This is a genomic window from Isoptericola chiayiensis, from assembly GCF_013149805.1.
GTDB lineage: Bacteria > Actinomycetota > Actinomycetes > Actinomycetales > Cellulomonadaceae > Isoptericola > Isoptericola chiayiensis.
This window is the reverse complement of the sequence record NZ_JABEZT010000008.1, coordinates 1-178006: the sequence shown is the minus strand read 5'-3', so window position 1 is coordinate 178006 and position 178006 is coordinate 1. Positions and strand designations below refer to the sequence as shown.

At 73.5% G+C, this 178006-nt stretch carries 160 protein-coding genes and 4 tRNA genes; 52 read left to right on the top strand and 112 right to left on the bottom strand.

The features are described 5' to 3' along the window. Window positions 1-156: 156 nt before the first annotated feature. Entirely contained in the window at window positions 157-1176 is a 1020-nt protein-coding gene (holA, locus tag HDG68_RS14300; protein ID WP_172153221.1) for a DNA polymerase III subunit delta, read from the bottom strand. A gap of 72 nt (window positions 1177-1248) precedes the next feature. Between holA and HDG68_RS17605 the strand changes: the two genes are divergently transcribed. Both HDG68_RS17605 and HDG68_RS17600 read left to right on the top strand, forming a co-directional pair. After that, window positions 1249-2397: a glycosyltransferase gene (locus HDG68_RS17605; RefSeq protein WP_216648451.1), complete on the top strand. Its 1149-nt coding sequence runs from the start codon at window positions 1249-1251 to the stop codon at window positions 2395-2397. A 100-nt stretch (window positions 2398-2497) separates the two neighbouring features. Next, on the top strand, window positions 2498-4699 hold the full coding sequence (locus tag HDG68_RS17600) for a LuxR C-terminal-related transcriptional regulator (protein WP_172153219.1): 2202 nt from the start codon (window positions 2498-2500) through the stop codon (window positions 4697-4699). Between the two features lie 137 nt (window positions 4700-4836). On the opposite strand, the gene HDG68_RS14285 is transcribed toward HDG68_RS17600, so the two are convergent. The 13 genes from HDG68_RS14285 to HDG68_RS14225 all read right to left on the bottom strand — a co-directional run bounded on the left by HDG68_RS14285 (window position 4837) and on the right by HDG68_RS14225 (window position 26812). Further along, complete coding sequence (locus HDG68_RS14285) at window positions 4837-7257, bottom strand: ComEC/Rec2 family competence protein (RefSeq protein WP_172153217.1); 2421 nt, start codon at window positions 7255-7257, stop codon at window positions 4837-4839. After that, window positions 7254-8291 carry a helix-hairpin-helix domain-containing protein gene (locus HDG68_RS17425; RefSeq protein ID WP_172153215.1) on the bottom strand — a complete coding sequence of 346 codons (1038 nt, stop codon included), beginning with the start codon at window positions 8289-8291 and terminating at the stop codon, window positions 7254-7256. Before HDG68_RS17425 ends, HDG68_RS14285 begins: the two co-directional genes overlap by 4 nt. Window positions 8292-8426: 135 nt before the next feature. After that, on the bottom strand, window positions 8427-9341 hold the full coding sequence (locus HDG68_RS14275; RefSeq protein ID WP_172153213.1) for a DegV family protein: 915 nt from the start codon (window positions 9339-9341) through the stop codon (window positions 8427-8429). Between the two features lie 326 nt (window positions 9342-9667). Further along, window positions 9668-12148, bottom strand: coding sequence for a glycogen/starch/alpha-glucan family phosphorylase (locus tag HDG68_RS14270; protein ID WP_172153211.1), 2481 nt, complete (start codon window positions 12146-12148; stop codon window positions 9668-9670). Window positions 12149-12234: 86 nt separating this feature from the next. Further along, a complete protein-coding gene (locus HDG68_RS14265; protein ID WP_172153210.1) occupies window positions 12235-15603 on the bottom strand; it encodes an SbcC/MukB-like Walker B domain-containing protein in 3369 nt (1122 codons plus the stop codon). Beyond that, window positions 15600-16325, bottom strand: coding sequence for a DUF4194 domain-containing protein (locus HDG68_RS14260; RefSeq protein WP_172153209.1), 726 nt, complete (start codon window positions 16323-16325; stop codon window positions 15600-15602). Before HDG68_RS14260 ends, HDG68_RS14265 begins: the two co-directional genes overlap by 4 nt. Next, window positions 16318-17829, bottom strand: coding sequence for a DUF3375 family protein (locus HDG68_RS14255; protein ID WP_172153208.1), 1512 nt, complete (start codon window positions 17827-17829; stop codon window positions 16318-16320). The genes HDG68_RS14260 and HDG68_RS14255 overlap by 8 nt, the downstream gene beginning before the upstream one ends. A 4-nt stretch (window positions 17830-17833) precedes the next feature. Beyond that, window positions 17834-20818, bottom strand: coding sequence for a leucine--tRNA ligase (gene leuS, locus HDG68_RS14250; protein WP_172153207.1), 2985 nt, complete (start codon window positions 20816-20818; stop codon window positions 17834-17836). A 51-nt stretch (window positions 20819-20869) separates the two neighbouring features. After that, window positions 20870-21511, bottom strand: coding sequence for a vitamin K epoxide reductase family protein (locus HDG68_RS14245; RefSeq protein ID WP_172153206.1), 642 nt, complete (start codon window positions 21509-21511; stop codon window positions 20870-20872). A gap of 62 nt (window positions 21512-21573) precedes the next feature. Then, entirely contained in the window at window positions 21574-22782 is a 1209-nt protein-coding gene (locus HDG68_RS14240) for an MFS transporter (protein WP_172153205.1), read from the bottom strand. Window positions 22783-22856: 74 nt separating this feature from the next. Continuing rightward, complete coding sequence (locus HDG68_RS14235; RefSeq protein WP_172153204.1) at window positions 22857-23543, bottom strand: iron dependent repressor, metal binding and dimerization domain protein; 687 nt, start codon at window positions 23541-23543, stop codon at window positions 22857-22859. 52 nt (window positions 23544-23595) lie between these two features. Then, on the bottom strand, window positions 23596-25233 hold the full coding sequence (locus HDG68_RS14230) for a metallophosphoesterase family protein (RefSeq protein ID WP_172153203.1): 1638 nt from the start codon (window positions 25231-25233) through the stop codon (window positions 23596-23598). Between the two features lie 52 nt (window positions 25234-25285). Next, the gene (locus HDG68_RS14225) at window positions 25286-26812 is read right to left on the bottom strand and encodes an MFS transporter (RefSeq protein ID WP_172153201.1); all 1527 of its coding nucleotides are present in this window, start codon (window positions 26810-26812) and stop codon (window positions 25286-25288) included. Between the two features lie 102 nt (window positions 26813-26914). Here HDG68_RS14225 and HDG68_RS14220 point away from each other — a divergent pair, with 102 nt between their 5' ends. Beyond that, complete coding sequence (locus HDG68_RS14220) at window positions 26915-27445, top strand: TetR/AcrR family transcriptional regulator (RefSeq protein ID WP_172153199.1); 531 nt, start codon at window positions 26915-26917, stop codon at window positions 27443-27445. A 3-nt stretch (window positions 27446-27448) separates the two neighbouring features. Here HDG68_RS14220 and ku read toward each other — a convergent pair whose 3' ends face one another. Beyond that, window positions 27449-28294, bottom strand: a complete 846-nt coding sequence (gene ku / locus HDG68_RS14215) for a non-homologous end joining protein Ku (protein WP_172153197.1) — start codon at window positions 28292-28294, stop codon at window positions 27449-27451. 49 nt (window positions 28295-28343) lie between these two features. After that, entirely contained in the window at window positions 28344-28565 is a 222-nt protein-coding gene (locus tag HDG68_RS14210; protein ID WP_172153195.1) for an SCO4848 family membrane protein, read from the bottom strand. Between the two features lie 129 nt (window positions 28566-28694). Between HDG68_RS14210 and HDG68_RS14205 the strand changes: the two genes are divergently transcribed. Genes HDG68_RS14205 through HDG68_RS14195 form a run of 3 tightly spaced genes read left to right on the top strand, consistent with a single transcriptional unit; the run spans window position 28695 to window position 33891 of the window. Next, window positions 28695-30353 carry an RICIN domain-containing protein gene (locus tag HDG68_RS14205; RefSeq protein WP_172153193.1) on the top strand — a complete coding sequence of 553 codons (1659 nt, stop codon included), beginning with the start codon at window positions 28695-28697 and terminating at the stop codon, window positions 30351-30353. A gap of 36 nt (window positions 30354-30389) precedes the next feature. Continuing rightward, window positions 30390-32942 (top strand): ATP-dependent DNA ligase, encoded by a 2553-nt coding sequence (locus HDG68_RS14200; protein ID WP_172153191.1) that lies wholly within the window; start codon window positions 30390-30392, stop codon window positions 32940-32942. A gap of 25 nt (window positions 32943-32967) precedes the next feature. Further along, a complete protein-coding gene (locus tag HDG68_RS14195; protein WP_172153189.1) occupies window positions 32968-33891 on the top strand; it encodes an NADP-dependent oxidoreductase in 924 nt (307 codons plus the stop codon). A gap of 22 nt (window positions 33892-33913) precedes the next feature. On the opposite strand, the gene HDG68_RS14190 is transcribed toward HDG68_RS14195, so the two are convergent. Continuing rightward, window positions 33914-34771 (bottom strand): SIP domain-containing protein, encoded by an 858-nt coding sequence (locus HDG68_RS14190; protein WP_172153187.1) that lies wholly within the window; start codon window positions 34769-34771, stop codon window positions 33914-33916. 84 nt (window positions 34772-34855) lie between these two features. Here HDG68_RS14190 and HDG68_RS14185 point away from each other — a divergent pair, with 84 nt between their 5' ends. Beyond that, window positions 34856-35752 (top strand): DUF2599 domain-containing protein, encoded by an 897-nt coding sequence (locus tag HDG68_RS14185; protein ID WP_172153185.1) that lies wholly within the window; start codon window positions 34856-34858, stop codon window positions 35750-35752. 46 nt (window positions 35753-35798) lie between these two features. Next, window positions 35799-37349 (top strand): HNH endonuclease signature motif containing protein, encoded by a 1551-nt coding sequence (locus HDG68_RS14180; RefSeq protein ID WP_172153183.1) that lies wholly within the window; start codon window positions 35799-35801, stop codon window positions 37347-37349. A 25-nt stretch (window positions 37350-37374) separates the two neighbouring features. On the opposite strand, the gene HDG68_RS14175 is transcribed toward HDG68_RS14180, so the two are convergent. The 3 genes from HDG68_RS14175 to HDG68_RS14165 are packed head-to-tail and all read right to left on the bottom strand — an operon-like array spanning window position 37375 to window position 40476. Further along, the gene (locus tag HDG68_RS14175; RefSeq protein WP_172153181.1) at window positions 37375-38361 is read right to left on the bottom strand and encodes an NAD-dependent epimerase/dehydratase family protein; all 987 of its coding nucleotides are present in this window, start codon (window positions 38359-38361) and stop codon (window positions 37375-37377) included. Window positions 38362-38368: 7 nt separating this feature from the next. Further along, window positions 38369-39715: an MFS transporter gene (locus HDG68_RS14170; protein WP_343037594.1), complete on the bottom strand. Its 1347-nt coding sequence runs from the start codon at window positions 39713-39715 to the stop codon at window positions 38369-38371. 53 nt (window positions 39716-39768) lie between these two features. After that, window positions 39769-40476 carry a hypothetical protein gene (locus tag HDG68_RS14165; protein WP_172153178.1) on the bottom strand — a complete coding sequence of 236 codons (708 nt, stop codon included), beginning with the start codon at window positions 40474-40476 and terminating at the stop codon, window positions 39769-39771. 98 nt (window positions 40477-40574) lie between these two features. On the opposite strand from HDG68_RS14165, the gene HDG68_RS14160 reads away from it, so the two are divergent. Further along, the gene (locus tag HDG68_RS14160) at window positions 40575-41273 is read left to right on the top strand and encodes a pyridoxine/pyridoxamine 5'-phosphate oxidase (protein WP_172153176.1); all 699 of its coding nucleotides are present in this window, start codon (window positions 40575-40577) and stop codon (window positions 41271-41273) included. A 152-nt stretch (window positions 41274-41425) separates the two neighbouring features. Then, complete coding sequence (gene mqo / locus HDG68_RS14155; protein ID WP_172153174.1) at window positions 41426-42994, top strand: malate dehydrogenase (quinone); 1569 nt, start codon at window positions 41426-41428, stop codon at window positions 42992-42994. A gap of 65 nt (window positions 42995-43059) precedes the next feature. On the opposite strand, the gene pntB is transcribed toward mqo, so the two are convergent. From pntB to HDG68_RS14125, 6 genes are all read right to left on the bottom strand, one after another. After that, window positions 43060-44466, bottom strand: a complete 1407-nt coding sequence (gene pntB / locus HDG68_RS14150) for a Re/Si-specific NAD(P)(+) transhydrogenase subunit beta (protein ID WP_172153172.1) — start codon at window positions 44464-44466, stop codon at window positions 43060-43062. Next, entirely contained in the window at window positions 44463-46061 is a 1599-nt protein-coding gene (locus tag HDG68_RS14145) for a Re/Si-specific NAD(P)(+) transhydrogenase subunit alpha (protein WP_172153170.1), read from the bottom strand. Before HDG68_RS14145 ends, pntB begins: the two co-directional genes overlap by 4 nt. Window positions 46062-46150: 89 nt before the next feature. After that, window positions 46151-46579 carry a DUF1801 domain-containing protein gene (locus HDG68_RS14140; protein ID WP_172153168.1) on the bottom strand — a complete coding sequence of 143 codons (429 nt, stop codon included), beginning with the start codon at window positions 46577-46579 and terminating at the stop codon, window positions 46151-46153. Between the two features lie 4 nt (window positions 46580-46583). Continuing rightward, window positions 46584-47966, bottom strand: coding sequence for an NAD-dependent succinate-semialdehyde dehydrogenase (locus HDG68_RS14135; protein ID WP_172153166.1), 1383 nt, complete (start codon window positions 47964-47966; stop codon window positions 46584-46586). 11 nt (window positions 47967-47977) lie between these two features. Continuing rightward, a complete protein-coding gene (gene doeA, locus HDG68_RS14130) occupies window positions 47978-49210 on the bottom strand; it encodes an ectoine hydrolase (RefSeq protein ID WP_172153164.1) in 1233 nt (410 codons plus the stop codon). Window positions 49211-49229: 19 nt separating this feature from the next. Then, window positions 49230-50474 carry an aspartate aminotransferase family protein gene (locus HDG68_RS14125; RefSeq protein ID WP_172153162.1) on the bottom strand — a complete coding sequence of 415 codons (1245 nt, stop codon included), beginning with the start codon at window positions 50472-50474 and terminating at the stop codon, window positions 49230-49232. A gap of 216 nt (window positions 50475-50690) precedes the next feature. Between HDG68_RS14125 and HDG68_RS14120 the strand changes: the two genes are divergently transcribed. After that, on the top strand, window positions 50691-51023 hold the full coding sequence (locus HDG68_RS14120; RefSeq protein ID WP_172153160.1) for a cupin domain-containing protein: 333 nt from the start codon (window positions 50691-50693) through the stop codon (window positions 51021-51023). 59 nt (window positions 51024-51082) lie between these two features. Here the strand turns inward: HDG68_RS14120 and HDG68_RS14115 are convergent. The 11 genes from HDG68_RS14115 to rplU form a co-directional block, all read right to left on the bottom strand. Continuing rightward, window positions 51083-51155 (bottom strand) — tRNA-Ala (locus HDG68_RS14115). Between the two features lie 69 nt (window positions 51156-51224). Beyond that, the gene (locus HDG68_RS14110; protein ID WP_172153158.1) at window positions 51225-51911 is read right to left on the bottom strand and encodes a histidine phosphatase family protein; all 687 of its coding nucleotides are present in this window, start codon (window positions 51909-51911) and stop codon (window positions 51225-51227) included. Window positions 51912-51918: 7 nt separating this feature from the next. Then, window positions 51919-52362 (bottom strand): ribosome silencing factor, encoded by a 444-nt coding sequence (gene rsfS, locus HDG68_RS14105; RefSeq protein ID WP_172153156.1) that lies wholly within the window; start codon window positions 52360-52362, stop codon window positions 51919-51921. Continuing rightward, the gene (locus tag HDG68_RS14100; RefSeq protein WP_172153154.1) at window positions 52359-53702 is read right to left on the bottom strand and encodes a hypothetical protein; all 1344 of its coding nucleotides are present in this window, start codon (window positions 53700-53702) and stop codon (window positions 52359-52361) included. Before HDG68_RS14100 ends, rsfS begins: the two co-directional genes overlap by 4 nt. Then, entirely contained in the window at window positions 53695-54300 is a 606-nt protein-coding gene (gene nadD, locus HDG68_RS14095; protein WP_172153152.1) for a nicotinate-nucleotide adenylyltransferase, read from the bottom strand. Before nadD ends, HDG68_RS14100 begins: the two co-directional genes overlap by 8 nt. A 16-nt stretch (window positions 54301-54316) precedes the next feature. Next, window positions 54317-54469: a hypothetical protein gene (locus HDG68_RS14090; protein WP_172153150.1), complete on the bottom strand. Its 153-nt coding sequence runs from the start codon at window positions 54467-54469 to the stop codon at window positions 54317-54319. A 58-nt stretch (window positions 54470-54527) separates the two neighbouring features. Then, window positions 54528-55853 carry a glutamate-5-semialdehyde dehydrogenase gene (locus tag HDG68_RS14085; RefSeq protein WP_172153148.1) on the bottom strand — a complete coding sequence of 442 codons (1326 nt, stop codon included), beginning with the start codon at window positions 55851-55853 and terminating at the stop codon, window positions 54528-54530. Window positions 55854-55863: 10 nt separating this feature from the next. Then, on the bottom strand, window positions 55864-57018 hold the full coding sequence (proB, locus tag HDG68_RS14080) for a glutamate 5-kinase (RefSeq protein WP_172153146.1): 1155 nt from the start codon (window positions 57016-57018) through the stop codon (window positions 55864-55866). Between the two features lie 25 nt (window positions 57019-57043). After that, window positions 57044-58567 carry a GTPase ObgE gene (gene obgE, locus HDG68_RS14075; RefSeq protein WP_172153144.1) on the bottom strand — a complete coding sequence of 508 codons (1524 nt, stop codon included), beginning with the start codon at window positions 58565-58567 and terminating at the stop codon, window positions 57044-57046. 108 nt (window positions 58568-58675) lie between these two features. Further along, window positions 58676-58927, bottom strand: a complete 252-nt coding sequence (gene rpmA, locus HDG68_RS14070; RefSeq protein WP_172153142.1) for a 50S ribosomal protein L27 — start codon at window positions 58925-58927, stop codon at window positions 58676-58678. A 66-nt stretch (window positions 58928-58993) separates the two neighbouring features. Next, complete coding sequence (rplU, locus tag HDG68_RS14065) at window positions 58994-59302, bottom strand: 50S ribosomal protein L21 (RefSeq protein WP_172153245.1); 309 nt, start codon at window positions 59300-59302, stop codon at window positions 58994-58996. A gap of 251 nt (window positions 59303-59553) precedes the next feature. Between rplU and HDG68_RS14060 the strand changes: the two genes are divergently transcribed. Further along, complete coding sequence (locus HDG68_RS14060; RefSeq protein ID WP_172153140.1) at window positions 59554-60168, top strand: protein-L-isoaspartate O-methyltransferase family protein; 615 nt, start codon at window positions 59554-59556, stop codon at window positions 60166-60168. On the opposite strand, the gene HDG68_RS14055 is transcribed toward HDG68_RS14060, so the two are convergent. Next, window positions 60138-60764: a thymidine kinase gene (locus tag HDG68_RS14055; RefSeq protein WP_172153138.1), complete on the bottom strand. Its 627-nt coding sequence runs from the start codon at window positions 60762-60764 to the stop codon at window positions 60138-60140. The two genes, HDG68_RS14060 and HDG68_RS14055, sit on opposite strands and share 31 nt — an antisense overlap. A 43-nt stretch (window positions 60765-60807) precedes the next feature. Next, entirely contained in the window at window positions 60808-64473 is a 3666-nt protein-coding gene (locus HDG68_RS14050) for an Rne/Rng family ribonuclease (RefSeq protein WP_343037593.1), read from the bottom strand. A gap of 496 nt (window positions 64474-64969) precedes the next feature. Here HDG68_RS14050 and HDG68_RS14045 point away from each other — a divergent pair, with 496 nt between their 5' ends. The 4 genes from HDG68_RS14045 to cydC are packed head-to-tail and all read left to right on the top strand — an operon-like array spanning window position 64970 to window position 70957. Beyond that, the gene (locus tag HDG68_RS14045; protein ID WP_172153134.1) at window positions 64970-66469 is read left to right on the top strand and encodes a cytochrome ubiquinol oxidase subunit I; all 1500 of its coding nucleotides are present in this window, start codon (window positions 64970-64972) and stop codon (window positions 66467-66469) included. A gap of 31 nt (window positions 66470-66500) precedes the next feature. Then, complete coding sequence (cydB, locus tag HDG68_RS14040) at window positions 66501-67550, top strand: cytochrome d ubiquinol oxidase subunit II (protein WP_172153132.1); 1050 nt, start codon at window positions 66501-66503, stop codon at window positions 67548-67550. A gap of 1 nt (window position 67551) precedes the next feature. Continuing rightward, window positions 67552-69231, top strand: coding sequence for a thiol reductant ABC exporter subunit CydD (cydD, locus tag HDG68_RS14035; RefSeq protein ID WP_172153130.1), 1680 nt, complete (start codon window positions 67552-67554; stop codon window positions 69229-69231). Then, on the top strand, window positions 69224-70957 hold the full coding sequence (cydC, locus tag HDG68_RS14030; RefSeq protein WP_343037592.1) for a thiol reductant ABC exporter subunit CydC: 1734 nt from the start codon (window positions 69224-69226) through the stop codon (window positions 70955-70957). Before cydD ends, cydC begins: the two co-directional genes overlap by 8 nt. A gap of 12 nt (window positions 70958-70969) precedes the next feature. Here the strand turns inward: cydC and HDG68_RS14025 are convergent, their stop codons facing one another. Continuing rightward, a complete protein-coding gene (locus HDG68_RS14025) occupies window positions 70970-72601 on the bottom strand; it encodes a phytoene desaturase family protein (RefSeq protein WP_216648450.1) in 1632 nt (543 codons plus the stop codon). A 44-nt stretch (window positions 72602-72645) separates the two neighbouring features. Between HDG68_RS14025 and HDG68_RS14020 the strand changes: the two genes are divergently transcribed. Next, window positions 72646-73590, top strand: coding sequence for an NAD(P)-dependent oxidoreductase (locus tag HDG68_RS14020; protein WP_172153126.1), 945 nt, complete (start codon window positions 72646-72648; stop codon window positions 73588-73590). A gap of 9 nt (window positions 73591-73599) precedes the next feature. On the opposite strand, the gene HDG68_RS14015 is transcribed toward HDG68_RS14020, so the two are convergent. From HDG68_RS14015 to HDG68_RS13965, 11 genes are all read right to left on the bottom strand, one after another. Continuing rightward, the gene (locus HDG68_RS14015) at window positions 73600-73905 is read right to left on the bottom strand and encodes a hypothetical protein (RefSeq protein WP_172153124.1); all 306 of its coding nucleotides are present in this window, start codon (window positions 73903-73905) and stop codon (window positions 73600-73602) included. Window positions 73906-73984: 79 nt separating this feature from the next. Then, on the bottom strand, window positions 73985-74926 hold the full coding sequence (gene mutM, locus HDG68_RS14010; protein ID WP_172153123.1) for a bifunctional DNA-formamidopyrimidine glycosylase/DNA-(apurinic or apyrimidinic site) lyase: 942 nt from the start codon (window positions 74924-74926) through the stop codon (window positions 73985-73987). Continuing rightward, window positions 74919-75692 (bottom strand): ribonuclease III, encoded by a 774-nt coding sequence (gene rnc, locus HDG68_RS14005; protein WP_172153122.1) that lies wholly within the window; start codon window positions 75690-75692, stop codon window positions 74919-74921. Before rnc ends, mutM begins: the two co-directional genes overlap by 8 nt. A 1-nt stretch (window position 75693) precedes the next feature. Continuing rightward, on the bottom strand, window positions 75694-75888 hold the full coding sequence (gene rpmF, locus HDG68_RS14000) for a 50S ribosomal protein L32 (RefSeq protein ID WP_172153121.1): 195 nt from the start codon (window positions 75886-75888) through the stop codon (window positions 75694-75696). A gap of 2 nt (window positions 75889-75890) precedes the next feature. Then, the gene (locus HDG68_RS13995) at window positions 75891-76442 is read right to left on the bottom strand and encodes a YceD family protein (RefSeq protein WP_172153120.1); all 552 of its coding nucleotides are present in this window, start codon (window positions 76440-76442) and stop codon (window positions 75891-75893) included. Between the two features lie 190 nt (window positions 76443-76632). Then, window positions 76633-77190, bottom strand: coding sequence for an ATP synthase subunit B family protein (locus HDG68_RS13990; protein WP_172153119.1), 558 nt, complete (start codon window positions 77188-77190; stop codon window positions 76633-76635). 10 nt (window positions 77191-77200) lie between these two features. Then, window positions 77201-77692 (bottom strand): pantetheine-phosphate adenylyltransferase, encoded by a 492-nt coding sequence (gene coaD, locus HDG68_RS13985; protein WP_172153118.1) that lies wholly within the window; start codon window positions 77690-77692, stop codon window positions 77201-77203. 23 nt (window positions 77693-77715) lie between these two features. Further along, window positions 77716-78339: a 16S rRNA (guanine(966)-N(2))-methyltransferase RsmD gene (gene rsmD, locus HDG68_RS13980; protein ID WP_172153117.1), complete on the bottom strand. Its 624-nt coding sequence runs from the start codon at window positions 78337-78339 to the stop codon at window positions 77716-77718. Window positions 78340-78380: 41 nt separating this feature from the next. Further along, window positions 78381-79280, bottom strand: coding sequence for an endonuclease/exonuclease/phosphatase family protein (locus HDG68_RS13975; RefSeq protein ID WP_172153116.1), 900 nt, complete (start codon window positions 79278-79280; stop codon window positions 78381-78383). A gap of 163 nt (window positions 79281-79443) precedes the next feature. Beyond that, window positions 79444-81720 (bottom strand): ATP-dependent DNA helicase RecG, encoded by a 2277-nt coding sequence (locus HDG68_RS13970; RefSeq protein WP_343037591.1) that lies wholly within the window; start codon window positions 81718-81720, stop codon window positions 79444-79446. Beyond that, the gene (locus HDG68_RS13965; RefSeq protein ID WP_343037590.1) at window positions 81717-83453 is read right to left on the bottom strand and encodes a DAK2 domain-containing protein; all 1737 of its coding nucleotides are present in this window, start codon (window positions 83451-83453) and stop codon (window positions 81717-81719) included. Before HDG68_RS13965 ends, HDG68_RS13970 begins: the two co-directional genes overlap by 4 nt. Window positions 83454-83619: 166 nt before the next feature. On the opposite strand from HDG68_RS13965, the gene rpmB reads away from it, so the two are divergent. Then, on the top strand, window positions 83620-83811 hold the full coding sequence (gene rpmB, locus HDG68_RS13960) for a 50S ribosomal protein L28 (RefSeq protein WP_013839215.1): 192 nt from the start codon (window positions 83620-83622) through the stop codon (window positions 83809-83811). Window positions 83812-83973: 162 nt separating this feature from the next. Next, entirely contained in the window at window positions 83974-84501 is a 528-nt protein-coding gene (locus HDG68_RS13955) for a GNAT family N-acetyltransferase (RefSeq protein ID WP_172153112.1), read from the top strand. 69 nt (window positions 84502-84570) lie between these two features. On the opposite strand, the gene HDG68_RS13950 is transcribed toward HDG68_RS13955, so the two are convergent. Then, on the bottom strand, window positions 84571-85605 hold the full coding sequence (locus HDG68_RS13950) for a thiamine-phosphate kinase (RefSeq protein WP_343037589.1): 1035 nt from the start codon (window positions 85603-85605) through the stop codon (window positions 84571-84573). Between the two features lie 52 nt (window positions 85606-85657). Here HDG68_RS13950 and HDG68_RS13945 point away from each other — a divergent pair, with 52 nt between their 5' ends. Continuing rightward, the gene (locus HDG68_RS13945; RefSeq protein WP_172153110.1) at window positions 85658-86125 is read left to right on the top strand and encodes a DUF3515 family protein; all 468 of its coding nucleotides are present in this window, start codon (window positions 85658-85660) and stop codon (window positions 86123-86125) included. 37 nt (window positions 86126-86162) lie between these two features. Further along, complete coding sequence (locus HDG68_RS13940) at window positions 86163-86588, top strand: VOC family protein (RefSeq protein WP_172153108.1); 426 nt, start codon at window positions 86163-86165, stop codon at window positions 86586-86588. A 1-nt stretch (window position 86589) separates the two neighbouring features. On the opposite strand, the gene HDG68_RS13935 is transcribed toward HDG68_RS13940, so the two are convergent. Together HDG68_RS13935 and HDG68_RS13930 are read right to left on the bottom strand one after the other, a co-directional pair. Further along, window positions 86590-87726: a D-alanine--D-alanine ligase family protein gene (locus HDG68_RS13935; RefSeq protein WP_172153106.1), complete on the bottom strand. Its 1137-nt coding sequence runs from the start codon at window positions 87724-87726 to the stop codon at window positions 86590-86592. 54 nt (window positions 87727-87780) lie between these two features. Then, on the bottom strand, window positions 87781-89361 hold the full coding sequence (locus tag HDG68_RS13930) for an AMP-binding protein (protein ID WP_172153104.1): 1581 nt from the start codon (window positions 89359-89361) through the stop codon (window positions 87781-87783). A gap of 135 nt (window positions 89362-89496) precedes the next feature. Here HDG68_RS13930 and HDG68_RS13925 point away from each other — a divergent pair, with 135 nt between their 5' ends. Next, on the top strand, window positions 89497-90648 hold the full coding sequence (locus HDG68_RS13925) for an acyl-CoA dehydrogenase family protein (protein ID WP_172153102.1): 1152 nt from the start codon (window positions 89497-89499) through the stop codon (window positions 90646-90648). 154 nt (window positions 90649-90802) lie between these two features. On the opposite strand, the gene HDG68_RS13920 is transcribed toward HDG68_RS13925, so the two are convergent. Next, entirely contained in the window at window positions 90803-91486 is a 684-nt protein-coding gene (locus tag HDG68_RS13920) for a TetR/AcrR family transcriptional regulator (protein WP_172153100.1), read from the bottom strand. 85 nt (window positions 91487-91571) lie between these two features. Between HDG68_RS13920 and HDG68_RS13915 the strand changes: the two genes are divergently transcribed. From HDG68_RS13915 to HDG68_RS13895, 5 genes are all read left to right on the top strand, one after another. Continuing rightward, the gene (locus HDG68_RS13915; RefSeq protein ID WP_172153098.1) at window positions 91572-92261 is read left to right on the top strand and encodes a DUF4386 domain-containing protein; all 690 of its coding nucleotides are present in this window, start codon (window positions 91572-91574) and stop codon (window positions 92259-92261) included. Between the two features lie 61 nt (window positions 92262-92322). After that, window positions 92323-93753: an MFS transporter gene (locus HDG68_RS13910; protein WP_172153096.1), complete on the top strand. Its 1431-nt coding sequence runs from the start codon at window positions 92323-92325 to the stop codon at window positions 93751-93753. Continuing rightward, on the top strand, window positions 93750-95267 hold the full coding sequence (locus HDG68_RS13905) for a pyridoxal phosphate-dependent decarboxylase family protein (RefSeq protein ID WP_172153094.1): 1518 nt from the start codon (window positions 93750-93752) through the stop codon (window positions 95265-95267). The genes HDG68_RS13910 and HDG68_RS13905 overlap by 4 nt, the downstream gene beginning before the upstream one ends. A 9-nt stretch (window positions 95268-95276) precedes the next feature. Then, window positions 95277-96422 carry a trans-sulfuration enzyme family protein gene (locus HDG68_RS13900; protein ID WP_172153092.1) on the top strand — a complete coding sequence of 382 codons (1146 nt, stop codon included), beginning with the start codon at window positions 95277-95279 and terminating at the stop codon, window positions 96420-96422. A 47-nt stretch (window positions 96423-96469) separates the two neighbouring features. Next, the gene (locus HDG68_RS13895; protein WP_172153090.1) at window positions 96470-97156 is read left to right on the top strand and encodes an AMIN-like domain-containing (lipo)protein; all 687 of its coding nucleotides are present in this window, start codon (window positions 96470-96472) and stop codon (window positions 97154-97156) included. A 13-nt stretch (window positions 97157-97169) separates the two neighbouring features. Here HDG68_RS13895 and HDG68_RS13890 read toward each other — a convergent pair whose 3' ends face one another. The 5 genes from HDG68_RS13890 to murA all read right to left on the bottom strand — a co-directional run bounded on the left by HDG68_RS13890 (window position 97170) and on the right by murA (window position 101910). Next, entirely contained in the window at window positions 97170-98168 is a 999-nt protein-coding gene (locus HDG68_RS13890; protein ID WP_172153237.1) for an NAD(P)H-dependent glycerol-3-phosphate dehydrogenase, read from the bottom strand. Window positions 98169-98173: 5 nt separating this feature from the next. Next, window positions 98174-98929 carry a lysophospholipid acyltransferase family protein gene (locus HDG68_RS13885; protein WP_343037588.1) on the bottom strand — a complete coding sequence of 252 codons (756 nt, stop codon included), beginning with the start codon at window positions 98927-98929 and terminating at the stop codon, window positions 98174-98176. Window positions 98930-99013: 84 nt separating this feature from the next. Beyond that, window positions 99014-99718 (bottom strand): class F sortase, encoded by a 705-nt coding sequence (locus HDG68_RS13880; RefSeq protein ID WP_172153086.1) that lies wholly within the window; start codon window positions 99716-99718, stop codon window positions 99014-99016. Beyond that, window positions 99718-100506: a hypothetical protein gene (locus tag HDG68_RS13875; protein ID WP_172153084.1), complete on the bottom strand. Its 789-nt coding sequence runs from the start codon at window positions 100504-100506 to the stop codon at window positions 99718-99720. The genes HDG68_RS13880 and HDG68_RS13875 overlap by 1 nt, the downstream gene beginning before the upstream one ends. An 87-nt stretch (window positions 100507-100593) precedes the next feature. Next, entirely contained in the window at window positions 100594-101910 is a 1317-nt protein-coding gene (murA, locus tag HDG68_RS13870; RefSeq protein ID WP_172153082.1) for a UDP-N-acetylglucosamine 1-carboxyvinyltransferase, read from the bottom strand. Window positions 101911-102267: 357 nt separating this feature from the next. Between murA and HDG68_RS13865 the strand changes: the two genes are divergently transcribed. The 3 genes from HDG68_RS13865 to HDG68_RS13855 all read left to right on the top strand — a co-directional run bounded on the left by HDG68_RS13865 (window position 102268) and on the right by HDG68_RS13855 (window position 103871). Continuing rightward, window positions 102268-102933: an NAD(P)/FAD-dependent oxidoreductase gene (locus HDG68_RS13865; RefSeq protein ID WP_172153080.1), complete on the top strand. Its 666-nt coding sequence runs from the start codon at window positions 102268-102270 to the stop codon at window positions 102931-102933. Between the two features lie 66 nt (window positions 102934-102999). Then, window positions 103000-103464: an NAD(P)/FAD-dependent oxidoreductase gene (locus HDG68_RS13860; protein ID WP_172153078.1), complete on the top strand. Its 465-nt coding sequence runs from the start codon at window positions 103000-103002 to the stop codon at window positions 103462-103464. 125 nt (window positions 103465-103589) lie between these two features. Further along, a complete protein-coding gene (locus HDG68_RS13855) occupies window positions 103590-103871 on the top strand; it encodes a DUF1876 domain-containing protein (protein ID WP_172153076.1) in 282 nt (93 codons plus the stop codon). Between the two features lie 35 nt (window positions 103872-103906). On the opposite strand, the gene HDG68_RS13850 is transcribed toward HDG68_RS13855, so the two are convergent. Beyond that, window positions 103907-104860: a zinc-binding dehydrogenase gene (locus HDG68_RS13850; protein WP_172153074.1), complete on the bottom strand. Its 954-nt coding sequence runs from the start codon at window positions 104858-104860 to the stop codon at window positions 103907-103909. A 178-nt stretch (window positions 104861-105038) separates the two neighbouring features. Here HDG68_RS13850 and HDG68_RS17180 point away from each other — a divergent pair, with 178 nt between their 5' ends. Both HDG68_RS17180 and HDG68_RS17175 read left to right on the top strand, forming a co-directional pair. Beyond that, the gene (locus tag HDG68_RS17180) at window positions 105039-105497 is read left to right on the top strand and encodes a hypothetical protein (protein WP_246253982.1); all 459 of its coding nucleotides are present in this window, start codon (window positions 105039-105041) and stop codon (window positions 105495-105497) included. Then, window positions 105494-106195 carry a DUF4389 domain-containing protein gene (locus HDG68_RS17175; protein ID WP_246253981.1) on the top strand — a complete coding sequence of 234 codons (702 nt, stop codon included), beginning with the start codon at window positions 105494-105496 and terminating at the stop codon, window positions 106193-106195. Before HDG68_RS17180 ends, HDG68_RS17175 begins: the two co-directional genes overlap by 4 nt. Before the next feature lie 10 nt (window positions 106196-106205). On the opposite strand, the gene HDG68_RS13840 is transcribed toward HDG68_RS17175, so the two are convergent. After that, window positions 106206-107375, bottom strand: a complete 1170-nt coding sequence (locus HDG68_RS13840) for a MarP family serine protease (RefSeq protein WP_172153069.1) — start codon at window positions 107373-107375, stop codon at window positions 106206-106208. A gap of 84 nt (window positions 107376-107459) precedes the next feature. Further along, the gene (locus HDG68_RS13835) at window positions 107460-108098 is read right to left on the bottom strand and encodes a TetR/AcrR family transcriptional regulator (RefSeq protein ID WP_172153067.1); all 639 of its coding nucleotides are present in this window, start codon (window positions 108096-108098) and stop codon (window positions 107460-107462) included. Window positions 108099-108155: 57 nt separating this feature from the next. Between HDG68_RS13835 and HDG68_RS13830 the strand changes: the two genes are divergently transcribed. Further along, window positions 108156-109133 carry an epimerase gene (locus HDG68_RS13830; protein WP_172153065.1) on the top strand — a complete coding sequence of 326 codons (978 nt, stop codon included), beginning with the start codon at window positions 108156-108158 and terminating at the stop codon, window positions 109131-109133. Window positions 109134-109273: 140 nt separating this feature from the next. On the opposite strand, the gene HDG68_RS13825 is transcribed toward HDG68_RS13830, so the two are convergent. The 4 genes from HDG68_RS13825 to rnhA form a co-directional block, all read right to left on the bottom strand. Next, the gene (locus HDG68_RS13825; protein WP_172153063.1) at window positions 109274-110206 is read right to left on the bottom strand and encodes a nucleotidyl transferase AbiEii/AbiGii toxin family protein; all 933 of its coding nucleotides are present in this window, start codon (window positions 110204-110206) and stop codon (window positions 109274-109276) included. Then, entirely contained in the window at window positions 110203-110757 is a 555-nt protein-coding gene (locus tag HDG68_RS13820; protein WP_172153061.1) for a type IV toxin-antitoxin system AbiEi family antitoxin domain-containing protein, read from the bottom strand. The genes HDG68_RS13825 and HDG68_RS13820 overlap by 4 nt, the downstream gene beginning before the upstream one ends. A gap of 187 nt (window positions 110758-110944) precedes the next feature. Beyond that, window positions 110945-112348 (bottom strand): dihydrolipoyl dehydrogenase, encoded by a 1404-nt coding sequence (lpdA, locus tag HDG68_RS13815; RefSeq protein ID WP_172153059.1) that lies wholly within the window; start codon window positions 112346-112348, stop codon window positions 110945-110947. Window positions 112349-112412: 64 nt separating this feature from the next. After that, window positions 112413-112856, bottom strand: a complete 444-nt coding sequence (rnhA, locus tag HDG68_RS13810) for a ribonuclease HI (RefSeq protein WP_172153057.1) — start codon at window positions 112854-112856, stop codon at window positions 112413-112415. A gap of 147 nt (window positions 112857-113003) precedes the next feature. Here rnhA and HDG68_RS13805 point away from each other — a divergent pair, with 147 nt between their 5' ends. Next, a complete protein-coding gene (locus tag HDG68_RS13805) occupies window positions 113004-113912 on the top strand; it encodes an LLM class flavin-dependent oxidoreductase (protein WP_343037587.1) in 909 nt (302 codons plus the stop codon). A 33-nt stretch (window positions 113913-113945) separates the two neighbouring features. Here the strand turns inward: HDG68_RS13805 and leuD are convergent, their stop codons facing one another. Together leuD and leuC are read right to left on the bottom strand one after the other, a co-directional pair. Further along, window positions 113946-114584, bottom strand: a complete 639-nt coding sequence (leuD, locus tag HDG68_RS13800; RefSeq protein ID WP_172153055.1) for a 3-isopropylmalate dehydratase small subunit — start codon at window positions 114582-114584, stop codon at window positions 113946-113948. A 28-nt stretch (window positions 114585-114612) separates the two neighbouring features. Next, window positions 114613-116088: a 3-isopropylmalate dehydratase large subunit gene (gene leuC, locus HDG68_RS13795; RefSeq protein ID WP_172153053.1), complete on the bottom strand. Its 1476-nt coding sequence runs from the start codon at window positions 116086-116088 to the stop codon at window positions 114613-114615. 107 nt (window positions 116089-116195) lie between these two features. Here leuC and HDG68_RS13790 point away from each other — a divergent pair, with 107 nt between their 5' ends. The 3 genes from HDG68_RS13790 (at window position 116196) to HDG68_RS13780 (ending at window position 118063) form a co-directional block, all read left to right on the top strand. Further along, window positions 116196-116915 carry an IclR family transcriptional regulator gene (locus tag HDG68_RS13790; protein WP_172153051.1) on the top strand — a complete coding sequence of 240 codons (720 nt, stop codon included), beginning with the start codon at window positions 116196-116198 and terminating at the stop codon, window positions 116913-116915. A gap of 100 nt (window positions 116916-117015) precedes the next feature. Then, a complete protein-coding gene (locus tag HDG68_RS13785) occupies window positions 117016-117183 on the top strand; it encodes a hypothetical protein (protein WP_172153049.1) in 168 nt (55 codons plus the stop codon). A 1-nt stretch (window position 117184) separates the two neighbouring features. Continuing rightward, a complete protein-coding gene (locus tag HDG68_RS13780) occupies window positions 117185-118063 on the top strand; it encodes a PH domain-containing protein (RefSeq protein ID WP_172153047.1) in 879 nt (292 codons plus the stop codon). An 86-nt stretch (window positions 118064-118149) separates the two neighbouring features. Here the strand turns inward: HDG68_RS13780 and HDG68_RS13775 are convergent. The 3 genes from HDG68_RS13775 to HDG68_RS13765 form a co-directional block, all read right to left on the bottom strand. Then, window positions 118150-118222 (bottom strand) — tRNA-Glu (locus tag HDG68_RS13775). A gap of 53 nt (window positions 118223-118275) precedes the next feature. Further along, window positions 118276-118348: transfer RNA gene (locus HDG68_RS13770), tRNA-Glu, on the bottom strand. A 97-nt stretch (window positions 118349-118445) separates the two neighbouring features. After that, window positions 118446-118517 (bottom strand) — tRNA-Gln (locus HDG68_RS13765). A gap of 145 nt (window positions 118518-118662) precedes the next feature. Between HDG68_RS13765 and HDG68_RS13760 the strand changes: the two genes are divergently transcribed. Beyond that, window positions 118663-119427: a class I SAM-dependent methyltransferase gene (locus tag HDG68_RS13760; RefSeq protein WP_172153045.1), complete on the top strand. Its 765-nt coding sequence runs from the start codon at window positions 118663-118665 to the stop codon at window positions 119425-119427. On the opposite strand, the gene HDG68_RS13755 is transcribed toward HDG68_RS13760, so the two are convergent. Continuing rightward, complete coding sequence (locus HDG68_RS13755; RefSeq protein WP_172153043.1) at window positions 119396-120295, bottom strand: LysR family transcriptional regulator; 900 nt, start codon at window positions 120293-120295, stop codon at window positions 119396-119398. The two genes, HDG68_RS13760 and HDG68_RS13755, sit on opposite strands and share 32 nt — an antisense overlap. Before the next feature lie 70 nt (window positions 120296-120365). Between HDG68_RS13755 and HDG68_RS13750 the strand changes: the two genes are divergently transcribed. Next, window positions 120366-121481, top strand: coding sequence for a YeiH family protein (locus HDG68_RS13750; protein ID WP_172153041.1), 1116 nt, complete (start codon window positions 120366-120368; stop codon window positions 121479-121481). A gap of 38 nt (window positions 121482-121519) precedes the next feature. Here the strand turns inward: HDG68_RS13750 and HDG68_RS13745 are convergent, their stop codons facing one another. Genes HDG68_RS13745 through HDG68_RS13730 form a run of 4 tightly spaced genes read right to left on the bottom strand, consistent with a single transcriptional unit; the run spans window position 121520 to window position 125200 of the window. Beyond that, complete coding sequence (locus tag HDG68_RS13745; RefSeq protein ID WP_172153040.1) at window positions 121520-122263, bottom strand: HAD-IA family hydrolase; 744 nt, start codon at window positions 122261-122263, stop codon at window positions 121520-121522. After that, window positions 122260-123711, bottom strand: coding sequence for a glutamate--tRNA ligase (gene gltX / locus HDG68_RS13740; RefSeq protein ID WP_343037586.1), 1452 nt, complete (start codon window positions 123709-123711; stop codon window positions 122260-122262). The genes HDG68_RS13745 and gltX overlap by 4 nt, the downstream gene beginning before the upstream one ends. A 47-nt stretch (window positions 123712-123758) precedes the next feature. Continuing rightward, window positions 123759-124400 (bottom strand): methyltransferase domain-containing protein, encoded by a 642-nt coding sequence (locus HDG68_RS13735; RefSeq protein ID WP_172153039.1) that lies wholly within the window; start codon window positions 124398-124400, stop codon window positions 123759-123761. Window positions 124401-124414: 14 nt separating this feature from the next. Next, window positions 124415-125200: a fumarylacetoacetate hydrolase family protein gene (locus HDG68_RS13730; RefSeq protein ID WP_172153038.1), complete on the bottom strand. Its 786-nt coding sequence runs from the start codon at window positions 125198-125200 to the stop codon at window positions 124415-124417. A gap of 112 nt (window positions 125201-125312) precedes the next feature. Here HDG68_RS13730 and HDG68_RS13725 point away from each other — a divergent pair, with 112 nt between their 5' ends. After that, window positions 125313-125810 (top strand): DUF4190 domain-containing protein, encoded by a 498-nt coding sequence (locus HDG68_RS13725; RefSeq protein ID WP_172153037.1) that lies wholly within the window; start codon window positions 125313-125315, stop codon window positions 125808-125810. 11 nt (window positions 125811-125821) lie between these two features. Here the strand turns inward: HDG68_RS13725 and HDG68_RS13720 are convergent, their stop codons facing one another. Next, on the bottom strand, window positions 125822-126640 hold the full coding sequence (locus HDG68_RS13720; protein ID WP_343037596.1) for a methyltransferase domain-containing protein: 819 nt from the start codon (window positions 126638-126640) through the stop codon (window positions 125822-125824). A 224-nt stretch (window positions 126641-126864) separates the two neighbouring features. Here HDG68_RS13720 and HDG68_RS13715 point away from each other — a divergent pair, with 224 nt between their 5' ends. Next, window positions 126865-127998, top strand: a complete 1134-nt coding sequence (locus HDG68_RS13715) for a heparan-alpha-glucosaminide N-acetyltransferase domain-containing protein (RefSeq protein ID WP_172153035.1) — start codon at window positions 126865-126867, stop codon at window positions 127996-127998. Between the two features lie 18 nt (window positions 127999-128016). Here HDG68_RS13715 and HDG68_RS13710 read toward each other — a convergent pair whose 3' ends face one another. Further along, entirely contained in the window at window positions 128017-128856 is an 840-nt protein-coding gene (locus tag HDG68_RS13710; protein ID WP_172153034.1) for a PhzF family phenazine biosynthesis protein, read from the bottom strand. Between the two features lie 69 nt (window positions 128857-128925). Here HDG68_RS13710 and HDG68_RS13705 point away from each other — a divergent pair, with 69 nt between their 5' ends. Then, entirely contained in the window at window positions 128926-129828 is a 903-nt protein-coding gene (locus HDG68_RS13705; RefSeq protein ID WP_172153231.1) for a 3-methyladenine DNA glycosylase, read from the top strand. A 22-nt stretch (window positions 129829-129850) separates the two neighbouring features. On the opposite strand, the gene HDG68_RS13700 is transcribed toward HDG68_RS13705, so the two are convergent. After that, window positions 129851-130390 (bottom strand): CGNR zinc finger domain-containing protein, encoded by a 540-nt coding sequence (locus tag HDG68_RS13700; RefSeq protein ID WP_172153033.1) that lies wholly within the window; start codon window positions 130388-130390, stop codon window positions 129851-129853. Window positions 130391-130428: 38 nt separating this feature from the next. Between HDG68_RS13700 and HDG68_RS13695 the strand changes: the two genes are divergently transcribed. The 4 genes from HDG68_RS13695 to HDG68_RS13680 all read left to right on the top strand — a co-directional run bounded on the left by HDG68_RS13695 (window position 130429) and on the right by HDG68_RS13680 (window position 135946). Further along, on the top strand, window positions 130429-131388 hold the full coding sequence (locus HDG68_RS13695; protein ID WP_172153031.1) for an EamA family transporter: 960 nt from the start codon (window positions 130429-130431) through the stop codon (window positions 131386-131388). Window positions 131389-131408: 20 nt separating this feature from the next. Further along, window positions 131409-132152 (top strand): phosphotransferase, encoded by a 744-nt coding sequence (locus HDG68_RS13690; RefSeq protein WP_172153029.1) that lies wholly within the window; start codon window positions 131409-131411, stop codon window positions 132150-132152. Window positions 132153-132288: 136 nt separating this feature from the next. Beyond that, window positions 132289-133029, top strand: coding sequence for a lytic polysaccharide monooxygenase (locus HDG68_RS17420; protein ID WP_172153027.1), 741 nt, complete (start codon window positions 132289-132291; stop codon window positions 133027-133029). A 148-nt stretch (window positions 133030-133177) separates the two neighbouring features. Further along, window positions 133178-135946, top strand: coding sequence for a DEAD/DEAH box helicase (locus HDG68_RS13680; protein WP_172153025.1), 2769 nt, complete (start codon window positions 133178-133180; stop codon window positions 135944-135946). Window position 135947: 1 nt separating this feature from the next. Here the strand turns inward: HDG68_RS13680 and HDG68_RS13675 are convergent, their stop codons facing one another. Further along, window positions 135948-136703 (bottom strand): TSUP family transporter, encoded by a 756-nt coding sequence (locus HDG68_RS13675; protein ID WP_172153023.1) that lies wholly within the window; start codon window positions 136701-136703, stop codon window positions 135948-135950. A gap of 84 nt (window positions 136704-136787) precedes the next feature. Here HDG68_RS13675 and ybaK point away from each other — a divergent pair, with 84 nt between their 5' ends. After that, the gene (gene ybaK, locus HDG68_RS13670) at window positions 136788-137279 is read left to right on the top strand and encodes a Cys-tRNA(Pro) deacylase (RefSeq protein WP_172153021.1); all 492 of its coding nucleotides are present in this window, start codon (window positions 136788-136790) and stop codon (window positions 137277-137279) included. 16 nt (window positions 137280-137295) lie between these two features. On the opposite strand, the gene HDG68_RS17160 is transcribed toward ybaK, so the two are convergent. After that, on the bottom strand, window positions 137296-137697 hold the full coding sequence (locus tag HDG68_RS17160) for a YccF domain-containing protein (RefSeq protein ID WP_172153019.1): 402 nt from the start codon (window positions 137695-137697) through the stop codon (window positions 137296-137298). Between the two features lie 81 nt (window positions 137698-137778). Here HDG68_RS17160 and HDG68_RS13660 point away from each other — a divergent pair, with 81 nt between their 5' ends. Continuing rightward, a complete protein-coding gene (locus tag HDG68_RS13660; RefSeq protein WP_172153017.1) occupies window positions 137779-138525 on the top strand; it encodes a YggS family pyridoxal phosphate-dependent enzyme in 747 nt (248 codons plus the stop codon). Window positions 138526-138535: 10 nt separating this feature from the next. Here HDG68_RS13660 and HDG68_RS13655 read toward each other — a convergent pair whose 3' ends face one another. The 10 genes from HDG68_RS13655 to lplB form a co-directional block, all read right to left on the bottom strand. Next, window positions 138536-141370 (bottom strand): FAD-binding and (Fe-S)-binding domain-containing protein, encoded by a 2835-nt coding sequence (locus tag HDG68_RS13655; RefSeq protein WP_343037584.1) that lies wholly within the window; start codon window positions 141368-141370, stop codon window positions 138536-138538. After that, window positions 141349-142299: a BadF/BadG/BcrA/BcrD ATPase family protein gene (locus HDG68_RS13650; protein ID WP_172153015.1), complete on the bottom strand. Its 951-nt coding sequence runs from the start codon at window positions 142297-142299 to the stop codon at window positions 141349-141351. Before HDG68_RS13650 ends, HDG68_RS13655 begins: the two co-directional genes overlap by 22 nt. Further along, the gene (gene murQ / locus HDG68_RS13645; protein WP_172153013.1) at window positions 142296-143207 is read right to left on the bottom strand and encodes an N-acetylmuramic acid 6-phosphate etherase; all 912 of its coding nucleotides are present in this window, start codon (window positions 143205-143207) and stop codon (window positions 142296-142298) included. Before murQ ends, HDG68_RS13650 begins: the two co-directional genes overlap by 4 nt. Further along, window positions 143204-144703 carry a sodium:solute symporter gene (locus tag HDG68_RS13640; protein ID WP_246253979.1) on the bottom strand — a complete coding sequence of 500 codons (1500 nt, stop codon included), beginning with the start codon at window positions 144701-144703 and terminating at the stop codon, window positions 143204-143206. Before HDG68_RS13640 ends, murQ begins: the two co-directional genes overlap by 4 nt. A 37-nt stretch (window positions 144704-144740) precedes the next feature. Further along, entirely contained in the window at window positions 144741-145907 is a 1167-nt protein-coding gene (locus HDG68_RS13635) for an anhydro-N-acetylmuramic acid kinase (protein WP_172153011.1), read from the bottom strand. After that, window positions 145904-147451: a glycoside hydrolase family 3 N-terminal domain-containing protein gene (locus HDG68_RS13630; RefSeq protein WP_172153009.1), complete on the bottom strand. Its 1548-nt coding sequence runs from the start codon at window positions 147449-147451 to the stop codon at window positions 145904-145906. The genes HDG68_RS13635 and HDG68_RS13630 overlap by 4 nt, the downstream gene beginning before the upstream one ends. Further along, window positions 147448-148290: a carbohydrate ABC transporter permease gene (locus tag HDG68_RS13625; RefSeq protein WP_343037583.1), complete on the bottom strand. Its 843-nt coding sequence runs from the start codon at window positions 148288-148290 to the stop codon at window positions 147448-147450. The genes HDG68_RS13630 and HDG68_RS13625 overlap by 4 nt, the downstream gene beginning before the upstream one ends. After that, window positions 148287-149252 (bottom strand): carbohydrate ABC transporter permease, encoded by a 966-nt coding sequence (locus HDG68_RS13620; protein ID WP_172153007.1) that lies wholly within the window; start codon window positions 149250-149252, stop codon window positions 148287-148289. The genes HDG68_RS13625 and HDG68_RS13620 overlap by 4 nt, the downstream gene beginning before the upstream one ends. 3 nt (window positions 149253-149255) lie before the next feature. Then, window positions 149256-150563 carry a sugar ABC transporter substrate-binding protein gene (locus HDG68_RS13615; RefSeq protein ID WP_172153005.1) on the bottom strand — a complete coding sequence of 436 codons (1308 nt, stop codon included), beginning with the start codon at window positions 150561-150563 and terminating at the stop codon, window positions 149256-149258. 174 nt (window positions 150564-150737) lie between these two features. Next, window positions 150738-151814: a lipoate-protein ligase small subunit gene (gene lplB, locus HDG68_RS13610; RefSeq protein ID WP_172153003.1), complete on the bottom strand. Its 1077-nt coding sequence runs from the start codon at window positions 151812-151814 to the stop codon at window positions 150738-150740. A gap of 79 nt (window positions 151815-151893) precedes the next feature. On the opposite strand from lplB, the gene HDG68_RS13605 reads away from it, so the two are divergent. After that, a complete protein-coding gene (locus HDG68_RS13605) occupies window positions 151894-152769 on the top strand; it encodes an SIS domain-containing protein (RefSeq protein ID WP_172153001.1) in 876 nt (291 codons plus the stop codon). Window positions 152770-152779: 10 nt separating this feature from the next. Here the strand turns inward: HDG68_RS13605 and cimA are convergent, their stop codons facing one another. After that, window positions 152780-154423 (bottom strand): citramalate synthase, encoded by a 1644-nt coding sequence (gene cimA, locus HDG68_RS13600; RefSeq protein WP_172152999.1) that lies wholly within the window; start codon window positions 154421-154423, stop codon window positions 152780-152782. Window positions 154424-154741: 318 nt separating this feature from the next. On the opposite strand from cimA, the gene HDG68_RS13595 reads away from it, so the two are divergent. Continuing rightward, window positions 154742-155299 (top strand): hypothetical protein, encoded by a 558-nt coding sequence (locus HDG68_RS13595; RefSeq protein ID WP_172152997.1) that lies wholly within the window; start codon window positions 154742-154744, stop codon window positions 155297-155299. A gap of 67 nt (window positions 155300-155366) precedes the next feature. On the opposite strand, the gene HDG68_RS13590 is transcribed toward HDG68_RS13595, so the two are convergent. The 14 genes from HDG68_RS13590 to ilvD (HDG68_RS13525) form a co-directional block, all read right to left on the bottom strand. Further along, window positions 155367-156497, bottom strand: coding sequence for a branched-chain amino acid aminotransferase (locus tag HDG68_RS13590; protein WP_172152995.1), 1131 nt, complete (start codon window positions 156495-156497; stop codon window positions 155367-155369). 181 nt (window positions 156498-156678) lie between these two features. Then, window positions 156679-157722 (bottom strand): 3-isopropylmalate dehydrogenase, encoded by a 1044-nt coding sequence (locus HDG68_RS13585; protein ID WP_172152993.1) that lies wholly within the window; start codon window positions 157720-157722, stop codon window positions 156679-156681. A 71-nt stretch (window positions 157723-157793) separates the two neighbouring features. Next, window positions 157794-158192, bottom strand: coding sequence for a VOC family protein (locus HDG68_RS13580; RefSeq protein ID WP_172152991.1), 399 nt, complete (start codon window positions 158190-158192; stop codon window positions 157794-157796). A gap of 12 nt (window positions 158193-158204) precedes the next feature. Further along, window positions 158205-158783, bottom strand: a complete 579-nt coding sequence (locus HDG68_RS13575; protein WP_172152989.1) for an ASCH domain-containing protein — start codon at window positions 158781-158783, stop codon at window positions 158205-158207. 324 nt (window positions 158784-159107) lie between these two features. Then, entirely contained in the window at window positions 159108-160136 is a 1029-nt protein-coding gene (gene ilvC / locus HDG68_RS13570; protein WP_343037582.1) for a ketol-acid reductoisomerase, read from the bottom strand. A gap of 78 nt (window positions 160137-160214) precedes the next feature. After that, complete coding sequence (ilvN, locus tag HDG68_RS13565) at window positions 160215-160736, bottom strand: acetolactate synthase small subunit (RefSeq protein WP_172152987.1); 522 nt, start codon at window positions 160734-160736, stop codon at window positions 160215-160217. An 18-nt stretch (window positions 160737-160754) separates the two neighbouring features. Beyond that, complete coding sequence (locus HDG68_RS13560) at window positions 160755-162578, bottom strand: acetolactate synthase large subunit (RefSeq protein ID WP_172152985.1); 1824 nt, start codon at window positions 162576-162578, stop codon at window positions 160755-160757. A gap of 287 nt (window positions 162579-162865) precedes the next feature. Next, a complete protein-coding gene (locus HDG68_RS13555; protein ID WP_172152983.1) occupies window positions 162866-163942 on the bottom strand; it encodes an ABC transporter permease subunit in 1077 nt (358 codons plus the stop codon). Beyond that, window positions 163942-165000, bottom strand: a complete 1059-nt coding sequence (locus HDG68_RS13550) for an ABC transporter ATP-binding protein (protein ID WP_343037581.1) — start codon at window positions 164998-165000, stop codon at window positions 163942-163944. Before HDG68_RS13550 ends, HDG68_RS13555 begins: the two co-directional genes overlap by 1 nt. Before the next feature lie 100 nt (window positions 165001-165100). After that, window positions 165101-165691 carry a pyridoxamine 5'-phosphate oxidase family protein gene (locus HDG68_RS13545; RefSeq protein ID WP_172152979.1) on the bottom strand — a complete coding sequence of 197 codons (591 nt, stop codon included), beginning with the start codon at window positions 165689-165691 and terminating at the stop codon, window positions 165101-165103. A gap of 86 nt (window positions 165692-165777) precedes the next feature. Beyond that, window positions 165778-166095: a 4a-hydroxytetrahydrobiopterin dehydratase gene (locus HDG68_RS13540; protein WP_172152977.1), complete on the bottom strand. Its 318-nt coding sequence runs from the start codon at window positions 166093-166095 to the stop codon at window positions 165778-165780. A gap of 40 nt (window positions 166096-166135) precedes the next feature. Continuing rightward, the gene (ilvD, locus tag HDG68_RS13535) at window positions 166136-167851 is read right to left on the bottom strand and encodes a dihydroxy-acid dehydratase (RefSeq protein ID WP_172152975.1); all 1716 of its coding nucleotides are present in this window, start codon (window positions 167849-167851) and stop codon (window positions 166136-166138) included. Between the two features lie 41 nt (window positions 167852-167892). Next, a complete protein-coding gene (locus HDG68_RS13530; protein WP_172152973.1) occupies window positions 167893-168195 on the bottom strand; it encodes a hypothetical protein in 303 nt (100 codons plus the stop codon). Between the two features lie 2 nt (window positions 168196-168197). Next, window positions 168198-170060 (bottom strand): dihydroxy-acid dehydratase, encoded by a 1863-nt coding sequence (ilvD, locus tag HDG68_RS13525; RefSeq protein WP_172152971.1) that lies wholly within the window; start codon window positions 170058-170060, stop codon window positions 168198-168200. Window positions 170061-170311: 251 nt separating this feature from the next. Between ilvD (HDG68_RS13525) and HDG68_RS13520 the strand changes: the two genes are divergently transcribed. Next, window positions 170312-170857: a DoxX family membrane protein gene (locus tag HDG68_RS13520; protein ID WP_172152969.1), complete on the top strand. Its 546-nt coding sequence runs from the start codon at window positions 170312-170314 to the stop codon at window positions 170855-170857. Window positions 170858-170901: 44 nt separating this feature from the next. Here HDG68_RS13520 and HDG68_RS13515 read toward each other — a convergent pair whose 3' ends face one another. Next, window positions 170902-172422, bottom strand: coding sequence for a peptide MFS transporter (locus HDG68_RS13515; RefSeq protein WP_172152967.1), 1521 nt, complete (start codon window positions 172420-172422; stop codon window positions 170902-170904). A 91-nt stretch (window positions 172423-172513) separates the two neighbouring features. Between HDG68_RS13515 and HDG68_RS13510 the strand changes: the two genes are divergently transcribed. After that, window positions 172514-173890 carry a cryptochrome/photolyase family protein gene (locus HDG68_RS13510; RefSeq protein WP_172152965.1) on the top strand — a complete coding sequence of 459 codons (1377 nt, stop codon included), beginning with the start codon at window positions 172514-172516 and terminating at the stop codon, window positions 173888-173890. On the opposite strand, the gene HDG68_RS13505 is transcribed toward HDG68_RS13510, so the two are convergent. From HDG68_RS13505 to gatC, 4 genes are read right to left on the bottom strand one after another with little or no spacing between them, the layout of a single operon-like run. Next, window positions 173887-174477 (bottom strand): GNAT family N-acetyltransferase, encoded by a 591-nt coding sequence (locus HDG68_RS13505; RefSeq protein WP_172152964.1) that lies wholly within the window; start codon window positions 174475-174477, stop codon window positions 173887-173889. The genes HDG68_RS13510 and HDG68_RS13505 overlap by 4 nt on opposite strands. Then, window positions 174474-175976, bottom strand: coding sequence for an Asp-tRNA(Asn)/Glu-tRNA(Gln) amidotransferase subunit GatB (gatB, locus tag HDG68_RS13500; protein ID WP_172152963.1), 1503 nt, complete (start codon window positions 175974-175976; stop codon window positions 174474-174476). The genes HDG68_RS13505 and gatB overlap by 4 nt, the downstream gene beginning before the upstream one ends. Before the next feature lie 16 nt (window positions 175977-175992). Continuing rightward, complete coding sequence (gene gatA, locus HDG68_RS13495) at window positions 175993-177513, bottom strand: Asp-tRNA(Asn)/Glu-tRNA(Gln) amidotransferase subunit GatA (RefSeq protein WP_172152962.1); 1521 nt, start codon at window positions 177511-177513, stop codon at window positions 175993-175995. Between the two features lies 1 nt (window position 177514). Next, on the bottom strand, window positions 177515-177811 hold the full coding sequence (gene gatC, locus HDG68_RS13490; protein WP_172152961.1) for an Asp-tRNA(Asn)/Glu-tRNA(Gln) amidotransferase subunit GatC: 297 nt from the start codon (window positions 177809-177811) through the stop codon (window positions 177515-177517). Window positions 177812-178006: the final 195 nt, after the last annotated feature.

Here is a 178006-nt window from a genome sequence, read left to right as displayed (position 1 = left end):
GAACACCCGCCGCCACTGCCGCGGCACCGGCACACCACCACGAACCATCCAACACCTCCACCATCAAGGTGTTGCGATGACCGGTTGAAACCGCCTGCCTACCTCACGGGAACGTTGCCTACCTCGCGGGAACGCTGCCTGCCTCGCGGGTCGCGGTCAGCGGGTGCCGCGGGAGCGCGCGATCGTCAGCACGGCCCGCTCGACGGCGTACACCGGGTCGCGCCCGCCGCCCTTGACGTCGGCGTCGGCCTGCGCGACGGCGGTGATCGCCGTGGCGAGCCCCTCCGGCGTCCACCGCGCGAGGTCCCGGTTGGCGTTGCGCACCTGCCAGTCCTGCAGGCCCAGCTCACGGGCCGTCGTCGTCCCGCCCCGGATCGCCGCGACCCGGGCGAGGGTGCGCAGGCGCAGGGCCAGGGCCGCCACCACGGGAACGGGGTCGGCGCCCGTCGCCAGGGCGTGCCGCAGCAGCGCCACGGCCCCGCCGGCGTCACCGGCCACGGCGGCGTCGGCCACCTTGAATCCGGTCGCCTCCACCCGGCCGCCGTAGTACCGGTCCACGACGTCCTCGCCGATCGTCCCGGAGGTGTCGGCCACGAGCTGGGCGCAGGCCGACGCGAGCTCGCGCAGGTCGGCCCCGAGGGCGTCGACCAGGGCCCGCACCGCGGCCGGCTCGGCGCGCCGCCGGGCGGCCTTGAACTCCCCCGCGACGAACGCGGTCTTGTCGGCGTCGCGCGTGATCGCGTCGCACTGCAGCACCGGGGCGCCGGACCGGGTGATCGCGTCCAGCATCTTCTTGCCGCGGTTGCCGCCGCCGTGCACGACGACGACCGTGGTCTCGCCGTCGGGCGCTGCCACGTAGTCGACGACGTCGGCCACCAGGTCGTCCGTGCACGCCTCCGCCCCGCGGACCACCACCACCTTGGCCTCGCCGAACAGGGACGGGCTGGCGGCCACGGTGAGCTCGCCCGCGGTGTAGTCGGCACCCTGCAGCTCGACCTTCTCCACCTCGGGGTCGCGCTCCCGCGCGAGGCCCACCACGCCGTCCACGGCACGCTCGGCGAGCAGGTCCTCCGGCCCACGGACCAGGACCACCGGCGCCAGGACAGGGTCGCTCCACGGGCGGGCGTTCGCGGACGACTTCGGGCTGCGCGAACGGGAGCGGGGAGCGGACGGCACGGTGCCATCGTGCCAGAGGAGTCCGACAGCGTGGACGGTCGCCGTGCTCCCGCCGGCCGGTAGCCTGACCCGGTGCCCCGGACCCTCGTCGTCACCAACGACTTCCCACCGCGCCAGGGCGGCATCGAGACGTTCGTGCACGCCATGACCTCCCGGTTCGACCCCGACGACGTCGTCGTCTACACCTCGTCCACGCCCGGCCAGGACGCCTCCGACCGCGCGCTGCCCCACCGGGTGGTCCGTGCCCGCACCCGGATGCTGCTGCCCACCCCGGCCCGGACCCGCGACGTCGTCCGGCTCGCCACCGAGCACCGGTGCGAGGCGGTCTGGTTCGGCGCCGCCGCTCCCCTCGGGCTCATGGCCCCGGCCCTGCGCCGACGCACCGGAGTGCGCCGCATCGTGGCCACCACGCACGGCCACGAGCTCTGGTGGGCGCGCGTGCCCGGCACCCGGGCCGCCCTGCGCCGCATCGGCCGGCACGTCGACCACCTCACCTATCTCTCGGACCGCACGGTCGGCACGCTGGCCGACGCCGTGGGCCCCGACGCCGCCGCCCGTGCCGTCCGCCTGTCCCCCGGCGTCGACCCGTCGTCCTTCACGGGCACCGACCCCGCCGGAGGGCGCGCCGTCCGCGAGCGCTACGGCATCCCCGCCGACGCGCCCGTGGTGCTGTGCGCCGCCCGGATCGTCGCGCGCAAGGGCCAGGACACCCTCGTGCGCGCGATGCCCGCCGTCCTGCGCGAGGTGCCCGAGGCACGACTGCTCGTGGTCGGCGACGGCCCCTACGCCGAGCAGGTGCGGCGGCTCGTCGCCGAGCACGATGTCGCCCACCGGGTCGTGCTCGCAGGCGGACACCCGCACGCGGCGATGCCGGCGTTCTACGGCGCCGCCGACGTCTTCGCCGGACCGTCGCGCACCCGACGCGGCGGCCTCGAGGTCGAAGGTCTGGGCATCGTCTACCTGGAGGCGCAGGCCGCCGGGCTGCCCGTCGTCGTCGGCGACTCGGGCGGCGCCCCCGACGCCGTCCGCGACGGCGTCACCGGGTACGTCGTCGACGGCACCGACCCGGCCGACGTGGCGCGACGGCTGGTCACCCTGCTCGGCGACGAGCCGCTGCGCCGGCGCATGGGCGCCGCGGGACCCGGGTTCGTCACGGAGTCCTGGACCTGGGACGAACGCTTCGAGATCCTGCGCCGCCTGCTCACGGCCGACGACACCTGAGCCGACGCCCGACCCACCCCGCGCCCGGTCGACCCGGCGCCCGGGGCCCGCACCGCGCGCCGTCGGGCCCCGCGCCGGAACCGCATGCTTGCATGGCCCGGTGGACCACCCGCACGCCGACGCACCTCCCCTGCCCGCTCGCCGACCTCGCCTCCTGGGACGGGACCGAGAGGTCCACGAGGTCCTCGCCGCGGTCGACGCCGCGGCCCAGGCGGTCGTCACCGTCACCGGCACGGGCGGTAGCGGCAAGACGGCCCTGGCCCTCGAGGTCTGCCACCGTCTGACCGTGCAGTTCGGGCGCCGGTGGTTCGTGGACCTGACCCGCGTCGAGCATCCCGACGACGTGGCGGTGCACGTCTCCCACCGGCTCGGCCTGCGCCCGGGACGGCTGGACCCCGACCAGGTGCTCGTCGACGAGCTGCGCCGCGGACCTGCCCTGCTCGTGCTGGACAACTGCGAGCACGTGCTGGACGCGGTCGCCGAGCTGGTCGGGCACCTGACCGCGGGATGCCCTGAGCTCACCGTCCTGGCCACCAGCCGCCGCCCCCTGGACGTGCCCGCGGAGCGCACGGTCCCGCTGGCCCCGCTGAGCGTGACCCGACCCGACGGCTCGCCCGGGGCCGCCGTGGACCTGCTGGTCGAGCGGGCCCGTGCGGCGGGCGCCGACGTCGTCGTCGACCCCCGCACCACCCCCGCCCTGATCGAGATCTGCCGCCGTCTCGACGGACTGCCCCTGCCGGTGGTCCTGGTGGCGCACCGCCTGCGCGGCGCCGGACCCGCCGAGGTCGCCGAGCAGCTGGCGACCGACCTGACGCTGCCGTCCCTGCGCGGCGGCGCCGTGCACCAGCGCACGATGACGGCCTCCCTCGACTGGAGCCTCGACCTGCTGACCGCGCCCGAGCGGGACCTCCTCCTGCGTGCCGGGGTGTTCGTCGGCACGTTCGACGCCGAGGACTGCCGTGCCGTGTGCCTGCCGGACGCCGCACCGGCAGCGGCGCGGGACCTGCTCGCCCGGCTCGTCGACCACTCGCTCCTGGTCGCCGACACCACGACCGACCCGACGCGGTACCACCTGCTCGCCGTCGTCCGCGAGCACGTGCGCCGACGGACCGGTCCCGCGCTGCACGCCGAGACCGTCGCCGCCCACCGGCGCCACCTGGTCGGCACCGTCGGCGTCGCCGCCCGCACCACGCCCTTCTTCACCCGGATCGACGTCCGGCGTATCGAGATCATGCACGACGACGCCGTCGCAGCGCTCGACCGGGCCGTCGACGACGGCGACACGACCGCCGTCGTGCACCTGCTGATGGCGCTCATGCGGTTCTGGCGCGTCACCGGCCGGATCCGATTCGGCGTCGAGCGGATCGCGGCCTCCACGCCCGGCCTGGACGGGGTCGAGCTCGCGCTGGTACGGCTCATCCGCGCCGACCTCGAACGAGTCCTCGGTCTGCTCGACGACGCCGAGGAGCACGCCCGCGCCGCCCTGGCCACCATCCGCTCGGCCGGGCCCGCCCTCGCCCCCGCGCTGCCGACCGCGACGGGCATCCTGGGCACCGTGCTCGCCGACCGCGGGCGGTACGACCAGGCCCGCGACCTCTTCACCGAGGTCTTCGGGCTCTACGACCCCGCCGAGGACCGGCGTCTGCACGCCGTGTGGTGCGCCACTCTCGGCGACATCGAGCTGCGGGCCGGCCGCCACGACGCCGCCCGGACCCTGCTGCTCGAAGCCCGCGACGTGTTCTCCGGCCAGCACGACCAGCCGCAGGTGTGGCTGGCGGGACGCGTGCACGGACAGCTCGGCGTGCTCGCCCGGCACCGCGGCGAGCTCGCCGAGGCCCGCGAGCTGCTCGTGACGGGCCTGGACGAGCTCGCGGCCTACGGGGCGCTCGCGGAGGCCGCCCCGCTCGTCGAGGAGCTGGCCGAGATCCTCGCCGCGACCCGCCGCGAGGACGACGCCGCCGAGTGCCGACGCGCGGCGGCCGGGATGCGACGCCGGGTCGGCTCGCCGCACGCCGGCGACGACGAGGGCGACGAGGTGTCCCTGGGCATCGCGGCCGTGGTGCGGCTGGTGCGCGACGGCGCCGCGCCGGCGGGCGACGAGGTGCTCACCCCGCGCGAGGACGAGGTCGCCGAGCTCGTCGCCGAGGGGCTGACCAACCCCCAGATCGCCGCCCGGCTGGTCATCTCCCCCGGCACCGCGCGCACGCACGTCGAGCGGATCCGCACCAAGCTCGGGGTGTCCACGCGCGTGCAGGTCGCCCGGTGGGTCATGGACAAATACGTCGATCGACGGACGCCCTGACCGGACCCCGTCCGCGAGGATGGTCGCGGGACCCGGGAGGCGATCGAGACGCCGTCCGGGTCGCGGGCCGTCTCCCCCACGGCTCGCAGTGACGCGCCGGTGGCGTCGGCTCGCGCCGACGCCACCGGTGTCCCCCGTCAGCAGGTCGCGGCCGGCGCACCGTCGCGCACCACCACGGCGACCGCCCCGCACCGGTCCGTGCGCAGCACCCGCGCCCCCGTTTCCGCGTACAGGTCCAGGGCGCTGCGGGTCGGGTGCCCGTAGTCGTTCTCCCCGACCGGTACCAGCACCAGCCGCGGCGACAGCCGGTGGGCCAGCGCCGCCGACTGGTCGGCCGAGCCGTGGTGGGCCATCTTGACCACGTCGAGGTCTCCGGCCGGCAGCCCCGAGGCCGGCAGGGCGTCCAGCAGCGCCCGCTGGCCACCCTCCTCGAGGTCACCCAGCGTGACGACGTCGAGCCCGGCCGCGGTGCGCAGCCACAGCACGACGCTCGCGTCGTTCGCCGTGTCGCCGCCCGGCGTGCCGGCGTCGTGCGCGGCGAGCACCTGCCACTGCGTGGTCCCCGCGGCGGCTCGGGAGCCCGGTGTGGCCACGGTGACCGGCACGCCCGCGTCCGACAGCACCGCACGGGTCCGGGCGGCGGGTCCGGCCGGCTCGTCCCGGGGCGAGACGAGCGCCGCGGCGACCGTGCGTCCGGCCAGGACGGGCTCGAGGCCGCCGACGTGGTCGGTGTGGAAGTGGCTGAGCACCAGCACGTCGACGTGCTCGACGCCGAGCCGGTCGAGGCAGGTGGCCGCGGCGTCCCCGGGCGGACCGACGTCCACGACCACGGCGGACCGCGCACCGGTCCGCACCACCAGGGTGTCGCCCTGACCGACGTCGCAGGCCACGACCTGCCAGTCCGTCGGCAGGTCGGACGCTCCGGGACGCAGCACGAGCAGCCCGGCGCCGGTGGCCAGGGCCGGGGCGAGCAGGACGACCAGCAGCCGGACCCCGGGCCGGTGCCGGGACCGTGCGCCGCCGCGCGGCGAGCGGAGCCGTCGCAGCACCGCTCCCGCCCGGTCCGCCGGCCACCCGTCCCCCGGGGGTCGGCGCAGCACGAGGAGCAGCGCGACGCCGGTGACGGCGGCCAGCAGCAGAGCGCCCGGGACACCCTCCGACCAGGGCATCCGCGCGCCGGGCAGCCCCGCGAAGAAGGTCGCGACCCCCGCGATCCATGCGGTGGCCAGCCCCGCCGTCCACGCCACCGCCGCCGCCACGACCGGGGCCCACGGCGCGAGCAGCGTGGCGACCAGACCCAGCACGGTGGCGGGCACGAGCGCCGGGGCGGCGAGCAGGTTGGCCACGACCGCGGTGGTGGGCACCACCGGGTCCAGCAGCACCAGGATCGGACCGCACGCCGCCTGTGCCGCCAGCGGCACGGCGAGCGCGAAGGCTCCCGCCCGCCCGCACCAGGGGGCCAGCCTCCGGGCGAGCGGTCCGGTGAGCAGCACGATCCCCGCCGTCGCCGCACAGGAGAGCGCGAACCCGAACGACCGCGCCTGCCAGGGGTCGACGACAAGCAGGACGGTGGCGGCCGTCGCGAGCGCGGCCGGACCCGCGGTGGGACGGCCGAGCGTGAGGGCGAGCAGCCCCACCGCGCACGTCCACGCCGCTCGCAGCACGCTGGGTTCGGGCCGCACCAGCAGGACGAACCCGACCGCGACCGCGGCCAGCACGACGACGCGCACCGCCCGCGGGACCCGCACGGCCACGCACAGCGCGGTCGCCGCGGCGAGCACCACCGCGAAGTGGCTGCCCGACACGGCGGTGACGTGGGTGAGGCCGGTCGTGCGCATCGCCTCGTCGAGAGGGTCGGGCAGCCGCGAGGTGTCCCCCACGGCGGCTCCGGGCACCAGTCCCCGGGCCTGCGGCGACAAGGGGTCCGTCACCTCGAGCAGAGCGGTGCGCATCCGGTGGGTCAGCCGTCCCGTCGCTCCCGGCGGCGCGACCTCGGCCACCGGGTCGTCCGCGTCGGCGGCCGCGACAACGCCGGCGCCGATCCCCGGTGGGGCGAGCCGCGCCCGCAGGGCGACCGACGCCCCGAACCGGGGCGCGGGACCCGGGGCCGTCACGGCGACGTGGGCGCGCACCGGGGTGGTCACGCCGCGGTGCTCGACCCGTGCGGCGTCCAGGACCCAGCGCCGGCCGCCGAACGTGTCGGGCCGGTCGGACGAGGCGACGGTGCCCACGACCGTGACGACGGCGCCCTGCTCCGCGAGTGCCGGCAGCGGCTCGCGGGCCGCCTGCTGGACGTGCACGGACGCCCCGACCGCCGCCAGGCAGGTCCCGGCGAGCACCGTGTGGGCCGCCAACTGCCGGAGCCGGGCGCGGGACAAGTGGCCGGGACAGTGGCCGGGACGGGCGCCGACGCGCGGGCCGAGGACGACAGCGCCGAGCACCAGCAGCGTGGCGGCCGCGGCGACGTGTCCGGCGGCAGGTCCGTGGGCACCGGTGAGCGCCCAGGCTCCGACCCAGGCCGCGAGCACGGTCGGCGCCAGGCGCAGGTCGACGGTCACACCGTGACGAGGTCGCGCAGCTCGTCCAGGAGCACCGGACCAATGCCCGAGACCTCGGCGAGCTGGTCCACCTGGGTGAACGGGCCGTTCTCGTCCCGCCGGGCGACGATCCGCTCGGCCAGCACCGGGCCGATGCCGGGCAGCGTGGCGAGGGTGCTGGCGTCGGCCTCGTTCACCCGCACGGGGGCGGTCGGCTCCTCGGCGGCACCGCCCCCGGCGCTGCGGGTCGGCGGCGGCGCGGGCACCTCCTCCCCGGGCGCGGGCACGTAGACCTGCTCGCCGTCGGTCACGGTCCGTGCGAGGTTGAGCGCGGCGAGATCCGCGCCGTCGCTCGCTCCCCCGGCGGCCTCGACGGCGTCGGCGACACGGGCCCCGGCGGGCAGGCCGACCAGACCCGGTCGGGCCACCTGCCCGACGACGTGCACGACGACCTCCACCCCGGCGGAACCGGCCACGGGAGCCGGCACCGAGCCGGCCGGTCCGCGGTCCGCGGGCGCCGGCTCCTGGTCCGCGAGCGAGTCGTCGCCCACCGGCGGCTCGGCGACCTCGCTCTCGACGGGGCCCGCCGGACCTGTCGCACCGTCGAGCTGCACGTCCGCGGCCGGGACGGCGGGGACCACCGGCTGGGGCCACGACGCGACCACGAGCACGCCGAGGGCGAGCACCGTCAGGGCTGCCGAGGCGACGACGGCGACCGGGGTGGTCAGCGCCCAGCGACGGCGCCCCGAACGCTCGTGCGCCGACGTCGGGTGCCCGTGGGCAGCGCTGTACGCGGCGGCGACGTGGCCGGCGGACCGTCGTCGGACGAGCCGGTCGGCCAGCTCGTCGGCCGCCGTCGTCGCGTCCTGGCCGCCGGCCGAGTCCTGCCCGGGGGTCGCCGCGGCCGGGTCGTGGTCGGCCAGGGCGGCACGCAGCGCCGCGAGCCGCGCCGTCGTCCCGCGCGCGTCCCCGTGCTCGGGCTCGTCGCGCGGACCGTCGTCGGCGGCCGGGTCGGGCGTCGGTTCCGGGCTGTGCCGGGGCGTGGTGGTGGTCACGCCCGGGACGCTAGGTGCGCGCGGGGCTCTCCGGCCGGGCACCGCCGGGACCGGTGGACGACCACCACCTGTGGACGAGCGTTCCCGGGCGCGAGCGCGTCAGGGTGACCGGCGCGCCGGCACCGTCCGAGGGGGTTACCAGGGCCCGCCCGGCTCCAGGTCGTGCACGTGCCCCCCGCGGTCGGCGACGACGACGGCGAGCGCCCCGGGGCCCACGTGCGTGCCGAGCACCGCGCTGACCGGGGTGACGACGGGCCGCACGCCGATCCGCTCGGTCAGGGTGGCGGCGATCTCCTCGGCGCGGTCCTCGGCGCCGAGGTGGTGCACGGCCACCACGGGGCGCGTGGCCCGGTCCGCGTGCTCCTCGGCGAGCGCGAGGAGGCGGCCGACGGAGGCCTTGCGCGTGCGTACCCGCTGGACGAGGTCCACGGTGCCGTCCTGGAGACCGAGGAGGGGTCGCACGCCCAGGGCCTGGCCGAGTGCCGCGGCGGGCCCGGAGAGGCGACCGCCCTGGCGCAGGTGGTCCAGGGAGTCGACGAGCAGCAGGGCGCGTGCCGAGGCCGCGACCTGCTCGGCCCGGCGGGCCACGTGGTCGGCGTCGCACCCGGCGGCGGCGCACCGAGCGGCCTCGACGGCCGCGAAGCCGAGCGCCATGGCGGCCGTCCCCGAGTCGACCACGCGCACGGGCAGCATGGCGCGCTGCCCGGCCCGTTCCGCGGTCGCGACGGTGCCGGACAGCTTTCCGGACAGGTGCACCGAGACGATGGCGCGGGCGCCCTGCGCGGCGAGGTCCCGGTAGGCCTCCGCGAGCTCCTGGGTCGAGGGCTGGGACGTGGTGAGCCGCTCGCCGCGCGAGATGCGCTCGGCGACCTCCGCGGCCGTGATCTCGACCCCTTCGCGCCGCACCTCGTCGTCGACGAGGACGTGCAGTGGCACGACCGTCGGGGCGACGTCAGGGCTGGTCAGGACGTCCGCGACGGCGGCGTGTCCGGGACGGGGCAGGCTGGCGGTCGAGTCGGTGACGACTCGCACGGCGGGAACGTCGCGCATGATCAGCGAGTCTAGCCGCGGCGGTGCCCCACGGCGCGGACGGTGCCCCCGGATCGCGTCGGGTGCGACGCCGCGATAGCGTGCACGGCATGCCCGACGACACCACGCGATCCGCCGCCGTACCGGTGGCCCGGGTCGGCACCCGCCGCGGCGGGACGTGGTCGCTCGTCACGGCCGGCGAGGTCGGGGCACGGGCGGAAGGAAGGTGCGCGCCAGGGCGCACCCGCCACCACCGCACGGGTCCGGGTCACCGGCACCGTCCCTGAGCAGGGAGACCCGTCGTCGGGCACCTTCCCGGTGCCCGACGACGGGGCCGCCGCGAGGCCTCAGGCGCCGCCCAGGCGCTCGGCGTGCCAGATGCGGTCGAGGTAGTCGCGCATGGACCGGTCGGAGGAGAAGAACCCGGTGCGCGCGACGTTGAGCACCGCCGAACGGCTCCAGGCGTCCGGGTCGCGGTAGGCGGCCTCCACCCGCTCCTGCGCGTCGAGGTAGGACTGGTAGTCGGCCAGCACCATGAACCGGTCCTCGCCCAGCAGGTTGGACACCACGGGCTCGAACGTGGACCGGTCGCCGCCGGAGAACTCCCCGCGGGCCACGAGGTCGAGCGCGCGTCGCAGGGAGGCGTTCTCCTCGTAGTACGCCGACGGGCGGTACCCGCCCTCGGCGACGGCGGCCGCCTCCGGCTCGGTCAGGCCGAACAGGAAGAAGTGGTCGTCGCCGACGAGCTGGCGGATCTCGACGTTCGCTCCGTCGTCGGTGCCGACCGTGAGGGCGCCGTTGAGGGCGAACTTCATGTTGCCGGTCCCCGAGGCCTCCTTGCCGGCCAGGGAGATCTGCTCGGACAGGTCGGCGGCCGGGATGAGGGTCTCGGCCACCGTGACGTCGTAGTTCGCGGGGAAGGCGATCCGCAGCACGCGGGAGATCTCGGGGTCGGCGTTGATGACGGCGCCGACGTGGTTGATCAGCGCGATGATCTCCTTGGCCATCACGTAGCCCGGCGCGGCCTTGGCGCCGAAGACGACGGTGCGCGGCACGGTGTCGGCGAGGTCCAGCTCGCCGGAGCGCAGCCGGTCGTAGAGCGTGATGACGTGCAGCAGCTTGAGGGTCTGGCGCTTGTACTCGTGGAGGCGCTTGACCATGACGTCCAGCATGGTGCCGGGGTCGATGTCGATGCCGTCGCGCCGGGCCAGCAGCTCGACCAGCCGGTCCTTGTTCGCCGACTTCACCTCGCGGAAGCGGCGGCGGAACTCGGGGTCGTCCGCCAGGGGCTCGAGCTCGCGCAGCCGGTCGAGGTCGGTCACCCACCCGTCACCGATCGCCTCGGTGATCAGCCCGGAGAGCCCCGGGTTGGCCAGCCGCACGAACCGGCGCGGGGTGACGCCGTTGGTGACGTTGGTGAACTTCTCGGGCCACAGCGTCGCGAAGTCGGCCAGGACCTTGTCGCGCAGGAGCTGCGAGTGCAGCTCGGCGACGCCGTTGACCTTGGTGGCGGCGACGGTGGCGAGGTGGGCCATGCGCACGGCTCGCTGCGGGTGCTCGGCGATGATCGACATGCGCCGCACCAGCAGCTCGTCGTCCCCCCGGGACTCTCGGACCTCGGCGAGGAAGTCGTCGTTGATCCGGTAGATGATCTCCAGGTGGCGCGGCAGCAGGCGGCCCAGCAGCTCGACGGGCCAGACCTCCAGCGCCTCGGGCAGCAGCGTGTGGCACGTGTAGGCGAAGCACCGGCGCGTGATGTCCCAGGCCTCGTCCCAGTCGAGCCCCTCCTCGTCGACGAGGATGCGCTGCAGCTCGGGGATCGCGATGACCGGGTGGGTGTCGTTGAGCTGGAAGCAGATGCGCTCGGGCAGCCGCCGCAGGTCGAACCCGCCCGGGAGCAGCCGGTCGATGAAGTCGCGCAGCGAGCAGGCCACGAAGAAGTACTGCTGCTGCAGGCGCAGCTCCTTGCCCTGGGGCGTCGAGTCCTCGGGGTAGAGCACCTTGGAGATGTTCTCGGCGAAGGTCTGGGCGCGGACGGCCTCGGCGTAGTCGCCGTAGTTGAAGATCTTCAGGTCGAACGCGTGGGTCGCGCGGGCGCTCCACAGGCGCAGGGTGTTGACCTGCTGGTTGCGGTAGCCCGGCACCATGTAGTTGTACGGCACGCCGAGCACCTGCCAGCCCGGCGTCCAGCGGGTGCGCTCGACGGCGTCGTCGCCCTCGCCGTCGGTGTACCGCTCGGTGCTGCCCCCGAACGAGACGGTGACCTCGTGCTCCGGGTGGGCGAACTCCCACGGCGAGCCGTTGTCCAGCCAGTGGTCGGGTTCCTCGACCTGCCGGCCGTCGACGAAGTTCTGCCGGAAGATCCCGTACTCGTAGCGGATCCCGTACCCGATGGCGGGCACGCCCATGGTCGCCAGCGAGTCGATGAAGCAGGCGGCCAGCCGTCCCAGCCCCCCGTTGCCCAGCCCGGGCTCCACCTCGGCCTCGGCGAGCTCGGCGATGTCGATGCCCAGCGAGGCCAGCGCCTCGGTGGCGATGTCGGTCAGGTCGGCGGCCAGCAGCGCGTTGCCGAGCTGTCGGCCCAGGAGGAACTCCGCCGACAGGTAGGCGACGCCCTTGGGCTGCGTGCGGTAGTACTCGGTGGTGGTCTCCATCCAGCGCGACATCAGGTAGTGCCGCACCGTCCGGGCCAGCGCGAGGTACTCGTCGTTGGTGCTCGCTCGCTGCAGCACCGTCCCCTGGGTGAAGTTCAGCTCGCGCAGGTATTCACGCACGAATCCTTCGACGGAGTGTTCCGGGCTGGCGATCAGCGGTGTCGTCTCGCTCACCTGGCCGACACTACCCACGCCGGGCCCGCGTGTCCCGGTGGCGGGGCAAGCCGACCCCGGACCGAAACACGGCCGTAGCCCACCGTTCAGGAACCGACCAACGTCACCAGCCGCGAACGCCCCGCCGGGTCCTTGACGGCCTGCAGCACCACGTCGACGTGCGGCTCCAGTGCGCTGACCTTGTCCAGCGGCGCCCCGACGACGAGCTGGAAGCCGAGCCCCTGCCACGCCCCCACGGCACGTCCGGCGAACCGGGCGTCGGCCTTGATGAACGCCTCGTCGAGGAACACCGGCGCGTACCGGGGCCGTTCGGCTCCGGCGTCGCCGAGCTGGTAGCGCAGGGCGGCGCCGACGATGAACGCCACGAGCTCCTGCGACTCCCCGCCGGACTTGCCGGCGATGTGGTCGTAGACGGACACGTGGCGGCCGTCCAGGTCGACGCACTCGGCGCTGATGCGCACGTGCTCGCGCACGTCGACCAGCCGCCGTCGCTCCGGCGAGTCCGGCCGGATCCGGTCGATCAGCCGGGCCATGCGCTCGTAGCGGCGCTGCCGCTCGGCCGGTGGGAGCTCGCCGGGGTCCGCGGCGAGCTCGCGCAGCCGGCGGCGGAACGAGGTCACGTCGCGCGCCTCGGTGACCTGGGCGCTGATGCGCAGCCGGTGGGAGTCGTCCCGGAAGGGCAGCGTGGACAGGATCGCGTTGACGGGTTCCATGCGTTCGCGGATCTGCGCGATCGACCGGCTCATCACGTTGCCCAGCAGCGTGAGGTCGTGACCGCTGAGCCGGCCCAGCGTCCGGGACCACCGTTCGGTCAGCTCGTACAGGCGCTGGTCCTCGATCTCGGCCAGGATGCGCCCGTAGTCGTCGTAGGAGGCGTCCGGGTCGGTGCCGAGGTTGGGGTTGGGCCAGGCGTCGCAGAACCGTTCGAACAACCCGCGCAGCCCGGCGCGGGCGGACTCGGCGGTGGCCACCGCGCTCTCGCGGTCGCGGGCGAGCTCGCGCCCGACGGCGGTGATCGCCTGGTCGAGCGCGGCGAGCGGCAGGTGGTCCGGGTCCGACGGTGCCACGGCGGCCAGCGTCGCGTCCAGCCGACGGCGCTGCGCCTCGGTGCACACGGCTCCCGAGGCCTCGGCCCGCTCGACCGCGTCGGTGACCTGGTCGACCAGGTCGGTGATCGCCGCCCACTGCTCGCCCAGCTCCCGCACCCGGTTCTCGGCGTCGGCGCGCTCGCGGTACAGCTCGGTGAGCCGGTCGCGCAGCCGCTGCTCGTCGGCGGTCAGCGCACGCACGACGTCGGAGCCGTCGCGCAGCGCGGCGAGCCGCTCCTCGCGGTCGGCCAGGGCCTCGGCCGCACCGTCGACGTCCACGTCCTCCCAGGCGACCTTGAGGACCTGGCCCGCGGCGACGAACGTGTCGGTGTGGGCCGACTGCCGCAGCCGCGCTCCCTCGAGGCGTGCGCCGGCGTCGTGCAGGGCGCTGCGGGCGGCCTCGACGTCGGCGCCGAGCTTCTCGCGGCGCCTCGCGTTGGAGAATCCGAGCACGGAGCCGCGCGGGCTGCCGCCGTGGGCGCCGCGCTCGCCGTCGGCGATCTGGCCGGTCCGCGTCAGGGCACGTCGGTGCCGGCGCAGCTCGCCCGGGTCGTCGACGCACACGTGGTCGAAACGCTGCGCGAGCCGTTCCGCCAGCCAGCCGCCGAACGGGCCGGCCTTGATCTCCACGCGGCCGGGCAGCGTGGCCGGGTCCGCGTCGTCGTCCAGGGGCAGGTGCGTGGGCACCCCCTCGAACCGCAGGCGTCGGCGCAGCGGCACGGTGTCGATGGCGGCCCGGAAGGCGGCGAGCCGGTCGGCGTCGACGAGCAGCGTGGTCGCGAACCCGCCGAGGGCGAGCCCGATCGCGTCGCGCCACGGCTCGTACTCGCCGCGCACCTCGAGCAGCTCGCCGACGAACGGCAGCTCGTCGACCGTCATGCCGGCGGCCTCCGCGAGCGCCACCCGCGCCGCGTGGTCCTCGGCACCGACGTTGCCGCGACGCTGCGCCAGCGAGGCCTGCTCCTGCTCCAGGCGGGCGAGCCGCTGCTCGGCGTCGGACACGGCCTGCCGCGCGGCGAACACCTCGTCCTCGAGGGTCGCGGCCTGCTCGGTGCGGCCGTCGACGATCTCCTGCGCCCGACGTCGGACCCGGTCGAGGTCGCGCCGTCCGGCGACGTCGGCCTCGAGCACGGCGAGGTGGGTGTCCAGCGCGGCCCGCGCGGTGCGCGCCCGCTCCAGCTCCTCGGTGCGGCGCCGGACCTCCCGCTCGGCGGACTCCACGGCGTCCCCGCCCTGCCGGCGCAACGTGGTGCGGACCTCCTCCAGGTCCGACTCGGTGGCGGCGATGCGGGACGCGGCGGTGGTCCGCCGCTCCTCGGCGGCGCGGTGGGCGGTGCGGTTGACCTCCTCCTCGGCCCGCACCAGGTCCAGGCGCCGCGCGTCGCGCCACACCGCGAAGGGCGTGGTGTCGTCGGACCCGGTCCCGCCCGACGCGCCGAGCGAGTCGAGGAGCGCGACCGTCGCCTCGGCGTCGTCGACCTGCTCGCGCAGCCCGCGCATCGGACGCAGCACCTCGACCTGGCGCGACGCGGTGAGCATCTCGGTGCGCACGGCGCTGAGCTCGTCGAAGTGCTCGACGGCACGGTCGGCGATCTCGAGGGTCTCCGGCTCGGTGAGCACCATCGCCTTGTAGAGCGCGTCGACAGTGGTGATCGCCTGACCGGCCTGGATGCGGCCCAGGAGCTGCATGGCCTTGTGCCCGTCGCCGGCCGCGCCGATGCCGAGGGCGGCGTGCAGCCGGGTGGCGAACGCGATGTCCGTGTCGAACAGCGTCAGCCCGGCCTCGGTCAGCCCGGCCCGCGCGAACCGGCCGGGGGCCAGGTCCTCGAGCGTGCACAGGTCGAACGCGGCGTCGGCGGTGGCCCGCACGACGACGCACTCCTCGTTGCGGGTGGCCCCGCGCGGCACGTACCAGGCGCGCAGCGCCGTGAACGACCCGCCGGACTGGTCGGACCACGACATCGCGACCGCGGTCCACGTGTCCACGCCGTCGCCGCGCAGCACCTGCTCGCGGCTCGTGGCGCCGTCGGCGCGCGACTCGTCCAGCTTGCCCCGGGCGTAGGACAGCACGTTGCGCTGCTCGCGGCCCCGGGCCCGGCCGGCCGCGGCGCCGTTGGACGCCCCGTTGAACGGGGTCGTGTGGCTCATCATCAGGGCGATGTAGGCGTCCAGCAGGGTGGACTTGCCCGAGCCGGACGCCCCGGACAGCAGCGTGGCCCGCGGCGAGAACCGCACCTCGTGGTGCCCGTGGTAACCGCCCCAGTTCACCAGCTGCATGGACGTGGCGATCCACTGGCGGCCGTCCGACGCCGCGGGGATCAGCCCGAACAGCGAGTCGGTCATGCGCGCGCTCGAGGTCACGGTCACGGGGTCTCCTCCGTCTGCGGCGTCCTATCGGCCAGATCCGCGGAACCCTCGCCGTCCTGCAGCCAGGCCGTCAGCTCGCGCAGCCGGTCCACCGGCAGCAGGATCTCGACGACCGGGCCCACGCGGTAGCGACCGGCGGCGACCTCGTCGAGCACCCGCTCGCGCACCAGCGCGGCCACCGCGTTGTCGATCTCGCGGTGCCGCGCGGCGAGGTTCGTCTCGTCGTGGGAGAGGAACCCGAGCGCGTACGCCGTCATCTCCTCGGCGTCGACGTAGGCCGCCGGGTGCCCCGCGCCCTGCTCCTGGTGGTACCGGTTGCGCACGTAGAGCATCAGCAGCGTCTCGACCCGCTTGAACGGCTCGTCGCGCAGCAGCACCGGGATCGTGAGGCCGTCCGAGCGCACCTGGCGCTTGTAGGCGATCTCGTGGTCGCGGTCCACGACCAGCTCGACGAAGATGTCGTGCAGCCGCGAGGACAGCACCTGCTGGTGGGTGAGCAGCGCCGTCCAGTCGGCCGGGTGCTCCGCGGCGGAGACGTACCGGCGCTGCAGCACCAGCGCCAGGACGCGCCGCGCCTCCACGGGCAGCACGCCGGTGTCCCCGGTGAACAGCGCGGTGTCCTCGTCCTCGAGGGGGACCGACTCCACGAAGGTGTCCGACGACGGCACCTGATCGCCGTCGTCGTCCCGCGTGACGGGGTCGGCCTCGGTGACGTCAGTCATCGGTCCTCCAGATCGGGGTGCGGGGCAGCGCGAACTCGCGGGTGGTGCCGTCGGCGCGCACGGCGGTGACGCGGTCGACGTCCTGCGCGGGTACGTCGCCGCTGCGGGTGGCCTCGGACCCGCCGTCGCCCGCCAGGTCCAGGTAGCCGAGGAGCTCGACCGGGCGGCGCAGCGCGGCGGGGCCGTCGGCGAACACCGACGCGACGGTGGCGGGCGCCTCCAGCGCCGCCAGGCGGGCGAGGAGCTCGCCGTGGTGCGGGCCGCCCATCGCGCGCAGGTCGTCGATCTCGTCCTCGCCGCCGTCGCCGTCGTCGGCCCAGGACTCGAGCTGTGCCGGGGGCGTCTCGGGGTGCAGGTCGTGCAGCGTGGTGCGCAGCCTGCCGGGCGCGGCACGCTCGAACCAGCGCAGCGGCTCCACCCGCGCGGCGCGGCCGCTCGCCGGGAACCAGTCGGCCATCGCCGCGGTCGCCTCGCGCAGCGCGGTGTCGACCTCCCGGTCCCGCAGGGGGTTGTGGTGGCGGATCTGGGCGGTCACGGTCCGGGAGACCCGGGTCTGGGCCGCCAGGACCACCTCGATGGCGGCCACGAGCTGGGACCGCAGGTTCGCCAGCACGGCCCGGCGCGCGGGCGGCAGGTCGGCGGCGAACGGGTGCTCGAGGATCTCCCCGACCCGCTGCTCGAGCGAGTCCAGCAGGTCCGGGTCCCCCAGCAGCTCCATCGCGCCGGAGAACGCCCGCCCCTCGGTCGTGCCCTCCAGGAGGCTCTCGGAGGCGTCCAGGTACTCCTCGACGACCACCCCGGCCGACCGTTCGTCGTGCCGCAGGCGCGAGACGAGGTCGCGCTGGAGCACGCTCAGGGACTCGGCGACGCGCGCGAAGTCGGCCGGCAGCTCACGCACCAGGAACAGCAGGTGGTCGTACTGCTCGGAGAGGCGATCGTCGGGGACGGGCTCGACCTCTCCCCCGGCCTCCAGCCGGGCCAGCTCGCTGCTCGCCTCGTCGATGCGCGCGCGCAGGCGCCGCATCCGCGCCTCGCGGTCGGGGTGCGCGTCACGGGCGAGGTCGTCGAGCGCGACCAGCAGCGTCCGGATGCGCGACTCGCTGACCAGTCCGCGCCCGCCCTGGGCCCGGGCGATCACGTCCAGCGCCTCGGTGGCGTAGCTGGACAGCTGGTAGCGCTCGGCGCCGTCGTCGTCCAGGGAACGCACGAGCCAGCGTTCGCGCACCCACCGGGTGCACAGCACGCGCGCCGGCTCCGGCGGCACCACGGCGCCCGCCGCGTCCGCGGCGCCGCGCAGCCCGGCCAGCAGGTCGTCGACCTCCACGTGGAGCTGCTCGGTGGCCACGGTCGGCCGGTCCGGCGTGAACACGCTGCTCAGCACCGCCACGACGAGCGGCGCCTCCGCCTTGTGCAGCAGCCCGAGCGTCGGCGTCGCGAAGGCGCGCTCCACCCCGGCGAGCACCCCGGCGAGCCTCGGCCCGGCCGGCTGGGACGGCGGGGCCACCCGCTCAGACGACAACGTTGACGAGCTTCGGCGCCCGCACGATCACCTTGCGGATCTCGGCGCCGTCGATGGCGCGCAGCACGTTGGGCTCGGCCAGCGCCGCGGCGGTCAGGTCGTCGTCGGAGATCGACGGCGCGACCTCGAGGCGTCCGCGCACCTTGCCCTTGACCTGCACGACGCAGGTGACGGTCTCGGCGACCAGGTACTCCTCGGCCGCCTCCGGGAAGGGTTCGCGGGCCAGCGACGCGGCGTGCCCGAGGCGTTCCCACAGCTCCTCGGCGATGTGCGGGGCGATCGGAGCCACCATGAGCACCAGCGGCTCGACGGCGGCGCGCGGCACGGCGTCCAGACCGGTGAGGTGGTTGTTGTAGGTGATGAGCTTGGCGATGGCCGTGTTGGGGCGCATGCCCTCCATCTCGACGCGGACGTCCGCGATGGTGCGGTGCAGCGCCTTGAGGGTGTCCGTCGTGGGCTCGTCGTCGGTGACGACCAGCGAACCGTCGGTCTCGTCGACGACGTTGCGCCACAGCCGCTGCAGGAACCGCTGCGACCCGACGACGTCGCGGATGTTCCACGGCCGGGACAGGTCCAGCGGCCCCATGGCCATCTCGTAGACCCGGAACGTGTCGGCGCCGTACTCGGCGTACATGTCGTCGGGGGTGACGACGTTCTTCAGCGACTTGCCCATCTTGCCGTACTCGCGCTCGACGGCCTGACCCTGGTACGTCCACCCGGCCTGCTCGTCGCCCTCGACCTCGGCCGCGGGCACGTAGGTGCCGCGGTCGTCGGTGAAGGCGTAGGCCTGGATGTAGCCCTGGTTGAACAGCTTGCCGAACGGCTCGATCGAGCTGACGTGGCCCAGGTCGTGCAGCACCTTGTGCCAGAAGCGCGCGTACAGCAGGTGCAGCACGGCGTGCTCGACGCCGCCGACGTACAGGTCGACGCCGCCGGCCGGGCCGGACGTGTCGTTGTGGCGCGGTCCCATCCAGTACCGCTCCAGCGCCGGATCGACCACCGGGCGCTCGCCGTCGGCCCCGTCGTCGGTGCCCCACGTGGGGTCCAGGTAGCGCAGGTAGTACCAGCACGACCCGGCCCAGTTCGGCATGGTGTTGGTGTCGCGGCGGTACTGCCGGGGACCGTCGCCCAGGTCGAGGGTGACGTGCACCCAGTCGTCGTTGCGGCCCAGCGGCGCCTCCGGCTCGGAGTCGCGGTCGTCCGGGTCGAAGGTGCGCGGGGCGTAGTCCGGCACCTCCGGCAGGTCGACGGGCAGACGGTCCGCGGGGATCGCGACCGGGCGGTCCTCGGCGTCCCACAGGATCGGGAACGGCTCGCCCCAGTACCGCTGCCGGCTGAACAGCCAGTCGTTGAGCCGGTACGTGGTGGTGCCGCGCCCCGCGCCCCGCGCCTCCAGCCAGTCGACGATCTTGGCCTTGGCGTCGGCGACGCCCAGCCCGTCCAGCGAGATCTCGTCGTTGGCCGAGCGCACGGTGACGCCGTCGCCGGTCCAGGCGCCCTCGTGGCCCTCCGGCAGCCCGCCGGCGGGCTCCACGGTATGCACGATCGGCAGCTCGAAGGCCTCGGCGAACGCGTGGTCGCGGTCGTCGCCGCCGGGCACGGCCATGATGGCGCCCGTGCCGTAGCCCATGAGCACGTAGTCGGCGGTGAAGACGGGCACGGTCTCGCCGTTGACGGGGTTGACGGCCAGGTGGCCGGTGAACACGCCGGTCTTCTTGCCGGCGTCGGCCTGCCGTTCGACGGCGGTCTTCGCGGCGGCCTCGCGACGGTACGCGGCCACGGCCTCGACCGGGGTCGCGTGCCCGCCGGTCCACACGTCACGCGTGCCGTCGGGCCAGGTGGCCGGCACCTCGTCCAGGAGCGGGTGCTCCGGGGACACGACCATGAACGTCGCGCCGAACAGGGTGTCCGGCCGGGTCGTGAAGACCTCGATCGAACCGCCGGCTCCCGCAGCGTCGACGTCGGCGTCACCGGCGCCCACGACGTCGAACAGCACGTTCGCACCCGTGGACCGGCCGATCCAGTTGCGCTGCATGGCCTTGACCTTGTCCGGCCATTCGATGAGCTCCAGGTCGTCGACCAGGCGGTCCGCGTAGGCGGTGATCCGCATCTTCCACTGGCGCAGGTTCTTGGTGAACACCGGGAAGTTGCCCCGCTCGGAGCGGCCCTCGGCGGTGACCTCCTCGTTGGCCAGCACCGTGCCCAGGCCGGGGCACCAGTTGACGGGCGAGGAGTCGACGTACGCCAGGCGCTGCGCGTCGAGCACGTCGCGCTGCTCGCCCGCGTCCAGGGCGGACCAGACCGCGCCGCCGGTGTTGTCGCCGTCGTGCCCGGGCACGGGGCGGGTCCCCGCGGCCAGCTCGTCGCGCAGCTCGGAGATCCGGCGCGCCCGGCCGCGCTGCGTGCCGCCGTCGGCCGGCTTCCCGGCCGGCTCCGCGTCGGCGTCGTACCAGGAGTCGAAGATCTCCAGGAAGATCCACTGGGTCCAGCGCACGTAGTCGCTGTCGATCGTCGCGAAGGAGCGCCGCGGGTCGTGCCCCAGGCCCATGCGCCGCAGCTGGCGCCGGTAGGTGACCATGTTGCGCTCGGTGACCAGGCGCGGGTGCTCACCGGTCTGCACGGCGTACTGCTCGGCGGGCAGGCCGAACGCGTCGAACCCCATGGCGTGCAGCACGTTGTCGCCGCACATCATGCGGAAGCGGCCGACGACGTCGGTGGCGATGAACCCCAGCGGGTGGCCGACGTGCAGGCCGGCCCCCGAGGGGTACGGGAACATGTCCATGATGAAGAACGGCTCGCCGGCGGGTGCGGAGCCGTCGGCGCCGGTGAGCTCGCCCGTCGGGTTCGCGGCGTGGAACGTGCCGCGCTCCTCCCAGCGGTCCTGCCAGCGCAGCTCGATCTCCTGCGCGAGGGCGGGCGTGTACCGGTGCTGGGGCTGGTCGGGTCGCTGCGTGTCGGTCTCTGGCGTGCTCACGCCGGCGAGTCTACCGGCCGGCCACGCCCCGGCCGGCAGGGATTTCGCGCCTCAGAACGAGGCGATCAGCGCAGGTCCGACGGCGAACAGGATCCACGCGACGGCCACGACGTACCCGATGACGAGGATCACGCCGCGGTAGCCCAGCACCAGGCCGCGCAGCCCGTCGCCGACGCGCAGGTGGCCGTCCTGGACGGCGTGCACGACCTGGAACCACAGCAGCGGCCACATGATGGTCCACACCACCATGCAGGCCGGGCAGAGGGCGAACAGCGCGTAGAAGCTCGTCCACATGAGGAAGAAGATCAGCGCCTGGCCCAGCACCGTGCCGCCGAGCAGGCACAGGTGGAACCAGCGGGGCAGCCGGGCGCCGGCCAGCAGCACGACGCCGGTGGTGATCACGACGGGGAACGCCGCGACGCCGAGGAACGGGTTGGGGAACCCGAGGAGCGAACCCTGCCAGGACCCCATCGCCACGCCGCAGTCGAGGAACGGGTTGATCGAGCACGAGGTCACCCGGTCGGGGTCCGCGAGCTTGAGGACCTTCTCGATCGCCAACCACACCGACCCGCCGAACCCGACGGCGCCGAGCGCCACGAGCAGCGTGCCGAAGGCACGGGTGGACAGGGGCCGGGGGCCGCCGGCCGCGAGGTCGGTCCGGTCGCCGTCGGTGCTCACCGTCGTGTCGGTCACGCGCGCACGGTACCGCACCAGGCTGGGCGCTCCCTCGGCGCGAGCCGATCACGCGCGTCGGCTCAGGCGGTCCCCGTACGCCCGGCGGAGCGCCACCGGGCGGTCGCGAGCACGATCGCCAGGCCGACGACGGTCAGGGCCAGGCCGGTCCAGGCAGGGGCCACGTACCCCCATCCGGCGGCGATGACGAGCCCGCCGAAGAACGCGCCGCTCGCGTTGCCGAGGTTGAGCGCCGAGTGGCACAGGGCGGCTCCGAGCGACTCCGCGCGCGGCGAGAGGTCCATGAGCCGGGTCTGCATCGCCAGCCCCAGCACCTGCGAGGTCACGCCGAGGAGGAACAGCCCCGCGACGGCGCCGACCGGCGTGCCGGCGGCGAGGGCGAAGACCACGAGCGAGGCGCCGGTCGCCACGAAGCCGCCGATCACCGTGCCCAGCACGGAGCGGTCCGCCAGCCGCCCGCCCAGCAGGGTCCCCACGGTCATGCCGACGCCCATCACGGCCAGGACCCAGGGCACGGAGCTCTCGGTCATGCCGGAGACGCGGGTCACGGTGGGTGCGACGTAGGTGTAGACGGCGAACAGCCCACCGAACCCGATGGAGCCGGCGACGAACGCGACCCACAGCGGACCGTTGGCCAGCGCGCCGATCTCCTGACGCACGGAGGACTCGACGGGGCCGCGCTCGGGCACGAACCACCACAGCCCGGCGAGCGCGGCGGCGCCGAGGACCCCGATGAGCACGAAGGCCGCCCGCCACCCCATGGCCTGCCCGACGGCGGTGGACAGCGGGACGCCGACCACGTTCGCGACCGTCAGGCCCGTCATCATCATCGCCACGGCGTGCCCCCGCCGGCCCGGTCCGGCCACCGAGGCGCCGACGGCGGCCCCGACGCCGAAGAACGCGCCGTGCGGGAGCCCGGCGAGGAACCGCCCGGCCACGAGCCACTCGATGCTCGGCGCCGCGGCCGAGGCGACGTTGGCCAGCGTGTAGAACCCCATGAGGACCAGCAGGAGCCGACGCCGGGACATGCGCGCGGCGGCCACGGTCAGCAGCGGGGCACCCACGACGACGCCGACGGCGTAGGCGGTGATGGCGTGCCCGGCGACGGGGTCGCTCACGCCCAGGTCGGCGCCGATCTGCGGCAGCAGGCCCATCGTGGCGAACTCGGTGGTCCCGATGGTGAACCCACCCAGGGCCAGGGCCAGCAGGGCCCATCCGGCGCCGGCGGCACGGGCGGGGGCGGTCGACGGGCGGGGCGGGGCGACGGTCACGGCATCATCCTCTCGAAACGATTCGACGACGCCACGCAGCTCAGGCGTGCACGTCGTCGGGATTGCGCCCCAGCCTACGCGCGGACGACCCGTACGCGCGAGGCCGCGAGATGCCCGAGGTCCACCGCGACCGGCCCGTCCGGCCCGGCGAACTCCACGGAGAGGGTCCCGGCGTAGTCGCGGCGGTCCACCACCGCCACCTCCACGTCCAGCTCCAGCCCCAGCCCGGCCAGGTAGCGCAGCGCCTCGGGGTCCGCGTCGGAGATCCGCGCCACCACGCCCCGGTCCCCCGCCGCCAGGTCCACGAGCGGCACCGCGTCCGGTCGCACCACCCGTCCGTCCGCCGTCGGGATCGGGTCGCCGTGCGGGTCCCGCACCGGGTGGCCCAGGCGTGCGTCGATCCGCTCGACCAGCCGGTCCGAGACGGCGTGCTCGAGGACCTCCGCCTCGTCGTGCACCTCGTCCCAGGTGTAGCCGAGCTCACGCACCAGCCACGTCTCGATCAGCCGGTGCCGACGCACCATCGTCAACGCGTGCCGGCGGCCGTCGTCGGTGAGCCAGACGCCCGAGTAGGGCTCGTGGCCCAGCAGACCCTGCGCCGTCAGCCGACGCACCGTCTCGGACACCGTGGACGGTCCCACGCCGAGCCGGTCGGCCAGGAGCCCCGTCGTGACCTTCTCGTCGCTCCACTCCTGGGCGGACCAGATCGCCTTGAGGTAGTCCTGGGCCACGGGCGTCAGGTCGGTGCTGGTGTCGCTCACGACGACGAGCCTACGTGGCGACCGGCCGGCACCGGCCGCCGACGCCCGCGGCTCACGGCGCCGTCGGCCCGGGCGAGACGGTCGCCGGCGCGTCCGACGCCGGCGCGGACGGCCCCGTCCCCGGCACCCCTGCCTTGAGCTCCCCGACCGGCGGCACCACGCCGGGGACGGGCACGCGGTCGTGGACCACGGCCCGCCCGTCGGGTGTGACCTCGACGAGCTGGGTGTCGAGCATCTCCCGGGTGTCGAGGTCGAAGCGCAGCACCGTCATCTCGGCGGTACCGCGCAACGGACCCACGGTCGGCTGCCCGGAGGCCGCCCCGGCGGTGCTGGACGACACGTACCGGATCCCCTGACCGACCTGCTCCGGACCGGCCCGCCGGTGCGTGTGCCCCGAGACCTGGAACGGGACGCACCCGGTCTCCAGGGCCGGCGTCCCGACCGGCGGGGTGTGGATGAGCAGCAGGTCCACGCCGTTCTCGGCGCACGCGGTCTCCGCCAGCTCGGCCGCCTGCTCCGCCGGGGTGCGCTCGCGGGCGACCGAGGTGCCCTCACCGATCCGCGTCTCGAGCGCGTCGCGGTCGCCGAGGATGCGCACGCCGGCCACCTCGACCACCCCGCCGTCGAGGATGATCTGGCCGTGCGCGGCCTCCTGCTGCGAGGTCAGCACCGAGTCGTGGTTGCCGTCCGCGACGACCATCGGCACCCCCTCGGGCACGGCCGCGGCGAACGAGTCCACGCAGGTCTTCTCCACGGCCGTGCCGTTCATCGTCGTGTCGCCGGCGTTGAGCACGACGTCGGCGCCGGAGCGCACCGCGGACTCCTCGATGAGGCCGGACATCCCGGTGTTGCAGTGCAGGTCGGACACGATGAGCATCGAGACGACGTCCTCGCCGTCGGCGGCCTCCTGGCCGAGGTTGGTGCGCACGGCGTGGCGGATGTCCCAGGAGTCCCACGCGGTGGACAGCTCGCCGCGGGCCTCGGCGTAGAACGCCTCGTTCTCGTCGTACAGCGCGGTGAGCTGACCGCCGTAGTCGTCCACCACGCCCGCGAGGCGCCCGGTGATCCGCGCCCCCTCGAGCGCCGTCCCGGCGAAGACCTCCGTGGCCGGACGTCCGGCCCGCGGCGGGTCGACGTCACCGGAGACCACCGTCGTGGCCACGAGCGCGACGACGGCGGTCCCGGCCGCCAGACGCCAGGTGCGCGGCGCGGCCCACTCCGCGAGCTCACGCCGCCGTGCCGCGCCCAGCAGGACGCGCACGCCCCAGCCGGCCAGCGCGACGACGGCGAGCGCCACGAGCGTGCGGCGGACGGCGTCCCCCGCCAGCGCCCGGGCGACGGCCTCGATCGTCACCTCGGGGGTGTTGTAGAACTGCAGGTACTGGTCGAGGTCGCCGACGAGCCGGTCGAGGGTCGACGCCCCCTCGACGGCGGTGAGGTCGGCGGGGATCTCCTTGACGGTGACGTCCACACCGAGGCCGAGCGGCAGCGGAGAGTCGATCTCGATGGTGCCGAGCGGGCCGAGGTCGGCCACGACGAGCCCGTCGGTGTCCACCTCGTAGACGGCCTCGTGCGGGCCCAGGCTCAGGGTGGCCGTCGCCGTGGTCACGCCGAACGCGACGCAGGCTGCGACGGCGGTGGCGACCACGAGGGTCCACCGCAGCCAGCGGGGCGGGGTTCGTCCGGTCATCGGGTCCACTGTTGCCGAAAGGTCCGGATGGTGCCAACCCGCCCCGCGCTCGTCAGGACTCGACGCGACGCAGGGTGACGAGCGCCACGACGGCCGCCGCCAGCACGGCGACGCAGCCGATCCCGGCGGTGATCGTCACGCCGTCGGCGAAGGCGGCGTGCGCCGACTCCAGCAGGGCGTGGGCCTGCCCGGCGGGCAGACCGGCGGCGACGCTCGTCGCCCCGCCCAGGGTCTCGGCCGCCGCGCCCGCGTCGGCCGCGGCGACGCCGTCGGGCACCACGACGTGCGCCTGGTAGGACGCCGTCAGGATGCTCCCGAGCACGGCCGTGCCGAGCACCGAGCCGCCCTCGTAGGCGGTCTCGGAGATCGCCGAGGCGGCACCGGCCTTCTCGGCCGGGACGGTCGAGACGATCAGGTCGTTGGAGATGGTCTCGGCCATGCCGATGCCGAGCGAGAGCGCGACGAACGCGACGCTGACCCACACGGCCTCGCCGCGGCCGGCGACGAGCGCGGTCAGCAGGTAGCCCGTCGCGGAGACGGCGAGCCCGGCGGCGACGACGCGGGCCGGCCGCACCCTGCGCACCACCCGCACGACGGTGAGCCCGGCCACGACCATCGCGACCGTCCCGGGCAGCAGGACGAGCCCGGCCTGCACGGGTGAGAGCCCGATGACGAGCTGCAGGTCCTGGGAGGCGAAGAACACGAAGCCGACCAGCGAGAACACGGACAGCAGGTTGACCGCGACACTGCCCGAGAAGGCGGGGATGGTGAACAGCCGCACGTCCAGCATGGGCTCCGGCCGGCGCAGCTGGCGCCGCACGAACAGGGTGCCGGCGACCAGCCCGGCGGCGAGCAGCGTGGCCGCGAGACGCGGGTCGTCCTTGGTGAGGGTCTTCAGCCCGGCCACGAGCGTGGTCATCGCGACCATCACCAGGCCGATCGAGACGGGGTCGATCGGTCCGGGTGCGGGGTCGCGGGACTCGGCCACGTAGGCCGGTGCCAGCGCCAGCAGCAGGGCGAGGACGGGCACCGCGAGCAGGAACACCGAGCCCCACCAGTAGTGCTCGAGCAGCACGCCGCCGACGACGGGTCCGATGGCGGCGCCCGCCGCGAAGCCGGAGGCGAAGATCGCGATCGCGAGCCGTCGCTCGGTGCGGTCGGTGAAGATGTTGCGCAGCAGGGACAGCGTGGACGGCATGAGCATGGCGCCGAAGAAGCCCAGGCCGGCTCGGGCGGCGATCAGCGCCTCGGCGCTGGGCGCGAACGCCGCGACCACCGAGACGGCGGCGAACCCCACCGCGCCGACGAGCAGGAGACGCCGACGGCCGACGCGGTCGGCGACGGAGCCCATGGGCACGAGCAGGCCCGCGAGCACGAGCGGGTAGACGTCGACGATCCACAGCAGCTCGGTGCCGGTGGGTGCCAGCGCCGCGGAGATCTGCGGCAGCGCGAAGGACAGGACGGTGTTGTCGATGGAGACGAGGAGCACCGGGAGCATCAGGACGGCGAGCGCGACCCAGCGGCGTGCCGCGGTGGCGCGTGCCGTCGTCGGACCCGGTGCCGTGGGCAGCTGGACCATGGGGCGGGCCTTTCGCACGGCGGACGGCCAGGGCGACGCGACGCGCCGAACTTCTGAACCGTCCAGACGGTACAGTAACGCGCCCGGCGGTAGGGTGCAACCATGCCTCCCCCACCCGCGGCCCGCGCCAAGGTGCTGGCGGCCTTCACCGAGATCCTCGTGACCACCGGCGAGCGCGCCGCCACCCTCGACGCCGTCGCGGACCGCGCCGGCGTCTCCAAGGGGGGCCTGCTGTACCACTTCGGGTCCAAGGACGCCCTGGTCGACGGGCTCGTGGAGCACCTCACCGAGCTCATCACCGCCGACGTCGCCACCATGCGCGCCGCCCCCGAGGGGCCCGTCGCGTACCTCCTGCGCACCTCGTCCGACGTCGACGCCGAGTTCGACCGCTCCTACCTGGCCGTCGCCGAGCTCGCCCGCGGCGCCTACCCGCACGCGCGCGGCGCCCTCGACACCGCCGAACGCGCCTGGACCGACGCCGTGACCGAGGCCGTCGGGGACCCCGCGGTGGCCCGCGCCGTCGTCCTGCTCAGCGACGGGATCTACCACCGCACGTCGCTCGGGGCGGCGCCGCCCGAGCTCGACGAGCTGCTCGAGCTGGTTCGGCGTCTCGGCTCGACGCCCGCGGCCTGAGGGTCAGCCGGCCTTCTTGGTGGACTTCTTCGACGTCGAGCCCCCGGAGCTCTTCGAGCCCTTCGAGCCCTTCGACGACTCGACGGAACGACGCAGCGCGTCCATGAGATCGACCACCTCGGCCCCCTCGGACTCCTCAGCCTCCCCGAACGTCTCGGCGGGATCGAGGGTGTCGCCCTGCTCGATCTTGGCGTCGATGAGCTGCCGCAGCTGGACCTGGTAGTCGTCCGTGTAGTCCTCGGGCGCGAAGTCCGCCTCGTAGCTCGCCACGAGCTGGGCCGACATCGCGAGCTCCTTGTCGCTGACCGTCGGCGAGCCGTCCAGGGCCGGGAACTCCGCCTCCCGGACCTCGTCGGCCCACAGCAGCGTCTGCAGGGTCAGGACCTCGTCGCGCACCCGCAGCGCCGCGAGCCGGGTGCGCTGGCGCAGCGCGAACTTCACGATCGCCGTGCGCTCGGTCTCCTCCAGCGTCCGCCGCAGCAGCACGTACGCCTTCGGGCTCTTCGAGTCGGGCTCCAGGTAGTAGGTCTTGTCGAACAGGATGGGGTCGACCTGGTCGCTCGGGACGAACTCGACCACCTCGATCTCCCGGTCCGACTCCGCGGGCAGCGCACCGAGGTCGGACCGGGTCAGCACCACGACCTGCTCGCCGTCGTCGTAGGACTTGTCGATGTGCTCGAACGGCACCGTCTCGCCGCACACCTCGCACACGCGCCGGTAGCGGATGCGTCCGCCGTCGGCGTCGTGCACCTGGTGCAGCGGCACGTCGTGGTCCTCGGTGGCGCTGTACAGCTTGACCGGGACGTTCACCAGACCGAACGTCACGGCACCCTTCCAGATCGCCCTCATCACCCCATGGTGACGCCGGAGCAGGGCTCGCGCAGTCCCAGGGCTCCGCTCAGCCGAGCAGGCCGAGCACCCCGACCACACCCACCAGCACCGCGAGCAGCACCGAGACCCCGACCAGCACCGCGTGCACCGTGTAGAACCGGGTCGGCCGGCCGGCGTCGTCGCGGGCCCGGGGATCCTTGGTCACGCGCCGCCAGAACTGCGGCCACACCACCAGGTTCCACACCGCGGCGACGAGCAGGACGACGGACCAGAGCACGGGGATCTCCACGCCGCCGAGTATCCCACCTGCTGATACACCGATTGTCGCCCGACCGAACTACGCCCTATGTTGGCGCTCACACGGCATTTCCAACGATGCAGAGCCGTGCCGGATCCCGTGACTGCGAAGGAGCAGACCATGCGTGACATCCAGCCCGCCCCCGAGGCGCCGACGGGCGCCCACCCGCCCGACCGGGCACCCGGCACGACACGACTGCGGCGGACGCTCGCCGCGCTCGCCGCCACCGCGCTGTGGGCGGTCGGCCTCACCGTCGCGGCCGCACCGGCCCACGCGGCCACCATCGACACGTCCGCCGAGTACGTGCTGGTCAACCGGCACAGCGGCCTCGCCGCCGACGTGCTCGACGCCTCGACGCAGAACGGCGCCGAGATCATCCAGTGGCACCGGCTCGCCGACGCCCCGTGGCAGCGGTGGCGGTTCCAGGACATGGGCGACGGCTACTACCGCATCGTCTCGGTGCACTCCGGCAAGGCGATCGACGTCTGGGAACGGTCCACCGCCGACGGTGCCGAGATCCGCCAGTACACGGCGAACGACGGCTGGAACCAGCAGTTCCGCCCCGTGGACACCGCCGGCGGGGTCCAGCTGGTCAACCGCCGAAGTGGTAAGGCGCTCGAGGTCTGGGACTGGTCGACGACGGCGGGCGGCCGCCTGAGCCAGTACACCTCCCACGGGGGCACGTCCCAGGTGTGGGACCTCGTCGAGGCGGGGAGCGGAGCCGGCACCGGCGCGTGCGGCACGGGCACCTTCACCACCGAGGTGACACGCTCGGGATCGACGTGGACCGCGCACCGGGGCTCCACCACGCTGTACTCCGGCGGTGACCTGGCCTCCGCGATGCGCGCCGCCGTCGGCGGCCTCACCGCCGGACGCACCTCGCAGGAGCGCGTCGTCGTGCGCGGGTCGGGCACCATGTCCGCCGGCACCTCGGTGGACCTGCCGAGCCACACGTCGTTGGAGGTCTGCGGCACCATCGACGTCACCGGCACGCCCACCGGGAACAACGCCCCGATCCGCATCCGCCACGCCCAGGACGTGTCCGTCCCGCACCTGTCCCTGACGGGCAACCCCTACTTCGGCATCTGGGTGCGCACCTCCTCGGACGTCCACCTCGGCCAGATCGACCTGCGCCTGACCGGCGGCCTCGGCATCCGCATCGACTCGCGCGACGACGACAGCGTGCGCGAGGCCCGCGACATCCGCCTCGACGACGTCTACGTCTCCGGCACGTCCAATCACGGCGTCGAGACCTACGGGGTCGACGGGCTGACGATCGGCACCGTCACCGCGCGAGACACCGGCTACTCCGGCCTGCTGCTCAACGACACGGTCAACGCCACGGTGGGCCGGGTCGACGCCGAGGGCGCCGGCACCGGGACCGGTTACGCCGCGTTCCGCATGGCCAACCGCAACGGGTCGCTCGGCGGCTCCTACCCGACCAACGTCCGGGTCGGGGAGGTCGTCGCCCGCGGCGGCGGCCGCGGTGTCTTCTGCGTCTCGCAGTCCGGCGGCGCCGTCATCGACCGCGTCGACATCGCCGACACCGGTTCCAACGCGGTCCTCATCGAGAACTGCTACGGCGTCACCATCGCCGGCGGCACGATCGTCGGGCCGGGGACCGTCCGCATCGCGGCCCGTAGCGAGTTCCCGAACACGCGTGACGTGACGTTCGAGAACCTGACGCTGCGCGGCACCACCCTGCGCGAGTCGCCGTGCGGCACCAACACCACCGTCCGCAACATCACCTGGGAGAACAGCAGCGACCAGACCTGCTGACCTGCACGGCTCACCCGGCCGCGGCACGATGGCCGGGTGAGCCGGACCCAGCGCGTGACCGTCGAGGGCCGCACGCTGACGCTGTCCAACCTCGACAAGGTGCTCTACCCCGCCACCGCCACCACCAAGGGCGAGGTCCTGCACTACCTCGCCAGCGTGGCCCCCGCCCTGCTGGCGCACGCCTCGCACCGCCCGGCCACCCGCAAGCGCTGGCCCGACGGCGTCGAGAGCACACCGTTCTTCCAGAAGAACCTCGACGCCTCCACCCCCGCCTGGGTGCCGCGGCGCACCATCCGGCACACGTCGTCGTCCAACGACTACGTCCTCGTCGACGACCTCGCCACGCTCACCTGGCTCGGGCAGACCGCCACCCTGGAGATCCACGTGCCGCAGTGGCGGTTCGGCCGCACGGGCACTCCCCTGCCGCCGGACCGGCTGGTGCTCGACCTCGACCCCGGTCCGGGCGTCGGCCTGCCCGAGTGCGCCGAGGTCGCCCGCCACGCCCGCGACATCCTCGTCGGCATGGACCTCGAGCCCGTGCCCGTGACCAGCGGCTCGAAGGGCATCCACCTGTACGCCGCCCTCACCGGGCAGCACGGCGAGCTCACCTCCGACGCCGTCTCCGCCGTCGCCAAGGAGCTCGCCCGCCACCTGGCCGCCGAACACCCCGACACGGTCGTGTTCGAGATGAAGCGGGCGCTGCGCGAGGGCAAGGTCTTCGTCGACTGGTCGCAGAACAACGAGTCCAAGACCACGATCGCGCCCTACTCCCCCCGCGGCCGCGAGCGCCCTACGGTCGCGGCCCCCCGCACGTGGGACGAGCTCGACGACCCGGACCTGCGCCACCTCGAGCTCGACGAGGTCGTGGAGCGCTTCGAGCGTGACGGCGACCTGCTCGCCCCACTGCTCGCCGGGCACCTGGACCGCCTGGAACCGACGCCGCAGCGGCTGGCGACGTTCACGCGGCTCGGCACGTACCGGGCCAAGCGGGACCCGGGACGCACCCCGGAGCCGTTCGGCCCGGACGAGGCCGGATCCGACGCGAGGACCGCCCCGGGCGCCGACGCAGCGGCCGACGCCGGCACCGACAGCACCGAGGAGACGCCCGGCGCGCCGTCGTTCGTCATCCAGGAGCACCACGCCCGGCGCCTGCACTGGGACTTCCGGCTCGAGCACGAGGGAGTCCTGGTGAGCTGGGCGCTGCCGAAGGGCGAACCCACCGACCCCGGACGCAACCACCTGGCCGTCCAGACGGAGGACCACCCGCTCGAGTACGGCACGTTCGAGGGCTCGATCCCAGCCGGCGAGTACGGGGCCGGGGAAGTCACCATCTGGGACGCCGGCACCTACGAGCTCGAGAAGTGGCGCGAGGACGCCGAGGTGATCGTCACGCTGCACAGCGAGCGCCGTGGCCCGCGCCGCCTGGCCCTCATCCGCACCGGCGGCCGGGACGGACAGGACGCGAACTCCTGGCTGATCCACCGCACCAAGGCCCAGCCCGACGACGCCGGCACCCCCGCGCCGCCCGAGGCGGCCGCGCCGCCGACATCGCCCGGCCGCGCGCCGCGCCCCATGCTGGCCACGACGGCCTCGACCGGAGAGCTCGACCGCCTCGATCCCGAGCGGTGGGCGTTCGAGGTCAAGTGGGACGGCTTCCGCGCGGTGGTGACGGTCAGCGCGGGCCCGGACGGCGATCCGCAGGTCCGGCTGACCTCCCGGTCCGGGCAGGACCTCACCCCGACGTTCCCCGAGCTGGCGGCCCTGGGCGAGATGGTCCGGCCCGCGGACCTGCCGCTGGTCCTGGACGGCGAGATCGTGGCGCTGGACGGGCAGGGGCGTCCGAGCTTCCGCCGCCTGCAGCAGCGCGCGAACCTGGCCAAGCCTCGCGACGTCGAGCGGGCACGACGCCGCGTCACCGTCGACCTGGTCCTGTTCGACGTGCTCGAGGTCGCCGGGAGCCCGGTCGCCGACCGTCCCTGGACCGCACGCCGGGCCACCCTCGAGGGCGTCGTGTCACCGCGCCCGCCCGTGCACGTCCCGGCGCCGCTGGAGGGGACGCTCGCGGAGGCGCTCGCGGAGTCGCGGCGCCTCGGTCTGGAGGGGGTCGTGGCGAAGCGGCGCGACGCCGGGTACCGGCCCGGTCGCCGTTCGCACGACTGGTTCAAGGTCAAGCACGCCCGGACGCAGGAGGTCGTCGTGGTGGGCTGGCGTCCGCTCCACGCCGGGGCGCCCGGCGAGGACGTCCGGACCGCCGGGTCGCTGCTGCTGGCGGTGCCCGACGGCGGCACGTGGCGCTACGTGGGCAAGGTCGGCACCGGGTTCCGGGACCGTGACCGGCGTGACGTCGTCGCGGCGCTGCAGGAGGTGCCGTCCGCGCCCCTCGAGGGCGTGCCGGCCGTCGAGGCGCGCCACGCCCGCTGGGCCACGCCGGAGCGGGTCGCCGAGGTGGGGTTCGCCGGCTGGACGTCGGTGGGGGCGGACGGCGCGGAGGCGCGGTTGCGGCACGCCGTGTGGCGGGGCTGGCGCCCGGACAAGGCGCCGGCGGACGTCGTCGTCGAACCGGAGTCCGGTGCGGCACGGAATTCCTGAGGCCGCCACGGTGGTTGCCGGGGGTATGCGAGCCATCACCTATGCGAAGTACGGCGACGCCGACGTCCTCGAGCTGACCGAGCAGCCGGACCCGCACCCGGGTGCCGACGCCGTGGTCGTCCGCGTCAAGGCGGCCTCCGTGAACCCGGTCGACTGGAAGGTCCGCCAGGGCCACCTCGACGGCCTGCTCGACGCCCAGTTCCCGGTGATCCCCGGCTGGGACGTCGCCGGCGTCGTCGAGCAGGTGGGCCTGGACACCCCCGAGCTCCGGGTCGGCGACGAGGTGTTCGGCTACGTGCGCAAGGACTGGGTGCACGGCGGCACGTTCGCCGAGCTGGTCTCCGCCCCCGTGCGCACCCTTGCGCGCAAGCCGTCGACGCTGTCCTTCACCGAGGCCGCCGCGGTGCCGCTCGCCGGCCTCACGGCGTACCAGACGATCCGTCGCGCAGGGGTCCGCGCCGACCACACCGTGCTCGTGCACGCGGCGGCCGGTGGCGTCGGGTCGTTCGCCGTGCAGATCGCCCGGGCCCTGGGCGCCCGCGTGGTCGGGACGGCGAGCGAGGCCAACCACGACTACCTGCGTTCGCTCGGCGTCGAGCCCGTGGAGTACGGCGAGGGGCTGGCGGAGCGGGTGCGGGCCCTGGCTCCCGGCGGTGTGGACGTCGCCCTCGACTACGTGGGCGGCGACGCCGTGGCGGTCAGCGCCACCGTGCTCGCCCCCGGCGGCACGATCGCGTCGATCACCGACCCCGCGGCCCGTGACGAGCACGGCGGGCACTACGTGTGGGTCCGCCCGTCCACCGAGGACCTCGAGGAGGTCGGGGCGATGATCGACGAGGCCAGCATCACGGTCGAGGTCGCCCAGGTGTTCGACCTGGAGCACGCGGCGGACGCCCACCGCGCCAGCGAGACGGGGCACGTGCGCGGCAAGATCGTCGTCGAGGTCTGACCCTCGCCGTGCCGCGGCCCTTCTAGCTCGCCGCGGCGCGGCCGTGCTTCCAGTAGCCGACGAAGTCGACGTGCGTCTTCGGCACGCCGCGGTCGTTCACCAGGTGGCGCCGCGCGCCGGTCGCGAGCCCCGACTCACCCACCGCGAAGGCGTAGACCGTCCCGGACGGGAGCTGGGCGTCGCGCAGCACCTGCAGGGCGGTCCGGCCGGGCACCGGGTCGGACCCGGCACGGTCGCGCTCGACCCAGAGCAGGTCGATCCCGTCCGGGACCTGGAAGTCCTGCCGGTCGTCCGCCGTCGGGACCTCGACGATCGCGACGCCGCGGGCGTCGTCGGGCAGCGACTCGCAGACGCCGGCGACCGCCGGCAGGCCCGACTCGTCGGCCACGAGCAGGGTCCAGTCGTGCTCGTGGCGGGGGTGGTAGCCGACGCCCTGGTCGAGGATCCCCACGGTGTCCCCCGGCCGGGCGGTCGCGGCGAACGTGGTACCCGGTCCGTGGTCCCCGGCCTCGTCGGTGCCGTGGAGTCCGTCGGTGCCGTCCGTGCCGTGCAGCACGAAGTCCACGTCGATCTCCCGCAGCTCGGGCCGCGCGGACCGAATCGTGTAGCTGCGTACCCAGGGTCGCCTCGCCCGCGGCGTCGCGAGGTACTGGGCGTACCAGCCCAGGCCCGACGTGCGGGTGGGCAGGCGCAGCGCGTCCTGCCCGGGGCGCGGCAGGAACAGCCGGAACCACTGGTCGCGGCCCTGGAGCGTGAGCCGGCCGATCGCCTCGCCGCCCAGCGTCACGCGGACCAGGTGCGGCGAGATCTGCTTGGTCGAGACCACCTCGGCCAGGAGCACGTGCGGTTCGACGGGCTTGCGACCTCGGTATCCACTCACGGTCCGAGGTTAGGCGAACCTCACCACCATTGGCCAGACCCGTCCGCGGACCGGATGGGCGCGGCCATGGTCCACACTGGGCCTGTGCCCCCTGGCGTCCACCCTCGGACCTCGACGCTCCTCCCGGCCCGCCTGGTCGCCCTCGCGCTCGGCGCCGTCCTGGTCCTGGCGTCCTGCACACCGGCGACCGGCGAGGGAACGGCGGAACCTGCCGCACCGCCGTCGGGCACCTCGTCCCCCGGGCGCTCGCCGTCGGACACCTCCGCCTCGCCACCGGACGCCTCTGCCTCACCTCCGGGCGACGACGGCAGTCCCCTCGCGGTGCTGACGTCCGGCGAGGTGGACCTCGAGGTGTCGGCGCCCGCCGGAGCCGACCCGGTGCCGGCGACCGAGGTCCGGGCGATCGGGGACGGAGCAGGCCTCCTCCAGGTCGTGATCGCCGGAGCCGACCCCGACGCCGGCGACGTCGCCCCGGTGCGGCTCACGCTGCGCACTCCCGGGACGCTCGAGGTCAACGTCGATGGCACGGTCACCGTCGTCGACACCGACGGCGACGCCGCGATCGGAGGCCTCACCGCCCCCACGGGTACAGCGCGGTGGACCGCCGTCGGCCCCGAGGCCGTCGACCTGGTGCCGGCTCCGGCCGACGACGGGTCCACCACCCCGAGGCCGCCGGAGGTGACGGCGGTGCTGGGCACCTCGGGCGTGGTGAGCGCCCGGTGGGGAGACCGCGAGGGTGGCCGGTCGCTCGCTGTCGACGCGACCTCCTGGGCGCGGGACGCCGGCGAGGCGGGTGTCGACGTGGTCTGGTCCGATCTGGTCGCCGACGATCCCGAGATCGACAGCGCCACGATGCACGACCAGCTCGTCTGCCACTCGATCGGCGCACCCGACAAGGAGACCTGGAACCTGGAACCGTGGCGCCCCGACGTCGGGCTGCTGGCGGTGCTGGCGGAGCGCTGCAACCCGACGACCGAGTGATCGCCCTCAGTAGTACAGGTGTTCGATTTCTGCTAGGCTACCAGGCATGACAGAGGCGACGACGGCGGGTTCCGAGGACGTCGCAGCCGTCGCGCGCCGGGTCCTGGACATGGTCGCCACGCTCGACCCCTGCCGCCCCGGTTCCCCGCAAGTACCTCCGCTCACGCTGGCCGATCTCGACGCCACCTTGACGGCCGTGGAGGCCACGCAGGCCGCCGTCAACGCGCTCGAAGGTGTCCGCGCCCTGCTCGTCGACCGCTACCGCCAGCAGGCCGAGGGTCTCGACCGGTCGCTGCTCGACCCGGTCGACCCCACCGTCCGCACGGCGTCCGTCCGACGCCGTCGCGAGCTGGCTCACCGGGCTGCCGTCGCCGATCTCGCGACGTCGCTGCACGTGGGCGAGAGCACGGCGCAGACCCTCGTCGACCACTCCGCCACGATCACGCAGAACGCCCCGCGGCTGCTCGACGCCGTGCTGGCCGGTTCCGTCTCGTGGCGGCACGCCGACGTCGTCGCGCGGGAGATCGACGACCTGCCCTCCCAGGACGCCGCACGGGTCGAGGCGAGCGTCCTCCCGGCAGCGCGCGGGTGCACCCCGTCCCAGCTGCGGGCCCGCGCTCGGCGCGCCCGGGAGACCGTGCACCCGACACCACCGGACGTCCGGCACGCCGAGGCAGCGACCCGCAGGGACGTCTGGCTCGACCCGGGACGCGACGGCATGGCATGGCTCACCGCTCACCTGCCCGCACCGTTCGCGCACGCCGCCCACGACCGGTTGACGAGCACGGCCACCCGGCTGCGCGCCGACGGCGAGGCCCGGACCGTAGGTCAGCTCCGGGCCGACGTGCTGGCCGACCTCCTGCTCGACGACGGCACGCTCGACGTCGGCGCGGACTCGATGCTGCCCCGGGCGGACGTCATGCCACCCGACGGCACACGCAGCACAGGCAGCACAGGCAGCACAGGCAGCACAGGCAGCACAGGCAAGGGCATCGAACCCGACCGCACGGGTGGTCCGCGACCGGCCCGGCCCGTGGGATCCCTCGCACCCGTCGCCCGCGCGATCCGGCCTCGCGTGAACGTCACCGTGCCGGTGCTGTCGCTGCTCGGCGTCGTGGACGCTCCGGCCAGCCTCGACGGTCACGTCCCCATCGACGCGGAGACGGCTCGTGCGCTGTGCGCCCACGCCCCGTCCTTTCGCCGGATCCTGACGGACCCCGAGACCGGCGCGGTGCTGTCCGTGGGCCGCTCCGCGTACCAGGCACCGGCCGACCTCAAGGCGGTGCTGGCCGAGCGGGACACCACGTGCCGGTTTCCCGGCTGCACCCGTCCCGCCGCCCGCACCGACCTGGACCACACCGTCGCCTGGGCCGACGGCGGCACCACCGACCTCGAGAACCTCGCGCACCTGTGCCGCCGGCACCACGTGGTCAAGCACCAGACACGATGGCAGGCCGAACAGCAGGGCGACGGGGTGCTGCGGTGGACCTCCCCCACGGGCAGGGTCCGCCACACCGCACCGGAACCCGTCGAGTCGACGCGACATCGTGCCCCGCCGTCGACGGCCCTCGCCGACCCCGGGCCGCCACCGTTCTGACGGCCCCGCGCTCCCCGCAGCGCCATCACCGGAGCGCCGCGAGCACCTCGGCCTCCTGCGCGGCCGTGAGACCGCTGACCGGGGCGTCCGGCGTGCTCCGCAACCAGGCCAGCACGTCGCGCGACGTGTCCTCGACCGGCCGCACCTCGAGCCCGGCCGCGAGCGCCGGCCCGGCGTCGTGCGCGACCATCCCGGCGTAGTCCGGACGGGGCAGCCACAACGGCAGCGACCGGTCGCCCGCCCACGGCCGCACGTCGAGCGCCGCGAGGCGGCCGCCGTCGGCCCACCGCCACCGCGGCGCGGCTCCGCAGCCGCGGGCCACCGCGTCGAGCACGTCGCCGATCGGGGTCACGGGCCCGACCGCGTCGAGCACCCCGGCACCGCGCCGTTCGGCGAGCGTGACGATCCAGGCCGCCAGGTCCCGCACGTCGATCACCTGGACGGGGTCGGAGGGCTTCCCGGGTGCGAGGGCGTCGGCGCCGTCGCCGTCGAGGGTGCGCAGCATCCGGGCGGGCCAGTAGGTGAAGCGTCCGGTCGGGTCACCGGGGCCGACGATGAGGCCCGGGCGCACGACGGCGGCGCTCGCCACGCCGTCGAGCACGGCCTGCTCGCAGGCGACCTTCATCCGCCCGTAGGCGTCCGGGCTCGACGCCGGCCCGACGTCGTCCGTCTCGGGTTCCCGCAGCAGGCCGACCCCCGGGCCGCCCGGGTCGGAGTCGTCGGCGTAGACGTTGACCGTGGACACGAACACCCAGTGGCGGTCCGGCCAGGTGGCCACGGCGCGGCGCACGTGCGAGGGGGTGGACGAGACATCGACGACGGCGTCGAACGACGCGCCGGCCAGGTCGGGGGGCATCGGGTCGCCGCGGTCGGCGAGCACCTGGGTCACGCCGTCGGGCACGGTCCCGGTGCGCCCGCGGTGCACGGCGGTGACGTCGTGGCCGCGAACGATGGCCGTCGCGGCGACCGCACGGGACAGGAACCCGGTCCCGCCGAGCACGAGGAGTCTCATGCGCCCACTATGGCGCGGTGCGCACCCGGGTGTCACCGATGCCGACCATGCTGACCAGCCCTCCGGCCACGAGCAGCGCGGCGGTGACCACGAGCGAGCGGTGGAACGACTCGACGTCGAGCGCGCCCCCGAGGATGACGCCCGCGAACGCGATCACGACGAGTCCCGCGACGCGCGAGATCGCGTTGTTGACGGCCGAGGCGATCCCGGCGTCGGTGGCCGGCACCGCGCCGAGGATCGCGGCCGTCAGCGGAGCGACGGTGATCGCCAGTCCCAGCCCGAACACGAGGATGCCGGGCAGCACCTGCGTGAGGTACGTCGCCTGCTCGTCCATGGTCAGCATCAGCAGGAACCCGCACCCGGCCACGATCGGTCCGACCGTCATGAACCACCGTGCGCCGTACCGGCCGGCGAGCGTGCCGAAGCGCGTCGACAGCGCCAGCATCGCCAACGTCGTCGGCAGCTGCGCCACCCCGGCCGCGGTGGCCGAGTACCCGGCCACCTGCTGGAGGAACAGCGTGAGGACGAACCCGCCGAACGCCAGCGCCCCGTACACCGCGAAGGTCGCCACGTTCCCCCACGCGAAGGTGCGCGCGCCGAAGAGCCGCAGCGGCAGCATCGGGTCCGGCGCGCGTCGCTCGACGACGACGAACGCGACCAGGAGCCCCGCACCGACGACCACGACGGGCCACCACTGCTCGATGAGCCCGAGGACGGCGGCCGCCAGGCCGACCGCAGCGAGCAGGGCCCCGGGGACGTCGATCCGCCGCTGCACCGTCGCCTCCGCCTCCGGCACGCGGCGCAGCAGCAGGAGCGTGACTGCGACGACGGGCACGTTGATCCAGAACACCCAGCGCCAGGAGATCAGGTCCACGAGCCCCCCGCCGACGAACGGCCCGACGATCATCGCGGTGCCGGTCCAGGCGGTCCAGCGCCCGATGGCCCGTCCCTGGGCGGGACCGTCGAAGGTGGAGATGATCAGCGCCAGGGAGCTCGGCACGAGCAGCGCTCCCGCGACGCCCTGCAGCAGGCGCGCCACGACCAGCACCGGTCCGGTCGGGGCGAGCGCGCACAGCACGGACGTCGCGGCGAACCCGGCGAGGCCCACCACCAGGACCCGGCGGCGGCCGTGCACGTCGGACAGCGACCCGGCGAGCAGGATGAACGAGCCGAGGGTGACCAGGTATCCGTCGACGACCCACTGCTGCAGCGTCAGCCCGGCCTCCCCGGGGCCACCGAGCTCGTCCGCGATCGCGGGCAGGGCCACGTTGACCACCGTGCCGTCCAGGAACGACACGAACGAGGCGAGGATCGCGACGATCAGCACACGTCGCTGCAGGGGTGCGTCCACCACGACGGCCACGCTACGCCGCTCGCGCCCGACCGGCCGGGTGCACCGGGCGGGGATCAGCAGGAGGCCGCCACGTCCTTGCGGTAGCCGAGCGCCCAGCAGAGCACGCCGACGTCCCGACGGACGTCGTCGACGGCGGACCGCAGGGCGTCGAGGTCGCTCCGCACGGCGTCGACCTCCGCGCGGTCGGCGTCGCCGTCGTCGGCGGCGAGGTCAGTGCGGACCGAGGCGATGTCGTTGCGGACGGTGCCGAGCCCGTCCTGGAGGTTGTCCTGCAGGCTCTCGATCCCGGTGGAGACCTCCAGCAGCCGCGTCTGCAGGTCGTCCTGGTCGGTGATCCCGCCCTCGGGCAGGCCGGTCCACGACTCGACGCCGTCGACGCGTGCGGCGAGGGCGTCCACGGTGGCGGCGTCGGGCACCGCCTCGAGGGCGGTCCGCACCGCGGCGGTGTCGGCCTGCGCTGCCTCGACCTGCGCGACGGCGGCCTCGACCTCGGCCGTCAGCTTCCGGTTCGCCGCCCACAGGACGGCCACGCCGACCGACGCGGCGAGCGCCACCACGAGGGCGGCGGCGATGAGCACGGTCTGCCAGGGGCGGGTCTCGGTCCGCGGGGCCGGCGGGACGGACGGCACCGGACCTGTCGCGGCGGGCGCGGGCGCGAAGAGCGTCGTCACGGAGGTGACGGGGCCGGGGTCCACGGCGTCGCGCCGCACGATCCGCCCGCCGGAGCGGTGGCGTCCTGGCTGGTGGTGCTCGTGCGTCATCGGACTCGTCTCTCGGGCCGGGGCCGGTTCGGTCATATGGTGGCGTGCGGACGACGGCGGCACAAGAGGGCGGCGGGCCGCCCGGCGAGGAGCAGACGATGACCACCTTCCGCGAGAGGCTCCGCGCCCTGCCGGTGCTGCCCGACGGGCTCGAGGGCTGGCAGGTCGACGACGTCGCCGCGCTGCCGCCGGACCCGCACGAGCTGTTCGCGCGGTGGTTCGAGGACGCGGTCGCGCGGGGAGCGATCGCGCCCCAGGCGATGACGTTGTCGACGGCGGACGCGGAGGGCACGGTGAGCGCCCGCACGGTCATCCTCAAGGACCTCGACGACGCCGGCTGGTGGTTCGCCGGGCACGCGACCAGCCCGAAGGCGCAGGACCTGCAGGCCAACCCGCGGGCGGCGCTGACGTTCCTGTGGCGCGAGACGGGCCGCCAGGTCCGGGTCGCCGGGGCGGTGACGTCGCGGCCGGACGTCGGTGCCGCGGACTTCCGGGCCCGTCCCGACGCGTCACGCGCGACGGGACTGGTCGGCCACCAGAGCGAGGAGCTCGGGTCGCTCGCCGAGCACCGGGCGGCGTGGGCGGCCGCCCTGGAGCAGGTGCGGGCAGACCCCGAGCTGGTCGCGCCGACGTGGACGGCGTGGTGCCTCGAGCCGCGCGAGGTGGAGTTCTGGGGGTCCGGTGCGGGCACCGGACAGACCCGCATGCGGTACCGCCGCGCGGCCGACGCCGGAGCTCCCGGAGCTGGGGCCGGCAGCACGCAGGGCGGTTGGCAGCGTGCCCTGCTGTGGCCCTGACCGCCGACGGCGCTGCACGGCAGCGAAGCCCGCTGCGCTGACGTGCGACGACACCGAAGCAACGATGTGACCTGCGTCACTGCAGGTCAGAGGCCTTGTGACGTTGCTCTCATTCTTTGTGACACTTTTCACCAACGCCGTAGCATGGCCGGGTGACTTCGCGCGCAACGGCCTCCAGCACCGCCCCCTCCGACGCCGTCGACGTCGTCCTCATCGGCGGCGGCGTCATGAGCGCCACCCTCGGCACGCTGCTCCAGCAGCTCGAGCCGACGTGGTCGATCCGTATCGTCGAACGCCTCGACGACGTGGCGCTCGAGTCGTCCAACCCGTGGAACAACGCGGGCACGGGGCACGCCGCGCTGTGCGAGCTCAACTACACCCCGGAGAAGGCCGACGGCACCGTCGACATCTCCAAGGCCGTGACCATCAACGAGCAGTTCCACACCTCGCGCGAGCTGTGGCACCACCTGCTCGCCACCGGCACGCTCGCCGACTCGTCGTTCATCCACCGGACCCCGCACATGACGTTCGTGCGCGGCAGCGAGAACGTCGACTACCTGCGCCGCCGCTACGAGGCCCTGCGGGCCCACCCGCTCTTCCGCGACCTGGAGTTCTCGACCGACCGCGCCGAGATCTCCCGCTGGGCCCCGCTGCTCACCGCCGCCCGGGACGCCGACGAGCCCGTCGCCGCGACCCGCTCCGCAGCCGGCACCGACGTCGACTTCGGCAACCTGACCCGCCAGATGATCGACGGCCTGGTCTCCCACGGCGCCGAGCTGCAGCTCCAGCACGAGGTCCGCTCGATCAAGCGCACCAAGGACGGCCGCTGGCGGCTGCGGCTCAAGGACCGCTCCTGGAACGCCCGCCCGCGCACGTCGACCGTCACGGCCCGGTTCGTGTTCGTCGGTGCCGGCGGCGGCGCGCTGCCGCTGCTGCAGTCTGCCGGCATCCCCGAGATCAAGGGCTTCGGCGGGTTCCCCATCTCCGGCGAGTTCCTGCGCACCGAAAACCCCGAGGTCGTCGCCCAGCACCACGCCAAGGTCTACGGCAAGGCCGACGTCGGCGCCCCGCCGATGTCCGTGCCCCACCTGGACACGCGCGTCGTGAACGGCAAGAGCTACCTCATGTTCGGCCCGTACGCCGGGTTCAGCCCCAAGTACCTCAAGCAGGGCAAGTACCTGGGCCTGATCACCTCCCTGCGCGCGAACAACATCACCTCGATGCTGGGTGCCGGCCTGAAGAACATGGACCTCACCCAGTACCTGGTCGGCCAGCTCGCGGCGGCGCCGGAGACCAAGTTCCACGCGCTGCAGCAGTTCATGCCCACCGCGCACCCGAAGGACTGGGAGAAGATCACCGCGGGCCAGCGCGTCCAGGTGATCAAGCGCGACGCCGACGGCAAGGGCGTGCTGCAGTTCGGCACCGAGGTCGTCACGGCCGCGGACGGCTCGATCGCCGGTCTGCTCGGCGCCTCCCCCGGCGCCTCGACCGCCGTGTCGGCGATGGTCGACGTCCTCGAGCGCTGCTTCCCGACCGACTTCCCGCAGTGGCGCTCGCACCTGGCCACCATGATGCCCAGCCTCGACGGCGGCCCCACGGACACCCGCGAGATCGACACCACCGCCAGCGCGGCCGGCGAGCTCGCCGCTCCCCTGCCCGAGGCGGTCGACGGCGTCCTGCCCGCCAGCGTCTACGAGGACCAGGCCGACTCCCGGCTCTGACCGGCCCGGACGATCAAGCACCCGGCCGCGGCCCGCCGAACGTGCGGTGCCGCGGCCGCGCCGGGTCAGAGCGCCTGGATGATCCTCTGCACCTGCTCCTTGGCGTCCCCGAACAGCATCGCGGTGTTCTCCCGGAAGAACAGCGGGTTCTGCACGCCCGCGTACCCGGTGGCCATCGACCGCTTGAACACGACGACGTCCCGGGCGTTCCAGACCTCGAGGACCGGCATGCCGGCGATGGGTGAGCCCGGGTCCTCCTGGGCCGCGGGGTTCACCGTGTCGTTGGCACCGATCACGAGGACGACGTCGGTGTCCGCGAAGTCGCCGTTGATCTCGTCCATGCCGAGCACGACGTCGTAGGGCACCTTGGCCTCGGCGAGCAGCACGTTCATGTGGCCGGGCAGGCGGCCGGCCACCGGGTGGACCCCGAACCGCACCTCCACGCCGCGGTCCTGCAGCATCTCCGTCAGCTCCGCGATCGGGTACTGGGCCTTCGCCACCGCCATCCCGTAACCGGGCACCACGATGACGGAGCGTGCTCCCGCGAGCTGCTCGGCGACGTCGGCCGCAAAGGTCTCGCGGTGCTCGCCGTCGACGCCGGCCGCGGCGCTGCTGCCCGGCTCGGCGCCGAACCCGCCGAGGATCACCGACACGAACGACCGGTTCATCGCCTGGCACATCAGGTAGGACAGGATCGCGCCGGAGGAGCCCACCAGTGCACCGGTGATGATCAGCAGGTCGTTGCCGAGCATGAACCCGGCGGCCGCGGCGGCCCACCCGGAGTAGGAGTTCAGCATCGAGACGACGACCGGCATGTCACCGCCGCCGATCGAGGCCACCAGGTGCCACCCGAGCGCGAGCGCGACCACGGTCAGCGCCAGCAGCGCCGCGAGCGCCGCCCCGTCGGCGCCGTCGTGGGCGGCCGTGACGAACCAGGCCAACAGACCCGCCGACGCGACGAGCATCGCGAGGTTCAGCCAGTGCCGCCCCGGCAACATCAACGGTGCCGACTTGATCTTCGCGGACAGCTTGAGGTTGGCGACGATCGACCCGGTGAACGTCACCGCACCGATCAGCACCCCCAGGAACACCTCGACCAGGTGGACCGTGTCGGACTGCGGTTCCGTCAGGAACGACCCGAAACCCACGAGCACGGCGGCCAGGCCCACGAACGAGTGCAGCAGGGCGATGAGCTCGGGCATCTGCGTCATCTCGACGCGGCGCACGCGCCAGACGCCCACCCCCGCGCCGACCACGAAGACCAGCAGGATCAGCGCGGCGGTGACCTGCCAGGGGCGCGCCGAGCTCTCCAGCGCGAGCACGACCGTGGCGATCAGCGCCAGCACCATGCCGATCATGCCGAGGACGTTGCCGCGCCGGGCCGACTCCTGCTTCGACAGCCCCGCCAGGGACAGGATGAACAGGACGCCGGCGACGACATAGGTGGCCTGGACGGCGGACAGCACGGTCATCGGGCCACCCCCTGCCGGGGCGCGGCGACGTGCGGGGCCGGGGCCCCCTTGCGGAACATGCGGATCATGCGGTTGGCGACGAGGAACCCGCCGAACACGTTGATGCTCGCCACGGTGGCGGCCACGACCGCGAGCGCCGTGACCAGCCAGTCGTCGACGCCGATCTGCAGCAGCGAGCCCACGAGGATGATGCCGCTGATCGCGTTGGTCTGCGCCATCAGCGGGGTGTGCAGGGCGTGGGTGACCGCGGAGATCACGTAGAAGCCCACCACGACGGCCAGCGCGAACACCGTGAAGTGGCCCACGGCGTCCGGTGGTGAGGACGCGATCGCCAGACCGCCCACGACGGCGCCGAGGCCGGCGAGCACGGTGCGGCGCCGCGAGCGACGCCGCCGCTCGGCGGCCAGCTCCTCCGGGGACGGTCCGGGCTCCGCGGTCGGCTCGGCGGCCGGGGCGGGTGCGGGTGCCGCCGAGACCTGCACCGGGGGCGGCGGCCAGAGCACCTCGCCCTCGTGGGAGACGGTCATGCCCCGCACGACGACGTCGTCGAGGTCGACCTCGGGCCGGCCGTCCTTGCCCGGTGTCATCAGGGTCAGCAGGTTGACGACGTTGGTCCCGAAGAGCTGGGAGGTGTGCTGCGGCATGCGGCCGGGCAGGTCGGTGTAACCCAGCACGATCACGCCGTTGTCGCTGACGACACGCTCCCCCGGGACCGTGAGCTCGCAGTTCCCGCCGCCGGGTGCGGCGAGGTCGACGACCACCGAGCCGGGCTTCATGGCGGCGACCATCTCCGCGGTGATGGTGGTGGGCGCCGTACCGCGGACCAGCGCGGTCGTGACGACGACGTCCGCTCCGGCGGACTCGGCGGCGTAGGTGGCCCGGGTGGCGGCCTCCTGGTCGGTCGACAGCTCGCGGGCGTAGCCGTCCGCGGAGACCTCCTGGGAGGCGCCCTCCGCGCGGACGAACGTGGCGCCGAGCGACTCGATCTGCTCGGCCACCTCGGGGCGGACGTCGAAGGCCCGCACCTTCGCCCCCAGGGAGGAGGCGGTGCCGATCGCCGCGAGCCCGGCCACGCCGGCGCCGATGACGAACACCGCCGCGGGTGGCGTCGTGCCCGCCGCGGTGACCTGGCCGGTGAACATGCCGCCGAACTCCTCGGCAGCCTCCACCACGGCCCGGTAGCCGGCGACGTTCGACTGGGCGGAGAGCACGTCGAGCGCCTGGGCGCGGGAGATGCGGGGCACCGCGTCGAGCGCCAGGGCGGTCACCCGGTGCTCGGCGAGGGCCTCGACGAGCTCGGGCCGCCCGCCCGGGCCCAGCTGGGAGACCAGGACGGCACCCGGACGCAGCAGGTCCAGCTCGTCCGGGCTCGGGGCGTTGACGCAGGTGACGACGTCGGACCGCCACACGTCCTCGCGGCTGCCGACGTGGGCGCCGGCCTCGACGTACGCCGGGGTGGGCATGCTGGCACGCTCGCCGGCACCGGACTCGACGACGACGTCGTAGCCGAGCGACGTCAGGCCGCGGACGGTCGCGGGCGTCGCGGCGACGAGCCGTTCGCCCTCGCGCGACTCTCGGGGGACACCGATCTGCACGGGCTCGAACCTCCTTCGGTCCAGGTCACCTGCAACCTATCGGGTCGGGCGGTCCGGGACGAGCAGCGCTCGCGCAGCGAGACGAAGTCTCAGCCGGAGGTGTCGCCGAGGGTGCGCCCCGCGCGGACCAGGAGCTCGTGGAGCGCCGCCGTGTCGACGTCGTCGAGCCGGGAGAAGGTGATGGCCGCCGCACCGACCCTGGCGCGGCCCAGCCGGTCCGCGTACTGCCGCGTGAGGTAGGCGCCGTCGTCGACCGCGTTGACGTACAGGCTCAGGTGCCGCTTCTGCCCGGCCAGCCCGACGAGGAACCACTCGACGTCCGGCCCCCGCGGCCGGGACTGGACGATGTCGCCGTAGCCGACGATCGCCTGCTCGGTGCCGCCCCAGAACACCCCGCGCCACAGCGTGCGGGAGAGGTCAGGCAGCGCGGCGCGGACGAGGGCGTCCGTGCGGGCCAGGTCCGACGTCGGCCCCCGCGCCTCGAGAAAGGCGTCCACGTCCTCGGTGGTCCGCTCCACGCAGTCAGTCCCGCCGCGGGCCGACCCACACCTGCTGGGCGTTGACGAACTCGCGGATCCCGTGGGGACCGAGCTCACGGCCGTACCCGGACCGCTTGATCCCGCCGCTCGGCAGGCGGGGGTCGGTCTTGACGATGCCGTTCACCGCCACCTGACCCGCCTGGATCCGACGGGCCATCGCCTCACCGCGCTCCGGCGTCGACCACACCGCGGCCGCGAGACCGTACTGCGTGCGGTTGGCCATCGCCAGGGCCTCCTCCGCGTCGGCCGCGGGCATCACGGCCATCACCGGCCCGAACGTCTCCTCCCGGCACGCCGCCATCGACTCGCCGACGTCCGCGAGCATCGTCACCGGGTAGAAGTAGCCGTCGCCGTCCGGGAGCCGACCGCCCAGCAGCAGCCGCGCCCCGGCGTCGACCGTCTCGGTCACCTGCCGGTGCAGCTCCTCGCGCAGGTCGGCGCGCGCGATGGGCCCGACGTCGGTGCCCTCCGCGGCGGGGTCGCCCACCGTCAGCTTCTCGAGCCGGACCTTGAGCCGGTCCACGAACGACTCGTACACCGACGCCTCGACGATGATCCGCTTGGCCGCGATGCACGACTGGCCTGCGTTGATGATGCGCGACAGCGTGATGGTGTCCGCGGCGACGTCCAGGTCGGCGTCGGACAGCACGATGCTCGGGTCGGACCCGCCGAGCTCCAGGACGGTCGGCTTGATCTCGCTGGCGGCGATGCTCGCCACCGCCGCCCCACCGCGCGCCGACCCCGTGAACGAGACCGCGTCGACACGGGGGTCGCGGATCACGGCCTCGACCTGCGGCGTCTCGAGCGGCAGGTTCGCGAACACCCCCGCCGGGAGCCCGGCGCGCTCGATCTCGTCGGCGAACGCCGCACCGATCGCGGCCGCGCACCCGGGCACGTGCGGGTCGTGCTTCATCAGCGCCGTGTTCCCCGCCATGAGCGCCGGCGCCGCGAACCGCGAGGCCAGCCAGAACGGGGCGTTCCAGGGCAGCACCCCCAGGACGGTGCCGAGCGGCAGGTGCTGCACGTAGCTGCGGGACGCGTCCGACTCCAGCACCTGGTCGGCCAGGTACTCGGCGCCGTGGTCGGCGTAGTGCTCCAGGCACCACGCCGCCTTCGCGACCTCGCCCCGCGCCTCGGAGATCGGCTTGCCCATCTCCTCGGTCATCAGCGGCGCCAGCTCCTCGGTCCGCTCGCGCAGCCGGGCGGCCACGGCCCGCAGCACCTCGGCCCGGCCCGCCAGGCCCAGCCTCTCCCAGGCGGGGCGGGCGGCCTCGGCCGCGGCGAGCACGGCCTCGACCCCCGCGGCGTCCAACGGCTCCACCTCGCGCACGACGCGTCCGGTGGTCGGATCGGTGGCAGTGAGCATGCGGGTTCCTCTCAGGCGACGACGTCGGGACGGATGGGCGTGGCGCCGTCGACGTCGGTGGACGCCCGGCTCGCGGCGTGCTCCGGCTTGCAGGTGAAGTCCTCGCCCATCGTGAAGAAGGACTCGCACCCGCGCGCGGTGACGTGGACCGTGTCCGAGATCCCGACGGTCTTGTCCCCGTCGACGCCCCACATCCACGGGATGATGTGGAACGTCATGCCCTCGCGCAGGATCGTCGGGTTGCCCTGGTTGAGGCTGGCGATGTAGCCCTCGTCCCAGCTCGGGGGGAACGCGATGCCGATCGAGTAGCCAGAGCGGGTGACCAGCCGGGCACCCACCCCGTTGTCCGTGATGATGCTGCGCACGATGTTGTCGGCGTCCGAGACGGTCAGACCGGGACGCATCGCCGCCTTGACCTCCGCCAGGGCCAGCTTCATGCGTTCCTGGGCGGCATGCATCGACGGCGACAGCTCGTCGAGCAGCACGGTGCGCATCATGGCCGTGTGGTAGCGCCGGAAGCACCCGCCCACCTCGAGGAACACGTGCTCGCCCGGCTGGACGACACGCCCCTCCCAGGTGGCGTGCCCGATCATGCTGCGCGGCCCGGAGGTGACGTAGGGCATCACGGCCGGGAACTCCCCGCCCGCGCGGAACATCGCGGCGCTGATCTCCGCCGCGATCTCGTTCTCGCTGACCCCGGCCGCGCAGGCCTCGATCCCGGCGCTCATGCCGGCCTCGGTCGCCGCCGCGGCCTTGCCCATGATCTCGATCTCGACCTCGGACTTGCACAACCGCCCTTCCTCGACGATGCCGAAGCAGTCGAGGAGCCGCCCCTCGGTGAACGCGGTGTGGATGTAGTCCTGGTGATAGGCCGGGAAGTAGTAGCTGTTGCGCTCGTAACCCACGTCCTTCGTGTGCAGCCCGAATTCCCGCAAGGACTGCACGAGCGACTGGATGGCGTCGCCGGTGTCCGGATAGGGGCGGGTCATCTCCACCCACGTCCGGGCATAGACGTTCGACTCCTCCATCGCACGGGTGATCATGAAGGGTTCGCCCTCCAGCGGCACGACGAGTGCCTGGAAGAACGAATATCCCGAGGTCTGGTAGTCCGTGAGGTACATCAGGTTCTCGGGGTCGGTGATCACCACCGCGTCGAGCAGGCGGTCGGCCATGCGCCCGCGCAGCTCGTCCAGCCGCCGCTGGTACTCCTCGAAGGGGAAGGTCATGTCGTCGCGCTGCTTCAAGGGTGCCTCCCGGAGACGGTCAGATGGTGCTGTGGACGGCGGAGGTGAGGATCTGCAGACCCTCGGTGAGGTCCTCGTCGTCGATGGTCAACGGCGGGATGAGCTTCAGCACGCGGCCACCGGTCCCGCACGGCCCGATGAGCAGGCCGTCGTCGAAGCACGCCTTGGTGACGGCCTTGGCCAGGACGCCGTCGCCGACGTCGAGGCCCTGGATCATGCCTCGCCCGCGCACGTCGAACCCGGCGTCCGCCTCGTCGGCGATCCGCGTCAACGCGACGACCATCACCTCGCTGCGGGCGTGCACCCGGTCCATGAGCGCGTCGTCGTCGAAGTAGGTCAGGGCCTCGCGGCCCGCGACGAAGGACAGGCCCTGGCCCCGGAAGGTCCCGGTGTGCTCGCCGGGCGACCAGTGCGCGTCGTGCTCGGGCTTGACCAGGTTCATCGCCAGCGGCGTCCCGAACCCGCCGATGCCCTTGGCGAGGCACACGATGTCGGGGTCGAGCCCCATGCCGTCGAAGCTGAAGTAGCTGCCCGTGCGGCCGCAGCCCACCTGGATGTCGTCGATGACGAACAGGGACCCGACGTCGTGCGCGAGCCGCTGCACCTCGCGCAGCCACTCGGCGCTCGCCACGTGGACGCCGCCCTCGGCCTGGATCACCTCGACCACGAACGCGGCCGGCGGCAGGATGCCGCTCGAGGAGTCCTCGAGCAGGGCGCGGAAGTCCGCGAGCTGCTCCAGGCCACCTCCGGGTGCCGTCTCGAACGGCAGGCGCACCACGTGGTCGAGCGGCACCCCGGCGGCGGCACGGAAGTAGTCGTTGGCCGTCAGCGCCAGCGAGCCGAGGGTCATGCCGTGGAACCCGTTGGTGAAGGCCACCACGTCACGCCGTCCCGTGACGCGCCGGGCGAGCTTGAGCGCGGCCTCGACCGCGTTCGTCCCCGTCGGGCCCATGAACTGCATCCGCACGGACATGTCCCGGGGAGCCAGGACGGTCTCGGCGAACTTCTCGATGAAGTCCCGCTTCGTCGTCGTCGCCATGTCGAGGCTGTGCGCGACGCCGTCCGCCTCGAGAAAATCGATCATGGCCCGCTTCATGCGCGGATTGTTGTGCCCGAAGTTCAGCACTCCCGCACCGGCGAAGAAATCGATGAAGCTCCGTCCGGACTCATCGGTCTGCCGCGCGTTGGACGCCGACGCAAAGACGGTCGGATATGTCCGGCTGTACCCACGGATCTCTGATTCCCACTTCTCGAACGCCTCCATCGTCCACTTCTACGTGGGGGTACGAGGGCTGTCAACAGCAGCACGATGACGTTTCGGTGTCCGCCACGTTTCGCCGTTCGTCGCGCCGTTCGGAGCGCTGTTCGTCGTGCCGCCCGGGACGGCTGCCCGCACGGTCGTCGCGCGCCGGGAGCCGCCCCGCCGTAGTGTGCTGCCGACGGCCGCAGCGGGGCGGCCGGGAACCCGGACGGAGGCCGCATGGCGAACGTGGACGACCTCGTGGAACGGCACCTGGCAGCGGCGAGGACGGACGCCCACGGGCGCAGCGCCGAGGTGGTGGTGCACGACGGTCCCCTGCGGCAGACCGTCCTGGCGCTGAGCGCCGGCACGGAGCTCGGCGAGCACAACTCACCGCCCGCCGCCTCGGTCCTGGTCCTGCACGGCAGCATCCGGGTGACCGCCCTGGACGGCGAGGTCGTGCTCGCCGGCCAGCTCCGCGTCCTGACCCATCAACGGCACTCCGTGGTCGCGCTGGAGGACTCGGCGTTCCTGCTCACGACGGTCACGAGCATCCCGCACCAGGCCGACTGACGGACAGGACCGGCGCACGACGAAGGCCGCCTCCCGACGAGGGAGACGGCCTTGCGATGTGGAGCTGAGGGGACTCGAACCCCTGACCCTCTGCATGCCATGCAGATGCGCTACCAGCTGCGCCACAGCCCCGGAGAACCTGACCCGAAGGCCTGATTCGTGGAGTTCTGAGGGGCTTGGCCCCTCGGGAACGTCGATATCTTAGGCAGACTTCGGCTCAGGTTCCAAATCCGCGTGCGGACCCGCCCGCCACCGGTCGAGCGGGTAGCCCGCACCCACGTTGTGGGCCACGAGCCGCCAGCCCGGCACGGCGCCCGGAGCGGATCGGTGCAGGTGGGACCAGTGCACGTTGTGCATCCCGGAGATGCCCCGCCAGGCCGTGGCGTCCAGCTCGAGCAGGCCCGTGATGGCCAGGGAGATCGCGGCGCCGTGCGAGACGACGACGAGACACTCGTCACTGCTCAACGCCTCGGCGTGCTCCCGCACGGCTCCCGCCATGCGCTCCGCCACGTCCGCCTTGGTCTCCGCGCCCACGCCGGCGGGCTCCCCGCCCCGGCGCCACTCGCCGTGCTCGGCGGGCCACCGCTCGGCGATCTCCTCGGACGTCAGCCCCTCCCACACGCCGAACGACCGCTCCCGCAGCCGCGGGTCGGTCTCCACGGGCACACCCACCTGGTCGGCGTAGGCGGCGGCCGTGTCGGAGGCACGCTCCAGGTCCGACGAGACGACGCGCGCCGCGCGGTGCGAGGCCGACAGCGCCACCGCCCCCTGCTCGGCCTGCCACCGTCCGACCTCGTCCAGCGGGATGTCGATCTGGCCCTGCAGCCGCAGGGTCGCGTTGTAGGCGGTCCGTCCGTGCCGCAGCAGGACGACGGTGCCGGCGGTCACGGCGCGCTCACATCTCCCCGGTCAGGCGGATCGCGGCGTCGCCGGGACCGTCGCCGAACTCGGCGCGCGCCGCGGCCGGGTCCTCACCGCGGGCGTCGGCCGGCAGCGGGACCGCGGGGCAGTCCTTCCACAGCCGTTCCAGGGCGTAGTAGGTGCGGTCCTCGGCGTGCTGGACGTGCACGACGACGTCGCCGAAGTCGAGCAGCACCCAGCGGCCCTCCGCCTTGCCCTCGCGACGCGTGGCCGTCGCGCCGGCACGGTGCATCGCCTCCTCGACCGCGTCGACGACGGCGACCACCTGGCGCTCGTTGGTGCCGGAGGCGATCACGAACACGTCCGTCAGCACCAGCTGGTCGCTCACGTCCAGCGCGACGACGTCCTGCGCCTTGCGGTCCGAGGCCGCCCGGGCCGCGACGACGGCCATCTCCACGGCATGGTCGGTCGCGGTCATCGTGCTCCTCCGGCGCCGGGAACGGGTGCGACGGCGACGGCCACCGCGGGCGCCGCCTCCTCCGTGCCGAAGTCGTCCGGGTCCGGCTCCTTGAGCAGCAGGTTCCAGATCAGCATGCCCAGCACGAACGCGACGACCACCAGCACGATGTAGTGCAACCACGTGTACGACGGCTCGGACTCCTCCCAGTCGTCGTCCTCCTCCTCGGAGATCGGCACGGCGAGCGCTCCCGGCGCTCCCGCGCCGGCCGGAGCGTCCCCGACCACGGCGCCGAACGGCGACGCGCCCGCCGCCGGCTGGACGGCGCCCGCGCCCTCCGCGGGGGCACCGCCTCCCCAGGGGAACGACGGCGGCGCGCTCGCACCGCTCGTGGCCGCCGAGGGGGCGCTGCCGGTCGCGGCCGGCCACGCGGGCGGCGCCGAGGCGTCGGCGCTCTCGACGGCCCCCGCCGACGTGGCACCGCCTCCGGCGCCGAAGGGTGACGGCGGAGCGGTCGTGCCTCCGGCCGCCGGACCGGGAGCGGGTGCCTGGGCGCCGGCGCTCGCCGACGGGGCGGAGAACGCCGAGCGGCGGCCCGGGGCGGAGCCGGCGAACGGCGACGACGGCGCGGGCGCCGGCGAGGCCTCGGACCGGGGTGCCGACGAGGTCGTGCCCTCCCCCGGGCCCGTCGGCTCCGACGACCCCGCCGTCGGACCGAACGGCGAGCGTGCCGGGGGTGCTCCGGTGCCAGGTGCGGGGGCACCCGGGCCGCTGTCCCCCGCCGCGGGTGCGGCGGGTCGCCCGGTGCCCGGCGCCGCCGTCGGGCCACCGCCGAAGGCCGAGGGGCGCGCCGTCGCGCCGCCCGCCCCGGCGCGGGTCGCCGTGCGGCGCGGCGGAGCACCGCCGGAACCACCGGTCGACGGGAAGGCGGGCGCGGAGCCGTCGCCTGAGCCGTTGCCGGGGCCGGGGCCGGTGGAGCCTCCCGGTCGCTGGACCGGCGTCAGCCGTCCGGTCTCGTCCAGGCCCCGCACCCCGCCGGACGTGCTGGGCGGGCGGACGGTCGGCGCCGGCGACGGTGCGGCGGGCGGGTCGGACTGCTCGCGCAGCGAACGTCGTGACGGCGCGGCGGCCGGACGCGCCGGGCCGCCCGGGCCGCCCGGGCCGCCCGTGGCGGGGGCAGGGGCCGGCGCGGGCACCGGTGCCGGAACCGGCGGACTCGCGGGGGCGCCGCTGCCGAACGCGGACGGACGGACGCCCGGTGACGGAGCCGAGCCGGCCGACGCCTCCTGCGCGGCCGCCGCGGCACGCTCGCGTTCGCGGATCTCCCGGCGTGTCAGGGGCCGGGACGTGTTGTCACTCATCGAGACCTCGATACAGACCGTGCTTGGCGATGTACTGGACGACGCCGTCCGGCACCAGGTACCAGACCGGCTGACCCGCGGCGGCCCGACGACGGCAGTCCGTCGACGAGATCGCCAGCGCCGGCACCTCGAGCGTCGTCACCCCGTCCCGGGGCAGACCCTCGACCGTGAGCGGGTGACCGGGTCGGGTCACCGCCACGAAGTGCGCCTTGCGCCAGAGCTCGTCGGCGTCCTTCCACGTGAGGATCTGCTCGATCGCGTCGGCGCCGGTGATGAAGTACAGATCGGCGTCCGGGCGGGCCGTGCGCAGGTCCCGCAGCGTGTCGACCGTGTAGGTGAGGCCGGGCCGGTCGATGTCCACGCGGCTGACGGTGAACCGCGGGTTGGACGCGGTGGCGATCACCGTCATCAGGTAGCGGTCCTCCGCGGAGGAGACCCGGGTGTCCTGCTTGAACGTCGGCTTGCCGGTGGGCACGAAGACGACCTCGTCGAGGTCGAGAAGTGCTGCGGCCTCGCTCGCGGCCACCAGGTGCCCGTGGTGGATCGGGTCGAACGTCCCACCCATCACCCCGAGCCGGGGACGACGCTGCTCGCTCACGCGGGTGACGGGCTCGTCAGTGCTTGTTGCCGGCGTTGCGGAACGCGTACGTCGCCAGCAGGGCGGCGACGAACCCGCCGAAGGCGAGGACGCCCAGCGCGATGGGCGAGATGGCGTATCCGGAGTGCTCGGCGGCCTCCTCGGCGGCCAGGACGACGGTGTGCAGCACTGGTGCTCCTCGGGCTCGGTACGGTGCGGGTCGCAGGACAGTCTCTCACGAGCCCGGATCAGGGCCGCACGTGCCCGTCCCCGTGCACCACCCACTTGGTCGTGGTCAGCTCGGCCAGGCCCATCGGCCCCCGGGCGTGGAGCTTCTGGGTGGAGATGCCCACCTCCGCACCCATGCCGAGCTGGCCGCCGTCCGTGAAGCGGGTGGAGGCGTTGACCATGATCGCGGCGGAGTCCAGCTCGGCCACGAACCGCTCCGAGGCCGCCAGGTCCTGCGTGACGATCGCCTCGGTGTGGCCGGACGTCCAGGTGCGGATGTGCTCGATGGCCTCGTCGAGCGAGTCGACCACCCGCACGGCGAGCTCGGCGGCCAGGTACTCGGTGGCCCAGTCGTCCTCGGTGGCGGGCACGATCTCGACGGTCTCGGGCGCGTGGGACACGGTGCGGTCGTCGGCGTGCAGCACCACCCCGGCGCCGCCCAGGGCCGCGAGCGCCGCGGGCAGGAACCGGTCGGCCACGTCGGCGTGCACGAGCAGCGTCTCGGCGGCGTTGCACACGCCGACGCGCTGCGTCTTGGCGTTCATCACGATCTCGACCGCGGACGCGACGTCGGCGGTCGCGTCGACGTACACGTGCACGTTGCCGGTACCCGTCTCGATGACGGGCACGGTCGACTGCTCCACGACGGTGCGGATCAGGTCGGCGCCGCCGCGCGGGACGAGCAGGTCCACCAGGCCGCGGGCCTGCATGAGCGCCACGCCGCCGGGGCGGCCGAACCCGTCGATCGACTGCACGAGGTCGGCCGGCAGCCCCTCCGCCTCCAGGGCCCGGCGCATGACGTCGACGATCACCGTGTTGGACGACGCCGCCGCGGAGCCGCCGCGCAGGACGACGGCGTTGCCGGACTTGAGCGCGAGGCCGGCGGCGTCGACGGTGACGTTCGGACGGGCCTCGTAGATCATCCCGACCACGCCCATCGGCACCCGCAGCTGGCGTACCCGCAGCCCGTTGGGCAGGGTCTGTCCCCGCACCACCTCCCCGACCGGGTCGGGGAGGCCGGCGAGCTCGCGCAGGGCGCCAGCGATCGCGGCGACGCGTTCCGGGGTCAGGGCGAGGCGGTCCAGCAGCCCCTCGGCCATCCCGGCGTCGCGGCCCCGTTCGAGGTCGTCGGCGTTGGCGGCCACGATCTCCTCGTCGGCGGCCACCAGCGCGTCGGCGAGGGCGTGCAGGAGGGCGTCCTTGGTCGCGCGGGTGGCGGTGGCGAGGGTCCGGGAGGCGACCTGCGCGTTCCGGGCGACGTCGCGCACCGCGGCGACGACGTCGTCCCCCGGTCGCCCGGACCCGTCGTGGGTCGGCGCGGGAGTGGACTCGTACGTCGTGGTCATGCCTCCGAGACTACGACGCCGTGGTCGGTGAGGACAGGCCGTTCCGCCCCTCGAGCACGAGGTCGTCGCGGTGCACGACCTCACGGTCGTACCCCTCGCCCAGCTCGGCGCGCAGCTCGTAGGTGGACCGACCCTGCAGGGTCGGGATCTCGCCGGAGCCGTAGGCGACCAGCCCGCGGGCGACCCCCGTGCCGTCCGGCGCGACCAGCTCGACGGGGTCACCGGCCTCGAAGTCGCCCTCGACGCGCGTGATCCCTGCCGGGAGCAGGGAGGCGCGCCCGCCGAGGACGGCGCGGGCCGCTCCGGCGTCCAGGTGGAGGCGTCCCTCCGGCCGTGCCGCGTGCGCGATCCAGAGGCGCCGGGCCGTGGTCCGGCGGCCCCCCGCGGCGAAGAAGGTGCCCACGTCCCGGCCCGCGAGCGCGTCGGCGACCCGGCCTGCGGCGGTCAGCACGACGGGCACCCCGGCGGAGGTCGCGATCCGCACCGACTCGAGCTTGGTGACCATGCCCCCGGTCCCCACGGCGCTGCCCCGGGCGGTGACCTCCACGCCGGCGACGTCGGCGAGGTCCTCGACGTGCCCGATGCGCCGGGCGCCCGGCCGGCTGGGCGGCGCGTCGTGCAGGCCGTCGACGTCGGTGAGCAGCACCATGGCGTCGGCGCGGACCAGGTGGGAGACGAGCGCGGCGAGCCGGTCGTTGTCGCCGAACCGCAGCTCGTCGACCGTCACGGCGTCGTTCTCGTTGACCACCGGGACGACGCCGAGCGCCAGCAGCTTCTCCAGGGAGCGCTGAGCGTTGCGGTACCGGGCACGGCGCACCGTGTCCTCGGCGGTGAGGAGCGCCTGGCCCACCCGGATGCCGTGCCGGGCGAACGCCTCGGAGTAGCGCGCCACGAGCTCACCCTGCCCGAGCATGGCGCACGCCTGCATGGTGGCGAGGTCGCGGGGCCGCGAGGTCAGCCCGGCGGGTCCGATCCCGGCGGCGATGGCGCCCGAGGTCACCACCACGACCTCCCCGCCGGCCGCGCGCCGCGCGGCGAGCACGTCCACGAGGGCGCGCAGGGCGTCCAGGTCCAGGTGGCCGTCGGGCCTCGTCAGCGAGGACGAGCCGATCTTGACGACGACGCGGCGGGCGGCGGGCAGGGCGGAGCGGGTCCGGGCGTTCACGGGGCCATCATCGCGCCTGCGGCGCTCACTCGTCGGTGGGGTCCGCCCAGTGGCCGGCCTCGCGCTCGGTCCACAGCTCCTCGCGCGCCGCCGTCTTGGCGTCCATCCGCTCGGTGAACTCGCGCCGCTTGTCCGCACGGGTCGGTCGCGCGGTCTCCTCGAGGCGCAGGTCGCTGCCGCGGGCGCCGAGCAGCTCGGCGCCGGTGGACAGCGTGGGCTCCCAGTCGAAGACGACGGCGTCGTCCACGGTGCCGATGCGGACCTCGTCGCCGGCGACGGCGCCCGTGGCGAAGAGCTTCTCCTCGACGCCGAGCTTGGCCAGCCGGTCGGCGAGGAAGCCGACGGCCTCGTCGTTGTTGAAGTCGGTCTGGCGCACCCAGCGTTCGGGCTTGCGCCCCTGGACCAGGTAGTACACGCCGCCGGTGCGGTCGTCGTGGCGGCGCGTCACCGTGAATCCGGCGTCGTCGACGGCCTGCGGTCGGATGACCACGCGCGCCGGCTCCGGCGGGGGCGCGGCCGCGCGGGCCTGCTCGACGAGCTCGGCGAGGGCGAACGTCAGCTCGCGCAGGCCCTCGTGGGAGGCCGTGGAGATCTCGAAGACGCGCAGGCCGCGCGCCTCGAGGTCGGGACGCACGAAGTCCGCGAGCTCGCGGGCCTCCGGCACGTCGATCTTGTTCAGCACCACGAGCTGCGGACGTTCGGTGAGCGGTACCCGCCCGCCGGAGATGCCGAGGTCGCCCGCGTACGCGGCGAGCTCGGCCTCGAGCACCTCGAGGTCCGTGATCGGGTCCCGGTTCGGCTCCAGGGTCGCGCAGTCCAGGACGTGGACGATGACGGCGGTGCGCTCGACGTGCCGCAGGAACTCCAGGCCGAGCCCCTTGCCCTCGCTCGCCCCGGGGATCAGGCCCGGCACGTCCGCGACGGTGAACCGCGACGACCCGGCCTGCACGACGCCCAGGTTCGGGATCAGCGTGGTGAACGGGTAGTCGGCGATCTTCGGACGCGCGGCGGAGACCGCGGCGATCAGCGACGACTTGCCGGCGCTGGGGAAGCCCACGAGCGCCACGTCGGCGATCGTCTTGAGCTCGAGCACGACGTCGCGCTCCTCGCCGGGTTCCCCGAGCAGGGCGAACCCGGGCGCCTTGCGGCGCGGCGAGGCGAGGGCACGGTTGCCCAACCCGCCGCGGCCGCCGGCGGCGACCACGAGCTCGGCGCCGTCACCGACCAGGTCGGCCAGCACGTTGCCGTCCCGGTCCTTGACCACCGTGCCGTCCGGGACGCGCAGGACGAGGTCCTCACCCTTGGCGCCGTCCCGGTCGTCACCCATGCCCTGACCGCCCTTGGGCGCACGCCGGTGGGGCGAGTGGTGGTACTCGAGCAGCGTGGTGGTCTGGGCGTCCACGACCAGCCGCACGCTGCCGCCGTCACCGCCGTTGCCGCCGTCGGGCCCGGCGAGCGGCTTGAACTTCTCGCGGCGCACGGAGGCGACCCCGTGCCCGCCGTCACCCCCGGAGGCGTGCAGCACGACACGGTCGACGAAGCTGGCCATGGTCAGATCCTCTCAGGACGAGGGTGGTGGAACGCGCACGAGGGGCGCACCGGTGCGGTGCGCCCCTCGTGGGAAGCGTGCTGCGCGGCGCGCAGCGTCACGCGGAGGTCAGGCCGAGACGATGTCGACGACCTTGCGGCCGCGACGCGTCCCGAAGGCGACCTCGCCCGCCGCGAGGGCGAAGAGCGTGTCGTCGCCACCGCGGCCGACGTTCTCGCCCGGGTGGAAGTGGGTGCCGCGCTGGCGGACGATGATCTCGCCCGCGCCGACCACCTGGCCGCCGAAGCGCTTGACGCCGAGGGACTTGGCGTTCGAGTCGCGGCCGTTGCGCGAGGAGCTCGCGCCCTTCTTGTGTGCCATGTCAGTCCTGCTTTCTGGGAGGTCCGAAGAGTGTGGTCGCCACGCGGGCTGGGCCCGCGGCGGGCATCACTTGATGCCGGTGACCTTCAGGCGGGTCAGCTGCTGACGGTGACCCTGGCGCTTCTTGTAACCGGTCTTGTTCTTGTACTTCTGGATCGAGATCTTCGGACCCTTGGCGTCCTTGACGACCTCGGCGGTGACCTTCACCTTCGCGAGCTTGCTGGCGTCAGTGGTCACCTTCTCCCCGTCCACGAGCAGGATCGCGGGGAGCTCGACGGTGTCACCGGCCGAGCTCTCGAGCCGGTCCATGACGACGATGTCCCCGACGGACACCTTCTCCTGACGGCCACCGGCCTTGACGATCGCGTACACCATGCTGATGCTCATCTCTCCTGGTCTTGGCGTGCTCGCACGACGTTCGTCACCGGCTTGGTCGGTAACTCGTGCCGCCGCGGCGGACGAGTGCGGTGAGCCGTGGGCACACGGGACAGACGCGCTGAGGGCGCGCCGACGCTCAACTTTACGCGATCGCACCCGCACCATCAAGCACGGCCGGGAGCACGGCGGCGTGACGTGCGGCACGCCGGTGCCGTGCGAGCCGCAGGTCACGGGCCCACGATGGGACGATGACGCCAGCCCAGCCGCCGGCCGGCGCCGGATCCGCCGACGGCACGCCCGACGCCGTCACGGCGGCGATGCGTGCGGTCGACCGCCGCGGGTTCCTCCCCCGCGCCCAGCACCGGTGGGCGGCCGACGACCGCCCGCTGCCCATCGGGTACGACCAGACGTGCTCCCAGCCGTCGACCGTGGCGGCCATGCTCAGGCTGCTCGGCGTCGGACCGGGGATGCACGTGCTGGACGTCGGTGCCGGGTCCGGGTGGACGACGGCGCTGCTCGGACGGCTGGTCGGGCCGACGGGGTCCGTCCTGGGCGTCGAACGGATCGCCGAGATCGCGGCGTGGGGCGCGGCCAACGTCGCGCGGGCCGGGCTGCCGTGGGCCCGTGTACGGACCGCGCGCCGTGGCGAGCTGGGCGCCCCGCGCCCGGACGGCTGGGACCGGGTGCTGGTCTCGGCCGCGGCCGCCAGGATGCCCGCGGCGCTCGTCGACCAGGTCGCGCCCGGCGGCCGGATGGTGGTGCCCGTCGTGCACGTCATGACCGTCGTCGACCGCGACCCGGACGGCACCGTCCGCACCACCGAGCACGGCACCTACAGCTTCGTCCCGCTCGTCGAGGACTGACCCGCGTCCGAGCCGGGACCGTCCACGACCCGGTGCCTGCGGCAGCGCGCCTGGTAGGCCTCGGCGCCGCCCACGTGCGCGGACATCGCGTTGAGGGCGTCACCCGACCGCCCGCCGCCCGGCGTCCGGACGTGGTACGCGGCCTCGCGCCCGCAGACCGAGCACACCGCCGTCAGTCGGACCACGTGCTCGGCCAGGGCCATGAGCTCCGGGACCGGGCTGAACGGCCGACCGTCGAACGTCACCGTCAGCCCGGCGACCACGACGTCGACGCCGTCGTCCGCGAGCCGCTGGACCACGGCGACGAGATCCGCGCCGAAGAACTGCGCCTCGTCCACGGCGACCATCCGCGTCCCGGGCACGACCAGCCCCGGGATCTCGGTCGCCGCGCCGACGGCGCGAGAGGCGACCTCGAGCCCGGAGTGCGTCACCAGCCGGCCCGGGCCGCTGCGCGTGTCGACCTCGTGCGCCACGACCAGGACCTCCAGGCCGGCGATCCGCGCGCGCTCCACCCGTCGCACCAGCTCCGAGGTCTTGCCCGCGAACATCGGGCCGCCGACGACGGTCACGCGACCGGGTGCCGAACCTGCGTCCATACGACCAGTCAAGCACCCGGCCGCGCAGCCGGCGCGCGGCGGGTCAGCCCTTCTCGGTCACCGCCGCAGCCTCGCCCTCAACCTGCTCAGGAGCCTCTTCGGCCCCGGCTCCTTTCGCCGGTTCGTCGGCTCGGGCCGGCTCGGACCGCGGGGGGTCGGCCGGCTCCGCCGCGGGCTGCGCGGCGTCGGCGTCGGCCGACTCCGGCTCGGCGGCGGTCTCCGGCTCGGCGGCCGGCTCCGGCTCGACGACGTCCGGCGTCGACCCCGCCCGCGGCGCGTCCGCCGGGGCCTCGGCCACCGGGACCGTGGGCTCGGGGGCCTCCGGGTCCGGGGACACCGGGGTCGACTCCGGGACGTCGGCCGTGGCGGCGGCCGACGCGTCGGCGGCCTCCGCACCCGACGCGGCCGAGCGGTCCTCGTCCTCGTGCTCGTGGGCGTGCGCCGCAGCGGCCGCGATGGTCGCCAGCGTGGCCTTCACGGCCGCGCGCTCCTTGGACTTGTCGTCCGGGAGCTTGGGCACGTCGGAGCCCGACGACTCCTCCGCGCCCTTCTTCGCGCCGCCGCGCTTGCGTCGCGACCGCTTGGAGCCGCCGTCGCCCTCGCCGGCGGGCGCCGGGCTCTTCTCGACCGGGTGCTCGTGGACGATGAACCCGCGGCCCTTGCAGTGCTCGCACGTCGAGCTGAACGCCTCGACCAGGCCCTGACCGACACGCTTGCGCGTCATCTGGACCAGGCCGAGCGAGGTGACCTCGGCCACCTGGTGCTTGGTACGGTCACGACCCAGGCACTCCACCAGCCGGCGCAGCACCAGGTCGCGGTTGGACTCGAGCACCATGTCGACGAAGTCGATGACGATGATGCCGCCGATGTCGCGCAGGCGCAGCTGCCGGACGATCTCCTCGGCCGCCTCGAGGTTGTTGCGGGTGACCGTCTCCTCGAGGGTGCCGCCGCTGCCGGTGAACTTGCCCGTGTTGACGTCGACGACGGTCATCGCCTCGGTGCGGTCGATGACCAGCGAGCCGCCGGAGGGCAGCCAGACCTTGCGGTCCATGCCCTTGGCGAGCTGCTCGTCGACGCGGTGCACGGCGAAGACGTCCTGCGCACCGGTCCACCGCGAGACCCGCTCGCGCAGGTCCGGCGCGAGCTCCTCGACGTAGGTCGAGATCTCGGACCAGGCCCGGTCGCCCTCCACCACCAGGGAGGCGAAGTCGTCGTTGAAGATGTCGCGCACCACGCGGATCGCCATGTCGGCCTCGCCCTGGAGCAGCGCGGGAGCCGACGTCGAGGACTTGGCGGCCTTGTCGTCGATGGACTGCCACTGCGACTGCAGGCGCTCCACGTCGGCGCGCAGCTCCTCCTCCGAGGCGCCCTCCGCGGCGGTCCGCACGATGACGCCCGCGCCGTCCGGGACGACGTCGCGCAGGATCTTCTTGAGCCGGTTGCGCTCCGTGTCCGGGAGCTTGCGGCTGATGCCCGTCATCCCGCCGCCGGGCACGAACACGAGGTAGCGGCCGGCTAGCGTGACCTGGGAGGTCAGGCGGGCGCCCTTGTGCCCGATCGGGTCCTTGGTGACCTGCACGAGCACCGAGTCGCCCGACTTCAGGGCCTCCTCGATGCGGCGCGGCTGGCCCTCGATCCCCGCGGCGTCCCAGTTGACCTCGCCCGCGTACAGCACGGCGTTGCGGCCCTTGCCGACGTCGACGAAGGCGGCCTCCATCGACGGCAGCACGTTCTGCACCCGCCCGAGGTAGACGTTGCCCACCATCGAGGCCTGCGCCTGCTGGGAGACGTAGTGCTCGACGAGCACGCCGTCCTCGAGCACGGCGATCTGGGTCCGGGCGTCCTGCTCGCGCACGATCATCGACCGCGAGACGGACTCGCGCCGGGCCAGGAACTCGGCCTCGGTGATGACCTGGCGGCGGCGGCCCGCGTCGCGACCCTCGCGCCGCCGCTGCCGCTTGGCCTCGAGTCGGGTCGAGCCCTTGAGGGCGACGACCTCGTCCTCGGCGCGGCCGGGACGGCCCGCCTCGCGGTCCCCGCCGCGCCCGCCACGACGGCGGCGTCGGCGACGGCGGCTCGAGGAGGAGCGGTCGTCCGACTCGTCCCCGTCGTCGGAGGACTGCTCGGCGGAGGACTGCTCGCCGGACGACGTGGAGCCCGACGGCGTCGAGGAGGCGTCCTCGGGCACGGTCTCGCCGTCCCCGGGCTCGGCAGGACCGTTCTGGGGGCGGTCGCCCTCGGACTCGTCGCCCCGAGGACCGTCCGTGCTCTCGCCGTCGTCACCCGACGCGGCGCTCTCGCTGCCCTGGGGGCGATCGCCTCGGCGGCCGCCACGGCGGCCGCGGCCGCCGCGCCGGCGGCGGCGACGCGGACGGATGTCCCCCTCGTCACCGTCCTCGCGGAAGTCCTCCGGGCCGAGCTCGACCAGCTCCAGGCCCTCGGCGGTGAGCTCGGACTCGATCACCTCGAGCTCGTCGACGGCCGCGACGTCGGCCTCGCCGAGGTCGAGGGGACCGGCCTCGGGCGTGCCCGGGGTCTCGGTGGTCGCCTGGGCGGCAGCGCCGTCCGAGCCGGTCGCCTCGTCCCGCGCCGGCTTCCGGGACTTGGACGTGGCCTTCTTCGCGGGCTTCTCCGTGCCCTTCGCCGCACCGCCGCCGGGTGTCTCGCGGGTCGGCTCGGCAGCGTCCGCCGCCGGGGCCGCCGACGTCGTGTCCTCGGCAGGGCCGTCCGACGCGGGCTCGTCGTGCGGACGGGCGGGGCCGGCCGGCGCCTGGGCCCGCCGCGACGCCCGCGTGCCGGTCAGGTCCGGCGCCTGGAACAGCAGAGCGGTCGTGGCCAGGCGCGGCGTACCCGCCTGGCCGGCCGTCGAGGACTCCTTCGTGCTCTCGGTGCGCGCGCTCCTGGTCGACGCACGGCGCGAGCCGCGGGTGGTCGAGGCAGCCTCGGCCCCCGCCGTCGGCGCAGCTGCGGTCTCCTCGGTGGAGTCCTTCGACGTGGCGTCCGCCGCCTCGTCGCTCTTCGAGGTCTTGCCCTTCGAGGTGCCCTTCGAGGTGGCGCCCTTCGAGGTGGCGCCCTTCGAGGTGGCGCCCTTCGAGGTCGCGCTCTTCGTGCCGGAGCGCCGGCTCCGACGCGGAGCAGCCGACTCCTCCTCGCCGTCGCCGGGGCGGCGCTCGGACGCCGGGCCGCCCGGCAGGACGATGTCGTCCAGGCTGAGCGGGGCCTCGGTGGTGTCGGTGTCCGAGGCCGCGGCCGCCGGCGGCAGCGAGATGCTGCTCGCGCCGGCGCCGGCGCCGGCGCCGGCGTCGGCATCGGTCGCGGACGCCGCGCTGTCACCGGCCGCGGCGGTCGGGGCAGGTGCGACCTCGGCGGGCTCGGTCCCGGGCACGTCCTGGGGAGCGGTCTCGGTCGACGCGGTCTCGGCGGGAGCGGTCTCGGCCGGTGCGGCCGCGGGGCCGGCGGTGCGGCGGGTGGCGCGGCGCGGCCGGCGTGCCGGCGTCGACGGGGCGGGCTCCGTGCTCGTGGCCCGCTGCGGGGCGGCGCTCGTGACCGGCTGCTCCGGTTCCGCCGCGCCGGGCGCGGCCTGCGGCACGACGATCGGCTCGGGCGGCGCCTGCGGCGCGGACGTGGGGCGGGTGACGCGACGGCGGGTCGCGCGGCGGGGAGCCGTCCCGCTCGTCCCGGTCGACTGGTCTGGGGTATCGGACGTCACGACGTACGCTCCTGCTCCGCGCCGACCGGCCCACACCTGCCGGTCTCGCGGCGGTCGCCGTCGGGTGGCCGCGCTGCTCAGCGCGCCGCCCGGACGGAAGTCTCTGTCTCGGCCACTGCCCCCACGACTTCGCGGACGCCGGGCGACCAGTCCCTTCATACCGGTCGCGGCACCGCGTGCGGACGCGGGAGCTGCAAGCTTGTCGACCTCGAGGGGTGTGGTCCCCGTCGGTCTTCGCTCCAGTATCGCACCCCGCAGCAACCTCGGGCGGCACGGCCGGGCCACCGGCGTGGCATGCACCACAGCGGCCCGGATCCGATTGACTTGTGAACGCCTTCACGAGAGGGTCGTGAAAGTCCTCACAAGTCGCCCCGAGGGTCGCCACGCCGTGCGGACCTGCGGCGACGGGCCTACCGTCGGACTACCGGCGACCCCCGTCGGACCGCGGGCCGCCTCGGCGACGTCCTGGTCCGGTACCGAGAGAAGGAGCCCCGACGTGGAAGCCCTGGACCTGGCTCGGTGGCAGTTCGCCATCACCACCGTCTACCACTTCATCTTCGTCCCGCTGACGATCGGGCTGGCACCGATCGTCGCCGGGATGCAGACCGCCTGGGTCGTCACGAAGAACGAGCGCTGGCTGCGGCTGACCAAGTTCTTCGGCAAGCTGCTGCTCATCAACTTCGCCCTCGGCGTGGTGACGGGCATCTGGCAGGAGTTCCAGTTCGGTATGGCCTGGAGCGAGTACTCCCGGTTCGTCGGCGACGTGTTCGGTGCTCCGCTCGCCATGGAGGCCCTGGCGGCGTTCTTCGTCGAGTCGGTGTTCCTCGGCGTGTGGATCTTCGGGTGGGACCGGGTGTCCAAGAAGATCCACCTCGCCTCGATCTGGCTCTTCGCGCTCGCCACGAACCTCTCGGCGTTCTTCATCCTCGCGGCCAACTCGTGGATGCAGCACCCGGTCGGCGTGATCTACAACGAGGAGACCGGCCGCGCCGAGATGGAGTCCATCTGGGCGGTCCTGACCAACAACACGCTGCTCGCGGCGTTCCCCCACACCATCACGGCCGCGTTCCTGACGGCCGGGACGTTCGTCACCGGCATCGCCGCCTGGTGGATGGTCCGCCTCGCCCGCACCAAGAAGCCCGAGCACGTCGAGACCGCGCGGAACGTCTACCGCCCGGCCGTGCTGGTCGGCGTGTGGGTGATGATCTTCGCCGGCATCGGCGTCATCTGGTCCGGCGACGTGCAGGGCAAGCTCATGTACGAGCAGCAGCCCGGCAAGATGTCCTCGGCGGAGGCGCTCTGCGAGGGCACCGAGTCCGCCGAGTTCTCCATCCTGGCCATCGGTCCGCTCTACGCCGGCTGCGAGGACGTCAACCACGTCATCTCCCTGCCCGGCCTCACCAGCTACCTCGGGACGGGGCAGTTCTCCGGCGAGGACTCCTACCTGCCGGGCGTCTACGACGTCCAGGAGGAGTACACCGAGCGCTACGGGGACGTCACCGCCGACGGCGAGCCGGTCGTCTACACCCCGCCGCTGGCGATCACGTACTGGTCGTTCCGCCTCATGATCGGCTTCGCCGCGTTCTCGGTCGCCCTGGCGCTGGCCGCGCTGTGGCTGACCCGCAAGGGCCGCGTCAGCGACAACGTCTGGCTCGGCCGACTCGGCATCCTGGCCATCCCGATGCCGTTCGTCGCCTGCTCGTTCGGCTGGATCTTCACCGAGGTCGGCCGCCAGCCCTGGGTCGTCGCACCGAACCCGACCGGCATCGACCAGGTGCGGCTGCTCACCGAGCGCGGCGTCTCCACCGCGGTACCGCCCGGCGTCATCCTCACCTCGATGATCGTCCTCACCGTCATCTACGCGATCCTCGCCGTCGTCTGGTACCGGCTCATGCACCGGTACACGATCGAGGGCGTCCCGGACTCCGTCCGCGACGAGTCGCCGGAGGCGCAGGACCCCGACGACACCGACCGCCCCCTGTCCTTCGCGTACTGAGCGCCGAGCCCGAGAAGACTGGAGACCTGACGTGGACCTCGCGATCCTCTGGTTCGTCATCATCGCCGTGCTGTGGACCGGCTACCTCGTGCTCGAGGGCTTCGACTTCGGCGTCGGCATGCTGCTGTCGATCCTGCCCCGCGGCGACAAGGAGCACCGCGAGAAGGAACGGCGCGTGCTCGTCAACACCATCGGACCCGTCTGGGACGGCAACGAGGTGTGGCTGCTCACCGCGGGCGGCGCCACCTTCGCGGCCTTCCCGGAGTGGTACGCCACGATGTTCTCCGGGTTTTACATCCCCCTGCTGCTCATCCTCGTCGGGCTGGTGGCCCGCGGCGTCGCGTTCGAGTACCGCGGCAAGATCGCCGACCGGGTCTGGGCCCGCCGCTGCGACCAGGCGATCCAGCTCGGCTCCTGGATCCCCGCGGTGCTCTGGGGCGTGGCGTTCGGCAACCTGGTGCGCGGCCTCCTGCTCGACGCCGACCACCAGTACGTCGGCGGCTTCTGGGCCCTGCTCAACCCGTTCGCCCTCGTCGGCGGCCTGACCACGGCGGTGCTGTTCCTGCTGCACGGGTCGGTGTTCGTCGCGCTGAAGACGGACGGCGACATCCGCGAGCGCGCCGCCCGCCTGGCGTCCGGCCTGTCGGTGGCGGCGCTCGTCGTGGCCGGCGGCTGGGCGATCTGGGCGCAGGTCGCCTACTCGGTGACCTGGACGTGGGCGACCGTGGCCGTCGCCGCCCTGGCCCTGCTCGGCGTCGTGGCCGCGACCCGTGCCCGCAGGGAGGGCACGGCGTTCACCCTGTCGGCCGTGACCATCGTGGCGGCCGTGGTGCTGATCTTCGGATCCATGTACCCCGACGTCATCCCGGCCCTCGACGGCGGCGAGGCCCTGACGATCGCCGAGGCCTCCTCGACCGACTACACGCTCACGGTCATGTCGTGGGTCGCGGTGGTCCTGACCCCGCTGGTCATCGCCTACCAGTCGTGGACGTACTGGGTCTTCCGGCGCCGGCTGTCCACGAAGGACATCCCCGCACCCGCGGGCCTGAGCTGGCAGAAGATCAAGGACGCGGCGTTCTGAGGTGAGACCGCTCGACCCCCGGCTGCTGCGGCAGGCCCGGGCAGCCCGCTCCTACGTCCTGCTCACCACCGTCCTCGGCGTGGCCTCGGCCGCTCTCGTGGTGGTACAGGCCTTCGCGATCGCCAACACGCTGGGTCCCGCGATCGTCGCCACGAGCCCCGGCGGGGACGGCGCGCTCGACCGGGCCGAGATCGTCCGGTGGCTCGCGGTGCTGGCGGGTGCCGCCGTCGGGCGCGCCGCCGTCGCCTGGGCGCAGGAACGCTACGGACGCCGCGCGGCCACCCGGGTGGTCGCGGACCTGCGCGAGCAGGTGGTCGAGCACGCCGTGACCCTGGGGCCCCGACCACCCGCCGGGGCGGCGCCCTCGGACGTCGCGACCCTGGCCACGCGCGGGCTGGACGACCTGGAGCCGTACCTGGTGCGGTTCCTGCCGCAGCTGCTGCTCACGGCGCTCGTCACGCCCGCCACGGTGCTCGTGGTCCTCGGGCTCGACTGGGTCTCCGCGCTGATCGCGGTCTGCACGATCCCGTTGGTGCCGTTCTTCATGTGGCTGATCGGCACCATGACGGCCGGCACGTCCGAGCGGCGCCTGGCCACGGTGGAGCGGCTCGGGTCGCAGGTGCTCGACCTGATCGCCGGGCTGCCCACCCTGCGGGCGTTCGGTCGGGAGATCGGCCCCGCCGCCCGGGTGCGCGCCCTGGGCGAGTCGTCCCGGCGCGCCACCCTGGGCACGCTGCGGGTCGCGTTCCTGTCCGGTGCGGTCCTGGAGCTGCTGACCACCCTGTGCGTCGCGATCATCGCCGTCGGGGTCGGCCTGCGGCTGGTGCACGGGGGCATCGAGCTGGTGCCCGCGATCGCCGTCCTGGTGCTGGCCCCGGAGATCTTCCTGCCGCTGCGCCGCGTCGGGTCCGAGTTCCACGCGTCCACCGACGGGGTGGCGGCGACGCAGCGCGCCTTCGCCGTCCTGGACCTGCCGGCCGTCGCCGCGGGCGGCGAGGACGCGCCGACCGCCGCCCGTCCCGGACCCACGCTCGTGCTCGAGAACGTCACCGTGCGGGCGCCGGGACGCGACGTCGAGGCCCCGGCCGGGCTGTCCGCACGGATCCGGCTGGGGACCGGCGTCCCGGGTGGCGGCCGCGTGGTCGCGCTGCGCGGGCCGAGCGGGAGCGGCAAGTCCACCCTGGTGCTGGTGCTGCTCGGGCTCCTGCGCCCGGACGCCGGCACCGTGTCCTCGACCCTGCCGTGGGAGCAGGTGGCCTGGGTGCCGCAACGCCCCGCGATCGGGCCGGGGACCGTGCACGACGTCGTCACCGACGGCCGTGAGGTCGCCCCGGAGACGCTCGCGGCGGCCGCGGCGACCACCGGCCTCGACGCCGTGCTCGCCGACCTGCCGGACGGGTGGGAGTCCCGCGTGGGGCTGGGCGGCGTCGGGATGAGCGTCGGGCAGCGGCAACGGGTGGCCCTCGCCCGCACGCTCGTCGCCGGCGCCGACCGCCCCGTGGTGGTGCTGGACGAACCCACCGCGCACCTCGACGCCCGCGGCGAGCAGGTGGTGCTCGAGACCGTGCGCACCTGGCGCGACGCCGGCCGTACCGTCGTCGTGGTGGCGCACCGGGCCTCGCTCCTGGCCGTGGCCGACCAGGTCGTCGACGTCGTCGCCCGGGAGGTGGCCCGTGCCTGAGAACCTGCGTCGCCGTGCGGCCCGGGACCCGCTGGTGCGGCTGCTCCCCCTGCTGGAGGTCTCGTGGGGCCGCGTCGCCCGCGCCGTCGGCCTCGGCACCCTGACGCTCGTGTGCGCGATCGGGCTCGCCGCTGCCGCGGCGTGGCTGATCGCGCGGGCCTCGCAGATGCCGCCCGTGCTGACCCTGTCGGTCGCCGCCGTCGGCGTGCGGGCGTTCGGCACGGGCCGGGCGTTCCTCCGGTACCTCGAACGGCTCGCCTCCCACGGCGTCGCGCTGCGCGGCATGGCGGCGCTGCGGGCCAACCTCTACGACCGGCTCGCCCGCAGCGGCGCCGACGTCGTGGCGCTGCGCCGCGGCGACCTGCTCGCGCGGGTCGGGGGCGACGTCGACGACGTGGGTGACGTGGTCGTGCGTGCGCTGATCCCGGCCGGGGTCGCCGTCGTGGCGGGGCTCGGCTCGGTGCTGCTGGTCGGGGTCTTCCTGCCCGCGGCGGGCGCCGTGCTGCTGGCCTGCCTGCTGCTGACCGGCGTCGTCTCCCCCTGGCTGGCGTCACGCGCGTCGGCGTCGGTGGAGCAGCGCGGGGCCGAGGCGCGCGGCGACGTCACGGCCCGCACCCTGGAGCTGCTCGAGGACGGCCAGCAGCTGCGCGTCGCCGGCCGGCTCGCCGACCGCACCGCGGGGCTGCGGGCGGCGGACCGTCGGCTCGCTGCCACGACCGACGACGGCGCCCGCGTCTCCGGGCTGTCGGCCGCCGTCGAGGCCGGCGCCCAGACCCTGGCGGTGCTCGGCTGCCTGCTGCTCGGCGTCCCGGCAGCCCTGGCCGGCGACCTGGCGGCGACCGAGCTCGCCGTCGTCGTCCTCACCCCGCTGGCCGTGTTCGAGGCGACCGCCGCGCTGCCCGCCGCCGCGGTGCAGCTGCGACGCTCCCGCGCGGCGGCCCGCCGGCTCGTGGACCTGCTTCCCGAGAGCACGGGGTCGCGCCCCGCGCGCGAGGCGGCGCCCACCGGCACGCTGCTGGAGCTCGACCACGTCGCGGCGGGCTGGTCGACGTCGGCACCCGTGGTCCGCGACGTCGACCTCACGCTGCGGCCCGGTGCCGTCGTCGCCCTCGCGGGCGCCTCCGGCGTCGGCAAGACGACCCTGCTGCTCACCGCCGCGGGGCTGCTGGACCCCGTGGCGGGCGTGGTCCGGGGCGAGGGCCTGTTCGTCGCCGAGGACGGCCACGTGTTCGGCACGACCGTGCTGGAGAACCTCCGTGTGGCCCGTGCGGACGTCACCGACGACGACGCCCGCGAGGCGCTGGCCGCCGTCGGGCTCGCGGGCTGGCTGGACGGCCTGCCGGGCGGGCTCGGGACCACGCTCGGTACCGGTGGCACGGACGTCTCCGGCGGCGAGCGCCGGCGACTCCTCGTCGCCCGCGCCCTGCTGGCCCCGCACCGGGTCCTGCTCGTGGACGAGCCCGCCGAGCACCTCGACGCCGCGACGGCGGACGCGCTCGTGGAGACGCTGGCCGGCGTGGCCCGCACGTCCGGACGGGCCGTCGTCGTCGCCTCGCACCGCCTGACGCCCTTGGACGTCGCCGACGAGGTGATGCTGCTCGACGCCGAGGCACCGGGCGCTCCGGCCCGCGTGCTCGCCCGCGGGACGCACGCCGCGCTGCTGGGCTCCGTACCGGCCTACCGGTGGGCGGCCGACCAGGAGGAGCAGGCCCCGATCGACGTCTGAGCCGCCCTCGCGCTACGGCGTCGGTGCTGCCAGCAGCGCCATCGCCGCGGCCCGCCCCGGGATGCCGCTCACTCCCCCGCCGCGCCGCGCCCCGGCGCCGGCGAGCAGGACCCGCGGGTGCAGCGTCTCCACGCCCCACGTGCCCGGGGCGTCCAGGCCGTGCGGATCCGCGTCCTCCGGACCGTCGGCCGCCCAGGGCCAGGACAGGTCGCGGTGGAAGATGTGCCCGCCCGGCAGCCCGACGTCGCGTTCCAGGTCGACGGGCGTGCGGGCCTCGAGGCAGGGCTCCCCGTCGGGGCCGCGCCACAGCACATCCTCGATCGGCTCGGCGAGCACGGAGTCCAGGGCGCGCAGCGTGGCCGCGAGCGCCTCCTCGCGTGCGCCGTCGGGGTCGTCGCGGAACGACCGGGCGGGCATGTGCAGCCCGAACAGGGTCAGGGTGTGCGCGCCGGCGGCGCGCAGGTCGGGGCCGAGGATCGAGTCGTCGGTCAGGGAGTGGCAGTAGATCTCGCAGGGCGGCACGTCGGGGATCCGGCCCGCCGCGGCCTGGGCGTGGGCCGTCTGCAGCTCGTCGAAGGACTCGTGGACGTGGAACGTGCCGCTGAACGCCGCGACCGGGTCGACGTCGTCGCGCAGTCGCGGCAGACGACGCAGCAGCATGTTGACCTTGAGCTGGGCGCCCTCGGGCGCCGCGGCGGTGGCGCGGCCCGACGGCGTGGCACCACCGGCGTCCAGCAGCGCGTCCAGGACGGTGGGAGCCGCCCCGCAGACCACGGCGCCGGCCCGTGCCCCGTGGAGACGGCCGGCGTCGTCGGTCCAGGTGACCTCGGCGTCGCCCGTGTGCAGCCCGGGATCGATCGCCGTCACCTCGGCGCCGGTGACGAGGGTGGCCCCGGCGGCGAGCGCCGCGTCGCGCAGCGCCCCGGAGACGGCGCCCATGCCGCCCACGGGCACGTCCCAGTCGCCCGTCCCGCCGCCGATCACGTGGTACAGGAAGCAGCGGTTCTGGATGAGCGAGGCCTCGTCCAGGTCGGCGAAGGTGCCGATGAGCCCGTCGGTGGCCGCGACGCCGCGGACGACGTCGGAGGAGAACCGCTCGCGCAGCGTCTCGCCGAGCGGCTGCTCGACGACGGCGCGCCACAGGGCGTCGTCGTCCACCCTCGCGCGCATCTCGGCGGCCGTGGCCAGCGGCTCGGTGACCGAGGGGAAGACCCGGCCCGCCATACGCTCGAGCCCGGCGTACAGCTCCTGCCAGCGGGCGTGGTCCCCGGAGGCACCGACGGCGTCGAACGCGGCGCGGGTCGCGGCGTCGGACCCGGTGTCCACCAGCAGGCCGCGGCCGCCCACCGGCGTGTAGGAGGAGTACCGGCGCCGGGCCAGGCGCAGCGAGAGGCCGAGCTCGTCGACCACCTGCCGCGGCATGAGGGAGACGAGGTAGGAGTAGCGCGACAGCCGCGCGTCGACGCCGTCGAACACCGGTGCCGAGACCGACGCCCCGCCGACGTGGTCGAGGCGTTCCAGCAGCAGCACCGACCGGCCCGCCCCGGCCAGGTAGGCGGCGGCCGTCAGACCGTTGTGCCCGCCGCCGGCGATCACGACGTCGTAGCGGGCGGCGGTGGGACGCGATGGCTCCATGGCAGTCATCGTGGCACGGCACCGCCCCGGGCACGGGAGGTAACGTCTCGGGCGTGAAGATCCTGGTGCCGAGCAACGTGCCCTTCGACCTGACGATCGACGTCGAGGGGGTGGACGTCGCGCCCTACGTCATGCGCGACGAGATCCCCGACCAGCACACGGACGCCGAGGCGATCGTCACGTGGGCCAGCCCGCAACGCGTCATGGACGACGCGGCGCGCCGGCTGCCGAACCTGCGGTGGGTGCAGACCCTCAACGCCGGACCCGACCAGGCGCTCGCGACCGGGTTCTCCCCCGAGGTCGTCATCGCCTCCGGGCGCAGCCTGCACGACGCCACCGTCGCCGAGCACACCCTCGCCCTGCTGCTGGCCTCCGTGCGTCGCATCGACCGCACGCTCGACGCGCAGCGCCGGCACGAGTGGGACCGCGACCTCGGCCGCGAGCAGGCGCGTGACGAGCGGTCGTTCACGCTGCACGGCGCGCACGTGGTGGTCTGGGGGTTCGGCTCGATCGCGGCACGCCTCGCCCCACTGCTGGAGGCCCTGGGCGCTCGGGTGTCCGGGGTGGCGTCGTCGGACGGCGAGCGGTACGGCTACCCCGTGGTCGGCAGCGACCGGCTGGCCGAGGTGCTCCCCACCGCCGACGTGCTGATCTCGCTGCTGCCCGCCACCGAGGCCACCCACCACGCGCTCGACGCCGACGTCCTGGCGCTCCTGCCCGCCCACGCGAGGTTCGTCAACGCCGGGCGCGGCGCCACGGTCGACGAGGCGGCGCTGGCCGCGGCCCTGCGTGCCGGGACGCTCGCGGGGGCGGCGCTCGACGTCACCGAGACCGAGCCGCTGCCGGCCGACTCGGAGCTGTGGGACACGCCCGGGCTGATCCTCACGCCGCACGTGGCGGGCGGGCGGCCGCAGGGTGCGGCGGCGTTCGTCACCGCGCAGGTGCGCCGTTGGCTCGAGGGCGGGGCGGAGGCGCTGGAGAACGTCGTCGCCCGCTGAGCCGCGCGGCTACTCCGGGGTGCCGCGGTCCGCGTCGTTGATGCGACGCGCTCGACGCGCCCGCCGCTCCTGGAGCGCGGTGGCGAGGATCGTGACCACGAAGAAGAGGCCCACGGTCTTCAGCCGGTCCTCGGGGGCCGCCGTCGCCAGGACCGCCACCAGCAGGGCGAGCACGACGGCGAGGTACAGCACGAACCACGCGTGGCGGCGGGGGTCGGCGTCCTCCCGGGCGGCCCAGTACCGCGTGGTCAGGAACGACGCGGCCGTCGGCCCGGCGAACGTCGTCATGGAGCCGATCATGTCGGCGTCGAGCACAGGACTCCCTCGCGGTACGGGTCGGGTACCCGCCGAGCCTAGCGACGTCGTCCCTCCGGACGCGAGATGCGGGCGCCGGCTACCAGCGGCCGTTCCGCGGACGCGGCTGGCACACCGGGCACGTGAACGACGAACGGTTCATGAACTCGTCGCGACGCACCGGCGTCGCGCACCGCCGGCACGGTTCGCCGAGCCGCCCGTAGACGGCCAGGGAGCGCGAGAAGTAGCCGGACTCGCCGTTGACGTCCACGTACAGGTCGTCGAAGCTCGTGCCGCCCTGCCCCAGCGCCTCGGTCATGACCTCGGTGGCGGCGTCGAGCACCCGACCCACCACGGGTCGGGTCATCCGGTCCGTCGCGCGGGCGTAGTGCACGCGCGCCCGCCACAGCGCCTCGTCGGCGTAGATGTTGCCGACCCCGGACACGACCGCCTGGTCCAGCAGCGCCCGCTTGATCCCCGTCCGACGACGGCGGACGCGTTCGACCAGCGCGGGCCGGTCGAGCGCGGGGTCGAGCAGGTCGCGACCGATGTGCGCGACCGGTTCGGGGACGGCGGGCAGCGGGCTGCCGCGGCCGCCCGGCGCACCGTCCGGCGTCGGCGCCAGGTCCGTGACCGACAGGTGCCCGAACGTGCGCTGGTCGACGAAGTCCAGGTACCGCGCGCCCGACGGAGCGCCGTCCAGGTGGATGCGCGCCCTCAGGTGCGGGTGCTCCCACTCCCCCGCGACCGCCGGGTCACGCACCAGCAGCTGACCGGACATGCCCAGGTGGGCGAGCAGCGCGGCGGCCGGCACCGTCTGACCCGTGGGCGCGACGTCGGTCAGGGGGAGCCACAGGTACTTGCCGCGGCGGGCCGCCCCGGCGAGGCGACGCCCGCGGAGCTGGTCGACGAAGCCCGCCGGACCGCCGTCGTGCCGACGCACGGAGTAGTCGCGGAAGACCTCGACGTCCCGCACGACGGCGCCGGTCACCAGCCGGTCGAGGCCGTCGCGGACGGTCTCGACCTCGGGCAGCTCAGGCACCGGCGGGCTGCTCCGCGCCGGCCGTGCCGCTGCCCGACGTCCCCGTGGCGTCCTCACCCGGGACCGGCAGGGCCACGACGGCGCGGTAGGCCTGCTCGGCGGCCGCCTGCTCGGCGTGCTTCTTCGCGGTGCCCTCGCCCAGGCCCACCACGGGACCCGTCGTGACCTGTGCCGAGAAGCGCCGGGCGTGCTCCGGGCCCTCACCGGTGACCTCGTAGCGGGGGGCCTCGAAGCCGCGCTCCGCCGCCGCCTCCTGCAGCGAGGTCTTCCAGTCCAGGCCGGCACCGAGGTCCGCGGCGGCGTCCATGGTGGCGTCGACCAGGCGGTGCACCAGGTCGCGGGCCACCTCGAGGCCGTGGGACAGGTAGGTGGCGCCCAGCAGCGCCTCGACCGTGTCGGACAGGATCGAGTCCTTGTCGTACCCGCGGGTACGCAGCTCGCCCTTGCCGAGCAGCACGTAGCCGCCCAGCTCGAGACGGCGCGCCACCGCCGCGAGGGAACGCTGGGAGACGGTCGCCGCCCGCATCTTGGCGAGCTCGCCCTCGGGCTTGTCCGGGTGCCGCCGGTACAGCGCCTCGGTCACCACCAGCCCGAGCACGGTGTCCCCGAGGAACTCCAGGCGCTCGTTGGTGGGGATGCCGCCGGCCTCGTGCGCGAACGACCGATGGGTCAGGGCAAGCACGAGAAGCTCGGGATCCAGGTGGACCCCGAGCTTCTCGAGAAGAGCGGTCGGCTCCGGACGGTCCCGGGTGCCGCGCGGGTGCATGTCAGCCCGCGTGCTCGGTGCGCAGCGCCTCGGCGTACTGGCGGTCCTTGTAGGCACCGCAGGTCGGGCACGCGGTGTGGGACAGCTTCTGGCCCTTGCAGCTCGGGCAGGTGGCGAGCGGCGCTGCGGTGGTCTTCCACTGCGAGCGGCGCGCGCGGGTGTTGCTGCGCGACATCTTGCGCTTGGGAACAGCCACGGTCAGCTCTCTTTCGTCTCGTCGGACACGCTCGACTCCTCGAGCATGGTCTGCAGCGCCGCCCATCGCGGGTCGACGACGTCATGGTGGTGCTCGGGGTCGTCCTCCAGCCGTGCTCCGCACTCGGAGCACAGTCCGGGGCAGTCCGGCCGGCACAGCGGTTGAAATGGTAGTGCAGTGACCAGCGAATCCCGAACCGCGGGCTCGATGTCCGCCAGGTCGTCGGTCAGCAGGGCCTCGTCCTCGGCGTCCTCGTCACCCGCGTCCTCGGCGGCCTCGGCGCGCTCGGGGTAGACGAACAGCTCCTGGACGCGGACGGTCACCTCGTCGGAGACCGGGTCCAGGCACCGGACGCACTCACCGACCGCCGTGCCGCGCACGACGCCGGAGACGAGCACGCCCTCCAGGACCGCCTCGAGGCGCAGGCCCAGCGTCAGGTCGGCACCCTCGGGCACGCCGATGACCGCCGTACCCAGGTCGGCGGGCGCGGCGACGACGCGCGCGACCTCCCGCATGGTGCCGGGACGCCGCGACAGCTCGTGCGTGTCGAGCACGAGCGGCGAGCGCTTCTCGGTGGCGATGACGAGCTCCAGACGACGGGCGCGCCACGACGGGCGCTGTGGAAGGTGGGACGGTCCCTACGGACCAGCGACCCAGTCTACGTGATGGCCCGGCGGTGACCAACGGCGGTCGGACGTGACGTGCGCAACGCCACCCCCGTCGTCGTGCGGGCCGGCCGGAGGCTCAGGCGCTGCGCCGGTCCGCCGGCTCGTCGTCGCCCGGCCACTCCGGTGAGGAGACGGCGTCCCAGCGCACCCGCGGCCCTCCCGGGCGCACCCGGGCCGACAGCTTGGCCCGGCCGGCCTCGACCTGCTGCGTCAGCCGCGCCAGGTCCTGCCCGAAGTCGGCGAGGCGCCCGTCGCAGTACTCGTCGGCGTCCGCGCGCAGCGACTCGGCGCGACGCTCGGCCTCCGCCACGATCTCCGCGGCGCGCGACTCCGCCTGGACCACGACCTGCTCGTCCTGGACCAGCTCGATCGCACGCGCCCGCGCCGTGGCGAGGATCTCCTCGGCCTTGCGGTGCGCGTCCTCGAGCGACCGCTCGGCGTCCTCGAGCACCTGGTCGGCCCGCGCCACCTGGGTGGGCAGGTTCCGCCGCAGCTCCTCGACCAGCCCGAGCGCCTGGTCGCGGTCGACCTTGACGTTCGTGGACAGCGGCGAGGTGCGCGCGTTCTCGACGAGCGCCGCCAGGTCGTCGATGATCTCGAGCAGTCCGGCGGTCGGGTTGGTGGTCTCGGTCATGGGGTGCTCCTCACGCAGGGTGCGCGACGGCGGCGCGCACCGCCTCGGCCGCGGCGGGCGGCACGAGGTCCTCGATCGGCCCGCCGTGGCGGGCGATGTCCTTGACCAGCGACGACGCCACGTGGGCGTAGCGCTGCTCCCCCGGCAGGAAGACCGTCTCCACACCGGTCAGGTGCCGGTTCATCAGGGCCATGGGCAACTCGCCGTCGAAGTCGGCGCCGCCACGCAGCCCCTTGACGACGGCCGCGGCACCGACCTGGCGGCAGAAGTCCACCAGGAGGCCCGGCACGACCTCCACCCGCACGGCGGCGGTCTCGGCCTCGGCCTCCAGCGCCCGGCGGGCGACCTCCACGCGGGTGTCGGCGTCGAGCAGGGCGTTCTTGGCGGCGTTGCGGGCCACGCCCACCACCACGGTGTCGAACAGGCGGGTCGCGCGCCGGACGACGTCGAGGTGGCCGAGCGTGATCGGGTCGAAGGACCCGGGACAGACGGCGATGCTCACGCCGCCCACCGTAGGCGTCGTGGTCAGCTTTCGGCGGGATTTGCCTCGGCGTCGCGCGCCTCGCCGTCCGGACGACCGTCGGGCTCGGCGTAGTGGACGGCGGTGTCGCCGTAGGTCTTCGCGTCGAGCGGCACGAGTCCCGCGGGCCAGGCGGGTGCTCCGGTGCGCTTCGCCTGCTCGACGACGACGACGGCCTCGGGCGCCAGGACCCCCGGCGCGGCGAGATCGGACAGGACCCGCGTCAGCACCCGGGGGTCCAGCTCGTAGGGCGGGTCGATCAGCACCAGGTCGAGGCCACGGCCCCCCGGTGGTTCCGCGGCGAGCCGCGCGGTGCAGCGTTCGGCCGGCTCGGCCAGGACGGTCACGACGCCGGTCAGACCGAGGTCGCGCACGTTGCGGCGGGCGACCTCGGCGGCCTTGCGGGCGGCGTCGACGAGCGTGACCTCCACGGCGCCCCGGCTCGCGGCCTCCAGGCCGAGCGCGCCGGACCCCGCGAACAGGTCCAGCACGCGGGAGCCGTCGAGGACGTCGTAGTGCTCCAGCCGGGAGAACATCGCCTCGCGGACGCGTTCGCTGGTGGGGCGGGTGCCCGACGGCGGCACGGTGAGCGGGCGTCCACCGACGGTCCCGGCGACGATCCTGGTCATGCGCCGAGGGTATCCCCCACGCGGCACCGACCGGTCGACCCTCAGTCGGTCAGCGAGACGTCGGCGACCACCGGCCGATGGTCGCTGCTCGTCCTGCCGAGGGTGGCGACACGGGTGGTCTCGACCCCGCGGGACAGGACGTGGTCGATACGGACCACGGGGAGCACCGCCGGGAACGTGAAGTCGAAGGACCCGGCGGGTGCGGCGACCTGGTCGAGCACCGGTGCGAACGCACGGTCGGCGAGGACGGTGTTGAAGTCGCCGCCGACGACGACGTGCTCGGCGTCGTCGGCGGCGAGCACGTCGCCCAGGAGCCGCAGCGAGCGGTCGCGGGCCTCGACGTCGAGGCCGCCGGCACCGGGCCGGACCGACGGCAGGTGGACGGCGTACACCCGCAGCTCCGGCAGGCCCGCCACGCGGACGCGCACCCGCAGCCCTCGGTCCCAGGAGCCGTCGACACCCTCCGGACGCAGGTCGACGGGCTCGGCGTCGGTGACGGCCGTGCGGGACCACACACCGACGGTGCCCTGGACGGCATGGTGCGGCAGCGACTCGCCGAGGGCCTCGGTGAACGCGTCGGCGAGCCGGGGCGTCACCTCGACGAGGGTGACGACGTCGGGGTCGGCGTCCAGCAGGACCTCGGCCGTGCCGCGGACGTCGGCGTTGGTGTCGGAGACGTTGTGCTGGACGACGACGAGATCCGGGACGCCCGTCGCGGTGGCGGCCGTGAACGGCCAGCACACCCACAGCCAGGCGCCGGCACCGAACAGGACGGCCATCCCTCCGACCACGGTGCGCCGGACGACGGCGAGCACGCCCAGACCCAGCAGCACCACGGCCGTCCACGGCAGGAAGGTCTCGACCAGGCTGCCCGCGCCGCCGGCGTCCGGCAGCCGTCGGTGCAGAGCGACGACCACCGCGGTCGTCGCGGCGAGAACCACGACGACGGTTCCCGAGCGTCGGCGCGAGCCCGGTGGCTGCCTCGGTGACCGGGGCTGCCGGGGCTGCCGGGGCGACGCCTTGCGGTCGGACGGACCCGGCGGCGCGAGGTGGTTCACGACGCCGACGGTAGCGACCGGCGGCGCGCCGGGCAGGGCGGCGCGCTCACGCCCGCTCGAGGAACTCCTCCTGCTCGGCGTCGAGCTCGGCGGCGATCGCGGCGGCCAGCGCCGGGTGCCGCCCGAGATCCGGGTCGGCCTCGACGACGCCGCTCGACTCGGTCCGCGCCGAGGCGATGAGGTCGGCGTCCTGGACCACGCGCAGGAGCCGCAGCGAGCTGGCGCGTCCCGACTGCGCCGCGCCCAGCACGTCGCCCTCCGACCGCAGCTCGAGGTCCAGGGTCGCGAGCTCGAAGCCGTCCGTGGTGGCGGCGAGCGCCTCGACGCGCGTGGCCGCGGGGGTGCCCGGTCCGGCGGTCGAGACCAGCAGGCACAGCCCGGCGTCCGCGCCGCGGCCGATGCGCCCGCGCAGCTGGTGGAGCTGGGAGATCCCGAACCGGTCGGCGTCGAAGACGACCATCACGGTGGCCTCGGGCACGTCGACGCCGACCTCGACCACGGTGGTGGACACCAGCACGGGGACGTCGCCGCTCGCGAAGCGCGCCATCGCGGACTCCTTGTCCCCCGGGCCCATCTGCCCGTGCAGCACCCCGACCTCCACGCCGTGCAGGCGCGGCTCGGAGCGCAGCATGTCGGCGACCTCCAGGACCGCGCGCAGCGGGGCGCGGTCCGGCGCACCGTCCTCGGGGCCGGCGAGCTCGAGGAACTCGGGCACGTCGTCGAACTCGCCCGCCTCGGCCGCGCGGCGGGCCGCCGCACCGCTGCGCCCGGGGACGTCGACGTCGTCGTCCGGGTGGATGCGCGGGCAGACGACGTAGGCGCGGCGGCCGGCGTCGACCTCCTCGCGCACCTTCTCCCAGACGCGCTGCATCCAGCGCGGGTTGTCGGCCGGCACGACGTGGGAGGTGATGCCGGCGCGGCCGGCGGGGATCTCGGTGAGGGTCGAGGTGCTCAGGTCGCCGAAGACGGTCATGGCGACCGTGCGCGGGATCGGCGTGGCGGTCATGACCAGCAGGTGCGGTGCCACACGCGCCTTGGCGCGCAGGGCGCCCCGCTGCTCGACGCCGAACCGGTGCTGCTCGTCGACGACCACCAGCCCCAGGTCGGCGAACTGCACCTGGTCCCCCAGGAGGGCGTGGGTGCCCACGACGATGCCCGCCTCGCCGCTCGCGGCGTCCAGCAGCGCCTCCTTGCGCGACGCGGCGTTCTGCGAGCCGGTCAGGAGCGCCACGCGGGTCCCGTGCGCCGCGCCGCCGAGCAGGCCGCCCTGCGCCAGCGGGCCGAGCATCGCCCGCAGGGTCCGGGCGTGCTGGGCGGCGAGGACCTCGGTGGGGGCCAGCAGCGCGGCCTGCCCGCCGGCGTCGATCACCTGCAGCATGGCCCGCAGCGCCACGACGGTCTTGCCCGACCCGACCTCGCCCTGGAGCAGGCGCTGCATCGGGCGGGGCCGGGCGAGCTCGGCGGCGATCTCGGTCCCGACCGTGCGCTGGCCGTCCGTCAGGGTGAAGGGCAGGGCGGCGTCGAAGTCCGCGAGGAGGCCGTCGGCGTCGGCCCGTGGCGGTCGTGCGGTCGCCTCCTGCGCGGCGACGGCGGCGCGTCGCTGGGCGAGCGCCGCCTGCAGGACGAAGGCCTCCTCGAAGCGGAGCCGCCGCCGACCGGTCTGCCAGTGGTGCGGCGAGTCGGGCACGTGCACCGCCCGCAGCGCGTCGAGGCGGGTCGGCAGGCCCAGGCGCGCCCGCACCTCGTCCGGCACGGGGTCCGGCACGTCGTCCTCGGTGAGGGGGTCCAGGACGGTCCGCACGGCCTTCTGGATGCGCCAGGTGGGCACCGAGGCGGTGGCCGGGTAGATGGGGATCGGTCGGGAGGCCTCCGTCATGGCGGCCTCGTCGTCGTCGGCGTCCACCCCGACGAGCACGTAGTCCGGGTGGGTGAGCTGGCGGGTGCCCCGGTACTCGGAGACCACGCCCGTGAAGAGTCCCGCCCGGCCCGGCCGCAGCTTGTCCTCGTGGGGTCGCAGCGCGCCGGGGCGCTTGGCGAAGAACGTCAGCGCCAGCTCGTGACGCCCGTCGGTCACCGTCGCCTGCAGCAGCGCGCCGCCGCGGCTGCGCATCGGGCGGACCGTCGCGCTCGCGACGCGCGCCATGACGGTGACGTGCTCGCCGAGCTGCAGCCGGTCCATGTCGGTCAACGTGCCCGGGTCGCCGTAGCGCCGCGGGTAGTGGCGCAGCAGGTCGTCGACGGTGACCAGCCCCATCTTGGCCAGCGGCCCCGCCGCGCGCTTGCCCAGCGCGGTCGCCAGCGGTTCCGCGGAGCGGGAGTTCACGAGCCCGCCCCGCGCCGTCCGACGGCGGACGGCGCCGTTTCCTCGGCGGGCTCGACGCCGAGACCGACCCGGTCGCCGGCACGGCCCGTGCCGAGCACGACGACGTCCGCCTCGGGCGCGCACCGTCCCGCCTGCGCGACGATCGCGTCCAGCACGTCCGGGGGGACGTCGTCGTCGGGCAGGACCGCGACGATCCCCACGGACCCGTCCCCCCGCGCCACCAGCCTCGAAAGGGCGTCGACGGCCTCGGTCGCGGCGACCCGGTCCGCGTGCAGCATCTCGTGCGCCGACCGCACGATCCCCGGGACGTCCACGCTCGCCCCCTCGACCCGTGCGGCGTCGAGGGCTCCGGCCAGCACGGACACCGCGCTGACGAGATGCACGTCGTCGGGGGCGGGGACGAGCGCGAGGTCGGGCCGGTTGCCGGGGCCGCCGCGGCCCACGTCGCGCGCGACGAGGTCGTCCAGCGCGGGCGTCACTGCGGACAGCAGGGCGGGTGGCGCCAGGACCAGGACGTGGGGGGTGCCGGCGGCCAGCACGGTCTGGGCCACGTCGCGGGCGGTCGGCGCCGTGTCGAGGTCGAGCAGGACCACGGCACCCCCGGAGGCCAGCTCGGTCGCCAGCTCGGGCGCCGACGTCGTCACCACGACGGCCCAGTCCGTGGGCGGGACCGCCAGGTGCCGCACGTACACCTGCGAGACCCCGCCGCGGCGGGCCCAGCGACGAGGGACGTCCAGGGCGGGTGCCAGGTCGTCGACGTGCACGTGCGCCTGCCACAGGGAGTCGACGCCGTCGGTCGCCTCCCCCGCGTCCCCGCCGACCACGACGACGGAGGTGCCGACGTCGTCGAGGTCGGCGCGCAGGGCGTCGGCGACGGCACCGCTGCGGAACTCGCCGGCGTCCGCTGCCCGGCGCAGGACGAACATCAGCTCGATGTCGGCGTCGCCGCCGAGCTCAGGGGCGTCGGGGTGACCCGCGGCCCCGTGGGCGTCGGGGTGGGCCGGGCCGGGCGGGGCCGCCTCGAGCGTGGTCGTGTACCCCCGCAGGTCCATGTCGAGCTGCACGAGGGCCATCGTGCCGGTGCCCTCCGACACGGCCGCGGAGTGGTGCCGCTGCGCCGAGGCCAGGGCCGCCAGGACGAGCACCAGCCCGCACGCACCGGCGTCGAGCACGCCGGCCGCACGCAGCGGCGCGAGGCTGCCGACGCTGCGCAGCGCCGCCTCGCGGGCCCCGCGCCGGGCCGCGTCGAGCACGGGCAGGCGCGCCGGTGCGCCGAGCGGACCGCTCATGCCCCCGGCCTCGGCGTGCCGGGCGGCGGCGGCCGCGGAGTCCGCCGCGGTGAGGATCGTGCCCGGGGCGGGGTGGGCCACGGCCTGGCGGGCCGAGCGTGCGGCGACGTCCAGGGCGACGGCGAGACTGTCCCGGCGGCTGGCCGCCACTGCGAGTCCCCGCCACCACTCGCTGAGGATCACGCCGGAGTTCCCGCGCGCCCCGAGCAGCGCGGCACGTGCGGCCATCCGCAGCAGGCGGGCGCCGCCGGTGCCCGGCTCGGCGTCGTGCACGGCCGCCGCGGCCTCGCGCACGGTGAGGTACATGTTGGTCCCGGTGTCGCCGTCGGCCACCGGGAAGACGTTGACGCCGTCGAGCTGGTCGCGTGCCGCGGCCAGGGCGTCGACGGCGGTACGCGCCCAGGAGCGCACCACGACGGCGTCGAGGAGCTCGGGCTGATCCACGCCCCCACCGTAGCGGTGACCGAGCGCACGTCGGCGCCCCGTTGAGGGGAGCGTCACGGATCGGCTATCATCGTGTGGTTGCCCGGTCCGCCGGGCGCCCCCAGACCACTTCCATTCACGTCCTGCTGCCCTGGCGCGGGACGTGCACGACGATTCAGGAGACACCGTGGCTGCCAACTGCGACGTCTGCGGCAAGGGCCCGGGCTTCGGGCACAGCATCTCGCACTCCCACATCCGCACCAAGCGCCGCTGGAACCCGAACATCCAGCGCGTGCGTGCCGTCGTCGCGGGCACCCCCAAGCGCGTGAACGTCTGCACCTCGTGCCTCAAGGCCGGCAAGGTCCAGCGCCAGGCCTGAGCCTCTCCCCCGGGTTGATCCCGGGGGCGTCTCGAACGCGAAGCCCGTCGGGTCCGTCCCGGCGGGCTTTCCGTCGTGCACCCCACGACCTACTGCAAAGGGTTCGTGAAGTGTTCACCAATACCTCTTGGCGACGTCGCGGCAGCGTGGCAGGCTTGGCCCATGATGGTGGAGACCGACAACGACGTGCTCATCCGTTCGGCCACCACGGCCGACGCCGCTGCCATCGCCCGCGTGCACCTCACGTCGTGGCGAGGCGCCTACGCCCACGTCCTGCCGGCCGACTACCTGGACTCCCTCGACGTCGAGGACCGCACCCGGCAGTGGCAGGAGATCCTCGAGGCGCAGCGTGGATCCACGCTGGTCGCCGAGGCGGACGGTCGGACCCTCGGGTTCGCCAGCTACGGTCCCTCGCGCGACGAGGACGCCGAGAACGGCTGCCTGGAGCTGTACGCCATCTACCTGGATCCGGAGTCGTGGGGCCGCGGGGTCGCGCGCGACCTGATGCGCACGGTCCTGGGTGACGTGCCCCCGCAGGTGCAGATGACCCTGTGGGTCCTGTCCGAGAACGAGCGCGCCCACCACTTCTACCGCCGCCACGGGTTCCAGCCCGACGGGATCGAGCGCATCGAGGAGATCGCCGAGGTGCCGGTGACGGAGGTCCGCTTCGTCCGGGCACCCGAGCGCTGACCCGGAGCGAGCCTGCGAGCGCAGGGGCAGCGCGACCATCGAGCCCGAGCGCTGACCCGAAGCTGCTCCTCAGGGACGGAAGTGGTCCCACCCGGTCGCGGCCTCGGGCTCCTCACCGTCCAGGAGCACCCGCGGCCCGGCGGCGCCGGGGGTCCTCACGTCGCCGATGACGCGGAACCCGTCGGGCAGCCCGCGGTCGGCCACCTCGGCGGGGAACGTCGCCAGCAGCCCGTGGTCCTCACCGCCGGACAGCACCCAGGTGCGGGCCCGTCCGGCTCCGTCGGGGTCGTCGGTGGCCATCGCGACCTCGACCGCGGCCGGCACGAGTGCGGTGACGTCGAGCATCAGAGCGCCCTCGGAGAGGTCGAGGTCGGTGCCGCTGGCGAGGGCGAGCCGACCCGCGTCACGCAGCAGGCCGTCGGACACGTCCAGCATGGCGGTCGCGCCGGCCCGGGCGGCGGCGGGGCCGGCGGCCACCGGGGAGTCGGGTCGCAGGAAGGCTGCCACGAACGGGCTGCGGGCGTTCGACACGCCGGGTGCGCCGTCGTCGGGCGACGCCGCACCGCTGGTGAGCAGGTCGAGCCCGGCGGCGGAGGCCCCGAGCGTCCCGGCGTGCGCGAGCACGTCGCCCGGCCGGGCTCCCGAGCGCAGCACGGGCGCCCGGCCCTCGAGGTCGCCGTGCACGGTGACGGACACCATGACGACGTCCCCGCCGGACAGGTCCCCGCCGACGACGACGGCCGGCGGGGCGGCGTCGGCGAGCCCGCGCGCGAAGTCCGTCACCCACTGCACGGGCAGGTCGTCGGGCATGACCAGCGAGACCACCATCGACGTCGGCCGGGCGCCCATCGCGGCGACGTCCGCGAGGTTCTGCACGGCGGCGCGGTGCCCGACGTCGTACCCGGTGGACCACTCGCGGCGGAAGTGCCGCCGCTCGACGAGGACGTCGGTGGTCACGACGAAACGCCCGTCCGCGGCCCGCACCACGGCGGCGTCGTCGCCCGGTCCGACGTCGATCCCCTCGCCGGAGGGGAGCAGCGGGACGATGCGTGCCAGGAGCTCGGTCTCGTCCAGGTCGCGCACGCGCAGGGTGGGGTCGGTCACGACCGAACCCTAGCGGGCCGGGCGGGCCGGGCGGGCCGGTTACCGTAGGCGGGTGCTCGTCCGCCGCCTCGCCACGCTGCTCGCCCTGGGGTGTCTCGCGCTGCTCGCGGCCTGCACCCCGACCATCGGTACGGAACCGGCGGCCGACGCCGCGGACCCGGCCTGCGCCCCGGTGATGCTGGCGCTGCCCGACGTCGTTGCGGGCGACCTCGAGCGCACGAAGGTCACCGCGCAGGCGACGGCGGCCTGGGGCGACCGCGGGGCCGCGGTCACGCTGCGGTGCGGCGTCGAGCAGCCGCCGCCCTCCCCGGACTGCCAGCGCTTCGACTCGCCGAACGGCACCGTGGACTGGGTGGTCGAGGAGAACGAGGAGGGGACCTGGCGGTTCACCACGTACGGACGGGAGCCGGCGATCCAGGTGACGGTCCCGCCGACGGTCACCGAGGGCCACTCGACGTCGTTCATCGTGGACCTGACCTCGGCGATCGACCTGATCCCCGCGACGCGCCAGTGCACGTGAGCTCCCGGCTGTCGGAGGTCGGTGGCACGATCGCGGCATGGACCCACGTGTCAGCCTGATCACCCTGGTGGTCGCGGACCTGAGCGCCGCGCGACGCTTCTACGTCGACGGGCTCGGTTGGGAGCCGTTGTTCGACGTCCCGGACCAGGTGCTGATGTTCCGCACGGGCGAGCGTCTCGTGCTGTCGTGGTGGGACGAGCGTGCTGCCGCCCGGGAGATCGGGCCGGTCACCCGTGGCGGGACTCCCCCGCTCACGCTGGCGCACAACGTCGGTTCTCCGGGGGCGGTGGACGCCGTCCTGGACGCCGCACACCGCGCCGGCGCGGACGTCCGGCCCGCCACGGAGCGCGACTGGGGCGGCTACTCGGGCTACTTCACCGACCCGAACGGCTTCTGGTGGGAGGTCGCGCACGCCCCCGGCGAGCTCAGCGAGTTCCTGGTGCCGCCGGGAGGCGGCGCGTGAGTCAGCGCAGGCCCGTGGGCCGCTCGAGGGCGAGCTGGATGAGCTCGTCGACGAGCGCGGGATAGCTCGTCCCGGAGGCCTCCCACATGCGCGGGTACATCGAGAACGGCGTGAAGCCCGGCATGGTGTTGATCTCGTTGACGATGACCTGCTGCTCGGGGGTCACGAACACGTCGACGCGGGACAGCCCCTCGGCCTCGACCGCCTCGAAGGTGCGTACCGCGAGCTCGCGGATCTCCTTGACGACGGGCTCGGGCAGGTCGGCGGGGCAGGCCAGCTCGACGTGCGCCTCGTCGAGGTACTTGGCCTCGAAGTCGTAGAAGTCGTGCGTGCCGTCGACGACGATCTCGCCGGGCAGCGAAGCCCGGGGACGCTCGCCCCCGCGGCCGCCCAGCACGGCGCACTCGATCTCGCGGCCGTCGATGCCGGCCTCCACGATCACCTTGGGGTCGTGCTCGCGGGCCTCCTCGACGGCGGCCGGCAGGTCGGCGAGGTCGTCGACGCGGGTGATGCCGAGGGAGGACCCGGCGCGGGCGGGCTTGACGAAGACGGGCAGCCCGAGGTGCTCGACGCGTGCGACGCAGGCCTCCGGGTCGGCGTCCCAGTCACGGGGCCGAATCACCTCGAACGGACCCACGGAGATGCCGTGGCCGGCGAGCACGAGCTTCATGAAGTGCTTGTCCATGCCGACGGCGGAGGCGAGCACGCCCGCGCCGACGTACCGCACGTCGGCGAGCTCGAGCAGGCCCTGGACGGTGCCGTCCTCGCCGAACGGGCCGTGCAGCAGCGGGAAGACGACGTCGACCTCGCCGAGCACGTGCGGCACCTGTCCCGGCTCCAGGGTGCGCAGCGTGCGCTCACCGGCCGCCAGGGACAGGACCACCTCGGCACCCTCGTCGGAGGTGACCTCGGGCAGCCGCCCGGCGGTGATCCGCCACCGCTCGGCGTCGTCGGCCGCCAGCACCCAGCGCCCGTCCCGGGTGATCCCGATCGGGACGACGTCGTAGGCGTCGCGGTCGATGGCGCCGAGCACCCCGGCGGCGGTGGCGGCGGAGATGGCGTGCTCGCCCGACCGCCCGCCGAACAGCAGGGCGACGCGCGGCTTGCGCGCGGGGGCGGAGGACTGGGTCTCGGACATCGGCCCGACCCTACCGGACCCGTCCCCCGCCCCGGTGCGACGCCGTCGGACGTCTCACGCCGCCCGCAGCTCCTTGCGCAGGATCTTGCCCGCCGCGGACTTCGGGATGGCGTGCGTGAACTGCACAGCACGGACCTTCTTGTACGGGGCGACCTTGGCGGCCACGTACTCCATGACGTCGTCCGCGCTGAGCTCGGCGCCGTCGGCGGCGACGACGAACGCCTTGGGGATCTCCTCGCCCTCGTCGTCGACCACCCCGATGACGGCGGCGTCGGCGATCTGCGGGTGGGCGATCAGCAGCGCCTCGAGCTCGGCGGGCGGCACCTGGTAGCCCTTGTACTTGATGAGCTCCTTGAGCCGGTCGACGACGTAGAACGCGCCGTCGGCGTCGACGGTGACGATGTCCCCGGTGTGCAGGAATCCGTCGGCCGTGATGGTGTCCCGGGTCTCCGCCTCGTTGCCGAGGTAGCCGGCCATGATGTTCGGCCCGGCGCACATCAGCTCACCGGGCGCGCTCATCCCCTCGCCGGGCTGCTCGATCTCCTCCCCCGTGGCCGGATCGACGATCTTGGCCTGCATGTTCGGGATGAGGAGCCCGATGGATCCGGGCGAGATGTCGTCGCGGCCCACGGGGATGGTGTGCGAGACGGGCGACATCTCGCTCATCCCGTAGCCCTGCGTGACGCTGGCGTGCGGGAGCCGCTGGGAGACCGCCGCAGCGAGCTGCTCGTCGAAGGGCGCGGCGCCCGACATCATCAGCCGCACGCTGGACAGGTCCGCCTCGAGGGCGAGCGGGTGTTTCGCGACCGCGAGCGCGATGGGCGGGGCGACGAACAGCACGGTGGCGCGATGCTCGGCGATGATGCGCAGGTACTCGGGCAGGTCGAAGCGCGGCATCGTGACGACGGACGACTTCTGATAGATCGCCCCGTTCATCAGCACCGTCATGCCGTAGATGTGGAAGAACGGCAGCACGGCCGGGATGACGTCGTCGCGCGTCAGGGGGATGTACGGCTCGGCCTGCAGCACGTTCGCGACGAGGTTGCGGTGCGTGAGCATCACACCCTTGGGCAACCCGGTGGTCCCCGAGGAGTAGGGCAGCACCGCCAGGTGGGTGGCAGGGTCGAAGGAGACCTCCGGTGCGGGTGCGCCGGACGTGAGGAGGTCGCGCAGGTTCGCGTAACCGTCGGCGCCGTCCATGACGACGACGGCCTCCGGCGGCAGGCCCGCCGCCTCGGCGCCCTCCGCGGCCTGCGCGAGCAGCGGCGAGACGGTGATCAGCCCCTTGGCCCCGGACGCGGCGAGCTGCTTGCCCACCTCGGTCCCCGAGGCGAGGGCGTTGATCGTGGTGACGGTGATGCCGGCGCGCAGCAGGCCGTGGAAGACGCTGACGAAGGCGGGAACGTTCGGGCTGTGCAGGGCGACGACGTCGCCCACCTCATAGCCGCGGGCGCTGATGGCGCCGGCGATGGCGTCGACCTGCCCGCGCAGCTCGCCGTAGGTGGTGGTGGCCCCGCTCGGGCCGTCGACGACGGCGACCTCGTCCAGGTCGTCCTCGGACAGCGGCGCGAACAGGAAGTCATACAGGCTGACGTCGGGGATGTCGACGTCAGCGTGGGGGCTGCGGATGACCAACGGTGGCTCCTTTCTCCGACGCGGTCCTCGTCGACCGCTTCTGCGTCCACCCTAGCCGACAGAACCGACCGGACGGTATGCCCGACGTCGGGGCACGCCTCCCGACGGGTCCGCCGTCCGTGCTTGACTCGGACCATGACGACGCTGCTCTCCGCCGACCTGCTCGCCACGATCCGCGGCCGCGCCGGCATCCACGACCGGGAGAACTCGTACTTCACCGACGATCTCGCCGACCTGCGCGCCGCCGGATATCTCGGCGCGCTCGTCCCGACGTCGATGGGCGGCGCGGGACTGACCCTGCGCGAGGTGTGCCACGACCAGGCGGCGCTCGCCGGTGCCGCACCCGCCACCGCGCTGGCCGTCAACATGCATCACGTGTGGACCGGCGTCGCGCGCTACCTGCACGAGCGCGGCGACGACACGCTCGACTGGCTGCTCGCGGAGGCAGCCGCCGGCGAGATCTTCGGGTTCGGCTACTCCGAGGCGGGCAACGACCTGGTGCTGCTCGGCTCGCGCACCGAGGCCCGGCCCGACGGCGAGGGCGGCTACACGTTCCACGGCCGCAAGATCTTCACGTCCAACTCCCCCGGCTGGACGCGCCTCGGCGTCATGGGACTGGACTCGACCACCGACCCCGACGACCCGCGCATCGTGCACGCGTTCGTCACCCGCGACGGCGGCGGCTACCAGATCCTCGACGACTGGGACACGATCGGCATGCGCGCCTCGCAGTCGTGCACCACGCTGCTCGACGGCGCGCACGCGCCCGCGTCGCGCGTCATGCGACGCATCGCGCCCGGACCCAGCCTCGACCCGTACGTCCTCGGCATCTTCACGAGCTTCGAGATCCTGCTGGCCTCCGTGTACGCGGGCATCGCCGACCGGGCCCTGGCGCTCGCCGTGGAGACCGTGGGCCGGCGCACCTCGATGAAGACCGGCAAGGCGTACTCCCAGGACCCGGACATCCGGTGGCGGATCGCCACGGCGGCGCTCGCGCAGGACGGGATCTGGCCCCAGATCGACCAGATCGCCGGTGGGATCGACGCCCGCGAGGACCGCGGCGCCGGCTGGTTCCGCGCGACGTCGGGCCTCAAGGTCCGCGCCACCGAGACGGCCCGCCAGGTGGTCGACGAGGCGATCCGCTGCTCGGGCGGGTCGACGTACTTCAACCGCTCCGAGCTGGGCCGGCTGTACCGGGACGTGCTGGCCGGGATCTTCCATCCGAGCGACGACGAGTCCGCGCACTCGCAGGTGGCGCAGTCGCTCCTCGGTCCCTTGGAGGACTGAGCCGGAGCGAGCTCGCGAGCGCAGGCACGGTCAGACCCTCGGCACAGCGGACCGAGCCGGAGCGAGCTCGCGAGCCCGATCCGCGAGGTCGTACCTTCGGCGCCCAGGTCGTACGCGGAGGGTACGACCGCAGAGCGGGAGGTACGACCTCGCGTCAGGGACGCAGGGAGGCATCCTCGGCCAGCCGCTGACGCTCGAGCCCGTCGAGCAGCAGGTCGAGGGTGAACTCGAACTCGGTCTGGCTATCGCACCAGCCGAGCGTCGGGTCGGCGGGGTCGTGCAGCTCGGCGGCGACCATGGCCGTGATGTGCGGCAGCGTGCGTGCCATGGCCTCGAGGGCATCGGCGGAGGCGTCCTCGTCGCCGGCCTCGGGGCTGAACAGCTCGGGCGTGAACCCGAGCACCATGCTGCCGAGGGCATGCATGGCGCGGTGGGCGAGGCGGTAGGTGCACCCGCCCCGGACCATGGCGCCGAGCACGCCGTCGTAGAGCTGGTAGATGCCGGGTCGGATCTGCGCCCGGCTGCCGAGCAGCCCGGGGAGCCAGGGGTGACCCAGGACGACGTCGCGGGCCACGAGACAGCGGCTCCGCACGTCGAACCGCCAGTCGTCGCCGTCGGGCCGGTCGGCCAGCCCGGCATGGATCTGGGCGGCGACGACGTCGACGAGGCCGTCGAGCAGCTCGTCCTTCTTGCCGGGCAGGTGATGGTAGAGCGACATGGCCTCGACACCGAGGCGTGCCGCCACTCCTCGCATGGTCACCGCCGCCAGGCCCTGCTCGTCCGCGAGCGCCACGCCGGCCTCGAGCACCCGACCGCGACTGAGCCCGTTCGACACCATCTGCCGCCCTCTCTTCCCTCCATCAACCTTACGCCGTATGGTTGCCTTACGCCGTAAGACGAGACATCCGCCCGGAGGAACCATGATGGACCAACGCATCGCACGCCCGGTCGCCCGCACCACCGGCCTGCTGTACCTGGCACTGGGGATCACCGGCATGGCCGGTTTCCTGCTCGTCCGCCCGCAGCTCTTCGACCCGACGGACGCCGCGGCCACCGCCGCCCAGCTCGTCGACCACGAGGTGCTGGCACGCGTCGGCATCACCCTGGAGCTCGCCGTCGTGGTGAGCCAGGCCCTGGCGGCCCTGTGGTTCGTGCGGCTCTTCCGCCCGGTGGACCCTTTCTCGGCGACCGCGGTCGGCGCCCTGGGCATGATGAACGCCGTCGCGATCCTCGGCAGCACGGCAGCGCTCGGCACCGCGCTCGACCGCGCCCTGGCCGGCGACACCGCCACCCCGCAGCTGATGTACGAGCTCTCGGACAGCTTCTGGGGCGCCGGCTCCGCCTTCTTCGGCCTGTGGCTGATCCCGATGGGTCTGCTCGCCCTGCGCGCGGGCATGCCCCGCGCGCTCGGGTGGTTCCTCCTGGTCGGCGGCGCCGGGTACCTGCTGCAGACCTTCGTCGTCGTCATGGCCCCCGACGCAGGCGTGCTCGCCGAGCTCCTCGTGCTGCCCGCCACCGTCGGCGAGCTGTGGATGATCGGGCTGCTCCTCTGGGTCGGCCTCCGCCCCGGCCGCGCGAGCGACGTCGTCGCGGCGGGGTCCGTTCGCGCCTGAGGCCTCGGAAGCAGGGAGACACGGGCGTGACGGGCCGCGCCCGTCTCGTAGGATCCCCCGCATGAGTCTGAGCAGGGGCACCGTCGCCCGCTACGCCGTCGGCTCGGTCGGCACGGGCGGGTTCGGCACCCTGCCCGGCCTGGTGCTGGTCTACTACCTCACCGACACCCTCGGCGTCGCGGCCCTGGCGGCCGGCGCGATCGTCACCCTGGCGAAGGTGTGGGACGTGGTCGTGGACCCGCTGATCGGCGCCGCCAGCGACCGCGAGCGCGCCCGCCGCGGGTCGCGCCGCCGCCTCATGGTGGCCGGTGGTGTGCTGCTCCCGGTGTTCTTCCTGCTGACGTTCGCCGTCCCGCCGTCGTTCGGGTCCGCGGCCGGGGCCGCCTGGGTCCTGGTCGCCTTCCTCTGCGCGGCGACGGCGTTCAGCCTGTTCCAGGTCCCCTACATCGCCCTGCCGGCCGAGCTGACGCCCGGCTACGACGAACGCACCCGGCTCCTGACGGCCCGCGTCGTGGTCCTGACCGTGTCGATCCTCGCCTTCGGCGGGGGCGCGCCCGCCCTGCGGGGCGCGGTCCCGGACGAGCTCGCCGGGTACCTGCTCATGGCCGCGGTCGCCGGGCTCGTCCTCGGCGCCTCGCTGCTGGTCGCCGCCGGCGTCGAGGCACGACGGCGCGGCGCGCGTCACGGTGCCCAGGCCGGGTCGGGCCGGGCACCGGACCTGGCACCGGACCGGGCACCGGACCGGGCACCGGCGGGCCCCACCCCGACCGCGCGCCAACACTATCGCGCCGGGATCGACGCGCTGCGCACCAGCCCGGCGTTCCGCGCGCTGCTGGGCACGTTCGTCCTGCAGGCCCTGGCCACCGGGACCATGCTGGCCGGCGCGCAGTACGTGGCCACCTGGGTGCTCGGCGACGAGGGCGCCGTCACCTTCCTGTTCGCCGCGCTGGTCGGCCCCGCGGTCGTCTTCGCCCCGCTGTGGGGCCGCCTGGCCCGCCGCATCGGCAAGGAGCGGTCGTTCGCGCTCGCCTCCGGTCTGTTCACCCTGGCGGCCGCGGCCCTGGTGGCGATGTACTGGGCACCCGGTGCGTGGGTCTACGTCGTCGTCGGAGTCGCCGGCGCCGCCTACGCGGGCCTGCAGTCCCTGCCCATGGCGATGCTGCCCGACGTCGTCAGCGACGACGCGGCGCGCCGCGGTCCGGGGCGGGCGGGCACGTTCTCCGGGATGTGGACCGCCGGCGAGACCACCGGTTTCGGGCTCGGCACCGCCGTGCTGGCCGGCGTGCTGGCCGCCACCGGGTACCTGGAGTCGCGCGCCGACGTCGTCGTCGTCCAGCCCGAGGCGGCGGTGCTCGGCATCACGCTCGCCTTCTCGGTGCTGCCCGCCGCCCTCGTCGCCGTCAGCCTGGCCACCCTGCGCCGCTACCCGCTGCGCCGGACCGACATCGACGCGGCACCGTCCGCCACCGAGCCCGAGGAGCACCCCGCATGAAGCTGACCACCCCGCCCGACGTCGTCCTGGACCGGCTCGACGCCCTGCGCGCCCAGGACGCCCCCACCCACGGCGGGCACGTGCTCAGCTACGTCTACGACTCCGGCGAACCGGAGCTCGACGAGCTCGCCGCCGCCGCGGTCCGCGCCATGCAGCCCGTCAACGGGCTGGACCCCACCACGTTCGGCTCCGTCGCCGCGCTGGAACGCGACCTGGTGGCCTTCACCCGCGACCTGCTGGGCGGGGACGGCACGGTGGTCGGCACCGTGACCTCCGGAGGCACCGAGAGCTGCCTGCTCGCCGTCAAGACGGCCCGCGACGCCTGGCTCGCCGCCCGCGGCCTCGCGCCGGGCAGCGCGCGACCCCGACTGGTCCTGCCGACCACCGCGCACGCTGCCTTCCAGAAGGCGGCGCACTACTTCGGCCTCGAGCTCGACCCGGTCCCCGTCGGCCAGGACGGCGCCGTCGCGGCCGACGACCTGGTCGCACGGCTCGGCGACGACGTCGCGCTCGCCGTCGTCTCCGCGCCGGCATACCCGCACGCCGCGCTCGACCCCGTCGCGGACGTCGCCTCGGCCGCCGCCGCGCACGGCGTGCCCGTGCACGTCGACGCCTGCATCGGCGGCATGGCCCTGCCGTTCTGGCCCGACCTGCCCGCCTGGGACCTGCGCGTCCCCGGCGTGACCAGCCTCAGCGTCGACCTGCACAAGTACGGGTACGCCCCCAAGGGCGTCTCGGTGCTGCTGCAGCGAGGTCGCGACCGGCAGCGCGGCCAGTACTTCGCCACCACCCGCTGGCCCGGGTACCCGGTCGTCAACCCGACCCTGCTCGGTTCCCGATCCGGCGGCCCGCTAGCCGCCGCCTGGGCCATCACGCAGGCGCTGGGCCGCGACGGGTTCGCCGAGCTCGCCGGACGGGCCCGCCGCGCCACCCTCGCGCTGCGGCAGGCCATCGAGGAGATCGACGGCCTGCGCGTCGTGGGCGACCCCGTCGGCCCTCTGCTGGCCGTGGCGACCGACGACGACGTCGCCCCGCACCGTCGGGTGGACCCGCACCGGTGGGCGGACGCGACGACCGCCCACGGCTGGGTGCTGCAGGCCCAGCCCGCCTTCGCCCAGGCCGACGGCACCACCCTGCCCCACACCACCCACCTGACCGTCACCCCCGTCACCGAGCAGGTGCTCGACGAGCTCGTGCCCGCCCTGCGGGCCGCCGCCGACACCGTGCGCGGCGAGCCCCGCCCCGAGGCCGCCGCGCTGCTCGACCCGGCGTCGCTCACCGGGCTCACGGGGCTCACGGAACCGTCGGGTGCACCCGACGGGGCGCCGATCGACAGCGACACCGCCGCAGGGCTGCTCGCGGCGATCGGCCTCGACGCCTCGCGGATCGGCGAGGACGGGCCGGGCGTCGGGGCGATGGCGCCGCTGCTCGCAGCCGTGGAGGCCCTGCCGGCACCCGTCGCCGAACGTCTGCTGGTCGAGCTCCTGGCACGGTTGGTCGAACCGCGCCCGTAGTCTGCTGCCATGCAGCAGCCAGACCCGACGCCCCGCCCCGCCCTGCACCCGGACACCGTCGCCGTCACCGCCGGACGCCCGCCGCGGGTCCAGGGCAGGCCGGTCAACCCGCCCGTCGTCCTCAGCTCCACCTACGTGTCCCAGGGGATACCCGGCGACGAGCTGCTGTACGCCCGGGCCGGCAACGAGACCTGGGTGCCCTTCGAGGAGACCCTGGCGGCGCTGGAGCACGGGACGCACGCGGTGGTGCTGGGCTCCGGCATGGCCGCGATCGCCGCGGCCCTCGGCGACGTGCCCCCCGGCGGGACCGTCGTCGTGCCCCGGCACGCGTACCAGGTCTCGCTCGGGTACCTGGACGACCTCGCCCGCCGGCACAACGTCGAGGTGCGGCGCGTGGACGTGGCCGACACCGACGCCGTCCTCGCCGCCCTGGACGGCGCCGACCTGCTGCTCGCCGAGTCCCCCACCAACCCGATGCTCGAGGTGGCCGACCTGCCGGCGATCCTCACCGCCGCCCGCGAGCGCGGCGTGACGTCCGTGGTGGACAACACCTTCGCCACCCCGCTCGGGCAGCGACCCCTCGAGCTGGGCGCCGACGTCGTCGTGCACTCGGTGACCAAGTACCTGGCCGGGCACTCCGACGTCGTGCTCGGTGCCGTGGTGACGTCCGACGACGCGATCGCGGACCGGATCCAGGCCTACCGGACCCTGCACGGCGCGATCGCCGGCCCCCTGGAGGTGTACCTGGCGCTGCGGGGCCTGCGCACGCTGCACCTGCGTGTCGAGCGGGCCGCGGCCAACGCGGCGGAGCTCGCGCGGCGCCTGGACGCCCACCCGGCCGTGGCCGAGGTGCGCCACCCCTCCCTACCGCACGACCCGGGCCACCGGCGGGCGACGGCGCAGATGGCGCACTTCGGGGCGATCGTCGGGGTGCGGCCCGTGGGTGGTCCGGCCGCAGCCGACGCCGTGGTGGCCGCCGTGCGGCTCTGGCTGCCGGCGACCTCCCTCGGCGGCGTCGAGTCCATGCTGGAGCGGCGACGCCGCTTCGCCACGGAGTCACCCACGGTGCCGGAGGACCTGCTGCGACTGTCCGTGGGCGTGGAGGACGTCGAGGACCTGTGGGCCGACCTGGCCGCCGCCCTGGACGCAGCATAGGCTCGAGGCAGCGGCGACGACCGCCGTCCCCGAGACCCGGAGGTCCCATGCGCACCCAGCCCCGCCGTCGGACCGCGACCGCCGCGGCCGCCCTGGCCACCGTGCTCCTCGTCGGGGCGTGCGGGGACGCCGACCTGCCCGGCTACGGCGGCGGCACCGGTGACGACGACGCGACGGCGGGCGAGACCGCGACCTCCGAGCCCACAGAGCCGACGGAGCCCACCGACGAGGGCTCGGGCGACGGAGCCGCCACGAGCGAGTCGGCCTCCCCGAGTCCCGGCGACGAACCGGAGGAGCCGTTCGAGGGCGGCACCGGGCAGGCCACCGCGGAACCCGGCGGGAGCGCGATGCTCACCGTCACCGACGTGCGGGTGGGGGCCCACGACGGCTACGACCGGGTCGTCTTCGACCTGGACGGCGAGGGAACCCCGGGGTGGCGCGTCGAGTACGTCGACGAGGCGCTCGACGACGGCAGCGGGAACCCGGTCGAGGTCGACGGCGACGCCGTCCTGCAGGTCGCGATCACGGGGACGGCGATGCCGATGGACTCGGGGGTCACCGAGTACTCCGGCGACCCGGTCGACGGTCCGGGCACGTCGGTGGACCAGGTGGTCTACCGCTTCGTGTTCGAGGGGATCACGACGGCGTTCGTGGGTGTCGACGGCGAGCCGCGACCGTTCCGCGTGTTCGCGCTCGAGGACCCGGCCCGCGTCGTGGTCGACGTCGGGCACTGAGGCCCCGCCGGGGTCAGGACGTGCTCTCCGCCTTCTGCGGGCGGGCGAGCAGCGCACGGGCCATGTCCTCCACGGACAGGCTGCCGTGCAGGACGGCGACCACCCCGGCCGTGATCGGCATGTCGACGCCGTGCTTCTCGGCCAGCTCCAGCACCGACCGGGACGACTTGACGCCCTCGGCCGTGGTGCCGGTCGCCTCGAGCGCCTCGTCCAGGGTCATGCCCTGCCCGACGTGCTTGCCCAGCGTGTGGTTGCGGGACAGCGGGGAGGCGCACGTCGCGACCAGGTCGCCCATCCCTGCGAGCCCCGAGAACGTCTCGGCGTCCGCCCCGAGGGCGCGGCCCAGCCGGGTGATCTCCACCAGCCCGCGGGTGATCACCGTCGCGGTGGTGTTCCACCCGAAGCCGCGCCCGTGGGCCATGCCCACCGCGAGCGCGATGATGTTCTTCACCGCACCGCACAGCTCGACACCGACGACGTCGCTGTTGGTGTAGGGGCGGAAGTAGGTGTTCGAGCAGGCGTCGGCGACCAGCCGGGCGTTCGCCTCGTCGGAGCACGCCACGACGGTCGCGGTGGGCTGACGCTCGGCGATCTCCTTGGCGAGGTTGGGCCCGGACACGACGGCGACCCGGCCCTCCGAGATCTGCAGGGCCTCGGCCACGACCTGGCTCATCCGCTTGTCGGTGCTCAGCTCGACGCCCTTCATGAGCGAGACGACGACGGCGTCCGGCTCCAGGTGCGGGCGCAGCGCCTCGAGGGTCCCGCGAGCCACCTGGGACGGGATGGCGACGACGACGACGCGCGCGCCGGCGAGGGCGTCCGCCGCGTCCGTGGTCGCCGCCATCTCGGGCAGCACGACGTCGGGCAGGTACTTGCTGTTGCGGCGCTTCTCGGCGACGTCGCGCACGACGGACTCGTCGCGACCCCACAGCGTCACGTCGCAGCCGGCGTCGGCCATCACCGCGGCGAAGGTCGTCCCCCAGGAGCCGGACCCGAGGACGGCCGCGCGCAGCCCGCTCACGGTCGCTCCACCGGGGGGTACTCCCGCTGTCTCGCCTCGTACTCCGGGTGCTTGCGCAGGTCGAAGCGGTGCGCGGGCGGCTCTTCGCCGCGCAGCGCCGCCACCTCTCGCGTCAGGGCGTCCATCACGCGGTCCATCGCCTCCCGCAGCGTGGTCGAGTCGATCGGTCGGTCGTACAGGTCGGACAGGTCGACCGGCGCGCCCGCGTGCACCCGGATCCGCTTGCGCGGCCAGGGCCGGGGCAGCTTGCCGTAGCGGGGCAGCAGCTCGGTGACGCCCCACTGGGCGACGGGCACCACCGGCAGGCGGCTGGCGAGGGCCACGCGCGCCAGACCGGTCTTGGGCTCCATCGGCCACAGGTCGGGGTCCCGCGTCAGGGTGCCCTCGGGGAAGATCGCCACGCAGGCCCCGTCGCCGAGCTCGCGCCCGGCCCGCTCCAGGGAGGCCGCGGCCGCGGCTCCGCCCCGGTCGACGGGGATCATCTTCGTGCCGCGCAGGACCGTGCCCACGACGGGCGCGTCGAAGAGGCTGCGCTTGGCCAGGACGCGGGGCTCGTACCCCTGGTCGAACAGGTAGTGCACGAACGTCAGGGCGTCCATCTCCGTGGCGTGGTTGGCCGCGGCGATGAAGCCGCCCTGGGCGGGCAGGTTCTCGGCGCCGCTCCACTCGTAGCGGCACATCGAGAACATCAGGGGGCGGACGATCTTCGCGATCAGGCGGTACAGCCGCGACTCCGGTCTGGCGATGGGCACGCCCCGGAGCCTACCTGCCCGACGGCGCGTGCCGGCATCGTGCGGGCTGCACCGAGCCGGCATCACGCCGGTATCGCGCCGGCATCACGCCGCGTGCGCGTACACGACCGTGTTGTCCTCGTAGTGCCCGACGCTCGGGTCCCAGTCGCCACCGCACGTGATGACCCGCAGCTCGGGTCCGTCGGTGTTGGCGTAGACCTGCCGGGTGGGGAACTCGTCCTTGGCGTACTGCTCGACGCGGTCGACGACGAACGTCACGGTCGTGCCGTCGCGCCGGTCGACGTGCACCTCCTGCCCAGGTTCCAGCTCGGACAGCCGGTAGAACACCGAGGCGCCGTTCGGGCTGTCGACGTGACCCTCGACGACGGCCGGACCGTCCTGCCCGGGCCGGGGCGAACCGTCGAACCAGGCGGCCCGGTCGATGTCCTTCCCGGCAGGCACCTCGATCGTGCCGTCGTCGTTCAGCCCCAGGTGGAGCAGCCGCGAGTCGACGTCGATGGCGGGGATGCGGACCCGCTGGGGCGGGGCCACGGCCTCGGCCTCGGTGGCGGCCTCCGGCTCGGGTTCCGCCGTCGGGCTCGGCGTCGCTGTCGGGCTCGGCTCCGCAGGCTCGGGCGGCGCGCCCGGGTCCGCGGTCGGTGCCGGAACTCCTTGGGGCGCCACCGTCGACTCCGCCACCGGTGCGGGCGCGGGCGCGGGACCGTCGGAACCGAGCCCGACGGCGACCGCCGCCCCGCCGCCGAGCAGCAGCCCGGCGGCGAGGACGACGGCCGGTCGTCGGACGGACATCAGGACTCCTGGTCGGCGCGGCGACGACGGGCGACCAGGCCTGCGGCAAGCCCGCCACCGGCGAGCAGCGCGACACCGCCACCGGCGATCAGCCCGGCGTTCTCCGTCCCGGCGGTGCTGCCGGTACCGGTCTGGACGCCGCCCGCGGGCATCTCGTCCATCTGCCCGGCGCTCAGGATGCCGCACAGCGCCGGGTCCGTGGCCTCGGCAGGCAGCGACGGGTCCAAGTCGGACTCGGTGTCGCCGTCGTAGGCGCCGCTGCCGTCGTAGTCGACGCCGTGCACGACGAGCGCGACGTCACCGGCGAGCACGTCGTCCGCGATGTCCTGGGAGACCTCGATCTCGCCGCGCTGGTAGTCGATGGTGCCGCCCTCGGCGGTGTCGAAGCGGTCCACGGCCAGGGCCGAGTCGCCCGACGTGTCCCCCTCGGTGGTCAGCGACACCTGCACCGAACCGTAGGACGGCACGCCCTCGGTCGTGGTGATGGTGCCGGAGCCGTCGGCGTCGTCGGCCTCGGTCGGGCACTGGTTCGCGGCGTCCTCGCCGTAGTGCAGGTGTGCGGCGTGCGGGCTGCCGGCCAGGAGGCCGGACGCGGCGAACTCGACGGTGAGGGTGGTCCCGTCCACCCAGACCATCGCGTCACCGCTGCCGTCGACGCCGTTCAGCGGGACCGGGGTCAGGTCGCCCGAGGCGGTGCCCTCGGCGGCGGACGCGGACCCCGTGACGGCGAGCAGGCCGGCGAGGGACAGCGCGGGTGCGACGAGCGCGGCGCGGGTACGTGCCTTCATGATCGTTCCCTTCCTCGACGGGTCGCGACGTTCGCGACCCATCGAGGGTTCGGAGACGATCAGGGGGCGGATGGGTCCCGGATCGGATCAGTCCCGGGAGACGTCGGCGCCGAGGGCCTCGAGCTTCTCCCCGAAGGCCTCGTAGCCACGGTCGATCAGGGAGATGCCGCGCACCGTGGAGGTGCCCTTGGCGGTCAGGGCCGCGATGAGGTGGGAGAACCCGCCCCGCAGGTCCGGCACCTCGATGTCCGCGGCCTCCAGCGTGGTGGGTCCGGACACGACGGCGCTGTGGTGGAAGTTGCGCTGCCCGAACCGGCAGTTCCCACCGCCCAGGCACTCCTTGTAGACCTGGATCGTCGCGCCCATCTTGCGCAGCGCCTCGGTGAAGCCGAAGCGGTTCTCGTACACCGTCTCGTGGACGATCGACAGCCCGGTCGCCTGCGTGAGCGCGACCACGAGGGGCTGCTGCCAGTCGGTCATGAACCCGGGGTGCACGTCCGTCTCGAGCACGATCGAGCGCAGGTCGCCGCCGGGGTGCCAGAACCGGATGCCGTCGTCCTGGACGTCGAACAGCCCCCCGACCTTGCGGTAGGTGTTCAGGAACGTCATCATCTCGGGCTGCGAGGCACCCTTGATGGTCACGTCACCCCCGGTCGCCAGCGCCGCCGACGCCCAGGAGGCCGCCTCGATGCGGTCCCCCAGCGCGGTGTGCGCGTAACCGTCGAGCCGGTCGACGCCCTCGATGCGGATGACGCGGTCGGTGTCCACCGAGATGATCGCGCCCATCTTCTGCAGCACGGCGATCAGGTCCATGATCTCCGGCTCGGTGGCCGCACCGGTGAGCTCCGTGATGCCCTCGGCCCGCACGGCCGTGAGCAGGAGCTGCTCGGTGGCCCCCACGGAGGGGTAGGGCAGGTCGACCTTGGTGCCCTGCAGGCGCCGCGGGGCGCGCAGGTGGATGCCGTTGGGGCGCTTGTCCACCACGGCACCGAACTGGCGCAGGATGTCCAGGTGGTAGTTGATCGGCCGGTCGCCGATCCGGCATCCGCCCAGGTCGGGGATGAACGCCTCGCCCAGGCGGTGCAGCAGCGGGCCGCAGAACAGGATCGGGATGCGGCTCGACCCGGCGTGGGCGTCGATGTCCGCCACGTGCGCGGACTCGACGTTCGAGGGGTCCAGGTCGAGGATGCCGGCCTCGGGGTCGTACTTGACGTTCACGCCGTGCAGCTCGAGCAGCCCGGACACGACACCGACGTCACGGATCTGCGGCACGTTGCGCAGCACGGACGCCGAGTCTCCGAGCAGGGACGCCACCATCGCCTTGGACACGAAGTTCTTCGCTCCACGCACCGTGATGGTGCCCTCCAGCGGCGTCCCGCCGTTGACGTACAGCAGATCAGTCATGACTCGTCGATTCGTCCTGTCCTCACGAGGACCGGCGGCGCGGTGGCGTCGCCGGCATAGCTGCCCGGGGGCCTCGCCGCACATCGATCGCGCGCAGCGGGAACGATCCTGCCCCTCGGACAGCGCTGGTGCCAACATCCGGCACTGCCGCGTTATTCACGTTCACCACACCTTCACGCGCTCGGCGCGGACTCGCGCGGGGGCACGCCGACGGGAGCCGGATCGTGATGCCCGCCGAGACCGGACGGCGTCGGCAGCCCGGACCCGGCAACGGGTGAAACCGATCGCAGCAAATACCCCCGGGGGTTTCTGGAGTAGGCTGTCAGCACGGGGAGATCCACGATGAAGGAGCCGATCATGACTGCTCGTGTCCTGGTTCTCGGCGGCAGCTTCGCAGGGATGACGGCCGCCCTGTCCATCAAGTCCGACCTGGGCGGCGAGGTCGCGGTCACGGTCGTGTCGGCCTCCGACCGCTTCGTGTTCAACCCGTCGCTGATCTGGCTGCCGTTCGGCCGGCGAGGTCGCACGGACATCACGTTCCCGCTGGAGCCGACGTTCACCAAGCGGGGTGTGACGTTCGTCCACGGCGCGGCGACGTTCGTCGACCCGGAGCACCACCGCGTGGAGACCACCGAGGGGACGCTCGACTACGACTACCTCGTGATCGCGACCGGGTACCGCAACGACCTCGACGTCGTCCCGGGCATGCGCGACACCCCGACGATCACCACGCTGCACGACGCCGAACGCACCTACGACGCCTGGCGCCGGTTCCTCGACGACCCGGGTGACGTCGTCATCGGTGCCACGCAGCGCGCGAGCTGCTTCGGCGCCGCGTACGAGTTCCTGTTCAACACCTCGTACCAGCTGCGTCGGGCCGGCTTGCACGGCAAGGTCAAGCTGACCTACGTCACCTCCGAGCCGTTCGCCGGCCACTTCGGCATCGACGGCATGCCCGGGGCGAAGCCGCTGATGAAGATGTTCGCCAAGAAGGAGGGCATCACCGTCGAGTCGAACCAGTAGATCGCGGAGATCAAGCCCGAGGTCGTCGTGCTGTCCGATGGGCGTGAGCTGCCGTACAAGTTCGCCATGATCGTCCCGCCCTTCCGAGGGCAGGACTTCCTCGTCAGGACCCCGGAACTGGTCGACGCCGGGAACTACGTGAAGGTCCGCCCGACCTACCAGTCCGAGAAGTGGGACGACGTGTACGCCGTCGGCATCGCCGCCGCCGTCCCGGTGCCCTGGACGACCCAGGTCGCGACCGGCATCCCCAAGACCGGTTTCCCGAGCGAGCAGCAGGCGCACATCGCCGCCGAGAACATCGTCGCCCAGGTGCGCGGCGAGGAGCCGACGGCCGCCAAGGAGTTCGCCAAGATCCCCGCCCTGTGCGTCATGGACGCCGGGAACAACGGCGTGGCCATGGTCGCCGACCACATGCTGCCTCCGCGCAAGGCTGCGGTCATGGTGCCAGGACCGCAGAACCACGCGTTCAAGATCGGCTTCGAGAAGTACTCCCTGGCCAAGATGAGGGCCGGCAGGGTCAAGCTGCCATGACAGCCGGGCCGGAGGTCCCGGGAGGACGGGACCTCCGACCCGTGACGGCAGCGAGCGCGTCGGGCAGGATCGGAGCACCGACGGACGACCCACCGCCCGTCGGCCGCACGGGCAGGAGGATCGCCATGACCCACACCTGGAAGATCGCCCTCCAGTTCTTCGACGCCGACGACCTGGTGCGCGAGGGCCGGCGCACCTCGGCCCACGCGGTGCTCACCACGGCCGAGGGGGCGACGCTGGAAGGGCACGGCCACGCACGCCGCAACCCCCAGGACCCGTCCGTGCCCGAGATCGGTCTGGAGCTCGCCGCATCGCGTGCGCTGCGCGACCTGGCCGATCGGCTGCTGGCAGCGACGTCGGAAGACATCGCCGCGATCGAGCACCATCCGGTGCACCTGCACGCCTGACGCACCGGTGGCCGGGGCGACTCGACGCCTCGGGCTCAGCCGATCTCGACGACGATCTTGCCCGAGTTGTCGCCGGTCGCGAGCCGGCGGAACGCCGCCGGGACGTCGTCGAGCGGGACGATGCGGTCGATCGCCGGCCGGACGGCGCCGCCGGTCACCAGGCTGGTGACCTCGGCGAGGTCGGCTGCCGACTGCGGGACCACCAGCATGCCGATGCTCCGACCGGTGGCCCGCCCCACCAGCGGGCCGACCATGACCATGGCGAGCAGCAGATCGGTGCGCCCGCCCACCATCCGGTAGCGGCCGCCACGGCGCAGCGCTCGACCCACGCGCCACGGCGACCGCCGTCCGATCAGGTCCACGACCAGGTCGTAGCGGTCGTGATGGTCCGCCCAGTCCTCGTCCTCGTGGGCCACGACCTGGTCGGCGCCGAGGCGACGCAGGTGGTCGGCCTTGTCACGCCGGTCGACGGCGGTCACCTCGGCGCCGTGGTGGCGCGCCAGGCCCACGAGCAACGCGCCGCCGGCGCCGCCCGCGCCGTTGACCAGGACCCGTGCACCGGGCTCACCGCTCAGTCCGCGGGTGGCACGCAGCGCGATGCAGCCGGACTGCGGGATCGCGGCGGCCTCGACGAACGTGAGCCCGGCGGGCTTGCGGACCAGGGTGGTCGGCCGCACCGCGACGCGCTCCGCCAACCCGCCCCGGTAGCCCGGCAGCTCGCCGAAGACCTCGTCCCCGGGGGCGAACGCGGTCACCTCCGGCCCGGCGGCGACCACGACCCCGGCCACGTCCGACCCGGGCACCGGGTTCCGGGGACGGCGGAGCCCGGCGATGCGGGCGTACGCCGGCCGACCGGCGAGGTTCTCCCGGTCCGAGCCGTTCAACGACACGGCCCGCACCTCGATCAGGACCTGGTCGTCCGCCGCGACAGGTTCGGGCACCTCGTCGACACGTACGACGTCGGGTGGCCCGTAGACGGGTTGGATCACCGCTCGCACCTGCACTCCTTCCGCCCTGACGACGGGATGTCGCCACGGTACCGGGGCGGCGGGCCGAAGGTCCCTCGACCGCGGGACCTCCGGCCCGGGACGCGGGCACGGGCCGGTAGGCATGATCGAACCAGGACGGGCACCGCACCGGTGCCCGCACGGACGCGGATCGCCGGTCATGGACGCTTCAGGAGCCACCGCGAGCGACGGACGCCGTCCCGCCGGCCGCGCCTCACCCGCCTCCCGACGGGCCGGATACGCCGTCGCCGTGGCCGTCAACGGCCTGCTGCTCGTCCTGATCCACGGCTGGCCGGGGTGGGAGACGCTACCGGTCCTGACCGAGCAGACCGTCGAGGTGCTGCCGGCCGTCGACGCCTCCGTCGTCGTGAGCATCGTCGCCAACCTCGTGTACCTCGTCGTCGACCCGCCCCGCCTGCGCGCCCTCGGCGACGTGGTGACGACCGCCGTGGGACTCGTCGCGGTCGTCACGATCTGGGTCGTCTTCCCGTTCGCCTTCACCGGGTCCTTCGACTGGGCACCGGTGGTCCGAGTCCTGCTGGTCATCGCCGTGGTGGGCAGCACGATCGCGATCGTCGTCGGCCTCGTGCGGCTGGCGACCGGAAGGAGCTCGTCATGACCGCCACGTCCGAGCGACAGCCCGCCGCCTACCCCCTGCGGATGGACGCCGACCCGCCCGTCGACGTCTCACGGGGCCTGTGGCTGGTCAAGTGGATCCTGGTCGTCCCGCACGTCGTCGTCCTGATCGGTCTGTGGATCGCCTTCGGGGTGCTCACCGTCGTGGCGTTCTTCGCGATCCTGTTCACCGAGCGCTACCCCCGGGCGATCTTCACCTTCAACGTCGGTGTGCTGCGCTGGAGCTGGCGCGTCGCCTACTACTCGTACGGGGCGCTGGGCACCGACCGCTACCCGCCGTTCACGCTCGCCGACGTCCCCGACTACCCCACCCGTCTGGACGTGGAGCCTCCGCAGCGCCTCTCCCGCGGCCTGGTGCTCGTCAAGTGGTGGCTGCTCGCGATCCCCCACTACGTCGTCGTGGCCTTCTTCCTCGGGGGGACCTCCACGACGGAGTACACGACGGACGAGGGGGTCGTGGTGACGGTCCAGGGCTGGCCGCCGGCCGTCGGCCTCGTCGGCGTGCTCGTCCTCTTCGCCGCCGTGGTGCTGCTCTTCCGCGGCGCGTACCCGCGCAGCCTGTACGACCTGGTCCTGGGCCTGCAGCGCTGGGCGCTCCGGGTCTCCGCCTACGCCGCCCTGATGACGGACGAGTACCCGCCGTTCCGCCTGGACACCGGCGGGCGACCGGCGCGACCGTGAGCGCGAGCCCTCAGGCGGCGCAGCTCCCGGGGGTGACGGCGTCGGCGAGGTCACCGGCCCGGGCGGCCACGGGCATCAGCTCGGTGGTCGTCACGCCGTAGGCGAGGTCGTCGTCGGTGTCCGACCGGGCGAAGATCACTCCCACGACCTCGCCGTCGGTCGAGAGCACCGGTCCCCCGGAGTTCCCGCCGTGCACCTCGGCGGCGAGCGCGTAGACGTCCCGCTCGACGGGTCCGGCACCGGAGACGTTCATGCGTGCCGGCCCGACGTCGAGCACCTGGCCGCCGACCGACGTGAACGGGCCGCCGTACGGGTAGCCCTGCACGACGGCGGCGTCCCCGGTCGCGAGGGTCGGTGCGATGGTGAGGGGGTCGGCGTCCAGCCCGTCGACCGCCACGACCGCGAGATCCGCGCCGTCGTCGTAGTAGACGACGCGCCCCTCCTGGGCCGGGCGGGCGGGCAGCTCGACGAGCGGGCGCTCGACGCCGGCCACGACGTGCGCGTTGGTCACGACCCGGTCGGATGCCACGACGAAGCCCGACCCGGTCACGCTCGTGCCGCACGCGTAGGCCGTCCCCCAGACCCGGGCGACCGACTGCGCAGACGCCTCCAGCGCCGGGTCGGCGAGGTCGACGTCGGGTGCGACGGTGGCCGGACCGGGCTCCAGGAGCGTCCCGATCTGCGGCAGCCCGTCGTCGATCACCGCCGCGCGGGCCTGCGCCATCGTGCGTCGCACGGGTGCGGGCGTGTGCTCCTCGATGACGCGCAGGACGGCGGACGAGGAGACGGCGGACGCCAGTCCCGGCGCGCCGGTGGCGACGATCGTGCTCCCGACGAACGAGATCGCGAGAGCCGCCACGAGCAGGCTCGTCGCTCCCCCGAGCAGACGGTCGAGCGGACGCAGCGGAGTCCGGTCGACCTGTCGACGCATGCCGTGCCCGAGCGAGGAGCCGATCGAGGCGCCCAGCAGCGGGAGCGCGACGGCGAGCACCACCGTGGCCGGGCCGCGCCACTGGGGCTCGCCGAGGGCGTCGACGACGAGGGGCACGAGGAAGAACGCCGCGATCCCCCCGACCACCAGCCCCACGAGACCGCCGACGGTCGCCAGGAGCCCGCGGCTGATGCCGGCAACCGTGGCCACGACCAGGACCACCACGAGCACGACGTCGAGGGGTGTCACCGGTGTCCTCCGTGTCGGTGGGGAGCGAGGAGGGCGAACGCTACGCGATCAGCCTGGGACCGCGCTGGGAAGGCGCGTGCGCGGTCAGCCTCGCCTACCCCTGCCGGGCAGTCTCAAGGTCAGCAGCCCGGCGTGGGGCGCGAGGCGGGAGGCCAGGTCGAGAACACCCTCCGTCCGGGCGCCGTCCGGGTCGAGGACCGAGAAGAGGTTGGCACCCAGGTAGAAGGTGACGGCGGCGTTCGCGACGTCGCGGGCGGGCAGCAGGTGACCGAGCGGGGACCCACCGACGACCCGTTGCCACTGCTCGGCGACGAAGTCCACCCAGACCTCTGCGCGGCTGCTGATCTCGCGGCGCAGCTGCGGTTTCGTGACGGCTGCCGCGACGAGCTCGCTGAACGCGGCGAGGTATCCCTGCTCGGCATCGGTGCGATAGATCGCAGCGGCGGCTGCGGCGAGCTCCTCGAGGTCGCCCGCGCGGGCGGCCGTCTCGCGGTGCCGCTCGAGCCTCGTGGCGCTGGCCCGGTCCAGGGCTGCCAGCAGCAGGTCGTCCACGCCCCCGTAGTGGTAGAAGACGAGCGCGGCGTTGACCTCGGCCTCCGCGGCGATCGTGCGCGCCGAGGTCCCCGCGTAGCCGCGCTCCCGGAGCACGACGTCGGCCGCGTCGAGGAGCCTGCGGCGGGTCTCGTCCGCGTTGCGCCCCCGCCTCGACGTCGCGTCTGCCATGCGTTGATCCTATGCTTGACCACACGCTTTAATCACTCGATCAATTCTGGAGTCAGGATGATCTCGCACCGCTCCCCGCACGCCGTCGTCGCCGGAGCCGGCGGCTTCCTCGGCCGAGCACTGGTGCACGACCTGCGGGACCGGGGGTACGCCGTCGTCGAGGTCGGGCGCCAGGGCCCGGACGTCGCCTGGTCGGAAGGGCCCGAGGCGCTCCGACGCGTCGTGGACGGCGCCGAGCTGCTCATCAACCTCGCCGGCAAGAACGTCGGCTGCCGCTACACCGAGGCGAACCGGGACGAGATCCTTCGCTCCCGCGTCGCGACCACGCGTGCGCTGCACGACGCCGTCGCGACGTCGGCAAACCCGCCCCGGCTGTGGCTCAACGCGAGCACGGCGACCATCTACCGCTATGCGCTCGACCGCCCGCAGAACGAGGACGACGGCGAGCTCGGTGCTGGCTTCTCGGTGGACGTGGCCCGCAGCTGGGAGCACGAGCTGTTCGCCGGAGACCTGCCCGGCACCCGACGCGTCGCGCTGCGGATGGCCATCGTCCTCGGTGGCCCCGCGTCAGACATGCTCGCCCGTGTCGCACGGCTGGGCGTCGGCGGTCCTCAGCTCGACGGGCGATGGTTCCAGCACGGGCGGTACCGAGGCATCGGTGACCGGCCCACCGGAGGCCCCGTCCCCGAGCACCGGAGCCGAGGTCGCCAGAAGTTCTCCTGGGTCCACGTCGAAGACGTCGTGCGTGCCGTGCAGTTCCTCGAAGAGCACGATGAGCTCGCCGGCCCGGTCAACGTCGCGGCACCCCACCCGAGTGACAACCGCACCCTCATGGCCGATCTGCGCCGCGCCGTCGGGACTCGGGTCGGAGTACCAGCACCCCGCTGGCTGCTCGAGCCCGCGATGTGGGCGCTGCGCAACGAGTCCGAGCTGTTGCTCAAGAGCCGGTGGGTGCTGCCACGGCGTCTCCTGGACGCCGGGTTCACGTTCCGCTGGCCAGACCTGGCCTCGGCGGTGGACGACGTCGTCAGCTGACGACAGCGCGAGGGCGCCAGGTCGTCCGGGGCCCGGCGGCAGGAACCGGTCAACAGTGCTGGCCATCGCGGAGTGTGTGCCGGAGCACCACCCCCGGGTTTCCAGGTGGTCGATCGCGACAAGTGCGGGGTCCCGGACTTCTATCCACCTGCTGCACTGTCGTCGGAGGAGCCGCCGACACGTACCCAAGCACGCGCAGCCGGTTGCCAGACGTGCGCGTCCGACCGGTCGGACAGGACGTGGTCGGCGAACTCCGTGACCTCGTCGAGGAGCGACTGGAAGCTGTCCGGCGTCCTGCCGGCCAGGCGCTGCTTGCGCCTCCACGCACTCCACCGTGCCTGCGCGATCTCGCCCATACCGAGGAGCGACTCGTCCAGGCTGCGCAGGTCGACCTCCCGGTGATCGGCCACGACTCGGATCGCTGCCGCGAGATCTGCTCCGTCGATGGTCTGGGTGCGAGTGATCGAGACGATGTCGACGAAGTCCCGCCACCGCGTGTTGGCCACACCTCGGTCGATCGCCGTGACGATCTTCTCCGCCAGGACCATGTGCGGCGGGTAGCCCTGCAGCTCGACCTCGCCACCGAGCAGCAAGGGCAGTCTTGTCGCCTGAGGTGAGGGCCAGATCGGATCGCCGAAGTTGACGTCGATGTGGATCGGGATCCGCGCTGTGGACACCGTCGCGCGCACGTGGACGCGGACGCCGGAGTAGTCGGCCTCGTCCCAGATGGTCTCGCTGCGGATCTCGTCGGCGTCGAAAGTCAGGCCGTCGACGACGTCGATCGCCAGGATCTCTCGCACTCGATGCTCGACGTCGTCGATGTCGTCGGGGAAGCCTGAGGCAGCCAGGTCGATGTCACGTGTCGGACGGCGTGCGGCGAACGCGGCGAGCAGGACGCCGCCCTTGAGCACGAAGTCCTGCCGGAGGCCGGAAGCCGCCAGGCGCGTCAAGAAGCCCTCGAGCGCATAGAGTGCCATGTACTCGGCCGGGTCTCGCTGGTGCGCCTTGGCGAGGTTGCGTAGGTCGTTGTACGCCCGGCCGGCGGGAGTCGCGCGCGACGGGTTCGGACTCACAGGAGCACCTGGAGCGATCGGCGGATCACGTCGACCGTCCGGGGGAAGTGCCCTGCAGTGCGGAGCAGGTCGGCAGGCGAGTTCTCTGGTGCGCGCACCCAACGACGCAACGCCTCATCGGCCAGGTCGATGCCCTCGCGATGCGCGATCCGGAACGCGTCCACGATGCTCCGATCCGCGGAGTACACCGCCAGATCCGGATGCTCGGACATGGCGATTCGACCGACCTCGAACGTCGACTGCCCGAAGGAGTGCCAGGTCACGTGATCGAAGCCCGCAGGGAACCTGCTTCCCCGCGGCAACGCGATGTCTGTCGCGAGCGGGATCTCGTCGGACAACCCGTGGTACACGAGCGCGCTCGTCAGACACATCGTCGCGGCCGGCTTCACCGCTGTCGCACCCGCGAGCGACGCCACGGCAGGGTCCAGTTCCCCGGGTCGGATGTAGACGCCCCTGCCGATCCGCTCCAGCTCGCCGGACCGGGCCAGGCGGTACACCTCGTCCTTGCGCAGTCCCGCGGCGCGCGCCGACGCCAGCGTCAGAACCGTCACCTCTCCCACCTCCCTACTGTCTACAGCAATGCTAGACCTGTATACAGTAAGCAACAACGGTCAGTTCGGTCTCCGACGTCGGCCTGGATCACGACGCCCGGCAGAGCAGCAAGAGGCCCGGACCTGCGACGACTCGCAGATCCGGGCCTCTCGGCGCGACGGCGGCACCGCCGTCGGGCAGGAGTGGTCAGAGGTTGATCATGTGCCCCGCGAGGCCGTGGACGCCCTCCTGGATGGCCTCCGACAGCGTCGGGTGGGTGTGCACGTTGCGCGCCACCTCGTCGGCCGTGAGGTCCCACTTCTGCGCCAGGGTGAGCTCGGGCAGCAGCTCGGAGACGTCCGGTCCGATCATGTGGGCGCCGAGCAGCTCGTTGTACTTCGCGTCGGCGACGAGCTTGACGAACCCGGTGGGCTCGCCCAGGCCGTGCGCCTTGCCGTTGGCCATGAACGGGAACTTCTCGACCTTGACGTCGTACCCCTCGTCCTTGGCCTGCGCCTCGGTGAGGCCGAAGGAGGCCACCTGGGGCAGGCAGAACGTGGCGCGCGGCATCATGCGGTAGTCGCCGAGGGTCATGGTCTCGGCGCCGCCGATGGTCTCGGCGGCCACGACGCCCTGGGCCTCGGCCACGTGGGCGAGCATGAGCTTGGCGGTGACGTCACCGATGGCGAAGATGTGCGGCACGTTGGTGCGCATGTGGTCGTCGATGCCGATGGCGCCGCGGTCGGTGAGCTCGACGCCGGTGTTCTCCAGCCCGAAGCCCTCGACGGCGGGCGCGAAGCCGACGGCCATGAGGACCTTGTCGACCTCGAGCGAGCCCGGCTTGTCGTCCTTGACGCCCTTGTACTCGACCTTGACGGACGAGCCGTTGTCCTGGACCGACTGCACGGCCGTGGAGGTGAGGATCTTGACGCCGAGCTTCTTGTACTGCTTGGCGATCTCCTTGGAGACCTCGACGTCCTCGTTCGGCAGGGCGCGGTCGAGGAACTCGACGATGGTGACGTCCACGCCGTAGTTCTTCATGACGTACGCGAACTCCATGCCGATGGCGCCGGCGCCGACGATGGCGACCGACGTCGGCAGCTCACGCGTCATGATCTGCTTCTCGTAGGTCACGACGTTCTCGGACAGCTCGACGCCCGGGAGCAGCTTGACCTGCGAGCCGGTCGCGATGATCACGTTGTCGCCGGTCACGGTCTCGGTGCCGCCGTCGTTGAGCGCCACCTCGATGGTGTTCGCGTCACGGAAGGTGCCGCGGCCGTCGTACTCGGTGATCTTGTTCTTCTTCATGAGGAAGTGGACGCCCTTGGTCCGGCCGTCCGCCACGACGCGGGACCGGTCGAACGCCTTGCCGTAGTCGAAGCTCACATCTCCCGACATGCCGAAGTCGTCGGCCTGGGTGTGGAAGATGTGCGCCAGCTCGGCGTTGCGCAGGAGTGCCTTGGAGGGGATGCAGCCCACGTTGAGGCAGACACCACCCCAGTACTTCTCCTCGATGATGGCGACGGACTTGCCGAGCTGTGCCGCACGGATCGCGGCGACGTAGCCGCCGGGGCCAGCTCCGAGGAGGACGACGTCGTAGTGGGAAGCCATGGGGCCACCCTATGAGGTGTCGCGCCCCGGCGCGGCGTGATCTGTGTCGCACCCGGCCGCGGGCTCAGCGCACCGAGTCCACGCCGTCGTTCGCGAGCTGGTCGGCGCGCTCGTTGCCGGGGTCGCCGGCGTGGCCCTTGACCCACACCCACTGCACCTGGTGCCGCGCGACCTCGGCGTCCAGCGCCTGCCACAGGTCGACGTTCTTGACGGGCTTCTTCGCCGAGGTCTGCCAACCGTTGCGCTTCCACCCGGCGATCCAGGTCTTCATGCCGTTCATCACGTACGAGGAGTCGGTGTGCACGGTGACGCCGCTGGGCTGCTTGAGCGCGCGCAGCGCCTCGACGACGGCGGTGAGCTCCATGCGGTTGTTGGTGGTGGACCGCTCGCCGCCGAACAGCTCCTTGCTGTGCTCGCCGGAGCGCAGCAGGGCGCCCCAGCCGCCGATGCCGGGGTTGCCCTTGCAGGCGCCGTCGGTCCAGATCTCCACCAGGGGTGCGTCGCTCACGCAGGTCACCCTATGCGGCGACGCGGCGTCCTCCGACCGTCCTCTGCCGCATCGAGCGTGCCGGGTTCTCCCCCATGGTCATCCTTGCGGGAAGAAGCACGCACGCTCGATGGCCTGGCAAGGGTGTCGGTGGTCCGACGTAGCGTCGTGACCGGACGGGACGACGACGGTACCGACGACGAGGAGGTCACCATGCGGTTCGGGTTCATCGGCAGCTACGGCAGCCCGGCGCAGCAGGTCGAGCTGGCGCGCGCGTGCGAGGAGCACGGCTGGGACGGGTTCTTCACGTGGGACGGCGTGAGCCTGGACGACGCCGGGTTCGGCGCCCACCCGACGTGGGACCCGTTCTCGCTGCTCGCGGCGGCGGCCGCGGTGACCGAGCGGATCACGCTGGGCGCGATGGTGTTCGCCGTCCCGCGGCGGCGACCCTGGGAGCTGGCGCAGCAGGTCCTCACGGTCGACCACCTCTCCGGCGGCCGGCTCGTGCTGCCCGTGGGCGTCGGAGTGCCCATCGACCGGGCGTTCACCTCGGTGCCCGGGCAGCCGACGTCGCTGCGCGACCGCGCCCGCGCGCTCGACGAGGTGCTCGACTGGCTGGAGCTGTCGTGGTCCGGGGAGGTCTTCAGCCACGACGGCGAGTGGACGCGCACGGGAGACTTCCAGCTCCCGCAGCCACCGGTGCGCGGACGCGTCCCGGTGTGGCCTGTGGGTGTGTGGGACGCGGCACGGCCCCCGCGCCGCAGCCTGGACCGGGCGCTGCGCTGGGACGGGATCGTGCCCCAGGTGCGGGGCGACTCCCCCGAGGACGCCGAGCCCGGCCCCGACGACGTGCGCGCCCTGACCGCGTGGATCGCCGCGCACCGCGACGCCCCGGCCGGGCCCTTCGACGTCGTGCACCAGGGCAGGCTCCCCGCCGACCCGGTCGCCGCCCGGGACCAGGCGCGCGAGGTGGCCGACGCCGGTGCCACGTGGTGGCTGGAGTCCTGGTGGGACCCGACCACGACGACCCCGGAGCGGCTGCTGGACCGGGTGCGGCAGGGGCCGCCGGCGCTCTGACGCGCTGGCGGCCCCTGCCCGGGCACCCGTGGGTCAGGACACGGGACGCGCGGGCTCGATGTCGACCTTCGGCAGGTGCTTGGCGGGCAGCGTCCTGGGCCGCCACGGCGCACGCTGCGCCTCGAACGCGGAGATGTCGTCCTCGTTCTGCAGGGTCAGGCCGATGTCGTCGAGCCCTTCCATGAGGCGCCAGCGCGTGTAGTCGTCGAGCTGGAACGGCACGGTGACGTCGTCGGCCTGGGCGGTGCGGTGCTCCAGGTCCACGGTGATCTCGGTGCCGGGCTTGGCCTCGAGGATCTTCCAGAGCAGCTCGATGTCCTCCTGGGCGACGATGCCGGCCACGAGGCCCTGCTTGCCCGAGTTGCCGCGGAAGATGTCGGCGAAGCGCGAGGCGAGGACCACGCGGAAGCCGTAGTCCTTCAGCGCCCACACGGCGTGCTCGCGCGAGGAGCCGGTGCCGAAGTCCGGTCCGGCGACGAGCACGGAGCCGTTGCGGTAGGCGTCCTGGTTGAGCACGAACGACTCGTCGCCGCGCCAGGCGGCGAACAGGGCGTCCTCGAACCCGGTGCGCGTGACCCGCTTGAGGTAGACGGCCGGGATGATCTGGTCGGTGTCGACGTTGCTGCGGCGCAGCGGGACCCCGACGCCGGTGTGGGTGACGATCTTCTCCATGGTGGATCTCCTGTCGGAAGGCGCGGGGTCAGACGAAGGACGGCGCGGTCAGCGGCGCCAGGGGCGTGCCGTCGAAGCTGGTCAGGTCCACGTCCTGGCCGAGGTCCAGGTCGGACACGGACGACAGCGTGCCCCGGATCGCGGTGGCGGCAGCCACCAGCGGGGAGACCAGGTGCGTGCGTCCGCCCTTGCCCTGACGTCCCTCGAAGTTGCGGTTCGACGTCGAGGCGGCCCGCTCGCCCGGGGCGAGCTGGTCGGGGTTCATGCCCAGGCACATCGAGCAGCCGGCGTTGCGCCACTCGGCGCCGAACTCCTTGAAGATGACGTCGAGGCCCTCGGCCTCGGCCTGGAGCCGCACGCGGGCCGACGCCGGCACCACGAGCACGCGCACGTCGTCGGCCTTGCGCCGACCCTGGAGCACCTTGGCGACCGAGCGCAGGTCCTCGATGCGGCCGTTGGTGCACGAGCCGATGAACACGGTGTCGACGGAGATGTCGCGCAGCGGGGTGCCGCCGGTCAGGCCCATGTACTCCAGCGCGCGCTCGGCGGCGACGCGCTCGTTCTCGTCGGCGATCTCGGCGGGCACCGGCACGTTCGCGGACAGCGGCAGTCCCTGACCCGGGTTGGTGCCCCAGGTGACGAAGGGCTCGAGGTCGGCGGCCTCGAGGACCACCTCGGCGTCGAACTCGGCGTCGTCGTCGCTGCGCAGCGTCCTCCAGTACTCGACGGCGGCGTCCCAGTCGTCGCCCTCGGGGGCGTGCGGGCGACCCTTCAGGTACTCGAAGGTGGTCTCGTCCGGGGCGATCATGCCGGCGCGCGCACCGGCCTCGATGGACATGTTGCAGATGGTCATCCGCGCCTCCATCGAGAGCCGGCGGATGGCCTCGCCGCGGTACTCCAGGACGTAGCCCTGGCCGCCGCCGGTGCCGATCTTGGCGATGATCGCCAAGATGATGTCCTTGCTGGTGGCCCCGGGCGGCAGGTCGCCGTCGACGGTGATCGCCATGGTCTTGAAGGGCGTGAGCGGCAGGGTCTGGGTCGCCAGCACGTGCTCGACCTCGGAGGTCCCGATGCCGAACGCCAGGGCGCCGAAGGCCCCGTGGGTGGAGGTGTGCGAGTCGCCGCAGACCACGGTGAGGCCGGGCATGGTCAGGCCGAGCTGGGGGCCGACCTGGTGCACGATGCCCTGGTCGGCGTCGCCCAGGGAATGGATCCGGACGCCGAACTCGCGGGCGTTGTTGCGCAGGGTGTCGATCTGCGTGCGGCTGGTGAGGTCCGCGATGGGCAGGTCGATGTCGAGGGTGGGGGTGTTGTGGTCCTCGGTGGCGATCGTCAGGTCCGGCCGACGCACGGGACGGCCGGCGAGGCGCAGGCCCTCGAAGGCCTGGGGGCTGGTCACCTCGTGCACGAGGTGCAGGTCGATGTAGAGCAGGTCGGGCGCCCCGTCGCTCCCCTGGCGCACCAGGTGCGCCTCCCAGACCTTCTCTGCCAGCGTGCCGGCCATGGCGTGCTCCTCGTCCGCCGCCTGCGGGCGGCTGTCGTCTTCTCTGTGCGCGACCTGACGGTTCCCAGGACTTGCAATCTCAGCAAGCGAGACGTCAGTATCGACCTATGGACGATTCTAGCGGAGTCGGAGTACTGGACAAGGCCGCGTCCGTCTTGGGCGCGCTCGAGGCCGGACCCGCCACCCTCGCGCAGCTGGTCGCCTCGACGGGACTGGCCCGGCCGACGGCCCACCGGCTCGCCGTCGCGCTCGAGCACCACCGCTTCGTGGCGCGCGACATGCAGGGCCGGTTCGTGCTCGGGCCCCGGCTCAACGAGCTCTCGACGGCGGCGGGCGAGGACCGCCTGCTGGCCGCGGCGAACCCCGTGCTCACCGCGCTGCGCGACCACACCGGCGAGAGCGCCCAGCTCTACCGGCGCCAGGGCGACCACCGCGTGTGCGTCGCCGCGGCGGAGCGCCCGGTGGGCCTGCGCGACTCCATCCCCGTGGGCGCGACCCTGACGATGCACGCCGGTTCGGCGGCGCAGATCCTCCTGGCCTGGGAGGAGCCGGACCGCCTGCACCGCGGGCTGCGCGAGGCGGTCTTCACCGCCACCATCCTGTCCGGCGTCCGACGTCGCGGCTGGGCGCAGTCGGTGTCCGAGCGCGAGCTCGGCGTCGCCTCCGTCTCGGCCCCGGTGCGCGGCCCGTCCGGCCGGGTGGTCGCCGCCGTGTCTGTCTCCGGCCCGGTCGAGCGCCTCACCCGGCAACCCGGACGCCTGCACTCGGCCTCCGTCATGGCCGCCGCCAACCGCCTCACCGAGGTGCTGCAGCGCGCGGGTGAGTGACGGCACGCCGAGGCGCTTGTGGCAGAGGTCACCGCGGTGTCAGTAGGCTCCTGGCCAGCGACGTGACCGCACTTCGCGAACCGAGAGGCGTGAGGACCTGATGCCGGCCAAGGCCAAGACCATCCTGATCTGGCTCGTGGTGATCTTCGTGATCTTCGCGATCTACAACAGCCCGGACCGAGCGTCCGAGGTCGTGACGGCGATCTGGGACGTCATCGTCAACGCGGTCGGCGCCTTCGGCGAGTTCCTGGCCGGTCTGCTCGACTGACGTGGCCTCGCCCGACGACGCCGTCCGCGCGCACAAGCATCTGCGCCGGTACGTCCTCAACAGCGAGAACGTCACGGTGGCGACCCGGCTGCACCTCGCCAAGCTCCTCGAACCGGCCGCCACGACCGTCGCCGTCGCCGTCCTGTGCGCCTGGATCCACCAGGCCACGGACGTCGGCGGCGTCTGGGTGCTCTGGCTCCCGGCGGTGCTGCGGCTCGTCGTGCGCTGGGCGGAGTGGAACTACGAGTGGTTCGTGGCCACGGACAAGCGGCTGATCCTCACCTACGGGTTCGTGATCCACAAGGTCGCGATGATGCCCCTGGCCAAGGTGACGGACATGGGCTACACCCGGACCCCGGTGGGTCAGGTGCTCGGGTACGGCCGGTTCGTCATGGAGTCCGCCGGCCAGGACCAGGCGTTGCGCCAGGTCGACTACATGCCGGACCCGGACCAGACCTACCGGACGCTGGTGGGCACAATCTTCCGGCCCGGTACGCCCCCCGCGAAGGAGCGCCCGGCTCCCCCGCCGGCGATCGTGCCGCAGGGACCGCGAGAGCCCCGTCCGACGACGGCGGAGCTCCCCGTGGTCAGCACGGACGGCGGGGGTTCCGACAGCAGGGGCGGGGACGGAGCAGGCACTGATCAGGGCCGCGGGACCGCGTGGAGCCCCACGGGAGCCGCCCCGCGCGACGACGGCGAGCGAGACCGGCGGGAGCGCCGCCGCCACACGCATCCCGACACCGGGGGCGTCACGATCCCGCAACCCTTCGACACCGCGCAGGACCCGCGCAGCGGTCGGCGCCGGCGCCGACCGGAACCGGGTCCCCGGCCGCCGTCGAGCGACGGAGCCGGGACCACGGTCCCCGACCCGTTCCTGTGAGACCTGCGACCGCACAGCGGTCGGAACCGTCGGCGGAGGCCCTGGAACGACGAAGGCCCGGTCCGCGTGGACCGGGCCTTCTGCTGTACCCCCAGCGGGATTTGAACCCGCGTTACCGCCGTGAGAGGGCGGCGTCCTAGGCCGCTAGACGATGGGGGCCGGACGTGATCCTGTCACCAGGACCGTGCGTTCACCCGAGACGGGTGACTGCGTACCCCCAGCGGGATTTGAACCCGCGTTACCGCCGTGAGAGGGCGGCGTCCTAGGCCGCTAGACGATGGGGGCCTATGGTTCATCGGCCGTGAGGTCGATGCGCCGTGAGAACTCTAGCGCAACGGGAGGACCGGCGACGGTCGCTCCTCGTGTGAGATAGAGCGCTGCGCTGGGGTACCAGGACTCGAACCTAGACTAAGTGGACCAGAACCACTCGTGCTGCCAATTACACCATACCCCATGGTGTCCGGACCTTCTGTCACAAAACCGACATCTGTCGGCGTTGTCCGAAGAGGCCCAACGACCGAGAACATTACCGGAGACACCACCGGGATTCCAAACTCGATCACGGGTGCCCTTCGTCACGTCCGTGGCAGGCTGCAGCCATGCCGCCGACACCGGACCCCACCTCGCACGCCGACCGTGCTGCCTCGTTCTCGACCGGCGCGGACGTGTACGCCCGCGTCCGTCCGGGGTACCCCGACGACGCCGTCGACTGGCTGCTCCCACGGGACAGCGCACGCGTCCTCGACCTGGCTGCGGGCACGGGACTGCTCACTCGCAGCCTGGTGCGCCGCGAGCTCGAGGTGGTCGCGGTGGACGCGTCGGCACCGATGCTCGACCGGCTGCGGGCCGCCCTGCCGTCCGTCGACGCACGGCTCGGCACCGCCGAGGAGATCCCCCTGCCCGACGCCTCCGTCGACGCCGTCGTCGTCGCCCAGGCGTGGCACTGGTTCGACACCGCGCGGGCCGCCGCCGAGATCGCCCGCGTGCTGCGTCCCGGGGGCCGGGCCTGCGTGCTGTGGAACGACCGCGACGAACGGGTCGAGTGGGTCGCCCGGCTCGGCGAGATCATGCATCGCGGCGACCCGCTGGCACCGGACGGGAGCCACAGCGTCCACGCCCCGGCGCTGGGTCCGGCGTTCGACGCGTCCGACCGCTCGACGTTCCCCTGGCACCAGCGGCTGGCGACCCGCGACCTGCGCAACCTGGTCGCGTCGCGCAGCTACGCGCTGACCCTGCCGGACGCCGAACGGGCGGAGCTCCTGCAGCGGGTGGACGACCTGACCACGACCCACCCGGACCTGTCCGGGACCGAGCAGGTCGTCCTGCCCTACGTCACGACGGCGTACCGCGCGCGACGGCGCTGAGCCGTCGGGCCGCCGCGGAGGGCACGTTCCCGTCGCGCCACACCTCGCGCAACCGACGCGACAGGTCGAGCCCCGCGACCTCGACGGCGACCAGCCGGCCCGCGTCGGCGTCGTCGGCCACCGTCAGCGCCGACAGGACGGCCACGGACCCGCCGTGCCGGACCGCGGCCTTGAGCGCCGCCGTCGACCCGAGCGTCGGTGCGTGGTCGGGCAGCGACCACCCGGCCCGCGCCAGGGCCCGTTCGAGGATCTCCCGGGTGCCGGACCCGGACTCGCGCAGGACGAGGCGGGCGCCGAGCAGGTCCTCGGCGCCCACCGACCGGCGTCGGGCCCACGGATGCCCCGGCGCGACGACGGCGACGAGCTCGTCGCGCGCCACGGTCCGTCTGCGCAGGCCGTTGCGCACCCCGGGGCTCTCGACGAACCCGGTCTCGACCTCGCCGGCGAGCACCAGGTCCATCACGTCGGCCGAGTTGCGCACGGTCAGCTCGACCTCGGGGGCGTCGTCGCGGGAGGCCAGCACGGCCAGCCACCGGGGCACGAGGTACTCGGCGACGGTGAGGCTGGCCGCGACGCGCAGCGCGGTGGCGGGCCCGGCACGCAGGCCGGCCGCGGACCGCTCGAACCGGTCGGAGGCCGCGACCACGTCGCGCGCCCATCCGGCCGCGGCCCGCCCGGTCGGTGTCAGGTCGGTGCCGCGGGCGCCACGGGCGACGAGCTCGAGCCGGAGCCGGCGCTCGAGGCGGCGCAGCCCGGACGACGCGGTGGGCTGGGCGACCCCCAGCGCCCGGGCGGCGGCACTGATGGACCCGTGGGTGTCGACGGCGACGAGCAGCTCGAGCGCGGCGAGCGAGATCCGTTCGGCCATAGGGCGAGTCTATGGATGGATCACGGGTTCGGCCTTCCGGGCGCGCCCGGCGCGATCCAGGCTGGTCACCATGACCCGCCTCCTGCCGGGCCTGGGACTGGCCACCGTCGCGACCGCCGTGCTGCTGGCCGCCGCTCCCGCGCTCACCGCCGCCGCCCCGGCGCTCTCCCCGCTGGTCGTCGCCCTCCTGGCCGGGGCGGTCGTCGGCTCCGCCCTGGCGTGGTCCGCCCGGCGCGGGACGCCGGACTCCGGCGCGACCGGCCGCGCCGCCGTCGGGCCTGCTGCACGGTTCCTCGCGGCGACCGCTCCCGGCACCTCCTGGACCGCCCGGCACGTGCTGCGGGCCGGCGTCGTGCTCCTGGGGCTGCAGCTCTCCGTGGGCGACGTCCTGGACCTCGCGTGGCGCGGCCTGGCGGTCGTCGCGACGACGGTCGCGGTGACCTTCGCCGGCACGCTCGCGCTGGGACGGTGGCTGCGCGTGCCGCGGGACGCCGCCCTGCTCGTCGCGACCGGGTTCTCGATCTGCGGCGCGGCGGCCGTCTCCGCCATGACCGGTGTGCTCGACCGGTTCCCCGGCCGGCGCCGGGAGGAGGCCGACCGGTCCGACGCGGTGGCGGCGGCCCTGGCGCTGGTCGCGCTGTACGGGACGGCCGCCGTCGTCGTGCTGCCATGGCTGGCCGGGCTCCTCGGGCTGTCGGACGCTCAGGCCGGACTCTGGATCGGGGCGAGCGTCCAGGAGGTCGCCCAGGTCGTCGCCGCAGCAGGCAGCCTGGCGGGCGCGACCGCCCTGGCCACCGCCACGGTCGCCAAGCTCGCGCGGGTCGCGCTGCTGGCTCCTCTCGTCGCGACCGTCGGTGCCGTGCGCAGCCGCCGCGTGGCGCGCACGGCGACTACGGAGCCCGGCCGCGACGACGGTGTCCGTCGCCCCGCACCCGTGCCCGGGTTCATGGTGGGGTTCCTCGCCGCCGTGGCGCTCAGCAGCCTCGGGATCGTCCCCGCCCCCGTGCTGGACGTCGCCGCAGCCCTCACGACGGCGCTGTTCGTCGCAGCGATGTTCGCCCTCGGGCTCGGGGTCGACGTGCCGCGGCTGGTGCGCACCGGCCGTCGGCCGCTGCTGCTCGGCGCGTGCTCCGCCGTCGTCGTCGCCGGGACCGCGCTGGCGGCGGTCCTGGTGCTCACGCCCTGACCCGGGCGGTCAGCACCTGGCGGGTGCGGACGCCGTCCTCACACCGACAGCTCGGCGAGGGCGGCGTCGAGCCCGGGCACAACGACGATCCCCGCGGCACGCATCGCCGCCGCGTCGGCGTCGGCCTCGTCGAGGCGCCGAGCACCCGGCCGGTCCAGCCAGACGCCGAGCAGACCGGCATCGTGCGCGGCAGTGGCGTCGACGCGCGGCTCGTCGCCGACGTACGCCGTCCGTCCCGGCAACGTCCCGAGGCGCCGTGCCCCCTCGAGGAAGACGTCCGGGTGCGGCTTGCCGTAGCCGAGCGTGTCCAGGCCGACCAGCACGGGCAGGTCGAGGCCGACGGCGGCGAGCTTGCGCTCCTGCAGGGCCACGGCCGCGTTGGTGACCACGCCGACGGCGAGCCCCGCCGACCGCAGCCCGGCCACGAGCCCCGCCGCGTCGTCGAACGGGCGCCAGGACCGTTCGAACGTGCCCCAGAACAGCTCGTCCCAGGCGTCGAAGGCGTCCTCGCCCACCGGGGCGCCGCCGAACGTGCGGTGCAGCAGGTCGGCGCGCAGCCGCCGCTGGGTGCGGTGGTCCGTCTCGCCCCGGGTGTAGCGGCCGTAGTGCCCTCCGGGGTCGGAGCGCCAGTGCGCCAGCACCGCGGCGTGGTCGACGTCGTCCGGCAGGTGGGCGTCCGCGACGGCCGCCAAGGCGTCGGCGAACGCCCCCCTGGTGTCGACGAGGGTGTCGTCGACGTCGAGCAGGACGCCGTCGACGCGCGTCGCCCCGAAAGCGGTCACTGGGCAGGCGCCTGCGGCGGGTTCTCGGCGAGCGCCGCCAGCGCGGCGTCGATCCGACCCAGGGTGCGCTCACGACCGAGCACCTCGAGGGACTCGAACAGCGGCAGCCCGACGGTGCGCCCGGTGACGGCCACGCGCACGGGTGCCTGCGCCTTGCCCAGCTTCATCCCGTGCTGCTCCCCCGTGGACGCGACGGTGTCCTTGAGCTGTTCCGCCGCCCACGGCTCCAGGTCCGCGAGCGCCGCGCGCACGTCGGTGAGCAGCTCGGCCGCGCCGGGCTTCATGGCCTTGTTCCAGGACTTCTCGTCGTGGACCGGCTCGTCGAGGAACAGGAAGTCGACGTTGTCGGTGATGTCGCCGAGCAGAGCCACGCGGGACTGCGCGAGGGGTGCGACGGCGGCGAACGCCGCGGCGTCGAACCGTTCCTCGGCCCAGGGCGCGTGCGGTGCCCGCAGCCAGGGGCCGCAGGCGGCGACGAAGGCGTCGACGTCCATCTTCCGGATGTACTCGCCGTTGAAGGCCGCGAGCTTCTTGAGGTCGAAGAACGCCGACGCCGAGTTGACGTCCTCGATGCGGAAGCGCTCGATCATCTCGGCGAACGGCAGGATCTCCTCGTCGTTGCCGGGCGCCCAGCCGAGCAGCATGAGGTAGTTGACCATCGCGTCCGGCAGGTACCCCTCGGCGAGGTAGTCCTCGAGCGCCACCTTGTCGCGCCGCTTGGACAGCTTCTGGCGCTTCTCGTTGACGATGACCGGCAGGTGCGCCCAGACGGGCGGCTCGGCGCCCAGCGCGGCCCACAGGAGCTGCTGCTTGGGCGTGTTGGACAGGTGCTCCTCGCCGCGGATGACGTGGGTGATGCCCTCGTCGAGGTCGTCGACGACGTTGGCGAGCAGGAACACGGGCGACCCGTCCCCGCGGGCGACGACGAAGTCCTCCATCGCGTCGTTGGGGAACACGGGGTTGCCGCGGATCAGGTCGACGACCTGCGTCTCGCCGGTGTCCGGCGTGCGGAACCGCAGGGCGCGACCGGGCGCCTCGGTCAGGCCCCGGTCGCGGCAGTGGCCGTCGTAGCCGGAGTGCTGGTTGCCGGTGCGGGCCGCGACGTCGTCGCGGGTGCAGTCGCAGTAGTACGCGCTGCCCGCGTCCAGGAGGCGCCGGGTGGCGTCCTGGTGCTTGCCGCGGTTCTCGGACTGGAAGTACGGGCCCTCGAAGGTCGGGTCGTCGGTGTGCATGCCGAGCGCCGCGTGCGCGGCCAGGATGCCGTCCACCCACTCCGGCTTGTTGCGCGAGGCGTCGGTGTCCTCGATGCGCAGCACGAACGTCCCGCCGGTCTGCTTGGCGACGGCCCAGTTGAACAGCGCGGAACGTGCGCCGCCGACGTGGAACATGCCCGTCGGCGAGGGGGCGAAGCGGACACGGACGTCGGAAGAACCAGGTGCGGGGATCACGGGCACAGCCTAGTTCCCCCGACGCGGTGGGGACTGCGGGGGTTCCCTCAGCGGGCGAGCACCAGGTGGTGGTCGAACGTGAGGCGTTCGGCCCGCACCTCCCGCAGCCCGGCGTCGGTGGCGGCGTGCACCACCTCGGAGCGCGGGTGCACGCGGAACCGCCAGTCGCTGCCCCGCAGCCGCGGGTAGACGTTCACCAGGTGGGCTGCCAGGCGCATCGACCAGGTGCGGCGCGGGAAGGCCAGCACGAGGTACTCCCGGGTGCGCTCGGCGGCGGCGGCCACGAGCGCGCGGGCGTCCGGGTAGCAGCACACCACGGAGTGCAGGACGACGACGTCGGCCGGGCCGGCCAGGTCCGGGTGCGTCACCAGGTCGCCGGTGCGGCGACGGACACGGTCGGTCAGGCCGGCGTCGGCCAGCAGCCGGGCGGCGGCGTCGTCGTACCCCGTGGACAGGTCCAGGCACGTGGCACGCTCGATCCCGGCTCGCAGCATCTCGACGGCGAAGTCCCCGACGCCGCTGCCGACCTCCAGCAGCGTCGCACCGCCGACGACGCCGGACCGGTAGAGCTCGACGGTGCGCCGCGGCAGGGTCGTCAGACCGGACCGGGCGTACCGGGCCGCCGCGCGGCGGGCCTCCCGGCCGTCGAAGACCTTCTCGTACCCCTGCGGTTCGCAGCACCCCGGCATCGCGACGGCCCGGCTCAGTCCTCGCGGCGCACCACGGGGTTGGCGAGCACGCCGATGCCCTCCACCTCGCACTCGACGCGATCGCCGGCGTCGATCCGGCCGACGCCGGCCGGGGTGCCGGTGAGCAGCACGTCGCCGGGCAGCAGGGTCATGGCCTTCGAGGCATAGGAGATCAGGTAGTCGACGTCGAAGATCATCTCGGCCGTGCGGCCGTCCTGCTTGGGCTCGCCGTTGACGCGGGACAGCACGCCGACGTCCTCGGGGTTCAGGTCGGTCTCGATCCACGGTCCCAGCGGGCACGCGGAGTCGAACCCCTTGGCGCGGGCCCACTGGTCGTCCGTGCGCTGGGCGTCGCGGGCGGTCACGTCGTTGGCCACCGTGTAGCCGAGCGCGTAGGCGCGCGCGTTCTCGGGTTCGACGTCCTTGCACAGCTTGGACACGACGACGGCGAGCTCGGCCTCGTAGGAGACCTCCTGCGTCCACTCGGGCAGCACGATCGGGTCGTCCGGGCCGACGACGGACGTATTGGGCTTGAGGAACAGCAGCGGTGCGGTGGGGGCCTCGCCGCCCATCTCGCGCACGTGGTCCATGTAGTTGCGCCCGACGGCCACGACCTTCGAGCGCGGGATCACCGGGGACAGCAGCCGGACGCCGTCGCCGAGCTCGATCCGCTCCCCCGTCGGCATCGCCGGCATGTACAGCGGATCCCCGCTGAGCACGGCCAGGTAGTCGGTGTCCCCCTCGGACTGGACGAAGGCGAAGCGGGGGTCGTCGCCGGTGGTGAATCTCGCGATACGCACGCTCCCAGGCTATCCGCCCTCCGGTCCACGGCCCGCCGACGCCGACGACGGGCGGGGCGGAGCGTTCCCGGTAGCCTGCAACCGCCCGACTCACCGCCCGACGGAGGACCAGATGAGCACGCCGTACGACCCGCAGGATCCCTACAGCTCCAGTTCGCAGCCGCAGCCGCCCTCGAACCCGGGGCAGCAGCCCCCGCCACCCGGCTACTCCCACCAGCCCCCGGCACCCGGCTACTCCCAGCAGCCGCCGCAGCGGCCGGCGTCCGAGCGCAAGGGCCTCGCGATCACCGCCCTGGTGCTGGGCATCGTGGCGCTGCTCGGCTGCTGGATCCCGATCCTGAACTTCGGGTCCATCGGGCTCGGGCTGATCGGCGTGGTGCTGGGCGTCGTCGCCCTCGTCCAGGTGTCCAAGGGACGGGCCGGCGGCAAGGTGATGGCGATCGTGGGCACCGCCCTGTCCGCGGTCGCGATCGTGCTGTCGATCGTCGTCAACGTCTTCCTGTTCTCGGTGCTCGAGGAGCAGGCGCCGGCCATCCAGGACGAGATCGAGCGTCAGCTCGAGGAGGACGGCTTCTCCGACGAGGAGATCGACGAGCTGCTGGGCGGCTGAGCCGCCCGGCCTCAGGCCCGGGCGAGCACCTCGCCGTGCAGGATCGCGAACCAGCCGTCCGGCGCCTGGGCCCACGACTGCCAGTCGTGGGCGAGCTGTTCGAGCGCGACGTCGTCCGCCAGGTTCGACTCCTGGGCCTGGCGGGCGAAGTTCGACTCGACGCAGCGCTCGGCCCACACCTGGCCCCACCACTCGCGGTCCGTGGGTGTCGCGTAGCACCAGGACGACGCGCTCGGCACGGTGCCGGCGACGTCGAACCCGGCCTGCTGGACCCAGGAGAACAGGCGACGTCCGGCGTCGGGCTCGAACCCGTAGGCGCGCGTGACCTCGTGGTACAGCGTGTTCCACTCCGTCAGTCCCGGCGACTCCGGGTACCAGGCCATGGCCGCGTAGTCGGCGTCCCGCACGGCCACCAGACCGCCGGGCCTCGCGACCCGCTTCATCTCCCGCAGCGCGGCGACCGGGTCGGACAGGTGCTGCAGCAGCTGGTGGGCGTAGACCACGTCGAACGTGTCGTCGTCGAACGGCAGCTCGTAGGCGTTGGCCTGCTCGAACCGTACGTTCCGCGCACCGAGGGCGTCGGCGTGGGACTGGGCGGCCTCGAGCACGGTGGCCGAGGCGTCGACGCCCACGACCTTCCCTCCCGCCAGGACACGCGCCAGGTCGGTGGTCACCGTCCCCGGCCCGCACCCCACGTCGAGCAGGTGCAGGTCGTCCTTGAGGTGCGGCAGCAGGAAGCCCGCCGAGTTCTGCGCGGTCCGGGCACGGTGGGCCCGCAGCACGGACTCGTGGTGGCCGTGCGTGTACGACTCCGACTCCTGGCTCGGCACCGTCTGGTGGCTGCTCGGCGCCTCGATCGCGTCGGACAGCGCGGCACCCGACGGCTCGTCGGTCGCGCTCCCGGTCGGCCCCTCGGCAGGGCTGCCGAGGCTCGGCGGCTCCGGGAAGTCGGGCTCGGAGGCAGTGCTCTGGTCGCTCATGGCACCAACCTAGTGAATGCGGCGCGCCGCGACGATCCGGTTCTCAGGGGGCGGACGCCTGGCAGGATCGACGCATGCCCACCCTCCGCGAGCGCCTGACCGGCGGTCCCCGGCGCGTGGTCGGCCTGGACGTGGCCCGCGGGCTCGCCGTGCTGGGGATGTTCACCGCCCACGTCGGGGTGGTGGACGTCGACGAGGCGACGCTGTGGCTGACGGTCGTCGACGGCCGCTCGTCGGTGCTGTTCGCCCTCGTGGCCGGGGTCTCCCTCGCGCTGGTGACGGGCGGTGCGCGGCCGCTGACCGGCGACGCCCTGGTGCACGCCCGCGGCCGGCTGCTGGTCCGGGCGGCCCTGCTGCTGGTGGTCGTCGCGCTGCTGGACCTGCTGGGGACGCGGATCCTGCTCATCCTGGGCTTCTACGCGGCCTACTTCGTGCTCGCGCTGCCGTTCCTGACCTGGGGGCCGCGCCGGCTGGCGGCGCTGGCGGTGGTGGTCGCCGTCGTCGGCCCGCCGCTCGCGCTGTGGGGTCCGGTCGCGCTGGTGCGGGCGGGGCTGCACCTGCCCGACGACGGGTCGGGGGCGGTGACGGACTTCGTGCTGACGGGCCACTACCCGGCGGTGGTCTGGATGGCGTACGTGTTCGCGGGGATGGCGATCGGTCGGTGCGACCTGTCCTCGTCCGCGCTGCGCACGCGGCTGCTGGTGGGCGGCCTGGCGGCGACGGTGGTGGGCTACGGGTTCTCGGTGGGCGTGTACAGCGACCCCACCCGGGAGGCGGCGGTGCGCGACCAGGTGTCGGCGACCTCGGGGACGGGTGCATGGTCGGCCCCGTGGCCGACGCCGTTCTACCTGGCGCTGCCCGGTCCGCACGAGGAGAGCTGGACGGAGGTCCTGGGCTCGGGCGGGTTCGCCGTGGCGGTGGTGGCGGCGTGCCTGTTCGCGGGCCGGGTCGGGGCGGTGGTCCTGGCGCCGCTGGCCGCGGTCGGGTCGATGGCGCTGACGGCGTACTCCCTGCAGGTCGTGGCCGTCTGGTACTGGGACCTGCTCGACGCCGAGTCGAACGGACCGCTGGTCCTCATGACCGTCGTGACGCTGGTGGCGGCGACGGCGTGGCGCGCCGCCTGGCGGCGCGGACCGCTGGAACGGCTGTTCACGGCCGTGGCGGTGCGCGCGGCTCCGGCGCCGACGGCGGACCGCCCGGCCGCGTAGCGACCGTCCCGACCGCGATCAGACCGTGACGTCGCCGCGCACCGTCGTCACCGTGGTGCCGCCGACCCAGACGGTGCCGTCGTCGGCGCGCCGGACGTGGACGCGCCCGCGACGACCGAGCACGGTGCCCTGGGAGGCCACGTACCGCGTGGGAAGCACCGTCCCGGCGAGCCACTCGCCGATGCCGGCGTTGAGCGATCCGGTGACCGGGTCCTCGGGCACGTCGATCGCCGGCACGAACGCGCGGACCTCGACGTCGGCGTCGCTCGCACCCGCCGGGTACGGACCGACCACGCCGATGTCCAGTCCGTCGAAGGCGGTGAAGTCGGGGTCGAGGGCGAGCACGGCGTCGGCGTCGGCCAGGCGCACGCCGACCCAGCCGGGCCCGTTGTCCACCCAGGCGGCGTCGACGACGTCGGCGGGCGCGATCCGCAGTGCCCGCACGATGCGCGCCAGGTCGGCGTCGGCCACGGGCCCGGAGCGCCGCAGGGGCGGGCCGGCGAACGCGAGGCGGTCCCCCTCCCGGGCGACCTCCACGAGACCGACCTCGCACTCCTGGACCACGACGCCGTCGCGCTGCGGGGTGCCGCCGGCCTCCAGCCAGGCATGGGCAGTGCCGAGCGTCGGGTGCCCGGCGAACGGCAGCTCGCCGCCCGGGGTCCAGATGCGGGTGCGGTAGTCGGCCGCCGGGTCGGTGGCGGGCAGCAGGAACGTCGTCTCGGACAGGTTCGTCCAGCGGGCGAACGCCGCCATCTGCGCCTCGCCCCACTCCTCGGCCTCGTGCACCACCGCGACGGGGTTCCCGGCCAACGGACCGGCACCGAAGACGTCGACCTGGCGGAAGGGAAAGCTCGGCATGCGCCGAGACTATCGGCGGCGACCGCTGTCACACCGTGCGGCTCGTACCCTGGACGGGTGCCCGACGTCCTGACCGCCACCGACCACGCCCCGGCGCCGTCGGCCGTCGTCGTGCCCGATTGGCGCGAGCGGGCGGCCGCGCACGCCACGCGGGCCGAGGAGCTGACCGCCGTCCGGCGCGCGGCCCGGGACCGCGGCGAGGCGCACGCGATCGAGGACTTCCTTTTCACCTACTACCCCACCCGGGTGGCGCACCTGCGGCGCTGGCACCCCGGCGTCGGGTGCGTGCTGCCCGACGCCACGGACCGTGCCTCCTGGCGCTGGTACCGGCTCGTCGACCTGCCCGACGGCGGCACGGGCGCCACGCTGGACGTCCCCGCGTTCCTGGATGCGCGCGGCGACACGGTGCGCTACGTGCGGTCGCTGGTCGGCGCGACGGCGGGGCGGCCGGGGACGTTCGGCTGCTTCGGACTGCACGAGTGGGCGATGGTCTACCGCGACGCGGACGCCGGACGCGACCACCGCCATCCGCTGCACCTGCGGCTGGGGGCCGACGGTACCGACGCGGTGGTCGAGTCGCACCGCATCGGCTGCTCGCACTTCGACGCGTACCGGTTCTTCACGCCCGAGGCGCGCGCCGCCAACCAGCTCGCGCCGACCCGCGAGCGCCAGGTCGCGATGGAACAGCCGGGCTGCCTGCACGCCAACATGGATCTGTACAAGTGGTGCCAGAAGCTGGGGCCCGCGGTTCCCGGCGAGCTGCTGCTGGACGCCTTCGAGCTGGCCCGCGACATCCGGTACACGGACATGGCCGCGTCCCCGTACGACGTGTCGCCCTACGGGGTCGAGGCCGTGCAGATCGAGACCCCCGGGGGCAAGGCGGAGTACGTGCGCCGCCAGCGGGGCTTCGCCGAGCGGGCCCAGCGTCTGCGCGGACGGCTGCTCGCCGTGTGCGACGCCCTGCTGGCGTGAGGTGGGCCCCCTGCGCGGGGGCCTAGCGCGGGCCCGCGACGCGGGCGCGGTGGGCGGCCTGGGCGTTGCGGTTGGTGCAGGCGGTGGAGCAGTAGCGCCGTGACCGGTTGCGCGACAGGTCGAGGACGACGCCGCCGCAGTCGTCGTCGGCACAGGTGCCGAGGCGGGAGGTCTCGTCGGTGCGGACGACGTCGACCATGGCCAGGGCGGTCTCGACGACGATGCGGTCGGCCAGCGGGGCGTCGTCGGCCACGGCGTGCAGGTGCCAGTCCTCGTGCTCGTGCCGCACGAGTCGTGGGACGGCGGCCGCCTCGGCGAGCATCGCGTTGACGATCGGGGCGACGTCGTCCCTCGGGGTGAGCAGCAGGGTGCGCAGGCGGGGGGCGAGCGCGAGCACCTCGGCGAGCTCGGCGGCGGTCCCGTCGTGCCGGCCGGTGTAGCCGTGCCGGCGGTAGAAGGCGGCCAGGTCGGCGACGGTCCCGAGCGTCACGGGCGGCTCGACGCTGTTGACGAGCTCGACGGCGGAGCGCAGCGCCTCAGCGGTGTCATGAGCGAAAGCCACGTTGACACGTTATCAGCCACCGCGTACGGTCATGCGCCATGAGCACAGTGACGCCTGACACGCGGACGGTGGACGCCGGGCGTCGGGCCGGGCTGGTCCTCGCCGTCGTCTCCGCCGTGGCCTTCAGCCTCTCCGGCCCGCTCGCCGCCGGGATGTTCGCCACCGGATGGAGCCCCGGCGCGGTGGTGCTCGTCCGCGTGGCCGTCGGCGCACTCGTGGTCCTGCCCCTCGGGGTGGTCGCCCTGCGCCGCCGCTGGGGGCTCGTGCGACGCAACCTGCGGCTGATCGTGGTCTACGGCGTCCTGGGCGTGGCCGCCACCCAGTTCTGCTACTTCGCCGCCGTGCAGCACATGCAGGTCGGCCCCGCCCTGCTGATCGAGTACTCCGCACCCGCCGCCGTGGTCGTCTGGCTGTGGCTGCGGCACGGCCAGCGGCCTGCCCCGGCCACGCTCGGCGGCATCGCGCTGGCCGCGGTGGGCCTCGTGCTGGTCCTGGACCTCACCGGAACCAGCGTCGACCTCGTGGGCGCCGGCTGGGCGCTCGGCGCGATGGTGGGCGCCTCGGCGTACTTCCTCATCAACGCCCGCCTGGACACCGGGCTGCCGCCCATGACCCTGGCCGCGGGCGGCCTCACGGTCGGCGCCGTGCTGCTCGGCATGCTGGCCGCCGTCGGGCTGCTGCCGGTGTCCGCCTCCACAGCAGCCGTCCCGCTCGCGGGCGGGACACTGCCGTGGTGGGCGGTCCTCGCTCTGCTCGGCCTCGTCACCGCGGGCGTCGCCTACACCACCGGCGTGGCGGCGGGACGCCGTCTCGGGGCACGCGCCGGGGCGTTCGCGGGCCTGCTGGAGGTCGTCAGTGCCGTCGGGCTCGCCTGGCTGCTGCTCGGCGAGCTGCCCCGCGGCATCCAGCTCGCCGGCGGTGCCCTGGTGCTGGCCGGCGTCGTCGTGGTCCAGCTCGCCGAGGCGGCCACGGCCCGCCGGCTCGCGGCCGCGGCCTGACCTCCTGCGAGGATGGGACCGTGCCCCGCGAGCTCGCCGCCCCGCCGACCGGTGCCGTCGCCGTGCCGGCCGCGGTGCGCCGGCTCGCCGGGGACGACGACGTCATCCCGGTGTGGCGCAACGAGCTCGGCGGCCTGACGTTCCGGCTCTCGGGGTCCGACGGCGACCGTTACGTCAAGTGGGTGCCGGCAGGCACCGACGGGCTCGACCTGGCCGCCGAGGCGGCCCGCCTGCGGTGGGCCGGGCGGTACGCGCCGGTCCCCCGCGTGCTCGGCACCGGCACCGACCCGGCCGGCACCTGGCTGCTGACGGCGGGGCTGCGCGGCCGCTCCGCCGTCGACCCGAGGTGGGTCGCACGGCCGGAGGCCGCCGCGCGGGCGATCGGCGCCGGCCTGCGGGCGTGGCACGAGACGCTGCCCGTGGCCGACTGCCCGTACACCTGGGACGTGGCGGTGCGTGTCGCGCGCCTGTCCCCCGCGGCGCGTGCCGCCGTCGGCCCGCCGCCCGCCGTCGACCGCCTGGTCGTCTGCCACGGGGACGCCTGCGCACCCAACACGCTGATGGCCGACGACGGCACCTGGTCCGGGCACGTCGACCTGGGCTCGCTCGGGGTGGGCGACCGGTGGGCCGACCTCGCGGTGGCGAGCATGAGCCTGGGCTGGAACTACGGCGACGGGTTCGAGCCGGCCTTCTTCGCCGCGTACGGAGTCGAGCCCGACCGCGAGCGCATCGCCTTCTACCGCCGCCTGTGGAACCTCGGCTGAGCGATTCCCCGTACGGGTGACCGCGTACCGCCGCGGCCGTCGATCGCGGCAAGGTTACGCAGTTCACCCGATGCGGGAGCGGGACGGGCCGCCTAGCGTCGAATTTGTCCAGTTTCCTGACGAACAGGAGTTCACCATGCGTTGGCGTTCGACCCTGGTCGCCGCAGTGGCCGGAGCGGCCGCACTGCTCGCGCCGATCGTTGTCGCCCCGACCGCGTCCGCCCACGGCTGGGTCACCGACCCGCCCAGCCGCCAGGACCACTGCGCCGAGGGCACCGTCTCCTTCGACTGCGGCGGCATCCAGTACGAGCCGCAGAGCGTGGAGGCCCCCAAGGGTTCCATGCAGTGCTCCGGCGGCGGGGGCTTCGAGGTCCTCGACGACGACTCCCTGCCGTGGCCGCGCACCACCATCGGCAACTCGGTCACGATGAAGTGGCAGCTCACCGCCATGCACGCGACCAGCACCTGGGAGTACTTCGTCGACGGCGTCCTGCACCGGACGTTCGACGACGGCGGCGCCCAGCCGAACTCCGTCGTCGAGCACCGGCTCGAGAACCTGCCGGCCGGCGACCACACCATCCTGGCGCGCTGGAACATCGCCGACACCGTCAACGCCTTCTACGCGTGCGTCGACGTGACGGTCGACAGCAACGGCGTCCCCGACCCCGACCCGACGCCCACCCCGGACCCGACGCCGACGCCGGACCCCGAGCCCGGTGACTGCGAGGCGGCAGCGTGGGACCCGGACGCCGTCTACCTGGGCGGTGACGAGGTCTCCTACGACGGCCACACCTACCGGGCCAAGTGGTGGACCACCGGCGAGGACCCGGCGGCCTCCGGCCAGTGGGGCGTCTGGAACGACCTCGGGGTCTGCTGACCCACCCCTCGACGCATCGAGCGTGCCGGGTTCTTCCCCTCCCGTCGGCGGAGGGGAAGAACCCGGCACGCTCGATGCCGTCTCGGGCAGGCATCCGGGGAAGCCGTCGGGGTCGCCCGCCGGGAGGGGCTGACACAATGACGGCACGATGACTGCCACCGACTCCGCCGCCCCGTCCACGACCACCGCGCTCCCCCGGGCCGCCGGCACCCTGCTGCCGCACCTGCCCGCCCCGACGGGGTCGGCACCGGACCCGGACGCGCTGTTCGAGGGGTTCGGCGAGTGGGCGGCGTCGTCCGGCCGCCCCCTGTACCCGCACCAGGAGGAGGCGCTGCTCGAGCTCATGACGGGCTCGCACGTCGTCCTGGCCACCCCGACCGGGTCGGGCAAGTCGATGGTGGCGATGGGCGCCCAGTTCGCGGCCCTCGCTGCACGCCGGTCCGGGATGGGCGGCCGCACGTACTACACGGCTCCGCTCAAGGCGTTGGTCAGTGAGAAGTTCTTCGACCTGGTCGCCGCGTTCGGATCCCGAAACGTCGGCATGATGACCGGCGACAGCGCCGTCAACGCCGACGCCCCCATCATCTGCTGCACCGCCGAGATCCTCGCGAACCTCGCGCTGCGCAACGGTGCCGGCACCCCGGGCGAGGACGACTTTGTCGGCCAGGTCGTCATGGACGAGTTCCACTACTACGGCGACCCGCAGCGCGGCTGGGCCTGGCAGGTGCCCCTGCTGGAGCTGCCGCACACCCAGTTCCTGCTCATGTCCGGCACCCTCGGCGACACGACCCGCCTGCGCGAGGACCTCACCGAGCGCACCGGCCGGGACGTCGCCGAGGTCACCGGCGCCGAGCGCCCGGTGCCGCTGCAGTTCTCCTACGTCCAGGACCCCCTGCCCGAGGTCATCGAGGAGCTCGTCACCACCCACCGCGCCCCGGTGTACGTGGTGCACTTCACCCAGAAGGACGCCGTCGACCGCGCGCAGGCGCTGCTCAGCACCAAGCTCGCCTCCAAGGACGAGAAGCAGGCGATCGTCGACGAGATCGGCGCGTTCCGGTTCGGCACCGGGTTCGGCAAGATCCTGTCCAAGTACCTGCGCGCCGGCGTCGGCGTGCACCACGCCGGGATGCTGCCCAAGTACCGTCGGCTCGTCGAGCGCCTCACCCAGAAGGGGCTGCTCAAGGTCGTCTGCGGCACCGACACCCTCGGCGTGGGCATCAACGTCCCCATCCGCACCGTGCTCATGACGTCCCTGGTGAAGTTCGACGGAGAACGCATGCGTCACCTCACCGCCCGCGAGTTCCACCAGATCGCGGGACGGGCCGGCCGCGCCGGGTACGACACGCTCGGCGAGGTACTCGTCATGGCGCCCGAGCACGTCATCGAGAACCGCAAGATGCTCGCCAAGGCCGGCGACGACCCGAAGAAAAAGAAGAAGATCGTCCGCAAGAAGGCACCCTCCGGTGCGGTCAACTGGACCGAGTCCACGTTCGAGCGCCTGCGCGACGCCCCGCCCGAGCCGTTGACCAGCCAGTTCGGCGTCAACCACGCCATGGTGCTCAACGTGCTCGCGCGCACGCGCGACGACGGGCGGCACGACGGCGGTCCGCGGCACGACGGCGGCAGCTCCGGCACCGCCGTCGACCCGGTCGAGGCGATGCGCCACCTGCTCACCGCCAACCACGACACCGCGGCCCAGCAGGCGGCCCACGTGCGCCAGGCGCTGCGCATCTACCGCTCCCTGCGCGTGGCCGGCGTCGTCGAGAAGGTCCGCGTCCCCGACGACTCCCGACCCGCCGGCTACCGGCCCAGCGTCCGGCTCGAGGTCGACCTGCCGCGCGACTTCGCGCTCAACGCTCCCCTGTCCCCCTTCGCCCTGGCGGCCATGGACCTGCTCGACGTCGAGTCGCCCACGCACGCCCTCGACGTCGTCTCCGTCATCGAGGCCACCCTCGACGACCCGCGCCAGATCCTGTACGGCCAGCAGAAGAAGGCCCGCGGCGAGGCAGTCGCCGCGATGAAGGCCGAGGGCATCGAGTACGACGAGCGCATGGAGCTGCTCGAGGAGGTCACCTGGCCCCGCCCGCTGGCCGACCTGCTCGAGCCCGCGTTCGCCCAGTACAAGCAGTCCAACCCGTGGGTCGCGGGCGCCGAGCTCGCGCCCAAGTCCGTGGTGCGCGACATGCTCGAGCAGGCGATGACCTTCGCCGAGCTCGTCAGCACCTACGGGCTGGAGCGCACCGAGGGCGTCGTGCTGCGCTACCTCGCCGACGCCTACCGCGCGGTGCGCCAGGTCGTGCCCGAGGAGCACCGCACCGAGGAGGTCACCGAGATCGTCGAGTGGCTCGGCGAGCTCGTGCGCGGCGTCGACTCCTCGTTGCTCGACGAGTGGGAGCGCCTCCAGAACCCCGTCGACGACGACGCCGACGACGTCGTGCAGGGCGAGCTCGCCGACGCCGGCGCCGAAGCGCCGGCACGGCCCGTCACCGGCAACCCGCGTGCGTTCCGGCGCCTCGTGCGCAACGCCATGTTCCGCCGCGTCGAGCTCGCCGCCCGCGAGGACTACGACGCCCTCGAGGCCCTCGACAAGGCGTCCGGCTGGGACGGGGACGCCTGGGCCGACGCCCTGGAGGACCTGTTCGAGACGCAGGGCGACGACGCCATCGGCTTCGGGGCGAACGCCCGCGCCACCGCGCTGCTGACCATCCTCGAACCCGGCGCCGAGCCGCCCGCCGGCGCCACGGCGTCGGACGGGGCCGCCCTGGCGACCGTGCCGGCCGACACCTGGTGGGTGCGACAGGTGCTCGACGACACGAACGGCGACCGCGACTGGGCGATCACCGCCCTCGTCGACCTGCCGGCCTCCGACGAGGCGGGGATGCCGGTGGTCCAGGTGCTGCAGGTCGGGCGGCTCTAGCTCAGAGCAGGCCGACGACGCCGCGGATCAGCGTCGCAGCGCCGCCCACGTAGGCGAGCACGATGAGCACGCGTCGCATCGCTATCGGCGAGACCCGCGGGGCCAGCACCTCGCCGATCGCGAGGCTGCCGAGAATCGCCACCATGAGCAGCACCCACTGCCAGGGCGCCATCGACGGGAACGAGGCGTCCGCGAGCACCAGCTTGGCGACCAGCGCGGCGAGGGCGTTCGCGGCGAAGAACGGCTGCGCGGTGGCGGCGAACCGCTTCGGGTCCCAGCCGCTGAGCACCGCGTAGACCGCCACCGGCGGCCCGCCGATGCCCGCGGCGACCGACCCGATCCCGCTGCCCGCACCCGTGACCGCGAGCGGCCAGCGCACCTCCGGGTCGACCGGGTGCGCGCCCTCGCGGCGCAGGCGGGTCGTGAGCACGGCCAGCGTCATCGCGGCGACGACGAACAGCCCGATCGTGATCTCGAGCGCCGGGGCGCTGACGTCCCGCAGCAGCAGCGCCGCCGGCACCGTCACCACCAGCGAGGAGAGGGTCAGCCAGGCGAACTTGCGCCACTCGACGTCCCGGACGACCCGACCGAGGATGATCGCCGACGCCGTCGCGCCCGCCAGGTTGACGAACAGCACGCCCTCGAGCGGCCCCACGATGAGCACGATGAACGGCCCCGCCACGAGACCGAAGCCCATCCCCGACACCCGTTGGAGCACTCCCCCGACGAGGATGGCGAGGACGAGGAGTGCGAGCACGGGCCCCACGGTACGCGGTGGCCGGGCCGACGACGGCGCGCACGTCCCTCCGTCGGCCGGCGCGACGTCGGGCACACTGGGTCGATGGCCCGCCACCAGTCCGCCGCGTCCACGCCGGCCGTGCTCGCGCTCGCCCGCGCGGGCGTCGCCCACGAGCTGCACCCGTACGAGCACGACCCGCGCACCGAGCTGAGCTACGGCCTCGAGGCCGCCGCCGCGCTCGGTGTCCCGGCCGAGCAGGTGTTCAAGACGTTGATGACCGACGTCGACGGCGAGCTGGTGGTCGCCGTCGTCCCCGTCACCGGGAGCCTGGACCTCAAGGCGCTGGCGCGCGCCGTGGGCGGCAAGAAGGCCGCCATGGCGCCGGTCGCCCGAGCCGAGCGGGCCACCGGGTACGTCGCCGGAGGCATCTCTCCCCTGGGTCAGCGTGGCGCGCACCGCACGGTGCTGGACGCATCTGCCGCCGACTTCGACGCCGTGTTCGTCTCGGGAGGGCGCCGCGGGCTGGACGTCTCGGTCGCTCCGGACGACCTCGTCCGCCTCACCGACGCCGTCGTCGCCTCGGTCGCGCGCTGACCGGCTCCGCGAGACGTCAGGCCGGCTGGTAGGCCGGGTACCGGGTATCCGTCGAGACGATGTCCTTGCCCAGGGGGAGCAACGAGATCGGGATCATCTTGAGGTTCGCGATGCCCAGCGGGATCCCGATGATCGACACGAACAGGGGCACCGCGGTGATGATGTGCCCCAGGGCCAGCCACCAGCCGGCGAAGACGATCCAGACGATGTTGCCGAGCACGGACCACCCACCGGCACCGGGCCGGTCCACCACGGTCCGACCGAACGGCCACAGGGCGTAGCCCGCGATGCGGAACGAGGCGATCCCCCACGGGATCGTCACGATCAGGACGCAGCAGATGATGCCGGCGAGAGCGTAGCCCAGCGCGAGCCAGAAGCCCGAGAGCACCAGCCAGATGACGTTGAGGATGGCCTTCACACCGACGATTCTCCCACCGGGCCGCGGGCGTGGGGATCCGGGAGGACCCGGAGATCGACCCGAGGTTCCTACACTGGCCCCATGCCCACGCTCCACGACCGTGTCCTGGCCGCGCGCACCCGCATCGACGACGCCGCCCGCACCGCGGGCCGCGATCCGTCCGAGGTGCGGCTGCTGCTGGCGACCAAGACGCAGGACGCCGGCACGGTGCTCGAGGCCGTGCTCGCGGCGACCGAGATCGCCGCGGACCGCGGGGACGACGGCGCCGTCCTCATCGGGGAGAACCGGGTCCAGGAGCTGGTCGCCAAGGCGCCGGACCTCGCGGACCTCGTGGCGGCCGGGCGCCTCGAGGTGCACATGATCGGGAACCTGCAGCGCAACAAGATCAACCAGATGCTGCCCACCGTCACCGTACTGGCCAGCATCGACCGCCTGCCGCTCGCCGAGGCGGTGGCGCAGCGCTGCACCCGGGCCGGCCGGGTCCTGGACGTGATGGTGCAGGTCAACGTCTCCGCGGAGTCCTCGAAGTCCGGTGCCGCGCCGTCGGACGCCACGGCACTGGCCACCGCCGTCGCCGCCCTCGACGGGCTGCACCTGACCGGGTTCATGACGGTCGGCGCGAACACGTCCGACGAGGCCGAGGTGCGCGCCGGGTTCGCCCGGCTGCGCGAGGTGCGCGACGAGGTGCTCGCCTCCGGCGCGCCGGGCACCCGCGACGCCCGCGAGCTGTCCATGGGCATGTCCACCGACCTCGAGCTCGCCGTCGCCGAGGGCGCCACCACCGTCCGTGTCGGCACGGCGGTCTTCGGAGAGCGCCCGGCCGCCTGACCGAGTCCGGTCAGCCCGGACCGTCGAGCGCGCGGGCGGCCACCTCGAGCACGTGCCGGTAGGTGCGCCGCGTCGCACGGGACATCGCGATCTCGCACGCCCGGTTGCACGAGGCGTGCTCCACGGCGTCGAGCCGCTCGACGTCTCCCGCCTCCGCGGCGGTGGCCGACGCGGTCAGCTCGGGGTGCAGCATCCCGCGGTCCCCCGCGAACCCGCAGCATCCTGCGTCCACGGGCACGTGCACCGTCCGTGCCACCGCGTCCGCCACGGTGCGCAGGTCGTGGTCGATCCCTGAGCGGGTCGAGGCACAGGTGGGGTGCAGGGTCAACGAGTCCACGGGTCGGATCCGCCCCTGCGCGATGCGGGGCAGGACGTCCCTGGCGACGAACGTGACCGCGTCCTGGACCTCGGTGGCACGCGGATCCCCGGCGGCGCGGGCGTCGGACATGATCCGCGCGACACCCTCGGTGCAGGAGCTCGCGTCAACCACGACCGGCACGTCGTGGCCGATCCGGTCGCGGGCCTGCGACACCGCCTGCAGGACATGCTCCGCCATCCGGGCGTGGCCGTCGGTATACCCCTTGGAGGACCACGGGGTTCCGCAGCAGAGACCGTCGACACCTGCCGGCACGGCGAGTCCGACGCCGGCCTCCTCGCACAGTCGCGCTAGCGCCGCCTGCACCCCGGGGCCGTCGTCGGCCGGCGCGAACAGCGCCCCCTGACAACTCGGCAGGAACACCGCGGCGGCACGACCCTGGACCTCGCGGCCGCCGGTCCCACGGCTGCGCGCACGGCCGCCGCCCGGCAGGTCGGGGGTCCATCGCGGAACCGTGTCGTGCCCCAGCACCGCCCGCGCGGCCGCGTTGGGCAGCTCGACCCACGGCGCCGGGACCCGTCGCAACGTGTCGAGCACCGCCCCCGCGGCAGACGTCAGGACGGACCAGTGCCGGGCGGTGCCCCGCCAGACCTCCTGCTCCAGACGCCCGCGGTCCTGAGACCGCAGCCGTTTCACCAACGCACCGGTGTCGATCCCGACGGGGCACGCCGTGGCGCACATGCCGTCCGCCGCACAGGTCTCGACGCCGTCGTAGCGGTAGGCGTCGTCGATCTCCCGGACCAGCGCCGTGTCGCCCGCCGCGTCTGCCAGAGCGCGGGCCCGTCGGGCGACGATGCGCTGCCGCGGCGTCAGCGTGAGGTCCTTGCTGGGGCACACCGGTTCGCAGTACCCGCACTCGACGCAGCGGTCCACCTCCTCCTCCACGCGGGCTACCGGTTTGAGGTCGGCCAGGTGGGCACGGCTGTCGTCCGTCAGCAGCACGCCCGGGTTGAGGATGCCGACGGGGTCGAACGCGTCCTTCAGCTCACGCATCACGGCCACAAGACCCGCCGAGTACTGCCGTGGCACGAACGGTGCCATGGCACGCCCGGTGCCGTGCTCGGCCTTGAGGTTGCCGCCGTGGCGCAGCACCAGGTCGACGAGGTCCTCGGTGAACGCCTCGAGGCGGGCCACCGACGACGGGTCCTCCAGGTCGTCGGTGAGCATGAAGTGCAGGTTGCCGTCCTTGGCGTGCCCGAACACGACGGGGTCGACGTACTCGTGCTCGACGAGGAGCGCGGCGAGCTCGCGGCAGGTGTCCGCCAGGTGCTCGACGGGTACGACGACGTCCTCGAGCAGCGCCGTCGTGCCCTCGGGACGGGCCCCGGCGACGGCGGCGTAGAGCCCCTTGCGGACCGCCCACAGGTCGGCACGCACGGTGGTGTCGCTCGACAGCTCGATCGGGACGACGGCCGGCAGTCCGTCGAGGAACGGACGGGCGGCCGTGAGACGCCCACGCAGCTGGACCTCGTCGTCGGCGCGGTACTCGACGAGCACCGCGGCGTGGCGGTCGACCTCGAGCCCGTGCAGCGCCGCGGGGACGTGCTCGGCACGCTGCGCCACCCGCAGGGACGTGGCGTCCATCAGCTCCAGAGCGGCCGCGCCGGTGGCGACCAGGCCGGGCAGCGCCGCGGCGGCTGCCTCCACGTCCTCGAGCACGAGCAGGCCGGTGGCCGCCGCGCGCTGGACGGGCACCGTCCGGAACACGGCCTCGGCCACGAACCCGAGCGTGCCCTCAGAACCGACGACCAGACCGCGCAGCAGATCCACGACGTCGGTGGCATCACAGAAGGCGTTGATCCCGTAGCCCATGGTGTTCTTCATCGCGAACCGCTCTGCGATCTCGGCGACGGCCCCCGGGTCGTGCCGCACCCGGTCCCGGAGCCGCTCCAGCGTCGCGACGAGTCCCGGCTCGGCGGCCCGGAGGCGGTCGGCGGCGTCCGGTGCCGCCGTGTCCACGACTGTGCCCGAGGCGAGCACCACCGTCATGGACTCCACCGTGCGGTAGCTGTTGTGCTCCGTGCCGGCGGCCATGCCGGAGGAGTTGTTGGCCACGACACCGCCCACCGTGCATGCCGACTCGCTGGCCGGGTCGGGGCCGAGAGCACGTCCGTAGGGTGCCAGACGGGCGTTGACCGCACGCAGCGTGGCCCCTGGCTGCACGCGGACCCTGGCTCCGCCGTCGAGCACCTCGATCCCGCGGAACCCGCGTCGCGTGTCCAGCAGCACGCCCGTGCCGCACGCCTGCCCGGACAGGCTCGTGCCCCCGGCCCGCAACGTCACGGGAGCGCCGTGCCGCGCTGCCGTGGCGAAGGTCCGGGCCACCGCCGCGGCGTCGGGCGCGATCGCGACCACCTCGGGCACGAGCAGGTAGTGGGAGGCGTCGTGCGCACGCACGTGTCGGTCCAGGGAGCGCCCGAGCACCTGGTCGGCACCGAGCTCCCGCGTCAGGTCGTCGAGCAGGTCCACACGAATCCTTCCTGGGCCACGAACGCCCCCGCAGCGACGCGGTCGGCCAGCAGCAGCGCGCCGTCCACCGGGTCGCCGACGGGGGCACGGACCTCCACGTCGGGGCGCAGGTCGGCGACGGTCGCGACGAACTGCCGTGCCAGCACGCGAGCGTTGGAGAGCCCGCCGGTGAGGGAGACGACGCCGGGCAGGTCCGTGCCGAGCGCCGCGACGACGCTGCGAGCCGCCTCCCGGCCCGCCGTCGCAACGACCCGGTGGGCCGCGGGGTCCTCCCGCTCGGCCAGTCCGACGACGTCGGTCGCGAACTCGGCGACCACGCCGGCACGGTCGGGGCGCGGATAGAGCTGCCCGGGCCAGGTCGCCGGGTCACCGAACCGTCGTCGGGCGGCGGCGAGCAGCGCGCTACCCGAGGCATCGACACCGTCGAAGGCACGGACCGCGGCCTGCAGCCCGGCCAGACCGACCTGCGCCCCGCTGCCGCGGTCCCCCAGCAGGTGGCCCCAGCCGTCCACGCGTCGCCACGACCCGGGACGTCCCGGATCCCCGCCCACGGCGACCGCCCCGGTCCCGAGGACCACGGCGGCGCCCGCGGCTCCGGCGAGCGCACCCAGGTGCGCGGTGACGGCATCGATCGCGACCGCTGCCGGCGCACCGGCCGCGGCCCGGACCGAGCGGGCGAGCCCGGTCGGGTCGGTCACCAGGCTCCCGAGCCCCGTGCCACCGACGGCGACCCCGTCCAGGACCGCAGTGTCGACGGGCCAGGTCTCGCGGGCTCGTTCCACGAGCGCCAGCACCACCCCCGGCACGGTGCTGCCGCCCGCCTCGACGCCGGCCCGCGACCCGCTGCGCTCCCACCGGGTGGCGCCGTGCTCGTCGCGGAGCGCCACGCGGCTGCCGGAGCCACCGACGTCGATCGCCAGGACGGTCATGCGCCGGGCTCCGCGGCCCGTCCGGCCGCGAGCGCCCCACGGACCGACGCGCCGGTCTCCCGGAGCAGCTCTCGGGCCCGGTCGGGGTCGACATCGCCGAGGGCGACGACGATCGCCGTCTTGAGCTCGCCGTCCGAGCGTTCGAGCAGGAACCGTGCCGCGTCCTCGTCGAGGTCGGTCGCCTCCCGCAGGATGCGGACGGTCCGCTCCCGCAGCTTCGCGTTGGTGGCGACGACGGAGACCATGAGGTTGCCGTAGGTGCGCCCGACGGCGATCATCAGCGCCGTCGAGAAGCTGTTGAGCACGAGCTTCTGCGCGGTGCCGGCCTTCAGCCGCGTCGACCCGGTGACGACCTCGGGCCCGGTCCGCAGCACGAGGTTCGTGTCGACGCCGGCAGCGAGCGGCGCCCCGGGGTTGCTGGACACGAGCACGGTGTACGCCCCGGCACGTCGGGCCGCGTCGAGCGCGCCGCCGACGTACGGGGTCGTGCCGCTGGCCGCCAGCCCGATCACGACATCGTCGGGGCCGATCCCGGCGGCGTCGCGCTGACCCTCGGCCGCGGAGTCCTCGGCGTCCTCGACGGCGCGGACCAGGGCCTCCCGGCCGCCGGCGATGTGCCCGACGACCCGACCGGGCTCGAGGTTGTAGGTGGGCATCAGCTCGCTGGCATCGAGGACGCCCAGGCGGCCCGAGGTCCCGGCACCGAAGTAGTGCACGCTCCCCCCGCGGCGGAACCGTGCGGCGGCTGCGTCCACCACCGTGGCGAGGTCGGGCAGCACGTCGGCCACGGCGTCGACGGCGGTCCGGTCCTCGGCGTTGATCCGGCGCAGGACCTCGAGGATGGGGACGTCGTCGATGTCCGCCGTGCCGGGGTGCCTCAGCTCGGTGGGCGACAGCGCGTGGCTCATCGGACCTGCTCCACGGGCTCCACGGTCGCCGGGCGGGACGGGTGACGCAACGACAGCAGCCCGCCGACCGCGAACGTCACGAGCACGCCCAGCAGCGGGTACCACTGCCAGGCGACCCACACCTCACCGGTGACGTACTTCTCCATCACGAAGAAGTACAGGTTCACCCCGACGGCCGCGACGAACGCGACGTTCGCGTCGAGCGCCGTGGCCCGCTTGTTCACGATGCCGAAGACGAAAGCTCCCAGGAGCCCGCCGTAGGTGATCCCGGCGATGCCGAGGGCGAGCACGACGATGTTGCCCTCGTCGGACTGGAAGAAGACGGCGGGTGCGATGAACGCCAGGCCCCAGCCGATGGTGGCCCACCGCCCGACGCGAAGGCCCTGCTCGTCGGTGATCGGCGTGCGGCGCAGCTTGGCGTACACGTCGGTGACGGTCGAGGAGGACAGCGCGCTGAGCGAGGACGACAACGTACTCATCGCGGCCGCGAGGATGGCGGCGAGCAGGAGGCCGGACACGCCCGCGGGAAGACCTTCGACGATGAACCTCGGGAAGATCTCGTCGTCCCGCGTCAGGCCGAGCTGGTCGGGCGTCATCTGGTCGTAGTACCCCCACAGCGCGAGACCCACCAGCAGGAACACGGAGAACTGGACGAAGACCACCACGCCGGACCAGATGAGGGCCTTCTGCGCCTCGACCTTGCTGCGGCAGGCGAGCAGCCGCTGCACGACGAGCTGGTCGGCCCCGTGGGACGCCATGGCGAAGACCGCACCGCCGAGCAGGGAGGCGACGAACGACGACGAGTCGGAGATCGGATTCCCGGAGAAGACGAACAGCTGCAGCTTGCCCGCTTCGGCAGCCTGCGTCAGCCAGCCGCCACCGGTCTGTACCGAGATCACCACGATCGCGAGTACGCCACCGAGCACGTACAGGAGCATCTGGGCGACGTCGACCCAGACCACGGCCCGGATGCCGCCGATGAACGTGTACAGGATGGTGACGACGGCCAGCACCACGATGATCGTGAAGTAGTTGGTGCTGATGCCCAGACCGTCGAGGATCAGCTTCAGCGGGATGGCCGCTGCCAGGACCCGCACGCCGTCGGCCAGCAGGCGCGTGAACAGGAAGGTCACGCCCGCGGTGGTCTGGGTGCTCGACCCGAACCGCTTGCCGAGGTAGGCGTAGGCGGTGACCATCTCGCCGTCGTAGTAGCGCGGGAGCATGAGGAAGGCCACGACCACCCGGCCGAGCAGGTAGCCGAGTGCGACCTGCAGGAACGAGATGTTCCCGACGAAGCTCATCACCGGGGTCCCGACCACGGTCAGGGCGCTGGTCTCGGTGGCGACCACCGACAGGCACACGGCCCACCATGGCAACCGGCGGCTGCCCAGGAAGTAGTCGCGCAAGCCCTTCTGCTTGCCGCTGAGCTTCAGGCCCAGCCAGGCGGTCGCGGCCAGATAGGCGACGATCACCACCAGGTCGACGGTCTGCAGCATGTGTCTCGTTCTCCCTCGTCGGTCGTGGGTAGCTCGGTCAGTGGACGCGGAGCGTCTCGGGCAGGGTGGGCAGGGGTTCCGGCAACCGGAGCGGACCGGCACCCGGCGAGAGCCGGCCGGCCACCGTGCCGTGCCCGGCACCGGTGACGGACGGCAGCGTGGCCGGCAGACCGTGCCAGGTCAGCCAGCCGATCAGGGCCATCAGCGAAGCCTCCTTGGCGCCCTCGGGCAGCCCGACGGCGTCGTCGGTCGTGGTGAGCGGCACGTCGCCGAGCGCTCGCCGCAGCGCGGCCAGCAGCACCGGGTTGCGTGTCCCGCCTCCCGAGGCGACGACCGACCGGACGCCGTGCGCCACGCACGCGTCGGCGACGGTGCGTGCCGTGAGCTCGGTGAGCGTGGCGACCACGTCGGGTCCGGTCGCCTCGGGCCGTTGGCTCAGGAACCGGTCGAGGTAGTCGCCGTGGAACAGCTCCTTGCCCGTGGACTTCGGCGCGCGCAGGGCGTAGTAGGGCTCCGCCATCAGGTCGGTGAGCAGTTCAGGGACGACCTCGCCGCGCGCGGCCAGCTTCCCGTCCCGATCGAAGCCGCGCGGCTGCCCGGTGATCCGGCGGGCGGCGATGTCAATGAGCGCGTTGGCCGGCCCGGTGTCGAAGGCGATCGTGTCCTCGCCGGGGGCGACGACGGTGATGTTCGCGATGCCGCCCAGGTTGAGCGCCGCCGTCGGCTCGTCGCCGCCGGCGAGCAGCAGGTGGTCCAGGATGCTCGCCAGCGGCGCGCCCTGACCTCCGGCAGCCACGTCGCGCGAGCGTACGTCGGACAGGACTGGGCAGCCCGTCCGCTCGGCCACCCAGGCGGGCTGCCCGAGCTGCCAGGTCGCCGTCACGACGCCGTCGGTCACGTCGTGACGGACCGTCTGGCCGTGCATCACCACCAGCTCGCACTCCGCACCGGAGTCCGCGACGGTCTCGGCGACCGCTTCAGCGCACAGGCGTCCGAGGCGGGCGTCGACGCTGCTCACCAGCGACAGCGGGACGTCTCGCGGCTCGAGCAGCCGCAGGATGTCGTCCGCGAGCGCGTCGGGGAACGCCACCTCGCGCCGGGCGAGCAGCCGGAGGTCCAGCGCGGAGCCGTCCAGCGCGAGGTCCACGAGCGCCACGTCCAGGCCGTCGGCGGACGTGCCCGACATCAGGCCGGCGACGATCATCGCCCACCCCCCGCCAGCAGTCGGACGGCCGCGTCGGCCGTGGCCCGCCCGGTGCCGTAGGCGAGGACGGCCGACGTACTGTCGCCGTCGGTCCCCTCGAACCACTGCTCGAGCGAGGAGGGCACACCGGTGTGCAGCACGACCGTGCCGGGACGGCCGATGAGTGGCGCGAACCGGCGCCGCTCCTGGTCGGAGCCGGGCGCCTCCCGAGTCACCAGCACGACGGGTCGCTGCGGGTCGTCGGTGCTGCCGGGCAGCACGTCGTCCGGTCGGTACATCCTGAGGTCCTCCCATCGGCGGTGCAGGGCGTCGGTGACGTGGCGTCCGCGGTGTCCTGCCGCGTGATCGGTCCGTCGCCGCAGGTCGACGACGACCGGTGCGGTGATCACCGGGCGCGGCGGCCCGGCCCAGCGGACAGCGGCCCGCGCGGCCGTCCGACCGACCTCGGCGAGGTTGTGGAGCGCGCGGGTGGCGGCCTCCAGCCCGGACGGCGCCGTCGCGCGCTCGCGCCGCGCTCGTTGCGCTGCGGCACAGCGCGCGTTGCGCTCGGCGGACGCGGCCAGCCGGTCCGCCGTGAGACGCCCGGAGGCGAGGGCGGCGGTCAATGCGTCGACGGCGTCGGCGAGGAGGCTTGCGTCGTCCCGCCCGGCGGTCGTGCCCAGGCACAGCAGGTCGGCTCCCGCCTCGATCGCGCGGACGGCCGCCTCGCCGACGTGCGTGCCGTCGGAGACGGCACGCATGTCGAGAGCGTCGGTGATGACAGGTCCGTCGATACCGAGCTCGCGTGCGAGCGCGACCGTGGCCGGCTCCAGCGAGGCCGGCCCCGGCCCCAGCTCGGGTACCACGACGTGCGCGACCATCACGGCGTCCATGCCCCCGGCCGTCCCGCCGGCGTGCTGGGCGTCGACGAACGGCACGAGGTCTGTCCGACGCAGGGCGTCGAGCGAGCGGTCGACGCGGGGCAGGCCGACGTGCGAGTCGACGGTCGTGCTCCCGTGGCCCGGGAAGTGCTTGGCGCAGGCGCCGACCCCACCGCGTCGCAGCCCTCGGACGAATGCTCGCCCGTGCCGTGACACCTTGCCGGCGTCGTCGCCGAAGGCCCGCGTCCCGATCACCGGGTTGCCAGGGGTGTCGACGTCCAGCACCGGTGCGAGGTCCAGGTCCACGCCGCACGCGGCCAGCAGGCGCCCCAGGGCGCTCGCCACGTCGGCGGTCAGCCGTACGTCGTCGATCGCGCCGAGCGCTGCTGCCGACGGGATCGACGAGCCGGTCGCGGCCTCGAGACGCGAGACGTCGCCACCCTCTTCGTCGATCGTCACGAGCAGGTCCGGAGCGGCGTCGTGGAGCGCGGAGGTGAGGGCCGCCGTCGTCCGGACGTCCGGGGTGTTGTGCCCGAAGAGGACGACACCGGCGAGCCCGTCGCGGGCGGCGTCGAGGAGCCAGTCGGGGGCCGAGGTCCCGGTAAAACCGGGGAGCAGCACGCCGAGCACCGCTCGGCGCAGTGTCGTCGGCCCGTGTGCTCCCTCATGGTGCAGCGCCGTCATCCCTTCACCGCCCCGGACGTGAGGCCGGCGGCGAGACGTCGCTGGACCAGGATGAAGAAAACCATCACCGGAACGGTGATGAGGGTGGACGCGGCCATGATGGCTCCCCACTCGTTGGAGAACTGCCCGAAGAAGGAGCGCAGCCCGATGGCCACGGTGTAGTTCTCGGTGGCGCCGCCGAGCAGCGTCATCGCGAACAGGAACTCGTTCCAGGCGGTGATGAAGCTGAAGATGCTGGTGGCCACGAGGCCGGGTGCCACCAGGGGAAGGAGAATCGACCGGAACATCCGGCCCCAGCTCGCCCCGTCGATGTAGGCAGCCTCCTCGAGCTCCACCGGGACGGCCGCCACGAAGCCACGCAGCATCCAGATGCCGAACGGCAGGGCGAGCGCGACGTAGACCACGATCAGGCCGAGCAGGGTCTCGAGCAGCTGCAGGTTGCGGACCTGGACGAAGAGCGGGATCACCAACGCCTCGAGCGGGACCATCTGGACCACGAGGATCATCAGCAGGATCTGAGTACGCAGGCGGAACCGGAAGCGCGCGACCGCCACCGAGGCCAGCAGGGCGAGGACCGCGGAGACCAGGACGGTCACCAGCGCCACCACGGCCGAGTTGCGCAGGAACACGTCGAACCCGCCCTCGGTCAGGACGAAGCGGAAGTGCTCCACGGTCGGCTCGGCGGGCACGAACGACGTGCCCAGGCCGGCCTTCGCGTCGAACGCGCTGACCAGCATCCAGTAGGCAGGGAAGAGGGTGAAGACGAGCAGCGCCACGACCGCCACGGCCTTGCCGACCTGTGCTCTCGGCGTCGGGCGCCGGACGCTGAGGACGCTCACAGCTCCTCCTCCTTCAGGATCGTACGGACGTAGACGACGGTGATCGCGAGCAGCATGAGGGTCAGGAGCACCGCGATAGCCGCGCCGAACCCGTAGCGGTTCTGGCCGAAGGACTCGACGTAGGACCAGACACCGAGGTTCAGCACCTCGCGATTGGTCCCGGCGCCCCCCGGCATCAGGAAGACCTGCGCGAACACCTTGAAGTCCCAGATCGTCGACATGATGATCACGACGGCGAAGACCTGCCGCAGCTGCGGGACGATGATCGAGAAGAAGCGGCGCCAGCCCCCGGCACCGTCGATCTCGGCCGCCTCGATCAGCTCGCGCGGCACGCCGAGCAGTGCCGCCAGCACGGTCACCGTCACGAACGGGAACCCGTGGTGGACGATGTTGAGCAGCACGATCGCGTAGAAGCTCCACCGGTCGGTGAACCAGTTCACCGGTGCGTCCTGGAGTCCGAGCGACTGCAGGACGTGGTTGAACACGCCGCGGTCCGCGTCGAAGATCCACACCCAGACGTAGGTGCCGGTCACCGCCGGCATCGCCCAGGCCGCCATGATGCAGCTGGACACGACGGCGCGCCATGCCGTGCCGAGGGACGCCAGAAGGACCGCCACGGCGGTGCCGAACGCGACCGTCGCCGACACGGCCAGCACGGCGAAGCCGATCGTGTTCGGGAGCACGACGGACCACAGCTGCTCGGAGGTGAGGACCTCCGCGAAGTTGCCCAGGCCGATCCAGTTGGGCTCTCCGGACACGATCTGCGGCAGGCCGTAGTCCTGCAGGGAGAACAGGAACACCCGCAGCAGCGGCCAGAGCATGAGGACGGCCAGGACTGCCAGGCCGGGGGCGAGGAGCAGCCACGGGCGCGAACGAGCCACCCAGGACCGACGGGGACGGCCCGTGCGGGCGGACGACGGGCCGTCGTCCGCCCGCACGGCCACGGGGACGCTGGACGCCATGCGTCAGCTGCCCCCGTTGAGCAGGTTCGTCATCTCCTCGGCGGCCGAGGAGCTCGCGGTAGCGACGTCGGCGTTGCCCGAGAGGATCGACTGCATCATGGTCGAGGTGGTGGCCTTGGCCTGCACCGCCCCGAAGTCCGGCGACACCGGGACCGAGGCCCCGCCCTCGACGAACTGCTGCGCGAACGGCGCGACGAGGGGGTCGGTGCTGTCCAGGGTCTCCTCCAGCAGCGAGGTCTGCCCCGGGAAGTAGCCCGCCTGCTCACCCCACTGCGTGGCGAACTCACCGGTGGTCATCATCTCGATGAACGCGAAGGCGAGGTCCTGGTTCTCGGCGGTGGAGAACATGCTCAGGTGCGAGCCTCCCAGCACGGACGGCGCGATGCCGCCGTCCTGCCCCGGGATCGGCACGGCCGCGAACTTGCCCTCCATGTCGGCGTTCGCCTCCACGATCGCGCCCGGCGTCCAGGAGCCCATGACGGCCATCCCGACGTCGCCGGCTGCGAAGGCGTCGAGCACGTCGGTCTCGCGCCAGGTCGTCGCACCGGCGGAGGACAGGCCGTCCTCGGCAAGGCCGGTCCAGAACTCCAGTCCTTCCTGAGAGGCCGGGCTGTCGAGCTCGGACGTCCACGTCTCGCCGTCCTGCGAGGCGATCTGGCCGCCGGAACCCCAGATCCACGGGTACACGGTGAACTCGGCGTCGCCCGGCACCGCCACCGCGATCGTGTCCGGCAGCTCCTGCTTGATCGTCCGCGCGGCCTGCTCGAGCTCGTCCCAGGTGGTGGGCGGCTCGACGCCCGCCTGCTCGAAGATCTCCGTGTTGTACACCAGCGACCGCACGCCGGCGTACCAGGGCATGCCGTACAGGTCTCCGTCGTAGGTACCGGCGTCCACGAGGCCCTCCACGAGGTCGCCGTCCAGGCCCGCGTCGCTCACGTAGTCGCCCAGCGGGGCCAGGGCACCCGCGTCGGCGAACTCCGGCGTCCACGTGGTTCCTGTCTCCGCGACGTCCGGGGTGGTGCCGCCGGCGATGGACGTGACGAAGCGGTCGTGGGCGTCACCCCACTCGACGAACTCGACGTTCAGCTCGGCACCTGTCTGCTCGGTGAACGCCGTGGCGACACCGTCGAAGAACTCGTCGGCGCTGGGGTTGGTGCCCTGCATGATCCAGACGTCCAGCGTCTGCCCCTCGGCACCCGTCGCGCCCTGCTCGGCGTCCCCGCCGTCGGACCCCGAGCACCCGGCCACGGCGAGCATCGCCACGGCGCCGGCGGCGGCGACGGCCGCCCGGTGGGAGTCGATCCGCTTCATCGCGTTCCTCCGTCTGTTCGATCGGTGTTCCGGGCCGCGTCGTCCGGTCCGGTACTGAAACTAACTTTCTGGCCGGTGGCCTTCGGTGAAGATTAATACCAGAGGAGGGCGAACGAAACCCCCTGACCACATCGTGATCGGACGGTGACCTCGACCCGCGGCGCCGGTCGGGGGTCAGGGGACCCGGTGGATCCACTCCACGGCGGAGAACTTGCTGCGCACCAGCTCCTCTGCCCGCTCCGACTCTTCCGGTCGCAGCTCGGAGTCCTTCGTCCGGTACCGCGCAGCGAACGAGGTGGCGAACGCGTCGACGACGTCCTCGCGAGACATCCCCGTCTGCGAACGCAACGGGTCCACGCGCTTGTTGGCGCTGCGGGTGCCCTTGTCCGACATCTTCTCGCGACCGATCCGGAGCACCTGCATCATCTTGTCGGCGTCGATGTCGTAGGCCATGGTCATGTGGTGCAGAACCGCTCCCCCGGCCAGGCGCTTCTGCGCGGACCCGGCGATCTTGCCGGCGGGCGAGGCGACGTCGTTCATCCCGGAGAAGTGCGCCTCCACCCCCAGCTCTCCCAGCGCTTCGAGCACCCAGGCATCCAGGAAGGCGTACGACTGCTCGAAGCTCATCCCGTCCACCAACGACCCCGGCACCACGAGGGAGAAGGTCACGCAGTTGCCCGCCTCCATGAACATCGCGCCACCACCCGAGATGCGGCGGACGACGGTGACGTCGTGCTCGGCCACACCGTCGTCGTCGATCTCGTTGCGGTACGACTGGAACGACCCGATGAACACGGCGCGCTCGTCCCACTCCCAGAAGCGCAGCGTCGGTCCCCGCCGACCCGCGGCGAGCTCTTCGGTGAGCACCTGGTCCAGCGCAGCGAGATGACGCGGCGGGAGGGGGCCGGGACGAAGGACCTCGAAGGTGTGGTCCTCCCACGTCGTGGCCAGGCCGAGCGCCCGGCGGACGGCCACGGCGACCGCCCAGGCGTCGAACCCCACCATCGCCACCGGACCGGCGACCACGCCCTCCCGCTCCGCCCGCTCCAGGCCGTCGGACACCTGGCGAGCGAGCTCGCTCGTCCCGGCCGACGCCGACACCCCGGTCAACGCGCGATCGATGACCTCGAGCGCGTCGTCCGGCTCCAGGAAGAAGTCGCCCGAGACGCTGACTCGCGTCAGCCGATCCTCCGCGACCTCCAGCTCGACCGCGACCAGCTTGCCACCGGGAACCTTGTACTCTCCTCGCACCGGTCCACGATAGACCCGCACGGCGGGCCCGGTGCCAGACTGGGCCTGCTGCCCGAGAGCCACGAGAGGAGACCGCACCGTGGACGGAGACCTCCTGGTCCGGCTGCGACAGATGCTGCCGAGCCTGCGGCCCGCCGAGCTGCGGATCGCCGAGACCGTCCTCGACGACCCCGTCGCCGTCGTCGGTGCCACCATCTCCGATCTCGCAGCCCGCGCCGGCGTGTCCCAGGCGAGCGTCGTCCGCTTCTGCCGCAGCGCCGGGTACCCGGGGTACCCGGGCTTCCGTATCGACCTCGCCCGGACCACCAGCCGGCGCGCCGCCGAACGCGAGAGGTCCGGGGTGGCGCAGGGCGAGATCACCCGCGACGACGACCTCGCCGAGGTCGTGTCCAAGATCGCCTTCCACGAGGCCCGCACCATCGAGAGCACCGCGAGGTCGATCGACCTCGACGCACTGGAGGAGACGGTCCGGGCAGTCGCCGCCGCGGACCGTATCGACGTCTACGGCGTCGGGGCCTCGGGGCTCACCGCGCAGGACCTGGCACAGAAGCTCTCGCGCATCGGACTGGTGTGCTTCGCCCCCATGGACTCCCACCAGCAGCTGCAGTCCGCCGCGCTGCTCGGGCCGGGTTCGGTGTCGATCGGCATCTCCCACACCGGCCGGACCGTCGAGGTCCACCAGGCCCTCACCCTGGCCGGACGGCGGGGGGCGAGCACCGTGGCGATCACCGGGTTTCCCACGTCACCGCTCGCCCGCCTGGCGGACACCGTCCTCACCACGGCGGTGCGCGAGACGCAGTTCCGCACCGGGGCGCTCGCGAGCCGCATCGCACAGCTCGCGGTGGTCGACTTCCTGTTCGTCAACGTCGCGCAGCGCCGGTTCGACGCCACGACCGCCGCGCTCAAGCACACCTACGACGCCGTGCAGCAGCACCGAATGGGGCCGGACAGCTGAGGCCGACAGGTCAGCGCGGTTCGACGCCGGCATGCAGCAGCCCGAAGACGTGCGCGTCGATCAGGGCCTCCCAGGCGGCCTCGATGATGTTCGGCCCGACACCCACCGTGGACCAGGTGTGCTGCCCGTCGGTCGTCTCGACCAGCACGCGCGTGGTCGCGTCGGTCCCGTGCTGGGCGTCCATGATGCGCACCTTGAAGTCGACCAGCTCGAACCGCTCGATGTCGGGGTACACCTTGGTCAGGGCGTGCCGGAGCGCCTGGTCGAGCGCGTTGACCGGGCCGTTGCCCTCACCGGTGACGACGATGCGCTCGCCGCCCGCGTGCAGCTTCACGGTCGCCTCGGCCAGCGCCTCGGCGTCGTGCCGGTCGGCGTTGCGGGTGCCGCCCGTGGTCTCGACGATGGCTCGCCAGGACTCGATCCGGAAGAACTGCGGCCGTGCCCCGGTGAGCTCCTCGCGCAGGATCAACTCGAACGAGGCGTCGGCGGCGTCGAACGTGTAACCCTGCGCCTCGGCGTCCTTGACCCGGTGGGTCACCCGCGTGAGCAGCTCGCCCTGGCCGGCCAGGTCGAAGCCCAGCTCACGTCCCTTGAGCTCGATGGACGCCCGGCCGGCCATGTCCGAGACGAGCATGCGCATGTCGTTGCCCACGGCGGTCGGGTCGACGTGCTGGTAGAGGTCGGGATCCACCTTGATGGCGCTGGCGTGCAGCCCCGCCTTGTGGGCGAACGCGCTCGCCCCCACGTAGGGCTGGCGCGTGTACGGGGCGATGTTGGTGATCTCCGCGACGGCGTGGGCGATCCGGGTGGACTCGGCCAGCCCGTCCCCCGCGAGCGTCGACAGGTCGTGCTTGAGGGCGAGGTTCGCCACCACGGTCACCAGGTCGACGTTTCCGGTGCGTTCCCCGTAGCCGTTCACGGTGCCCTGCACGTGCGCGCAGCCGGCCTCGACGGCGGCGAGGGTGTTGGCGACGGCGCAGCCGGAGTCGTTGTGGGCGTGCATGCCCAGCAGCCCGTCACCGGGGCGGGCGTCGCGGCCGTGCACGATGCCCAGGGTGTCCCGCAGCTCGGAGACGACGTCGGTCACCCAGCTGGGCAGCATCCCGCCGTTGGTGTCGCACAGGGCGACCACCTCGGCGCCGGCCTCGAACGCGGTCCGCACGGCCGCCGTCGTGAAGCCCGGGTCGTACCGGTAGCCGTCGAAGAAGTGCTCGGCGTCCACCACGACGCGGCGTCCCTCGCCCACCAGGAACTCGACGGTGTCGCGGATCATCGCCAGTCCCTCGTCGGGCGTGGTGCGCAGCGCGCGCTCGACGTGGCGCACGTCGGACTTGGCGACCAGGGTCACCACCGGCGCCTCGGAGTCGAGCAGCGCGCGCACCTGCGGGTCGTCCCAGGCCCGGGTGGCCGCCTTGCGCGTGGAGCCGAAGGCCGCCAGGACGGCGTTCTTGAGCTCCAGCTCCTTCGCCGCACGGCGGAAGAACTCGGTGTCCTTGGGGATCGCGCCGGGCCAGCCGCCCTCGATGAACCCGACGCCGAGCTCGTCGAGCAGCGGGGCGATCGCGAGCTTGTCGGCGATCGCGAGGTTCATGCCCTCCTGCTGCGCGCCGTCGCGCAGGGTGGTGTCGTACACGTGGAACGGGGCGGTGGCCATCGAGGGGCTCCGGGGGTGCGATCTGGACAACAAAAAAGACCCTCCGGGTACGGAAGGTCTGCGCGTCCGGCCGGGTTGGACCGGACGCGCTAGCTAATCGGGCAGCGGCGGTGGCGGTGCTGCCGGGTGCGAGTCATAGGTCACATCGTGCCACACCGCCCACCCTGCGGTCACGGAGTCCCGCACCGTGGACGTTCCGCGACCTGGCGGTGGTGAACTACCGCCCGGTACGGGGTGTTGCGTGGTGCTCCGTGCCCAACTGTGGTGCGCTGGAGGCGGCGACGACGGCGCCCGTCCGTCGCGCGAGGAGACATGACAGTGAGCGACCCACGCTACGGCCAGGACGACCCCACGCAGCCGTTCCAGCGATACCCTGAGTCGCAGGAGCCGGCGCCCGGCGTCGTCCCCGGCGGGCAGCCCGCCTGGGAGCCGAAGCCCCCGGCGGAGCCGGAGCGCGCCCGCCTGGACGTCGGCCGCTACTGGGCCGGTGCGGGGGCCACCGTGCTGGTCTGCGCGCTGCTGGGGTTCGCCGCCGCGGTGATCTTCGACGAGGTCTTCGACATCGGCCTCTACCCTCCGCCGGACGCGTTCGGCGCGGGTGAGGAGGCCTCGTGGGCGGCGGCCGGGGCGCTGTACGCCCTGGTGGCGGCCGTCGTCCTGCAGCTCCTGGTGCTGATCGCGCCGAAGGCGCGGATGTTCTTCGGCTGGCTCGTCGCCCTGACGACCGTGATCCTGGCGGTGCTGCCCTTCACGGGCGACCCCGACCCGCTGGCCGGTTCGATGACGGCTCTCACATGGCTGATCCTGGGGATCGCCGTCTACTCGATGCTCAGCGGTGTCCTGAGCCGGACCCTGGTGCGGCGTCCGCCCCGCTGACGCACGCTGCCGCCGTCGTCGGTCGCGCCCCGGACCCTGCGGCCCGGGGCGCGACCTGCGCCCGGGCTCAGGCGAGCCGGCGCATCCAGCCGTGGCGGTCCTCGGCGCGGCCGTACTGGATGTCGGTGAGCTCGGTCCGGATCGCCATGGTCAGCTCACCCGGCTCTCCGTCACCCACCACGTGGTCGAACGTCCCCCCGGCCAGGCGCCCGACCGGCGTGACGACGGCGGCGGTCCCGCACGCGAAGATCTCGCGCACGCTGCCGTCCGCGAGCCCTTCCACGACGTCGGTCAGCGGGATCTTGCGCTCGACGACGTCGAGGTCCCGGTCCGCGAGCAGGCGCAGGATCGACGAGCGGGTGACGCCCTCGAGGATGGAACCGGTCAGCTCGGGGGTGTGCACGGTGCCGTCGGCCATGACCACGAAGATGTTCATGCCGCCGAGCTCTTCGAGGTAGGTGTCGCTCGAGGCGTCCAGGAAGCACACCTGGTCGCAGCCGTTGCGCTGCGCCTCGGTCTGCGGGAGCAGGCTGGAGGCGTAGTTGCCGCCGCACTTGGCGTCCCCGGTGCCGCCCGGGCCGGCCCGGTGGTAGTCCTGCGAGACCCAGATGGACACGGGCTTGACGCCCCCGGCGAAGTACGGACCCACGGGCGAGGCGATGCACAGGTACTCGACCTCGGCCGAGGGCCGCACACCCAGGAAGGGCTCCGACGCGAACATGAACGGGCGCAGGTAGAGGCTGGAGTCCTCGCCGCCGGGCACCCAGGCCTTGTCGGTGCGCACGAGCGCCGCGATCGAGCCGATGAAGTCGTCGACCGACAGCGCCGGCAGGGCGAGCCGGTGCGCCGACCGGGCGAACCGTGCGGCGTTGGCGTCGGGTCGGAACGTCCACACCGACCCGTCGGAGTGCTTGTACGCCTTCATCCCCTCGAAGATCTCCTGCGCGTAGTGCAGGACGGCGGTCGCGGGGTCGAGCTGCAACGGCCCGTACTTCTCGACGCGGCGGTCGAGCCAGCCCGAGTCCTGGCGCCAGGTGACCCGGGCCATGTGATCGGTGAACACGGTGCCGAACTTCGGCTGGGCGAGTGCCGCCTCCCGCTCGTCGTCGGGCGTGGGGGCGTCGGTTCCGCGGACGTCGAAGAGGGCGACGAGGTCCTCGAGCTCCGCGGGGAGCACGTTGTGCGAGGTCGTGGTCATGATGGGGCCTTTCACCGGGTAACCCCTGTAGTTTTCCACGTCTCGCCGCCCGGTGGGCACCAGTACGCCGGCCACAGCGGTCACCCGTCGCAGGAGTGATCGGGGGACGGGGCGACGACCGGGTCGCAGAGGTCCGACGGCGGTGACCGGCCCGGCTGGTCCGGGCCGGTCGGCGTCGGCCTCAGCCGGAGACGCGCGCGGCGAGCTCGCGGCCGACCTCGGCCGTCGAGCGTACTCGGCTCCCCCGCTCGGCGAGGTCGGCCGCGACGGCCGCCTCGACCTTGGCGGCGGCGTCGGCCAGACCGAGGTGGTCGAGCAGCAGCGACACGGAGAGCACGGTCGCCGTCGGGTCCGCCTTGCCCTGGCCGGCGATGTCGGGCGCCGACCCGTGGACGGGCTCGAACATCGACGGTGCCGTGCGGTCCGGGTTGATGTTGGCCGACGCGGCCAGGCCGATGCCGCCGGTGATCGCGGCCGCCTGGTCGGTGATGATGTCGCCGAAGAGGTTGTCGGTGACGATGACGTCGAACCGGGAGGGGTTCGTGGTCAGGAAGATCGTCGCGGCGTCGACGTGCAGGTAGTCGGTGGTGACGTCGGGGAAGTCGGCGTTGACGGCCTCGACGGTCCGGCGCCACAGGTGGCCGGCGTGCACCAGCACGTTGTGCTTGTGCACCAGCGTCAGGTGCTTGCGGGGACGTGCCTGGGCACGGGCGAAGGCGTCGCGCACGACCCGCTCGACGCCGAAGGCGGTGTTGACCGACACCTCGGTGGCGATCTCGTGCGGCGTCCCGGTGCGCACCGAGCCGCCGTTGCCGACGTACGGGCCTTCCGTGCCCTCGCGCACCACGACGAAGTCGACCTCGCCGGGGTCGGCCAGCGGGCTGGTCACGCCCTGGTAGAGCTTGCCCGGGCGGAGGTTCACGTAGTGGTCCAGCGCGAAGCGCAGCTTGAGCAGCAGACCGCGCTCGAGCACGCCGGACGGGACCGACGGGTCGCCGATGGCGCCGAGGAGGATGGCGTCGTGCTCCTTGATGCGCGCCAGATCGGCGTCGGTCAGCGTCTCACCGGTGGCGTGCCACCGGCGTGCGCCGAGGTCGAGCTCGGTGGTCGAGATCTTGACGTCGGACCCGGCCAGCGCGGCGTCGAGCACCGTCAGCCCCTGCTCGACGACCTCGGTGCCGATGCCGTCGCCTGCCACCACTGCCAGATCGATGTTGCGCGTCATGCACCGATCCTACGCGCCTCGCGCCAGGATGCGGGACAACCGTCCCACCATCCGGACGCCCGCTAGGAGGTTCAGTACTCGCGCGAGGACAGCACGCAGAACTCGTTGCCGTCCGGGTCCGCCAGCACCGTCCACGAGGCGTCGGCCGGTTGGCCGACGTCCACCACCGTGGCACCGAGCGCCACCAGGCGGTCGATCTCCGCGTCCCGGTCGTCGCTCGTGTGCGGCGCGAAGTCCCAGTGCAGCCGGTTCTTCGATGTCTTCTCGTGCTCGACGCGCACGAACACCATCCCGGGCGGGACCTGGTGGAACTCGAACCGGTCGACGAGCTCGCGGGCCCACGGCGGCACGAGGACGCACTCCTCGTCCGAGGTGTGGGCGAACTGCCAGCCCAGCGCCTCGGCCCACCAGCCGGCCAGCGCACGGGTGTCGGTGGTCTCCACCACCGTCGAGTACCAGCGCAACGTCACGGCACGCTCACCTCACTCGGAGTAGAGGACCTTGAAGCGTTCGCAGAGGACCTCCAGGGAGGGGTCGAACTCGTGCTCCGTGCCGGCCAGCGTCCGGCGCCAGTAGCGTTCGTGGCCCTCGCGCCAGCTCGCCAGGGTGCGGTCGTTCTCCCCCTCGAGGTAGGCGAACTCCTCGGTCACGTCCGAGAACGGCACCACGTCCACCTGCGTGGTGCGGATCAGCGCCCTCGGTTCCCCCGCGCCGTCGAGCAGGATCGACAGGTCGCCCTTGCGCGGCTGCGGCTCGTCGGCCTCCGCGTACTCGACGACGAGCGACGCCGTCGCCGTCTTCGTGCCCGACAGCACGAGTGCGAGCAGCTCGTCCGCCAGCTCCGGGTTGTCACCGAAGGCCCAGGCGGGTGGCGGCACGACGTTCTCGGAACGCTCACCCACCGCTCCCCCGTGGCTCGTGCGCCCTGCCTTGGGGCGGGCTGCGTCCCAGAAGGCGGTGATGCGCTCGGCCTGCACGGTGTCGTCGAGCTGCGGCTCGCCGTCGAGCTGCGGGTCGCCCTGCCCTACGGCGTCGCCCGTGGTCACGTCGTCGTCGGTCATGGTCGTCATCCTGCCACCAACCTCCTCGCGACGTGCGCCGCGAAGTGCCGAGGTAGGCAAACATCACGCGAGGTAGGCAACTCCTTGCCCAGGTAGGCAACATCTCGGCGAGGTAGGCAACCTCTCGCCGGGGTAGGTCGCGTCCAAACCGCCGTCGCACCAGCGACGCCTACCTCACGCGTATCTGGCCTACCTCGCGGACCGCAGCGCTACCTCGCGGGATCGTTGCCTACCTCGCGGGTGGGCACCGGTCCGGACGCACGCGCGGCCGCCACCCCCGGGTCGGGGTGGCGGCCGCACGCGTCGCTCGCGACAGGGGTGGTGTCAGCGGGCGGCGCTGCCCTCCGTGTAGTCGGAGTCAGCGGGCTTGATCCACGCGAACATCTTGCGCAGCTCGCGGCCGGTGGTCTCGATCGGGTGCTGCTCGCCCTTGGCGCGCAGCTCCTTGAACTCGGGGGCGCCGGCGTCCTGGTCGGCGATGAAGCGCTCGGCGAAGGCGCCCGACTGGATGTCGGAGAGCACGGCCTTCATGTTCTCCTTCACGTCCGGGGAGATGACGCGCGGGCCGGAGACGTAGTCGCCGTACTCGGCGGTGTCGGAGATCGACCAGCGCTGCTTGGCCAGACCACCCTCGACCATCAGGTCGACGATGAGCTTGAGCTCGTGCAGCACCTCGAAGTAGGCGACCTCGGGCTGGTAGCCGGCCTCGGTCAGGACCTCGAACCCGTACTGCACGAGCTGCGAGGTACCGCCGCACAGCACGGCCTGCTCGCCGAACAGGTCGGTCTCGGTCTCCTCGGTGAAGGTCGTCTTGATGCCGCCGGCCCGCAGGCCGCCGATGCCGGCGGCGTAGGAGAGCGCCAGGTCCCAGGCCGAGCCGGAGGCGTCCTGCTCGACGGCGACGATGACCGGCACGCCGCGCCCGTCGACGTACTCGCGGCGGACCAGGTGACCCGGCCCCTTGGGGGCGACCATGAGGACGTCGTGGCCGGCCTCGGGCTTGATGTAGCCGAAGCGGATGTTGAAGCCGTGCCCGAACACGAGCGCCGCGCCCTCGGTGAGGTTCGGGGCGATCTCGTCACGGTAGAGGTCCCGCTGGACCTGGTCCGGGGCCAGGACGACCACGACGTCGGCCTCGGCGACGGCCTCGGCGACCGGCAGGACCTTGAGGCCCTGGTCGGTGGCCTTGGCCGCGGACGACGACCCGGCGCGCAGGCCGACGCGGACGTCCACGCCGGAGTCGCGCAGGTTCAGCGCGTGGGCGTGGCCCTGGCTGCCGTAGCCGATGACGGCGACCTTCTTGCTCTGGATGATGGACAGGTCGGCGGCGTCCTCGTAGAACATCTCAGCCACGGTGGTGCTCCTCTTTCCTCAGGGTTCTTGCCTCGACGGGGATTGTGCCAGGGCGCGACGTCGGGTCGCGTCGGCGTCTCAGGCGCTGCGCACTCGCTCCAGCGCCCGGTCGGTGATGGACCGGGAGCCCCGCCCGACGGCGAGGGTCCCGGACTTGACGATCTCGCGGACGCCGTAGGGCTCGAGCGCCGTGAGGAGCGCGTCCAGCTTGCTGTCGGTGCCGGTGGCCTCGATGACGACCGTGTCCGGCACGACGTCCACGACCTTCGCGCGGAACAGCTGGACCACCTCGAGCACTCCGGAGCGGGTCGCCGCGTCGGCCTTGACCTTGACCAGCAGCAGCTCGCGCTGCACCGAGGCCTCGGTGTCGAGCTCGACGATCTTGATGACGTGCACCAGCTTGTTGAGCTGCTTGGTGACCTGCTCCAGCGGGTGGTCCTCGACGTCGACCACGACCGTGATGCGCGAGATCTCCTCGTGCTCGGTGGGCCCGACGGCGAGCGAGTGGATGTTGAACGCACGGCGGGCGAAGAGGCCGGCGACCCGCGTCAGGACGCCCGGCTTGTTCTCGACCAGCACGGACAGGGTGTGACGGGACATGACTATCGGTCCTCCGCTTCAGTCTTCGCGTTCCCAGGCGGGCGAGATGCCGCGCGCGTACTGGATGTCGTCGTTGCTGACCCCGGCGGCGACCATCGGCCAGACCATGGCGTCGCGCGACACGGTGAAGTCGACGACGACGGGACGGTCGTCGATCTCGTTCGCGCGCTTGATCGCCTCGTCGACCTCGTTCTCGTGCTCGACGCGGATGCCGACGCACCCGTACGCCTCGGCGAGCTTGACGAAGTCCGGGATGCGCACGGTGCCGTGGCCGGTGTGCAGGTCGGTGTTGGAGTAGCGCTCGTTGTAGAACAGCGTCTGCCACTGCCGGACCATGCCCAGCGAACTGTTGTTGACCAGCGCCACCTTGATGGGGATGTCGTTGATGGCGCAGGTGGCCAGCTCCTGGTTGGTCATCTGGAAGCACCCGTCACCGTCGATGGCCCACACGTCCCGGTCGGGTGCGCCGACCTTGGCGCCCATCGCCGCGGGGACCGAGTAGCCCATGGTCCCGAGCCCACCGGAGTTGATCCAGGTGTTGGGGCGCTCGTACCGGATGAACTGGGCGGCCCACATCTGGTGCTGGCCGACGCCGGCGACGTAGATCGCGTCCGGACCTGCAATCTCGCCCAGACGCGAGATGACGTGCTGCGGCGCGAGGTGGCCGTCGTCCGTGGAGGTGAATCCCAGGGGGTACGTCTCGCGCCAGGTGTCGATCTGGTGCCACCAGGCCTCGATGTCCGGCTTGCCGACCTTGGCGTGCTCGGCCTCCAGGGCCGGGATGAGCTCGCCGATCACCTCGCGCAGGTCCCCGACGATCGGCACGTCGACCGCACGGTTCTTGCCGATCTCGGCCGGGTCGATGTCGGCGTGCACGATCGCCGCGTGCGGCGCGAAGCTGGACAGCTTGCCGGTCACGCGGTCGTCGAACCGGGCGCCCAGCGCGACGATCAGGTCCGCCTTCTGCAGGGCTGCGACGGCGGGCACGGTCCCGTGCATGCCCGGCATGCCCAGGTGCTGCGGGTGGGAGTCGGGCACGGCACCCCGCGCCATGAGCGTCGTCGTGACGGCCGCGCCCGAGACGTCCACGAGGCGGCGCAGCACGTCGGCCGCTCCCGAGCGGATCACGCCGCCGCCCACGTACAGCACGGGCCGGCGCGCGGTGGCCAGCAGCTTCGCGGCCTCGCGGATCTGCTTGGCGTGCGGCTTGGTCACCGGGTGGTAGCCGGGCAGCGCGAGCTCCTGCGGCCAGCGGAAGGTGGTCTGCGCCTGCATCGCCGACTTCGCGATGTCGACGAGCACGGGGCCGGGCCGGCCGGTCGAGGCGATGTGGAAGGCCTCGGCGATGGTCCGCGGGATGTCGTCGGGGTCCGTCACCAGGTAGGAGTGCTTGGTGATCGGCATGGTGATGCCGACGATGTCCGCCTCCTGGAAGGCGTCGGTCCCGATCGCCGGTGCCGCGACCTGCCCGGTGATCGCCACCAGGGGGACGGAGTCCATGTTGGCGTCGGCGATGGGGGTGACCAGGTTGGTCGCCCCGGGTCCGGACGTCGCCATGGTCACCCCGACCCGTCCGGTGGCGTGGGCGTAGCCGGACGCCGCGTGCCCGCCGCCCTGCTCGTGCCGCACGAGGATGTGCCGCAGCCTCGCCGAGTCCATCAGCGGGTCGTAGGTGGGCAGGATCGCGCCGCCGGGGATGCCGAAGACCGTGTCGACGCCGACCTCCTCGAGGGACCGGACGATCGACTGCGCGCCCGTGACCTGCTCGCCGACCTGCTGGCCGACCGCACGGGGAGTGGTGCGCGCTGCCACCTGGGCGGGTGTCGGGTTCGGCTGGCCCATCGGTCTCTCCTGCCGTCGGAACTACGTGTCTGGGTGTGCTGAGGGTGCTCGATGCAATGAAAAACCCCTCGGTCCCGGCCTGCGGCGGGAGTGACGAGGGGTGAGCGCGCTGACGAAGCCCGGTGCGTGGCCTCAGCCGGCGCGCCCAGGAAGTACTACGAGGAAGATCGTCTGCACGTGACGCACGTTACGCCGTCGTCGCGGGAATGTCACGTCCCGGTTCCAGCGTCCCAGATGCTGGGACACCGTCTCCCTCACCGGCGTCGACGGACGGCACGCGGATCGCGTCAGGACACGTCCTTGCGCCGGAAGACGACGAGCGCCGCGAGGGTCAGCACGGCCACCACGGCCAGCAGGTACAGGCCGCCCTGGGTCGCGGAGACCACCTCGGTCGTCCACGTGGTGGTGACGACACCGGCGTCGTCACGGACGTCCTCGGCGACCGAGTAGCGGGTCCCGCCCTCGAGCCAGGCGGTCAGGTTCACCGTGGGCAGCCAGCGCTGCGCCGACCCGAAGGAGAACGCGAACGCCACGCTCGCCCAGAGCACGACCGCCGCGGCGCCGACGGCGGCGACGGCGTGGCGCAACAGGACGCCGAGCGCCGTGCCGATCGCGGCGCACGCCGCGCCGGCCGCCACGAGACGCACGGAGAACCCGGCGATCTCGGCCCAGTCCTCACCGCTGACCTCCCCCACGGTGCCGAAGACGGCGTGCAGCGTGTAGATGCCGCCGGCCGTGGCGAGCCAGCCCACCACCACCAGCGGGAGGGTGCCCGCGGCGGAAGCAGCGGCCTTGGACCAGTACACCCGCGAGCGCCGGGGCTCGAACGTCAGCCACATCCCGAGCGCCCCGGAGCTCTGCTCAGCGGTCACGAAGCTGACACCGACCACGAACGCGAGCATGAGGAACGCGGCGGCGTACTCGCCGGCCGCGCCGATCCCGGACCAGCCCGACCAGATCGACTCCTGGATCTCGGCGATCCGGGGGTCGTCCCCGTCGCCGGGCTCGATGCCGTCCGTCCCTGCCTCACGCATCTCCGGCGCGGGCACGAACGTCGTGGCCGTCGGCAGGAACCACTCGAGCCGTGGCTCCATCTGGTCGCAGCCGTAGTCCGCGGCCGGGTCGGGGTCGTCGGCCTCGGACTCCTCGCACGCGGCGACGTCCTCCTCCCCGTGCTCCTCCCAGTACTCGAGCTCCTGGGCGTAGAACTCCTCGGCCTCGGCGATCTCCCGCTCGCTGGGCGGCGTCGCGGCGGAGATCTGCGAGAGCACCGCCAGCCCCGCGATCAGCAGGGCGAGCAGGAGCCCGCCCCAGGTGACCCGGCGCAGCCACAACCGGCGCAGCTCGACCCTCAGCAGCCGCATCAGGCGTCCTCCCCCATCGTCGTGCTCGCGACGGCAGCGCCGGGCCCGGATGCGGCACCCGCCCCGGAGGTGGTGTCCCGCGCCTCCTCCTTGCGCCGACGGCGACCGCCGCGATGGTCCCGTCCGCCCGGAACCTCGTGCTGGGTCAGCCCGAGGAAGACCGACTCGAGGTCGGCGCGTCGCACGGTCAGCTCCCCGGCCCAAACCCCCTGCTCGCCCAGCATGCGGTTGACGGTCGCGGCGTCGGCGCCGTCGACCAGGAGCGCGTCGTCCTCGCGGCGGACCACCAGCCCGCGGCTCGTGAGCAGGCTCGTGGCGATTGCGACGTCGTCGGCGGCCAGCCCGACCCGCACCGCGGGCCCGCCCTGGCCACCGATGAGCTCGGCGACGCTGCCGGACGCGACCAGCCGGCCGCGCGCGACGATGGAGACCGTGTCGGCGATCTGCTCGACCTCGGCCAGGATGTGGCTGGAGACCAGCACGGTCTTGCCCTGGTCGCCGAGACCTCGCATGGTGCGGCGGATCTCGTGGATGCCCGCGGGGTCGAGCCCGTTGGTCGGCTCGTCGAAGATCAGCAGGTCCGGGTCCTTCAGCAGGGTCGCCGCGATCGCCAGCCGCTGCTTCATGCCGAGGGAGTAGGTGCGGTAGCGGTCCTTCGCCCGTCCCGACAGGCCCACCTGGTCGATCACGGCGTCGACCCGCTCGCGCGGTGCGCCGATGCCGTCGGCGAGCAGCCGCAGATTGGCGCGCGCGCTGAAGGCCGGGAAGAACTTGGGGCTCTCGACGATGGCGCCGACCCTGCCCACGACGTCGGGCAGGTGCCGCGGCACGTCGTGACCGAAGATGCTCGCGGTGCCCCGGTCAGGGCGGACCAGGCCGAGCAGCATCCGGATCGTCGTGGTCTTGCCGGAGCCGTTCGGGCCGAGGAAGCCGTGCACGCCCCCGACCGGCACCTGGAGGTCGAGCCCCTCGACGCCCACGCGCCGCCCCCGGACGCTGCGGTACGTCTTGCGCAGGCCGCGCGTCTCGATCGCCAGCTCGCCGTCCGCCGTCGGCACTCCGCCTCCTCGTGGCCGTCGACCACCTCGTGGGCACCCGACCGCATCGCCGGGTGTGATGCGGAGCATAGTGCCGGCGAGGGCGTTCTGCGCAAACCGCTCAGTCCGGGCGGGACCCCCCGTCGACCCCGGTCGGTGCCGGGTCGTCGTCGAAGGCGGGCAGGCCGTCGATGCTGATGCGGTTCTTCGCCCGACGGTAGTCGGCCTGCCCCTCGAGTCCCTTGCGCTCCATGAACGGCGGCAGCAGGTCCCGCTCCCCCCTGTGCTCGTAGCGCGGCACGCCGTACCCGCACGAGTCGGACACCCGCTGCACGTCGACGACGACGACCGCCCGGGCTCCCCGCCGCTCGTCGAACAGCGTGACGAGCCGGTCGAACTCGGCGTCGTACAGACTCACCACCCGGCCAACCCCGTGCAGACGAACGATGTTCGGCGGCCCGTCGAAGGCGCAGAACATCAGGGTGATGCGGCCGTTCTCGCGCAGGTGCGCGATGGTCTCGGCACCCGACGCCGTGATGTCGAGGTACGCGACCGTCCGGTCGTCGAGGACCACGAACGACCCGTCGATCCCCTTGGGCGAGAGGTTGACCCTGCCGTCGGCGGCCAGCGGGGCGGTCGCGACGAAGAAGACGTGCTGGGCCCTGAGGAACTCGCGCATCCGGTCGTCGATCCGTTCGTGCACTGTGCCCATGCCGTCATCCTGGCACGGCCGGGACCCGGGCGGGCGCCCTCGGGTGGCCGCGACCGTATCTCGGCCGCGACGTCATGGCGCCGGTCTCAGTCCGTCGAAGGCGGTTCCGCGGGCACGTCCAGCTCGCGGGCCGCCTCGCTGATCCGGGCCGCGAGCGCCGCGTCGCGGTCGCTGAGCCCACCGACGTCGTGCGAGACGAGGCGGACCGCCACCGACGGGTAGCGCAGGTCGACGTCCGGGTGGTGGTTCGCGGACTCGGCCAGCTCGCCGATGGCGTCGACGAGCTGGACGCCGGTCGCGAACGAGCCGGTGGCGAAGACCGCGGCGGCGACGCCGTCGAGCACCTGCCAGTCCTGGGTGCCGTCGGCGGCGTGGAACTGCTCCGAGGTGATGGTGTCGCTCATCCCTCCACGCTAGGCCCGGTGCCGCGGCCACGCGCGGGGGTCAGGCGAGCACGGCGCCGGTCGAGGCGGACTGCACGAGCTTGGTGTACTTGGCGAGCACGCCGCGGGTGTAGCCGTGCGGGACGGGCTGCCAGTCGTCGGTGTGCCGGGCGGCCAGCTCGTCGGCGTCGACCAGGAGGTCGAGCGTCTTGGCGGCGACGTCGAGGCGGATGCGGTCGCCGTCGCGCACGAACGCGATCGGTCCGGCGTCGACGGCCTCCGGGGCGATGTGCCCGACGCACAGCCCGGTGGTGCCGCCGGAGAACCGGCCGTCGGTGACGAGCAGCACGTCCTTGCCGAGCCCGGCGCCCTTGATCGCGCCGGTGATGGCCAGCATCTCGCGCATCCCGGGGCCGCCCTTGGGGCCCTCGTAGCGGATGACGACGACGTCCCCGGCGGTGATCGTGCCGTCCTCGAGCGCGTCGAGGGCGTGCCGCTCCCGCTCGAACACGCGGGCGGTCCCCTCGAAGACATCGGAGTCGAACCCGGCGCTCTTGACGACGGCGCCCTCGGGCGCGAGCGACCCGTGCAGGATCGTGATCCCGCCGGTGGGGTGGATCGGCTGGTCGAGGGCCCGCAGGATCTTGCCGTCCGGGTCCGGCGGGGCGATGTCGGCCAGGTTCTCGGCGACGGTGCGACCGGTGACCGTCAGGCAGTCGCCGTGGATCAGCCCGGCGTCCAGCAGCGCCTTCATGATCACGGGGACCCCACCGATGCGGTCGACGTCGTTCATCACGTACCGGCCGAACGGCTTGAGGTCGCCCAGGTGCGGCACGCGGCTCGCCACCCGGTCGAAGTCCTCGAGCGTCAGCTCGACCTCGGCCTCGTGGGCGATGGCCAGCAGGTGCAGCACGGCGTTCGTGGACCCGCCGAACGCCATCACGACGGCGATGGCGTTCTCGAAGGCCTCCTTGGTCATGATGTCGCGGGCGGTGATGCCACGGCGGAGCATCTCGACGACGGCCTCGCCCGAGGCGTGCGCGAAGGAGTCGCGACGACGGTCGGCCGACGGCGGGGCGGCGGAGCCGGGCAGGGACATGCCCATCGCCTCGGCCACCGAGGCCATGGTGTTGGCCGTGTACATGCCGCCGCAGGCGCCCTCGCCGGGGCAGATGGCACGCTCGATGCGGTCGACGTCGTCGCGGGACATCAGCCCGCGCGAGCAGGCGCCGACGGCCTCGAAGGCGTCGATGAGGGTGACGTCCTTCTCCGTGCCGTCCGACAGCTTCACCCAGCCGGGCATGATCGAGCCGGCGTAGAGGAAGACGCTGGCCAGGTCCAGGCGGGCGGCGGCCATCAGCATGCCGGGCAGCGACTTGTCGCAGCCGGCGAGCAGCACCGAGCCGTCGAGGCGTTCGGCCTGCATGACGGTCTCCACGGAGTCGGCGATGACGTCCCGGGAGACCAGCGAGAAGTGCATGCCCTCGTGGCCCATCGAGATGCCGTCCGAGACGGAGATCGTGCCGAACTCCAGCGGGTAGCCGCCGCCGGCGTGCACGCCGTTCTTCACCGCGCCGCCGAGCCGGTCCAGCGACAGGTTGCAGGGCGTGATCTCGTTCCACGAGCTCGCGACGCCGATCTGCGGCTTGTCCCAGTCGTCGTCACCCATGCCGACGGCGCGCAGCATGCCGCGCGACGCGGTGGCCTCCAGGCCGTCGGTGACCTGGCGGGAGCGGGGCTTGAGGTCGGGCGTGGTCCGGTCGTCGGTGCTCGTCATGTCCCCAGGCTAGGGCCGACGGCGGCACCCGGCCCGGCAGGTCACCGGCGCGCGGCCGGGCGTGCCCAGATGCGCGCGGTGCTGCGCACGCTCCCGGACTCGAACGGCGTCACGTCTCCCGTGGGCTCGTAGCCGAGCGCACGCCAGAAAGGCGCGGCCACGTCACGGTTGGTGTCGACGACGGCGAGACGGAGTCGGGAGATCTCCGGCCACCGCGCGACCCGCTCGACCGCGTCGTGGCGGCGCGGCGCCCGCCCGAGGACGCGGCGGGAGTAGCCGCCGTCGTCGGCGAGCAGCAGCTCGACCGCGTCGACGTCCTGCGCCGTGGGATCGACGACGCGCACGGTCAGCGACGCGCGACCAGCGAGACGTCCCGCACGGCACCCTTGTCGGCGCTGGTCGCCATGGCGGCGTAGGCCTGCAGCGCCGGGGAGACGTAGCGGTCGCGGTCCTTCGGCTGCCACGGGTGCTCCGAGGCCTCCATCGCGGCGCGACGCTCGGCGAGTACCTCGTCCGGGACGTCGAGCCGGATGGAGCGCGAGTCGACGTCGATCTCGATCTCGTCGCCGTCCTCGACCAGGCCGATGAGCCCGCCGGCGGCGGCCTCCGGGGAGACGTGCCCGATGGAGATGCCGGACGACCCGCCAGAGAAGCGTCCGTCGGTGATCAGCGCGCACACCTTGCCCAGCCCGCGGCCCTTGATGAAGGAGGTCGGATAGAGCATCTCCTGCATGCCCGGCCCACCGGCGGGCCCCTCGTAGCGCACCACGACGACGTGCCCGGGCTCGACCTGCTTGGTGAGGATCTTCTCGACCGCCTCGTCCTGCGACTCGCACACGAGCGCCCGACCCCGGAAGTGGAACACGTCGGGGTCGACGCCGGCGGTCTTGAACACGGCGCCGTCCTCGGCGAGGTTGCCGCGCAGCACCGCCAGGCCGCCGTCGACGGTGTAGGCGTGCTGGACGTCGCGGATGCAGCCCTCCGCGGCGTCGGTGTCGAGGGACTCCCACCGGTTCTGCGTGGAGAAGGCCTGCGTGGTGCGCACCCCGCCGGGAGCGGCGTGGAACAGCTCGAGGGCGCGTTCGGTGGCCTTGCCACCGCGCACGTCCCAGTCGTCCAGCCACTCCTGAAGTGTGGGGGTGTGCACGCTGGACACGTCCTTCTCCAGCAGGCCGGCCCGGTGCAGCTCGCCCAGCAGCGCGGGGATGCCGCCCGCCCGGTGGACGTCCTCCATGTGGTAGTTCGGGTGGTTCGGCGCGACCTTGCTCAGGCAGGGCACCCGGCGCGAGATCTCCTCGATGTCGGACAGCGTGAAGTCGACCTCGGCCTCCTGCGCAGCGGCGAGCACGTGCAGCACCGTGTTGGTCGACCCGCCCATCGCGACGTCGAGCGCCATCGCGTTGGCGAACGCCTCCTTGGTGGCGATCCCGCGCGGCGCCGCGGTGTCGTCCTCGCCGTCGTAGTACCGGTTCGCCAGCTCGACGACGGTGCGCCCGGCCTCGAGGAACAGCTCCTTGCGCGCGGCGTGCGTGGCGAGGGTCGACCCGTTGCCCGGCAGGGACAGGCCGAGCGCCTCGGTGAGGCAGTTCATGGAGTTCGCCGTGAACATCCCGGAGCAGGACCCGCAGGTGGGGCAGGCGTTCTCCTCGACCTTCGCCAGCGCCTCGTCGGAGACGTTCTCGTCCGCGGAGTAGTTGATGGCGTTGATGAGGTTCAGGTTGGTCCTCGCCACGCCGTCGGCGACGACGGCCTTGCCGGCCTCCATCGGCCCGCCGGAGACGAAAACCACGGGGATGTTGAGCCGCAGCGCCGCGTTGAGCATGCCCGGGGTGATCTTGTCGCAGTTCGAGATGCACACCAGGGCGTCCGCGCAGTGCGCGTTGACCATGTACTCGACCGAGTCGGCGATGAGGTCGCGGCTCGGCAGCGAGTAGAGCATGCCGCCGTGACCCATCGCGATGCCGTCGTCGACGGCGATGGTGTTGAACTCCTTGGCCACTCCCCCGGCCTCGCGGATGGCTCCCGCCACGAGGTCGCCCATGTCCTTGAGGTGCACGTGCCCCGGGACGAACTGGGTGTACGAGTTGGCGATCGCGACGATCGGCTTGCCGAAGTCCTCCGACCCCATCCCCGTGGCGCGCCACAGGGCGCGGGCTCCGGACATGTTGCGGCCGTGGGTCGACGTGCGCGAACGCAGGGGGCGGCTCATCTGTCTGCTCCTTCGTACCGGTTCACGTGCGTGACGTGAGCGACGTTCGGAGGGCACACTACGCCGTCGTCGACCGACCGCCCCGACCGGTCCGCGAGGTGGTCCTACGGGAACTCCCCTACGCGTCTCACCACCCGGGACGAATCCCTACGCAGCACCGCTCAGATCGCCCGTCCTGCCTGGTCAGGGAGCGCTCCCGCTCCGCACGCTGCTCGGCGTCGCAGCACATCCCGACCAGAGACGAGGACACCATGCACGAGACCGCCACCACCCACGCCCCGACCGATCCGACGAGCGGGCCCGTCAGCTCCCCGGCAGCACGCCGGGCCCTCGCGTGCTGCCGGCTGCTGCTCGGCGTCGTCTTCCTGTGGCCCGCGCTCGACAAGGTCTTCGGACTCGGCCACGCCACCACCCCCGAGCGGTCGTGGATCGCCGGGAGCTCCCCGACCGCCGGCTACCTCACCCACCTCGACACGCCGCCGGCCGCGCTGTTCGCCGCGCTCGCCGGACCCGTCACCGACGTGCTGTTCGTCGCGGCCATGGCCGGCACCGGGCTGGCGCTCCTGCTCGGCATCGGACTGCGGGTCGCCGCCGTCGCCGGTGGACTCGTGATGGCGATGCTGTACCTGGCGGCATGGCCGTTCGCCGCCGGGTCGCACAACCCGGTCGTGGACGAACACCTCGTGTACGTGGGCCTCCTGGCCGCTCTGGCCCTGACGCGGTCGGGCGACACCTGGGGTCTCGGTCGTGCGTGGGCTGACTCCGGGGTCCCGGGAGCCCGGACCTGGATGCGCTGAGCGTGCCGTGACCGGGCGGGGCCGCGCGTGCCGGACCCGGCCGGTCACGCTCCGGCGGTGTGCACGCCCTCCGCCTCGTCGGCCGCCCGGATGTGCCGCATGACCCACGGCGACAGCGCCCACATCAGCCCGGCGACCGCCAGCGCCACCACGCCGATCCAGCCGAAGTAGGCGGTGTCGGAGACGTCGGCGGTCGCCTGGACGAGCTGGGCGGTGATGGCCTGGCCGGAGGCGTTGGCCAGGAACCACAGCGCCATCGCCTGCCCGCGGAACGCCTGCGGCGCGAGCAGCGTCGTCGCCGCCAGGCCCACCGGGGACAGGCACAGCTCCCCGAGGGTCTGCACGACGTAGACGACGATGAGCACCCACGCCGGGGCACGGTCGTCGCCGACGACGGCGGACGCCCCGGACAGGAACAGGAACGACAGCGCCGCCAGCGCGAGCCCCATCGCGAACTTGTACGGCGTCGGCGGACGCCCGCCCGTGCGCTGCCACAGCCAGGCGAACACGGGGGCGAGCAGGATGATCGAGGCGGGGTTGACCGACTGGAAGAACGCGGGGCTGACCTCGAGGCCGAGCACCGTCAGCTCGGTGCGGTCCCGGGCGAACGTCGTCAGCGTCGTCGCGGCCTGCTCGAAGATCATCCAGAACAGCATCGCGGCGACGAACAGGGGGATGTAGGCCAGCAGGCGCGGCCGCTCGGTCGCCAGGACCTTCGGCGACCGGTACATGATCACGAAGTACACGACCGGGGTGACCAGGGCGAGGTAGCTCAACGCGTCGACGAACGTGGTGCCGCCCCACGACCCGGTGACGACCACGGCGATCAGGTAGATCACGGCGACGCCGACGACGACGAGGGCGAGCATCCGCGCGATCCCGGCGCGCTCCTCGGGCTGGACCGGGTTGGGCACCGCGTCACCTGCGCCGTGCAGGTGACGGCGGCCGAGGACGAAGAACACCAGGGCGATCGCCATCCCGACCGCGGCGACCGAGAACCCGGCGTGGTAGCCCCAGACGCGCTGGACCGTCCCGACGATCAGGGGGGCGAACAGCGAGCCGAGGTTGATGCCCATGTAGAAGATCGAGAAGCCGCTGTCCCGGCGCGGGTCGTCGCGGTCGTAGAGCTCGCCGACCATCGCCGACACGTTCGGCTTGAGCAGGCCGGTGCCGAGCGCCACGAGGACGAGCCCGAGCCAGGTGAAGGACTCCTGCGGGATCGCCAGGGACACGTGGCCCGCCGCGATCACCACGCCCCCGTACAGCACCGAGCGCCGGGCGCCGATGACCCGGTCCGCGAGCCAGCCGCCCACGATGGACAGCAGGTAGACCGAGCTGCCGTAGACCGAGCCGATGGCCTCGCCGGTGGTCTCGTCGTACCCGAGCCCGCCGTTGACGACGGCGTCGGTGATGTAGAGCACCAGGATGGCGCGCATCCCGTAGTAGCTGAACCGCTCCCACAGCTCCGTGGTGAACAGCGTCATCAACCCGCGGGGCTGGCCGAAGAACGCGCGGTCGGCCGAACGCTCGGACGCTGCGGGCTGCTCGCCGTCGGACGCACTCATGGACAAACTCTGGCACCGGACCCGCTGACCTGCGACCGGACGGTTCGGCGTCCCCCTGTGCGATCGTCCGTCCGCCCGTACCGTGGGGGCCATGCCGACGTCCGTGATGTGGTTCCGCCGCGACCTGCGCCTCGCCGACAACCCCGCGCTGGTCGCCGCGGTCGAGGCCGCCCGGGACGACGACGCCGACGTCGTCGGCCTGTACGTGCTCGACGACGCGCTGTGGTCGCGCGCGGGCGCCAACCGGCTCGCCTACCTGCTGGACTCGCTGCGCGCCCTGGAGGAGGCGTGCGACGGGCGGCTGGTGATCCGCCGGGGCGACCCGCACGACGTCGTGCCCGCCGTCGTGCGCGAGGCCGGAGCACGGGAGGTGCACGTCGCCGCCAGCCACGAACCCTACGGCCGACGGCGGGACGACGGCGTCGAGGAGGCGCTCGGCCGGGACGGCGCCGCCCTGGTGCGCACCGGGTCGGCCTACGCCGTCTCCCCCGGTCGCCTGCTCACCGGGTCCGGCACCCCGTACCGCGTGTTCACCCCGTTCCGGAACGCCTGGCTGGACCACGGCTGGCCGTCACCGGCCCGCCGGCCCCACGAGATCCCCTGGGCCGCGCTGGACGGCGACGACCTGCCGGACGGTCCGGAGCCGACCGCGCACCTGCCGCGCGCCGGTGAGGAGGCCGCCCGGCGGCGCTGGCACGACTTCGTCCGCGACGGGCTCGCGGAGTACGACGCCGGGCGTGACCGACCGGACCGGGCCGGGACGTCGGCGATGTCGGTGCACCTGCGCTGGGGCGAGATCCACCCGCGCACCATGCTCGCCGACCTCGCCGCCGCGCAGCACGACGGCGCCCCGTCCGACGACGTCGCCACCTTCCGCTCCGAGCTCGCCTGGCGCGAGTTCCACGCCGACGTGCTCCACCACCGGCCGGCAGCCCGGACCCGGTCGGTGCGCGTCGTCGTCCCCGAGGACTCCTGGACCACGGGCGAGCAGGAGAGCCGATGGTTCGACGCCTGGGCCGCGGGGCGGACCGGCTACCCCTTCGTCGACGCGGGGATGCGCCAGCTGCTGGCCACGGGGTGGATGCACAACCGCGTCCGGATGGTCGTGGCGTCGTTCCTCGTCAAGGACCTGCACGTGCGCTGGCAGCGCGGCGCCGAGCACTTCATGGCGCACCTGGTGGACGGCGACGTCTCCCAGAACCAGCTCAACTGGCAGTGGGTGGCCGGCAGCGGGTTCGACGCCGCGCCGTACTTCCGGATCTTCAACCCGGTCACCCAGGGCGAGAAGTTCGACCCCGACGGGGTCTACGTGCGGCGCTGGGTGCCCGAGCTGGGCGACGTGCCCGGACGGGCGGTGCACCAGCCGTGGAAGCTCGACGCACCGCCCGCCGACTACCCGGAGCCGCTCGTCGACCACGCCCACGAGAGGCGGGTCGCTCTCGACGACTTCCAGCGGGCCAAGGACTAGCCCGCGGCTGCCTGCAGGTCGCGGAACTCGTCCTCCAGGACGCTCATCACGATCGCGTCCGCCCAGGAGTCGCCGTCCCGGTAGACGTCGCGCAGGCGTCCCTCCTCCACGAAGCCGAGCGACGCGTACAGCGCCTTGGCCCGCGGGTTGATGCTGAGCACGTCGAGGCCCACCCGGTGCAGGCGCGGGCCGCCGTCCTCGCGCGCGGCGTCGAACGCGAACCGCAGCACGTGCTCGATCGCCTCCCGCCCGTACCCGCGGCCACGGTAGTCGGGCAGCATCTGCAGGCGCAGGTTCGCGCTGCGGCTGACGGGGTCGATCTCGTTGAGCACGATCTCGCCGATCAGCTCGTCGCTGACCGGCTCGCCGTCCCGGACCGCGCCGGGCACGATCGCCCAGTCCAGGCGACCGTCCCGGTCGGCGACGCTCGCCGCCCAGTCGTCGATCTGCTCGCGGCTGAACGTCGCCGTCGTCCCCGTCAGGCGCATGCCCTCGGCGTCGTGCAACGACTCCCAGAGCCGGTCGGCGTCACGGGCCTCGATCGGCCGCAGCCGCACCATCTCCCCTGCCAGAACCGGCGGCCTCAACTGCCGATCCTCTCCAGGATCAGCTCGCGCACGCGCTTGGCGTCCGCCTGCCCCTTCGTCGCCTTCATGACGGCGCCGATGATCGCCCCCACCGGACCCTGGTTGCCGCCACGGACCTTCTCGACGACGTCCGGCTGGGCTGCCAGCGCCTCGTCGATGGCGGCGAGGAGCGGACCGTCGTCGGAGACCACCTCCAGGCCCCGGGCAGTCACGACCGCCTCCGGGTCGCCCTCACCGGCGAGCACGCCGTCGAGCACCTGTCGGGCGATCTTGTCGTTGATGCGACCGTCGTCGACCAGCCGCTGCAGCTCGCCGATCTGGGCCGGGGTGATCGGCAGCTCGGCCAGCTCGACCTCGTCCTGCTTGGCCCGGCGGGCCAGCTCGCCCATCCACCACTTGCGCGCGGCGGCCGGCGTCGCACCGGCGGCGACGGTGGACTCGATGAGCTCCACGGCGCCCGCGTTGACCACGTCCCGCATCTCGGCGTCGGCGTAGCCCCACTCGATCTGCAGCCGACGGCGGCGGGCCTGAGGCAGCTCCGGCAGCGTGGAACGGATCTCCTCGACCCACTCGCGCGACGGTTCGACCGGCACGAGGTCGGGCTCCGGGAAGTAGCGGTAGTCCTCGGCGTCGGACTTCACGCGGCCCGACGTCGTCACACCCGTGTCCTCGTGCCAGTGCCGCGTCTCCTGGACGATGGCGTCGCCGGCGTCGAGCACGGCGGCCTGGCGCGAGATCTCGTGCCGCACCACGCGCTCAACGGACCGGAACGAGTTCACGTTCTTGGTCTCGGTGCGGGTGCCCAGCGGGTCCTCGGCGGTGGGCCGCAGGGAGACGTTGACGTCGGCGCGCACGTTGCCGCGCTCCATGCGCGCCTCGGAGACGTCGAGCGCCCGGAAGATGTCCCGCAGGGCCTGGACATAGGCGCGGGCGACCTCCGGAGCGCGGTCACCGGCACCGGTGATCGGCTTGGTGACGATCTCCACCAGCGGGATGCCGGCCCGGTTGTAGTCCACCAGCGAGTACTCGGCGCCGTGGATCCGCCCCGTGGTGCCGCCGACGTGCGTGTTCTTGCCGGCGTCCTCCTCCATGTGGGCGCGCTCGATCTCGACCCGGTGGACCGTGCCGTCCTCGAGCTCCACGTCGAGCCAGCCGTCGAACGCGATCGGTTCGTCGTACTGGGACGTCTGGAAGTTCTTCGGCACGTCCGGGTAGAAGTAGTTCTTCCGGGCGAACCGGCACGACTCAGCGATCTGGCAGTTCAGCGCCAGGCCGATCCGGATGGCGTACTCCACGGCCGTGCCGTTGACGACGGGCAGCGCGCCGGGCAGCCCGAGGCTGACGGGCGTCGTCTGCGTGTTGGGTTCGCCGCCGAACTCCACCTCGGCCGCGCAGAACATCTTGGTGCGGGTGCCGAGCTCGACGTGCACCTCGATGCCGAGCACCGGGTCGAACCGTCGGACCGCGTCGGCGTAGTCGACCAGCTGGGTCACAGTCATCTCCTTCGTGGGTCCGTCAGCCGAGCTCGGGTGCACGGTCGAGCAGGGGGCCGCCCCAGGACTTCTCGAGCGCCGCCTCGAGCGCGGCGCCGACGCGGTACAAGCGGTCGTCGGCCTTCGCCGGGGCGAGGATCTGGAACCCCGTGGGCAGCTCGGCGCCCCCCTCGGGCGGCGCCGTCAGACCGTTCGGGACCGAGATGCCCGGGATGCCGGCGAGGTTGGCCGGGATCGTCGCGACGTCGTTGAGGTACATCGCCAGCGGGTCGTCGAGCTTCTCGCCCAGCCTGAACGCCGTCGTGGGCGCCGTCGGGGACACCAGCACGTCGACCTGGCCGAAGGCCGCGTCGAAGTCCTGCTGGATGAGCGTTCGCACCTTCTGCGCGCTGCCGTAGTAGGCGTCGTAGTACCCGGCGCTCAGGGCGTAGGTACCGAGGATGATGCGGCGCTTGACCTCGTCGCCGAAGCCCGCGCCCCGGGTGGCCGCCATGACGCGTTCCGCCGTGACCGGCCCCTCCTCGGGCTCGACCCGCAGCCCGAAGCGCATCCCGTCGAACTTGGCGAGGTTGCTGGACGCCTCGGCCGGCAGGATCAGGTAGTAGGCCGCCAGCGCGTACTCGAAGTGCGGGCACGAGACCTCGACGACCTCCGCGCCCGCGGCACGCAGGATGTCCAACGACTCGTCGAAGCGAGCCTGCACGCCCTCCTGGTAGCCCTCGCCCTGCAGCTCAGTCACCACGCCGACGCGCACCCCGGACAGGTCGCCCGCGGCGCCCTGCCGTGCAGCCTCCACGAGGTCCGGCAGGGGCTCGTCGATGGAGGTCGAGTCGCGAGGATCGTGCCCGCCGATGAGCTCGTGCAGCAGCGCCGAGTCCAGCACCGTGCGAGTCACCGGGCCCGCCTGGTCCAGGCTCGAGGCCAGGGCGATCAGGCCGTAGCGCGACACGCTGCCGTAGGTGGGCTTGACGCCGACCGTGCCGGTGACGGCACCGGGTTGGCGGATCGAGCCGCCCGTGTCCGTGCCGATCGCCAGCGGCGCCTCGAAGGAAGCCAGCGCGGCCGCGGAGCCGCCGCCGGACCCGCCGGGGATCCGCTCGAGATCCCAGGGGTTGTGCGTGTTGCCGTATGCCGAGTGCTCGGTGGACGAGCCCATCGCGAACTCGTCCATGTTCGTCTTGCCGAGGATCGGCATGCCGGCGGCACGGATCTTCTCGACCAGCGTGGCGTCGTACGGCGGGATCCAGCCCTCGAGGATCTTCGATCCCGCGGTGGACGGCTGGCCCTTGGTCACGACGACGTCCTTGACGGCGATCGGGACGCCCGCGAGCGGGTGGAGGTCCTCGCCGGCCTCCCGGCGGGCGTCGACGTCACGGGCCGTGGCGAGAGCGGCGTCGGCGTCGACGTGCAGGAACGCGTGGATCGCGCCGTCGACCGACACGATGCGGTCGAGGAAAGCCTGGGTCAGGTCGACGCTGGTGATCTCGCGGGCGCGCAGCTTCTCCGCGAGCACGGCCGCGGACAGGCGGGTCAGGTCGGTCATCTCAGTCCTCCCCGAGGATCTGCGGGACCGCGAACCGGCCGTCCTCCGCGTCCGGGGCGCCGGCGAGCACGTCCTCGACCGGCAGCGCCGCGACGGGGACGTCCGGGCGGAACACGTTGGACATCGGGAGCGGATGGCTCGTGGCAGGGACCTCGGGGGTCGCGACCTCGCTCACCTTGGCGATGGACTCGACGATCACGTCGAGCTCGCCGGAGAGCCGGTCCAGCTCGTCTGGGCGCAGCTCGATCCGCGCCAGCGCGGCGACACGCGCGACCTCGTCACGGGAGATGGTGGACATGGCCGCCAGTCTAGTGGCCGCTCGGGCCCGCCGAGCCGTGCTGGGGCACCGATCCTGTGAACTACGCCCGCGGTAGTTCGCCCTGCCTCGTGGCACCTCCGGGTAGCAGTCAGGCCCCCCGCACCTGGTGGTGTGGGGGGCCTGCTGTGAAGGGTGTCCGGCGGCGTCCTACTCTCCCACCCCGTTTCCAGGGCA

Excerpts from the sequence above, each read along its gene's own strand:
- HDG68_RS14275 (WP_172153213.1), bottom strand. The coding sequence starts at position 9,341 with ATGCGCGACGTTCCCGCCGTGCGAGTCGTCACCGACTCGACCGCCAGC.
- HDG68_RS14260 (WP_172153209.1), bottom strand. The coding sequence starts at position 16,325 with ATGACTGACGTCACCGAGGCCGACCCCGTCACGCGGGACGACGACGGC.
- HDG68_RS14230 (WP_172153203.1), bottom strand. The coding sequence starts at position 25,233 with ATGACCGGACGAACCCCGCCCCGCTGGCTGCGGTGGACCCTCGTGGTC.
- HDG68_RS14225 (WP_172153201.1), bottom strand. The coding sequence starts at position 26,812 with ATGGTCCAGCTGCCCACGGCACCGGGTCCGACGACGGCACGCGCCACC.
- HDG68_RS14220 (WP_172153199.1), top strand. The coding sequence starts at position 26,915 with ATGCCTCCCCCACCCGCGGCCCGCGCCAAGGTGCTGGCGGCCTTCACC.
- ku (WP_172153197.1), bottom strand. The coding sequence starts at position 28,294 with ATGAGGGCGATCTGGAAGGGTGCCGTGACGTTCGGTCTGGTGAACGTC.
- HDG68_RS14205 (WP_172153193.1), top strand. The coding sequence starts at position 28,695 with ATGCGTGACATCCAGCCCGCCCCCGAGGCGCCGACGGGCGCCCACCCG.
- HDG68_RS14195 (WP_172153189.1), top strand. The coding sequence starts at position 32,968 with ATGCGAGCCATCACCTATGCGAAGTACGGCGACGCCGACGTCCTCGAG.
- HDG68_RS14180 (WP_172153183.1), top strand. The coding sequence starts at position 35,799 with ATGACAGAGGCGACGACGGCGGGTTCCGAGGACGTCGCAGCCGTCGCG.
- HDG68_RS14175 (WP_172153181.1), bottom strand. The coding sequence starts at position 38,361 with ATGAGACTCCTCGTGCTCGGCGGGACCGGGTTCCTGTCCCGTGCGGTC.
- HDG68_RS14165 (WP_172153178.1), bottom strand. The coding sequence starts at position 40,476 with ATGACGCACGAGCACCACCAGCCAGGACGCCACCGCTCCGGCGGGCGG.
- HDG68_RS14160 (WP_172153176.1), top strand. The coding sequence starts at position 40,575 with ATGACCACCTTCCGCGAGAGGCTCCGCGCCCTGCCGGTGCTGCCCGAC.
- pntB (WP_172153172.1), bottom strand. The coding sequence starts at position 44,466 with ATGACCGTGCTGTCCGCCGTCCAGGCCACCTATGTCGTCGCCGGCGTC.
- HDG68_RS14135 (WP_172153166.1), bottom strand. The coding sequence starts at position 47,966 with ATGCTCACTGCCACCGATCCGACCACCGGACGCGTCGTGCGCGAGGTG.
- HDG68_RS14125 (WP_172153162.1), bottom strand. The coding sequence starts at position 50,474 with ATGGAGGCGTTCGAGAAGTGGGAATCAGAGATCCGTGGGTACAGCCGG.
- HDG68_RS14120 (WP_172153160.1), top strand. The coding sequence starts at position 50,691 with ATGGCGAACGTGGACGACCTCGTGGAACGGCACCTGGCAGCGGCGAGG.
- rsfS (WP_172153156.1), bottom strand. The coding sequence starts at position 52,362 with ATGACCGCGACCGACCATGCCGTGGAGATGGCCGTCGTCGCGGCCCGG.
- HDG68_RS14100 (WP_172153154.1), bottom strand. The coding sequence starts at position 53,702 with ATGAGTGACAACACGTCCCGGCCCCTGACACGCCGGGAGATCCGCGAA.
- HDG68_RS14085 (WP_172153148.1), bottom strand. The coding sequence starts at position 55,853 with ATGACCACGACGTACGAGTCCACTCCCGCGCCGACCCACGACGGGTCC.
- obgE (WP_172153144.1), bottom strand. The coding sequence starts at position 58,567 with ATGGCCAGCTTCGTCGACCGTGTCGTGCTGCACGCCTCCGGGGGTGAC.
- rpmA (WP_172153142.1), bottom strand. The coding sequence starts at position 58,927 with ATGGCACACAAGAAGGGCGCGAGCTCCTCGCGCAACGGCCGCGACTCG.
- rplU (WP_172153245.1), bottom strand. The coding sequence starts at position 59,302 with ATGGTGTACGCGATCGTCAAGGCCGGTGGCCGTCAGGAGAAGGTGTCC.
- HDG68_RS14060 (WP_172153140.1), top strand. The coding sequence starts at position 59,554 with ATGACGCCAGCCCAGCCGCCGGCCGGCGCCGGATCCGCCGACGGCACG.
- HDG68_RS14055 (WP_172153138.1), bottom strand. The coding sequence starts at position 60,764 with ATGGACGCAGGTTCGGCACCCGGTCGCGTGACCGTCGTCGGCGGCCCG.
- HDG68_RS14025 (WP_216648450.1), bottom strand. The coding sequence starts at position 72,601 with ATGACTGCCATGGAGCCATCGCGTCCCACCGCCGCCCGCTACGACGTC.
- rnc (WP_172153122.1), bottom strand. The coding sequence starts at position 75,692 with ATGCACCCGCGCGGCACCCGGGACCGTCCGGAGCCGACCGCTCTTCTC.
- HDG68_RS13990 (WP_172153119.1), bottom strand. The coding sequence starts at position 77,190 with ATGACCGAGACCACCAACCCGACCGCCGGACTGCTCGAGATCATCGAC.
- rsmD (WP_172153117.1), bottom strand. The coding sequence starts at position 78,339 with ATGACCAGGATCGTCGCCGGGACCGTCGGTGGACGCCCGCTCACCGTG.
- HDG68_RS13955 (WP_172153112.1), top strand. The coding sequence starts at position 83,974 with ATGATGGTGGAGACCGACAACGACGTGCTCATCCGTTCGGCCACCACG.
- HDG68_RS13940 (WP_172153108.1), top strand. The coding sequence starts at position 86,163 with ATGGACCCACGTGTCAGCCTGATCACCCTGGTGGTCGCGGACCTGAGC.
- HDG68_RS13935 (WP_172153106.1), bottom strand. The coding sequence starts at position 87,726 with ATGTCCGAGACCCAGTCCTCCGCCCCCGCGCGCAAGCCGCGCGTCGCC.
- HDG68_RS13925 (WP_172153102.1), top strand. The coding sequence starts at position 89,497 with ATGACGACGCTGCTCTCCGCCGACCTGCTCGCCACGATCCGCGGCCGC.
- HDG68_RS13920 (WP_172153100.1), bottom strand. The coding sequence starts at position 91,486 with ATGGTGTCGAACGGGCTCAGTCGCGGTCGGGTGCTCGAGGCCGGCGTG.
- HDG68_RS13915 (WP_172153098.1), top strand. The coding sequence starts at position 91,572 with ATGGACCAACGCATCGCACGCCCGGTCGCCCGCACCACCGGCCTGCTG.
- HDG68_RS13910 (WP_172153096.1), top strand. The coding sequence starts at position 92,323 with ATGAGTCTGAGCAGGGGCACCGTCGCCCGCTACGCCGTCGGCTCGGTC.
- HDG68_RS13905 (WP_172153094.1), top strand. The coding sequence starts at position 93,750 with ATGAAGCTGACCACCCCGCCCGACGTCGTCCTGGACCGGCTCGACGCC.
- HDG68_RS13900 (WP_172153092.1), top strand. The coding sequence starts at position 95,277 with ATGCAGCAGCCAGACCCGACGCCCCGCCCCGCCCTGCACCCGGACACC.
- HDG68_RS13895 (WP_172153090.1), top strand. The coding sequence starts at position 96,470 with ATGCGCACCCAGCCCCGCCGTCGGACCGCGACCGCCGCGGCCGCCCTG.
- HDG68_RS13880 (WP_172153086.1), bottom strand. The coding sequence starts at position 99,718 with ATGTCCGTCCGACGACCGGCCGTCGTCCTCGCCGCCGGGCTGCTGCTC.
- HDG68_RS13875 (WP_172153084.1), bottom strand. The coding sequence starts at position 100,506 with ATGAAGGCACGTACCCGCGCCGCGCTCGTCGCACCCGCGCTGTCCCTC.
- murA (WP_172153082.1), bottom strand. The coding sequence starts at position 101,910 with ATGACTGATCTGCTGTACGTCAACGGCGGGACGCCGCTGGAGGGCACC.
- HDG68_RS13865 (WP_172153080.1), top strand. The coding sequence starts at position 102,268 with ATGACTGCTCGTGTCCTGGTTCTCGGCGGCAGCTTCGCAGGGATGACG.
- HDG68_RS13860 (WP_172153078.1), top strand. The coding sequence starts at position 103,000 with ATGATCGTCCCGCCCTTCCGAGGGCAGGACTTCCTCGTCAGGACCCCG.
- HDG68_RS13855 (WP_172153076.1), top strand. The coding sequence starts at position 103,590 with ATGACCCACACCTGGAAGATCGCCCTCCAGTTCTTCGACGCCGACGAC.
- HDG68_RS17180 (WP_246253982.1), top strand. The coding sequence starts at position 105,039 with ATGGACGCTTCAGGAGCCACCGCGAGCGACGGACGCCGTCCCGCCGGC.
- HDG68_RS17175 (WP_246253981.1), top strand. The coding sequence starts at position 105,494 with ATGACCGCCACGTCCGAGCGACAGCCCGCCGCCTACCCCCTGCGGATG.
- HDG68_RS13835 (WP_172153067.1), bottom strand. The coding sequence starts at position 108,098 with ATGGCAGACGCGACGTCGAGGCGGGGGCGCAACGCGGACGAGACCCGC.
- HDG68_RS13830 (WP_172153065.1), top strand. The coding sequence starts at position 108,156 with ATGATCTCGCACCGCTCCCCGCACGCCGTCGTCGCCGGAGCCGGCGGC.
- lpdA (WP_172153059.1), bottom strand. The coding sequence starts at position 112,348 with ATGGCTTCCCACTACGACGTCGTCCTCCTCGGAGCTGGCCCCGGCGGC.
- leuD (WP_172153055.1), bottom strand. The coding sequence starts at position 114,584 with ATGGAGAAGATCGTCACCCACACCGGCGTCGGGGTCCCGCTGCGCCGC.
- leuC (WP_172153053.1), bottom strand. The coding sequence starts at position 116,088 with ATGGCCGGCACGCTGGCAGAGAAGGTCTGGGAGGCGCACCTGGTGCGC.
- HDG68_RS13790 (WP_172153051.1), top strand. The coding sequence starts at position 116,196 with ATGGACGATTCTAGCGGAGTCGGAGTACTGGACAAGGCCGCGTCCGTC.
- HDG68_RS13785 (WP_172153049.1), top strand. The coding sequence starts at position 117,016 with ATGCCGGCCAAGGCCAAGACCATCCTGATCTGGCTCGTGGTGATCTTC.
- HDG68_RS13760 (WP_172153045.1), top strand. The coding sequence starts at position 118,663 with ATGCCGCCGACACCGGACCCCACCTCGCACGCCGACCGTGCTGCCTCG.
- HDG68_RS13755 (WP_172153043.1), bottom strand. The coding sequence starts at position 120,295 with ATGGCCGAACGGATCTCGCTCGCCGCGCTCGAGCTGCTCGTCGCCGTC.
- HDG68_RS13750 (WP_172153041.1), top strand. The coding sequence starts at position 120,366 with ATGACCCGCCTCCTGCCGGGCCTGGGACTGGCCACCGTCGCGACCGCC.
- HDG68_RS13735 (WP_172153039.1), bottom strand. The coding sequence starts at position 124,400 with ATGCCGGGGTGCTGCGAACCGCAGGGGTACGAGAAGGTCTTCGACGGC.
- HDG68_RS13725 (WP_172153037.1), top strand. The coding sequence starts at position 125,313 with ATGAGCACGCCGTACGACCCGCAGGATCCCTACAGCTCCAGTTCGCAG.
- HDG68_RS13715 (WP_172153035.1), top strand. The coding sequence starts at position 126,865 with ATGCCCACCCTCCGCGAGCGCCTGACCGGCGGTCCCCGGCGCGTGGTC.
- HDG68_RS13710 (WP_172153034.1), bottom strand. The coding sequence starts at position 128,856 with ATGCCGAGCTTTCCCTTCCGCCAGGTCGACGTCTTCGGTGCCGGTCCG.
- HDG68_RS13695 (WP_172153031.1), top strand. The coding sequence starts at position 130,429 with ATGAGCACAGTGACGCCTGACACGCGGACGGTGGACGCCGGGCGTCGG.
- HDG68_RS17420 (WP_172153027.1), top strand. The coding sequence starts at position 132,289 with ATGCGTTGGCGTTCGACCCTGGTCGCCGCAGTGGCCGGAGCGGCCGCA.
- HDG68_RS13680 (WP_172153025.1), top strand. The coding sequence starts at position 133,178 with ATGACTGCCACCGACTCCGCCGCCCCGTCCACGACCACCGCGCTCCCC.
- ybaK (WP_172153021.1), top strand. The coding sequence starts at position 136,788 with ATGGCCCGCCACCAGTCCGCCGCGTCCACGCCGGCCGTGCTCGCGCTC.
- HDG68_RS13660 (WP_172153017.1), top strand. The coding sequence starts at position 137,779 with ATGCCCACGCTCCACGACCGTGTCCTGGCCGCGCGCACCCGCATCGAC.
- HDG68_RS13650 (WP_172153015.1), bottom strand. The coding sequence starts at position 142,299 with ATGACCGTCCTGGCGATCGACGTCGGTGGCTCCGGCAGCCGCGTGGCG.
- murQ (WP_172153013.1), bottom strand. The coding sequence starts at position 143,207 with ATGAGCCACGCGCTGTCGCCCACCGAGCTGAGGCACCCCGGCACGGCG.
- HDG68_RS13640 (WP_246253979.1), bottom strand. The coding sequence starts at position 144,703 with ATGCTGCAGACCGTCGACCTGGTGGTGATCGTCGCCTATCTGGCCGCG.
- HDG68_RS13635 (WP_172153011.1), bottom strand. The coding sequence starts at position 145,907 with ATGATCGTCGCCGGCCTGATGTCGGGCACGTCCGCCGACGGCCTGGAC.
- HDG68_RS13630 (WP_172153009.1), bottom strand. The coding sequence starts at position 147,451 with ATGACGGCGCTGCACCATGAGGGAGCACACGGGCCGACGACACTGCGC.
- HDG68_RS13620 (WP_172153007.1), bottom strand. The coding sequence starts at position 149,252 with ATGGCGTCCAGCGTCCCCGTGGCCGTGCGGGCGGACGACGGCCCGTCG.
- HDG68_RS13615 (WP_172153005.1), bottom strand. The coding sequence starts at position 150,563 with ATGAAGCGGATCGACTCCCACCGGGCGGCCGTCGCCGCCGCCGGCGCC.
- cimA (WP_172152999.1), bottom strand. The coding sequence starts at position 154,423 with ATGGCCACCGCCCCGTTCCACGTGTACGACACCACCCTGCGCGACGGC.
- HDG68_RS13590 (WP_172152995.1), bottom strand. The coding sequence starts at position 156,497 with ATGACCACGACCTCGCACAACGTGCTCCCCGCGGAGCTCGAGGACCTC.
- HDG68_RS13585 (WP_172152993.1), bottom strand. The coding sequence starts at position 157,722 with ATGACGCGCAACATCGATCTGGCAGTGGTGGCAGGCGACGGCATCGGC.
- HDG68_RS13575 (WP_172152989.1), bottom strand. The coding sequence starts at position 158,783 with ATGACCGACGACGACGTGACCACGGGCGACGCCGTAGGGCAGGGCGAC.
- ilvN (WP_172152987.1), bottom strand. The coding sequence starts at position 160,736 with ATGTCCCGTCACACCCTGTCCGTGCTGGTCGAGAACAAGCCGGGCGTC.
- HDG68_RS13560 (WP_172152985.1), bottom strand. The coding sequence starts at position 162,578 with ATGGGCCAGCCGAACCCGACACCCGCCCAGGTGGCAGCGCGCACCACT.
- HDG68_RS13555 (WP_172152983.1), bottom strand. The coding sequence starts at position 163,942 with ATGCGGCTGCTGAGGGTCGAGCTGCGCCGGTTGTGGCTGCGCCGGGTC.
- HDG68_RS13545 (WP_172152979.1), bottom strand. The coding sequence starts at position 165,691 with ATGGGCACAGTGCACGAACGGATCGACGACCGGATGCGCGAGTTCCTC.
- HDG68_RS13540 (WP_172152977.1), bottom strand. The coding sequence starts at position 166,095 with ATGAGCGACACCATCACCTCGGAGCAGTTCCACGCCGCCGACGGCACC.
- ilvD (WP_172152975.1), bottom strand. The coding sequence starts at position 167,851 with ATGACGAGCACCGACGACCGGACCACGCCCGACCTCAAGCCCCGCTCC.
- ilvD (WP_172152971.1), bottom strand. The coding sequence starts at position 170,060 with ATGAGCCGCCCCCTGCGTTCGCGCACGTCGACCCACGGCCGCAACATG.
- HDG68_RS13520 (WP_172152969.1), top strand. The coding sequence starts at position 170,312 with ATGCACGAGACCGCCACCACCCACGCCCCGACCGATCCGACGAGCGGG.
- HDG68_RS13515 (WP_172152967.1), bottom strand. The coding sequence starts at position 172,422 with ATGAGTGCGTCCGACGGCGAGCAGCCCGCAGCGTCCGAGCGTTCGGCC.
- HDG68_RS13510 (WP_172152965.1), top strand. The coding sequence starts at position 172,514 with ATGCCGACGTCCGTGATGTGGTTCCGCCGCGACCTGCGCCTCGCCGAC.
- gatB (WP_172152963.1), bottom strand. The coding sequence starts at position 175,976 with ATGACTGTGACCCAGCTGGTCGACTACGCCGACGCGGTCCGACGGTTC.
- gatA (WP_172152962.1), bottom strand. The coding sequence starts at position 177,513 with ATGACCGACCTGACCCGCCTGTCCGCGGCCGTGCTCGCGGAGAAGCTG.
- gatC (WP_172152961.1), bottom strand. The coding sequence starts at position 177,811 with ATGTCCACCATCTCCCGTGACGAGGTCGCGCGTGTCGCCGCGCTGGCG.